At 47.6% G+C, this 230,686-nt stretch carries 192 protein-coding genes, 2 tRNA genes, 1 other RNA gene, 2 pseudogenes and 1 riboswitch (1 of these 198 cut by a window edge); of the genes and pseudogenes, 57 read left to right on the forward strand and 140 right to left on the reverse strand.

Going from position 1 to position 230,686, the window contains the following annotated elements; genetic code table 11:
• Positions 1-109: 109 nt before the first annotated feature.
• The 3 genes from NOM90_RS11730 to NOM90_RS11740 form a co-directional block, all read right to left on the reverse strand.
• Positions 110-1,939 (reverse strand): ABC transporter ATP-binding protein, encoded by a 1,830-nt coding sequence (locus NOM90_RS11730; protein ID WP_255942169.1) that lies wholly within the window; start codon positions 1,937-1,939, stop codon positions 110-112.
• Positions 1,929-2,780, reverse strand: coding sequence for a MerR family transcriptional regulator (locus NOM90_RS11735; protein ID WP_370866606.1), 852 nt, complete (start codon positions 2,778-2,780; stop codon positions 1,929-1,931). The genes NOM90_RS11730 and NOM90_RS11735 overlap by 11 nt, the downstream gene beginning before the upstream one ends.
• A gap of 132 nt (positions 2,781-2,912) precedes the next feature.
• Positions 2,913-3,830, reverse strand: a complete 918-nt coding sequence (locus NOM90_RS11740) for an arginase family protein (protein WP_255942170.1) — start codon at positions 3,828-3,830, stop codon at positions 2,913-2,915.
• Between the two features lie 107 nt (positions 3,831-3,937).
• Here NOM90_RS11740 and NOM90_RS11745 point away from each other — a divergent pair, with 107 nt between their 5' ends.
• Entirely contained in the window at positions 3,938-4,285 is a 348-nt protein-coding gene (locus NOM90_RS11745) for a winged helix-turn-helix transcriptional regulator (protein WP_255942171.1), read from the forward strand.
• A 106-nt stretch (positions 4,286-4,391) separates the two neighbouring features.
• On the opposite strand, the gene NOM90_RS11750 is transcribed toward NOM90_RS11745, so the two are convergent.
• The 37 genes and pseudogenes from NOM90_RS11750 to NOM90_RS11930 all read right to left on the reverse strand — a co-directional run bounded on the left by NOM90_RS11750 (position 4,392) and on the right by NOM90_RS11930 (position 45,950).
• Positions 4,392-4,775, reverse strand: a complete 384-nt coding sequence (locus NOM90_RS11750) for a hypothetical protein (RefSeq protein ID WP_255942172.1) — start codon at positions 4,773-4,775, stop codon at positions 4,392-4,394.
• 22 nt (positions 4,776-4,797) lie between these two features.
• Positions 4,798-5,301, reverse strand: coding sequence for a DUF2247 family protein (locus NOM90_RS11755; RefSeq protein WP_255942173.1), 504 nt, complete (start codon positions 5,299-5,301; stop codon positions 4,798-4,800).
• A 51-nt stretch (positions 5,302-5,352) separates the two neighbouring features.
• Positions 5,353-5,709: a hypothetical protein gene (locus NOM90_RS11760; RefSeq protein WP_255942174.1), complete on the reverse strand. Its 357-nt coding sequence runs from the start codon at positions 5,707-5,709 to the stop codon at positions 5,353-5,355.
• Between the two features lie 60 nt (positions 5,710-5,769).
• Complete coding sequence (locus NOM90_RS11765; RefSeq protein ID WP_255942175.1) at positions 5,770-6,027, reverse strand: hypothetical protein; 258 nt, start codon at positions 6,025-6,027, stop codon at positions 5,770-5,772.
• 597 nt (positions 6,028-6,624) lie between these two features.
• Positions 6,625-6,960, reverse strand: coding sequence for a hypothetical protein (locus NOM90_RS11770; RefSeq protein WP_255942176.1), 336 nt, complete (start codon positions 6,958-6,960; stop codon positions 6,625-6,627).
• 181 nt (positions 6,961-7,141) lie between these two features.
• Positions 7,142-7,357, reverse strand: coding sequence for a hypothetical protein (locus NOM90_RS11775; protein WP_255942177.1), 216 nt, complete (start codon positions 7,355-7,357; stop codon positions 7,142-7,144).
• Positions 7,358-7,533: 176 nt separating this feature from the next.
• Positions 7,534-7,875: a hypothetical protein gene (locus tag NOM90_RS11780; RefSeq protein WP_255942178.1), complete on the reverse strand. Its 342-nt coding sequence runs from the start codon at positions 7,873-7,875 to the stop codon at positions 7,534-7,536.
• Between the two features lie 210 nt (positions 7,876-8,085).
• Positions 8,086-8,694, reverse strand: coding sequence for a hypothetical protein (locus NOM90_RS11785; protein ID WP_255942179.1), 609 nt, complete (start codon positions 8,692-8,694; stop codon positions 8,086-8,088).
• Between the two features lie 98 nt (positions 8,695-8,792).
• Positions 8,793-9,188 (reverse strand): hypothetical protein, encoded by a 396-nt coding sequence (locus tag NOM90_RS11790; RefSeq protein ID WP_255942180.1) that lies wholly within the window; start codon positions 9,186-9,188, stop codon positions 8,793-8,795.
• A gap of 113 nt (positions 9,189-9,301) precedes the next feature.
• Positions 9,302-9,736 (reverse strand): thioredoxin domain-containing protein, encoded by a 435-nt coding sequence (locus tag NOM90_RS11795; RefSeq protein WP_255942181.1) that lies wholly within the window; start codon positions 9,734-9,736, stop codon positions 9,302-9,304.
• Between the two features lie 28 nt (positions 9,737-9,764).
• Positions 9,765-10,004, reverse strand: coding sequence for a hypothetical protein (locus NOM90_RS11800; RefSeq protein WP_255942182.1), 240 nt, complete (start codon positions 10,002-10,004; stop codon positions 9,765-9,767).
• A 412-nt stretch (positions 10,005-10,416) separates the two neighbouring features.
• Positions 10,417-10,773 (reverse strand): hypothetical protein, encoded by a 357-nt coding sequence (locus tag NOM90_RS11805; RefSeq protein WP_255942183.1) that lies wholly within the window; start codon positions 10,771-10,773, stop codon positions 10,417-10,419.
• A gap of 17 nt (positions 10,774-10,790) precedes the next feature.
• Positions 10,791-12,002, reverse strand: coding sequence for a polymorphic toxin-type HINT domain-containing protein (locus NOM90_RS11810; protein ID WP_255942440.1), 1,212 nt, complete (start codon positions 12,000-12,002; stop codon positions 10,791-10,793).
• A gap of 324 nt (positions 12,003-12,326) precedes the next feature.
• Positions 12,327-12,641, reverse strand: a complete 315-nt coding sequence (locus NOM90_RS11815; protein WP_255942184.1) for a hypothetical protein — start codon at positions 12,639-12,641, stop codon at positions 12,327-12,329.
• A 42-nt stretch (positions 12,642-12,683) separates the two neighbouring features.
• Positions 12,684-13,211 (reverse strand): hypothetical protein, encoded by a 528-nt coding sequence (locus tag NOM90_RS11820; RefSeq protein WP_255942185.1) that lies wholly within the window; start codon positions 13,209-13,211, stop codon positions 12,684-12,686.
• Positions 13,212-13,219: 8 nt separating this feature from the next.
• Positions 13,220-14,437, reverse strand: a complete 1,218-nt coding sequence (locus NOM90_RS11825; protein ID WP_255942441.1) for a polymorphic toxin-type HINT domain-containing protein — start codon at positions 14,435-14,437, stop codon at positions 13,220-13,222.
• A 241-nt stretch (positions 14,438-14,678) separates the two neighbouring features.
• Positions 14,679-14,999 carry a hypothetical protein gene (locus NOM90_RS11830; RefSeq protein ID WP_255942186.1) on the reverse strand — a complete coding sequence of 107 codons (321 nt, stop codon included), beginning with the start codon at positions 14,997-14,999 and terminating at the stop codon, positions 14,679-14,681.
• Positions 15,000-15,083: 84 nt separating this feature from the next.
• Positions 15,084-15,245: a hypothetical protein gene (locus NOM90_RS11835; RefSeq protein ID WP_255942187.1), complete on the reverse strand. Its 162-nt coding sequence runs from the start codon at positions 15,243-15,245 to the stop codon at positions 15,084-15,086.
• Positions 15,246-15,377: 132 nt separating this feature from the next.
• The gene (locus tag NOM90_RS11840; RefSeq protein ID WP_255942188.1) at positions 15,378-15,692 is read right to left on the reverse strand and encodes a hypothetical protein; all 315 of its coding nucleotides are present in this window, start codon (positions 15,690-15,692) and stop codon (positions 15,378-15,380) included.
• Positions 15,693-17,537, reverse strand: coding sequence for an RHS repeat-associated core domain-containing protein (locus NOM90_RS11845; RefSeq protein ID WP_255942189.1), 1,845 nt, complete (start codon positions 17,535-17,537; stop codon positions 15,693-15,695).
• A gap of 210 nt (positions 17,538-17,747) precedes the next feature.
• The gene (locus NOM90_RS11850; RefSeq protein ID WP_255942190.1) at positions 17,748-18,341 is read right to left on the reverse strand and encodes a hypothetical protein; all 594 of its coding nucleotides are present in this window, start codon (positions 18,339-18,341) and stop codon (positions 17,748-17,750) included.
• Positions 18,320-19,867 carry an RHS repeat domain-containing protein gene (locus tag NOM90_RS11855; RefSeq protein ID WP_255942191.1) on the reverse strand — a complete coding sequence of 516 codons (1,548 nt, stop codon included), beginning with the start codon at positions 19,865-19,867 and terminating at the stop codon, positions 18,320-18,322. The genes NOM90_RS11850 and NOM90_RS11855 overlap by 22 nt, the downstream gene beginning before the upstream one ends.
• A gap of 165 nt (positions 19,868-20,032) precedes the next feature.
• Positions 20,033-20,350 carry a DUF3969 family protein gene (locus tag NOM90_RS11860; protein ID WP_255942192.1) on the reverse strand — a complete coding sequence of 106 codons (318 nt, stop codon included), beginning with the start codon at positions 20,348-20,350 and terminating at the stop codon, positions 20,033-20,035.
• A 25-nt stretch (positions 20,351-20,375) separates the two neighbouring features.
• A pseudogene (locus NOM90_RS11865) lies at positions 20,376-20,933 on the reverse strand (polymorphic toxin-type HINT domain-containing protein); the annotation flags it as partial.
• Between the two features lie 64 nt (positions 20,934-20,997).
• Positions 20,998-21,441 carry a hypothetical protein gene (locus NOM90_RS11870; protein WP_255942193.1) on the reverse strand — a complete coding sequence of 148 codons (444 nt, stop codon included), beginning with the start codon at positions 21,439-21,441 and terminating at the stop codon, positions 20,998-21,000.
• Positions 21,442-21,452: 11 nt separating this feature from the next.
• Positions 21,453-22,586, reverse strand: coding sequence for an RHS repeat-associated core domain-containing protein (locus NOM90_RS11875; RefSeq protein WP_255942195.1), 1,134 nt, complete (start codon positions 22,584-22,586; stop codon positions 21,453-21,455).
• A 57-nt stretch (positions 22,587-22,643) separates the two neighbouring features.
• The gene (locus tag NOM90_RS11880) at positions 22,644-23,063 is read right to left on the reverse strand and encodes a hypothetical protein (protein ID WP_255942196.1); all 420 of its coding nucleotides are present in this window, start codon (positions 23,061-23,063) and stop codon (positions 22,644-22,646) included.
• A gap of 12 nt (positions 23,064-23,075) precedes the next feature.
• On the reverse strand, positions 23,076-27,656 hold the full coding sequence (locus NOM90_RS11885; RefSeq protein WP_255942197.1) for an RHS repeat-associated core domain-containing protein: 4,581 nt from the start codon (positions 27,654-27,656) through the stop codon (positions 23,076-23,078).
• A 32-nt stretch (positions 27,657-27,688) separates the two neighbouring features.
• The gene (locus NOM90_RS11890) at positions 27,689-29,455 is read right to left on the reverse strand and encodes a DNRLRE domain-containing protein (protein ID WP_255942198.1); all 1,767 of its coding nucleotides are present in this window, start codon (positions 29,453-29,455) and stop codon (positions 27,689-27,691) included.
• A gap of 396 nt (positions 29,456-29,851) precedes the next feature.
• On the reverse strand, positions 29,852-33,061 hold the full coding sequence (locus NOM90_RS11895) for a GAP1-N2 domain-containing protein (protein ID WP_255942199.1): 3,210 nt from the start codon (positions 33,059-33,061) through the stop codon (positions 29,852-29,854).
• Between the two features lie 3 nt (positions 33,062-33,064).
• The gene (locus tag NOM90_RS11900) at positions 33,065-34,321 is read right to left on the reverse strand and encodes a TRAFAC clade GTPase domain-containing protein (RefSeq protein WP_255942200.1); all 1,257 of its coding nucleotides are present in this window, start codon (positions 34,319-34,321) and stop codon (positions 33,065-33,067) included.
• A 49-nt stretch (positions 34,322-34,370) separates the two neighbouring features.
• Positions 34,371-35,045: a beta-mannanase gene (locus NOM90_RS11905; RefSeq protein ID WP_255942201.1), complete on the reverse strand. Its 675-nt coding sequence runs from the start codon at positions 35,043-35,045 to the stop codon at positions 34,371-34,373.
• A gap of 163 nt (positions 35,046-35,208) precedes the next feature.
• Complete coding sequence (locus NOM90_RS11910) at positions 35,209-36,570, reverse strand: dihydrolipoyl dehydrogenase family protein (protein ID WP_255942202.1); 1,362 nt, start codon at positions 36,568-36,570, stop codon at positions 35,209-35,211.
• A 136-nt stretch (positions 36,571-36,706) separates the two neighbouring features.
• Complete coding sequence (locus tag NOM90_RS11915) at positions 36,707-38,035, reverse strand: vWA domain-containing protein (RefSeq protein WP_255942203.1); 1,329 nt, start codon at positions 38,033-38,035, stop codon at positions 36,707-36,709.
• A 36-nt stretch (positions 38,036-38,071) separates the two neighbouring features.
• Positions 38,072-40,582: a transcription initiation factor TFIID gene (locus NOM90_RS11920; protein WP_255942204.1), complete on the reverse strand. Its 2,511-nt coding sequence runs from the start codon at positions 40,580-40,582 to the stop codon at positions 38,072-38,074.
• A gap of 1 nt (position 40,583) precedes the next feature.
• A complete protein-coding gene (locus NOM90_RS11925; protein WP_255942205.1) occupies positions 40,584-43,973 on the reverse strand; it encodes a tubulin-like doman-containing protein in 3,390 nt (1,129 codons plus the stop codon).
• Positions 43,974-44,150: 177 nt separating this feature from the next.
• Positions 44,151-45,950, reverse strand: a complete 1,800-nt coding sequence (locus NOM90_RS11930; RefSeq protein ID WP_255942206.1) for a vWA domain-containing protein — start codon at positions 45,948-45,950, stop codon at positions 44,151-44,153.
• A gap of 464 nt (positions 45,951-46,414) precedes the next feature.
• Here NOM90_RS11930 and NOM90_RS11935 point away from each other — a divergent pair, with 464 nt between their 5' ends.
• The 3 genes from NOM90_RS11935 to NOM90_RS11945 all read left to right on the forward strand — a co-directional run bounded on the left by NOM90_RS11935 (position 46,415) and on the right by NOM90_RS11945 (position 50,624).
• Positions 46,415-47,356, forward strand: coding sequence for a hypothetical protein (locus NOM90_RS11935; RefSeq protein WP_255942207.1), 942 nt, complete (start codon positions 46,415-46,417; stop codon positions 47,354-47,356).
• Positions 47,357-47,519: 163 nt separating this feature from the next.
• Positions 47,520-50,270 (forward strand): ATP-binding protein, encoded by a 2,751-nt coding sequence (locus NOM90_RS11940; RefSeq protein WP_255942208.1) that lies wholly within the window; start codon positions 47,520-47,522, stop codon positions 50,268-50,270.
• Between the two features lie 204 nt (positions 50,271-50,474).
• Complete coding sequence (locus tag NOM90_RS11945) at positions 50,475-50,624, forward strand: hypothetical protein (protein ID WP_255942209.1); 150 nt, start codon at positions 50,475-50,477, stop codon at positions 50,622-50,624.
• Between the two features lie 69 nt (positions 50,625-50,693).
• Here NOM90_RS11945 and NOM90_RS11950 read toward each other — a convergent pair whose 3' ends face one another.
• Positions 50,694-51,257: a DUF420 domain-containing protein gene (locus NOM90_RS11950; protein ID WP_255942210.1), complete on the reverse strand. Its 564-nt coding sequence runs from the start codon at positions 51,255-51,257 to the stop codon at positions 50,694-50,696.
• Between the two features lie 169 nt (positions 51,258-51,426).
• Here NOM90_RS11950 and NOM90_RS11955 point away from each other — a divergent pair, with 169 nt between their 5' ends.
• Positions 51,427-52,329, forward strand: a complete 903-nt coding sequence (locus tag NOM90_RS11955) for a DUF6612 family protein (protein ID WP_255942212.1) — start codon at positions 51,427-51,429, stop codon at positions 52,327-52,329.
• Between the two features lie 273 nt (positions 52,330-52,602).
• Here NOM90_RS11955 and NOM90_RS11960 read toward each other — a convergent pair whose 3' ends face one another.
• From NOM90_RS11960 to NOM90_RS11985, 6 genes are all read right to left on the reverse strand, one after another.
• Entirely contained in the window at positions 52,603-53,229 is a 627-nt protein-coding gene (locus NOM90_RS11960) for a hypothetical protein (protein WP_255942213.1), read from the reverse strand.
• Positions 53,230-53,247: 18 nt separating this feature from the next.
• Positions 53,248-53,670 carry an organic hydroperoxide resistance protein gene (locus NOM90_RS11965; protein ID WP_255942215.1) on the reverse strand — a complete coding sequence of 141 codons (423 nt, stop codon included), beginning with the start codon at positions 53,668-53,670 and terminating at the stop codon, positions 53,248-53,250.
• A 108-nt stretch (positions 53,671-53,778) separates the two neighbouring features.
• Positions 53,779-54,060 carry a GNAT family N-acetyltransferase gene (locus NOM90_RS11970; RefSeq protein WP_255942216.1) on the reverse strand — a complete coding sequence of 94 codons (282 nt, stop codon included), beginning with the start codon at positions 54,058-54,060 and terminating at the stop codon, positions 53,779-53,781.
• Between the two features lie 51 nt (positions 54,061-54,111).
• Entirely contained in the window at positions 54,112-55,368 is a 1,257-nt protein-coding gene (locus NOM90_RS11975; protein WP_255942217.1) for a S1C family serine protease, read from the reverse strand.
• Between the two features lie 12 nt (positions 55,369-55,380).
• Positions 55,381-56,583 (reverse strand): zinc ribbon domain-containing protein, encoded by a 1,203-nt coding sequence (locus NOM90_RS11980; protein WP_255942218.1) that lies wholly within the window; start codon positions 56,581-56,583, stop codon positions 55,381-55,383.
• A 161-nt stretch (positions 56,584-56,744) separates the two neighbouring features.
• Positions 56,745-59,870 carry a PAS domain S-box protein gene (locus NOM90_RS11985; RefSeq protein WP_255942219.1) on the reverse strand — a complete coding sequence of 1,042 codons (3,126 nt, stop codon included), beginning with the start codon at positions 59,868-59,870 and terminating at the stop codon, positions 56,745-56,747.
• Between the two features lie 221 nt (positions 59,871-60,091).
• Here NOM90_RS11985 and NOM90_RS11990 point away from each other — a divergent pair, with 221 nt between their 5' ends.
• A complete protein-coding gene (locus NOM90_RS11990) occupies positions 60,092-62,467 on the forward strand; it encodes a putative bifunctional diguanylate cyclase/phosphodiesterase (RefSeq protein ID WP_255942220.1) in 2,376 nt (791 codons plus the stop codon).
• 258 nt (positions 62,468-62,725) lie between these two features.
• Here the strand turns inward: NOM90_RS11990 and NOM90_RS11995 are convergent, their stop codons facing one another.
• The 6 genes from NOM90_RS11995 to NOM90_RS12020 all read right to left on the reverse strand — a co-directional run bounded on the left by NOM90_RS11995 (position 62,726) and on the right by NOM90_RS12020 (position 71,732).
• Complete coding sequence (locus NOM90_RS11995) at positions 62,726-63,655, reverse strand: manganese-dependent inorganic pyrophosphatase (RefSeq protein ID WP_255942221.1); 930 nt, start codon at positions 63,653-63,655, stop codon at positions 62,726-62,728.
• A gap of 107 nt (positions 63,656-63,762) precedes the next feature.
• Positions 63,763-65,475, reverse strand: a complete 1,713-nt coding sequence (locus NOM90_RS12000) for a glycoside hydrolase family 13 protein (RefSeq protein ID WP_255942222.1) — start codon at positions 65,473-65,475, stop codon at positions 63,763-63,765.
• Positions 65,476-65,675: 200 nt separating this feature from the next.
• Positions 65,676-67,163, reverse strand: coding sequence for an alpha-N-arabinofuranosidase (locus NOM90_RS12005; protein ID WP_255942223.1), 1,488 nt, complete (start codon positions 67,161-67,163; stop codon positions 65,676-65,678).
• A gap of 137 nt (positions 67,164-67,300) precedes the next feature.
• Positions 67,301-68,824, reverse strand: a complete 1,524-nt coding sequence (gene arfA, locus NOM90_RS12010; RefSeq protein ID WP_255942224.1) for an arabinosylfuranosidase ArfA — start codon at positions 68,822-68,824, stop codon at positions 67,301-67,303.
• A 333-nt stretch (positions 68,825-69,157) separates the two neighbouring features.
• Positions 69,158-70,846 (reverse strand): glycoside hydrolase family 13 protein, encoded by a 1,689-nt coding sequence (locus tag NOM90_RS12015; protein ID WP_255942225.1) that lies wholly within the window; start codon positions 70,844-70,846, stop codon positions 69,158-69,160.
• A 100-nt stretch (positions 70,847-70,946) separates the two neighbouring features.
• Complete coding sequence (locus NOM90_RS12020; RefSeq protein ID WP_255942226.1) at positions 70,947-71,732, reverse strand: glucose-1-dehydrogenase; 786 nt, start codon at positions 71,730-71,732, stop codon at positions 70,947-70,949.
• Positions 71,733-71,888: 156 nt separating this feature from the next.
• Here NOM90_RS12020 and NOM90_RS12025 point away from each other — a divergent pair, with 156 nt between their 5' ends.
• Positions 71,889-72,350, forward strand: a complete 462-nt coding sequence (locus NOM90_RS12025; protein WP_255942228.1) for a hypothetical protein — start codon at positions 71,889-71,891, stop codon at positions 72,348-72,350.
• A gap of 66 nt (positions 72,351-72,416) precedes the next feature.
• Here NOM90_RS12025 and NOM90_RS19325 read toward each other — a convergent pair whose 3' ends face one another.
• Entirely contained in the window at positions 72,417-72,977 is a 561-nt protein-coding gene (locus NOM90_RS19325) for a TetR/AcrR family transcriptional regulator (protein ID WP_255942229.1), read from the reverse strand.
• Positions 72,978-73,122: 145 nt separating this feature from the next.
• Between NOM90_RS19325 and NOM90_RS12035 the strand changes: the two genes are divergently transcribed.
• A complete protein-coding gene (locus NOM90_RS12035) occupies positions 73,123-73,749 on the forward strand; it encodes a GNAT family N-acetyltransferase (RefSeq protein ID WP_255942231.1) in 627 nt (208 codons plus the stop codon).
• 16 nt (positions 73,750-73,765) lie between these two features.
• Here the strand turns inward: NOM90_RS12035 and NOM90_RS12040 are convergent, their stop codons facing one another.
• The 4 genes and pseudogenes from NOM90_RS12040 to NOM90_RS19350 form a co-directional block, all read right to left on the reverse strand.
• A complete protein-coding gene (locus NOM90_RS12040) occupies positions 73,766-74,248 on the reverse strand; it encodes an SRPBCC family protein (protein ID WP_255942233.1) in 483 nt (160 codons plus the stop codon).
• Between the two features lie 148 nt (positions 74,249-74,396).
• A complete protein-coding gene (locus NOM90_RS12045; protein ID WP_255942234.1) occupies positions 74,397-74,567 on the reverse strand; it encodes a hypothetical protein in 171 nt (56 codons plus the stop codon).
• Positions 74,568-74,581: 14 nt separating this feature from the next.
• Positions 74,582-75,475 (reverse strand): hypothetical protein, encoded by an 894-nt coding sequence (locus tag NOM90_RS12050; protein WP_255942236.1) that lies wholly within the window; start codon positions 75,473-75,475, stop codon positions 74,582-74,584.
• Positions 75,476-75,479: 4 nt separating this feature from the next.
• Positions 75,480-75,847 (reverse strand): annotated as a pseudogene (locus NOM90_RS19350) (transposase); the annotation flags it as partial.
• 467 nt (positions 75,848-76,314) lie between these two features.
• Here NOM90_RS19350 and NOM90_RS12055 point away from each other — a divergent pair.
• Positions 76,315-76,818, forward strand: a complete 504-nt coding sequence (locus NOM90_RS12055; RefSeq protein ID WP_255942238.1) for a hypothetical protein — start codon at positions 76,315-76,317, stop codon at positions 76,816-76,818.
• An 88-nt stretch (positions 76,819-76,906) separates the two neighbouring features.
• Here the strand turns inward: NOM90_RS12055 and NOM90_RS12060 are convergent, their stop codons facing one another.
• The 3 genes from NOM90_RS12060 to NOM90_RS12070 all read right to left on the reverse strand — a co-directional run bounded on the left by NOM90_RS12060 (position 76,907) and on the right by NOM90_RS12070 (position 80,087).
• Complete coding sequence (locus tag NOM90_RS12060; protein WP_255942239.1) at positions 76,907-78,235, reverse strand: ABC transporter substrate-binding protein; 1,329 nt, start codon at positions 78,233-78,235, stop codon at positions 76,907-76,909.
• Positions 78,236-78,386: 151 nt separating this feature from the next.
• A complete protein-coding gene (locus NOM90_RS12065) occupies positions 78,387-79,226 on the reverse strand; it encodes a carbohydrate ABC transporter permease (RefSeq protein ID WP_255942240.1) in 840 nt (279 codons plus the stop codon).
• The gene (locus NOM90_RS12070; protein WP_255942442.1) at positions 79,227-80,087 is read right to left on the reverse strand and encodes a carbohydrate ABC transporter permease; all 861 of its coding nucleotides are present in this window, start codon (positions 80,085-80,087) and stop codon (positions 79,227-79,229) included.
• A 163-nt stretch (positions 80,088-80,250) separates the two neighbouring features.
• Here NOM90_RS12070 and NOM90_RS12075 point away from each other — a divergent pair, with 163 nt between their 5' ends.
• Both NOM90_RS12075 and NOM90_RS12080 read left to right on the forward strand, forming a co-directional pair.
• The gene (locus NOM90_RS12075; RefSeq protein ID WP_255942241.1) at positions 80,251-82,107 is read left to right on the forward strand and encodes a cache domain-containing sensor histidine kinase; all 1,857 of its coding nucleotides are present in this window, start codon (positions 80,251-80,253) and stop codon (positions 82,105-82,107) included.
• Positions 82,108-82,140: 33 nt separating this feature from the next.
• On the forward strand, positions 82,141-83,505 hold the full coding sequence (locus NOM90_RS12080) for a helix-turn-helix domain-containing protein (protein ID WP_255942242.1): 1,365 nt from the start codon (positions 82,141-82,143) through the stop codon (positions 83,503-83,505).
• Positions 83,506-84,030: 525 nt separating this feature from the next.
• Here NOM90_RS12080 and NOM90_RS12085 read toward each other — a convergent pair.
• Entirely contained in the window at positions 84,031-85,722 is a 1,692-nt protein-coding gene (locus tag NOM90_RS12085) for a methyl-accepting chemotaxis protein (RefSeq protein WP_255942243.1), read from the reverse strand.
• Positions 85,723-86,054: 332 nt separating this feature from the next.
• Between NOM90_RS12085 and NOM90_RS12090 the strand changes: the two genes are divergently transcribed.
• Positions 86,055-86,573, forward strand: coding sequence for an antibiotic biosynthesis monooxygenase family protein (locus NOM90_RS12090; RefSeq protein ID WP_255942244.1), 519 nt, complete (start codon positions 86,055-86,057; stop codon positions 86,571-86,573).
• A 106-nt stretch (positions 86,574-86,679) separates the two neighbouring features.
• Here the strand turns inward: NOM90_RS12090 and NOM90_RS12095 are convergent, their stop codons facing one another.
• A complete protein-coding gene (locus NOM90_RS12095) occupies positions 86,680-87,939 on the reverse strand; it encodes a DUF2207 family protein (protein ID WP_255942245.1) in 1,260 nt (419 codons plus the stop codon).
• Positions 87,940-88,050: 111 nt separating this feature from the next.
• Between NOM90_RS12095 and NOM90_RS12100 the strand changes: the two genes are divergently transcribed.
• Complete coding sequence (locus NOM90_RS12100; RefSeq protein WP_255942246.1) at positions 88,051-90,429, forward strand: UvrD-helicase domain-containing protein; 2,379 nt, start codon at positions 88,051-88,053, stop codon at positions 90,427-90,429.
• Positions 90,430-90,581: 152 nt separating this feature from the next.
• Here the strand turns inward: NOM90_RS12100 and bshB2 are convergent, their stop codons facing one another.
• The 4 genes from bshB2 to NOM90_RS12120 all read right to left on the reverse strand — a co-directional run bounded on the left by bshB2 (position 90,582) and on the right by NOM90_RS12120 (position 95,836).
• Positions 90,582-91,253: a bacillithiol biosynthesis deacetylase BshB2 gene (bshB2, locus tag NOM90_RS12105; protein ID WP_255942248.1), complete on the reverse strand. Its 672-nt coding sequence runs from the start codon at positions 91,251-91,253 to the stop codon at positions 90,582-90,584.
• A gap of 61 nt (positions 91,254-91,314) precedes the next feature.
• The gene (locus NOM90_RS12110; protein ID WP_255942250.1) at positions 91,315-91,659 is read right to left on the reverse strand and encodes a YojF family protein; all 345 of its coding nucleotides are present in this window, start codon (positions 91,657-91,659) and stop codon (positions 91,315-91,317) included.
• A gap of 150 nt (positions 91,660-91,809) precedes the next feature.
• On the reverse strand, positions 91,810-94,491 hold the full coding sequence (locus NOM90_RS12115; RefSeq protein WP_255942252.1) for a copper amine oxidase N-terminal domain-containing protein: 2,682 nt from the start codon (positions 94,489-94,491) through the stop codon (positions 91,810-91,812).
• Between the two features lie 103 nt (positions 94,492-94,594).
• Positions 94,595-95,836: a DUF445 domain-containing protein gene (locus NOM90_RS12120; RefSeq protein ID WP_255942254.1), complete on the reverse strand. Its 1,242-nt coding sequence runs from the start codon at positions 95,834-95,836 to the stop codon at positions 94,595-94,597.
• A 195-nt stretch (positions 95,837-96,031) separates the two neighbouring features.
• On the opposite strand from NOM90_RS12120, the gene NOM90_RS12125 reads away from it, so the two are divergent.
• The 4 genes from NOM90_RS12125 (at position 96,032) to NOM90_RS12140 (ending at position 99,904) form a co-directional block, all read left to right on the forward strand.
• The gene (locus NOM90_RS12125; RefSeq protein WP_255942256.1) at positions 96,032-96,694 is read left to right on the forward strand and encodes a hypothetical protein; all 663 of its coding nucleotides are present in this window, start codon (positions 96,032-96,034) and stop codon (positions 96,692-96,694) included.
• A gap of 69 nt (positions 96,695-96,763) precedes the next feature.
• Entirely contained in the window at positions 96,764-97,303 is a 540-nt protein-coding gene (locus tag NOM90_RS12130; RefSeq protein WP_255942257.1) for a hypothetical protein, read from the forward strand.
• 552 nt (positions 97,304-97,855) lie between these two features.
• Positions 97,856-98,218: a MarR family winged helix-turn-helix transcriptional regulator gene (locus tag NOM90_RS12135; RefSeq protein ID WP_305120999.1), complete on the forward strand. Its 363-nt coding sequence runs from the start codon at positions 97,856-97,858 to the stop codon at positions 98,216-98,218.
• A gap of 150 nt (positions 98,219-98,368) precedes the next feature.
• Positions 98,369-99,904, forward strand: coding sequence for an HD domain-containing phosphohydrolase (locus NOM90_RS12140; protein ID WP_255942259.1), 1,536 nt, complete (start codon positions 98,369-98,371; stop codon positions 99,902-99,904).
• Positions 99,905-99,952: 48 nt separating this feature from the next.
• Here the strand turns inward: NOM90_RS12140 and NOM90_RS12145 are convergent, their stop codons facing one another.
• Together NOM90_RS12145 and NOM90_RS12150 are read right to left on the reverse strand one after the other, a co-directional pair.
• Positions 99,953-100,507, reverse strand: a complete 555-nt coding sequence (locus tag NOM90_RS12145; protein WP_255942260.1) for a TetR/AcrR family transcriptional regulator — start codon at positions 100,505-100,507, stop codon at positions 99,953-99,955.
• A 107-nt stretch (positions 100,508-100,614) separates the two neighbouring features.
• The gene (locus NOM90_RS12150) at positions 100,615-103,188 is read right to left on the reverse strand and encodes a YhgE/Pip domain-containing protein (protein ID WP_255942261.1); all 2,574 of its coding nucleotides are present in this window, start codon (positions 103,186-103,188) and stop codon (positions 100,615-100,617) included.
• A 260-nt stretch (positions 103,189-103,448) separates the two neighbouring features.
• On the opposite strand from NOM90_RS12150, the gene NOM90_RS12155 reads away from it, so the two are divergent.
• Together NOM90_RS12155 and NOM90_RS12160 are read left to right on the forward strand one after the other, a co-directional pair.
• The gene (locus tag NOM90_RS12155; RefSeq protein WP_255942262.1) at positions 103,449-105,044 is read left to right on the forward strand and encodes an ATP-binding protein; all 1,596 of its coding nucleotides are present in this window, start codon (positions 103,449-103,451) and stop codon (positions 105,042-105,044) included.
• A gap of 199 nt (positions 105,045-105,243) precedes the next feature.
• Entirely contained in the window at positions 105,244-106,596 is a 1,353-nt protein-coding gene (locus NOM90_RS12160) for a glucoamylase family protein (protein WP_255942263.1), read from the forward strand.
• A 96-nt stretch (positions 106,597-106,692) separates the two neighbouring features.
• On the opposite strand, the gene NOM90_RS12165 is transcribed toward NOM90_RS12160, so the two are convergent.
• The gene (locus NOM90_RS12165; RefSeq protein ID WP_255942264.1) at positions 106,693-106,950 is read right to left on the reverse strand and encodes a DUF6953 family protein; all 258 of its coding nucleotides are present in this window, start codon (positions 106,948-106,950) and stop codon (positions 106,693-106,695) included.
• Between the two features lie 42 nt (positions 106,951-106,992).
• Entirely contained in the window at positions 106,993-107,340 is a 348-nt protein-coding gene (locus tag NOM90_RS12170; RefSeq protein WP_255942265.1) for a DUF4870 domain-containing protein, read from the reverse strand.
• Positions 107,341-107,627: 287 nt separating this feature from the next.
• On the opposite strand from NOM90_RS12170, the gene NOM90_RS12175 reads away from it, so the two are divergent.
• From NOM90_RS12175 to NOM90_RS12185, 3 genes are all read left to right on the forward strand, one after another.
• Positions 107,628-108,053 carry a MarR family winged helix-turn-helix transcriptional regulator gene (locus NOM90_RS12175; RefSeq protein WP_255942267.1) on the forward strand — a complete coding sequence of 142 codons (426 nt, stop codon included), beginning with the start codon at positions 107,628-107,630 and terminating at the stop codon, positions 108,051-108,053.
• An 81-nt stretch (positions 108,054-108,134) separates the two neighbouring features.
• Complete coding sequence (locus tag NOM90_RS12180) at positions 108,135-108,773, forward strand: nitroreductase family protein (RefSeq protein ID WP_255942268.1); 639 nt, start codon at positions 108,135-108,137, stop codon at positions 108,771-108,773.
• Positions 108,774-108,820: 47 nt separating this feature from the next.
• A complete protein-coding gene (locus NOM90_RS12185) occupies positions 108,821-109,117 on the forward strand; it encodes a putative quinol monooxygenase (protein WP_255942269.1) in 297 nt (98 codons plus the stop codon).
• Positions 109,118-109,421: 304 nt separating this feature from the next.
• Here the strand turns inward: NOM90_RS12185 and NOM90_RS12190 are convergent, their stop codons facing one another.
• The 3 genes from NOM90_RS12190 to melA form a co-directional block, all read right to left on the reverse strand.
• A complete protein-coding gene (locus NOM90_RS12190; protein WP_255942271.1) occupies positions 109,422-109,748 on the reverse strand; it encodes a hypothetical protein in 327 nt (108 codons plus the stop codon).
• Positions 109,749-109,881: 133 nt separating this feature from the next.
• Positions 109,882-110,916, reverse strand: coding sequence for a C40 family peptidase (locus NOM90_RS12195; protein ID WP_255942273.1), 1,035 nt, complete (start codon positions 110,914-110,916; stop codon positions 109,882-109,884).
• Between the two features lie 160 nt (positions 110,917-111,076).
• Positions 111,077-112,414, reverse strand: coding sequence for an alpha-glucosidase/alpha-galactosidase (gene melA / locus NOM90_RS12200; RefSeq protein WP_255942275.1), 1,338 nt, complete (start codon positions 112,412-112,414; stop codon positions 111,077-111,079).
• 339 nt (positions 112,415-112,753) lie between these two features.
• Between melA and NOM90_RS12205 the strand changes: the two genes are divergently transcribed.
• Positions 112,754-113,599, forward strand: coding sequence for an AraC family transcriptional regulator (locus NOM90_RS12205; protein ID WP_255942277.1), 846 nt, complete (start codon positions 112,754-112,756; stop codon positions 113,597-113,599).
• Here the strand turns inward: NOM90_RS12205 and NOM90_RS12210 are convergent.
• Entirely contained in the window at positions 113,596-114,375 is a 780-nt protein-coding gene (locus NOM90_RS12210) for a helix-turn-helix domain-containing protein (protein ID WP_255942279.1), read from the reverse strand. The two genes, NOM90_RS12205 and NOM90_RS12210, sit on opposite strands and share 4 nt — an antisense overlap.
• A 211-nt stretch (positions 114,376-114,586) precedes the next feature.
• Between NOM90_RS12210 and pyk the strand changes: the two genes are divergently transcribed.
• Both pyk and NOM90_RS12220 read left to right on the forward strand, forming a co-directional pair.
• Positions 114,587-116,005, forward strand: coding sequence for a pyruvate kinase (pyk, locus tag NOM90_RS12215; protein WP_255942281.1), 1,419 nt, complete (start codon positions 114,587-114,589; stop codon positions 116,003-116,005).
• Between the two features lie 176 nt (positions 116,006-116,181).
• Positions 116,182-117,471, forward strand: coding sequence for an N-acetylmuramoyl-L-alanine amidase family protein (locus NOM90_RS12220; RefSeq protein WP_255942283.1), 1,290 nt, complete (start codon positions 116,182-116,184; stop codon positions 117,469-117,471).
• Between the two features lie 37 nt (positions 117,472-117,508).
• Here NOM90_RS12220 and NOM90_RS12225 read toward each other — a convergent pair whose 3' ends face one another.
• Complete coding sequence (locus NOM90_RS12225; protein ID WP_255942285.1) at positions 117,509-119,167, reverse strand: ATP-binding protein; 1,659 nt, start codon at positions 119,165-119,167, stop codon at positions 117,509-117,511.
• A gap of 250 nt (positions 119,168-119,417) precedes the next feature.
• Here NOM90_RS12225 and NOM90_RS12230 point away from each other — a divergent pair, with 250 nt between their 5' ends.
• Positions 119,418-121,118: a DEAD/DEAH box helicase gene (locus NOM90_RS12230; protein ID WP_370866601.1), complete on the forward strand. Its 1,701-nt coding sequence runs from the start codon at positions 119,418-119,420 to the stop codon at positions 121,116-121,118.
• 100 nt (positions 121,119-121,218) lie between these two features.
• On the opposite strand, the gene NOM90_RS12235 is transcribed toward NOM90_RS12230, so the two are convergent.
• Positions 121,219-121,707 (reverse strand): DinB family protein, encoded by a 489-nt coding sequence (locus NOM90_RS12235; protein ID WP_255942287.1) that lies wholly within the window; start codon positions 121,705-121,707, stop codon positions 121,219-121,221.
• Between the two features lie 163 nt (positions 121,708-121,870).
• On the opposite strand from NOM90_RS12235, the gene NOM90_RS12240 reads away from it, so the two are divergent.
• The 3 genes from NOM90_RS12240 (at position 121,871) to NOM90_RS12250 (ending at position 123,224) form a co-directional block, all read left to right on the forward strand.
• Positions 121,871-122,185 carry an ArsR/SmtB family transcription factor gene (locus NOM90_RS12240; protein ID WP_255942288.1) on the forward strand — a complete coding sequence of 105 codons (315 nt, stop codon included), beginning with the start codon at positions 121,871-121,873 and terminating at the stop codon, positions 122,183-122,185.
• A 123-nt stretch (positions 122,186-122,308) separates the two neighbouring features.
• Positions 122,309-122,737 carry a DMT family transporter gene (locus tag NOM90_RS12245; protein WP_255942289.1) on the forward strand — a complete coding sequence of 143 codons (429 nt, stop codon included), beginning with the start codon at positions 122,309-122,311 and terminating at the stop codon, positions 122,735-122,737.
• A gap of 13 nt (positions 122,738-122,750) precedes the next feature.
• The gene (locus NOM90_RS12250) at positions 122,751-123,224 is read left to right on the forward strand and encodes a DMT family transporter (protein WP_255942290.1); all 474 of its coding nucleotides are present in this window, start codon (positions 122,751-122,753) and stop codon (positions 123,222-123,224) included.
• Positions 123,225-123,303: 79 nt separating this feature from the next.
• Here NOM90_RS12250 and NOM90_RS12255 read toward each other — a convergent pair whose 3' ends face one another.
• The gene (locus NOM90_RS12255; protein WP_255942291.1) at positions 123,304-123,996 is read right to left on the reverse strand and encodes an SMI1/KNR4 family protein; all 693 of its coding nucleotides are present in this window, start codon (positions 123,994-123,996) and stop codon (positions 123,304-123,306) included.
• Between the two features lie 226 nt (positions 123,997-124,222).
• Between NOM90_RS12255 and NOM90_RS12260 the strand changes: the two genes are divergently transcribed.
• The 4 genes from NOM90_RS12260 to NOM90_RS12275 are packed head-to-tail and all read left to right on the forward strand — an operon-like array spanning position 124,223 to position 128,193.
• Positions 124,223-125,296 (forward strand): D-alanine--D-alanine ligase family protein, encoded by a 1,074-nt coding sequence (locus NOM90_RS12260; RefSeq protein ID WP_255942293.1) that lies wholly within the window; start codon positions 124,223-124,225, stop codon positions 125,294-125,296.
• Complete coding sequence (gene alr / locus NOM90_RS12265; protein ID WP_255942294.1) at positions 125,293-126,480, forward strand: alanine racemase; 1,188 nt, start codon at positions 125,293-125,295, stop codon at positions 126,478-126,480. Before NOM90_RS12260 ends, alr begins: the two co-directional genes overlap by 4 nt.
• Positions 126,444-127,079 carry a D-alanyl-D-alanine carboxypeptidase family protein gene (locus NOM90_RS12270; RefSeq protein ID WP_255942296.1) on the forward strand — a complete coding sequence of 212 codons (636 nt, stop codon included), beginning with the start codon at positions 126,444-126,446 and terminating at the stop codon, positions 127,077-127,079. The genes alr and NOM90_RS12270 overlap by 37 nt, the downstream gene beginning before the upstream one ends.
• Complete coding sequence (locus NOM90_RS12275) at positions 127,069-128,193, forward strand: acyltransferase family protein (protein ID WP_255942297.1); 1,125 nt, start codon at positions 127,069-127,071, stop codon at positions 128,191-128,193. Before NOM90_RS12270 ends, NOM90_RS12275 begins: the two co-directional genes overlap by 11 nt.
• A 62-nt stretch (positions 128,194-128,255) precedes the next feature.
• On the opposite strand, the gene NOM90_RS12280 is transcribed toward NOM90_RS12275, so the two are convergent.
• From NOM90_RS12280 to NOM90_RS12290, 3 genes are all read right to left on the reverse strand, one after another.
• Positions 128,256-129,371: an AbrB family transcriptional regulator gene (locus NOM90_RS12280; RefSeq protein WP_255942298.1), complete on the reverse strand. Its 1,116-nt coding sequence runs from the start codon at positions 129,369-129,371 to the stop codon at positions 128,256-128,258.
• Positions 129,372-129,555: 184 nt separating this feature from the next.
• Positions 129,556-130,278 (reverse strand): SDR family oxidoreductase, encoded by a 723-nt coding sequence (locus NOM90_RS12285; RefSeq protein ID WP_255942299.1) that lies wholly within the window; start codon positions 130,276-130,278, stop codon positions 129,556-129,558.
• A gap of 76 nt (positions 130,279-130,354) precedes the next feature.
• A complete protein-coding gene (locus tag NOM90_RS12290) occupies positions 130,355-130,807 on the reverse strand; it encodes an SRPBCC domain-containing protein (RefSeq protein ID WP_255942300.1) in 453 nt (150 codons plus the stop codon).
• Between the two features lie 157 nt (positions 130,808-130,964).
• Here NOM90_RS12290 and NOM90_RS12295 point away from each other — a divergent pair, with 157 nt between their 5' ends.
• Positions 130,965-131,849 (forward strand): helix-turn-helix domain-containing protein, encoded by an 885-nt coding sequence (locus NOM90_RS12295; protein ID WP_255942301.1) that lies wholly within the window; start codon positions 130,965-130,967, stop codon positions 131,847-131,849.
• 53 nt (positions 131,850-131,902) lie between these two features.
• On the opposite strand, the gene NOM90_RS12300 is transcribed toward NOM90_RS12295, so the two are convergent.
• The 6 genes from NOM90_RS12300 to NOM90_RS12325 form a co-directional block, all read right to left on the reverse strand.
• A complete protein-coding gene (locus NOM90_RS12300) occupies positions 131,903-132,850 on the reverse strand; it encodes a Gfo/Idh/MocA family protein (protein WP_255942302.1) in 948 nt (315 codons plus the stop codon).
• Positions 132,847-133,377: a GNAT family N-acetyltransferase gene (locus NOM90_RS12305; protein ID WP_255942303.1), complete on the reverse strand. Its 531-nt coding sequence runs from the start codon at positions 133,375-133,377 to the stop codon at positions 132,847-132,849. The genes NOM90_RS12300 and NOM90_RS12305 overlap by 4 nt, the downstream gene beginning before the upstream one ends.
• Before the next feature lie 146 nt (positions 133,378-133,523).
• Complete coding sequence (locus NOM90_RS12310; RefSeq protein WP_255942304.1) at positions 133,524-136,067, reverse strand: MMPL family transporter; 2,544 nt, start codon at positions 136,065-136,067, stop codon at positions 133,524-133,526.
• 14 nt (positions 136,068-136,081) lie between these two features.
• Complete coding sequence (locus tag NOM90_RS12315; protein ID WP_255942305.1) at positions 136,082-136,723, reverse strand: TetR/AcrR family transcriptional regulator; 642 nt, start codon at positions 136,721-136,723, stop codon at positions 136,082-136,084.
• Positions 136,724-136,909: 186 nt separating this feature from the next.
• Entirely contained in the window at positions 136,910-138,322 is a 1,413-nt protein-coding gene (gene brnQ, locus NOM90_RS12320; protein WP_255942306.1) for a branched-chain amino acid transport system II carrier protein, read from the reverse strand.
• 61 nt (positions 138,323-138,383) lie between these two features.
• On the reverse strand, positions 138,384-139,046 hold the full coding sequence (locus tag NOM90_RS12325; RefSeq protein WP_255942307.1) for a GntR family transcriptional regulator: 663 nt from the start codon (positions 139,044-139,046) through the stop codon (positions 138,384-138,386).
• Positions 139,047-139,373: 327 nt separating this feature from the next.
• On the opposite strand from NOM90_RS12325, the gene NOM90_RS12330 reads away from it, so the two are divergent.
• The 3 genes from NOM90_RS12330 to NOM90_RS12340 are packed head-to-tail and all read left to right on the forward strand — an operon-like array spanning position 139,374 to position 144,685.
• Positions 139,374-141,047 carry a hypothetical protein gene (locus NOM90_RS12330; RefSeq protein WP_255942309.1) on the forward strand — a complete coding sequence of 558 codons (1,674 nt, stop codon included), beginning with the start codon at positions 139,374-139,376 and terminating at the stop codon, positions 141,045-141,047.
• On the forward strand, positions 141,044-144,196 hold the full coding sequence (locus tag NOM90_RS12335; protein ID WP_255942310.1) for a DEAD/DEAH box helicase: 3,153 nt from the start codon (positions 141,044-141,046) through the stop codon (positions 144,194-144,196). The genes NOM90_RS12330 and NOM90_RS12335 overlap by 4 nt, the downstream gene beginning before the upstream one ends.
• A 51-nt stretch (positions 144,197-144,247) precedes the next feature.
• Positions 144,248-144,685, forward strand: a complete 438-nt coding sequence (locus NOM90_RS12340; RefSeq protein ID WP_255942312.1) for a GNAT family N-acetyltransferase — start codon at positions 144,248-144,250, stop codon at positions 144,683-144,685.
• Between the two features lie 114 nt (positions 144,686-144,799).
• On the opposite strand, the gene NOM90_RS12345 is transcribed toward NOM90_RS12340, so the two are convergent.
• The 5 genes from NOM90_RS12345 to NOM90_RS12365 all read right to left on the reverse strand — a co-directional run bounded on the left by NOM90_RS12345 (position 144,800) and on the right by NOM90_RS12365 (position 149,292).
• Positions 144,800-145,261 carry a DUF5412 family protein gene (locus NOM90_RS12345; protein WP_305121019.1) on the reverse strand — a complete coding sequence of 154 codons (462 nt, stop codon included), beginning with the start codon at positions 145,259-145,261 and terminating at the stop codon, positions 144,800-144,802.
• 220 nt (positions 145,262-145,481) lie between these two features.
• On the reverse strand, positions 145,482-146,321 hold the full coding sequence (locus NOM90_RS12350) for an endonuclease/exonuclease/phosphatase family protein (protein WP_255942314.1): 840 nt from the start codon (positions 146,319-146,321) through the stop codon (positions 145,482-145,484).
• Positions 146,322-146,518: 197 nt separating this feature from the next.
• Positions 146,519-146,980, reverse strand: a complete 462-nt coding sequence (locus tag NOM90_RS12355) for an Lrp/AsnC family transcriptional regulator (RefSeq protein WP_370866602.1) — start codon at positions 146,978-146,980, stop codon at positions 146,519-146,521.
• A 49-nt stretch (positions 146,981-147,029) separates the two neighbouring features.
• Positions 147,030-147,734 (reverse strand): response regulator, encoded by a 705-nt coding sequence (locus NOM90_RS12360; protein ID WP_255942315.1) that lies wholly within the window; start codon positions 147,732-147,734, stop codon positions 147,030-147,032.
• Positions 147,724-149,292 carry a DUF4118 domain-containing protein gene (locus NOM90_RS12365; protein WP_255942316.1) on the reverse strand — a complete coding sequence of 523 codons (1,569 nt, stop codon included), beginning with the start codon at positions 149,290-149,292 and terminating at the stop codon, positions 147,724-147,726. The genes NOM90_RS12360 and NOM90_RS12365 overlap by 11 nt, the downstream gene beginning before the upstream one ends.
• A gap of 459 nt (positions 149,293-149,751) precedes the next feature.
• Here NOM90_RS12365 and kdpF point away from each other — a divergent pair, with 459 nt between their 5' ends.
• Genes kdpF through NOM90_RS12390 form a run of 6 tightly spaced genes read left to right on the forward strand, consistent with a single transcriptional unit; the run spans position 149,752 to position 157,176 of the window.
• Positions 149,752-149,832 (forward strand): K(+)-transporting ATPase subunit F, encoded by an 81-nt coding sequence (gene kdpF / locus NOM90_RS19330; RefSeq protein ID WP_370866607.1) that lies wholly within the window; start codon positions 149,752-149,754, stop codon positions 149,830-149,832.
• Positions 149,833-149,868: 36 nt separating this feature from the next.
• Positions 149,869-151,530, forward strand: a complete 1,662-nt coding sequence (gene kdpA / locus NOM90_RS12370; RefSeq protein WP_255942445.1) for a potassium-transporting ATPase subunit KdpA — start codon at positions 149,869-149,871, stop codon at positions 151,528-151,530.
• A gap of 42 nt (positions 151,531-151,572) precedes the next feature.
• Positions 151,573-153,612, forward strand: a complete 2,040-nt coding sequence (gene kdpB, locus NOM90_RS12375; RefSeq protein WP_255942317.1) for a potassium-transporting ATPase subunit KdpB — start codon at positions 151,573-151,575, stop codon at positions 153,610-153,612.
• 22 nt (positions 153,613-153,634) lie between these two features.
• Positions 153,635-154,201 carry a potassium-transporting ATPase subunit KdpC gene (gene kdpC, locus NOM90_RS12380; protein ID WP_255942318.1) on the forward strand — a complete coding sequence of 189 codons (567 nt, stop codon included), beginning with the start codon at positions 153,635-153,637 and terminating at the stop codon, positions 154,199-154,201.
• Between the two features lie 57 nt (positions 154,202-154,258).
• Positions 154,259-156,610: a universal stress protein gene (locus NOM90_RS12385; RefSeq protein ID WP_255942319.1), complete on the forward strand. Its 2,352-nt coding sequence runs from the start codon at positions 154,259-154,261 to the stop codon at positions 156,608-156,610.
• A gap of 17 nt (positions 156,611-156,627) precedes the next feature.
• On the forward strand, positions 156,628-157,176 hold the full coding sequence (locus tag NOM90_RS12390) for a hypothetical protein (protein ID WP_255942320.1): 549 nt from the start codon (positions 156,628-156,630) through the stop codon (positions 157,174-157,176).
• A 23-nt stretch (positions 157,177-157,199) separates the two neighbouring features.
• On the opposite strand, the gene NOM90_RS12395 is transcribed toward NOM90_RS12390, so the two are convergent.
• Positions 157,200-157,973, reverse strand: a complete 774-nt coding sequence (locus NOM90_RS12395; RefSeq protein ID WP_255942321.1) for an AraC family transcriptional regulator — start codon at positions 157,971-157,973, stop codon at positions 157,200-157,202.
• Positions 157,974-158,204: 231 nt separating this feature from the next.
• On the opposite strand from NOM90_RS12395, the gene NOM90_RS12400 reads away from it, so the two are divergent.
• Both NOM90_RS12400 and NOM90_RS12405 read left to right on the forward strand, forming a co-directional pair.
• The gene (locus NOM90_RS12400) at positions 158,205-158,867 is read left to right on the forward strand and encodes a ThuA domain-containing protein (RefSeq protein WP_255942322.1); all 663 of its coding nucleotides are present in this window, start codon (positions 158,205-158,207) and stop codon (positions 158,865-158,867) included.
• Between the two features lie 27 nt (positions 158,868-158,894).
• Positions 158,895-159,998, forward strand: coding sequence for a Gfo/Idh/MocA family protein (locus NOM90_RS12405; RefSeq protein WP_255942324.1), 1,104 nt, complete (start codon positions 158,895-158,897; stop codon positions 159,996-159,998).
• Between the two features lie 94 nt (positions 159,999-160,092).
• On the opposite strand, the gene NOM90_RS12410 is transcribed toward NOM90_RS12405, so the two are convergent.
• Genes NOM90_RS12410 through NOM90_RS12425 form a run of 4 tightly spaced genes read right to left on the reverse strand, consistent with a single transcriptional unit; the run spans position 160,093 to position 164,154 of the window.
• Positions 160,093-160,566 (reverse strand): GNAT family N-acetyltransferase, encoded by a 474-nt coding sequence (locus NOM90_RS12410; RefSeq protein ID WP_255942326.1) that lies wholly within the window; start codon positions 160,564-160,566, stop codon positions 160,093-160,095.
• Entirely contained in the window at positions 160,559-161,311 is a 753-nt protein-coding gene (locus NOM90_RS12415) for a tetratricopeptide repeat protein (protein WP_255942328.1), read from the reverse strand. The genes NOM90_RS12410 and NOM90_RS12415 overlap by 8 nt, the downstream gene beginning before the upstream one ends.
• Positions 161,312-161,364: 53 nt before the next feature.
• Positions 161,365-161,856 carry a peptide-methionine (S)-S-oxide reductase MsrA gene (gene msrA, locus NOM90_RS12420; RefSeq protein ID WP_255942329.1) on the reverse strand — a complete coding sequence of 164 codons (492 nt, stop codon included), beginning with the start codon at positions 161,854-161,856 and terminating at the stop codon, positions 161,365-161,367.
• A gap of 21 nt (positions 161,857-161,877) precedes the next feature.
• Positions 161,878-164,154: a glycoside hydrolase family 3 protein gene (locus tag NOM90_RS12425; RefSeq protein WP_255942330.1), complete on the reverse strand. Its 2,277-nt coding sequence runs from the start codon at positions 164,152-164,154 to the stop codon at positions 161,878-161,880.
• Positions 164,155-164,304: 150 nt separating this feature from the next.
• Here NOM90_RS12425 and NOM90_RS12430 point away from each other — a divergent pair, with 150 nt between their 5' ends.
• Positions 164,305-165,180, forward strand: a complete 876-nt coding sequence (locus NOM90_RS12430) for an aldose 1-epimerase family protein (protein ID WP_255942331.1) — start codon at positions 164,305-164,307, stop codon at positions 165,178-165,180.
• Positions 165,181-165,229: 49 nt separating this feature from the next.
• Here the strand turns inward: NOM90_RS12430 and NOM90_RS12435 are convergent, their stop codons facing one another.
• Complete coding sequence (locus NOM90_RS12435; protein ID WP_255942332.1) at positions 165,230-165,694, reverse strand: MerR family transcriptional regulator; 465 nt, start codon at positions 165,692-165,694, stop codon at positions 165,230-165,232.
• A 175-nt stretch (positions 165,695-165,869) separates the two neighbouring features.
• Between NOM90_RS12435 and NOM90_RS12440 the strand changes: the two genes are divergently transcribed.
• On the forward strand, positions 165,870-166,727 hold the full coding sequence (locus NOM90_RS12440; RefSeq protein ID WP_255942333.1) for an SDR family NAD(P)-dependent oxidoreductase: 858 nt from the start codon (positions 165,870-165,872) through the stop codon (positions 166,725-166,727).
• A 52-nt stretch (positions 166,728-166,779) separates the two neighbouring features.
• On the opposite strand, the gene NOM90_RS12445 is transcribed toward NOM90_RS12440, so the two are convergent.
• Positions 166,780-167,868 carry a threonine aldolase family protein gene (locus tag NOM90_RS12445; protein WP_255942334.1) on the reverse strand — a complete coding sequence of 363 codons (1,089 nt, stop codon included), beginning with the start codon at positions 167,866-167,868 and terminating at the stop codon, positions 166,780-166,782.
• Positions 167,869-167,979: 111 nt separating this feature from the next.
• On the opposite strand from NOM90_RS12445, the gene nudC reads away from it, so the two are divergent.
• Together nudC and NOM90_RS12455 are read left to right on the forward strand one after the other, a co-directional pair.
• Positions 167,980-168,834, forward strand: a complete 855-nt coding sequence (nudC, locus tag NOM90_RS12450; RefSeq protein ID WP_255942335.1) for an NAD(+) diphosphatase — start codon at positions 167,980-167,982, stop codon at positions 168,832-168,834.
• A gap of 212 nt (positions 168,835-169,046) precedes the next feature.
• Entirely contained in the window at positions 169,047-169,979 is a 933-nt protein-coding gene (locus tag NOM90_RS12455) for a cation diffusion facilitator family transporter (protein WP_255942446.1), read from the forward strand.
• Positions 169,980-170,066: 87 nt separating this feature from the next.
• Here NOM90_RS12455 and ribD read toward each other — a convergent pair whose 3' ends face one another.
• The 3 genes from ribD to NOM90_RS12470 form a co-directional block, all read right to left on the reverse strand.
• Entirely contained in the window at positions 170,067-171,167 is a 1,101-nt protein-coding gene (ribD, locus tag NOM90_RS12460) for a bifunctional diaminohydroxyphosphoribosylaminopyrimidine deaminase/5-amino-6-(5-phosphoribosylamino)uracil reductase RibD (RefSeq protein WP_255942337.1), read from the reverse strand.
• A 6-nt stretch (positions 171,168-171,173) separates the two neighbouring features.
• Positions 171,174-171,938, reverse strand: a complete 765-nt coding sequence (locus tag NOM90_RS12465) for a GTP cyclohydrolase II (protein WP_255942447.1) — start codon at positions 171,936-171,938, stop codon at positions 171,174-171,176.
• A 264-nt stretch (positions 171,939-172,202) separates the two neighbouring features.
• Positions 172,203-173,294, reverse strand: coding sequence for an FAD-dependent monooxygenase (locus tag NOM90_RS12470; protein ID WP_255942339.1), 1,092 nt, complete (start codon positions 173,292-173,294; stop codon positions 172,203-172,205).
• A 572-nt stretch (positions 173,295-173,866) separates the two neighbouring features.
• Here NOM90_RS12470 and NOM90_RS12475 point away from each other — a divergent pair.
• On the forward strand, positions 173,867-174,256 hold the full coding sequence (locus tag NOM90_RS12475; protein WP_255942341.1) for a winged helix-turn-helix transcriptional regulator: 390 nt from the start codon (positions 173,867-173,869) through the stop codon (positions 174,254-174,256).
• 86 nt (positions 174,257-174,342) lie between these two features.
• On the opposite strand, the gene NOM90_RS12480 is transcribed toward NOM90_RS12475, so the two are convergent.
• Positions 174,343-175,014 (reverse strand): thermonuclease family protein, encoded by a 672-nt coding sequence (locus tag NOM90_RS12480; RefSeq protein WP_255942343.1) that lies wholly within the window; start codon positions 175,012-175,014, stop codon positions 174,343-174,345.
• A gap of 182 nt (positions 175,015-175,196) precedes the next feature.
• Between NOM90_RS12480 and NOM90_RS12485 the strand changes: the two genes are divergently transcribed.
• The gene (locus NOM90_RS12485; RefSeq protein ID WP_255942345.1) at positions 175,197-175,769 is read left to right on the forward strand and encodes a 5' nucleotidase, NT5C type; all 573 of its coding nucleotides are present in this window, start codon (positions 175,197-175,199) and stop codon (positions 175,767-175,769) included.
• Between the two features lie 101 nt (positions 175,770-175,870).
• On the opposite strand, the gene NOM90_RS12490 is transcribed toward NOM90_RS12485, so the two are convergent.
• From NOM90_RS12490 to NOM90_RS12525, 7 genes are all read right to left on the reverse strand, one after another.
• A complete protein-coding gene (locus NOM90_RS12490; protein WP_255942347.1) occupies positions 175,871-177,556 on the reverse strand; it encodes a right-handed parallel beta-helix repeat-containing protein in 1,686 nt (561 codons plus the stop codon).
• A 99-nt stretch (positions 177,557-177,655) separates the two neighbouring features.
• Positions 177,656-179,533, reverse strand: a complete 1,878-nt coding sequence (gene pxpB / locus NOM90_RS19335; RefSeq protein WP_370866603.1) for a 5-oxoprolinase subunit PxpB — start codon at positions 179,531-179,533, stop codon at positions 177,656-177,658.
• 26 nt (positions 179,534-179,559) lie between these two features.
• Positions 179,560-180,345, reverse strand: coding sequence for a LamB/YcsF family protein (locus NOM90_RS12505; RefSeq protein ID WP_255942349.1), 786 nt, complete (start codon positions 180,343-180,345; stop codon positions 179,560-179,562).
• Positions 180,346-180,457: 112 nt separating this feature from the next.
• A complete protein-coding gene (locus NOM90_RS12510; RefSeq protein ID WP_255942350.1) occupies positions 180,458-180,790 on the reverse strand; it encodes an iron-sulfur cluster biosynthesis family protein in 333 nt (110 codons plus the stop codon).
• A 54-nt stretch (positions 180,791-180,844) separates the two neighbouring features.
• The gene (locus tag NOM90_RS12515) at positions 180,845-181,552 is read right to left on the reverse strand and encodes an HAD family hydrolase (RefSeq protein ID WP_255942352.1); all 708 of its coding nucleotides are present in this window, start codon (positions 181,550-181,552) and stop codon (positions 180,845-180,847) included.
• Positions 181,553-181,586: 34 nt separating this feature from the next.
• Positions 181,587-182,978, reverse strand: coding sequence for an MATE family efflux transporter (locus NOM90_RS12520; RefSeq protein WP_255942354.1), 1,392 nt, complete (start codon positions 182,976-182,978; stop codon positions 181,587-181,589).
• A gap of 621 nt (positions 182,979-183,599) precedes the next feature.
• Positions 183,600-183,683: transfer RNA gene (locus tag NOM90_RS12525), tRNA-Leu, on the reverse strand.
• 205 nt (positions 183,684-183,888) lie between these two features.
• On the opposite strand from NOM90_RS12525, the gene NOM90_RS12530 reads away from it, so the two are divergent.
• A complete protein-coding gene (locus NOM90_RS12530; protein WP_255942355.1) occupies positions 183,889-184,626 on the forward strand; it encodes a hypothetical protein in 738 nt (245 codons plus the stop codon).
• A gap of 75 nt (positions 184,627-184,701) precedes the next feature.
• On the opposite strand, the gene NOM90_RS12535 is transcribed toward NOM90_RS12530, so the two are convergent.
• From NOM90_RS12535 to NOM90_RS12620, 18 genes are all read right to left on the reverse strand, one after another.
• On the reverse strand, positions 184,702-187,485 hold the full coding sequence (locus NOM90_RS12535) for a glycoside hydrolase family 3 C-terminal domain-containing protein (protein ID WP_255942356.1): 2,784 nt from the start codon (positions 187,483-187,485) through the stop codon (positions 184,702-184,704).
• 227 nt (positions 187,486-187,712) lie between these two features.
• Entirely contained in the window at positions 187,713-190,118 is a 2,406-nt protein-coding gene (locus NOM90_RS12540; RefSeq protein WP_255942357.1) for a polyprenyl synthetase family protein, read from the reverse strand.
• 404 nt (positions 190,119-190,522) lie between these two features.
• On the reverse strand, positions 190,523-191,371 hold the full coding sequence (locus NOM90_RS12545; RefSeq protein WP_255942358.1) for an aldo/keto reductase: 849 nt from the start codon (positions 191,369-191,371) through the stop codon (positions 190,523-190,525).
• 36 nt (positions 191,372-191,407) lie between these two features.
• The gene (locus tag NOM90_RS12550; protein ID WP_255942359.1) at positions 191,408-192,694 is read right to left on the reverse strand and encodes a galactokinase; all 1,287 of its coding nucleotides are present in this window, start codon (positions 192,692-192,694) and stop codon (positions 191,408-191,410) included.
• Between the two features lie 150 nt (positions 192,695-192,844).
• Positions 192,845-194,086, reverse strand: a complete 1,242-nt coding sequence (locus tag NOM90_RS12555) for a mechanosensitive ion channel domain-containing protein (protein WP_255942360.1) — start codon at positions 194,084-194,086, stop codon at positions 192,845-192,847.
• 173 nt (positions 194,087-194,259) lie between these two features.
• Positions 194,260-195,420: a cobalamin-independent methionine synthase II family protein gene (locus NOM90_RS12560; protein ID WP_255942361.1), complete on the reverse strand. Its 1,161-nt coding sequence runs from the start codon at positions 195,418-195,420 to the stop codon at positions 194,260-194,262.
• Positions 195,421-196,492: 1,072 nt separating this feature from the next.
• Positions 196,493-199,483: a type I restriction endonuclease subunit R gene (locus tag NOM90_RS12565; RefSeq protein WP_255942362.1), complete on the reverse strand. Its 2,991-nt coding sequence runs from the start codon at positions 199,481-199,483 to the stop codon at positions 196,493-196,495.
• Positions 199,484-199,489: 6 nt separating this feature from the next.
• Positions 199,490-200,716 (reverse strand): restriction endonuclease subunit S, encoded by a 1,227-nt coding sequence (locus tag NOM90_RS12570; RefSeq protein WP_255942363.1) that lies wholly within the window; start codon positions 200,714-200,716, stop codon positions 199,490-199,492.
• Positions 200,713-202,725: a type I restriction-modification system subunit M gene (locus NOM90_RS12575; RefSeq protein ID WP_255942365.1), complete on the reverse strand. Its 2,013-nt coding sequence runs from the start codon at positions 202,723-202,725 to the stop codon at positions 200,713-200,715. The genes NOM90_RS12570 and NOM90_RS12575 overlap by 4 nt, the downstream gene beginning before the upstream one ends.
• A 256-nt stretch (positions 202,726-202,981) precedes the next feature.
• Positions 202,982-203,348, reverse strand: a transfer-messenger RNA (tmRNA) gene (ssrA, locus tag NOM90_RS12580).
• Between the two features lie 272 nt (positions 203,349-203,620).
• Positions 203,621-204,094 carry an SsrA-binding protein SmpB gene (gene smpB / locus NOM90_RS12585; protein ID WP_255942367.1) on the reverse strand — a complete coding sequence of 158 codons (474 nt, stop codon included), beginning with the start codon at positions 204,092-204,094 and terminating at the stop codon, positions 203,621-203,623.
• Positions 204,095-204,301: 207 nt separating this feature from the next.
• On the reverse strand, positions 204,302-207,250 hold the full coding sequence (rnr, locus tag NOM90_RS12590; protein WP_255942451.1) for a ribonuclease R: 2,949 nt from the start codon (positions 207,248-207,250) through the stop codon (positions 204,302-204,304).
• A gap of 254 nt (positions 207,251-207,504) precedes the next feature.
• A complete protein-coding gene (gene secG, locus NOM90_RS12595; protein WP_255942453.1) occupies positions 207,505-207,738 on the reverse strand; it encodes a preprotein translocase subunit SecG in 234 nt (77 codons plus the stop codon).
• An 846-nt stretch (positions 207,739-208,584) separates the two neighbouring features.
• Positions 208,585-208,968: a MerR family transcriptional regulator gene (locus NOM90_RS12600; protein ID WP_255942369.1), complete on the reverse strand. Its 384-nt coding sequence runs from the start codon at positions 208,966-208,968 to the stop codon at positions 208,585-208,587.
• Positions 208,969-209,109: 141 nt separating this feature from the next.
• Positions 209,110-209,943: an oxidoreductase gene (locus NOM90_RS12605; RefSeq protein WP_255942371.1), complete on the reverse strand. Its 834-nt coding sequence runs from the start codon at positions 209,941-209,943 to the stop codon at positions 209,110-209,112.
• Positions 209,944-210,088: 145 nt separating this feature from the next.
• Positions 210,089-210,871 carry a glutamate racemase gene (gene murI / locus NOM90_RS12610; protein WP_255942372.1) on the reverse strand — a complete coding sequence of 261 codons (783 nt, stop codon included), beginning with the start codon at positions 210,869-210,871 and terminating at the stop codon, positions 210,089-210,091.
• A gap of 102 nt (positions 210,872-210,973) precedes the next feature.
• Positions 210,974-211,546, reverse strand: a complete 573-nt coding sequence (locus tag NOM90_RS12615; RefSeq protein WP_255942374.1) for a GNAT family N-acetyltransferase — start codon at positions 211,544-211,546, stop codon at positions 210,974-210,976.
• Positions 211,547-211,597: 51 nt separating this feature from the next.
• Entirely contained in the window at positions 211,598-212,443 is an 846-nt protein-coding gene (locus tag NOM90_RS12620; protein WP_255942376.1) for an acetate and sugar kinases/Hsc70/actin family protein, read from the reverse strand.
• Positions 212,444-212,562: 119 nt separating this feature from the next.
• A riboswitch (purine riboswitch) is annotated at positions 212,563-212,660 on the forward strand.
• Between the two features lie 90 nt (positions 212,661-212,750).
• Here NOM90_RS12620 and NOM90_RS12625 point away from each other — a divergent pair.
• A complete protein-coding gene (locus NOM90_RS12625; protein ID WP_255942378.1) occupies positions 212,751-213,962 on the forward strand; it encodes an MFS transporter in 1,212 nt (403 codons plus the stop codon).
• Between the two features lie 175 nt (positions 213,963-214,137).
• Positions 214,138-214,563, forward strand: a complete 426-nt coding sequence (locus tag NOM90_RS12630; RefSeq protein ID WP_255942380.1) for a hypothetical protein — start codon at positions 214,138-214,140, stop codon at positions 214,561-214,563.
• 68 nt (positions 214,564-214,631) lie between these two features.
• On the opposite strand, the gene eno is transcribed toward NOM90_RS12630, so the two are convergent.
• From eno to NOM90_RS12660, 6 genes are all read right to left on the reverse strand, one after another.
• Positions 214,632-215,930 carry a phosphopyruvate hydratase gene (gene eno, locus NOM90_RS12635; protein ID WP_255942381.1) on the reverse strand — a complete coding sequence of 433 codons (1,299 nt, stop codon included), beginning with the start codon at positions 215,928-215,930 and terminating at the stop codon, positions 214,632-214,634.
• 57 nt (positions 215,931-215,987) lie between these two features.
• The gene (gpmI, locus tag NOM90_RS12640) at positions 215,988-217,538 is read right to left on the reverse strand and encodes a 2,3-bisphosphoglycerate-independent phosphoglycerate mutase (RefSeq protein WP_255942382.1); all 1,551 of its coding nucleotides are present in this window, start codon (positions 217,536-217,538) and stop codon (positions 215,988-215,990) included.
• Complete coding sequence (tpiA, locus tag NOM90_RS12645; protein WP_255942383.1) at positions 217,538-218,290, reverse strand: triose-phosphate isomerase; 753 nt, start codon at positions 218,288-218,290, stop codon at positions 217,538-217,540. Before tpiA ends, gpmI begins: the two co-directional genes overlap by 1 nt.
• A gap of 439 nt (positions 218,291-218,729) precedes the next feature.
• Positions 218,730-219,914: a phosphoglycerate kinase gene (locus tag NOM90_RS12650; protein ID WP_255942384.1), complete on the reverse strand. Its 1,185-nt coding sequence runs from the start codon at positions 219,912-219,914 to the stop codon at positions 218,730-218,732.
• A 207-nt stretch (positions 219,915-220,121) separates the two neighbouring features.
• Positions 220,122-221,132 carry a type I glyceraldehyde-3-phosphate dehydrogenase gene (gene gap / locus NOM90_RS12655; RefSeq protein WP_255942385.1) on the reverse strand — a complete coding sequence of 337 codons (1,011 nt, stop codon included), beginning with the start codon at positions 221,130-221,132 and terminating at the stop codon, positions 220,122-220,124.
• Between the two features lie 107 nt (positions 221,133-221,239).
• Entirely contained in the window at positions 221,240-222,277 is a 1,038-nt protein-coding gene (locus tag NOM90_RS12660) for a sugar-binding transcriptional regulator (protein ID WP_255942386.1), read from the reverse strand.
• 305 nt (positions 222,278-222,582) lie between these two features.
• On the opposite strand from NOM90_RS12660, the gene NOM90_RS12665 reads away from it, so the two are divergent.
• The 3 genes from NOM90_RS12665 (at position 222,583) to NOM90_RS12675 (ending at position 224,434) form a co-directional block, all read left to right on the forward strand.
• A tRNA-Arg gene (locus NOM90_RS12665) sits at positions 222,583-222,657 on the forward strand.
• A 226-nt stretch (positions 222,658-222,883) separates the two neighbouring features.
• Positions 222,884-223,486, forward strand: a complete 603-nt coding sequence (clpP, locus tag NOM90_RS12670) for an ATP-dependent Clp endopeptidase proteolytic subunit ClpP (protein ID WP_340230100.1) — start codon at positions 222,884-222,886, stop codon at positions 223,484-223,486.
• A gap of 162 nt (positions 223,487-223,648) precedes the next feature.
• Complete coding sequence (locus tag NOM90_RS12675; protein ID WP_255942387.1) at positions 223,649-224,434, forward strand: AIM24 family protein; 786 nt, start codon at positions 223,649-223,651, stop codon at positions 224,432-224,434.
• Positions 224,435-224,515: 81 nt separating this feature from the next.
• On the opposite strand, the gene NOM90_RS12680 is transcribed toward NOM90_RS12675, so the two are convergent.
• The 6 genes from NOM90_RS12680 to NOM90_RS12705 all read right to left on the reverse strand — a co-directional run.
• On the reverse strand, positions 224,516-224,980 hold the full coding sequence (locus NOM90_RS12680; RefSeq protein ID WP_483314045.1) for an Rrf2 family transcriptional regulator: 465 nt from the start codon (positions 224,978-224,980) through the stop codon (positions 224,516-224,518).
• A 58-nt stretch (positions 224,981-225,038) separates the two neighbouring features.
• Positions 225,039-226,130 (reverse strand): branched-chain amino acid aminotransferase, encoded by a 1,092-nt coding sequence (locus tag NOM90_RS12685; protein ID WP_255942389.1) that lies wholly within the window; start codon positions 226,128-226,130, stop codon positions 225,039-225,041.
• Between the two features lie 174 nt (positions 226,131-226,304).
• Positions 226,305-227,417, reverse strand: coding sequence for a PdaC/SigV domain-containing protein (locus tag NOM90_RS12690; RefSeq protein ID WP_255942391.1), 1,113 nt, complete (start codon positions 227,415-227,417; stop codon positions 226,305-226,307).
• Positions 227,418-227,580: 163 nt separating this feature from the next.
• Positions 227,581-228,204, reverse strand: coding sequence for a DUF4262 domain-containing protein (locus NOM90_RS12695; protein WP_255942392.1), 624 nt, complete (start codon positions 228,202-228,204; stop codon positions 227,581-227,583).
• A 195-nt stretch (positions 228,205-228,399) separates the two neighbouring features.
• Positions 228,400-229,152, reverse strand: a complete 753-nt coding sequence (locus NOM90_RS12700) for an SIMPL domain-containing protein (protein WP_255942394.1) — start codon at positions 229,150-229,152, stop codon at positions 228,400-228,402.
• An 87-nt stretch (positions 229,153-229,239) separates the two neighbouring features.
• Positions 229,240-230,686: the 3' portion of a serine hydrolase domain-containing protein gene (locus NOM90_RS12705; protein ID WP_255942396.1), read on the reverse strand. Its footprint extends 659 nt past the window's final position; 1,447 of the gene's 2,106 nt are visible here — the last part of the coding sequence; its start codon lies beyond the right edge, outside the window; the stop codon is at positions 229,240-229,242.

The raw sequence follows: 230,686 nt of genomic DNA on the forward strand, positions 1-230,686 counted from the left end.
AAGCCCTCCTGTATGGACGAACCGGACATTTGACCAGTTCGATGATAAATGATGATTCTGTTATTTAACCATATGCGGGAGGGCATTGTCAGGTCGACGGCGTCTCGGACTATTTTACAGGCGTTTGTTCCGATTCTTTGGCGTCTATTGGGTCAAAAGATTCGAACTGCCGCTGTACTAATTTGCGGTAAAACGAATGGGATTCCAACAATTCCGCATGAGTCCCTTGCCCGGTCGCCGTACCTTTTTCAATCACGATCAACTGATCGGCTCCGCGTACGGTAGACAACCGATGGGCAATGACTAGCGTCGTTCTTCCTTGCATCAGCGTATCGAGCGCTTCTTGCACTAACGCTTCGGAAGCACTGTCCAAATGCGCGGTCGCTTCATCCAGCAGCAAAATATCCGGGTCGCGCAAAATGGCTCTGGCGATAGCCAGACGTTGGCGTTGACCCCCGGAAAGTTTGACGCCGCGTTCGCCCGCTTCGGTCTCCAGTCCTTGAGGCAAAGACAATATAAACTCTGACAGATTCGCCAAACGTACCGCTTCTTCAATCGCCGCATCGCTCACATCGGACAATCCGTACGTCAGATTATCTCGGATACTGCCAGCCATGACCGGGCTTTCTTGCGATACGTAAGCAATTCGGCTGCGCCAGTCTCGAATCGGAATCGCCGTAGCTTCTTCCGACCCATAGATCAAGCGTCCTTCGTTCGGATCGTAAAAGCGTTCGATCAGCGAAAAGATCGTCGTTTTACCTGCACCGCTCGGCCCGACAAAAGCAGTCGTCTGACCCGCTTCGGCGATAAAATTCAAGTTTTGTAAAATAGGCTTATCCGCCGAATATCCAAAACTGACGTTATCGAAAACCAACCGTTGCTGCGTAGAGATTCGAGTAGGCGTAGCAGAAGTTGGCGACGATCCCGGTTCGGGTTCGGCCCCTTCTGACAAATCTTCGGAAGGTAAATCCATAATTTCGCGCAGTCTCTCGGTCGCTCCTAACGCTTTTTGGAATTGAGTGAAAAAGGTCGCAAGCTGCGTGAACGGAACGACAATCTGGAACATATACAAAATGATCGCGACGAGCGACCCTGCCGTTAACACGCCGCGCGCGACCTGCGCTCCGCCGTAACCGATCAAAGCAACTAATACGAGCAACATCACGGTCATCATGAGCGGCGATACGATTGCTTGAATCCGCGCTTCGCGTAGACCGAACCGGAACAGCCCCGAAATCCGTTTTTCTCCTTGCGTGCGTTCGAGCGGCTCGGCAAGCGACGCTTTCACCAGACGAATATCGGACAATACGCGACCTAGATCGCCTTGAAACTCCGCCACTTCTTGCTGGGTATCGCGCGAGATCGCGTACATCCTGCGACCGACAGGCCATAGCAATAACATCGCAGCCGGAATGGCGAGCAGCGCAAACAGTGTCATTTTCCAATCAATCGTCAGCAAGATCACGACCGAACCGACAATCGCGACGATGCCGGATAGAAACGAAATCACTTGCCCGGTAATAAAGTCTTTTACAATATTCGTATCGTTCGTAATCCGGCTCATTGTTTCACCGGACGCGCTGCGATCGAAAAAAGAAATCGGTAATTTCAATACGCGCCGCCACAGGTCACGCCGTAGTCCCGAGACGATAAATTGCCCGACATACGACATCGTATACATCGCAAATCCAGACATGACTGCTTGGGCGACGAAGGCAATAGCGAGCCATGCGATCGTACTTCCGGTTAAATTTTCGAGCGAAAATCCGTCGACCAATCGACTTGTGAGTAGCGGAATCGCCAGCGTAAATACGGTTTCGAGCAATCCGAGTACCACCGCTGCGGTCAGTAACCAGCCTTTTGGCATATATTGCACGACCAATTTCCAAAAAGCGCTCCAGCTTGGGGTCGACGCAGTCGATATAGGGTTAGTCTCCATTAGATTCTCCTTGGGCAGAATGTTCGCCGCCGATTGATTCGTTTTCTTCATCCAAAATATGATCCCACATGCGTTCGATATAGACTTCTTCTTTCAACGTAAACGTGACCGGGAATCGGAACATTTGCGAAAAATCGAGTTTGGATACTTGCTCCAATGCCTGGTTCTCCGCTTCGTTCAACGGCGGGTTCAGATTCGACATCACGCCGCTGATCCGTGCGAACAACTCTTGGACAAACCTTTTCACTTCTTCGTCTTCCGGCAGATAGCCTTCTCGCATCAGCTTTTTGAGCCTTGAAATCCATTGGATCGATTCGCGCTCGATCGCTCGCCATCTGCTCGACCCTTCGCCCACAGGCCAAAACCGTTCTAACAGCGAAGCCGGAAGATATTCCTCTAACCATTGCCGCTGCTGTTCTTCGGTCGACATGGAGTACATCGTCAGCAGTAACGTATCGTTCTCCAAATCGTCGTCTGGCTTGGAAGTCTCCAGCGTATGATCGAGTGTGCGGAGCATCTGGTCAAGTTGATCCCGCTTTTGTCGCAATAGCTTTCGTTGACGTTCCAGCGAATCTCGAAGATCGTCGCCTTGGGCTTGCAGTTCTTCCGCAATGCGCTCTAACGGATAATCCAGAAATTTGAGCGTCAAAATCTGTTGCAACTTTATCAAATCTTGCACCGTGTACAGCCGATGCCCTTGCTCGTTGTAGCATGACGGAACCAGTAACTTTTTCGTATGGTAAAAACGCAAAGTACGCTCGGTGACTCCGGTTAACTTGGCAAATGTGCCAATACTGTACGTCTCGCTAGGGATAAGTAACGCCTCCTTTTGACTGCTGATTTCAGTATAGGGGTTGACGTTACGTTAGGGGCAAGTCGTAAATTTAGGATTTCGCAAAAAAATACGCCCACATCGTCTTGAAGACGTGCGAGCGTACTTTGCGATGGATCTCTTCTTAGGGTTGGTTGCGGCTCAATCTTGCAAAATCGGCAAATCCCCTAGCAAGTTTTTCAAATGGATATCGTCCCACGGCATATGCTCGGTAAAGCCTAATCCGACTACATTCGTTTCTTCCGACAATTCACGGAGCAGCTCCGCAAGACGCGCAAACTTCAATCTTCCCGGCGGCGAATAGTTGTACGGTTCATTGGGCTTGTTAAAAAGGAGCGAACGGAATTCCTCAGGATCCAGTACGTCCAGATCGACATGAATCGCGAGATGTTCGATGTCTTGTTCCCTAATCCATGTGCGAATAGAATGGGTTCCGGCTGCTGTTTCTTGCGCGCTCGCGGTACGAATGCCGAGTCGCTGAATCATCGCCGCATCGGTTTCTTTCATTGAAATTCCTAAACGTTCAAAAACTTCGACGATGGCTGCGCCTTCTTCTGCGGTAGGTTCAGACAATCCGGCGATAAAAACATTTTCGGGCTTCAATGGGCTTTTCACTCGCTGGGCAAATTCAGGATCGCCTTCCCCAAGCAGATTGCCAAGCGGCAACGTATGCCCGCGGTCATAGCCGTCGATCTGCACCAGATCGCTATGCGCGTCGATCCAGATCAGTCCCATTTTTCCGCCGTAACGTTCGTTCAAATAAGCAAAAGGCGCTTGTTCGACCAGGCAATCCCCGCCAAACATCACGACCCGATCCGGTTGATGCGCACGAATCAGATGATCTGCCGCGTCCAATTGTTCCAGTAAAGCGGTACGACCATATATGCCGTTCTCGTTTTCAAGTGCGGTGCCGTCGTAACCGCGAACCGGAACACGCACCAAAGGCTGATCGTTAGCAGGCGCAAGCCAAGATAACAGTTCGGCACCGAACGAATAATTAGGGTTGTCTCCGCCTTGCCACTGTGGCATAAGGACGCGTAATGTGTTTGTTTTGTTCATGATTGAGTCTCCTTTGCTTCCGAATTACCGTTACTATAAAATAGACGCAAGCGAAAAAACAGTACGCACTTTCAAGATAGATACTGTCAGAAAGGATAGTGCCCCGTATGAGTATGGAAGCCTACAAAGGCAAAGTGAAGCAGATTCAAGACACCCCTTTTGGCTATACGCTGTCGATTGTCGGCGGTAAATGGAAGATGGTGATTCTGTATCTGTTAGCGGAAAATCCTCCTGTTCGGTTCAACGACCTGAAGCGCCAGATCGGCGCGATTACGTATAAAACGCTAAGCACACAGCTCAAAGAACTCGAAGCCGACGGCATGATCGACCGCAAAGAATACCCGCAAATCCCTCCGAAGGTCGAGTATCGATTGACTGCAAAAGCAGAAAAGCTGATGCCGTTGATGGAAGGCATGTGCGAATGGGGAGCGGAGTATCAGCCGAGTGAGAATTGATGGAGAAGTTTGTAAAAGGAGAAGCCGGATCGTCGGTGTGGACGATCCGGCTTTTTGGGGAGAAAGCGATCGGGGATGAATTGGCTTACTTTTTTATTGGATTAGCTTAATTATGTGCGATGTCGATCTCGAAATATTCGATAGGAAAAGGCAGCTCGTCTGTTGTAGACAAATAGTATGTATCTGCCGTAACCGATTCTTTTAGCCAACCTTCTTGGGGAATGCGAAAAAGCGTATGTAAAGTAACCCCTAGCATAACGACGGATAAAAGAGCGACAAGGATTTTAACCCAATTATGAATCGACGCTTTATTAGAGAAGCCTAAATGCAAAGAGAAAATAGATAACAGCAGCAAAGGAATTCCGATCGCAAAAAGACGTACCGTGTCGACTAAATCTATTTGTTTTTGAAAATTCGCTGTGAAACCTAAAATCATTCCGATCAAAGTCAAAAAACCTAAAATCGCTATACTTTTAAAAAGGATTTTCATGATTTTTTCCTCGATTTCTTCTTCATCTACTCTGCTGGTCTATTTTTTCAAGCAAAAACTTTTCCCAATTCTCATATAACCGATTTATATTTTCTTCTTGAGAATTGTGAAGCGGAAATTGCGCAGGCATATACCTCACAAAAGTAGATACCTCTTCCGGATAATCAAAATCTGCATACACTATCTCAACCAGTTCAAGCGGGTCAGCATATTGGTCACGATTTTCAAAGACCCGATTCAGTACCAGAAACAAAAATTTTTCTTTATGGTTTTTATCGTTATCTGTTGAATATGGATCTGCAAGTTTTAGTAAATATTCATATATGGAATGTTCATCTTTTTCCCAAGCTAAATCCAGTAATAGCGGTGAGGGGTTAGCTTCTTTTTCGATTAAGCTATAAGAATGTTGTACGACCGCTTCTTTTTCAACAAACCCTTTCTCGAATCCAAAAAAAAGCAGATTCCAATCTACATCGACATAAGTTTTGAGATCGTCGTAAGGGATCTTAATATTTAAAGTATTCATATTTGTATTACTCCTAACACTCCCAAATCACTTCCCAACGACTCGCGGTTTTTATCCTCTATCCATTTCATCTTCAAAAATGACACTACAAAAGCGAATAGAAGAATGCTTGAATTTTGAACTTAAAGGTGGTCTAACATCTGCCGTAGCATTAAAACCATGTGGTGCCCACTCCCATTTGTCCGAAATTTTACTAGTAATACTTCGAACACTTTTTTCATTCATCTCATCTTTACACTTAATATAACAACGAACTACAAACCACCCATCAATTTTCCAATATTCCTCATTCTCTTGAATTTTAGAAAAAATAACATCCTCCTGAATACCTGACAGTACTTCATTTGCAATTTCCTTTGATTGTTCAAGCGTACTACACTTAGAAAACACACTTAAAGCCATATCCATTTGACCGTCTCCTTCTTATAGAACTTACTTCATCGCCGAATTCAAATGCGTGAAAATCGATCAAATATATCCCTTTTCGGATAACATTTCGATGTCTGCTGGAACACAATCTTCATTCAAACGATCTATATTTAATAATTTATCGAACAATCCAATAAAATCATGCCCGGTAGAGGCTACAGCAAATCGTTTAATATCTATTTCAAAGATGAATGCTAGAAGCTTTTTAGTCGGGCTGTTGCTCCACAAATGTTCAAGAGAAGATCGATAGGTTCTCAATAGCAAAATGATCTGGGTTAAAAAAGCTTCTATCGACATTCTTAATTCTCCTTTTGCGATGAATCCTCAAATAAGCTTAAAGTTCTATTCAAAACTATTGTTCAATTAAAAACATGGTATTCTTTCGCAACTATCCAACCGTCCAGACCATAAGAAGCTAAAATCTCGTAATAGTTATACTTTTTATCAATCAGATGTTCACGAAAATCTTCCAAATTCTCATAATCCATAGGCCATGAATACTTTTTTGTTCTTCTAAAAGCACTTTGTTCTGTTCCAAAAAGAGGTCAACTGGCGATGTGGTAATACTAAGAATAATGCTGCCAGAGAGCGCTGTTTCGAATCTATGAGCCAGAACGTCAACGAATTGGATAGTAGTGATTACCGAACCTCGGCTATGGTCTAAAGTTCTCAACCGAAGCGTTGCTGCTCGTAGGATCCACTTCGTAAGAAATGATTTCATTGTCGTGAACATCAAGCATTTTTGCTGATCTCTTTAAATTCGGATTCACTTTAAAAATTCTTTGGAAATAGCAGCATATCTTTTAAAGTTTTCTTTAGTCATGCTCACATTTATTTCTCTACACGGTGCAATTCTATATGTTTTTGCAGAGGATTTTTAACTCTTAGAATGGATCATTTGATACATTCCTCGTACACATAATCTATAATCGTTCCTCTTCCAACAACCTTAGAAGGCGTTTGAATAAAAAAAGAATTTCCTATCTGAATAAGATAGCTAATGTTTGTATATGCTTCTTCTTCCGTAAATAATTTAATAAAAGCGTTATAGCTCTTGCCTCTATAAATGACCTTTTCCGTTTCCGCTGCCAAAATATCTCCCGAGAATAACTGATCGTTCCCTAAATTGAATGACGCTCTGAGGATATGTCTGGTTTCTAAATCTTTTTTTAAAGCATTAGGGTTCTCAGATAACGTGTCAAAGTATATCTCTGCCTCAATCAAAAGCATCTCACACCTCTTTCAGCACTTTAGCGAGTGGTGGACTTCGGGTTCAACCTCAAATATCCAAATGGATTGAAAAACAGATCATCCTCGGCATATGTTTCACAGACCTCATGCGAAATTTGAAAGACCGGCTTATCCGGTGCTGTTCGGTAAATCCCATCCAATCTTGTGCCTTATGCGTAATTCAAGACGATTCGACTTTGACTGCTATTCCGCTAGCCCGAAGCAATACGCCTACTGCTCTATTGAATGTCTGTACTTGATTGAATTGTCCTACTGGGGCGAGCAAATATACCGTTGTTTGATGAGATTCAATGACTTCTAACTCTTCGAGTGTAAAAGAACCCGCATATTGGAATGCTGCCGCAAGTTCAGAATCATGCTCATAAATCTCTACCATATGACTTTGCCCGCTCTCGGTATCAAGAAGCAGCTTCCCCATAAGTTTGTAACGTTCATCTCTAAAGCAATCCGTTCACCGAGTTCTTGTAGATCCCTCCAGGAACCCGGGACTCCGACTACCGCTTCTATAGATATATCCATCTGAATCTCTTCCCATATTTCATCAAGTATATTTTATAAAGCTTTTTTAAAATTCAATTTTAAATAAAAGCCGTTTTCGACATCGATTGCAGAAATTACGTTATATTCTATTGAATTTTCAGACTTATTGTTTGTATAAAACGTCATACCTTGGTATTCCAAGTATTTTAAAATATCATGAAACATAACGTTTACGTCCATAGCGGTATACTTTTTTACTTCTATGTCAATAAAGTACTTAGAATTTTCGGTATAGATAACAAAGCTCTTCAAATTATCGATCTCTCCGAGAAAATCTTTCATTTCAATATCTAAACCAGAATCTAATTTATAATTTATCTTTTGCGAAAATAGTTCAAACCATTCATTACTCATTCTATCTTCCCTTCTTTTTTGAAAATATGATTTATCTGATTTCTACTTTTTAATTGTATTCCCTGATTTTCTTATCTCTTTCTTATAAGATAAATGTGCCGTATTCGAATCTTGCTATTAAAAAGAAAAAAACCTCGAAGGGCACTATGCCATTCAAGGTACAGATTAAGTTGAATTTCTAATCCGATAATTAACTCATACTCAAAAAATTTAGGATTCTTTGGAAAACACAAAAATATTCTCTATCTTATTGCAAACCTTAAAAAAGAATTTAAGATCGGACCTCTCGCCGTCCGGCATCGTAGACATAAGTTCAACAATTTCTTCTTCGTTCATAAAACGTATAAGTAAATGGTAAAGATAAAATGTAATCGTCTTAGGAATTGTTCTTTCATCTTTGTATTGTAAAGAAATAAAATCTAGAAAACTCAATAGCTTTTTCGCTTGTTTAGGATTTTTATAGATTGATTCAAAATTTGTATTTATAAAATTGTTGATTTTTTTCACTTCGTCTTCTGGATCTTTAGTAGATTCAAATGAACTTAGCAATACCCGTTGAAATAGCTTCAATTGATGTTGCACTCGATTAAGCTTTTCATCTGAAGGAACATCAGCTTGAACATTTTGAAAATTAATAAGGGTTGAACAACAAAGGTACGATATTTTTTTAGCCACTCGATCGTGAGGAACAACCAACTCTTGAAGTAAAGACGTTATCTGATTCAAATCTTTTGAAGATACAGGTTCGTTGAATCGCAACGCTACGTTGATTTCAACTAAGGTATTTTCCAAAAGTTCTACCTGCTGCTGGGTACCCACCCCACTATCACCTCCCTATTGACGCACTTCATTACACTAATTTCAGCATCTTTCTTTGTATAACCTAACGCTAAATTATAGTATGGATGAGACGAATTTCAATTTTTATCATTCTCATTTTCACTTTCAAGTAATTTAATTACTATCTTGCAAAGCGCGTTGATCGGATCCGCACCTTTAGCTTTAACGACTCCTTCCTTCTCATCAAATATTTCGATAAGATAACCCAGACTTTTATGATTATAAGATAAGGAAAACTGATAGTTACGGTTCTCTAGCCAATACATTAGATCATAAATATTAGGACGCCATTCGCCTTCTGTATAAATATTACCTTCTGCCAAAATGTTTCCTTCTGGTACAATCCTACCACCTAAGCACCACTCCTGGCCTTGATAAGAATACATATCAAAAGGAGCAACTTCATCCACATAAAAACTTCTTTTGAACTCTAAATTCTTTAATTGTTTAGCTTCCTTTTCATTAACGTACAAGTAACCTCACTCCTACAAAATTTTGATTTCTTGTATAAACCTTTTAAGGTTAATTACCACTATCTTTAGATAGACCTTTTGCCTAATGATACCCTCTTGAATCACTTAAAAATTCAGGACTTCTTAGAAGAAGCAAAAACACTTCTTAACTTTTCACAAATATCAACAAACAGTTGAAAATCTGCTCTTTCACCATCTGTTGGCATAGACATTCCTTCGACAATGTTGTCTTTATTCATAAAATCGATAACTACATCGTAAAGATAAAATGTAAGCGTCTTAGGAATGATTGCTTCATCTTGATAGTGCACAGCTATCGAGTCTAGAAAACTCAGCAGCTCTTTCGCTTGTTTTGGATTTTTATGTACCAATTTAAAACCGATTTCTTTCCATTCGTGTATCACCTGATCATCAGGAACAACCAATTCTTGAAGCAAATGCTCTACCTGATCCAAGTCTTTTGAAGGTGCAGGTTCGCTAAAAAGCAACGCTACGTTGATTTTCAACAAGGTCTTTTCCAAAAGTTGTACCTGCTGCTTGGTACCCATGCAACTGTAGCATCCGTATATTTATCAATTACTGCGATGCTGCTATTAATTTTTCACATTTCTCTAAAAGTTCTTCCAATATTAAACGTACCGATCTTTTCTTTTCTTCTTTCAGCCAATCTATCGTGAAATTTTTGATTTCTTCAGCATTTTCTTGATTTACGATATGAAGTAATTTACCGCTGACCGCGCACCTTGAGGTATACGTCCTCTCATAACGTCCTTCAAATAATTTATTTAAGTATTGTTTTTCTTCTAATTCATACATTACACGGTAATATTCGTAACAAACGTAATCTGACTTTTCATTCGCTAAACCTTTTCTAAAATAGATATCATTTCATTTTTCTTTATTGCTAAGGCAGCGGCTACATCATAAAAAGAAAGAACAGCATATGCACGTACGACTATCGAAAATTGCTTGACTAAAAAATAATATCGAATATGTTACTTTTCTCCTTTGAAGTTTGGATCATTTAGAAATACTTTTTATTAAAGTTAAAAAAGTTGTATAGGTTTCTCACAATTACTTTGGTGAATATTATATACTTTCGCCTTCTTTTTCAAAAAATCATAAAAAGCTTCTTCTTCAATAATTATCGAAGAAGAAGCTTTTTATGATTTTCCAAAAAACTTTAAGCAATACAATTCATTTTAAATTAAAATTCTTAGCCTTTATTCTACATTTTTCTCTTTTTACTCTTTAATCTTAACATGTATTCATCGTAAGCTTCTTGAATTTTCTGTCTACAAATCTCCTCCCATATTCCTTTTAATTCTTTTTCTTCATTTTCATTGGCATCATCTGGAACCATATCACCACCGAATCCAATAAAAGATCGCGAATCAGATGTTTCACCAAGCTCACCGACATATGCAATCTCGTGATTAGCATAGGTATAACTAACATTTGGGCAATTTTCCGATAAACATTGATACCCAGGATCACCTTGCTTATTCGTACATTCTTTATCTGTTTTACCCTCTTGATCAAATTTACTACAGTATACTTCTAACATTACGTGTCTAAATATCATATTTTCTCCTTTAAAATTTAATAGCCCTTATGATCGGTAATTTCTAAAACGTTTATGTTCCCTTCAGAGTCTTTAGTATAAATCAACCTTTTATCACCTCGACCCGGACCTGTGCCTTTAATATCAGCTGCCCATTGTCCAGCACGAGGACCTTTCAGTGAATGCAAGTTAAGACCTGTTGATTCTCCATTTTTCAGCTTTTCAATAGCAGAATTATATCCTTTCTGACCCTCGGGTGAAAGCTTCTTAGCGGCTCTTGCTGCTGATTTAGAAATTGAAACCTCACAACTATCATTATGAACCCAAATCCCCAACCCGCTCACAAAATACGTATGGAACCCTTCCACCGTCATGTTGTAAACTGTCGTCTGACGCTGCTGGACTTCGATGTTTCCGACTTCTAATGTCTTCCCGTCGCTTTGCTCCAACAAATCGCCTGTCTTCAGGTCTTTAACAAATACCCAGCCTTTGCCTACAACCCAGAACGGATGATTGTACGTCGATTCGATGACCTGACCGCCGACATGAATGCTGTAGATCTCGTCCGTTTCGTGATTGAAGATCGCGGTCACTTGTTTGTAAGTGACTTCGTCGGTATTTTCGTCTTTCGATAAGACTTTATCACCGATCTGTACATCTTCGATGTTTTTCTCGCCTTGGTCGGTCTTGACTTTCGTCTCTGCCGTAAAGCAGTTGCAGGCTTTATTAACCGCTCTGGTTGCTTTCGCCGCACTCGAAGCTTTGCTTCCTTTCTGGGCGACTTTAACAAACAGTTTACCGCCTTGAAGCACTTTACCTACCGGAAGCAGGCTGGCTCCCGCAATGACTTTGTCAATTGTCGAAGACTGAGAACTTGTTAACGTCTTGATATCGTCGATCACAAGGAAGTCCGCAGCTTCTTTCGCGCCCGTCTTCACTGCGCTCCACGTATTTTTCAACCATTGAGGTGCGTAACCATTCGGGTCTACGAATTTCAGCGGATTATTCTCCACATACGTATACGGATTCAGACTGCTCGGACGATTCACATATCCTTCGAACGTATCCTCCTGAATAAACCGTCCGATACTCGGATCGTACCAACGACTTCTCAGGTATTGCAGACCGGTATCTCCATCCCAATACTCGCTGGAGTAGCCGAATACATTCTCGACTTGGACATCCGATGTCAGTGGATTGCCCCAGATATCGTACGTATAGCGGTTGAGTACGGTACCGTCAGCTTTCACCAATCCCGTAACGTCACCGTGACCGTTGTGCTGATAATATGCTTTTTCGTGATTCGCGTCTTCGCGGTAAATCAGTTAGGCGCCACGTACATAACGAGCTTTGAAGGTTACAGTTCCGTCTGCCGCTACCGTACCTTCGGTTATAATACCTGCAGCTTCATGATGATAATGAGTCTTCGTCGTTTATCTAGGTTTCATTAAGCTTTGCTTGATATAAACATATGACTTCATGCTTTTACTTACAATGATAAAAAGACGATCCATTACATATGCAAAATTAAACAAAGACAATGAAGGCTAATGCCTTCATTGTCTTTTCTTCATTCAGTCCAACTCAAAAGGAGTGATAAACAAGAAGCTTCCTTCTAACTCTTTACATTTCTTAGCTAACTCTTTAATTTTTTTTAAATGCTCTAAAGATCGAATATCTTGCACTTGATCAATTAAAAAATCCAGTTCTCTCATCAAATAAGGCATCCATTCACTTATGACTGGCAAGTATTCAGTAGTAGATAACCCACTGAGCAAAGGGAATTTTTCACTGTCCACCTCCTGGATCAAATACTCTTCATCTCCTTCAATGGAAGACAATTCTTCAATCACTTCATAGTTTTCTGCTTGCAAAAGAATGGTGAACATTTTATTCTCCTCCTAAAACCAAGAGAAAACGTTAAAATTTTATTAATCAAGGTAAGGAGAAATATAAGGCTCGATATAGATATCAACATCATCACTTGTACAAATGTCCGAACTATATTCTTTATAAGTACCAATATACATGTAGTAATCGTAGCCAAAGTGAACAAAAAATTGGTTTTGGAATTCTAGTTTACACCATAAATTTTGTCTCAATATTAAGGGTACTATCGATTTAATTTCATCAAGATAAAAAAGATCTCCTTCCCTTATTTTCGAAAAATTTTTTTTCATTATTTTCGAGTAATAACGTTTTAGTTTTCCCTTCTTAAGCATTCTGGTCCACTTGTTCAATGAAGCTACTTTTAAATAAGGAATTTCTCCATCCTTCATGAAATTCTCGATCGCATTTACATACGCTTTTTCTACCTTTAAATACTCTTCAATCTTAAAAAAATCCTCCCCATATTTTGTGCCTATATCGTTTACTGATGTCCATTCCTCTTGTTTGTAATGACCTACTTTATTTCTGTTTGCAGGATCATATTTAGTAACCCGATAACTAAATTCCATTTCTCCTCCTATTTCGCAATCCAATTTAAATGAGCATCATAAGTACCTAATCGAGTCTTATCATTGTTCAAATATTCTATTTTTTTCGCTCTCTTCCATGTTCCCCCTACGTGAGAATCTAAATCTTGTGTTATGAAGTCTCGGTTACCTTTTTTGAACAACAACCCTTTTGAATTATTACCTTTAACTTCTTTATATCCGAGATAATTTGCAAGGTCCCTAACTTGCGAATTTGTTAGTTTTTCAGTAGGACCTCTTTGCTTTTGGGTTTTCAAAACACCACATTCATCGTTATGAACCCAAATCCCCAACCCGCTCACAAAATACGTATGGAACCCTTCCACCGTCATGTTGTAAACTGTCGTCTGACGCTGTTGGACTTCGATGTTTCCGACTTCTAATGTCTTGCCATCGCTTTGCTCCAACAAATCGCCTGTCTTCAGGTCTTTAACAAATACCCAACCTTTGCCTACAACCCAGAATGGATGATTGTACGTCGATTCGATGATTTGATCGCCGACATGAATGCTGTAGATCTCGTTCGTTTCGTGATTGAAGATCGCGGTCACTTGTTTGTAAGTGACTTCGTCGGTATTTTCGTCTTTCGATAAGACTTTATCACCGATCTGTACATCTTCGATGTTTTTCTCGCCTTGATCGGTCTTGACCTTCGTCTCTGCCGTAAAGCAGTTGCAGGCTTTATTAACCGCTTTGGTTGCTTTCGCCGCACTCGAAGCTTTGCTTCCTTTCTGCGCGACTTCAACAAACAATTTACCGCCTTTAAGCACTTTACCTACCGGAAGCAGGCTGGCTCCCGCAATGACTTTGTCAATTGTCGAAGACTGAGAACTTGTTAACGTTTTGATATCGTCAATCACAAGGAAGTCCGCAGCTTCTTTCGCGCCCGTCTTCACTGCGCTCCACGTATTTTTCAACCATTGAGGTGCGTAACCATCCGGGTCTACGAATTTCAGCGGATTATTCTCCACATACGTATACGGATTCAGACTGCTCGGACGATTCACATAGCCTTCGAACGTATCTTCCTGAATAAACCGTCCGATACTCGGATCGTACCAACGACTTCTCAGATATTGCAGACCGGTATCTTCATCCCAATATTCGCCGGAGTAGCCGAATACATTCTCGACTTGGACATCCGATGTCAGTGGATTACCCCAGATATCGTAGGTATAGCGGTTGAGTACGGTACCGTCAGCTTTCACCAATCCCGTAACGTCACCGTGACCGTTGTGCTGATAATATGCTTTTTCGTGATTTGCATCTTCGCGGTAAATCAGTTGGGCGCCGCGTACATAACGAGCTTTGAAGGTTACAGTTCCGTCTGGCGCTACTATATCTTCGGTTATAATGCTTGCAGATTCATTATGCTAAAAAGACGATCCAATACATCTATAAAATTAAACAAAGACAATGAAGGCTAATGCCTTCATTGTCTTCTTTCATTCAGTCCACCTCAAAAGGCGTAATAATCAAAAAACTCCCTTTTAGATCATGACACTTCTTAGCCAATTCTTTGATTTCTTTTACGTGTTCTAACGCTTGAGCATCTTCAATTTGGTCTAACAACAAATCTAATTCTTTAATCAAGTCTGGCATATCATCACTGGTTGTGAGTAAATACTCCGTACTGGAAAAGTCACTCAGCAAACGAAATGTTTCCTCGTCTTCTTGCATCAAATACTTTTCGTCTCCGTCAACTGAAGGTAGTTCTTCAATAAATTCATAGTCCTTGGTTTGCAAAAGAATCGTAAATATTTTAATCACCTTTTTTTAAAACTCCCATACATACACTAAATATTTACGAAAAAGTCAGTTCAAGCTCGTTAAATGACCATATGCTGACTTATACTATTCTTTAACAGACTCCTGTGAATCCAAAATTCCTTTCATCAACAAAGCAATAGGAAAGCCTACTTCAATATCTTTGAAGTCTTCATTAAGTAAGTTTGCCCAGTAATTAACCCATTCTCTATGAATAAAAAATTCTTCAATAAGAGTTTTGAATGCCATGCTACCCTCTGTCGCCATTTTAGCTTCGGCTATAACATTTGCGCCCTCATCATGATAAGAAAACGATCCAATACATATGCAAAATTAAACAAAGACAATGAAGGGCTAATGCCTTCATTGTCTTTTCTTCATTCAGTCCAACTCAAAAGGAGTGATAAACAAGAAGCTTCCTTCTAACTCTTTACACCTTTTAGCCAACTCTTTGATTTTTCTTAAATGCTCTAAAGACTGAATATCTTGTACTTGGTTAAGCAGCGAATCTAATTCTCGTATTAAACCAGGTGTCCTCGCACTTATCACTAGCAAATACTCAGTATCCGATAACTCACTAAGAAAAGGGAAGTTTTCATCGTCCATATCTTGCATTAAATAATCTTCGTCTCCTTCAACTGAAGGCAATTCTTCAATCACTTCAGAGTTCATTCCTTGCAAAAGAACGGTAAACATTTATTCTCCTCCTCTTAAAGTTGATCCACCCGGAAATGTATTCATTAGATTACCAAACTTGTCTGTAAAGACAGTCAAAAATCTTGTAGGTGCTCCCCCATAATCACTTGCTAAATTCCCTACTCCTTTATCTAAAACAACTTTTCTTGCATAATTCTTGGATAGAGGTTGGTATACCGCTGGTGTATTTACCACTTTTGGGGATTGAAGCACTTTTGTAAGTTCTTCGTTAGATACGGTAAATTGTGATTTATTAGTTTTTGCAACATTTTTATGTCCCTTTAAGGCATAATTAAGTCCAGAAGATGTTTTGTCAGAGCTGCCGTTACGTATATTTATTCGAGATTGAACCATTGGAGGAACGGCATTTGGCTTATTTGCTGTATTTTGCTCACGAATTGTTGTTCTGTTATCAGTTCGTGTAGTAGATTTTGATTTTGGAGCTGAAGATCTGCTACCTGTCGATGGAGAAGAAGGTGTGATCTTAGCTCCGCCGCCACCTCCGCCACCGCCTCCACTACCTTGTCGGAATTCATGCCCAGTCGGATCGGTGTACTTCAATGGGTTGTTCTCGACATACGTGTAGAGGTTTAAACTACTTGGTCGGTTTATACGTCCTTCGAACGTATCCTCCTGAATAAACCGTCCGATACTCGGATCGTACCAACGACTTCTCAGATATTGCAGACCGGTATCTTCATCCCAATATTCGCCGGAGTAGCCGAATACATTCTCGACTTGGACATCCGATGTCAGTGGATTGCCCCAGATATCGTACGTATAGCGGTTGAGTACCGTACCGTCAGCTTTCACCAGTCCCGTAACGTCACCGTGACCGTTATGCTGATAGTACGCTTTTTCGTGATTCGCGTCTTCGCGGTAAATCAATTGGGCGCCGCGTACATAACGAGCTTTGAAGGTTACAGTTCCGTCTGCCGCCACTTTACCTTCAGCGATGATGTTCGCGCCATCGTAATAGTAACGCGTTGTCGTCGATTGCCCGTCTTTCGTGATACTGCGCTCCGTCATCAGACCGTCGCCATTGTACTTGTAGCTGACCGATGTCTGGTTACGCGTAACCCCGCTTAGCTGCTCCGCTTGATTATACGTGTAATCGATATTGTCTTTATGCGGCATCTGGATACTGGATTGCAGCGTCAGACGATTGCCTTTGCCGTCATACGTGTACGTCTCGTCACCTTCGGAACTGGTGATGATGCGATCCAGTTCGTCGTAGCTGAACGTTCCGCTTGTCGTGCCGTCGCTACGGCTTGTGATATTGTCTCCGTTATCGTAGCCATACGTGAACGCTTGGGTCAAGCCACCTGCCGACTGAAGCAGCTTGGTCAATCTTCCAAAACCATCGTTCGTGTACGTCGTCGTGATTTGTCCATTATCGCCCAGCTTCAGCTGATAAAGCTGCGAAGATTTCAGGTGGTTCTCATCCGATTCCACCAAGCCGTCGCGGTAGATGTACTCCGCTTGCTTCGTGTTTTCGGTACGTACTTCCGACAATTGGTTGTCCGCATTGTAGATATACGTGGTGGTCAACCCGAACGGATCGGTCATTGTATTCGGCAGACCGTTTTTGTAATACGTGTACGAGATTTCTTTGCCGTCCGGATAGACCATACGCTCCAGCAGATTATCTAGCGTATAGAAATATTGCGTCGTTCCGGTCTCGTCGGTCATCGATTTACGTAGACCGTTTTTGTAATACGTGAACGAACCGTTTTTGTCACCGCTGCTCCATGAAGCCAGGCGGTTCTGTTCGTCATATTGATTGACAACGTTAATACCGCCGCGCGTTGTACCGCCCGTGATATTACTGTTGTTGTCATACATGTAGCTTTCTTTGCCCAGTACGGAGTCCGTTTTGGACAGGCTTCGACCTAATTCGTCGTACCCGTAGGTGATCTTTGTGAGATGAATGTGCCATACTCGAATCTTATATTTACAAGAAAAAACCTTGAATAGCACTATGCCATTCAAGGTACAGATTAAGTTAACTTTCTAATCGGATGATTAACTCATACTCAAAAAATCAGGATTATTTCACAAAAAAATATTTCTTATCTTCACACAAATATTAGAAAACAGTTCAATGTCTGATCTTTCTAGATCCGTTGACTTAGACATTCCTTCGACAATATTATCTTCATTCATAAAGTCAATGAGTAAATCGTAAATATAGAATGCAGTCGTCCTAGGAAGTGTTTCTTCATCTTGATATTGAAAAGCTATCGAATCTAGAAAATTCAGCAACTCTTTTGCTTGATCTAGATTTTCGTATAGTGATTTAAAACCGATTTCTCTCCATTGCTGTAGTTGCTTTGCTGTAGCATCTGGATTGTAGCTTGGTTTAAATGCATTTAGCAACATTCGTTGAAATGACTTCAGTTGATTTTGAATTCGATCAAGCGCTTTTTCTGAAGGCGCATAAAATTGTATATATTGAAAATGAGTAAGTGTATACTCAAAATCATACAACATTTTTTTATTCACTCGATCATTAGGAACAATTCCCTCTTGAAGCAAACGTTCTAACTGATTCAAATCTTTTGAAGATACAGGTTCGCTAAAACGCAAAGCTATATCGATCTCGACTAAAGTCTTTTCCAAAAGTTTTATCTTTTGCTCGGCACCCATCCAACTATCGCCTCCCTATTGATATACTTCAATACACTAATTTCAGCATCCTTCTTTGCAAAAGCTAGCGCTCGAGAGTAACCACGATGAGATGGATTTAGATTTTTCTCAGCCCAATAATATTTCTGATTCAACTTTTTAAGATTGATTATTGCTATTCCATTTTTATTAGAACTCGCACTTCCTCTATCATAAAAGTCAGCTCGATCGAAAAGAGGTGTTGTAGAAAGCCACTTATCATGCTTAACAGACTCCTTTGTATTCGAACCATAAGCCACATGATCAGTAAGTGTCCAATTCCCTGCTGGATTTTTAGCGGCTAATCCTCGTCCTTGACCCAGTGTTTTGACGTCTTGCTTATTGAGTGCTCTAAAAACATACGAGGAGTTTTCACGGTTTCGATAGCTTCGTGCTGTTGCCTCAGCTACTAAGGTCAAACCTAGATATTGAGCAGCTCCCCTATCAACACTGGCTTGATCTTCTCCCATAGAGGTTGGGTTTCCTAAAAGTCCTCCTACTACAACTCCAAAAAACATCCCTACCGGACCATACTTTTTATTTGCCTTTGCTCCTTCTAAGCTACCTGATACTGCTTCAAATCCTATTCTAGCTACCTTATTCCAATCTATATTAGGAAATGGAATAGCACTACGCCCTGATGGGTCCAAATACTTCAGCGGATTATTCTCTACATACGTATAAGGATTTGAGCTGCTCGGACGATTCATATACCCTTCGAACGTATCTTCTTGAATAAACCGTCCGATACTCGGATCGTACCAACGGCTTCTCAGGTATTGCAGACCGGTATCTTCATCCCAATATTCGCCGGAGTAGCCGAATACATTCTCGACTTGGACATCCGATGTCAATGGATTGCCCCAGATATCGTACGTATAGCGGTTAAGTACCGTCCCGTCAGCTTTCACCAATCCCGTAACGTCACCGTGACCGTTATGCTGATAGTACGCTTTTTCGTGATTCGCGTCTTCGCGGTAAATCAGTTGAGCGCCGCGTACATAACGAGCTTTGAAGGTTACACTTCCGTCTGCCGCTACCGTACCTTCGGCGATGATGTTCGCGCCATCGTAATAGTAACGCGTTGTCGTCGATTGCCCGTCTTTCGTGATACTGCGCTCCGTCATCAGACCGTCGCCATTGTACTTGTAGCTGACCGATGTCTGGTTACGCGTAACCCCGCTCAACTGCTCCGCTTGATTATACGTGTAATCGATATTGTCTTTATGCGGCATCTGGATACTGGATTGCAGCGTTAGACGATTGCCTTTACCGTCATACGTGTACGTTTCGTCACCTTCGGAACTGGTGATGATGCGATCCAGTTCGTCGTAGCTGAACGTTCCGCTTGTCGTACCGTCGCTACGGCTTGTGATATTGTCTCCGTTATCGTAGCCGTAGGTGAATGCTTGGGTCAAGCCACCTGCCGACTGAAGAAGCTTGGTCAATCGTCCAAAACCATCGTTCGTGTACGTCGTCGTGATTTGTCCATTATCGCCCAGCTTCAACTGATAAAGCTGCGAAGATTTCAGATGATCCTACCAAGCCATTTAAAAGTCTGTTAAGAAAAAAACTTCGTTCTCTATAAATATCGAGAGCGAAGTTTTTTCAAAAATTCAAAATAAATAATATTTCTATTTAGCAAATTTCATTTAAAAGCTTTGATAATAGCTTTACTTTATGACTTTTTCAATGTTTTCTTTAACAGTAGAGAAGGATGTGATATTTTTCAATATTTCCTCTTTGATTCTAACAATATTTGCTTGGAGTCTGTTAGGTAGCAAGCTTTCTACATCTTCCAACTCACACCCTTCTAAAATTATATTAATTACACTTTCAGAAAACCCATAAGCTTTTAACTTTTCGCTAGTGAAAGGACTAAAGAGATAAGCTTCTGCTTCTTCGATTGTAATTACCTCTTTTTCAAGCGCTGTTAAAAATCCTAATTGAATAATAGATACAAGTTTTTGGTTTTCATTAGTACTTTTCATTTGTACTCCTTTCTTCTATATAATATTATTGGTTACTCCAACCACTTTTTGTTTTCACATCGAAAACTTTTCCAGATTGACTTTGGAAATAATGTATACTTACCTTATTTCTATTGGCATCATACCCATCTTTATAAATCTTATCCCATTTACCTGATTCAATTTCACGTAAAGCATCTAATACCTCAACGTTTTTTACATTATTCTTTTTGGTACCATTTTGAATAGCTTTAAAACCTGCAGGATATTTAGGAGCATTTTTAATAGAATTATAGACATTTTTAATAGCTGATGGATCACATTCATCATTATGAACCCAAATCCCCAACCCGCTCACAAAATACGTATGGAACCCTTCCACCGTCATATTGTAAACGGTCGTCTGACGCTTCTGGACTTCGATGGTTCCGACTTCTAACGTCTTCCCGTCGCTTTGCTCCAACAAGTCGCCTGTTTTCAGGTCTTTAACAAATACCCAACCTTTGCCTACAACCCAAAACGGATGATTATATGTCGATTCGATCACCTGATCGCCGACATGAATGCTGTAGATCTCGTCCGTTTCGTGATTAAAGATCGCGGTAACTTTCTTGTATAAAAGCTAGTTCTTCTCTAAACTCTATGAGAAGAACTAGCTTTTATACAACCTAATTGATTTGAGAAATTACTTTTCTTATTATCAAACCGCACAAAATATTTTTAGATATCAAATAAGAAACATCTCCATAACTTATGCTTACATCTATTGAATGAGTTTTCTTAAGCCAAACCAAAAAAATGTTTTCTTTAATTTCTAGAGAAGTATTCTCATACTCATCCTTATCCAATTCGAATAAAGGAATAAAACTTTCCAACTTTTTGATAATATTAAATTGATTTGGCTGGGTTTCTTTTGGATGAATAAACTCTATTTCTCCAATAATACCTTTTTCATTTAACCAAATACACCCTCCATTTGGAACTTGATATGGAATTGTATCATCTGTCATAAATTCTGTTACTACATTTAAAGTTTTTACAGATTTAATATAGCTAGATTGGTGAGTAAAATCTTTAGTCACTTGTCTTGTCTCTTTCAACTTAAGTACCATTTTCCACCTCTTTAATCTTTAAAACTACCAGGTTGTACTCCTACAATTTCTTTTGTCGTTGTATTTACATAAACTTTTGTACCTGAAGAAGGGTTTTTGTACACTACACTACCCGTCTCGCCAGGTACAGGTTTTCTAGTTAAAGCTACTGTGATATCACCAGGTAAAATATCTTTTCTTCCCGATTTAAATAATCGGTTATACGCATGATCATTTAAACCATATGTTTTTTGTTGAACTGTGACCCCCTTCTCTCTCCATTCATTAAATATAGGACGTCTCAATGAGCGAATTGCTGGATTACTTTTTGCACTAAATAAATCAATTTTAGATTCATTTAAATAAATTCGAGTAGATGAATTTTTTGAGCTTGCGGACTTGGAAGATGTAGATCTTGATTTTGGAGCTGAAGATCTACTGCCCGTCGATGGAGAAGAAGGTGTCATTCTAGCTCCGCCACCGCCACTACCAGCCGAGCGATTCCAATCATGCCCGCTCGGATCAATACGTACAAGCGGGTTATTCTCCACATACGTATACGGATTCAGACTGCTCGGACGATTCACATATCCTTCGAACGTATCTTCCTGAATAAACCGTCCGATACTCGGATCGTACCAACGACTTCTCAGATATTGTAGACCGGTATCTTCGTCCCAATATTCGCCGGAGTAGCCGAACACATTCTCGACTTGGACATCCGATGTCAGTGGATTGCCCCAGATATCGTAGGTGTAGCGGTTGAGTACCGTACCGTCAGCTTTCACCAGTCCCGTAACGTCACCGTGACCGTTGTGCTGATAATACGCTTTTTCGTGATTCGCGTCTTCGCGGTAAATCAGTTGGGCGCCGCGTACATAACGAGCTTTGAAGGTTACAGTTCCGTCTGCCGCTACCGTACCTTCGGCGATGATGTTCGCGCCGTCGTAATAGTAACGCGTTGTCGTCGATTGCCCGTCTTTCGTCATACTGCGCTCGGTCATCAGACCGTCGCCATTATACTTGTAGCTGACCGATGTCTGGTTACGCGTAATCCCGCTTAACTGCTCCGCTTGGTTATACGTGTAATCGATATTGTCTTTAAAGTGTTTATTCGTTTCTTTTTCTGACCATAGAGCGTTAAATACAGTTCTTGATCCGTACAAAAAAGACACATTTCAAATTTTTCAGATCGAAATGTGTCTTTTTGAATTTAGTGAAAACTATTTTTTAGTAGGCATCTGTGAATCCAAAATTTCTTTCATCAATAACGAAATAGGAAAGCCCTCCTCAACATCTTCAAGATTTTCATTAAAAAGTAATCCCGCCCAATAAGTGATGTTTTTTTTGTGAATAGAAAATTCTTCAATTAGTAAATTTTTAATTTCCTCCCACTCTGAAAGGTCGATTTCATATTGAAGAAGTGAGTCGTTGTAGGAAGAAGAAATAATCATCATAAGAGCGAATTTTTCTTCAACGCTTAAGTTCATTTGTTGATAGGCTTGAACGAATTCATCTACTCTAGAGCTATCACTTACAATAAACTCCCAATCTTGTTCAATATCATCAAATTCCTTTGGAAATCCAACTTTATCTTCTAATCCCTGCCTTGCTGTTAACGAAACATATTCAGGAGTTTCCATATAGAGCTTCTCCTATTCTGGTTGTAATGGTTTACTTAAATCATTCTTATTCGAACGATAATTACTATTAAAAGGATATGCAGTGCGCACACTTCCATCAGCCCTTACAGCAATTATTGCTCGGTCAGCATCAATATATCGATTGTTTCCAAAGAATGTCCGTGCATTCATACTAGAAGGAACAGGTACATTATAAATACCATATCCTTGTTTTGCAATTGGAGTAATAAAATCTGCTGCCTCTTGATCATTCCACCATCTACCTTGTTGGGTTCCTTTAGATCTCGACCTATTATAAAGTTGACTCGAGCTTTGAGTTTGCCCATGATCACTAAAGGTATGTCCATAAGTTGGAGTACTTTTTGGATTTCCCCATTTCAAAGTAGGTTGTTTTGGAGTTTTTGGAGTTTTTGATTTTTTACTCTTTCCACCTCCACCTGGATTAGATGGAGCTCCCGCTGCACTACTCGCTCTAGGAGGTCCGCTTCCTCCTCCTAAGTTATCAGATTCGCGTTTTTTAGGATTCTTCCCGTCAGGATCTACATATTTAAGCGGATTATTCTCCACATACGTATACGGGTTCAAACTGCTCGGACGATTCACGTATCCTTCGAACGTATCTTCCTGAATAAACCGTCCGATACTCGGATCGTACCAACGACTTCTCAGATATTGCAGACCCGTATCTTCATCCCAATACTCGCCGGAGTAGCCGAACACATTCTCGACTTGGACATCCGATGTCAGTGGATTGCCCCAGATATCGTAGGTATAGCGGTTGAGTACGGTACCGTCAGCTTTCACCAATCCCGTAACGTCACCGTGACCGTTGTGCTGGTAGTACGCTTTTTCGTGATTCGCGTCTTCGCGGTAAATCAGTTGGGCGCCGCGTACATAACGAGCTTTGAAGGTTACCGTTCCGTCTGCTGCTACCGTACCTTCGGCGATGATGTTCGCGCCGTCATAATAATAACGCGTTGTCGTCGATTGCCCGTCTTTCGTCATACTACGTTCGGTCATCAGACCGTCGCCATTGTACTTGTAGCTGACCGATGTCTGGTTACGCGTAACCCCGCTTAACTGCTCCGCTTGGTTATACGTGTAATCGATATTATCTTTATGCGGCATCTGGATACTGGATTGCAGCGTCAGACGATTGCCTTTACCGTCATACGTGTACGTCTCGTCCCCTTCGGAACTGGTGACGATGCGATCCAGTTCGTCGTAGCTGAACGTTCCGCTTGTCGTACCGTCGCTACGGCTTGTGATATTGTCTCCGTTATCGTAGCCATACGTGAACGCTTGGGTCAAGCCACCTGCCGACTGAAGAAGCTTGGTCAATCGTCCAAAACCATCGTTCGTGTACGTCGTGGTGATTTGTCCATTATCGCCCAGCTTCAACTGATAAAGCTGCGAAGATTTCAGATGGTTCTCGTCCGATTCCACTAAGCCGTCGCGGTAGATGTACTCCGCTTGCTTCGTGTTTTCGGTACGCACTTCCGCCAATTGGTTGTCCGCATTGTAGATATACGTGGTGGTCAGACCGAATGGATCGGTCATCGTATTCGGCAGACCGTTTTTGTAATACGTATACGAGATTTCTTTGCCGTCCGGATACACCATACGCTCCAGCAGATTATCTAGCGTATAGAAATATTGCGTCGTTCCGGTCTCGTCGGTCATCGATTTGCGCAGACCGTTTTTGTAATACGTGAACGAACCGTTTTTGTCGCCGCTGCTCCATGAAGTCAGGCGGTTCTGTTCGTCATATTGATTGACAACGTTAATACCGCCGCGCGTGGTACCGCCCGTGATATTGCTGTTGTTATCGTACGTGTAGCTTTCTTTGCCCAATACGGAGTCCGTTTTGGACAATCGACGACCTAATTCGTCGTATCCGTAGGTGATCTTCGTCAGATCCGGGAAGACTTTTTCGGTCATCGCCCCTTGTTTGTTATACGAATATTTCGTATTGAGCGATGTGCCGCCGCTAGTTTGCGTGACATTTTGCAATCGGTGCAGACCGTCGTTGGTAAATCCAGTGGTTGCGCCTTTGCCGTCGGTCGAACTGGTCGAGAACGGATTGCCGCCCACTTCGTACTGATTGCTCGTCTTGATGATATTGCCTTTATCGTCGGTACGCGTCGTGCCTGTCGAACGTCCTCCGGCATCGGTTTCTTCGGTCACTTTTGCACCGTAATCCGTTGTGGTCGTCGCTTGGTTCAGCACATCGTTGTAGCCATATCCTGTTACGCGACCTGCCGCTGAGATCGTTTCTTTGATCTCGCCGTTAGCGTCGTACTCGTAACGCGTCTTGTTGCCTTCGCCGTCTGTCGTGTAATCCAGTTCGCCCAGATCGTTGTAATGATTAGATTGAACCGTGTAGAACGAGACGTTGTTATTGTTGTCTTTACGCTTCAGTTCGACCGCGGAAGGGCGACCGAGACCGTCGTAAATTTCTTTGCTTTCTTTGCCTTCTTCGTCGACAATCTCATACTGGGCGATTTGACCAATCGTATTGTACGAGAACGAAGAAGACGACGTGGCGCGCGTTCCGTCTGCCGCTGCAGGGCGTGTAACTTTCGTGATACGACCCACATTGTCATACGTATACGCTTCGTCAGAACCTTGAGGTGCGCCTTTGGCTACTGCGTTACCGTCAAAATGCTTCGTGACGCGACCTGTAGGCAGATCGTATTCGTAGCGCTCTTCGATCGTTTTTGGCTTACCGTTTTCTGTTACTTTTTGCTTAATCGATGTTGGGTACGCATTTTTTACCGCTGCTCCGTACTCAATGTCGGTTTGCTGCGTTTTATCATTTTCGAGTTGCTGCACCGACTGAATCATATTTCCGTACGCATCATACTGATAGCTCATTTGCAGGAAGCTTGCTTGACCGCTATCGTCTGCGTAATTTTGCGTCATTTGCGTAATATGCGGCAAAGCCGGATCAGCCGTGTACGAAATGTCGTCGGTCACGACGCCGGATACCGTATTGCGCTCGCTCAGCGTAAGCCCTGGGTAAGTGGTCGAATAACTGTAGCTGCTAATATGTCCCAGCGGATTGGTATACGTGAGTACGTTGCCGTAATTATCGTATGTATACGCGTGAACTTTATTGCCTGTTTTTTCTGGCGTTTGGGTATAATCCGTGTCCGTTTCGGTGATCTGTACAGCAAGCTGTTGATCTGGATCGTAGACCGTATCGACTTGCTTTTTGTATTCGCCAGCTTTTTCACGCGTTTCTTTGATTGCCAAATGGTCTGCGTTCAGAACCGTCGTTTCGCTGATTTTCTCGACTGTCGGCAAGTGCGACGCATCATTTGGATTCGTGATCGTGGTGCGTTTCACTGTAGAAGTCGTCTGCGCCGGATCGGAAAAATCGGTCGCATTCGTATAATCGTATACGACGACGTTTTTCTTTTTGAACGTGCTTTCGCGCATCTCGTCATAACGCTTCGTCACGCGGTAGTAACCGAGCGTCCCTTGGTCGCCTAAATGCTTGGACGTCTGACCGTATTCATATCCGGTACGCGCGCCGGTCGGATACGTCGCTTGGGTCAGCGCCATATAGACCACTTTTTCCTCAGCCGCTCCGGCATTGGTTACGGCATCGTATTTCGTTTCTTGTTTCGCATAACCGTAGCTCGTCGTTTCGCCGTTTTCGTTCACGACCGAAGACAACGTACGTTTTTTGTTCGTGCCGCTAATCAGCGTTTTGTTGAACACCAGCGATTTTCCGGCGTAAGTCACCGTGACCGCATTCGCTTTGTACGAGAACACGATTTCGCGGTTCAGCGTGTCGATGATTTTGCTTATCAGCGGATAGCTGTTCTGCTCGTTCACGGCAGCCTGTGCGTATTGCACCAAGATCACATTGCCATAAGCGTCTTTGGTTCCGATCCATTGTCCATTGGCATTAAAATAAATCTTCGTTCCGAGCGTATCGGTCAACACATAAGCCGCAGTCGCATTTACTGTCTGACCTGCAGCGTTTTTCGTCGAGATACTGTCGGAAGAAGAAGCGAAAGTCACGTCTTTCAGCGGGTAATCCACCAGTCCTTGACCGTTCGCTTGGACTTGATACACCGTTCCGTCTGCAAAATGCAGATACCGAACATCCCCGCGCAGCTCAACGGACGGAATCGCCCATGCCCAGCCTACGCCCAGATTCGAAGTGCGTTCGTTGTACGTATAATACTCGCTGCTGTTGGCATAAGAACCCGCGTTACCCGTAATCTTCGGTTCTTCGATATACGATTCGTTACTTTCGTACAGACGTCCCAGCGTAAAATCCAAACCGTTGCGTCCCGGCAGGCTAAAATCGGTCTCCATACGAGCCAATGACCCGGTGACGTCCGAAATATTTTCGCCTTCAACCGCTCCGCTATAAGGCGTATTGGCTTGTAGTTCATACAACGAAATCGGTGTAGCCGTATCGTTAAAAGCCCCGCTGACAAAAGTTGGCGACGACACCGCAGCAGATTTTGCCGAAGTCGCGGGAGCCGCTGCTTGTGCGCGTGCCGGCGCGCCGATTTGCGGTACAAGCAGTGCTGCGACCAGCGCGATATTGATCCATTTCAAGTTTTTCACGAAAAAGTTCCCCTCGTTTCTTTATAGTGGGCTTAAGAGCCGGATACGTATTCTCTTTTGATCAGATTGCCGTTCGTGTCGTAAGTAAAGTTAATGCGCTCGCCCGAGGAGAATAAAATATACTGCAATCGGCTCTGCTCATCGTAAAAGTATTGGAACTGCATCGGCGTACCCGCCGCGCTCAGCGTGCTGACAGAGTCTCCACTGTGACGAATATGCAGCTGCGGCGTTTCTTCGAACGACATCGGCTCACTTCCGCCATCGATCTGTAGTCCGTAGTTAGGCTGATCTTCGGTTAACCAACGAGTGATCAGATCGGGATCCAGATCAATCCGGCTTGTACCGTCCGCTTCATTACGCAGCTTGCCGTAGCTTGCTCCGTCTGCACGCAGCGCCGTTCTTGGTTCGTTAGCCGCAGCTAGTGTGCCTTCATGCCACGGTTCTACCGCTCGTTTGACTTGAAGCGTGTCCGGGTTGCCCCTACCGCTATCCGCAGTTGTAGTCAGATAGGCTTCGCGTACTCCGGTATCTTTCGGCAAACTCGACAAATCGTATTGGACATAGGTGCGCGTATCCGGCGTCGTCGGTGCCGAGAACGCAAACAGACTCATTTCGCCAACACTTGAAGTCTTTTCTTGCGCCGTTACGGTCGCGGTCTGCGATGGACGTTGAAGTTCGATACCTGTGTGAAGCTCAATCGGATAAGACATGTCTTCTGTATTTATATCGATATTCAGATAACGAACCCCGTTTTCTTCGCTAATCGTCTGAGTGACTTCGCGACGTTGTCCGTCTGCGCTGCTCAGCCAAGCCGAAGACAAAGACAAATCTCCGCTGGTTAGCTTGTCATCCAGTTGCCCTTCTACTTTGAAGCGGAAACTCGAAGGTGCATCGGCAGCATTCAAATGAATAGTCTGCGAAATTCCCGAAGGCGTTAGGGAAAGATCAACGTCTGTGGCTGTCCAAACATTCGAGTAACCCAACTTACCGATAGAAGCTTGCGACGCATCGGCAGTTGCAGCCACAGCATCGACAGGCACAAGAGTCAGTTGGTGCTGCTTGGTTCCGATAGAAAAGCCTTGTGTGTAGAGCGTATGTAAGCTTGGCGTATAAGGAACGGTTGACGAGGTGTATCCGGGTTCGGAAGACGGAGCTGACGGCGTTTCTTTTGGCGTCTCTTTTTCGACCGGAGCTTCTTCGACGACTTCCCGTTCTTCGGTAGCCGGAGCTTCGACTTCGGAATCGTTAGGTTCGGTAGGTTCTTCGGACGAGTCTGGATCAGGTTGCGAAGGGTTACTGACCTCGCTGGACGGTTCATCTTGAGAAAGTTCTTCGGAAGAATCTTCGCTAGGCGATTTGGCTTCTTCCAGATTGGTCAGGGCAGATGCTCCAAAAGATTTGGCCGAACGTAGCGACGACGATAGCAGCGCCGAAGGTTGTGCTTCTGACGATTCGACTTGCGGATCGGAAAACAGGGATTCCAAATTCAAAGCCAGTTGAATATCTTGGTAGTTCCCTTGATCGTCTTGGTAATGGAGCGGTACTGCCGACAATACCGTTTCCCGGCTGTTGTCACTGAGCAGATAGTCTTTGCTGAACAGAGTACGGCTGGCTTGATCTTCGCTCACGACCTCCGCTTTTTCTTCGACGAATGCCGCCGACTCTTGTTCGTTTTGAATCTTCTTGTCGCTTGCCGCTTGATTAGCTTCAGGGTCTGCCAAAGCCGAATGAGGCACGATTTGAGCGCCTAACGACGACAAGAGCAAAGTCGACAAAATCCATTTTCCTTTTGCTTGCATGTGCAGTATTCCTCCAATTCTGATATTCATTCATTTTCTTCAAGTTCCAAACCAAACACTGACCTTTGCGCCTAGTTCAAATGTTCTGTTTCTTGAAATCACTTGAATCTTAAGCCTGTGTTTCGAATGTTTCTTGCAAGCAAACACAAGATAAATAAACAATATTAACCAGGTCTAAACGTTTATATCCTGATTATTTTTCTTTAGAAACATAAAATTTCCATTTCATTATGAATAGGAAATAACCAAAAGTCCTACAATTCGCTTGTCCAAAAGACCAAGTTAGCTCTTTTTCGAAATATTTAAACTATTTATTTACATAAAAAAAGACCTCGCGCATACAGTTCCAACTGTATGCGCGAGGTCTTTTCTCATAACTTGCTATCTAACTACTAATTACTCCGCTCCGGTCTCCGAGCGAACCTCATACCGCTCATCCCCGACGATAACCGCGGCGATGGTGGACTTAATCGTACCGCCGATATTGTATACGGCTTTGTACAGATACTCACTCGCATCCGCAGGCTCGCTAGGCGAGCCGCTTCCGCTTGCCGAAGACTCCGCCGCGCCGTCGGTTGCTCCGCCGGACGTTCCGCTATCCGCACCTTCAGCCGGTGCGGACGAATCCGCTGCGCTTCCGCCGCTTTCGCCAGCTTCACCGCCAGTACCAGCTTCGCCTGCCGCAGCATCGCCAGTATCCCCGGATGTGCTGCCCGCGTCCGCGCCGTTGATATCCGCCGCTCCCGCTTCGGTGCCTTCGACCGAACCTTCCGCGCCGGAAGTCCCGGCTTCTGAAGCTTCGCCCGTATCGCTGCTTCCATCGGTATCTCCGCTTGCATCGCTACCACTCTGCCCGCTACCGCTTCCGGCAGCAGGATCTTCTCCCGTTGCCGGTGCTCCGTCAATCGGATCAGGATCTGCGCCTTTTGACAGCGAAGCGCCGTCAATCGGTTCGCTTTCGCCGTTTTCCCAGACCAAGGTCAGCTCCGGCGGCGCAGCTTCGAAAGCATCCCGTTCCTCGGCGGTGCGAAACCCGAATTCAACCGAAGCATTATCCGCTCCGCCGAACACAAGCAGATCCAAATTCGCATCAGCTCCCGGGCTTGCTTCGCCAGAACCGGACGTTCCCGGCGAAGAGATTCCGTTATCGTCACCAGAATTCGAATCCGGCGTCGTCTGTACCGTTTCTTTCGGTTGGCCCAATACGCCTGTCGCGTATAAAATGCCGACGCTTGCTCCGCCCACGATAATCACCGCAAAAATCCCCATTAGCAGCATCGTCAGACTCCGGTTTTTACGCATCCAACGCACCAAAGGCGAAGCTTGCTGAGACTGCACTTTGCGATAGACCGAAGCCAGCGGAACCGGTGCACGGTCGAAATAATCGCGCCGATTGTTTTTATCGCGGAAAGCTTCACGGTCATGCGCGGTAAAGTAATGCAAAATCGCCGCTTCATAAGCCGGATCTAGCTTGCGCCCGTCCGCGTAAGGTTCTTGCCCTGCCGACCATTCGAAGAACCGATAGATCGATTCTCGTCCTCCGGCATTCGAAGAATTGATACGCACCGCATCGACAAGGCGGCGATAATCCACGTCTTCGCCGCCACCGCTGAGGCTGCGCGAAAAAGCAGGCATCAGGCGGTTATACCGACCCGCTGCGATCTCCGCAGGAAGCAATCGGCGACCGAGCTTTTGCACTTCGTCCACTTCGCGAATCGCCAAGCCTTCGAGCAGGCTGGCATCCGGTCGATCCAGCGTGAACCATAGATAAGCAGCGCGCAGCGCAGCGTATCTCTCCGTTCCGCGAGGACCGCGCACTTTGCGGCTGCGATCTTCTTCGCTTTCGCCTTCGAACAAGAAATGAAGCCCCGTTACTTGTTCCAGCGTGACCTTTTCCCATTCCCATTCGTCCAGCAAATATTGAATCGCTTCATCCGCAAGCGCGACGCAAAGCGGATGCTTCATCAATTCTTCGCCGGTGCCGTCCATCAATCCGGCAGTCGGCTTGCCATCGCCGCGAAGCGTCTCGACAACGCCGCGAACCGCCGAGACCGGCTCTCCGGAACGACGAAGTTTACTGCCGAGCGCTTGAAGCGAAATGTCGCAAAAATGTTCGTTGTTCAGCAGCCCCGGATGATCGTCCGACCAGTTCTGCACGATCCGAATCACCTCTGCACCGCTGGATGCGGCTTGCATTTTCCGCTCTAAATATGGCTCGAACAACATCGACGACAACTGACGGTTGCCAATCAAAGTCGAGAAGAACGTGTCGGCTAACTCAGGATCGCTTTCGATGACCGCGTAATAAGGAAGTTCGCCGTCTTTGCGTTTTTGACGCGTGACCATCGGCATTAAGGTCAGCAAATATCGAAGCACCAGAGCTGCCGCGCCTTTGCCGCCGACCCGGAAATACGCTACGATATCGCGCAGCAAATCCGGTTCGGGAATCCGACCCGCCATCACGTCTTCAAGTTCGCGGTCGAAGCGTCCGCTCAGCAAATCCAGCATCCGTGCTTTAAGACGTGTATCTCCTGTGCGTCCTGTCCAATCGAGCAGCAATCTCCAGATTCCGCGACGATTAGCGTCATACGCGCTTTCGTCGCCTTCTTCGATGCGGAACAACCGCGACATATCCAGATAACTTTCTGGATTCAGCTCCTCCGGCGTACTGCCGAGAGCTTCGTCCGCAAAGTTATAAAACCGCTCCAAACGCTGAGGATCCCGAAGCTCGGTATACAAAAAGTCCGCCAGTTCTTGCAGACTTCCGCCTTCTGCCGCATTCACGATACGATTACGCGAAAAATCGAACAAAAAGTCTTTTTCGATATTCCGATCGCCCGGACGCATCGAACCTTGCTCGACAAAAGTCAGATGTACGCCTTTGCGGCTATGCGGTTCGCGCGAATATGTCACAAAGCCAAGTCGACGACGGAATTGCGGCGGCAGCGCCGCATACAACACTTCCAGCAGCCGAAGCGCCCGGTCATTCATTTCCGCGATCGGCGTATTCAGCGTCACATATACTTTGCGGCGTCCGTTGATCGATTCCATCACGGCAAGCAGCAGCCTTTTGAACGAAGAAGCATCCAAGCCCAATTCTTCAAGCTTATCTAACGCGATTTTCGGTTGCGGAAGTTGACTTCGCATCGGCAATTGTGCAAGTTCAGGCAGTTGCGTAGACGAAACTTGTCCTTCCGTCGCCTCTTGTGCGTTCCATTCATAATCCGCATATAAAAAGTTCATATATTCCGTACGCAGCGCATCGGCATGTTCAGACGGAATCACATAGTTATGCGTGAAAAAGGTGCTCCGAAGCCCGGCGAAATCGACAGACTTGTAGACATTTTGCCCCAAGATCACGTCGCCGTTTTCCATCTGTACCAGATGGACCGAATCCGGGTAAGCCGATTCTTCTTTGACCCCTGAAGCGGTCAGCTCGGCGGGTGCGTCATACGTACATAGCGGATGGAGATTTTTTTTGATAAAAGTATCATCCAGACTTTCCGAACGCGCAATCGTATCGTAGCCTTCCGTATCTCGGAAAATCCCGCTACGCGCCCGTGTATACATCTGTTGGGCGATTTGTTTTGAAGAGAATGAACTCACGATTTATTCTCTCCCCTCAATATAGTTCAGCTTATGCAGCAGCCAGATAAAAGGTTCGTCGACCCGAATCGGGCTCACGACGCCTTGAATCTTCTGATCGACCGGATTACTGCCGAGCGCAGATACCGCAAAATAGCCGGTTTCGTTGAAATATACATCCATCGTGCCTTTGAACGGACGATCGACTTTTTCGATAAAGCGACGGACTTCGCCGTCGATATTGCTAAATTCGGTGAGGTCGAAGTAATCGTGATGTTCCATATTGTTGAACACGTTGCTGTTCGGACGAATATAGTCGCCTTCTTCATCGGCAAGCGAACGCAGCATATCGCTTTTCGTTAATACGACAGCCGTCGGAATATCCGTTTTGCCTTTTTCTTGATGCGAAATAAAGTCACTGAACATCGTCAGCACCACGTCGCGCGGTTCGTCGTAACGGTTCGTCCATTCGCCCGGCTTATCGCCAAGCATAATCCGAATCCGCTCGCGGATCGAACGAATTTGCAGAGGATCGACCATAAACAAGATACCTGCCGAATTGCGGATATGGCGTCCGTGCAGGTTCAAATATTCTTCATCGACCATACCTTCACCCGCCACATCGAAAAAGACGAGCGTAAGCGGCGGCTTTTTGTCGTCTTTGAATACGAATTGGAAAATAAACGGTTCTTGCATCCGTTCTTTTTGCGTCGAAGCCAGCAGATCGCCGCGTTCGAACAGCGGTTCTTCGTAGTTCATGCGGAACTTGCGGCTAATCTCCGCGTTAAGCGGCATACATGCCGCGTCGAAGCGATCGGCAGTCGTTTGTTGAAGCGTATGAATAAGCGCGGTCATATAGACCGACTTGCCGACTTGGGAAGCACCGACGATCGAGATAATATTGCTTGGCACTTTGCCCGCAGTTACAGGCAGTTCATTATGGCAATGCGGGCACAATCTTCTGCGCGTCGTCTCGCCGTAACGATCGGTCAGCGCGGTCAACACATGATCCGTATATGTACGATGTTCCATCAAAAAGTCTTGAGGCTTCAAGATCGCTTCCATATCATAGACCGTATCCAGCCCGAAACGCTCGCGGTATCGGTTCAGCGGCGCATCTTCGCGAAGCGCAAAATCTTCATCGTCTTCCCGGTGGTGCGAAGCGCGAAATACGACTTCTTCCGGTGCAAATTTCGTAAAACAATACGGACAAACGATATCGTAAAATAAAGGCCGTGGTTCTTCTTGAGGCTTTCTTTTGAAGCGACTAAAAAAGCTCATTCCCGTTCCTCCTCATGGCGCAGCCACATACTGGTTAGATGGTTTTCCATTATTCAGGTAACAGTTCATATAACTGCCCATAGGTCTTCGCATCGGTAAAAAACACACGAATATAATCGTTTTTGCCGACTTCAATATCCGGCAAGCGCGTACGCCCGGCGGGAAAAGCTCCTGTAAACGGATAAACCGTTCCGTCTTGCGGGCCTGTCGGATAAGCGCCGCTTTTTTTCACATAACAGAGTACGTTTTCGCTCAGCGAAACTTCGCAAGAAATTTCGATGCGTACCGTTTTGAATGCCCGGAATAACGGCTTTTTCTCAATCACCGCATATCGGATCTTGGCTCGACCCGCAGGCGTCTCGACCGTGTTCAATCCGTCGGTTTGGCGAATCAACACGGGTTCTCCCGAACCCGGAAGCGCCGCATAGACCCAATACGCATAGCGTCCAATCCCGTCCAGACGATCTCGATAACCGCCTGCGGCTTTGTATTCTTCGCGTGTATATAACTTCAATCCAGAATCGTCGAATCCTCCATCCGGTCCAAATACCGAGGGTTCAGATTTCGAAGATGCGTCATGCGCAGCATCCAAAGCACGGCGTCCGATATATACAAAATCTGTACCGGACGGCCATTGCCATTGCAACGTGCACACATCGCCGCTCACTCGGCGCGTCAATTCGCGAATCACTGGCGAATCCGGCTTTGCTTCGATAAACCGCATCGCGGATATCCCCTTTCGTTGCATCGTTCATTAAGCTGTATCCCTTTCTTCATTATAACACAGCAGCACTGCCCATTCCCTAGCCTCAAGCCCAGCTTTATCCATAAAAAAGCAGCCGATCTATACAAGATCGACTGCTTGCGAAATCAAATCAAAATCTCGATTACTCCATTTGCCCTTGACGGAGCAACGACGGGATCGTCGATTCGAACGAAGGGAACGCGTAAACCAGTCGATCCGCTTGCTCTGCCGAAAGTTTCAACGTGATAATCGGCGTCAACGCATTCACGATTTCCAATGCTTCTTGGCTATAAGCCGCCGCACCGACGATATGGCCTTCTTGATCGTAGACCAGCGTCAGATGCGCATCGGTATCGCCTCGACCCGCAAAGTCCCACTGCTTGCCGAGTTCGACCGACTTCACTTTGTAAGCATCGGATTGCTCCGCTTCTTCCGGCGATACGCCGATTTGCGCGATACGCGGCAAAGTGAAGGTGATCGTCGCAATCGGCGGGTACTCGATAGGCGTATTCGTCATTCCCGCTAAGTAAGCACCGAGATATTTCGCTTCGAAGATCGAAGTCGGCGTAAGACGTGGCTGCGTTTTGTCGAGTACATCGCCGCTTGCATAGATATGCGGCTGCGATGTGCGCAAATATTCATCAACGACGATGCCTTTTTCCGTATAGGTTACGCCTGCTTCTTCCAGCCCGATCCCTTCGGTATTCGGAATACGGCCGATCGCGCTCACGACCAGATCAGCGCTGAGCGACAGCCCTTTTTCCGTAGTCAGGACGAACTCTTCGCCTTGCTTCTCCACTTGAGTGGCTTGATCTTCAAAATGGAACACAACGCCGTCCGCTTTCATCTTTTCAACCAACGAATTCGCATACGGTTGATGGAATCCAGACAGCACTTGGTTCGAATTTTGAATCACTTCGACATGCGAACCAGCTTTGGACGCAATCGACGCCAGCTCCATCGCGACATAACCTGCACCGATCATGACAATGCGTTTTGGAAGCTCAGGCAAGTACAAGAAGTCATCGCTGGTCTCCAGCAGCTCTTTACCCGGAATGTCTGGGATCATCGGACGTTGCCCAGCAGCGACGACAAAGTTCTCTGCTCGGTAATGTTCACCATTGACGACAACCGTCTGCGCATCTTCGAATTTGGCTTCGCCGTGAATAATCGTCACGCCCGCGTCACTTAACATTTTGCCCAAAAAGTCAGGTAACGGGTCGAGAATCGAATTTTTATGCTCCATCAACTTTGACCAATCCAGCGTGAACGAGCTATCTAGCCCTTTGCCGCCGTACAGCTTCGCATCCGAGATCGTTTTGATCGGACTATCCAAAATGATTTTTGGATTGCAGCCATAGCTTGTGCAGACACCCGCGATTTTGTGGCGCTCGATAATCGCGACTTTTTTGCCCGCTTTCGTCAAAGGCAATGCCGCGTTCCAAGCTGCTTGTCCGCTGCCGATAAATAACACGTCGTACATTTGTTCAGAAGATTGAGTCATGTCCATTCATCCTCTCCGGTTAAATTAGGGATTCTCCAAGTAGTCGATAGCACGCTATTTAATCACTCGCAATATCTTTACCCGATCTTCCAAATCCTTAACCGAAGAGCAAGATGACGCTTTTGAACCGATTGCGTTAAAAGCCGCTGCTGCGATCGTCCGAACGTTGTCCCAATCCCGCCGAAGAATTCTTATACTTGGCTCCTCGCCGACGTTCTTTGCGCTGCTGCTCTCGAATCGGAACCACTAAAGTGAACAGCGCGATAATCGTCGCGAGCGCGAGTACCGCAAACAGACGCACCCCCGAATGGTTGACTTCATCGCCTTGCAGCCCAAGTTCCAAGATTAGACCGGCAACAAGACCCGATACGGCGCCGCCGATCCCGAAGCTTTTGGCAAGGAAACGGTTATCGAACATCACGCCAAGCGCAATGCCCAGCGCAGCTCCGATAAGTACAATCAAAATCACGTGCAGCACTTGCAAATACGTACTGCCAGCCGGAGCGCCCGTGCGTTCGGTCAGCAAGGTATGATCGTCCAGGTTTTGATAAATATCTTGGAACGCCAACGAAATCTGATCGGCATTCGCGACATTCGTATACGTTCCGCCTGTGCGCTCCGCCATTTTTTGCAACAGCGCGAATCCGTTTTTCAGCTCTTGCAGCGAAGCTTGGTTAAGCGCCGAATTCTCAGTATCGCCCAGAGCGATCGCGTTAATCGGAACACGTTTCTCGCGGTATGGCGTGACGACTTTGTTCATATCGATATCGGTAACCCCGTCCGACAGCAAAATGACCATCGCTCCGTTATCCGGGCTACCCTGATCCTGAATCTGCTTCAGCGTCTCGCTGAGCGCGACATCGATATCGGTCGGATAATCGGTTGGCTTGATCGCATCGATTTTGAAATTAACTCTCTGCTTCTGCTCGTTCGTCGCGACCGAAGTGAACGGCTGAATCAACTGCGCCTGATCGTCAAACGTCAAGACCGCAACCCGCTTATCTCCATCCATGCGTTCGATTAATTCTTTTGCCGCGTCAAAACGTTTTCCTTCATTATCGTTGCCTAGCCCGCCTTCTTTGCTGTCGACCATACTGCCGGAATTATCGATCAGCAGCACGATATCGTTGACTTTTTTGACGCCGCCCAAATCCAGCTCGTACACAAATTCGAACAGCGATCCTAAAATCAGAAAAGCCGCCAGCGTAGTCGGAACCAACAGTTGCCACGAAAATCCGGCGTAGCGCTCTCTCCACGATTTTCCGCTCAGCTTCGGCGAAATCATTTCCGCGACCAGACATCCTAACCCGATACAGAAAGCCAATACCGAAAAATAGACGCCGACCAGCACAACCCTCGATATCTGCCCTTCAAAGCGGGCAAGCCACCATTCTCCGATTCCGAACCCGACCGCCCCGCCTACAATCGCCAGCAAAAGCAGCAGCAGATTGACTTTGCGCTGCATGCTGCGCCACCTCCTTGTTTAACCTGATTCCTGGATTTAACGAATATCCGGTAACGTTGAGTAATCGATCGCGTGGAATAAATATCCGGCTTTGATATACGTATCGTAATAGACGCGTCCGTTGCGATAATACATCAAGTCCTCGATATGGAACCCGCCCATTAGATTGAGCTTTTCGACCCCGTCGCTACGGCGCTCATGCACGTAACCGATCCGGTAAATCCGAGATGTTTCTTCTTCGTTGAGCGCGTAGCGCATAAATTCCCCGTTGCCGTCGCCGAAGAAATACTTTTCTTCATGGCGATGTTCCTGCGTGTAATCGAACAACCGAAGATTGATTGCCGCGCGTTCTTCCATCTTCCGGTACAAAATGCGGAACAGATCTTCTTTGGTCATCGTCTCGCGGTTTTCGTATTCGACGGCGACATTGGCGCGGCTCAACAATTCTTGTTCATACGTCTGCATGAGCGGCTGTGCGCCAAACATTTCACGTGCGCAAAGTTCTTGCAGCCGCTCAAGTAACCGCCGCTCTCCCGCATGGATAGCCGAAAGCCCGGATGCAGGTGCGCCGAAAGCTCCTTCGTCAATTGCGGCATAAGCGTCTTCCGGACGCTCCATGACTAATGTTGCAAGATCATTCAGCCTACGTTCTTCAAAGTAGTAGGGTTTGCCGCGGCGGTCTTCGGCGTCGCGCATGATGACGTCCACGACGCGTTCGTAATAAGGCATCAGATTCTGCCCGATGTAATCGTCCGCGCTTTGCGCGCTATACTCGGCGGCGCGGCGCAGCCGTTCTTCCAAATGTTCGACGCGGCGCACTGTCGATTTGTACTGCGCATGCAGATCTTTGAGCGCGTCTTCGTAGCGACGATATAGCTCAATCTCAAGTTCCAGCCGCAGCAGTTGCAGCTTTAGACCGTACACTTCTTCGAAAAAGTACCGCAAAAAGTTGCGGACATTTTGACTGTCGCGCAGCCAAGCTTTTTTGAACGGTTGTTCTTCCACGATCCCGCTATAGGCTTGCTTCAGTTCGGCGCGTAGGCTGCCTTGCTCCATCATCGCTTCGCGCATCCGCTCAAGCAGCGCCTTCGGCGCCGCGTTCGCGGACTCCGAGCCATCGCTCCAAGCCGCGATGACGTACAGACCATGCTGCGCGTCTTCAGCCGTGACGCGCGAAGCATACTCGCGCAGCCCTCTGCCGATATCGGCTTCGGCTAAATACCGCTGCGCTTCTTCTTCGAAGTTGACGCGGAAGAAACTCTCCGCCCCTTTCCCGAACAAACTCTCTTCCGCTTCGGCGAGTGTCATCCGCCGAAGCGACGAGTAAGGTACGGATGAACTCATAATCCCGTTCATATCCGCTAATTTGTCTTCGTCCGGCGCAAGTCTTGCCGCGCGGGCGCGCATCGCGGACCGATCCAGCTCCAGCCGCGTCAATTGCTCGCCGGCTGGCGTCTCGGGAATATCGCGCATCCGGCGATTGAGTCCGCGCGTGAACTGATACAGTACGGCAAGAGCGATCGACCGATCCGGCCTTACGACCCGAGCGAAGCCGCCGGAAGCCAAGCCCCGGCGCCCGGACTCGCTCGACAAGCCGCTTTTGAACGCGGCATTGTTGTACTGCCCCGCGCCTGTTTTCAGCCCTTCCAGCGGCTGTTCGTCTACGGCATTCGCCATGCCGTTTAGCGAAGCCGCCGTGCCGGCGTCGCGGCGCCGGTTTTTGAGCAAATGAGCGTGACAGATAATGTCGTACGCGCCTTGCAGACCGCCCGGCGCCGCGATGCCCCGTTCGTTTTTATCGGACAAAAGATAGACAAGGTCGAACAGCGGCGAAGCGGCATGGTTCACGTCGATGTTCAGACGGTTTTCGGTCACTTGTAGGGGCGCGGAAAACGTATATTCCGGGCGCTGCATGAGATCCAGCTCGCGCAAAAAAGCGACGCCGACCGAACTTGCGTAACCGAAAGAGTCCGATTGTTCTTGATCGCGCACAAGCACATAGAGATCGGTCTGAACGGATTTGAACGATTGCCCGAATACAGAAGCCGCAAGCAGCGAAATCTCAGGCGTTAGGACGTTCATCACATCATCGGCATGTACGACGATAGATAGATACAGTCGATCGAACGAAGCGAATAATCGTCCGCTTTCCGACAACATCCGGCTGGATTTGCGAAGCTCCCGGTTCAATTCATACAAATGATCCGCTTTGGAACTGACGAAAGCTCGGTGCAGATCGCGCCGATACGTATTTTCTTCAATCTGTCTTGAACCAAACGCATCCCAGCGAAAACGTACCGCTTGATGATGACGATCTAACTCGTCTTGCGGCAGATCGCTTGTCGCCAGATGAAAATAAGTAATCCCGGCTGCGTTATCGTATTTATGTGCATTGAGCTGTGTCAACGTGACAGCGGCTTCCGCTGCGCGGTCTCCGATGAACAAGAAAGCGGCCGGATAATGCAGGCCGCTTTTCCCTTCTGCGAAGCCGGGCAGTTCTTGTTCTCTCGCCGCATAAGCGGCAGTGAATTGCTCCAGCAAATTCATATTAGTTCAACCTTTTGCGTAAGTCGTTAAGTTTCGCCGCGGTTTCTTGATAGAAACGGTAGGCTTCGTCACCGTTCACAAGTTCCATACGCTCGTATTCCAATTGCTGGCGCGCTTCGATAAACGTATTGTACAATTCGTCGAGCTTGCCAAGCAGCAGCGATACGTCTTCCGAAGCGGTCAATTGATTCGAACGACGCGAAGCTTTGCGCAGCAATACCTGACGCTGACGATCGCTTAGGCTGCGGAACACCGTGTAAATCTCGAAGTGCGGATAATTCCGGCTTTTCATCAAGTTGACGAAAGGCTCCCAGCTCTCTTCGTCTTCTTCTCGGTCATAGATATAGAGCGCGCCTTTTTTGACAATCGTCTCCGTATAGAGCGCTTCGATATATTGATCGAGCAATTGTTCTTCGCCTGCATGCTGCGAAAGCAGCGATTCAAGTTCCGTAATCTTCGCTTGGATCTGCTCGTATTTCGCTAATTCTTCACGCACGCGGCGGATTTGCTCCGGCGAACGAATCAAGTTTTCTTTCGCCAGTTCTTCGTTAATACTGCCGAAGATATCTTTGACCGACTGACGTTCGATCCCTTCGCTCAGCAGACGTTTCAATTCCGCATAGGCACGTTTCACTTCGCCCAGATTCGGCTTCGCGCTTTGCAATTGCGTATCAAATTCAGAGAGCGCGGAGAACAGATCGAACGGCTTCGTCGTCACGACCGAATAACGGCTGCTTGTCGTCTGATCGGCGTCTTTTTCAATAATGATTCCGTATCCGCGAGCTTTGGAAAATTCGTCTTTCACCCTTTGATTGTAGGCTTTCACGCGAGCATTTTCGTAGATATCGCCCCATGATTGTTGCGGAATCGGAGACGGCAGATACGTCCAGTTATCGCGCTCGCCTTGCACAAGGTGGCGTCCGACGCCTTCTTTGCCGAGAATCGTCCGCTCGTAACTTTCTTCGTAGACTTTAAGCGGGGTGTACACGAACAACGGCACACCGTTGCGCGTATTCAGCCAGAAGATCCGGTTTTTGACCTGACTTTCTTTGACCGTAAAGTTCGATTTGCCGATCGCGTTTTCTTGGTAATTTCGAATCCCTTTGAGAATCCCCGGCGCTTGAACCGGCACGGACACAAAGCCCCAAGAAGGGAAATGCAGATTGCCCGAACTGTTGCTCAAATGGAAGACCGGAATCGCTTCTTCATCCAGCTTTCCCGCGATATTGCGCTCGACGAATTTCTCGATCGACTCGTCTTCGCCGAATTTCATTCGCAAGAAATCTTCCATCGATTGCGTGATCAGATCCCCGAATTTGCTTGTTAGGAAGTCCGAGATCGAACCGACGATATCGACTTCTTGTTCTTTGATCCAGCGATCGGAGTGGTCGATTAATTCTTGCGAGAAATCGCGAATCAGATCGTCTACGTCGCGTTTCTCCATCAAACTACCGACCACGCTCGAAATATCGGGAACGCTGACGACATTCCAGTAATACGTTTTGTTGCCTTTATGGTCGACTTGCTCGTCGCCGCGTGTCAAAATTTCGCCGTTACGCTCGAAGATCGAGCTGAGCGCGTTCAAAATTTCGGTGAACACGCCGTAAATCCGGTTGTTTTCGCGATTGAGCAATTCGTAGAAGTCTTCGTAAAATTGGATCATTTGCTCGGTACGCTCAACATCCGCTCTTAACCAATACTCGTTCGTTTTGGCTTCGATATAGGCATTTTTCTTTTTTTCGCGCGCGATTAAAGCACTTTTGGCATCACCTAGGCGTTCGTTCGCTAGTTCTTCCGCCGCCTCGATATCGCGAGGAATCCGCAGCAGCGACTCGCGCAGATTTTCGATATACGCTTGCAGCATTTTGAGCAACGAGAACCCTTTTTCCGTATAGATCAAGCGAGATACGTAGAAAGGCCCTTGCTCCGGGCTAAGAAAGGCACGGCGAATCTGTTCGGAGAAACGCTCCATCATTTCGCCCGGAAGCTGCTTTTTCATTTTGATATATTCTTCGCGCGCCCGCGCCAAGAAAGTCTGATCCAGCTCGACATCCATGTTGACATTTTGCATCTTGATCACGTTGGCGTAATTCAGACGTTCGCTGTTCTGGTAGCCTGGAATCGGTTCCGGTACGCGCGATTCGAACGTTTTGAGCATCGAATCGGGGTCAAGCATCAGCTTTTGGGCAAAACGCTCGATTTCTTCTTGGTTCGGCGCGTGTTGGAACATCTTCTCCATCTTCTGGAACAGACGGTACGCGAGGTATGTCGTCATTTCTTCAATCGGAAGTACCGCCGACGAAGCGCCGATAATATTGTAATCGTAATTCGCCGGGTAAGCTTTGGTCATTTGCGCGATATTCGTGCGGATATTGCTGATATAGTCGTGGATCGCAAATTCTTCGCCGGATGCTTTTTCTTCGCTCGCCATAAAGTTCGTAATATTTTCTGCCGTGACGTTCATACAATAGTCGTACGCGTTTTCCAGCAGCTTACCTTCGGTATTGGTCGCGGAAATCAGATGGCACAAGTTGAACGGCGGAAGCGGCGAGTTAACGGTCAAAATACTGCCGTACTGCTGCTTGAAGCGTTCGCCGCGCGCGTCGACGTTCATCCAATAATCCAATTCTTTAAGCGCCGCGAATCCGTTTTTGCGAACGTATTCGCGCGTATGTTCGCTCAAGCTTTTATTCGACAAGTTGACGTCTGGCGTGAACAAATAGCCGAGCATATTCAGACGGTCGATACCCGCCGAACCGTGGTCGCGTTCAATAATTCCGCGAATAATATAGGAGATATCGAGGAACGAACCGCTGCCTGTACCGCCGGATAGACCCGTCAACAGGAATACCGTCAGCTTTTTGTTCGTGCCGACCGAGAGTGTTTTGATCTTTTTGTCGATCGCTTGCACGACTTGGTTGATCTTGGTGAACAGAAGCAGACGTCCGGCTTGACGTACACCGGCCGCTCCGTTCATCCCGTCGGTGATGCTCAGTTCAGGCGACAACCATTCGGTGATATAAGGCTCCAAAATACTGCGGTTTTGCAGCAATCCGCCGATCTCCGCATTGGCGAGCAGCACGAATTCGTTGATTGGGTCAAGCCCGATCCCTTTGTAGCGCTTGCCGCGGTCTTGCTCGTTCGTCTCGAACGCGAGGAACTCGACATTCGAAGGTTTTTCCATTTTATTTTTGGAGACTGGATCTTCCGGTAGTTTGAAGCGTCGGTTAATCTGATATTTCAGGCGCAGTAGCGCATCGATCCCTGTACCGCCCAGACCGATAATCAACATCGGGTTATCGATGGTGTCTACGCGAATTTTCTCGCTGACAATCCCGCCTCCGAGCGAGACGTCAAGCTGCTGAATATGTTCTCTTACAATCGGTTTCATGAAAAGCTCCTTTCGAGATACGGTCTTTATGCGCTGCCTCAGCGGCGAGAAAGCCGGTTCGAGATGTGGATACGGCTATGATTCTTCTATATCGTATTGTAGGCAATCGTGGGAAAGAGTAACACCGTCTTGAGACGGGGATGTGTAAAAAAGAGAATATTGTTCGGATGCCGAGCTTTACACCAGATACTCAACCATAATCGTTTTACCGGCTTGAGCCATCGGGATCGTAATACGGTCGCCGCTTTTCAGTTCCAAGCCTTTCGACGTATCGACGACACGCCCGGATTTTTCAATCGGAACGCCCTCTGCGCTGCTGCGCAAAATGATACGGTCTTCGGAACCTGGCGTCAGCACGATATTTTCGGTATCTTTGAGCTCGGGAGCCAGTTGAAGAAGTTGGTGCATGTTAAAGCGACCTTTGTACGTATTGAGTTTTTTGTACTGCGGATACGAACGTTCGCCCGTGTTCTCGTCACGGATCTCAATCACCATTTGACCGACAAAACCTTTATTCGCTTTTTTCAGATATTTCATGACGAAGAAAGCGATCACGGCGAGTAAGATCAGACCCAACACACTTAAAATGACGGGCATCCACGGGAAAGCTTTCTCTGTCCCTGCTCCGCCTGCTACTGTCCCCGCCGCCGCATCGATCTGGATCGGAGGAGATTCGCGGTAAAAGCTGTCGGCTTCCGCGCGAACCAGCAACGTATACTTATGGGCTTCCGGCAATTCGTAACTTCCGCTGAACTGTGTGTCTTTTAACGTCATCGGCAATGCGCTTTCTGTTTTTGTTTCGGTATCTTGCACAACCAATGTCGCTTTCATCGTCGCGTATAATTCCGGGGAATCCAGCTTGTCTCCACCGCTTGTCAGATACGCGGACACATCGACTTTATCGCCTTTGCCATACGAGCTTTTGCTCAGTGGATCGGTAGCGAGTTCCAGATCGTAGTTGAAGACCAAGTTGATATCGATCTGATCTTGAGTCGCACCTTTGACGCTGAGTGTCCAATCGCCTTCTTGCGGCTTGATCATTTTGAGCAACGAATACGTTTTGGAACTCGAACGTGTCACGGAATCGGAAGGAATCGCCACTTCGGCTCCGCTCGGATCTTTCAGTTTCAACTCGACTTTTTGCTTCGATGTAATCGATACGTTCGCTTCTAATACATTCGCGTTCGGAACGCTGATCTTCACATCTTGAAAATCGCCATTTCCGGTTAGCGAGTCCAGCGGTACGACATTCAGCTGTTGGTGACTGGCGAAAATTTCGCTCAAAATACTCGGTAAATCTTCGGCTGAATTCGTAACGAACGATTTGCCGCCTGTATCGGTCGAGACTTTTTCAAGTTCGGCTTGATTGAGCTTGCCGTCGGCATTAAGCCCAATCGTATAGACCGGAATACCGGCTTCTTTCGCTTTTTGTACGGAATCGCTTAATTCTTGCTGGGACTGCTCTAATGTTTTGGACTTCTTCGTATTCAGCTGGGTATTGCCGTCGGCCAACAAGACGATAAGCGGCTCACGACCCGCTTCCGTGCTGCGTTGCAGCATGTTGACCGCTTCGGTCACACCCACCGCGGTATCGGTATAAGCGCCCCGGCCCAATTGTCCGATAAACGTTTTGAGTTCTTCTTTGTCGGACTGACTTTGAATATCGAGCAATGCTTTTTCGCGCTGCACGACGTCGGTATACGAGACGATTCCGACGCGGTCGCCTTGAACCGGTAACATATCGATAAACAACCGCATCGCTTCGTTGCCGATTTTTTGCGGATCGCTTTTCGCCATCGAGTTACTGGCATCCAGCACCAGTACCGCGTCGATCGGAGCCGAGCCTGCGGAATTTGCAGATGTCGTAGATGCGCTGCTGCTGGCAAAAGCCGATTGCCCGCTTGCAGGAAGCAATCCCCCGATCAATAACAAGGCTGCAAAAAGCGGATAAAATACTTTTTTGATCTGAGGAACCATGTGTACAAAACCCCTTTAATTAATCTTTAAAAACTATCATAGGCTTGTTTTCTGTGAAAATCCTTAATATCCGGTTAACAACTTCTGAAAACACTGTAACCTTTCGTTGTTGCTTTCCCGATCTTGTTGCACAAGGTTGATTTTCCAGCTATCGTTAAGCAAGGAGGCGTTACCCAAATTATAGCTTAAAATGTGCATCGGTTCACGAATGTATAAATTTTGGATTCTTCCTCCTTAAGACGCAAGACAGCAACTCCGGAAATTCGCCCGAGACCGGGTTAAGAAAAGGACGTGTCGCGATTGTCCGCTTATCTGATTTACCTCACATACGGCTTACTGGGGATTTTGTTTCTTTTTACCGGAATCAAATTGATCTTGTATATCCGCAGATCCAAAAAAGCCTCGTCTCGCCAAGAGATCGATCAACGATTGTTAAATACATTAAATGAACGGCGTGATCCTTCATGAGCAAAAAAATCCCGGTGCTTCTCAAGCCTTATCTACGCACCGAATACGCATACGATAAACTTCGTGTCTGCGGAAAATGTGGCAGTTATACCGTACTTTCGCAAAAACTTTGCCCGGTCTGCGGTAAACGGAAGTTAGCGAGTGTACCGACCCTTGCTACCCGTCATGTCAAACGCAAGATGCGGTCGGAACTGCTATTCGCTGCGCTGCTGATGCTGCTGGCGATGTTTTTTGCCGATTCGGCACTGTGGCTAGGTATTTCGGCGGCAACCGGCATCGTATCGATCGCGGCGCTGATCTGGGTACAAAGCCACGTGTTCGAACCACAGCTTCGGATTGCGACCGATCAACTTTTTGCACGCGACCAGAACCGGATTCGGCACGGTCTGATTCAAGACATCAAAGCTGCTGAAGGATTGCTACAAGCCCATCCTGTACAAGCTTACGAGATGCTACGCGAAGTCAATACGTTGCTCCGTAACGATCCGATCAAAGGGCTGCAAACTGAATTGCTACAGTTATTTGTTTTGCGCCGCGATATGGATCTGCTTGTAGACTCCCTTATTATGGATGGATTTTCTGCGCATCTGGCAGGATATCTGGGTGAAGTCGCGAAATTAAATCCTGAATTGATTAAAGAACGTTCGATCCGATATTGTATCCAATACGAACCTCAAATACGCAATATGTATAATGGCGAATTTATTCTCGCGGCTGTCGCGGGAGCATCTGTACGAATGAAGCGATATATCGAACTGTACCCGGAATTTATTCGTAGATACACACATAAATTTCCGAATGATCGTTTGGAACGTCTGCGTGACGTTATTTCGCAAAATCCGGGTAGATTTCCGGCGCTCAAACTTGAAGCAGACGAAGTGTATCGAAGACGTTTAGGCAGTGTTCCAACCCAAGAAGGATCAGAACGACATCTGTAGCGTTAAGATGTCGTTTTTTTATATGATGCTTGGCTTTCAAAACACGACAAAACAGGCGAAAACGATTATACTACATACATATAATGAATATTTTAATCTATCGAATTACATAAGATGTAAGGTACTTGTTACATGATTCATAACCAGTCTGGAGGAGAGTGAGTTGACCTATAAAACAAGGCAGCTGCTTGGATTTGGCTCTTTGTTTGCGATCATGCTATTAATTTTGGCTGTATCGGCTTCTTTTTTGTATTCGATTGATCGCTCCGTCAATTCTACAATCGCTGAACGCTACGATAAATTTAAAGCCGGCTCCGATCTTCGTAGCGCTTTTTATTCATTGGATAGCGAGATCGGTAGATTGAATGCCGAAGATAGCGACGCAGAAATTCAAGAACGATTAACTAAAATCTCCACGTATCGTCAGCTTACTTCACAAAAGATTATGATCGTCGAACGATTTAATGTGAGCGACAAAGGCATTGTTCGATTATCGGGAATTCGCGACGCTTACGACGGTTATCTCAATGCCGCAGATCGGATGATTGCCGAGATTTTGGATCGCTCTTCCAATAATTCGATCGATGAGCAGAACCGACAAACCGAAGTCTTCCGGGCACAGCTGGTTGAACATTTGGATGCCTTCCAAAATGCCCAGCAAAATGCGTTGACTGAAGCACGCAACGAAAGCGGCGCCGCTGCACGCACCATGCTATGGAGTATTGCAATTTCCGCCCCTCTTCTACTCGCTGCTGCCGTTATTTTGAGTCTATGGACGATTCGCAGCACGGCTCGTAGGCTGCAAAATGTGAGCAACGTGATGCAAAATGCTAATTTCAATGAAAGTGAAGCACTCCCTAGGCTCGATGCTCAGATTCAAGACGAGATCGGTCAGATTGCGGGTTCCTTTAATGCGATGGCAGATTCGCTGGAACGACACAACCGACAAGCTAGAGAACTGAAAGAAGATCTGCAAGAACATAACTGGATTCAAACGACGCTTGCCGAATCTTTTGTGCTCTATCAAAATATCAATTCGTTAGAACAACTGGCAATGACGTTCCTTCAAAAAAATGTACCGCTTAGCGGAGCGGATTACGGTGTGTTTTATTTACGTGTCGGCGAAGAAGACTTGGTTCGTATCGCTTCGTATTCCGACTATGCGAAAGAATCTTCGATTACTGCTTTTAAAATCGGCGAGGGGTTAGTTGGACGCGCTGCACTTCAAGGCGAACTCATTGTCATCGACGAATTGCCCGAACATTATTTGCGAATTGCTTCCGGGCTTGGCGAGACGTTACCTCGCAGTCTGATGATCGCGCCTGTTCTTTTTGAACGCCGCGTCGAAGCCGTCGTCGAATTAGCTTCGCTGTCCTCCTTCACTTCGACGCAGCGCAGACTTGTTGAGCAGTTGGTCGGAACACTCGGAATCGCGATCAGCGGCGTAGCCGGGCGTATGGAAGTCGATCGGTTGCTGCGTACCTCACAACAATCGGAAGAAGAACTTCAAAGCCAGACCGAAGAATTGCAAGCGCAATCCGAAGAACTTCGAACACAACAAGAATCCCTTCGCGCTGTGAATGAAGGGCTGGAACGCAACAATATTCAGATCGAAGAAAAAAATCAGCTGCTTGAGACGGCACAGCGTGAGCTACTACTCAGTGCGCAATTCCAATCCGAATTCATGGCGAATATGTCGCATGAACTGCGGACTCCTCTCAATAGCATTTTGATTTTGTCGCAATTGCTCGCCGAGAAAGAACAAGGCGAGATGACCGAACAAGAACGGAAATATGCTTCGACGATTCATAACTCCGGTCATGATCTGCTCGGGATGATCGATGATATTTTGGATCTTGCCAAAGCCGAATCCGGCAAAATGGAAGTCTCGATCGAAGCTTACAATTTGACGGAATTGCCGCAAACGATGCAAGGTCTTTTCGAAGAAGTCGCGAAGAAAAAAGACTTGAGCTTCGATATCGTAACCGATTCCGATTTGCCGGAACTGATCTGGACAGATGGCAAAAGACTTCAACAAATCGTACAAAACTTGCTCGCGAACGCGATCAAATTTACTGCCGAAGGTCATGTATTGCTCCATATATCTACAGCAGAACTGCCACATGCGGATCAAGAAATATCCGGTCTTAAGATTGAAGTGACCGATACCGGCATCGGAATAGCGCCAGAGAAGCAAGAATTGATCTTCGAAGCGTTCCGGCAAGCCGACGGTTCGACGCAACGGCATTTCGGCGGCACAGGGCTGGGACTATCGATCTGCCGAGAATTTTCTCGTCTGTTGGGTGGAACGATCCAGTTAAAAAGTACACTTGGACAAGGAAGTACGTTTACGATCTATCTGCCAGCGGATCTTAGAGAAGTTGCTTCTTCTTCGGAAAGCAGATCTGCGTCCAGTGGACGTAGTGATTTAGAACCTTCGCCCGCGCCAGAACAAGACCCACAAGAATCTGCGAATACGATCGAATCTGCCGATTGGTCCTCGCTTACGCAAGACCAAGAAGGCGATCGCAGCATTTTCGAAGGGCGAAAATTGCTGATTGTCGACGACGATGTTCGCAATGTGTATGCCATCTCTGTCGCATTAGAAAGCCGAGGCGCTCAAGTCGGTGTAGCGGAGAACGGTTATGAAGCACTCAAAGTATTGGAAAAGGAACCTGATTATGATCTCGTTCTTATGGACATTATGATGCCCGTCATGGACGGTTACGAAGCGATGCGCTCAATTCGTTCACAACCGATCTTTGATGAATTGCCGATCATCGTCTTGACCGCGAAAGCGATGAAAAACGAACGCGAACTATGCCTGCAAGCCGGTGCTTCCGATTACATCAGCAAACCGCTAGACATCGACAAATTGTTCTCGCTTCTACGTGTATGGTTGTCGAGATCATGAATTAATATTGAAGAAGCCCTGACCTCTAAAGGTCGGGGTTTCTTCAATATTTCGACATATTTTAAAAACAGACTGGGATAAATTCGATTTTTTTGATTGCTGTCTCGTTGCTTTTTTGATCAAAGTATGGATAATAAGGAGTATAAGACGTGATAATGATTATCATTCCTGCAAGGCGACTTCATACCAAAGGAGCATAACCGCATGAAATTATCGACTTCCAGAGTAAGCCTTACCTTTGATGATTACTTGGTTTTATTGAATATAGCCGTTCAAGTCGGCGACAAAAAATGGCAAAAAGAAATCACGCGCAAGCTCGAAAGAATCGCGCGTTTTGAAGCGGCGAAAGCCTGATAAAAGTCAAATGGCATAGAAAAAACCGGAAGCTCCGATAAGAGCTTCCGGTTTTTTGATGTGCTTTTCTCAATAATACGGAGCCATAAACAGATACACGATCACACCTGTCGAACTTACATAAAGCCAGATCGGCATCGTCCAACGTGCAATTTTGCGGTGCTTGGCGACTTGCATCGTCCATCCGAATACCAGTGTGAATAGCGCCAATGGTACGATCAGAGCCGCCAAAATACTGTGCGAAATCAAGATAAAGAAGTAAATCGGACGTAAGATGCCTTCTCCGCCGAACTTGGTCGTTTCCGGCGAAACATAGTGGAACGTTAAGTAAGATACCAAGAACAATAACGTGGAAGCAAAAGCCGCTAAAATAAATGCTTTATGCACCGGCACATTTTTACGAATGATGGCGATCAGTGCACACACCAAGAAGATAAAAGTAAAGCTGTTAAAGATGGCATTCAAACGCGGGAAAATCGTAAGGTCGAAATGGACGCTGCCTTGATAACCGATTGGAGAGAAAAATAGAAGCAAAATAATAACGTTCGCAACGATCGAAACGGTAATAATCAGCCCGGCAAAGTTGCGATTCGTGGTCGGACGGTAATTCTCGTTTTCATTCGGTGAGCTCATAAAGGTGGATTCTCCTTTGATTTTGTCGTTCATTATTATATCGCGTCCAAGCTTTGATGTTAAGTGACAACAATTCGAAATATTTATGGGAGATCATACGGCAGCTTTTTACTTCGCAAGTTGAAAATGGTAAGGTAATAAGTATCGCACAAGTCGAAAGGGGATCATCATGTACTCGGCAAAACAAAACCGCAATCGGCATTACCTCACGAACACGCTTAAAATCAGCGCTTTATCTCTGCTTCTTTTCTCGGCAGCTTGTAGTTCAGAGAGTGGAACGGCAAGCAATACGGACAAAGAATCGAAGCCTTCGGGAGAAACAACGCAGACCGCCGCAGCTGTGTACGACTCGGCTTTGAAAGAAGCGCAAGCGTTAGAGAGTTATGCTATCGAATCGAAAACGAATTACAGCGTCGAACAACCTGCTGCAGAAGGTGCAGAAGCACCTAAACCGACAGAAACCGTGATCGATATCACGGGCGACGTGATCGCCAAGCCGGAAGTTCAATATGGGCTCAAAATCGACACCGTCGCTCAAGGTCAACAAGGCACGACAGAATTGTACGCAGCCGGCGACGAATTACATACCAAAAGTGGTTCGGACGCATGGAGTACGAAAAGTCTGAAAAACACAGACGAAGAAATGTCGATTACGACCGATCTGCTTGATCCGGCTCCTTTGCTAGAAGAACTGGAATCGTACAAAGATAGCTTGAAGCTGACCGAAGACGATAAATCTTATACGTTAAGTCTGGAAGCCAGCGGCGAAGAAGCAGGCAAATTGATCCAAGCTTCGCTGGGACGTCAACTCGGCGAGTCCGCAGAAGCCGATCAACTTTCCCAATTGCTGCAAAACGGCTCGGAAGGTAGCGTCAGCTACAATCTGACCATCGATAAGACTTCGAATCAATTGATGTCTTCCGCAGTAAAACTGGATACCAACCTTACCGTATCCGAGCAAGCTCTGCATATCACGGCAAACTCCGACGGTACGTATTCGAAACAAAACGAAGTCGGCGAAATCGCCGTCCCTGCCGAAGCTACGGCAGATACGAAAACTTCAAAAAAATAGTTTCCTTCTTCCTACAACCACACTACCCAGAAGCCCCTTCCATCTTTGGAAGGGGCTTCTCTTGTCAGTAAACTCCAGCGTAACTAGAAGAAAAGAGACGGAGAGAGAAATTCAGTGCAGGAACGATAGTGTTCGCCTTTGAAATCGGGAAAATCCAAACAAAATTCTAATCAAATTTTCCCGATTTCAACACGCGACCGAAACGAATTTCTCTCGCAGTCTCTTTTCTTCCACTCCATACGCTGCTTTACAGACAAACAAAGCCCCTCCCAACTAAGGAAGAGGCTTTTTATATTCATCAAAAAGTTTCAAACCGATCATCGTCAACACGCCTCGGTGCTTCTCATATTCGATCTCGCGTTCACGGCTGTGAACCCACGTTCCGTCGGCGCGGCGACCGCCTGCGTCGTGAACGCGCAAAAATCGAGTTCCGTTGGCATCGATTCGATAGCCACATCCGACCGTCCAATGATAATCGAATATCGGCTTATGACCGAACCAGCGAAAAGAAAACCATTTATCGAATTTCACCGCTACCAAGCGACCGGCATCGATCTCGGCTCGATAACTTTCAAATTTTTTAAAACGCGAGGTTACCGCTTTGCCAGGTAATCCACTTTCACGCAATCTTTGATTTAACTGGTTGCGCAGCGCGTAAGCCAACATCGGAGCTGCCATACCTATCGGCGTACCTAACCCTGCTCGATACATGGCATTGATCGCTTCCGCCGGATCAGCGGGCAAAGACTCATACGGTTGACCTTGTTGCGCGATCCAATTTCGTTCCCAAAAACCGATCATCCCCGCAATAGCTGCGGCGCCACACGCAGAAGCGGAAAAGCGAACACCGCTTTCCCACTGCGTATAAGGTTGAAAAGGCAATCGACGTTGCTGCTCCATGCCTTCCCCTCCACTGAATTAGATGACGTTCAGTTTCACATCGATGTTGCCGCGTGTTGCTTTGGAGTAAGGGCATACTTGGTGAGCCGCTTCAACCAATTTGTGTGCAGTATCCGCATCTACGCCTTCGATTTTCACATTCAATGTAACTTCAAGTTTGAAGCCATTGTCCGCTGCGTCTTTCAAGATCGATACATCGCCAGTTACGCTTGTACCTGTTACTTCTTTCATTTTTTGCATACGGATAACCATGTTCAAAGCGCTATCGAAGCACGCCGAGTAACCTGCTGCGAACAATTGCTCAGGGTTCGTTCCGTCTCCACCTGGGCCGCCAAGACCTTTTGGTGTTTTCAAACTGATATCGATAATACCGTCGGAAGAAGTTACCTTCCCGTCACGTCCACCTACTGCTGTTGCTGTTGCTGTATACAATGCGCTCATGTACATTCTCTCCTTTTAGGTTCCATTGTTTAATTTTTTGTTTTAAGTTGTTTACAATCAAATTGTATTCTATTTATTTTTAAAAGTCAACTTTTCTTCTTTTTATTTTTAATCTTGTTGCCAGACATCGCTGTATTCTTTTTTGCGTTTGAACAATGCCGCCGCAAACGGGCACACTGGATCAATCTTCACGCCTTCTTTTCTTGCCAATTCTACGACTTGTTCAACCAACTGTTCACCCGCATGTTGCCCACGCATCGATTCCGCCACAAATGTGTGATCAACCATCCATACGCCGCCTTCGCCCACTGTCCAATTCACTTTCCCTACTTCTTGCCCGTCTTTTTCCATAACAAAAGAATGATCTTTGCGCTCGATTTTTGTAGTCATTATAAATCCTCCTCGATTTTTGTAAGTATTATGATGGATACGAACTTCAGATTATTCCGATTTGCCGCTAAGAATTTTGAGCGTATTCGACGAATCGCCTTTTTCTGTGCCGACTTGGTAAATCAGATCATAGACCGCGGCAGCGGCACTGCCGTCTTTTTCACGCTCATCGGCTGTGATTGAGACGTAGACGCTGACGGTTCCATCTCCATTTTCGACGCCAACACAATAATCCAGATACACACCCAACGTATCTTTGTATCCGGCTGCGAAATTGGTATACGACTGCTTTTGTTGCCAAGTGGTGCCCATCAGACTGTACGCAGTTTTGTAATCTTGAACAGAGATGGCATCGTAAAAGTCATACAGAACATCTTCCGCTGCGTATTCCAGATCGGTAGCGACGTCTTCATCTGTATACCCATCATCGCCGTAGTCGTCTGCCGGAAGATCATATTCTTCTGAATCGTAGCTTGGTGTCGGTAAAACTTCCATCGGCTGATCCGACCATTTTTCCGCAGAATCTACAATGTTGACGACTGGAATACTGAAGCCGATCCCGCCTTCGCTGGTCACTGCCGAATTGATCCCTAGCACTTGACCATTTCGGCTATCAACGAGAGGCCCTCCGCTATTACCCGGCGCAATAGGCGCTGAAATCTGATATAACCCTTCGTAATAATAAGGATCAATATCAAAAGTCCGATCAACGCCGCTTACAATCCCTGTCGTTACCGTATTTTGAAGCCCTAACGGACTACCGAGCGCCAGCACTTCATCGCCAATCTCGGCTTCGGCGTCAAGTTTCAGCTTCAAAGGCGTGGCACCTTCAAGATCAGGCACGCGCACGACCGCCACATCTGTTTCTTCACCGATTCCGATAACGGTTCCTGACATTTCTTCTGAATCCGATGTCGTCACGGTCACTTCTTCGTACCCTGAAACGACATGCGCATTCGTTAAAATATCACCGCGATCATTGTACAGAAATCCTGATCCGATCGAGCCATCTGCCGTTTCGATCATGACCACTTTTTCGCTTACGGATGAAATGATTTCTTTGAGCGTCAATTCATCATCGCTTTGCGTCGTCGAAGTCGTATCTTGTTTATTTTCTGTATCTGCATTTGCAGCTGTCGATTGCGTCTTACTTGCCGAAGCAAGCTGTGTGCCGCCTTCGACATTGGCAAGCAATGCGCCTTTATTATCATCCGTAGCGTAGCTGCGATGAATCACATACGAGCCGGCGGAACCGGCAAGCAGCAAAGCAGCACTGACAACAAGGCTCACTATCGCTTGTTTTTTCATACCGATTCCTCCTTATTTTCGATACCAACTGACAGAGTCAATGACGACAATCGTTCCGGGTTTGGCTGCATTCACTTTTCTTGAGAAGGTAGTGGTGTCTCCTGCCTTAATAAGGTCCGGGGAGATCGCCATCCAGTCTTCGCTTAAAAAAGAACCTTCCGCATCATACGCTCTGTATTCTAAAAGCAATTCATACATATCGTAAGAAGACGCATTCGTAAAAACGCCCGAAAACGTAATCCCGTTCGATTCCGCTTGTTGCTTAAAATCGCTCAGACGCAAATCGCTTTGGCGTTGATTGAGCTCAGAGCCTGACAAAAAAACCAATTGCGATTCGGTCGAATCGTTTTTGTCCGAGAGCGCTACAATCTGCTGCTCCAATTCGATCAATTTTTCCGCTTCGGGTACATATTTACGTGCTTCGTCGATCGCGGCTGCCGCTTCGTGATAACTTCCGCTTTCGATCGCTTGTTCGGCAGTGCTAACTCCGACTTGTACAATACGGTCGCTGATCAAGTTTACAATCTCTTGTTTGTCTTCGGCTTGATAACGCGATGCGGTATGCAGCAATCCTCCCAGTTTCTCGACTTGATTCGTCGATTCTGCTTGAGTTCGAATACTCGCCAAATCCAGCTTTTCGCGAAGCTGCTCAAAACGAGTACGAAGACGATTGTAAGCTCCGCCTTCCAAAGCCGACAATTCATTTTGAACTTCGTTAAGCTTGCCGTTAGCTGCCGCCATTTCCGATTTTGCAATCATCCGCTGAACTTCCGTTAATTTGTCGTCGAGACTTCGAATTTTTTGGATCGTCGCAAGATCGGCGCGAACTCCAGGTTGATCGGGGCGTTTTGCCAACGCTTGGTTTAATTTAGCTTCGGCAATTTCATAATTGCCGCCAAGCGCTGCATCTGCGCCTGAACGCTGAATACTGGAAACCTCATCGTTAAGCGTACGCTCGTAACCAACCTGCCAGATCAATATGCCCGCTATACATACAGCAAGCAGAAGCGGCAATATCCAAAGTAAGGGTTGCTTTTTGGGAGGAAGAGGCCGCTCTGAACGCGTGATGACATGCGAAGGCTCCATCGTGTCGGCAATAGGCTCAATCACCGACGGAGAATGCGGTTCTTGATCGACCTGTAACTGTTTGGCGCCGCAATGACTACAAAATCGACTGTCTTCAGGCAGCTCCGCTCCACATTCGGGACATCGCATCTGAACTCCCCCTCTTTTTTTCTCTATACCGTCATGACTTACTCAAGTTTTGAATTAATTTTTATTACCCATAAATGAAAGCAAACGCGACGTTGAGAAAAAAATAAAAGCAGGTCACCCCATTCTCGTATTCCGAGACTACGGTGACCTGCTAGATCCATTTACACACGTGCTGATGCAATTCGTCGTTTCCACTTTTCAACTAACGATTCAACTTCTTCGGCAAACAAAGGTTTGGAAATTACATCTTGCATCCCCGCTTCCCGATACCGCTCGCGACTTTGGTTGTCCGCATAAGCGGTCACCGCAACAATCACCGGTTGTGGTTCTTCAAGCTTCGCTCGAATTTCAGTCGTCGATTCGATTCCGTCCATTTCCGGCATCTGAATATCCATAAAGATCAGATCGTAGCGGTTCGCATCGGCTGCTGCGATCGCTTCAATACCATTTCGCGCGGAATCACATACACAACCGTATTTGCTTAACATCTCTTCAAGCAAACGTCGATTGACCGGGTCATCATCGGCGATTAGCGCGTGAAGTTTAGGATTGGAAACCACGTCTGTCGGACGTTCTTCAAGCTGTTCCAGCCCGGTTAGCTGAGCCATACGCTCAGCGAGTAACCCTTCTGCTTCGCCCGGTTCATCCGAAGAAGAATCGCTTGGAATATGGAGCGGCAAAGTAAAGTGGAAAGTCGCACCTTCGCCTTCCCGACTTTGCACCCCGATAAATCCGTTCATCAATTCGATCAATTTTTTGCAAATCGCAAGCCCCAGACCGGTTCCGCCATATTTGCGATTGATTGACGGATCGATCTGAGAGAACGATTGGAACAACAACCCTTGCTTATCCGGTGCAATCCCGATCCCTGTATCTCGAACTGCCACTTCGAGCGTTAGCATGTGTTGATGATCGAAAAATCCCGGTTCGATTGTTACGGCAACTCCGCCTTCTTCGGTGAACTTGATCGCATTGCTGATCAGATTCACCAACACTTGCCGTACTCGATCCGGATCGCCCATTAATACTTCTGGAACCGATGGCGCCACATTTGAAGTCAACATCAAGCCTTTTTCCGATGCGCGAGAAGAAAAAAGATCGATTGCTTGATCCAGCACATGACGAATCTGCATCGGCTCGTTGCTGAGTGCCATTTTGCCAGCTTCGATCTTACTAAAGTCCAAGACTTCGTTTAAGATGTGCATCAGACTTTCGCTACTCTGCAAAATGATATCCACATAAGAATGTTGAGATTCATCAAGTTCGGTTTCGCTAAGCAAATTCGCCATCCCGATAACTCCGTTCATCGGTGTCCGCAGTTCGTGACTCATAATCGCCAAAAATTCGGACTTCGCTCGGTCAGCACGCTCGGCAGATTCTTTGGCGCGAATAATTTCTTTTTCACCCGTGATATCGGTAAAGACGACAACTGCGCCTTTTCGTTCACCTTGATCATATAACGGATTGACGCGATACGAGACCAAGAAGCTGGAACCGTCTTTGCGCCAAAATACGGCTTCGCTGTCTTTATGGACTTCGCCTGTGCGTAAAGCGTTCATCAGCGGCGAATCATGAGGATCATACTGTATCCCATCTTGACTCGTTTGCTGAATACGAGACAGATTAAGTCTGTTAATCGCTTCGTTTGGACGACTTCCGAGCATCTCCGCTCCCGCTGGATTGATAAAGACCAGATTCCCGTCCAAGTCTGTACCAAAAATCCCTTCGGATACCGAGTTCAAAATCAATGTATGTTCATAGCTTAATTTTTCAATTTGAGCCAAATGACGTTTACGTTCCGTAATGTCGCTAGCAATCCCATAGACACCCACAACGCGCTGATCGACAATAATCGGTGTATTCGTCACACTCACATCGACGACACTGCCGTCTTTTCTTACCAGGCAGACTTCATACGTCTGTGCATCGCCGCTTTTGACGATTTCAAGCCCGGATTGGACGCGTGCACGATGCTCGGGTACTGCAAGTTCAGCAATCGGAACCCCGATCAGTTCGTGCTCGGAATACCCGATCAGCTTTTCTTGACCTCGATTGACCGTTACGAATCTGCCTTCCAGATCGTAAGCATATACACCGGATGGGTTGTAATCGAACAACGACTTGTAACGCTGCTCGCTTTCGCGAATCAGATTCTCAATCGTCGCTTGCTGCGTCACATCTTGGGTCATTCCGACAAGTCGCAGCGCTTCACCGTCCGGTCCGCGCCACAATTCATATTGGCTCCGAATCGTTTTGACAGAGCGATCCGATAAAATGATGCGATACGTAATAAAAGGCTCCGCGACTCCGCGCAGCATACGCTCGGTATACTCAAGTAGTTTTGCTTGATCCGCCGGATGCACAATACGTAACAAAGACTTCGGGTAACTCTCGTCTTGAATTAATTCGCCTTCGAAAATACGCAACGTTTCTTCGGAGTAATGAATACGTTCTTCCGCCATATTCCATTCCCAAGATCCGATATGGGCGATTCGTTGCACTTCGTCCAGCATATCTTCGTACATTTTGCGGGTTGTTACGTCGCGCCCAATGCCCATAATGGTATCGGCTTCGCCTACTTTTCCGCGCAAAATACGAAACATGGTCTCAAACCAGAGATAACGACCGTCTTTATGGCGAATACGCCGCATCATGATCTGTCCTTCGACTTGTTCGACCGGCAAATTCGAGGACTCCCTAAACTCTTCGGGATGGTAAAACTCTGAACGATGATGACCGATCATTTCGTCAGGATCGTAACCGAGTAGCGCTTTCACCGAAGGAGAAGCATATAGCAACTCACCTTCTTTTGTACTTTGCGTGATCAGTTCACGTGTATGATCCATCAGCATATTATAAGCATCGCTGCTTTCCATCAGCTCTTGACGATCTTTGTAAGCGCTCGTGACGTCTAGGGCATGTACAATGATGCAGCGTCCCGGCTGAGCGTCATCCGCTTCCAATTCCATAAGATGAAAAGACACCCAGACCAGACTTCCATCTTTACGGCGTAATCTGCGTTCGAATTCCATAGGGTCTTCTGGATTGGCAATCGCTTCGCGAATATGCTTATCGGCGCGCTCAGAAATTTGGGTTGCTTCGCTTTGCAGCAGCGTCATAAACTCGCTTCCCATCAGCTCTTTTTCGGAGCAACCCAAAATCGCGCCCAGTTTGGCATTTGCATACAACAAATGCCCTCTGCCTACAGCTAGCACAGCGATACCAACCGGAGCTTGTTTATAAATTTTTTCGAAAATTGTCATTTCCCGTTCCGGCTGCTTGCTCATCCTATTCCCCTCGCTTACGCCGCTTATTCGCTTCTCGCCATTCAAACGTTATTGCCGATTTATCGCGCGCGGTTATTTACCAATAGTATACAATTATTTTGCGGAATCTAACACCTTTTAATAGGAAGAAAAACTTACTTTAAAATAAATCTATATAAATAGTCGAATTTCGTCGATATAAGGAAGTGAGCGATTTCTTTATACGAAAAGAGCTGATACAAATGATTGAATATCTACAGTCTATTCATTTTAATCTTTTTTATGCCATCATCGGATTTTTCTGCTCGTTAATCGGATGTTTAATGATTATCAAAGTTTCTTCTACCGTTTTCAAGTCGCCTACTCCCCGGATTTTGTACACGTTTTTGACGGCGATATTATTCGCAGGAACGCAATATTTCGGCATTATTTGCGTTTTACCGGGTGGTGCGGCAAATATGGGGATTGCCAACTTTATCTTTTTACCTTTGGCTATATTGATGATCTGTCTGATTGCTTTCAAGCTATCGGGTAACGGTATGCAAAATGCTATTGAATTTTTGTTAACGGCGGGGCTACTCAGTGTTCTGATTATTGCCGCTTATTATGTGAATACTTATCTGATGTTTGGAACAATCGATACCCGGTTTCAACCGCTATTGATTGCTACGCTCGGTTTGTTTTCTGTCTTATTCCCGCTGGTGCGGTTGCTCACGCTTATTGTGCGTAGACAAGGCACGCTGTTGAAACGTTTTCCGCCTGAAGTGATGTTGTTATCGGCTGTTGCCATTGCTATGGTGTCTCCTGTCTTAACGATGAGTGCTTTTTATAACGAAAAAACTTCGACCTCTTTATTCGCTGCCGATATTATGTTGCCTTATGTCATTTTATTGACGGTATCTGTATTCATGATGGTGCTTACCGACCGTTATCGGGAAGATGACGCGACGGATCAATATCAAAAAATTCGTGAAAAAGAACAGCATTATACGTCGTTGTTCGCCCATACGCCGGATGCCGTGATTGCTTTGGATCGGTATGGAAAGTTGTACGATTTGAATGATCGAGGACTTGAGTTATTTCGTAAATTGGGTACCTCTCCGCCTTTTAACGAAGTACCGAATTTTGCGGCTTGGGGTCAGCAAAAAAGGATCGAAGAACATTATACAAAAGTCATGACCGGGCAAACTGACGAAATCGAAGTCGAAATTACGCTCAAGCAAAGTGATACGCTGCATTTTATTTTGACATCATTGCCGATTCTGATCGAAGGCGTATTCGAAGGGGCTTATATTATTGCGAAAGACGTTACAGAAAGCAAAAAGAATCAGGAGAAAATTCGACATTTAGCTTATTACGATGAGTTAACCGGACTGAACAACCGTAAGTATATGGTTGAACATATTGCTGAACTGACTTCGTCGATTTCTGCGCCGCCTTTCCATCTCTTTTTTATCGATTTTGATCGGTTCAAAAAAATCAACGATATGTTTGGTTTTGATTTTGGCAATAAAGTCATTCGGCGGGCTGCCGACAAACTTTCGAATGCGTTGCCGGAACATACTCTGCTGGCGCGAGCGACTGCCGACGAATTTATTGCGGTCCTTCCGCCCGGATTCGATCCGATCTATGCGGCCCAACAAATCGGCGATGAGTTTTCGGTTCCGTTCCGGGTAGGTCAGCAAACGATCGGGTTAACCGCAAGTATCGGAATCGCACGGTTCCCCGAAGATGGCGCGAATGAAGAAGTATTGTTCAAGCACGCGGATCTGGCGCGTTTCGATGCTCAAAGTCGCGGCGGTGGACGCTTTGCTTTCTTTGATCGTACTCGTGCGATTGAAAATCATGAACGATTGATTCTGGAACGCGACTTGCAAGCAGCGATTGAGTATGGCGAACTGGTCTTGTTCTACCAACCCAAAATCGATATGCGTACCGAAGAATTGGTCGGCATGGAAGCTTTGGTTCGTTGGAATCACCCTGTGCTCGGCATGGTTCCTCCGCTAAAATTCATTTCGATTGCGGAAGAATCGGGGCTGATCGTTCCTCTGGAACGATGGGTATTGCGAAATGCCTGTCTGCAAGTTCAGCGGTGGATCACGGAAGGGCATCCTGCAATCCCGGTCGCGATCAACTTGTCGCAAATTCACTTGATGCAGACCGATATTGTGGAAAGTGTACTCGCGACATTGGAAGACTTGAACTTCGACAGTCGTCTGCTTGAACTGGAAGTAACCGAAAGCGCGATGATGCACAATGAAGCTCAAGTCATCGAAGTGTTAGGCAAATTCAAGCAAGCCGGAATATCGATCAGTCTGGACGATTTCGGTACAGGATATAGCTCGCTGAGTTATCTGCAACTACTGCCTATTAATTGCTTGAAAATCGACCGCTCGTTTATCAAAGATATTACGACCAATACCAGCAGCCGTGCGATTGTCGAGATGATCGTGACGATGGCTCGTCAATTAGGGCTTCACATTATTGCTGAAGGCATCGAGGAAGAAGAACAAGTCATCTTGCTACGCGAATTGCAATGTTTTACGGCGCAAGGGTTTTATTACAGTAAGCCGGTTCCGGGTCACGAATTATATGCGTATCGGAAGATGAGTTCTTGAGGGAAGCGAGCCGACTGCGAGGGGAATTCGCTTCGGTCGCTTGTCGAAATCGGAAAATGATTTAAATTTTTAGTGGAATTTTTCCGATTTCAAAGGCGAACACTATCGTTCCTGCACTGAATTCCCCTCTCCGTCGGCTCGCTTCTAGATAGTTTAGAGTTTTATAAAAAGCAAAAAGCCACTGCGATCATATCGCGGTGGCTTTTTTATCATGTCATCATTTAATGAAACTACTCTTATCAAGCAGAGTCACTTCACTTAAGCTTCAAAAGCTTTCGTCAATACAGGAACGATTTGCGATTTACGGGATACAACGCCTTTGAGCAGCGCGGTATTGTTTTCGAGCTTCACGCCATACGCGCGTTCTACTGCGTCTGTTTTGCTGCCGATCGCAAGAGCGACGGAATCGTTGTTCAAAATATCGGTAATAGCCAGAACGAACAAATCCAGCCCTTTATCGACGATTTTGCCTTTCAACGCTTCTTCCAGTTCGGCTTGTTGTTCCAATACTTCATTCACGTCAACAGCGTTGATTTGCGCGATTTCGACTTTGCTATCGCCCATTGTGAATTCTTTAGCGTCGATCGAAATCAGATCCAGAGCTGTTTTGCCGCTGAGGTCAGCGCCAGCTTTGAGCATATCCAGACCATACGTATCCAGATCGACACCTGCGATTGCCGCAAGTTCTTTTGCCGCTGCCACGTCTTGCTCCGTGCATGTCGGCGATTTGAACAGCAAGGAATCGGATACGATAGCCGATGCCATCAGACCTGCGATTTCTTTGCGAATTTCAATTCCGTTCTCTTTGTAGAGCTTGTTCAGGATCGTAGCTGTGCAGCCTACGGGCTCGGCACGGTAGTAAAGAGGATGTGCCGTCTCGAAGTTGGCAATCCGGTGGTGGTCGATGACTTCAAGTACATGGGCATCTGCAATATCGACTGCGCTTTGCTGACTTTCGTTGTGGTCGACCAAAATAACGCCTTCCGATTGATCCGCTACCGTCTCAACGAGACGCGGAGCTTCCACTCCGAAATGCTTCAACGCATAAGCAGTTTCGCCATTAACCTCGCCTAGACGAACCGCTTCTGCATCTACGCCCAACTGTTTTTTCAATTCTGCATAAGCGATTGCCGATGCGATTGTATCCGTGTCTGGATTTTTATGACCGAAAACTAATACCTTTGCCATTGTGTAACGCCTCCTCTAAGCTTATCTCCTGAATTCCGATGCTAATTATATCATTAATTCCAAAATGGTAACATGTTTAGTTCGCATCGGGCTTCAAATTTTTCGATTTATTTCTGTGGAGCGGGTTGTAGACCGCCGAATACGATCGCTTCATACGGACGTAATCTATGCGGAACTTGGTCTGCGTCTTTTCCGTATTCCGGCTCATAGTTACCAAGAGCGCGGTACGCCGAGTCGAGACACACCCCAATATCTTCAGGTAACTCAAATTCGGCATCTTGATCGGAGAAGTTCAGCAGCACCAAGCCTTGCCGCTCATCATTACGGCGTACGTAAGCGAAGACTTGCTCATGGTCTTCAAGCAGTATGGCGTATTCACCGTGTACGATCACATCCGCATGTTCGCGGCGAAGCTTAATCAATTGACGGTAATAGTTCAAGATCGACGCTGGATCGTCTTGCTGCGCGGCGACGTTGATCTCACGATGATTGTCGTTGACTGGCATCCACGGTTCTCCTGTCGTAAAGCCAGCTTGCGGTGATTCATCCCATTGCATCGGCGTACGTGCATGATCTCGTGTACCGGCAAGAACACGTCGCTCCACGCCTTGTGGATCTTCGCCGCGTTCGGTACGTGCTTTGTAATAATGCAGCGCCATCTGATCGTCGAGCTGCTCGATCGATTCAAATGGATAATTTGTCATGCCAATCTCTTCGCCTTGATAAATGAACGGCGTTCCCCACAGCGTATGCACGAGAGTCGCTAGCATTTTAGCGGATTCGACGCGGTATTTGCCGTCATTCCCGAAGCTTGAGACCATACGCGGATGATCGTGATTACTCGCAAATAAGCCGAACCAGCCGATATTGAGTAGTTCTTTTTCCCAACGCGTCACGATTTCTTTGAGTTCTGTCAGTTTCCAATCGCGGCTTTTGAATGAGTCATCAGGATCTGTTCCGATACTTGGCGATTCCATCATAAAGATCATATCCAGCTCGCGTCGATCCGGATCGGTGTATTTCGCGACGTCCTCCATCGATACCATCGAAGCTTCGCCAACCGTAATAATGCCTTCTTTGGTCGAGAACGCTTTTTCATTCAATTCCCGCAAATATTCATGGACATTCGGACCGTTTTTAAAATGCTTATAGCCGCTGCCTTCCATTTTGCTTTCTTTGGTATCCGGCAAGTTGCTGTCTTTGGAAATCACATTAATCGCATCAAGTCTAAAGCCGTTCACGCCTTTATCGATCCAATACCGAACCATGTCTTGAATTTCTTCACGAACTTTGGGATTGTCCCAGTTGAGATCCGGTTGCTTTTTATTGTAAAGGTGCAAATAATATTCGTCGGTCGATTCTTCGTACGTCCATGCGCTACCGCCTAAGTAGGACGTCCAGTTGTTCGGCGGCTCGCCGTCTTTTTCGCCTTTGCGCCAAATATAATAATCCCGATACGGGCTGTCTTTAGAATCGCGAGCTTGCTGGAACCAACGGTGTTGATCCGAAGTATGGTTCAGCACGAGATCCATCCACAAGTCCATTCCACGTGATTGCGTCTGCTGAAGCAGCTGTTCCCAATCTGCCATCGTACCCATCATCGGATCAATCTCGCGCTGATTCGCGACGTCATAGCCTTGATCGACACGTGGCGACTCGTATACGGGGCTCAGCCAGATGGTATCGACGCCGATCGATTGGATATAATCCAGGCGCGAAATGATCCCTTGCAGATCGCCGTTTCCGTCTCCGTTACTATCTTGAAAGCTGCGAGGGAAGATCTGATACACCACTTTTTCTTTCCACGATTCCCGATTCATAGGCTTAAGCCCCTTCCCGTATATTCAAAAATGTAAGATATCAATTTCACCGTTCACTTGCTTGATTTATTTACCCAGAAAAGAAGGTTAGGAATGAGCAATTTGTCGAAAAATCATTGTGTAAAATATAAAAGCAAAAAACCTTCGTTTTGGAAACGAAGGTTGATGCACAACATATGAAAATCAGGCGTACGTTTGTGTTATCCTCGAACGGTCAATACCGTCACCGACATCGGCGGTAATGTCACATTAAGCGATCCGTGATCATCTTTTGTAAAGTCTTCGAACACGGTTGGTGCAATTTGTTCCGGCTGTTCGAACGTATTGTGAGCATCCATCTGAGTCGATGTCAGCACACGTCCGCTTACTTCACCTTCAGCTCCGATTCCGCGAAGATCCAGTGTCAGATTCGCAGCATCTGTCGTGCTGATATTGCACAGACTGATATGCACGCTGCCGTCTTTTTTCGAAGCCGATACGCTCACTTGTGGCAATGAATCGCCGTTTACGGTATAGTCCCCGGATTGTACCGACATTTGCAGCACATCCGCATCTTGATGGACTTTGAACATTTCGAAGACATGATACGTTGGAGTCAACAGCATTTTGTCGCCTTCTGTTAAGATCATGGCTTGCAACACATTGACCATCTGCGCGATATTCGTCATTTTGACGCGTTCATGATGTTTGTGGAAAATGTGTAGATGCAGACCGGCTACCAGAGCGTCGCGCAGCGAATTTTGTTGGTACAAGAAGCCTGGGTTTGTTCCCGGCTCGCTCAAGAACCATGTACCCCATTCATCGACGACGAGCGCGACACGTTTCTCTGGATCGTATTTGTCCATGATCGTCGAGTGGCGAGTAATCAGTTCGTCCATGAACATAGACTTCTTCATCACTTCGAACCAACCGGCTTCGTCGAATCCGAGCGCGGATTTCTTTTCTTCCCAACTGCCTTCCATCGTGTAATAATGCAGACTCAGACCATCCATATGACGCTCGGCTTCGCGCATCAATACTTCTGTCCAATGGTAATCGTCGACGCTTGCTCCTCCTGCGATTTTGAACAGCTTGTTATCGCCGAAGTTGCGCGAATAGGTCTGGTATCGACGGTATTCGTCCGCATAATACTCAGCGCGCATATTGCCGCCGCAACCCCAGTTTTCGTTACCTACGCCAAAGTATTTCAGTTTCCACGGCTTGTCTTGACCATTCTCTTGACGCCACTTTGCCATCGGCGATTCGCCGTCGAACGTCATATATTCGATCCACTCCGCCATCTCTTGTACCGAACCGCTACCGACGTTGCCGCAAATATAAGGTTCGGTCTCAAGCAGCTCACATAGACGGAAAAATTCGTGGGTGCCGAAATGGTTGTTTTCCACAACGCCGCCCCAATGCGTATTGACCATGCGTGCTCTGCCTTCGCGAGGACCTACGCCGTCTTTCCAATGGTACTCGTCCGCAAAACACCCACCCGGCCAGCGAAGTACCGGAATACTTAAATTTTTAAGCGCTTGCAAAACGTCTTTACGGATTCCGTCTACATTCGGCATTTCCGAATCTTCGCCGACCCACATGCCTTCATAAATACAACGACCCAGATGCTCGGCGAATTGCCCATAAATATTGCGATCGATTTTGCCCAATACGACGTCGGCGTTAACCACTACAGATGCTTGTGTCATTAAAATTCCTCCTTAAACGGTTTAGAAAAATAGGATATGTACGTTGGATAGACCAAGAGGAACGCACCAGCAGCGCTTCGCCTACTCCGAAGAGATTGCCAGTCGTTCCTGATTGATCTACTTACCGACTTTCGAGATTAGCCTTGTTTACGCAAACGAATCACGTTCCAAGATGCTTTGGCGATACGTCCTGTAATCATGCCGTCTTTCAGTTCGGAAGCACCACGGTTATGCGGAGCTACCTTTTCCGAATCGACTGTGTTTACAGCTTTCAAGTCTTCGTTTTCCAACACGAGATGTTCTTCAATCACATAACCTTCGAAGCTGCGCACGTCGCAAGTCAGATCCAGTGCTTCGCTCAGGTGGCGGTTCAGTGCGAAGATCGTCAACGTATCTTCTTCTTCGTTATGAACGACAGCCGTATCCAAGTACGGGACATCGGTATAATCTTTCGCATCGTATTTCGGCGAATCTACGACTGGCTTGAGCGATACGCCGCGTCCATAGATGGAAGCGTGTAGATACGGATAGTAAATGGTTTGTTTCCAAGAACGTCCGCCTGTCTCGGTCATGATCGGAGCAATAACGTTAACAAGCTGTGCCATACAAGCCGATTTTACGCGGTCTGCGCGGCGCAGGAACGTCATTAACATACTGCCAACAAGCAGCGCGTCTTCGAAGTTGTAGACATCTTCAAGCTGCGGCGGAGCGACGCTCCACGGGTTGCGGTCGATCTTCTCGTCCGCTTCGTTGGAGTGGTACCATACGTTCCATTCGTCGAAGCTGAGCTTCATCGTTTTTTTGCTGCGTTTTTTCGCTTTGATGTAATCGGTCGTTGCAATAACGGTATGGATAAAGTGATCCATGTCCATGCCGCGTGCCAAGTAGTTTGCCGAATCGTTATCGCGGTTGCCGTAATATTGGTGCAGCGATACGAAGTCGGATACTTCATACGTATGGTCCAATGTATCTGCTTCCCATGAAGGGAATGTGTCCATACCTGTATTCGAACTTCCGCACGATACCAATTCGATCGACGGATCGATCATTTTCATTGCGCGCCCTGCTTCGAGCGCAAGACGTCCGTACTCTTCCGCTGTTTTGTGCCCGATCTGCCACGGGCCATCCATTTCGTTGCCCAGACACCACATTTTGATCTTATGCGGCTCTGCAAAACCATGCTGCTTGCGCAGGTCGCTGTAGCGGCTACCGCCCGGATGGTTGCAATACTCGACCAAGTTACGTGCTGCGTCGATGCCGCGCGTTCCGAGGTTGACTGCCATCATCACGTCGGTTCCCGCGTCTTTTGCCCAGCGCATAAATTCATTTGTTCCCACATAGTTCGGCTCAAGCGTTCTCCATGCCAATTCCAGACGCTTCGGACGATCTTCGACCGGACCTACGCCATCTTCCCAATCGTAACCGGATACGAAGTTACCGCCCGGATAACGCACAATCGGAACACGCAGATCGCGAATCAGTTGCTTAACGTCACCACGGAAACCATATTGATCCGCTGTCTCATGACCCGGATCGTAAATGCCGCCGTATACCGCGCGACCCAAATGCTCGATAAAAGATCCATAAATCCGTTCGTCGATCTCCGAGATACGAAAAGCTTTGTCGACGATCATGCTGGCTTTCAAGTTAGATGCTGCCATAAGATTGGGTTCATCCTTTCACTCTGCAAAATTAGGAAAAGCATTTTGGGTAGAACGCTTACATTTGCTGAACAAAACGTGTGCCATGAACATACGAAACTCGGTTTGGATAGAGGTAGATCATTTGAAAAACCTTTACAAACGAACTTTATCACGGCTTTTTGGGTAAGTCAATTATTATATGAATGATTAATATATATGTTAATTTAAAAACCGGGTAGGACTGCTATGTTGTTAATGAGTCCATTATTCATAGGCAAAAAGCAATAAAAAGCCCCTACAAGACGCCCTGTGCCTGTTCACACAGATGACGTCTTATAGGGGCTCAACTTTTTAGCCTAAGCGATATACTGCCGCTTCGTAAGGGCGCAATTCAAAATCGCTGCCTTCTACGATTCCCGGCTCGTAATTGCCGATCAGGAATTCGCGCGGACGTTCGCATAGACGTTCCGGGCAAGGGAATGTAGGCGTGCCGCCAAAGAAATTCAATACGACCATCAGCGTCTCGTCTTCGTAAGTACGTGTGAACGCAAAGATATCGGTGTTGAGCGGCAGCAATAGACGATACTCGCCGTAGAGCAGAGTCGGGCTGACTTTGCGCAGCTCGATCAGCTTTTTGTAATACTGATAGACCGAATCGGGGCTTGCAACAGCCGCTGCCGCATTGATCTCTTCATGCCCCGGCGCAAGCTTGATCCACGGCTGCCCGCTTGTGAATCCGGCATTTGCAGAAGCATCCCATTGCATCGGGGTGCGACCCGCGTCGCGCGTATTGCGGCGCGCAAGGCGCAGCGCTTCTTCTTCTTCGATGCCGCTTTCGCTGGCATGGGCAAGAAAATTCAGCGTTTCTTCGTCGCAGAAATCGCTTGCCGACTCGAAGCCGCCGCCGATCATACCGAGTTCCTCGCCTTGATAGATCACAGGCGTGCCTTCCAGCGTCATCAGCAGCGTCGCTAACATCTTCGCGGATAATTCGCGGTATTCGCCGGTATTCCCGAATCGAGCCACCGAACGCGGTTGGTCGTGATCCGCCAAGTTATTCGCGTTCCAACCATGACCGTGAAGAACGGTCTGCCAATGGCTGATCGACTGCTTCACGTCCAGCAGTGTCCACGTCTTGTCTTGCCAACGCCCGATGCCTTGCGACGCATGGGAAAGCAGCATATGGTCGGAATTCAGCACCATATTGGCTTTGCCCGGCTCGTCGCTGATCGAATCCAGCGTTTGCGAAGGATCAAGCCCTGCCGCTTCGCCAATAGCTACGATATCATAAGATTCGCCGATTTCTTGATGAAGTCTTTTAACGATGCCGTTGACTTTATCCAAGCTCGAAAACATCTGATACGCCCGTTCGACCGGCATATGCTGAGCGTTTCCGGTATCTTCGTCGTCGTGCCCTTCGGTCTTGACGATATGTGCGATCGAATTGAAATGGAATCCGTCCACGCCTTTGTCTGCCCAAAACTTGACGATCTGATACGCTTCTTCGCGTACTTTCTCGTTTTCCCAATTCAGATTGGGCTGCCGGTGGCTGTATAAGTGCATATAATATTCTTCGGTATCGGCATCGAATTCCCATACGGAACCACCGAAGTACGAACCCCAGTTATTCGGGAATCCTGAACCTCGTCCTTGCCGCCAAATATAATAATTTCGTTTATCGTTTTGCAGAGAAGCACGCGATTCTTGGAACCACGGATGTTCGTTGGACGTGTGGTTAAACGGCATTTCCAGCATGATCTTCATACTGCGGGCATGAGCCTCTTCCATCAACTGGTCGAACTCGTTCATCGTGCCGAACTTATCCATGATTTTGCGATAATCCCGAATATCGTAACCGCCTTCATAATCGGGCGAATCATAGATTGGCGTTAGCCAGAGTACATCAACGCCTAAGTCTTGCAAATAATCCAGCTTCGAGATGATACCCGCCAGATCGCCTACACCGTCTCCGTTTGCATCCATAAAGCTTTTCGGATAGATCTCATAAACTACGCTTTCTTTCCACCATTTCGGATTCATGAGTCTTCCTCCTTTCGATTCGCGAACCAAAAGAAGCGGAAAGGTCTGCTTTTAAATTCAGACAACTCTCCGCTTCCCCTCATTTACATCCAGCAACCGATTACCCTTTTCCGCCTTGGAACGAAGGATATTTCGTCATGCCTCCGTCGGCAAACAGCGTGATACCCGTCACATAGCTGGATTCCGACGACGCGAGCCAAGCCGCTACCGCAGCAATCTCCTCGGGTTCGCCGACATAACCCATAGGAATCATGCTTTCGACTTCTTTTTTCTGCTCGGGATCTTCGAATTTCTTTTTGTTGATCGGCGTATTGATCGCACCCGGTCCGATCGAATTGACCCGAATCCCGTGCGGTGCATATTCCAGCGCTAGCGTTTCAGTCATCGCTTTGACTCCGCCTTTGCTTGCCGCATAGTGTACGAAGTGAGGCCACGGAATGATCTCATGAACGCTGGACATATTGATAACCGTACCTTTGATGCTGTGCTCCAGCATATACGCGATCGCTTCGCGGCTGCCTAGGAAATAGCCCGTCAGATTCAGTTCGATGACTTTGTTCCAGTCTTCGAGCGAAAGCTTATGCGATTCGACTTCATTTTCTTTGCCCGCGTTATTCAGCATAATATCGATTCTACCAAATTGATCGTGCGCGGCTTGAATGAGCTTTTTGACCCCTTCTTCTTCCGAGGTGCTTGCTTGAACCGTAATCGCTTGACCGCCTGCCTGCTGAATTTCTTTCACCATATCTTGGATGCCTTCGCTGTTGCTATGGTAATTGATCACGACATTCATTTTTTCGCGACCTAGTCGCAATGCGATCGATTTGCCGAGGCCTGATGCGGCTCCCGTTACGATCACCGTTTTTCCTTCCAGATCCGGATACATAACCATCCCTCCTTCTTCTTATTTGTACACGTTTGGGAGATGACAGAAACCTTATTTTTACTATCGCTTTTTTCAAGACACATACTGACTTAAGCTACGTTTAAGATTAGAGGGGTATACTAAAAGCAGAAACATAAAGAAAGCGAGGAATTTGGAATGAACCCTTTGCACAAACGATATATGAAAAAAGGCATAGCCACTCCACATATTAATCTGAAAAGAATCTGGATTATCGGCACTTTGGCGCTGGGCATTACTCTTGGAAGCAGTCTTTCGGGCAGTAAAGTCGAAGCCGAAGCGATCTATAGCGAAACGCCTCCTTCATCGAGCGATGATGTCTCAAGCACCCGCTCTAGCGCATTTCTACATGCACTCGGCGTATCGAATGAGCAGCAAGTCTACGATCTGATGTACGAAGGATTTTCTTTGCGCGATATCGCGAGACTCAGCGGAGGACATGAAGCTCAGTTGTTAACCATACAGATTGACGAGTTGGATCAGCAGTTGAAAGAGCGTCTTGCCGATGGACAGATCACCGAAGAAGCCTACATAGCGTACAAAGCCGAACTGCCGGAAATCATCGCTTCCAGTCTGTCGTCTAAGATCGAAATCGAATAATTTATATTCAAGTCAAAAAGACTCCTGTTTCCAAGCGAAGCAGGAGTCTTTGCCTATTCCTTGTGTTCAATCTTCTAATTTCATAATAAGCTGCTCGAGCCGCACCGACATCTCTGTCGATTCTTCTTCCATCCCACGCATGATCCAATCTTCAATAACGCCGATTACCCCGGACGCGATAAACAAACTTTCCGTTTCCTCTAACGCCGTAGGTATATGACCTTGAGCTTTTTCGATCAGCATTTCTTGCAGAATCTTTGCTTTGAAAAATTGCTTGAATTTGATCGGAGTCAGCAGCGTTTCTTCGGGATTCGTCATCATCAGAAATAATGTCCGGTTGCGCTGGATATAGTTCGTTAATTGCTTGATAAAATACAGCACGCCTTGCCTTTCTTGCATTGGAAACGATTCATCGTATAGCTGCTCCAATTGCTCGAACATCTCTTTTTCGATTTCTTCGTACAGCGCGTAAATATCCTGATAATGCAGGTAAAACGTTCCTCTGCCGATATTCGCGAGTTCCGTCACTTCGAAGATCGTAATTTTGGCAATACTTTTTGTCGCAAGTAAAGTCAGAAAGGCTTCTTTAATCGCTATTTGCGTTCGGACACTGCGTCGATCTGCCACCTTGGCTCCTCTTTTCTGCACAAATTGCTTCGCGATGTTCATTATTGAACAAATTCGGCAAACCCTCTATAGGTCGCTTTGACATTCCATTTTACAATAAAAAAAGTTCTTCACTCCATACTTTTATCAGAAAAGGAGAAGTCGTATGCCTACTTACCGTCTAGCGAAAAAACACGAACTTCATGAAGTCGCGGCTTTACTCACCCAGTCTTTTTTGGATTATCCTTTATTTTCACAGCTTTTATCCTCGTCGGGCGACCTGTACCAAAAGCAGATATTTCAATTGAATTGGATTAATACGAAGTTGTACGCTCAGCAGAATTCCTGTTTTGTCGGGGTGGTAGACGGGCAGATCGTATCGGTGATGTTGCTCAAAAAAGGCGGTAGTACTAGCCCGGGATTGTGGCAATATATACGCAGCGGCGGCTTGAAATTAGCGTCGTTAGCTGGAATCCCGCGAGCTTTGCGTATTGTGCGGACTTTAGACGCCATGAAACAAGCCTGCAAACCGTATGACCAAGAAAGCTGGTATGTGGATTCCATTGCTGTCGCAAAGCATATGCAAGGTCAAAGTCTAGGTAGCGCTCTGTTCCATTCGTTTTTGTTCCCGTATATTCGCAAGCATGGCGGTGGAATGATTACCCTAGTTACGCATACGGAATCGAATAAAAAATTTTATTGTAAAAATGGATTTGAAGTTTTTAGCGAATATTTAATTGGAGCTTCGGGAAAAGAGATTACGAACTATAGTTTCCGGCAAGTGGTCACTTAAGACGTACGCAGTATTTTTATACTTTGGCGGTTCCTAGCGGAACTTGACGGATACCGAGACGATTCGTAAGCCCTTCTATGCAATCTGCCATCACGCGATTATGGTTCCACACGAATGCCGGACGAAAAAAAGGCGCCCACAGATTCATCCAACGCTTTTTCGTTCGGACTTCCCATGTATAACGTACGCGCGTACATGCTCCGATCTGTTCGAACTCTAGGCGACCGCGTCCTTCCAGATGACCATCTGCACGCAGTTCGATCAGATACGGTTTGCGTTTTTCGACGATTTGGGCGGTAAAAGAAAGCTTGTAGAGCATACGAGTACGAATCACAGTCAGATACTCGTCACCGATTCCGTCGCCGCTACTTCCGGCTTTGACTTTGAGAATCGAACACCCCCACCACCAATCGGCACGCTCCGGTTCTTCGATCAGGTTCCACAATTGCTGCGCATCCGTCTCCAACATCCAATCGCTTATAAAACGGTATCCGTTCATACTGCCCACTCCCTCGCCGATTAGGTCCTATTCTTTTCATTAACACCGGGCAAGAAACTTGAACAGAATGTAAGCATAATATTTTTCTTCTATGAAAATAAGAAGCTAACGTCAATTTTTGACGTTAGCTTCTTATTTTTTAAAACTATTATCCATTAAGCAAAAAAACAGCAGTTATAAAAACAAGAAGTATAATCGAAAAACTTAGACTAGCTAAAAATACATCTGCTTTTGGAGCAGCATTGTTAATCACTTTCAGCGATTTCCAGACAAATATAAAACCAAAAACGCTTACTAAAACCATAGAAATAATATCCATTTTACATCATCCTTTTACTTCAAATAATCTGACTGAGACCAACTCCACGTATCTGAACTTGGGGTTGCACCTTCATACCCATATTCTACACTCAAACTAATAGAAGGCTCTTTTGCAAAAGAAAATGCTCCTGAAGGATTTACACGAAGGCGTTTGTGAAAATAATTAGCAACCATTGAACTTGTGATTTTATTTCCACTATAATCATGTCCTCTTTGTAAAGTGATTGTAGACCATCCTTTATGTTCTTGTGGTCTACCATTGCTAACTAGATTAACTATCCATCCGATACCTGTACCTGGTTGAATGTCTGCATACCCGCTTGCTTGAACTCCCCCTGATGTTTTTAATTCTCCAGTTATATTGTCGTTAAAAAAGTACTTGTATGAATGTTTAGCTGAATTATTGACAACAGAATAATCATTATTCCACGCCAATCCAAACTTATCTTCCCCAGTAAAAACAGGAGCATATTTCCAACTCCAGTTATAATTCACTTGAAATTGAGCTATGCCTTTTTGCGAAGTTCGTATACGACTTACTGATACTGTATGAACAAAATTAGTGTCTTGAAGTGCCTGAATCGAATATTCTCCTTCACTTTTTGGATCTCCTACAAAATCATTAACTTTTTGGCTCGATAAGTAATATGCGCCATTATCGTATAATGATTTCTTCTGCTCTAATTCGTACTGACTAATTAATTCTGAAGGATAACCATGTTCTTTTAGATAATTATTATAAGTTTCTTCATTTTTTATAATTCCATCATTCTCATTGAGTTCATAATTATTAACTATACTTTCAGATTGGTTCATTTTGCTTAAATCTACTGATTCCGCCGATGCTACACCTCCAAATAATGATAACATACCTGTAATACACAAAGAAATTTTTAAAATTTTCATTTTTTTACCCCTTTCTATTTTCACTAATACCTTTTTTAACCTTATTAATACTTATTGTCAACCTTAGTTCAAAAATCCCTTTTAAAAAATAATATTTATATTTCCAATCTAAGCATTTTTGAGGGCGATTATTAATTAGACGAAGCGCCTTTTCAAGCTCCGCATTCATGACTTGAGCAAAATAATGTCCTTTCGGGAAAACTACCGAAAGAGCTCATTCGCATTCTCGTTCGATCTGCACTGCCAAGACGAATATGGATCCTCAAAGTAAACCTTCACGCCATGGATCGCCTTCAGCGCAGCCCGAAAGGCGAATTTTTTACCTAGGTCGGCGGTAGCGGTTTGGATAGCTGCTTCGGGGAATTGCCTCGCCGATTGGATTTTCTCTTTATCAGTACTCGTTATTGACGATATCCATATCCGATAAATACAAATGTATTGGGATTGAAGTACATCTTTTTATTTGTATTTCCGTATTGCGGATTAAGATTCGGAACAGTCACCTCGACACTATGCCCTCCGTTTAACTGAGTCAAAAACAGATTAAATTTCTGAAAACTTGATGGACTCCCCATTTTTTCTGGCTTTTGCTTCACAAGCCTGACTTCCAATTGCTCTGTATACTTTTGAAAAGTACTTCTTTCCGTATCCTCCATGTGTCTCAAAGCAGATTGGATAAAAAAGGATTTAGAAATAAAAAGAGTGCTGACGACGAAGTAGGCTACAATAAACGCGAAGGTCAAAAAGCAAAATATAATTTTTCGTTTCGTGATGTTCACCTCTTTCTGTATTTAATCTTTGATACGCATACTATTGATCTTGTTTAAAGGAGGCATTGAATGAAACTCCTATCTCTCATATTGATTTGTATCTTGTTTTTATCCGCCTGTTCGCCAAGTAGCAAGCCTGATTACATTAGCAAAAACCATGATGGAGTCACTGCAACCAAAAAAATCGAAAATAGCGATTTTGAAATTAGATTATTTACTAAAAAAGTTAACCCGGATGATAACACGTTCACACTAGAAGGAGCTATTCGCTACACGGGAAACCGTTCGGAAATTATTATTCATCACGGCGATCCGATCTTTGCAGCTACTTTAAATATAGACGGCAAAACAATCGGTGATCCCACCGACATCCAAACCATCGGCTTATCGGCTACACTAAAAGCAAATGAGTGGTTAACACAGAACATCACGCTTCAATCTTCCCGTACTCAGATGAAAAGTTTTTTTGAAAAAGACGGCAAGATTACTCTGCATGCCTATTTCGATGCCGAAGGTTATGCACAGAAAGCAGGAGAATACTTAAGCTTAACAGCAGAAGAAATTCCCTATTAAATCTGTACAAAGAAAAGCCGCTTTCGCAGGCATCATGCCCGCGAAAGCGGCTTTCTTATCCCCGACGTTCATCGAGTCATGAGTTTACTTACTTCGCCGCCAATTTCTTCACGGTTTCATCCATTTGCTTGAACAGTTCTTCTTTCGTCGTCTTTTTCGCGACATAAGCTTGCATCAAGGCACCGAATTCTTGGGAAGTGCCGTCCGGAAGCTTAGGCCATTGCCATCCAAGTGTTTTGTCTGCTTGCACGTACTCTTGGATACTTGCTGCGATTGTACCGAGTTGTTCTGGCTCATACGTGATTGTTTTGAGAGCCGGGATGAATTTGAATTCTTCAACCGTATAACGTTTACCCGCGTCGGATGTTACCATCCAGTTCAAGAACTTTTTCGCTTCTTCTTTGTTTGCCGAGTTTTTGTTTACGACCCAGTTGTTCGGTACGCCAACGAAGATGTTGTCGTTCAATGCTTCGTCGTCGTTGATTGGCATTGGCAGAACGCCGACTTGCAGTTCAGGATCGATACCGTCGATCTGAACTTGTGTCCAGTTCCCTTGTTGCGTCATCGCTGCCATACCGGAAGCAAATTCAGTCATTTGCGTATTGTAGTCTGTTGTCAACGGACGATCGTTGCTGAATTCCATTGTCAGGTCGACCAGATCGATCCACTGATTGAAGATTTCGTTATCCGCAACCGAGATTTTGCCTTCTCTCCAGTCCGCGATAAATTGGTCTGGGTCTTCTTGTTTCGCATACGCGTCATTCACCAAGTGCTGTCCGATAACCCACCATTCTTGGTAGCCGTTCTCGAACGGTACGATTCCTGCATCTTGCAGTTTTTGCGCAGCTGCACGCAGTTCAGTCAATGTCGTTGGAATTTCAGTGATACCCGCTTGTTCGAACAACGCTTTGTTGTACAAGAAGCCGTATCCTTCGATGTTCATCGGAAGACCGTACAATTTGCCGTCCATAGTCATTGGATCTTTTACGTTATCCGTAAGATCCGCTACCCACGGTTGGTCGGACAAATCTTCCATGCGGTCTTTCCACAATTGAGCTTCGTTATAGCCGCCGTTATTGAAGATGTCCGGTTCGTCGCCCGAAGCGAATTTCGCTTTCAGTGCCGCGCCGTAATCGGCTCCGCCGCCGACCGTTTCGATCGTGATCTTCACGCCGGTTTCTTTTTCGTATTCGGCAAGCAATTTCTCCATCGCGTCTGCGATTTCGACTTTAAATTGGAACATCTTGAGTGTAACGCCCGACGCTGCCGGATCTGTGCCTGTTGCAGGTTCAGCCGGATCGGTTGCCGCCGTGCCGTTGTTGCTAGCTTCTGGGTTTGGCATCGCGCCCCCGCCGCAAGCGGCAAGGATCGAGATCATTAGCACTAAAGCTAACGTGAGAAAGCTCATTTTTTTCATCGGTGTAGCCTCCCTTTTGTGTGATAAAACTGGACTCCCCTTCATCGTTTAAGCTCTTTCCAATTGCTTGGCAAGCGTTTACAATAAGAATGCTTCTTTTCTCTTAGTGTCGCTTTTATGTGTTCTTTCCGCTTACCCGTCGGTTAATGAATCAGCCTTTCACGGCACCTGCCGCGATACCTGCAATGATATGTTTTTGGAGCGCCAGGAAGAAGATGATAATCGGCGTAATGCCCATGAGCAGCCCTGCGAGCGCCAAGTCCCATTGCTTCGTGTATTGAGAGAAGAAAGCGTTCGTTGCGAGCGGTATCGTTCGAAGTTCCGCATTTCCTCCGACAATCAGCAGCGGTAGCAAGAAGTCGTTCCAGATCCAAAGCGTATTCAGGATGAATACGGTGACGATCATTGGCTTAAGCAGCGGCATCACGATTCGGAAAAAGACACCAAACGGTGAGCAGCCATCGACGATTCCGGCTTCTTCGATCTCGATCGGTACCGATTTGACGAAACCGTGGAACAAGAAGATCGTAAGCGAAGCGCCAAAGCCCAGATAACAAATGATCAGACCTGGCAGATTGTTCGTCAGACCCAGATTGGCAGCAACGCGTACCAACGGAATCATGATCGATTGGAACGGAATAACCATCGCGGCGACGAAAGCCATAAATACGATATTATTGAAGCGGCTAGGATGCCGAACCAATCGGTACGCCGCCATCGAACAAAATAGAGCCAGTAACACATTCGCAAGCACCGTAATGACGAGCGAGTTGGTGAATGCTTTTGGAAAATCGAGAATTTCCCAAGCTCGCGTAAAGTTATCGAAGGTGACGGCTTTCGGTAATGCCGCAGAGTCTTTGAGGATGTCCGCGAACTTTTTGAGCGAGTTGACGATAACGAAGTAGAAGGGAACCAAAAACATGATTGCGACCAGAACCGTTAGAAGTTCAAGCAGCAGCGTGCGCCAAGAATATTTGCGGCTCGTTTCCATTTAGGACTGGACCTCCCTTCTTTTCGTGAACCAGACTTGAAGCGACGAGACAAGTGCGACGATGACGAAGAACAGTAACGCTTTTGCCGTACCTAGCCCATAATTACTGTTTGTAAAAGCTTCGGTATAGATATTGAGTGCCAACGATTCGGTTGAACCGAATGGGCCGCCTCGTGTTAGTGCCAAGTTCAGATCGAACATTTTGAATGCGTTGGACATCGACAAGAACAGACACACCGTCACCGCAGGCATAACGAGCGGGAATGTAATAAAGCGCAGTTTTTGCAAATATCCGGCGCCGTCGATCTCGGATGCTTCGATTAACGATCGGTCGACGTTCATCAATCCGGCGATATAGATAATCATCATATATCCCGCAGCTTGCCAAACGAATACGATCACGATCCCCCAAAATCCGGTTGCTTCGGTGCCGAGCCATTCCAGATTGAAAAATCCAATCCCTGTCGCTTTGCCGACGGCTGCGAATCCGCGAATAAAGATAAACTGCCAGATAAAACCAAGCAGCAATCCGCCGATTACGTTAGGAATGAAAAACAGCGTGCGAAGCAGATTACGCATTTTGAGCGGTTGTACCAATAACAGGGCGAGTCCAAATGCGATCACATTCGTCAAAATAACGACGGCAAGTGTGAATCGAATCGTAAACCAGAAAGACGTCCAAAACTTTGCATCAGCGAACATCACAACAAAGTTGCGCACGCCCACCCAGTTTACCGTAACAGCTACGCCGTTCCAGTCTGTGAACGAGTAGTACATGCCGAGAAAAAACGGAACGATCACAATCACCACGAAAAAAAGAAGTGACGGTCCTAAAAATACACTTTGCATCAAAAGATTCATCCAGCTTTTGCGTCCAGCCAAGTGGGTACACCTCCCGGTTCGGTCTTTTTTCGGCTACGCACTTATTATAGAATTAAAAAGAAAGCGCTAACATGGAAATAAATGACGGATTCAGTGGACTATATTGACCTGCATCTTTTAAGCTTGGGGAAAGGAGCCGTTTATGTTCAGACAATCGATTCGAAGTAAGCTTATTATCTTTCTAGTATTCGCGACGGCTCTGCCGATCTTGCTGTCTGCATTGATTGCTTATAATTTGACGAAAGAAAACGTAAAGCGCAGTGCAATCGAAGATAATGCCAGTCTGCTGTATCAAGGGCAGATCAATATCGTCAACTATCTCGATACGGTCAACAAACTTTCTTTGCAGATTTACGACGAGTCCGTGTTTGGCGATACGGTAATCGATATTATTCTTACCGGTTCGGACGAACTGGATTCCGCGCTCGACCGAAACGATGTGATGAGTGCATTACGGCGTTCGTATTATGCGCTGGACGGCATTTATCAAGTGTTTTTACATATCGACAAAAGCAGCAACTCGTATCTGTATTACGCGGGCAGACCTTACGGTCCAATTCGCCAAGAACAACTTCCCGAATATCGCCGCTGGAATCAGCAAGCATTCGCGGGATTGACGCATCGCGCGGGTACGTACCGACTTCGCCCGGAAAATGAAGCCCGAACGACCGACGTATTCACGTTCAACCGTGTTGTCTACGATATTCCGCGCAATCAAAAAGCCGGGCTGCTCGCGATCGATGTCAAAATCGACTTTTTGCGCTCTCTCACTCAGCGTTTGGCTGCCGAAGGCGAGCAAGTCTATATCGTCGATCAACAAGGCAGATTGATTGTCGGGCCTCCCGATCGTTTGGGCGAAAAGCCGGAACTTAACGGATTAGACGAAGTATTGGCTGCGAAAAGCGAGTCTGGTTACACGGTACAAAAAGACGGCGGGGACTCTTTTCTTTTTTATGAAAAAGTACGGAGTTCACTCGCCGATTGGACGCTGATCAAAAAAGTAGATACCGATCTTCTCTATCGTCGCGAACGACAAATTTTACTGCTTAATGCGGCTGTTGGCGCACTTTCTTTACTCGTCGTGGCGATCGCGACCGCTTTTATCTCGCTCAAATTCACGCAGCCGATTCGCAAATTGATACGCGGGATGCAGCAGGTCGAATCCGGTGGATTACCGCTAGAACTTGAAACGAGTCGAACCGACGAATTCGGGGTACTTTCTCGCAGGTTCGAAGGCATGGTGCGAAGATTGAACGACTCGATCTTGAAGCAGTATCGTCTGGAAATTATGAACAAAACGAATCAGCTTCGAGCGCTGGAAGCGCAGGTCAATCCGCACTTTTTGAACAACGCGCTTCAATCGATTGCGACACTGGCTCTGCGAAAAGGAGATAAAGAAGTATACGGTCTAATCACTTCATTGGGACGGATGATGCACTACAATATGCACGTCGGCGATGCTTTCGTTCCGCTTCGCCGAGAACTGGAATATGTCCAAGATTATTTGGGACTGCAAAAGCATCGCTTCCAAGGGAATTTCCGCTTTTCATTGGAGATTGAAGATCAAGCTAGATCGATTCAAGTCCCGAGAATGATTTTGCAGCCGCTCGCGGAAAATTATTTCAAACATGCGGATGAGTCTTTGGAAAAAGAAGGCGTACTGCGAATCCGAGCTTTTATACGGGAGATTGAAGAACCGCTGACTATGGACTCCAATCAGCAGATTGCCAAGCGCGAACTGATCGTGATCGTAGCGGATAACGGTCCCGGCATTGCGCAGAATAAGCGACAACAATTGCAGGAGATGCTGGATCGCCCGCTCGTTTTTGGTCAAAATATCGAATCCGCGCATATCGGTCTACGCAGCGTCGGCGATCGACTGCGATTGTATTTTGGAGATTCGGCTGCGGTGTTCCTGAGTCAAGCTCTGGAAGGCGGGCTTCAAGTCACGCTTCGTATTCCGTTATTCAATGAATCGACAAGTTCTATAAAAATATAAGCGACCGAAGATTTCTGGAGAGGGGCGTATCCGATGAAAGTTCTGATTGTAGACGACGAGGCTCATGTACGCGAAGCGATTACGCTCCTGATCGAGTGGGACAACTACGAACCGATTGAAGTGCTGGAAGCTTCGAATGGACGCGAAGCCGTAGCGATGATCGAACGCCATGCTCCGCAAATTGTTTTAACCGATATGATTATGCCGGCTGGCGGCGGGATCGATCTGCTTCAATGGATCAGCTTACATTGCCCGGATACGCGAACGCTGGTCATTAGCGGGCACGGGGATTTCGATTTCGCCCGTCAGACGTTGCGGTATGGCGGGATGGATTATTTGTTAAAACCGATCGATACCGATCAGCTGAACGAATCGTTCGCCCGCGCTGTAGAAAGTTGGAAGATTAGCGAAGCCAATAGGCAGCGGATTCTCGCTCAAGCGATGGAGGTGAACCGCTTCAAGCCGGTGTACCGAGATAAGCTATGTTCGGATCTGCTGGGCGCACCGAGTGCGCGCCAGACAGCGGAACGCGAATTAGCCGGTGAGTTCGGAATCACCGGCGCTGTCGGAACGGTGCGAAGCGCTGTCGTGCGCTTCAGCGAACAGTCGCGGCTTTGGCATAAATATGCCGGACGCACCGAGCTATTGTTTTTTACTTTGGCGAACGTCGCCAATGAGCTGCTGCGCCGTGGCAAAGACGGCTACGCGTTTCGCAACTTAGGGCGCGAACGCGAGATTGTGATCTTTTTTTGGAATGGCGCTGCGCATGCCAACGAAAAGCTTAACAAAATCAATGCCGGGCTCGCCGCCGTACTCGGCGAACCGCTGCATTTTGGAATCGGAGCCTGCGCCGAAGGGCTAGGCGACGGATTACGCGCTTCGTATCTGCAAGCCGAAGAAGCGCTGAAGAAGTACGCGGCGCCAACAGCGGTATCGATCCCAACTGCCGATAACGCTTCGCGGCAGGATCAAGCTCAAGCTGTCCGCTCGATCGGCAGCGATCCTCGAACGGACACATATAGTGAAGCGTATGTCCATCCGTTCGAGACCGGAACGGTCGGAGGCGCAGGCGTGATGGAAGAGATCGCTTCTTATATCCGCGAACATTACCAAGAAGAATTGACGCTGCAAGATCTAGCGGACCGATTCTTTTTGAGCCGCGAATACATTTCGCGCCGCTTCAAACGAGAATTTGGCGAAAATGTCTTCGACTATCTAGCCAATATTCGTCTGGAACGTGCCAAGCGTCTGCTGCTTGGCTCCGAAATGACCGTCGTCCGAATCGCCGAACTCGTCGGCTACCAAGACGAAAAATACTTCAGCCGCGTCTTCAAAAAATCAACCGGCTGCACCCCAAACGAATTTCGCCGCGCTTCGCTGGGCAAAGATTTTTCCTAGCCGGCTCGGCTCGGCTCGGCTCGGCTCGGCTCGGCTCGGCTCGGCTCGGCTCGGCTCGGCTCGGCTCGGCTCGGCTCGGCTAACGGATTCTATATCCCTTAAACCCACCAAACAACCCCTTTTCAATTTTTAACGGATCTTATATCCGTTAGCTATATTTTCCGAGTCTTTTCTAGCCAAAAACCAAGCAAATCCAGCTCTAAGCATCACCTGTATCCGTTAAAATTCGTAACCGCTCCCCCACCTCTCTAAGCGTCATCTCATTCCGTTAAATCTCCATATATTTAACGCTCTCTTTCTACACAAAAAAGCCGACTGCATTCAGCAGTCGGCTTTTTCACCAAACTCCACCGTAACTGGAAGCGAGCCGGTGTAAAGGGAAATTCAGTGCAGGAGCGTCAGCGTTCGCCTTTGAAATTGGGAAGACTCCTTTAAAATAAAATCATTCTTCCCAATTTCAACAAGCGACCGAAACGAATTTCCCTTGGAGCCGGCTCGCTTCCCCACATACGTTTTTTTGGAAAATCAGACTCTGAACTGCCCCACCTCATACTGCAATTCACTCGACAACTGGCTCAACACCTCAGCAGATGCCGATACTTCCTGCATCGAAGCCAATTGCTGCTGCGAAGCCGCAGCTACGCTTTGCGAACGATTCGAAATATCTCGCGACAACTCGTTCATATCGCGCTCCGAACTAAGCGTCTGCTGCATCCCCGCCGAAATATGCTCAACCGCAGATGCCGCTTCTTGCATGCGCCCTGTGATTTGCTCCAGCGATCCATAGATCCGGTAGAACGATTCGCCGGCGCGGTTCGCGGTCTGCGCGCCATTTTCAACCTCGCTCGAACCAATCTCCATCGCTTCTACGGCTCCGTGCAACTGATTCATAATACTGCCCAAGATCGATTCCACTTCGGCTGCTGCTGTGCGCGATTGTTCCGCCAACTTTTTCACTTCTTCCGCAACGACGCCAAAGCCTTTGCCTTGTTCGCCGGCACGAGCCGCTTCAATCGAAGCATTCAGTGCAAGCAAGTTCGTTTGCCCTGCAATTCCTGCAATCGTCTGGACGATTTCCGCGATCCGTTTCGATTCGCGTTCCAGTTCATGCACGGCTTGAGACGAACGGTTGACCGTTTCTTTTGCCGAACGCATCCGCTCCATCGTTTCTTCGATCAATTTCGTTCCTTCTTGAGCGCCTTCCAAAGCTCCGAGCGAAGCTTGCGATACGTCGGATGTGGTATCGGCTACGCGGCGCAGGTTTTCTCCGCCGTCTTCTAGCGCCGTTTTATTCTCGTCCATGCCTGCCATTTGACGTTCTGCTCCGTCCGCTACGCTTTGGATCGCGGAGCTTACGTGGTCTGCCGCTTCAGTCGCTTCACCGGAATTTTTAAGCAAACGTTCCGAAGCGCCCGATACTTGCTGCGAACTGCTGCCGATTTTCACAATCAGATTCCGCAAATTGTTTTTCATCAGATTAAAGGCTTCTGCCATATCGCCAATCTCGTCTTTGTTGTCGACTTTAAGGTCTTCCCCGCGCAGGTCGCCTTCCGAAATCCTTTTCGCTTGAGCAGCGATCAACGATACCGGACGTGCGATTTTGCGCCCGATCAAGAAAGCAATCAAAGCTCCCAGCAATAATCCAATTACGACGACAGTCACAATAACCATTTCAATATTACGTACGCTTGATGCCGCATCGGCAACGGATTTGTCGAGCATCGTACGTTGAATCGTTTCGAGCTGCTGCGAACGGTCTGCCAACGCATCAGCTAACGGGACACATTCTTCTTCGACCACTTGCGTATATCCAGCTGTATCTCCCGCTTCTTTCAATGCAACCAATCGTTGCCCGACTTCTCCGTACTGAACTTCAAGTGCCTGAATTTCATTAAGTAGGGCTTGTGACTCCGCATCTGTAGACAGCAATTTAAGTTCATTCATTTTAGCTGCCATATTCACTTTATTTTGTTCAAACGAGTTAGCGTGTTCAACGTTCCCTGTAATCAAATATCCACGTAAATTTTTGGCTTGAGCCGTTGCTTCGTATTTCATGTCGGCAATGGTCTGAATTTCAGCGACATGCCGATTGATCAGGCTCGAATAATTGCGATGAACTTGCTCCACTTCATAAAAACTAAACGAAGCCAATGCCAACATAATCACCAGTACTCCTGCAAATCCTGCATACAGCCTTTTTCCGATTGTCATTTTCATAGTATCTCATCCCGTCCTGTCTCTGAAGTATGTGCGATACGTTCCCATCGACAGGAGGAAAGAGGGAACCTCACAACCTGAGTCCGGGTCTTTTGGTGACTTTTCTTCTTGCAACTTGTAGTTACTTAGACTCATTTTTATAGCTTGAAACAAGATTCGGCAAAATTCGATTGTACGCACGATAGTTGTAACCTATTACTGAAGTCACGCATATTTTCATACGGTTATCTAGCTTATCGCTTCCGACTCCCTGCTTACGGGTATAATGAACATATAGGGGCAAAAAGATTGTAGACCGTCCCCCACTTTGACGCAAAGGCAGGTTGATTGTTATGTTTTTGTATCTATTCCCTGGCACGATGCCAGAAGATCCGCAACTTGAACATGTCTATGAATTGAAAAGCGATGAAGAAACCTTTTATGTATTCGAAGCGACGCATCCTTTGGATACGTCTATCGATTCCAGATCCGCGTATCAAGCAATTGATAGCTCCGGTACACTTGCTGGCGGCTTTGCGGTATTGAACAATATTCCGGTTAGCGAAGACGGCAGATCCGCGTTTGAAGAACGGTTCATGAATCGTGCACGCCGCGTCGAATCGATGGAAGGCTTCGCCGGAATCCGGGTGCTGCGTCCGCTGCAAGGCGATACGTATATCATTTTGACGATTTGGCAGAGCGAAGACCATTTCAAAAAATGGCAAGACTCCGAAGCCTACAATCATGCCCATCAAAAGCGCGACACGCCGCAAGGCATCACGCAGCAGCGACCTGAGATTTTCGCCAGACCTTCTTTTGTCAAAACATTTCACGTGTCTTCGACAGAAAACAATCACAATGAATCGTGTTAGTTTGAAGCTCTTGTAGTCAAGCTCATTATTCAATCGTCAAAAAGCCTTGCCCTCTCTACAAGAGACGGACAAGGCTTTTTCGATTGCATAAGCGTATATGATCGATCTATGGATTCTTTTGCTTAGAACGTTCCAAAGACATACGTAAACGCCGCCTTTTGCGGTCTTTTCCTGGGTTAAGCTGAATCTCGTCTGACCAGCTATACGGATACTGAAGTTCTTTAAAATCGTCTAGTTCGCCGGGTTGCGCAAATGACAAAGCAAGTAGCGGATACTGCTGTTCATTTGGCTTTGCAGCACGTTTACCATCGCCATCGCTTCCGCGCAACGGAGCCGCCACGCCGTGCAGCACATCAAGCGCAAGACCACACTGGAGTGAACGTTCGATCTTGTCCGCATCGAATGTATCGGACTCGGCGGTTTTAGCCAATCGCGTAAATCGCGTTGAACGCCAGCGGCGAATCGAATGATACATATTCCGGTATTCTGGTGTGACAGTAAATATAGGCAACATCAACCGCACCGGAATTGTAGCGAGTAGCGCATACGCCAAAATCTTTTGTCCCGATGGATACGGATAAGGTTCTACCCCTACTACCAAAGTCCCGATCAGAATCATGGCGACAAACCAACCTCGGCTTTTGACTTTGATCGAAGCCATTAAGGCAACGGCCGATATCGCTACGTTCCAAAACATCCCATTTTCGTCCCATCCCGAAGGTTCCGCTTGAACTGCGAGTACCGCGACAATTAAGATCAACGCCAAGCTCCACACAAACAACCTGAGCCCTATCGATTTTCGAACCATTTCTTTCAATTCGTCGCGCTGACCCACTTTGGTTCTCCACTCGCGAAACGCCCGTTTTAATGCACGCTTTTTCGCACGGTAATAATTTCGTTCCTCTAGACCGTCTTGAGGCCCAGCAGGTCCCGCAAGGTCATCCAGACGAAAAGATCGACGCTTGCCGTTTTCGCCAAACAACGAATCCATCAACCAACGTTCATCTTCGCTCAACGGAACAGAAGTACCGGTTTTACGAAATTCGAGTGTGTGATTCGGCGCTTTCTCCGCGTATCGGTAACGTGGTTTGGACGGGACTTGCTTCATCGTCAGCACGCCGCGCCTGGATAAAGACACTAATCCGATTGTAAAATGCCGATACCGCAGCAAACTTTTTCGGTATAGATAAGTGAGCATCAGCGGATCAAGCGCTTCGATCTCTTCGTCGGACAATGACCCTTTTTTTCGCCAGCTCACCACTCGAACGACCACGATCGCAGTTAAGATCAACGCCAGTACTCTTCCCAGTATTAACGCCCAGTCGGACGTTTGAAAAAAAGAATCATTTTGCGTGAAAAATTCCATCTGTTTCACCTCCACAAAAATTCACAAAAACTCCCTTATGCCTTTGACGCTTTTAAACCGAACATGATACATTTATAGAATCGGATTTTTAACGGATAAGGAGATCAGGCAGTGGAAAAATCGACATCGGGATTTGAACATAAGCCGTTCGGCATTTCCTCAGCGCGCGTACCGCGAGCAGAAATTGCAAAGATCGGAAACGCAGAAAAGTTTACTACAAAAAGACTCAGCGGACAATTCCAAGAATGGGATACCGCTTATTTTGGGCGATTGGAGCAGTCTGGGATTTCGCTCAATGCGGCTCAAATTGCTGCCGTGCGCTGCACGGAAGGCCCTCTGCTTACGTTGGCAGGAGCGGGCTCCGGCAAAACGAGTACGCTTGTTTGCCGAACCGGTTATCTACTGGATGTGAAGCAGATCGACCCTTCGGGGATTTTGCTGCTGACGTTTTCCAGTAAAGCCGCAGCGGAGATGCGTGAGCGAATCGCGGCTTTGCCGGGGATTTCTTCACATGATGCCGCACGTATTCAAGCCCGCACTTTCCACTCCTTCTGCTTATGGCTGCTATTCAGTCAAGGCATGCAAAAAGAGATTTTCGGAGATACGCGCAGACAACATATCCAGCTTCAACAGATCATGCGCGAGCTGAGCCTATCGGACGCGTATCCGCCGGAAAATTTATTGGCACTGCTCTCGTCATACAAAGTCAATCTGATGAAAGCCGAACAGCTTCCCGAAAGCAGCGAAGCCGATCGTCAGATGAAGCGAATTTTGCTCCGTTACGAAGCTTGGAAAATCGAACATGACCGAATCGACTTCGATGATGTGCTGACGCTAGCTTACGAGATGCTGCAAGAACGTCCGGAATTGTTAGAGCGACTGCGCCGCCGTTTCTCGCATCTCATGATCGACGAATTTCAAGATACGAATTTGTTGCAATACGAGATTGTCAAAATGATCGCCGCGCCGCGCAACAACCTGATGGTCGTAGGCGACGATGACCAGACGATCTATTCGTTTAACGGCGCACGCAGCGAATTTATTTTGGAATTCGAAAAGTTATATCCGAAAGCTCGCGTCATCACGCTCGATATCAATTACCGCTCCGTTCCGTCGATTGTCGGGCTTGGTAACGAAGTGATCAAGCATAACAAAATGCGACGCAACAAAACGTTACGGGCAGCTCATAACGGAGCTTTATTACCGGCTTATATGCGCCCGGAATCTGCCGACGACGAAGCCAATCAGATTATTGCACATATTAATCGGGAAGTATCAGCAGGTAGACGGGAATACGGCGACTTCGCGATTTTGTACCGATCTTCAAGCGCCAACCGCGCGGTGCTGGAACAACTCGTGATTCGCGATATTCCGCATATCGATTACGGAGACGGACGACTGCTGTACGAACATTGGTTAGTCAAACCGGTCATTGATTATTTGCGGCTCTCGATCAATCGTCGCGATTTCGATGCGATGCCAGGAATTCTGCCAACCTTATATATCCCGCGCGACAAAGGGATGGCGCATATCCAGGCGACCGACGAAGCACGTCCGAAAAAAGGCCCTCTGGTGCATCTGCTGACTTTACCCGGTCTCAAAGATTTTCAGCTTGATAAAATCCGTCAGCGGCTGGAAATGATTCGTTCGTTAAAAGGATTGGTTCCTACGGCGGCAATTACGCAGATTCGCAAAAGCTTTTACGATACGTATATCCAAGCCGGAGAACATAGCGAACAGACGTCTCACCGTGAAATGCTCAAAGAAATGCTCGACGAGCTAGAGACGTCGGCAGGACGATTCGACTCTATCGTCTCATTCCTTGCTTTCGTCGACGACATGTTGCTGCGTAACCAACAGACCGCTGCTGTGAAGTCGCAAGCGCAAGGCAACCGGGTGGCTCTGATGACGATCCACAAATCCAAAGGCTTGGAGTTCCCGGCAGTCTTCCTGATCGGAGCCTCCGAAGGCACCTTGCCTCACTCTTCGGCTCTTGGAGCCGATTCTTTGCGCGATACGCGGATCGGCTCCGAAGGCGAAGCCAGCTATACGGAGGCGCTCGAAGAAGAGCGCCGGCTGGCTTACGTCGCAGTGACCCGCGCCAAAGAGCAACTGTTCGTCAGTTCGCCCGCTTTGCAGCGCGGCAAAAAAGCCGCCGTCTCGCGCTTTTTGCTTTCCGCTTTCGGGCAAGACACCGCCGCTTCGGACGCGGCAATCCGCTCTGAATACAGCGGACGCCGCAGCGGCCCTGATCCGACCCGGTTCGGCAAAGTCCGTACCGGACGGATGGGAAGATCCGGCGATGCGCCGTCTAGCGGCGGAAATACCGCTGCGCAGCGCACGCAAAGCGTGCCGGTGTGGATGTGTACCACAGGCTCTTGCGTCGCATGGACGCGGATCATGCACAGCAAAGATATGGCTTCCGCACACAAGCCTTGTCCGCTATGCGGCTCGCCGATGAAAAAAGGACGCAAAGACGTTCCCGTCTAAATACTCCTGCATCCTATATCCTTGTCTTTTCTTGCTTTCGCTTTTCGGCGCTTGCTCTTCCTATACAAAAAAGCTGTCTTCACTCCCTGATTCGGGAACGAAGACAGCCTTTTTTTGTTGCTACAAGTTAGATTCGATCTTAACTCAAGCTCTTATTTTTTAGGATACGGATCGAATTTATACGTCCAAAACTTTTCGGTCGAAAAACGTTCGCGGATCGACGGATGCGAAGCGGGTAAACCTTCGAATACCGGATCGGTATGGAACTGCGACTTGTGCGCTTTGATCGAACCGATTTTTTGTTCCAGATACAACGTGATATCGACATGAACATCCGCAGGACCCAGCGCGCGCTCGTGCCCTTGAGCAAAAGCCACCACATGCACTTTCGGGCGATCTTTCGGCTTCATCGCTTCTACAACGCGGATCACCGCCGCTCCGCAAGCATCATGATCGGGATGCACGCTATATTCGGGATGGAAAGTCAGAATCAGCGAAGGATTTAATTCTTCGATCAATTCGCGAAGTCGACCATCCAGCAATTCACGATCTTCGAATTCAATCATTTTATCATGGAAACCGAGTGTACGCAGATCGGTGATGCCGATTGCTTCGCAAGAAGCTTCCAATTCGCCTCGGCGCACAGTAGGCAAAGTCACTCGATTGGCAAATGGCGGATTCCCCAAATTGCGACCCAGTTGACCCATCGTTAAGCAGGCATAAGTGACCGGTGTTCCGTTATGCAAATGATAAGCGGCTGTACCGGATACGGTATAAGACTCATCATCAGGATGAGGGAAAACGATTAGTACATGACGTTCCACGGGAAATACCCGCTCCTTTCTTGATACGGGATGACCCGTCTTAATAATCAATCATGAAATTTTAAAAAGGTTCAGGGCTAAGCATAAGGCTCACAACGAGTTTGCCGTCATTATCGTTGCCGGCAAGAATCATACGCTGCGTCTCGGTTTCTTCGTAATGCGTAAGCCCTTCGGCATAAATCCAGCCTTCTGGCATTTTCAGCCCGACCCGATACGGCCCTACTCCAGAGATCGAACCATTCGAATAGCTGACTTTCACATTGCGAATCAAGTTCGAAGCAACCAGTTTCGATCGATCACGATCGAATGTATAGGCGCCGTTGGTCAGCTCAAGATGCAAATACAGTTCTTGATTTTTCAGCTGGTCCAACAGTTCTTGAACAGCTTGCGGTTGAATCGGTAGCATCGGAGTCTTCCCTTCGGTTTGAGATTTACAAAAGTAACTTTCATTATAGTACAGGATGTCGCCCGGAACAACGAAGCCCTTCGTCTACTCATCGCGAAAAAAGGTGCATTTCCCGAAGGAAACGCACCTTTTTCTACATTTATCAAGCTTTTAATTCGTGAACGTAAAGTCATTCGAAGCCGAAGACAAAGCGTTCGATGCGGCTTGAGTACCGTTTGACACAGACAATACATAAGCACGGTAAGGCGTACCTGCTTGCAGCGCGTTACCGTAAATATCGGTGTCGCTGCTGCTCAAGTTGAATGTTGCACTTCCGTTCGAAGATTTCGAGAACGACTGCTGAGCATTGCTCGCCGTTGTTGTCGTGAAGTTCGCAACATCGGCAGCACGTACCAACAATACGCGGTAATCGGAGATTCCAGACGCATTGGTCGGAGGCGTGAAGTTAACCGTTACTGTACCGGTATTCGCTGTAACTCCGATCGAAGATACCGCTTGTACCGAAGCTTCGGACAGCGAAACTTCTGCCGAACCACTCGACAGCGAGTTCGCACCGCTTCCAGCCACAGTCAAGACATAGATCCGGTACTTGTTGCCGGTCGTGATCAGGTTGCCGAATACATCTCGGCTATTTGCCGCAAAAGCTTGGCGAATTTGCCCCGTTCCAGCTTTCGATACCGTTACATAGTTGGATGTTGCGTTAGCATCCGCTAACGAATACGAACCGGAACGATCCGAAGGAACCGCAAGCAAACGATATTGGGATACATTGTCTTCGTTCGTCGAACGTGTGAATGTCGCTTCGATGTCGCTTGCATTACCGCTTGCTCCGGTTACGGTTGCCGCTACATTCGTAGCGCCGGATACCGCAGAGTTGCTTGTCAGCGATACGGCGTTCGATACGCCAGACAACGCATAGTTCGCGTTGTTGTTTGCGGAGTTCGTCGATCCAACGGAAAGGACGAATACACGGTAGCTTACGCCGTTACGAATCGGCTCACCGTTCACATCGCGAGTCGATGCGTACAAGAACTGACTTTGGTTCGCGCCTGTTTTCGGTACAGCCGTATAGTTGGCTGTAGACACATTGATTGCCGACGCCAGATTGAAGTTTGCCGCGCTCGCTGCTTTTACAACCAAGATGCGGTATTGCGACAAGCTGTTCTCGTCTGCTGCACGGCCGAAGGTTACGAGCAAGTCGCGTCCGTCGCCATAATCGCCAGCATCGTTAAGAGTCGGCGTCGAAGCTGCACCTACGCTGTAGTTGCCTGTCAGCGTGATGGCTTGAGAAGCGCCCGACAATACGTTGGTGCTCGAAGATGTACCCGAACCGATGGTCAGAACGAAGACGCGGTAAGCTGTACCGTTGCGAATCGGATCGCCATCTGTATCGCGTGCTGTGTTTGGCAGCGTTTGTGCGATGTTGGAGCCATTTTTAGTGATCGGCGTGAAGTTTGCGCTAGCTACGCTGTTCGCATTGTTGACTGTGAACGCAGCAGCTTTCGAATCTTTTACGACCAATACACGGTATTGGTTAACCAGAGCTTCATTCGAAGCTTTGTTGAACGCTACGCGAAGATCGCGTCCATCGCCGTAGTCGCTCACGTCGCTTGCCGCTACCGCTGTAGCCGATACATCAGAACCTGCTGTAGTCAGTGTGATCGAAGGCGATGCAGTCGACAACGTGTTGTTGGCTGCTACGTTCGACGAACTTGTAGCCAATACGAATACCGTGTAAGGCACATCGTTTCGAAGCAGTTCACCTGCTGTATCGCGAGATTGCGCGTTCAGAGCTACCGTCGGATTGCCGCCTGTTTTGTTCACTGTCGTCGAATTTTGCGCCGTTACTGCGTTCGCGTTATTCAAGTTGAACGAAGCTGCGTCTTTTGTTTTTACGACAAATACTTTATAACCGGATACACGTGATTCGTCTTGAGCTTTGGCGAAGCTTACGTTCAGGTCGCGTCCGTCGCCGAAATCGCCGACGTCAGTACCTTTTACCGCTGTTGCTGTAGCAGCCAAAGTTCCGTTCAGCGTTACTGCTGTAGAAGACGCCGACAATGCCGTCTTATTCGGAGCAAATGTGTTGCCTACTGCAAGAACGAAAATTTGATACGACTGTCCAGAAGCCAGAGCTTGACCGTCGCTATCTTTTGATTGTGCAGTCAGAGAGACGGTCTGATTCGATCCGCTTGGAAGAACCGTCGTATAGCTCGAAGTCGCGGCTTTTGCTGCATTGAACGAAGAAGCATTGCTCGATTTTACTGCATATACGCGGTAATGATCGACATACGATTCGTCTGCGGATTTTGTGAACGATACTTGCAGATCGCGTCCGTCGCCGTATTGACCCAAGCTACGTGCCGTTACCGAAGAAGGAGCTTGCAGATCGTTCGATGTGGTAATCAGAACGCTTTGGCTTGCCGAGTTCCATTTTACGTCTTGACCGAGAGCTTCGCCGACAAAACGAAGCGGAACAACGGTGTTGCCGTTGATCGCGCGTGCCGGTACGTCCAGCGTTACAGCATGACCGTTGATTGTAGCGGCTTTGGAGCCAATTTTCAGCATAACCGTGTTACTGCCTTTGTATGCGGTAATCGTTTGTGCTTTTTGGTTCCAAACTACTCTTGCGTTCAGCCCTTCAAAAATACCGCGCAAAGGAACCAAAGTCGTATTGCTTTGGATCACCGGAGCTTGACGCGTTACAAGTTGTACGCCATCGATATAAATTTTAATCGCTGCTGCTGCGTCTGCCGAATACGGAATAGCCGAAGGAAGCAAAAGCGCCCCCGCAAGTAAAGCTGCACCCATTTTTTTCATGTTCTTTTTCATATATTGTATACTCCCTTCCAAGCGATGTTGGATTTTTGTAAGGATTTCTTTTTTGACTCTGAAAGGTAGACGCTGGAAATAGGTAAAAGGTTGCACAACTTTATTAAATTAATTGAATCAGTGATAAGATGATCCCGACCAAGAAACCGCAGACGGCGCCGTTCACTCTAATCCATTGCAGATCTTGTCCGATCTTTTCTTCCAATAGCTCGACCAATTGCTTATCATCCATGCGATCGACATTGTCGCGAACGAGTTGACCGATACGGTAATGATTTTTTTCGGCAAGCTGCACGATGGCATCACGCGTCTTCGTTTCCCACATTTCGATCCGTTCGGGTTCAGCCATCAGATTACGCATAATCGCCGCATAGACGCGGAACACGATTTTCCCGCCTTTGGCGCGTTCTTCGGCTGTTTTCTCCAACGCGAACTCACGTAACTTCTCCAGATTATCCAAAATGAATTTTTCAGTCGCTTGTTCTTGTAAGACTTCTAACACTTGCCCACGCAAATATTCCAGCTTTTCTTCATCGCCTGCCGCTTCGAACAATTTCACGCGTACTTCGCGCAAAATCGCAAGACGCTGTTCGCCGTAAGGATCAAGTAACGAGTCGACACCGGCGACAAGCATGGTCTGAATCATCGAACCCAGCTTATCTTCGTTGACCATTCCTGCAAACGCTTGAAAAGCAAAACCGGTAAAGCCGCCTACCTTCGCATTCGAAAGCTGATCCATCGCAAGCGTTCCCATTGTATCTTTAGTCTCGGGACGCTGTGCCCATGCTTTGGCTTCGCCAAGCACATAATCGAACAACCGGATTTCATAGCCGTCGTTTAACACTTTCGTCAACGCCCGATCGGCAAGCCCCGCAGCATCGACATTACGAATATAAGCAGCCGCAGCTTCACGTACCGGCTCAACAGCTTTTTCAAGCGGCAGATTAACGATCGCTTCTGTCGCAAAATCCAGCACTTGCTGACGTGTACGCTTGCGCGCCACCCTACGAGTCAACATCTGCCCTGCGGCATGAATCAAATTCAATTTGCGTAGTTGCTCCGTAATACTTTCTTTGTTGAGCAATTGCGTTTCCATCGCGGATACAAGCGAGTCCACAATCCGTCCTTTATTTTTGAGCAACAAAGACGTGTGCGGAATTCGCAAACCGAGCGGATGACGGAACAACGCAGTCACAGCGAACCAATCGGCAAGCCCGCCAACCAGACCTGCTTCAAATCCACCAATCAGCAAAAAGGTCCAATTGTTTTCCGGTAAAAACAAGCTGCCGACAAACCCCACTGCCATGATAATCAGCGAGATTCCAGCCAAATTTCTTGACCCCACATTCATCTCCCCTTGCTTCGCTTCTATCAAATGATAGGTCTAATTTCTAAAATTTGTCCGTAACGACCAAACTTTATTGTTTATTTTAGTATAGGAAGTGATTGAAACGCAAAAAAGAGCTGTAAACATAGAGTAGAACATTCAAAAGTCCGGATTTTTACGATAATAAGCTTGGTGAAAGGATGAACATACAGTATGGATAACATCATTTTGGTTACTTTCAAACAAGAAGAGTCATTGCTTCGAGTCGTTGACGAATTCAGTCAAACTCCATCTTCCGAAAATTATTCGGTTATGCAAGCGGCAATCCTGCGTAAATCTTCCGGCAACATCATTCGCGAACGCAATCTTCTTTTTAATGAAGAACTCGGCGCGAAGCATCTTACGGACAATCTTATTGATTCGATGATCTCGGTTATGTCGGGTCCGATCGGAAGTATAATCGGCGGTTATACGGCGCCGCTGCTCGACGCCGAACTCAATGCTCGGCAAATTGTCGAAGAGGCGGGTATGCTTGAAGCGATCGGTGCCAAATTGAACGAAAGCGAATGGGCAATGATCTTATTGGTGCGTGAACATAATGAGATCAGCTTAAGCAGTCATCTGAATCGAATGGGCGCAAGTGCCGTTGTACGCAAAGACGCCGCTCTCGTTGCGTACGAAGTGATGAACGCACGCGCAATTCGCAGCGAATGGGAAGAACGAAGCGGAGCTTTTCCGGCAGAAAGCGACGAAGCGTTCAAAGACAGTATCCGCAACGAATTGCGTGAACGAAATCAACGAAATTCGTATGAACACGAGCAATCTCTTCGCGAACGCTTAGATAGCGATTTTGCTCATATCGAACCGAAAAACTAGATTTTTTTCCGAAATAACTTGGGTCCCCCGTCGCTTGCGCTTACATATATAGAGGAGGTTATTTATTTCATGAAAAAATGGTGGTCTTTATCGCTTTCCCTGGCTTTACTCAGTTCTGCAGTGGTTCCAACTTCGGTATTCGCAGCTCAAACTTCGGCAGCAGCTTCCAGTCTGACCGCAACGCAAGAAGAGGCGGCACTTACGCCGTCAATGGCGCAGGCTGTTAAGTATGCCGATGCACTGGACAAGATCGTGAAATACGAAGACCTAGCTGCCGATACGTTTAATTCCGTCGGTTACGTCTCCGCTTCGAACCGCAAATCGGTCTATACGAAGCTCAACAGCGTGATTGTTCCGAACTACAGCAAATTTTATTACCACCTCAAACAAATCAAGCCAGGTAATGCCGAAATCCAAAAGCTGCACAATTATTACCTACAAGGCGCAGCCCTTCAACTTGAAGGCATGCAACTGCTGAAAAAATCGCTATACGGCTCCAAAATTAATTGGACAACGTATAAACAAGGACAAGCCAAGTTAAAATCCGGCAAAGCCAAAATCGATGTCTTCATGAAAGGCTTCGAATCCTATATGGATAAACTAGGCTAAATCTTTTTTCTTTTCCCTACCGGCTCCACATATCCAAAAAGCAAAAACCAGACCGCGCTTGCAGTCTGGTTTTTTGCAATTAAACTCCACCCTAACTGAAGCAAGGAGACGGAGAGAGAAGTTTAGTGCAGGAGCGTTAGCGTTCGCCTTTGAAATCGGGAATATACAAATAAAACTTCAATCTCTTTTCCCGATTTCAACAAGCGACCGAAACAAACTTCTCTCGCAGTCTCCTTGCTTCCTCCCCCACAAGTAACTTTCTCGGCATCCCAGCAGACCCCAACTAAAGTCTGTTTTTTTGTTCTTTTTGCGACAAAAAAATCCAATCTATTCAGTTTAAGCTCCTTTTTACCGATAATATATCGTTATGCAACAAATTATGACTGATTTTGCGTACAATTTATTGCAATTATGTTGTTCAAAATATAAGATGCTAGAAGAATATGAATTTTTATTGACGAAAGGATCGGTACTGCGATGGATCAACAACGCTTCACACTTGACTCTCACCTCTGTTTTTCCCTTTATGCTTGCTCCCGGGCGATTTTCCGGATGTATCGACCTTTACTGGATGATCTCAATCTAACGTATCCACAATATTTGGTTTTACTTGTCCTTTGGGATCGGCAAGAGAGCAGTATCAAAGAACTGAGTCAAGTGCTCAGCTTGGATTCCGGAACACTGACACCGATGCTTAAGCGTATGGAAGCTTCCGGTCTTCTCGAACGTAGCCGTTCGCTTGAAGATGAGCGCATTGTCACGGTACGTATCACTGAAAAAGGCTTAGAACTTCAAGATCAGGCTAGTTGTATTCCGGCTTCGCTCGTCGAATCGAGCGGTCTGGAAATGGAGCAGATCGATATGCTCAACAGCACCATTCGCACACTTATGAAAAGTGTAGATAGTTATCGTTAATCGCGACCTGATCACCGATCGTTCATTACGAACGATCGGTTTTTATTTTTCCAACTTTCGGCAAACCTAGAACACATGTTACTGTAACTACACAGGTCTATTTATCCGATAACAAGAGTGAACGATGTTTTCAGGAAAAGAGGAATCTCAATGACCGAATACCGACGCTTTCTACTCCGGCTTGTGCGCAATTACATCATCGGGTCGGTGCTGGCTGTTCTTTGTCTGGGAGGAGCCGTCATCTCTTCCGCACTCGATTTACCCGTAGGGGGATTCAATTATCTCTTTATTGTGCTTTTTATTTCCTTCCTTTGTATGATGGGTGTGGAACTTTTAACTTTCAAAAAACAAGTGAAACCGATTCAGTTTTTATTTTTGCAAGAAAAACCAGCGCTTCATCATATTCAAGACGCTTATGTACAAATCCATAGACTGCCGGCATTATCCGTATTTCGGATCATGGGACCGCATCTTTTTGGTTTGTCGATTCCAGCCATGTCATTGACTTTGATCTTTATGAATATCGGCTGGGTCGATCTGCCCGTCTATTATATCGGAATCGCAGCGTCAGGCGCTGTGCTTGTAGCCGGTATGCACGCCCTGATCGAATTCTTTTTGACGGATCAAGCGATCCGCCCTCTGCTGCAATACGTCAGCGATATGGGTGAACGCGAGTACGGAGTCAGCGTATCGCTCGATGGACGCGTCATTGTATCGACGCAGCGCAAGTTCCAATTGAGCGCCTTTTCGATCGGTACCTTTCCTTTGTTCTTTTTCGTGCTTGCTACCCAAATTCGTCTTAGCGTGACCGGTTCGCCTTTGATCCAGGATTATTGGCAATGGGCTTCACTGATTCTGATTTTCGGCATTGGCTTCTCTTCGCTTGGCGCATGGCTGCTGAGTCGAAGCGTTCGTCAACCGATCAGCAATTTGGAAAAAGCACTCCGTGCCGTGCAGACCGGAAATTTGGAGACACGCGCTTCCGACCTGTATTCGGATGAATTCTCAAAATTGGTTGCTGGATTTAACCACATGGTGCAAGGATTGTCTCAACGCCAGCGGGTTAATGAACAATTGCTGCAAAGTTATTTTTCTACCTTGGCTGCCGCACTTGATGCTCGCGACACGTATACAGCCGGTCACTCGCAGCGGGTTGCCGAATATTCGCTACTGATCGGGCGAGGTGCCGGGCTTAACCGCGAAGAACTGGATCTGTTGAACAAAAGCGCACTGCTTCATGATATCGGCAAAATCGGCGTCCGCGATAGCGTTCTGCTCAAAGACGGCAGATTGACCGACGAAGAATTCGAACAGATCAAAAAACACCCGGCGCTCGGCGAAGAAATTTTGAAAAGGGTCGAGCCGCTTGAGATGATGGCTCCTTTGTTACCGGGCGTTCGCTCTCATCATGAACGGTACGATGGACGCGGTTATCCAGACGGGCTTGCGGGCAATGATATTCCGCAGCTAGGTCGAATCATTGCGGTTGCCGACGCGTTTGATGCGATGACCTCAGATCGTCCTTACCGAAGCGGAATGCCGCTGGAGAAAGCGATCTCGATCATCGCTGAAGGCAAAGGCACACAATGGGACCCTTATTATGCGCAGGTTTTTATCGATGCTTTTTATCAAAACAAAGAGATTTCAAGCATTTCTGCCGAGTCGTTCAAAACGAAGTCTGGCTGACTTTTACTTGCCATTGATCAGACCAAAAAACGCGCCAAACGCTTCCCCTTATTGGGCAAAAGCGTTTAGCGCGTTTTTGATTTGTTGCGGCGATAACGGCTGATCGATATCTTCCCAATCGTAAATCAATTGAAAATACGATCGATAGATCAAAAAAGAAATAAGTTTTGGCTCTAACCTGAAGACCTCGCCTTGCTCTATATGTCGATTCACCAAAGCTTCGATGTAAGCCATGATGCCTTTTTCCAAAGCTTGCCGCATCTCCATAATCCCATGTACGCCCGATTGCCGGGCTTCGCGGTAAATACCGACCAACAGCCGATGACGGGCTCGTAGAGCGATCATGACATCCACAGTTCGCTCAATATCTTCGCTGAGCCGCTGTCCCGGAAGACATACCTTTTCTGATTCTGACAACAAATCTTTCAGCACATCGTCGACAATCGCTTCGATCAAGGCTTCTTTGTTGGCAAAACATTCATAGATCGAGCTTTTGCTAACATGTGCGAATTTGGCAATCCGTTCGATTGTCGTGCCGCGAAATCCGAATTGCTCCAAACAAAGAATAGCTGCTTCCAAAATTAAACGTCTTTTTTCCTCCATTTCTACCCCTCTTCCCTATAAAAAAGCTTCCCGGCAAAGCGAGAACGCTCGCTTGCGGGAAGCTTGGTATTAATCCTTGATGCGTGGAACTGCCGCCCGCGACGACATTACGCTTTAGCCGGTGTTCCTGTCGAGATTGAATCTGACTTTTCTTCGTTGTTTACTTTTTGAGCGCGTTTGTTGCTAAACAAGAAGACAACCAGCGCAAGGATGATAAAGACAACGCCGAAGATTGCGACATGACCCAATTGATTCCAGAAGAAGCTCCAATCGTTTCCGAGCGAGATGACTTCACGCAATGCGCGAATACCGTAAGTCGCAGGCAAGAATGGATTAATCGCTTGGAAAAATGCCGGTGTCAGCACTTTCGGGAATGTACCTGCGCTACCGCCGATTTGTGCAAGCAAGATCAAGAAGGCAATAAATTGTCCGACTTTACCCAGTGCGGCAAACAGGAAGAATAGCAGAGACAAGAAGGTCAGACTTAAGGTGAACGTAATCGCGTAGAAGTGCCATAGACTTTGCACGTCAAGCCCTACGATTCCCATCAGTACCACATCCAAAATCGCCGATTGCAAAATCGCCATAAACAGAATCAGGCTGAATTTACTCCAGAACCAAGACCAGCCGGAACGCGGCGTCACTTGCGGTGTTTTGAGCGGATACACCGACGAGAACATCAATGCGCCTGCAAAGAGCGCAATCGAAATCATATAAGGAGCAAGCCCTTCGCCGTAATCCGTAATTTCATGCACATCGGAATGCTGGAGATCGGTTGGTTGCGCGAACATATCGTACGTCTTATCGTCGGAACTTACGTCTCCGGCTTTTTTCACGCCATCGGCAAGAGAGGTGTACAATTCGTTCGTTCCGTCTTTCAGATCGCCAACGCCGTTGTTCAACGTCACCGAACCGTCTGCAAGCTGATTGGCTCCGCTTCGCAGTTCGCCTGTCGCACCGCCGAGCTTGCCCAATCCGCTAACCAATTGACCGCCGCCGTCTTTCAATTGACCGAGACCGCCAACCAGACTTTGCGAACCGGCTTTCAATTGATCGGTTCCGCTCACCAGACTTTGCGAACCGGCTTTCAATTGATCGGCTCCGCTTACCAGGCTTTGTGAACCGGCTTTCAATTGATCGGTTCCGCTTACGAGGCTTCCTGCGCCTGTAGCCAGCTTTTTCGAACCGGCTTCGGCTTCGCCGAGCTTCGTTGCAAGAGTTCCCAGACCGTCTGTAACTTGTTTTTGTCCATCGACCAGACTTGAAGAACCTTGCAGCAATTGAGTCTGCCCGTCTGCCAATTGACCGACCGCGCCTTGAATCTGCTGCGCGCCTTCGTTTAGCTTCGCTACGCTTGTTGTCAACTGATCCAGTTGACCGAGCGCTTGCTGGAGCGATCCAGACTGGCTGTTATCGCCCGAAGATTCGCTACCCGAAGAAGAAGCGCCCGCCGCGAGCAATGACAGCAATTGTTGTTTATCTGCATCAGGAATCGTCGAACTGCTTTGAACATACGAAGCAATCGCTTCTTGTTGTTCTTTCACCGCGGCTGCTTTTTGCTGCAATTGCTGCTGCGCCGCGCCAAGACCATCGACAGCTGCCGAAGCTTGCGAACCCAAGCCTTGAACCGCTTCGTTAAGCTGCGCCATTCCTGCTGTAAAAGGCGTAAGCTGCTCTTTTAATTGATTCAGACCCGCGCTTGACTTGCCCAGACCTTCATTAAGCTGCTGCGCTCCGCTTTGCAACTTTTGCGAACCGCCAGACAACGTAGTCGCGCCGTCTTTTAATTGCGATAGCGCTTGATCGAGCTGCGTTGCGCCATTTTTAAGCTCACCAGCGCCGCTTTGAAGACTGCCCAGACCGTTGTCTAATTTGCTTGCTCCGTTCGACAGCGTGCCCAGACCGTTATCCAGCTTGGTCGCTCCGCTTGATAATGTACCCAGCCCGTCGTTCAAACGCACGGCACCGCTTGCTGCACTCGCAATACCGGTACTCAGCGTTCCTGCGCCGTTCGTCAGATCCGCTACGCCTTGTTGGAAGGTGACGCTATTTGCTGCCAGCTTTTTGAGATTATCGGTTAACTTTTGCGAACCGTCGGCAAGATCCGCAGCGCCGTCATCCAACTTTTTGGCTCCGTCGTCTGCATCTTTTAAGCCGTCCACCAATTCGCTCAGACTTTTGAATACGGTTGTTGCATACTCTTTTGTCACTTGCTCGGCAATTTCTTTGTCTACTTCTTTGACCGCTGACTTGGCGATCTGTGCCGAAGAATAACCCATCCCGGAATTCGTGTAGTAGCGAATATCCATCTTTTTCGGATTTTTGTTCAGCAACGTCGAAGCATTTTCAGAGAAATTGTTCGGAAGCTCGATTACCATAATATACTTCTCGGTCTTCAGCCCATTCAGGGCGTCGTTTTTGTCGGTTGCAACCCATTGGAAAGAATCGTTATCTTTTAGCCCATCAACAAAATCTTTGCCGACGTCCAAACGCTTTCCTTCATAATTGGTGCCCGTATCTTCATTGACGACTGCGACTGACAACCGATCCGTATGACCGTAAGGATTCCAGTAAGCCGAAAGAAAGAACAGACCGTATAATCCTGGAACCAACAACATCGCGATAATCGTCAACATCGTCATTCGATGTTTTAAAATACTTTTCCATTCTGATTTAAACATCTCCGCAATCAAGCTCCTTTCTAAAAAGTGACTATAAAAACAATTCGGTCAATCGGTACTGTGAGAAGTATATCACATTAGACATATAATTCAACCTCTTTTTTTGCGTTTTTAAAAATGGTTAGAAATTGTTTGGTATTCATGAATTTTTTTCTTTTTTTTGAATAAATTTTACGATCCTTACCTATTGGTAGCTACTTTTCCTGATAAACGGATGCTATAATTGCCGTATAGGGAAAGTCTGATAAATGAGGTGAGTTTTGTTGAACACGGAAGCCGATCTGGAACTAAAATATAAAGTGCTAAACGAACTGCTGCCGGGAATACTATCGAGTGAGACGCCTTCGCAGCTTCTTACGCATGTTTTTGGTTGTGTAAGCAAGCATTTTGGTTTGGATCTTTTGCTGAATTATTGGGTGGAAGAGAAGTTCCCGTACCGACTTCAACTCATTCATCATCGCGGTGTCACATTAGAAGAAGCCGAAGCGCTGCTCTCTCTCGATCAAGGGCAAACGATTTGCGGAGCTGCGATCAAATCGATGCAACCTTACATTTGTGAAAACCTGCAAGAAACGACGGAGTTTCATGCACGCATTTTACGGCAAATGGGTCTTCGGCGTTATGTGTGTTTTCCGATTGTGGTTGGCGACGAGACTCGTCCTTTTGCGATCGGATTCGGTTCGCGTAGCGGAGATGTTTTTGATCCGACGGAACTTGAAGTGCTACATATGTTATCGGAAAATTTAATTCATGCATTTGCTCGTATCGGAAAATTCGATGAATTAAAACGGCAAAATGCGGTGCTCGCGGAAACCAATCGCTTTTTGTCGTCTTCGGAAAATCGGTTCGCTGCGATTTTCGCAGCCAGCCCTCACCCGATGCTGATTACGACGCTGGAAGATCGGGAGGTTATTGAAGCCAACGACGCTTTTTTGCTTTTGCTTGGGATTACCCGACTTCAAATGGATACACGGTACGGTGAACTGATTCGCGGTAATGAACTGATGATGCAAATTCCTCAGCCGGATGAACAATCCAGCGTACCGGAAGGCATTAGCCGCGAAGTGACGTTTACCAATCATCTTGGCGATGAGAAGGTCTGTATTTTGCGTACGGTCCTGCTCGATTTCAATGGTGAATTGCTGCTGCTTACGATGATTAGCGATCTGACGGAACACAAGCAGTACGAACATGAATTGCAGCGCTTGTCTCAGCTTCATCTGGTTGGCGAAGTAGCAGCCGGAATCGGTCATGAAGTACGTAACCCGATGACGACGGTTCGCGGCTTCCTTCAATTGATGCTGATGCAAGGCAAAAATACGTTGGAACCGGCTTATCTTCAAGTCATGATCGAAGAACTCGATCGCGCCAATCAGATTATCACCGAATTTTTATCGCTCGCAAAAGACCATATGGTACAGCTCAAGCGCGAAAATCTGAATGATCTGATTCGCAAAATTTTACCGTTGATCGAAGCCGATGCTTCCGTAACCGGCAAAATGATCACGACGCATCTGACTCCTGTCGAATCGATTGAGATGGATAACAAGCAGATCACACAATTGATTCTCAACTTTATCCGTAATGCGCTAGAAGCCACAGGCGAGAACGGTTGGATTCAATTGAAGACGTATATGCAAGACGGACGCGCTGTACTGGTTATCGAAGATAACGGCCCGGGTATCGCTCCCGATGTGGTCGAGCAAATATGGAAACCTTTCTATACGACAAAAGAAAATGGTTCCGGGCTTGGGCTTGCGATCTGCTTCAGTATTGCCAACAAACACGGTGCTTTGATCGATCTTTCGACTGGCAAAGAAGGCACAGCTTTTTACGTACGATTCCGTACGAATTAAAAGCAAATCAAAAACAATAGGTTGAACCAGAACGATTTCTACGGAGATCGTTCTTCTTTTTGTCTATTTCTTTTTAAAATCTCCATCCTCCAAAAGTAAGCGGTTTCAATTAAGAGGATTTTTATGTTAAAATCAGTTACGAAACGTTTCGATTTAGATTTTTTCAACAAAAAAATGAAAGTTCGAGAGGAGAAAAGACATGAAAAAAGTTACGATCTTTAGCTTCGTTCTCGCTTTTTGTCTGATCGCCCATCTGGCGTTGGTTCCTGCCGGTTCCGCTCAAGCCGCATCTTCAACGGCTGGGCTCAATGCGGAATTAAAATCAATCTCCAAAAAAACATATCGTTTTTTCAAAGATTATACCGATCCCAAAACCGGGCTGACTTCTGACGAAATTCGTATGACCGCAAAAGGCGTAGAAGAAGCCAAACGCACTTCGCCTACAAATATCTCGATGTATATGATGAGTACCGTGTCTGCGCATCAGCTCGGCATTATTTCCAAAAAAGAAGCAGTATCGCGTCTGAAAACGACGTTGAACACGCTTGAAAGCATGGATAAATGGAACGGGCTTTTCTACAATTGGTACAATACGGACGATGCTTCGCTCAAAAAAGATTGGGGCGAATTTATTTCGCAAGTCGATAACGGCTGGTTATCCGCAGGTCTGATCGTCGTCGGTCAAGCTTACCCGGAACTTCAACCGCAAAGTCATAAACTTGTCGACGCGATGGATTATTCGACGTTGTATGATCCTGAAGTCGGTCAATTCCGTGGCGGTTACGATGTAGCCAAAGGCGCTTTGACCGAGCATCATTACGGAACTTTCTATACCGAGCCAAGACTTGGCAGTTATATCGCGATCGGTAAAGGCGACGTTCCGAAAGAACACTGGTGGAAAATGTACCGCACGATGCCGCAAGAATGGGATTGGCAGTCTCAAATTCCTGAAGGTCAGACCGTGAACTATGACGGCGTCGATGTGTTTGAAGGTCATTACACGTATCAAGGTCAAAAATTCGTGCCAAGCTGGGGTGGCAGTATGTTCGAAGGTCTGATGCCAAGTCTGGTACTCAAAGAAAAAGAATTAGGCAAAAAAGCATTAGGGCTGAACAATCAACGTCATGTGGATTTACAAATTCGATATGCCAAAGAAAAAGGCTATCCGGCATGGGGCTTCTCCCCTTCTGCGACGCCAACCGGCTATAGCGAATTTGCGGCAACGCCGCTTGGCATCTCGGGCTACAAAGACGGAGCGACCGTGACTTCACATGCCACATTCCTTGCTCTGGACTATGCACCCAAAGAAGTCTATCAAAATATCAAAGCACTCAAAAAAATGAAGATGATGGGCAAATACGGGCTATACGATTCGATCAATATGGACACGAAGGAAATCGCGAAAGCTTATCTGGCGCTGGATCAAGGCATGATTATGGTCTCGATTGCCAATACGCTGAAAGACGGCGTGATTCGCGATTATTTCCATAGCGATCCGATTGGCAAAAAACCGGAAGAGTTGTTGAAGAAAGAAGAATTCTCGATTCAATGATTGTAAAAGGTAAAAAGTCTATGGAACAAAAAAGCCGCCGGGAAATTTCCCGGCGGCTTTTTCTATTCTAAGCAAGTGTGATAAGATCGCTAATTCTTAGCCGATCCACGCCCACATAAATCCGTCCCGATCCCAAGCAATTTGCCCGTGATGCAGTTTACGGAATTCTTTTTTAACATCTTTTTCAAGCGATGTATTGCCGTTATCGTTGACGAAAATAAAATGTTCGCCGAAATGTTCCCGCACGTAAGCAATCGCTTCTTCTTGCCTTAAAATTCCGCGAAAACGAATTTCCCCAACCATCCATTCCGCTACTTGTTTGGCAGTCGTTTCTGCCTGTTGATTGTCGCTCATGAAGCCCTCCTGAAAATCGCTTTTCTTTGATTATAGGAGTGATTACTTCAGAATGTCTACGTTTGGCATGAACGGAAGAGGTTGTTTTCTGCCGTTTACTGCATTCATTACGCCCAGCACGATGTAAACCAAAGCCGCGATATTCAGAACCGGCATCAACATCCATCCGATAAATGGAATGATCGACAATACGATATTCCCCGCGATCAGTGCCAACAATAGCAGCAATCCCTGATTGGCGTGGTACATGGCAAAGCGAGAATTACGAGCCGCTAGCAAAGGTACGAAAAACAGAATGTAAGAAATAGCGGCAACCGTTTTGTTTTGCTCGACATCGTGTGGATCAACTTGTTGGTCGTGCGGATTGTGCGGATTTGGATTTTGCATCATTGGAACCCCTCTCGATTTTAAACTCCCGTTTTTGAAAAGCTGATGAACCTGTTGTCGAATTGCTCAAGTGTAGACGTCGGATCATTCATCCATCGCCTGTTATCTAAGCGAATATACGCCGATATCGCAACACGGTTTCATTATTTTTACATTATTTTAAAAAATTTTTCGAAAACTTTTCGAAATAATTTTTAATAACGCACTTGCTTTTTTTCAGTAGACAGTTTATATTAATTGACGGGTCAACCATTGAGGTATCAATCATTATACGGAAAGGAGGGCTGCGCATGTGTCCGGTCACGCCCGAAGCGTCCATCTTGGAACGACTCCAACTTTTAAATACTCGAATCGGAACTGCTTTTTCTGGCTGCGCAGGGGTCAGTTCTTCTCGTTTCCGACTGATGCAGCAGTTGTTTGCTATCGAAGAAATCGGACAGAGCGCTTTGCAAAAGTCGCTTGGCATCGATGGAGCGGCAGTAACTCGCCACCTGAAACAACTTGAAGCCAACAATTTCGTCAGTCGGCGTACTTGTCCAGAAGATAACCGCGTCACTTTGGTTTCACTGACTGAACACGGACGTCTGCACGTTAATGATTTTGTTCAAGAAAAGTCTCGTCTGATCGAAGATTTGTTTGAAGGATTTGACGCTGAAGAACGTAAGACGCTAGCGGATTTGCTGGAAAGGATGCAGCGAAACGCAGACACCCTCTGATCCGCGAACGAAATAAGACCTGTATCCACAGGCAGACGCTACAAGCGTCCAAAATCTAATTAATCAAGAGGAGATGTTTTTATGAGTACTGTACAAAAAGTTCAAGATTTTATGGAAGTTCTGAAAAGCCGTCGTTCCGTTCGTTATTATGATCCGTCTGTAAAAATCAGCCATGAAGAAATGACGCAAATGTTGGAAGAAGCGACTTTGGCTCCTTCGTCCGTGAACCTACAGCCTTGGCGTTTTGCTGTGATCGAAAGCGACGAAGCAAAAGCAAAACTGCTTCCTTTGGCGAAATTCAACGGTCACCAAGTTGAGACGTCTTCGGCAGTATTGGCGGTATTCGGCGATCTGGAATTCAAAGAATTTGCAGACGAAATCTTCACTAAAGCGGTTGAACTGGGTTATATGCCACAAGAAATCAAAGAACAACAGCTTGGTTCGTTCATGCCTGTGCTTGACGGTATGACACAAGAAATGAAACGAGATTGGGTATTGATCGATGCAGGTCTGGTATCGATGCAATTCATGCTGGTTGCTCGTGCTCACGGTTACGACACGAACCCAATCGGTGGCTATGACAAAGCAAAAGTAACAGAAGCTTTCGGCTTCGATCCAGCTCGTCACGTCCCTATTATGCTGATTTCGATCGGTAAAGCGGCTAAAGAAGGTCATTCTTCTTCCCGTCTGGACGTTGCTCGCACAACCGAGTGGCACTAAGTTTAAACTTCAATCCATATTCATTACAATTCTAGGAGGAATTATTCATGATTATCGTTCATGCAACACTTCACGTTAACCCAGCTAAAGAAGCTGAATTTTTGGAAGCAATGAAACCACTGGTACAAGGTTCGCAAGCTGAAGAAGGCAATGTCGCTTACGATCTGCATAAAGCTGTAGGCAAAGAAAACACGTACATGATGGTTGAAGTTTGGCGCGACCAAGAAGCAACAGCTCTGCATAACAGCAGCGAACACTTTACTAAATTCGTTGCATCCGCAAGCGAATATCTGGCTGCACCTCTTGACGTTAAAGCTTTCGAAGGACAACCACTGTCCGCGTAAACGCTATTTATATAGATGCTCGACGAAAAAGCCCTCATTGGAAAATGAGGGCTTTTTATTTTTAAAACATAACGTAACTAAAAGCGAGGAGACGGAGAGAGAAATTCAGTGAAGGAACGATAGTGTTCGCCTTTGAAATTGAGAAAACTCCTATTAAAATTTAATCAAAGTTTCTCAATTTCAACACGCGACCGAAACGAATTTCTCTCGCAGTCTTCTCGCTTCTCGGCATACGTTACTTTTAGACATTCAAAAGCCCTCATCCATGGATGAGGGCTCTTTCTTGTCTTTCTTTTCGATTAGATTAGTAAAAACGACGTTGTTCGTTACCGCGCACATCGCGTTGTTGTCCGCTCAAAGCGTTGAACAACAGTGCGATACCACTCACCAAGTGCAAGATCCAACCCAAGATCGGAATCCAAGCCAGTGCCGCTGTCACCATACCGAGAATCGGTCCGTAAAAAGCAACTCGTTCGCGTGCGGCAAAGATCAACGTCACCAAGTGGTACACGAACATAAATCCAAGTGCCGAGTAACCTGTGCCGATGACGAATGCCCCGCCCAAAAAAGGAACGGCAAGCAGAAGTTCAAACACAGCTCCGACTAACAACAAAATTCTTGAAATTTTCATATACGCTCTCTCCTGTCTGTTATGGAGTTTAAGAAATCGTGCCGACTTTTCATGAGGTGTATACGAGCTGGATCACGAACGGTTTCTTTTACCCATAAATTATTTTGGTTTTTGGAAATCCGCTGCCTTGACGTCAATTGTTCAAATAACGTCTTGCACCTGAAAATTCGTTTGCATATCCAGCTGTAGAAATCGGAATGATTTCGACTGTTTTTCCGGCTTTCGGCGAATGGATCATCTTCCCGTCTCCGATATACATCGAAACGTGATGCACCTTGCCTTTGCCGTTGTTATGCGCAAAAAACATCAAGTCACCCGGCTGCAAATTCGCCTTTGATACGGCTTTACCCGCTAAAGCTTGCTGCGACGCGTCACGCGGCAGAAGAATCCCATAATAAGCATAAATTGCGCCGGTAAACCCAGAGCAATCAAATCCGTAAGCCGATGTACCTGCCCATAGATACGGCAAGCCCAGGAATTCGCGTCCTGTATTTACGAGTTGCTCTCCGCTTGGCTGCTGTGTCTCGCTGCCGATCTTTACGATCTTTACATCTTCACTGCGTAGGCGCGCCGTCCCGTGCTGCGGCGTTCTAACATTCACCCATCCGTCTTTTTCCGAGATGACCGGAAGACGCGTCCCGAAGCTTAGCTCCAAGAGTCGACTTGAACTCGTCGATTTGTATAAGTTTGCTTTGTCGGCACTCACCACGGCTTCATTGCCGGAAGTTCGCGACCACTGCGCGGCAGGCACACTTTGCAGTTGCACGGTCGGCAACCATCCCGGATAGCCGTAACGGCTTTTCGGCGTCGACTGATCGGTGACGACCACTTGCGACCAACTTCCTTTGGTCTGTACAATCTTCACTTCTTGTCCGTACAAGGCTTGCGTCTCGGTCTTGCCTGTCAACCAGCGCCGCTTCGCCGCCGTATTCATAGCAGCTGTCCATGCCGTCATATCGACCGGCGCTTTCAAAGAAGGCGCGTCGAGTGAACGCGCCAATCCCGGCGCACTCCATAATGTAGCGACCGATACGCCGATTACCGTTTTATTTTTCACACCGTTTGTTGCCGTAGCCGCGGCTACGGGTTCCGCTATGTTAGAAAACAAAACAATGCTAATAAGCATCAGCGATAAGATCCAAAAGAATCTGTTTTTACTTCTCGTCATTGGTGAATAACCCCTCATTTCTGGATGAATGTAGAAAACACGCGTAGGTTTTGACCTCAGTGTACCAGAAAGCTTGCAAAAATATAACAAAACAGCCCCAGAAAAAACCCGGGGCTGTTTTGTGAATGAAGCTTATGCGTTTTAACGCTGTATCAACAACTTAGGAAACGGTTTGCGGCACTTGAGCCACTTGGCGCTCTCCGTTGAATTGCGGCAACCAATCGCCGTGCGCTTCGATCAGTTCATCGCAGAGCGCTACGATTTCTTCGATCGTCAATTCGGCTGCGGTATGCGGATCAAGCATTGCTGCATGGTAGATATGCTCTCTTTTGCCTGTCAAAGCCGCTTCGATTGTCAGACGTTGCGTATTGATGTTCGTCTGGTTGAGTGCAGCCAGTTGCGGAGGAAGTTCACCGAAATACGTTGGCGTCACGCCGGAAGCATCGACCAGGCAGGGTACTTCAACGCAAGCGTCTTTTGGCAAGTTCGTGATCAGTCCGTTATTCATGACATTGCCGGCAATTTTGAACGGAATATCCGTCTCCATCGCTTCGATGATATACGATGCGTATTCCGGGCTGCGCGTGTGCTCCAAAGACTCGCTTTGCATCAAGCTATCGCGCACTTCGCCCCACTCGCGAATCTGATCCACGCAGCGACGCGGATACTCGTCCAACGGAATATTGAAACGTTCGATCAATTCCGGGTGATTCTTTTTGATAAAGTACGGGTGGTATTCGGCGTTATGCTCAGACGATTCTGTTACATAGTAACCGAAACGATTCATCAGTTCGAAGCGCACCATGTCGTAATGTTTTTCTTTTTGCTTTTCAGCTGCGCGGCGTTTGATTTCCGGATACAAATCTTCTCCGTCACGCGTGACTTCAAGCAGCCATGCCATATGGTTGATCCCTGCGATCTTCGCACGTACATTCGTTGTATCCATATCCAAGTTTTTGAACAGATCGGGAATACAATGTTGGACGCTGTGGCACAAACCAACGGTTTTGATTCCGCCTGCGATATTCATCACAGAAGTTAACACTGCCATCGGATTCGTGTAGTTCAAGAACCAAGCGTCCGGGCAGACTTCGCGCATATCTGCGGCAATATCGAGCAATACCGGAATGGTACGCAGGTTACGGAAAATACCGCCTATTCCCAGCGTATCGGCAATCGTCTGACGCAAGCCGTATTTTTTCGGAATTTCGAAGTCAGTGATGGTACAAGGATCGTAACCGCCGACTTGAATCGCGTTGATGACATATTTAGCGCCGCTAAGTGCTTCTTTGCGGTCGGTGTATGATTTGATTTCGCATTGGCTATTTGCTGTTTTTTTCATGGCACGAAGCAAGGTTTCCGATTCGTTCAATCGCTTTTCGTCGATATCGAATAACGCGAGTTCGAACCCTTGAAGCGCTGGCGTCAACATAACGTCCCCTAATACGTTACGTACGAAAACGGTACTCCCTGCGCCGATAAACGTAATTTTCTTCATTTAAAATGTCCTCCTCGTGAATGTCTTTCGTTGATTTCACTATACTGCCAACTGGCAAGCGATGACATGGAGTAATGGAAGTTTTGTTTGTTATAATGTAAGTATAGTTGTGGGGAGGGGGAAGCGATGAGACTTCGGGATAAGTTCGTTTCGGTCGCTTGTTGAAATCGGGAAAATGGATTGGGATTTTAATAAGGAGTTTTCCCGATTTCAAAGGCGAACGCTAACGCTCCTTCACTGAACTTATCCCTACGTCTCATCGCTTCTAGTTATGTTGGAGTTTTTAGATATTTTAAAGATGAGACTGCAACGAATTTTGTTACAAAGGAGCCGACTCATATGCCCGCTGAACAATTTACACATACGCCGGGAGAATCGCGGATCCAAAGCGAACTTTCGATTTTATTTTACGGGCGCGAAGACTGTGCGCCGCATCATTTTTGGGGTCCCGGGCTGCGGGACTCGTTTGTCGTGCATTATATTTATAGCGGTAAAGGCATATTGCGCACCGAAGGACGCGAATATACGCTTTCAGCCGGGCAAGGCTTTGTGATCGTGCCCGACACGCTCGTCCATTATGAAGCGGACGCCGACGATCCGTGGGTCTACGCTTGGGTCGGGATGCGCGGACTGCAAGTCCGCGCATTGCTGGAGCGGGCGGGGCTGACCGCCGCGTCTCCGGTCTATACGGCAGCGGACGTGTCGCCGCTGGAGCGCTTTTACGCCGCGATGCTCGAGGTACGCGAGCTTCCCGGCGGCGACCTGCTCGTGCAGGCGGAAGTCTACCGCCTGCTCGCCGCGCTGGTCGCTAGCGCGCCGCCGCAATCGGCGCGCGCGAATACGCCTCCCCCGGCGAGGGAGGCGCATCTGTCCAAAGCGGCTGCCGTGATCGAGAACGGCTACAGCCGCAAGCTCGGCGCGGAAGATATCGCCCGCGCTGTGGGGCTGGATCGCACGTATTTGTCGAGTCTGTTCAAAAACGCCTACGGCGTTCCGCTTCAGACTTTTTTGCTTCAATACCGCATGCGCCGCGCACGCGAATTGCTGCGCAATCCGTCGCTGTCCGTGAGCGACGTCGCAAGATCGGTCGGCTATCCCGATCCCTTTTTATTTTCGAAGATGTTCAAACGGGTCTGCGACGTATCGCCGACCGCATACCGGGAAAACCCGGATTCGACAACTTAAAGACGCCGATCTTTTAATAGTTCCGAAGGTGAACCGCCTGTAATCTTTTTGAACGTCCGGTAAAAATACGAAGGATCTTTGTAACCGAGAAATTCGGCAATTTCTGCGGCATTTAACTGCGATTCTTCTAACATATAGAGTGCGCGCTTCATACGCTGTCGATGTACGTAGTCGCTGATCGTGCGCCCCGTGACTTCTTTGAACAAAGAAGCCGCGTAATTGGGCGTGCGATTGATTACCTCACTCAACACGTCTTTGGTAATCTTTCCGCGATAATTCCGTTCGATATACCGCTTCATCTGCTCGACATGTCGCTGCTTTTCGGTCTGGATCAATCCTCGGTCGAACTCTCGGCTAATATCGATTAATAGCTCCGTCAATATACATTGCGCCAATAGTTCGTAATACGAAGCTTCATCGTTCCATTGCTCCCGCAATACGCGAATTCGTTCGTGTATCGATTCGTATCTTCCCAGACGCCTCTTATACGGCTGCCGATGCGCAAGCAAAGGCAATGCCTGCCGATCTTCAAGCGTCACCGTGAATCGCACGACGGTTTTGGTATGCGTCAACGTCGGAATACTTTTTCCATAATACGGCGTCTTCGCCGGAATCAGCAGCACGTCGCCCCGTTCCATCAGATAACGTTGTTCATCGATCCAATAGATACATTTTCCATACGTCGCCAGTGCCAATACATACTCTTCCGCTCCGCTCTCGGATCGTTCATACCACTGCGTTCCATTGTCTTGATGTACCGCTTCGACTTTGGGCATAAACGTCTTCCTTTCATCGTACTATAATTCCTACATTGTACTATAAGTCATTTCATCCTGTCTTTTTCAGCGGTACAATAGGTACAAAAGGTTGTTTGCAACTCCTATCATTCCGTGAATAAGGGGTATACAAATAAAGAGCGGAAATTAGGCTTAGGATCGATCACGCACCAACCCCTAAGTTCAATCAAACCAAGGAGGCTTTTATCGAATGATGAAAACTAAAATTGTATGTACCATGGGACCTGCTTGCGATACCGTTGAAATGTTAAAAGAAATGATTCAATCCGGAATGACTGTGGCTCGTCTGAATATGGCGCACGGCGAACCTGCCGACCATAGCGAAAGAATCCGCAAAGTGCGTCAAGCGGCAGCGGAGCTGAACACTTTCGTTCCGATTATGATGGATATTAAAGGCCCTGAAGTACGGATCGGCAAGCTGCAAGATGAATTCGTACAACTGGAAGCGGGCAACACACTCGTATTGACTACAGAACCTGACGTACTCGGCACAAGCGAGCGCATCGGTGTTAATTATGAAAAACTAAACGAAGATATTAAAGTCGGCGACCGTATTCTGATCGATGACGGCTTGATCGCTTTGGATGTTTTGAATATCAAAAATAGCGAAATCACATGCACAATCTTGAACGGCGGTCGCTTGAAACCTCGTAAAGGCGTCAACTTGCCAGGTGTTAAAACAAGTCTGCCAGGCGTAACCGAGCGCGACGTGATGCACATCAATTACGGTTTGAGCGAAAATGTGGAAATCATCGCGGCTTCGTTCGTGCGTAAAGGCGAAGATATTCGCGAAATCCGCCGTATCCTGGCTGAAAAAGGAGCCGATCACGTACAGATCATCTCCAAAATCGAAAACCAAGAAGGTATGGACAATCTTGACGATATCATCGAAGCTTCCGATGGCATCATGGTTGCTCGCGGCGACCTTGGGGTCGAAGTTCCTGTGCAAGACGTCCCAGCTGCGCAAAAGCTGATGATCGACAAATGTAACTTGGCTGGCAAACCGGTTATCGTGGCGACGCACATGTTGGAGTCGATGCAAGTCAACCCGCGCCCTACCCGTTCCGAAGTCAGCGACGTGTCTAATGCCGTTCTTCAAGGCGCTGACTGCGTCATGTTGTCCGGCGAATCGGCAGCAGGTAAATATCCGCTGGAATCGGTACGCACAATGGCAGCAGTAGCCGCTACAGCAGAGACGATGATCGACTACGATATGCAGTTCAATAGCAAACGCGCGCTTCACTTGAACGATATTACCGAAGTCGTAAGTCAAAGTTCGGTTAATGCTTCGCTCGTTCTGGATGCAGCGGCATTGATTATTTCGACAGAATCAGGCTTTACGGCACGGATGATCTCGAAATACCGTCCAAAAGCACCAATCATTGCAATCTCTCAACACGAAAAAACATTGCCGAAAATGAGCCTTCTCTACGGCGTGGTTCCAGTCAAAGGCGAAGCGGTAACGACGACAGACGAAATGTTCGAAGTTGCTACGAAAAATGCGCTTGAAGCGGGTTATATCAAATCCGGCGATACCGTAGTCTTGTCCGCGGGGATCCCAATCGGACAGACCGGTAATACGAACGTTATGAAAGTTCAACAAGTTTAAGTTCATTTTATTACCGACTAAAAATACAGAATACTCCAAGCCTTATCGATCTTTCCATCGATAGGGCTTATTTTTTGAGTACATCGGCTCATTTTTGCGAAAAAACGCATGATTGTTGCGAAAAACGGGTATTATGTGTTGAAACTATGCGTATTGAAAGATGCGGAGGTACATACATGAATTCAATGAAACAATCTTTAACCAGCAAGCAAGAAGTTTCTAATCCTGTCGAAAAAAACGAAATGTCTTCTTTTCCTTTTCGCCATAAAGGTCTGGCTTCTTTGACACTTGCCGCCGGGATCGGCGCAGCGGTACTCACGGTATCGCCTGGCGAAGCTCATGCCGACAATACATACACAGCCAAAGTTCATACGGATTCGCTTAACGTACGAAGTACCGCAGGACCCGATACGCCGATCGTCGGTTCTTTGCGAAGCGGAGATATCGTGACGGTCACTGATGAAAATTTGGGCTGGCTCAAAGTCAACAATGGTTCGACTTCGGGTTGGGTAGCCGGATATTACCTGAAACGTACCAATGGCTCAGCGGCTTCAGCGACAAGTTCTAAACCCTCTTCTTCGGCTAGCGTTCGTAATGTTTCTACTTCAACGCAAGTGTCGACAGGAAGCAAAGCTTTAGTCACTGCCAATTCCGTTATTATTCGCAGTGGACCCGGCAAAAATTACGAATTACTCGGCTCGTCCAATCGCAATGATGCAGTAACGGTAACGAAGCAGCAAAATGGTTGGTCTCGGATTGAGACATCTTACGGTGCTCACGGCTGGATCTCGACCAAGTATCTACAAGGCGGAAGCGGAGCTATCGTCAAATCGGCTGTTCAGACGCAAAAAGCGACTAATGTCAGTAATGCTGCGGCTCAAAGCCCGAAAGCCAGCACTTCTGATATTCAATCCGGCAGTTTGCAAGGCAAGCTGATCGTTCTTGATCCGGGTCATGGCGGGAATGATCCCGGTACGATCGGAACGACGTACGGATTGGTTGAGCAAGAGTTGAATCTGAAAACCGCGATGTATGTACGTGATTATCTCGTATCTCGCGGAGCACGCGTCGAAATGACTCGAACCGATAGCGGGCAACGCCCTTCGTTATCTTCCCGTGCGCAACTTTCGGCTTCACTTGGAGCGGATGCGTTCGTGAGTATCCATTACAACTCTGCGCTTACCTCTTCGTCGAACGGGACTTTGGTCTGCTTCTACTCCGAGTCCAAAGATTTAGGGCTTGCGAGAGCGATGGAAGCTCCACTGAAAGGCGGAACCGGCATTCGCAGTAACGGTCTGGCTTTTGGCAACTTCAAAGTTATTCGCGAAAACAGCGTACCGTCTGTTCTGCTTGAAATGGGCTTTTTGTCCAACGCTTCGGATGAAGCAACGATCGCAAGTAACGATTATCAGAGAAATGCAGCCAAAGCGATCGCTGATGGCCTTCAATTGTATTTCTCAAAATAAATGCAGCAAAAAGCCCGACTCTTCACAGAGACGGGCTTTATTTAATTGCCGATAATGCGCTATATAATTGAAATCTGCGCAGCGGCTTAAATACAGTGAAGCATACACGAGCTAATCCTTCCAAATCCGGAACCGTGCCTAGCGGAGCAAGCAATCCGATACTTGGAGCTTCTGGAAGCTTGGCAATCTGACGCGCAAGATCAATCACATGCAAATCAAGTAAAACCAGATCAAACACTTCTTGTTGTAATTTTTCAAAAGCTTCTGAAGCTGTATGTACCCCAACCGAAATAACGCCCCACCCCGATAACAAACGCTCAAGTACATGTAAAGCAGTCTGATTATCATCTACAATCAGAATCCGCAATTCTTCCAATCGCGGTAGAACCGGCGGCGCAATATCGAATTCCGTATATAAGGAAAAAGGAAGATTGACAACAAATTCGGTGCCGACGCCAAGTTTGCTCGTCAGACTAATCTGACCGCCCATGAGTTCAACTAAATGCTGCGTAATCGCAAGCCCCAAACCTGTGCCTCCATAGCGACTGCTGGGTTCACTAGGTTCATACACTTGATGGTACGTCTGAAATAGACCTTCCATTTGATGCTCGGCAATCCCGATCCCGGTATCTTGTACTTTGATTTCAAGTTGGATCATCCCAACTTCGTTACAACTTCCTTCGCAAATCGAAAGCAAAATCTGACCTTGATGCGTAAACTTTACCGCATTCCCCAATAAATTCAGCAAAATTTGTCTGAGTTTGCCCGCATCGCCTTCCAAAAAAAGCGGCAATCCTTCTTCAATATCCAAAATCAGTTCAACATGTTTCTCAATCGCTCGAGGAGCAACCAATACCGCCACATCTTCAATCGTGGAGATTGGATCAAATAAAGAAACTTCGATATTGTGCTTGCCCGCTTCAAGTTTACTAAAGTCCAAAATATTGTTCGCCAGCGTCAACAAAAAATCGTTACTCGAACGAATCATATTCAAATACTGCTGCTGATCCGGGGTAAGCTTCGTCATTGCCAAAAGCTCAGACATCGCGACACTTCCGTTGAGCGAATTGCGAATTTCGTGGGTCATAAAAGCAAGGAACTCGGCTTTTTGCTGTGTCGATTGCTTGGCAGCTTGTGCTTCGCCGCGATAAGTCTCGGCTAACCCTTCGACCACCTGCTTATCTTCTACCAGTTTCCCTAAATGTTGATTATCGATTTCGTTACGACGTTCAAGTTCGATAATATAAGAAAGAAAAAGTGCCATCGAAGTCAAAAGCTCCAAATCGGCATCGGAAAAAATATGTTCAGCGCCTAAAGCGATCAATCCACCAAATCTTTTGCCATCCGGATAAGAAATCGGAAAGCCGATCATTCCACGTTCAATCGGCGTATGAGCTCCACGCGGAGACTGGCAAAGTTTTTGCGTCAATGGGTGTTTAGACATCTGTGGGATAATGATCGGTTTTTGCCAATGCAGTTCTACCCATTCTGCAAAATATTTCGGGTCAAAGTGAAAAACTTGCCCTGCTTCTGCGATTTTTTCTTTTCGATTAAACGCTTTGATTACGGTGCTGACCGGTCCCTCATTAGAAACAACGATCACAGAATCAGCTGGAAGGCGTTGACTGAGCAATTTGACTACATGCGCTGCCGCTTCCGTAAAATCCCCAAAAAAATTCCGATTACTTCCTGTCATTTTTTGGCACCTCCTGATGACTTTATAATTTCTTTTGTTGCCCTTCACTATAAACGAAAAAAGGCGTAAAACATATATGATTTCACGCGTTAAGACAATTATTTTCAAAGAAACGACTCTATATAAATCATCAAATCTATGTTAAAGTTATATGTTGCAGCACTCTATCTATTTTTATGACTGATTTACGCAATTTTATGGACAAATCATACGAAAATCTATCGATTTTTTTTATATAAAAGGAGCTACCATGACATTTAACGATTTGAAACTGATCCCTTCGATTCTCAAAGCTTTGCAAAAAGAAAATTACGAGACGCCGACACCGATTCAGCAACAAGCGATTCCTGTCGCTCTTGAAGGTCGCGACGTATTAGGTTGCGCACAAACCGGAACAGGCAAAACGGCGGCATTCTCGCTTCCGATTATCCAACGTCTATCGATGCAGAAGCCGGCAGAAGGAAAACGTCCGATTCGCTCATTGATTTTGACGCCAACACGTGAATTGGCGATTCAGATTTTTGATAATATCCGTGCGTATAGCCGTTACACAGAGCTTCGTAGTCAAGTGATCGTGGGCGGGGTATCGCAGATGCCGCAAGAACGCGAACTCAAACGCGGAACCGATATTTTGATCGCAACGCCGGGACGTCTGCTTGATCTGATGAATCAAAAACATGTAAGCTTGGATCAGATCGAAGTTCTCGTACTCGACGAAGCCGACCGGATGCTCGATATGGGCTTTATTCATGACGTCCGCAAAATTCTAGCGAAAGTCCCTGCAAAAAAACAAACGTTGTTCTTCTCGGCAACGATGCCGCAAGAAATTACGGATCTCGTAAATTCGTTACTGGTGAACCCGGAAAAAGTCGAAATCACGCCGGTTTCTTCGACGGTCGACCGTATTCGCCAAGCCGTCTACTTGGTTGATAAACCGAATAAACAAAAACTGCTCAACGATATTTTGCAAGACAAGTCGATTGAGTCGGCTCTCGTATTTACACGCACGAAGCACGGCGCCAACCGCGTCGCTCGTTTGCTTGATCGCGCCGGTATTTCTGCACTCGCGATTCATGGCGACAAATCACAAAATGCACGGCAAAACGCATTGAATAATTTCAAAAACGGAATCACCCGCGTTCTCGTTGCCACAGATATTGCCGCACGCGGAATCGATATTGATGAATTGTCACATGTCATCAACTTCAATCTGCCGAATATTCCGGAAACCTATGTGCACCGGATCGGTCGTACCGGTCGCGCAGGTCGCGATGGAATTTCGATTTCATTTTGCGAAACGGAAGAACTGCCTTATTTGAAAGATATTCAAAAATTGATCGGCAAAAATATTCCGGAAGTGAAAGACCATGCGTATCCGATGACTGGCGAAACTCCGGCTGCGCCTCAATCTGCGCCAAAAGGTCAATCAAATGGGAACAAAGAACGCAAAAATGTTAAGCCATCAGCGTCAAAAACACAGTCTCAACCGGTAAAAAGCAGTCATTCAACTGCCTCGAAACCGCCACGTAAAAACGAGACTCGTCCAAATACAGGTTCACGCGCAGCCAATAATCCGAATCGTTCGGTAGAAAAACCGAAGAGTTCTGAGTCTGCAAACTCGGTGAAACCTGCGGCAAAAACGGAAGCGACGACAGGAGCACCAAAACCGCGTGCAGCTAGTCATTCCAATCAAACGCCGCGCGCAAATAGCAACGGATCCAAGCCTGCCCAGCAAGCATCGAATACCGAAGCAAACCGCAATCGCGCGCCAAAAAATGGTTCTCGGAACGGTAATCCGTCGGACAACAAACGCCCACGTACAGGCGGACGTCCTCAACCAGGCAGTGCGGCTTCAGCACGCGCTACCGCCAACAAAAAGTGGGTTGATGGTCAATGGGCTGCCGATACCTTGTACCGCGCAAGCTATGGCTTGTCGGGTGACAAAACCTAAGTTTTTGCCCGTTTCTCAATCGGTTTAACACAACCATACATGTCAAAAAGCGCGATTTCTTGTCGCGCTTTTTGTGCTGCGTACAATTTTAACTTTACAGTTACATGTATAACATCGAGAAATGAAGTTCATGCCCTTGTTGCTTCAGATAGTTGTAAAGCTGAGAACGGTGATGGAACAGATGGGTTAAAGTTTCGATCTGCCACTGAATTTGCGTATGTCCCGATTCTGCATAAAAAGCTTGAGTCGAGCGGTTCATTAGATCATCAAGTTCAAGCGAGGTTATGTAGGCTTTGTACTGGTCAAAACTTTCGCGCAGCGCCGCTGCTAGTGCCTGTGGATCGGTATTTTCATTGAGGCTGTTCTCGACGAGAGCGACGTCTTCAGCCGAATGTTCTTGCATGATGGCAAGATCGCTGCGAGGAACCAAAGCCAAATGGCGAACCAATTCGATAAGCGAACGCATATTGTCTTGAGGGCGATATTCCCATTGTTCTGGAGAAATCCGAGCAATCAGCGCTTCTCCGGTACGTACCCCTGTCTCAAGTTCATTCAGTAAATGATCGCGAATCTGTAGAGCTTCATTCATTTAATTTTCTCCTTTCGATTAAAAAAATGGACTTCAATGATCATACATCTTGATTATAAGCGGTAAATAAAAAGCGAACAAGTGTTTGTTTCATGAATCACTCGTTTTCAACTTACTTTTTAATGATTTGACATATCGGGAATTCTAGATATAAAATATCTTCATGAAAACTATCGATATATTTAAAGCTTTGTCCAACGAGACACGGTTAAATATTCTGCTCTGGCTCAAAGAACCGGAAAAGCATTTCCCCGCGCAAGGCGCACATATTCCGAAAGGCGTAAGTTTTGTCGGTGGTGTCTGCGTCGGAGATATTCAGGAAAAAGCCGGTTTGTCGCAATCGACGGTATCAAGCTATCTGAATATGATGCAAAAAGCAGAATTATTGGAATCGTTCCGTTACGGACAATGGACGTATTACCGACGGAATGAAGCTTCGATTCAAGCGTTAGCCGAAGAAATTCGTACTCACCTCTAAAGCGCCGTCCGCCTTCATCGGTATGGACGGTTCGCTTTTGTGTTTGAAAAAGATCTTTTGCGTTTATTTTGTTTTTCATATCGATTTTTCTAAATATTCAAGTATAGGGAAAAGGGGAAAATTATGCGTCCTATTTATTATGTACTGGCTCTTTTAGCAGGTGCAGCATTAAGTTTTGAAGGAGCGATTTACGCTGAACTCGGCAAAACGATCGGTCAAGTCGAAACCAGCTTTTACAATTTCGCAGCAGGTAGCATTATTGTCGGATTACTTTGGCTCTTTTTCGGCAAAGGAGAAATGATGCAAATTCGCCGTGCTCCCAAGTGGTCGTTAATCGGTGGATTACTCGGTGTCGTATATCTGACTTCGATCGTGATCAGTGTTCCTTTTGTCGGTGTAGGGGTAACGATGGTTGCCGTCATTTTGGGTCAAATGGTAATGAGTATGGTCATCGAACATTTTGGCTGGCTCGGCAGCGAACCGACCAAAGTGAACAAAGAAAAAATATTCGCGGTCGCCGCGATGGCGGTTGCTTTACTGTTGATTAATTAAAAGGAGGTCCGATATGGGATCGTTTATGATTTTATTCACCCTGCTTGGCGGGATTACCTTAAGCGCTCAATCTTCGATCAACGGAACATTGAGCCGCAAAGCCGGATCATTGGAAACAACGCTTCTGACTTTTATTACCGGTACTTTATTTTTGGCTTTATATTTATTGTTTTTCGGAAACGGGCATTTGGGCGCTTTGTTTCAAGCTCCGAAATGGCAGCTTAGCGCCGCATTTTTAGGTACGATCTATTTGCTGCTTACCGTAATTGCGGTTCCTAAAATCGGAGTCATCGCTGCCAATATTTCCGGAATCGCCGGGCAATTGGTTGCCGGTATCCTGATCGATCATTTCGGTTGGTTTAATAGCCTGGAAATTCATCTGGACGGCAAACGCATACTCGCGCTCGGATTTATGGCTGTATCGCTCTATCTGATCTACCTGGGCAATAAACGTTCGGCGGCAGAGAAAGCTAAAGTCGCGGTATAAATTCCGATCATCTAACGTATAAAAAAAGGACTGTCCGACAGCCGCAATTTGGCTATGGAACAGTCCTTTTGATTTGTTATCAAACTATTGAAGCTTCTTCGCCGCCTAACAAAATCGCTTTCATATCCTCGAACGAATCGGCGATTTGCCTCACGTGCGGCTCTACCTGCTTCCGCATCGATACCCCGTTCTCTCCAAGACTAAATAGATCGTCATGCAGAATCCAGATCACCGGGCAATCTCCGCCTTCGTCTCGCCGCTCCAAATCAAAGCATATCGGCCCCTGTCCGTCTTCGCCGATCGCAAACGGAAGATAACCTGCCGCGATCAGCTTGCCCCAATCTTCTTCGGCATTCCGAGCAAGCTCCTCAAGCCGTTTATCCGTATCCAATGCCGGAAGCGTGAAAGACATACACCCGCCGACGTATCCTCCCTGACCGTCGCTTAACCCTGCGGAAGTCCAGCTCACAAGATGATAGGCTTGCAGCAGCGCACGGAATCCCGGCGGAAAAGCCGCACCTATTTTATCTTCCAGCGCCTCGATCTCTTCGCTCGAAATCGTGGACGGCACCGGCTTCCAGAACTTCCATTCCCCATCGTCTTCGTCTCGAAGCTCTTCTGGAATCTCGCGCTCCGTATCCAACATGTCTACCGGAATATTATCGCCCAAGTCGTAAAACAACATCCGGAACTTCTCGTTTACGTAGCGTACGTCAATTCTTCCACGGATATCTTCGATCTCCAAAGCAAGTTTCTGTTCTTGTTCCTTCATAAGGATTCCTGCCTTTCTGTTTCCTTTTTCAACTTTAACAGGCGGACTGTTTATGGAAAAGCCAAATTTATTTTTCGATATTTTTGCCACCTTTGACTCTTAAACGCCATCTAACTAGAAAATCTGAATTTTCGTAAAAGCGATATAAATTCCGATCATGCTCCGTCTTCTCTTTTACCCGGGGCAAGAATACAACATCCAGAATATTTAAAGGAGCTGAATCCCCATGATGATTTACGTTTTGTACGGAGGACAATCGCCCGAGCATGAAGTGTCGCTGAAAACAGCGGCTACCGTGCTCAAGGCGTTAAATACGCAAAAACACGAAGTGTACCCGATCTATATTTCCCGTGAAGGGGTATGGACCAGTCTAGGCAAGATGCCGGTAGAAGGATTAAGCGCGGCAAATCTGACGCCTGTATCGCGACATGCCAATGCGGCATCTTCTCTTGGTGAAGTGTTAGCGACCGAATTTTCTTTGGTCGGCGAAAAAGTCGCTTTGCCGCTTCTGCACGGCGCGAACGGCGAAGACGGAACCGTTCAAGGGTTGCTGGAACTTCTTGCGATTCCTTACGTCGGCAACGGCGTACTCTCGGCGGCTATGACGCTGGACAAAGACGTGACCCACCGGCTTGCCGGGCTTGCGGGTATTCGTCAGACCGCATACGAGATCGTCACCCGTCGCCAATGGGAAGAAGACCGTGCGGGCATAATGAGCCGCCTTGAGAAGCGCGGTCTGCTACCGGGGTATGTGAAGCCCGCAACTCTCGGCTCCTCGATCGGGATCAGCCGCTGCGAAGACCGCGACGCGCTGGAAGCCGGAATCGAAGAAGCGCTGCGCCACGACGCCAAGCTTGTCATCGAGCGCGAAGTTCTCGGTCGCGAAATTCAGGTCGCCGTCATGGGCAACGACCAGCCGCAAGCGTCGCTGCCGGGCGAGTTCTTACACGGCGTGAAATTTTTCGACTTTCATGCGAAATACGCCAATCCGAAGCTCCAGATGTCGATTCCAGCCGAAATCCCGCCCGCGGCAGCGAAAGAAATCCGCGAATCCGCGATTCGCGCTTATGAAGCGCTCTGCTGCTCGGGGCTGGCGCGAGTTGACTTTTTCTTCGGCGATGACGGGCTGATCTATCTGAATGAGATCAATGCGCTTCCGGGTTTCACAGGCACGAGTATGTATCCGGTCATGTGGGAGCGGACAGACGGCACCACTTACGCAGCCTTGATCGAAAAGCTAATCGATTACGCATTAGAGCGTAAACGCGCCCAAGCATCCTTAAACGGTAGCATCCGATGAGCGCCTTATACCGCGATACCCAAGCATACGTCGATACGGCGGCAGTGCAGCGAAACTTATCGAAGATTCGCCGCCGCTTCCCGTCTTCCGTGCAACTGATGGCGGTCGTAAAAGCGAACGGTTACGGGCACGGCGCGATCCAAAGCGCCGAAGCCGCTCTCGCCGCCGGCGCCGACATGCTTGGCGTCGCCTCACTTGAAGAAGCCGTCGAACTTCGCGAGCACGGCATACAGCTCCCTATTCTAGTACTAGCCCCAATTCCGCCGCGTTACGCGGAACTTGCTGCCGCGCTGGATATTCGGCTGACCGTTACGGAAGCGGGCTGGTTCAAGCAGCGCGAAGAGTTTCGGCAGACGCCGAATGGCGCTCCGCTACGCGTGCATATCAAGCTCGATACCGGTCTTGGCCGGATTGGCTTGAGAAGCCGGGAAGAATGGAAACAGCTTGTGCCTTGGCTAAAACGAAAAGACATCGTCGTAGAAGGAATGTTCACTCATTTTGCCACGGCAAGCTGGGCGGACACGTCATTCGTGAAATTGCAATATGAACGCTTCTTGTCTATGACACAGTGGGCACATTCTTCAAGGATCTTCCCTACCCTTTTACACTGTTGCGGGAGCGCGTCAGCGCTGCGATTTCCAGAAATGGCACTTGATATGGTACGGATAGGCGCCGCTGCTTACGGCTTCTATCCTTCAGCCCTTGCTCCTCAATGGGAGCTTGAGCCCGCGCTAACATTGCGAAGCGCATTAATTCAGGTCAAGCAAGTATCTGCTGGAGACACGATCGGCTACGACCGTGCTTATAAGGCGAGGGGCGAAGAATGGATCGGTACCGTACCGATCGGTTACGCCGATGGATGGTCGCAGATCATGCAAAACGGCGAAGTACTCGTAGGCGGCAAACGCGCCAAAATTGTTGGTCGTATCGGCATGGATCAATTAACGATAAGACTATCCGAACCGTGCCGAGCCGGCGATCCGGTCGTCTTAATCGGCAGTCAGGGCAGCGAGAAATTGTCTTGCACAGAAGCTGCATCGCGCGCAGGGGTTGTTCCTCAAGAAATCACCGCTTCTTTGACCGGACGGGTACCGCGAAATTACGAAAAGTTATCCAAAGATGAAGCTTTACAGAAGGAGGAATACGCATGGAAACCGAAACAAGACCTATTGCGCCGATTCTAATCAACCCATACCATCCTGTAACCGAAAGTGCCGCAGATATCGAAAATCGGCTTGCGCGGGTAAAATCTTTTCCGGATATCCGGGTGCTGGACGAGGGTATCCAACTCGACCGAATCTGTCTGGAACGGTTGGATGCGCTGCTGGAAGCTATCGGCGGAAAAACCGATATCGTCGTCGTCAGCGGCTACCGCGACTTAGCCGAGCAGACAGAAATCTACTCTTCTTCGCTGGAAGAAAACGGTGCGGAATATACCGCCAAATTCGTGGCGTTGCCGGGATGCAGCGAGCATCATACCGGGCTTGCTGTGGATGTCGGTTCGGCAGCGGGCGGGCTTGATTTTATCGCGCCGGAATTTCCAGACGACGGCGTCTGCGGCGCGTTCAAAGCCAAAGCCGCCGAATTTGGCTTCGTGCAGCGCTACAAAGCGCACAAAGAACGTCTCACGGGTATCTCCTGCGAGCCATGGCATTTCCGCTATGTCGGTGCGCCGCATGCCGCGATCATGGAAGAACGCGATTTGTGCCTTGAAGAATACGTCGAGGGTCTAGGGCAAGCGCAGACCAGCGCTAAAGCTCGAAAGGCTCCGTATGGGAACTAATCTTGCAGAGCAACGTTCGTTACGGAATATCGGGGGTACGGATTGGTTGAAATTTATGGCGGCACTGCTTGTCATCGCCAACCATACGTCTCCGCTGGCGAGCATCAGCCCGCAAGCCGATTTTTTAATTGCCGGGCTGATCTCCAGAGTAGCCGTACCGATCTTCTTTATCGGATCCGGATTTTTCCTCTTTCGAAAATTCGTGGATAACGAAGCTGCCCCGAACCGCTCTATTGTCATACGCTATACCAATAAGATCGCTTTGCTGTACGGTTTCTCGATTCTGCTGTACCTACCGCTAAACGTATATAAAGGCGATTTTGCGAAAGGCTTCGACTTCGTTGCCTTTTTGCGGGATCTCTTATTGGACGGTACTTTTTATCATCTTTGGTTTTTCCCTGCACTCTGGATGGGCATCTGGCTGATCTATTTCCTAAGCCGTCTGTCTTCGCCCGTCTGGGCATGGGTTGCCGCGACCGCTTTATACGTATTCGGTCTGCTGGGTGACAGCTATTACGGTTTTGCCACGAATATGCTGCATTTAAAGCCGATATATGGCGCGTTGTATAGCTGGATGGATTACACGCGTAACGGTTTGTTTTTCGCACCATTGCCGATTTTGGCAGGAGCAGCTCTCGCTCGGCGGAACATGTCGAACTCCATACCTTCGCGCGCCGTATCCTTCCGGCTTGGCTTGGCATCGATCATCGCTTTGCTGTTGCTTATTGCCGAAGGAGAATGGCTTCATAGCCTGAATCTTCCCCGGCATGACAGTATGTATGTATTCTCAATCCCGGCTGCATTTTTGCTATTCCTTTGGTCGACGACCTGGAATGTCCACGGTTCCAAACGATTGCGGGCTTGGAGAACTTGGGTGTACATTTTGCATCCTTTGGCGATTGTACTGGTACGCGGCGCCGCCGAAGTCGTAAAAGGCGAACAACTGCTAATCGCAAACAGCCCGGTGCATTATATCGCGGTCTGTCTATTATCGATTGGGCTATCCGCGTTTGCTGCTGCCGCCACAAGTCGAATCAGCAAGCTTATTCTGCAAACACGCACCAAAAAGCGCGAAGAAGATTCTTCCTCCGCGCCTTCGCAAAAACTTTCCTGATTTTTCTACTCAATGCCGCCCTATGCGCTCGCTGAGCGCTTTGATGCGCCTGCCTTTCCTGCTCAGGGAGAGGCTTTCGCTTTGTCCGCACTTTTGCGGTCTGTATACCGGAACAATAACCGGATCAACGGCGGGATCGCAAAGAAGATAAAGAACGTACGGAACAACTGGTATCCCGATACGGTGGACAGATCTGCTCCGATCGAGTGGGCGATGATGCCCATCTGATCCATTCCGCCCGGCGCGAGACTAAGAAGCGACGTCGGTAAAGAGACGGGCTGAAGATGAGTGAGCAGCATCGTTAATCCTAGCGAACCGGCGATTAGCAGCAGCCCGCTTAACACGGACAAAGACAGCGTACGTGTTTTGTGCTGTATCTGCCCTGGCTTCAGCAATGTGCCTACGTATGTGCCCAATGCCAACTGAGCAGCGGCGGTTAGCCCATGTGGCAGTTCCGGCGCATGGAAGCCAGTCGCTTGAAGAAGCGCTGTTCCGAATGCCGGGCACACTAGAAAAGCACTCGGAAACCGATATTTTTTGCCAAGCAGTGCGAGCAAGATGCAGAGCGGAGCATATACCAGAATGTTCGGGAATAACCCACTCCACGGTATCCGCTGCTGCGCGGCGACATGCTCGGCGACTTCGGCAGGTTGTCCAAATAACGGGCTGTACACCAGAAGCGGAATCCCGATGATGATCAGCAGCAGTCGAATAACCTGGTTCACCGTAACGAGCGTCAGATCTACGCCTTTGGTTTCCTCTGCCAGTACCACGATCTGCGACAATCCGCCGGGTACGCTGCCAAGCAAAGTCGTTTTGAAGTCTGTACCGGACAGCTTGCCGATGATGAAAGCGATACCTGCGCATAGTACAAGCAACAAGAACGTCATCAGAATCATATAAGGGACCTGTGAGCCCATACGCTGCAAAGCTTCGCCGGTCAATACTATCCCGATTGTGTAGCCGATCACGACCAACGCACCGTTACGTAGCTGCGCCGGCCAAGCATAATGCTTTTTTAACAGATTCGAAGCAATTAGCGCTGCCAGCATCGGCCCGAGCAGCCACGGAACAGGAAGCCCCAATACATTGAACAACCCTGCGCCCACCAGGGAGATCAGCAGGGCAATTCCTATACTCAGCCACAGACTTCCTATCGCGGAGAGTCGATCTTTCATTACCTATTCCTTCTTTCTTCGAAGCCTTCGTATTTGCCGAAAATCATATCTTTGTATTATACCTTTTCTGTTCTTCTGACGCCAAAATGAAAAAAGCGAGATCGCCGATTTGTCGACGTTCTCGCTTGATCCTATGAGTTGCTCAATTCATAACCTGCTGGATGAGACGCAGAATGCGTACTTTTTACCACGGAATCTCTCCGGTTTCGTCAAAAAATTTGCCGGACGGCCCGTCTTCGCCAATCAAGGCTAATTTGGCTACCGTACCCGCAGAATGTTCCACGCTACGAGGCCCGCTGTTGTTATTCATATCTGTCGCCGTATAACCGGGATCGACTGCGTTGATCTTGAGCGGCGCTCCTACAAACTCTTTGGCGAACATGACGGTCACGGCATTCAGCGCCGTTTTGGAACTGTTGTAATCCAGCGGATTAACCCCGTAATGTTCATGCGAAGGATCGCTGTGGAACGTCAAAGAACCAAGACCGCTCGATACGTTGACGATCCGACCCAGCGGCGATTTTTTCAATAAAGGAAGCATGGATTGAATGACCTGAATCGGTCCGAATACGTTGACTTCGTAGACTCTGCGGATATCTTCCATACTTTGCTGGCTCGGCACATTGCCACCGGCTCCGATCCCCGCGTTGTTGATAAGCACGTCGAGCGAAGGCGTAACGTCCGCAATCGCTTTCGCCGCAGCCGGGATTGTAGACGGATTTGCGACATCGATCAGAACGTATTGGGCTTCAATGCCTTCTTCTTGCAATTTGCGAACGGCTTCTTGACCGTTTTGTTGACTTCGCGCTCCCAAAAAGACGAAATATCCCTGTTTGCCCAACTGTCTGGCTGTTTCGTACCCGATTCCTTTGTTTGCTCCGGTAATGAAAACCGTCTGTTTACGCATCGTCGTCCATCTCCAGTTCGTCTTATTCGGCGGCTGCCCGAAAGCAGACGGCTAACTGGAATATACCACACTCGCTTTATGACCAACCAAAATTCAGGGTCGCGCCTGTCTCGCACCATGTTTTGACCGAACTAAGTACCATAGGCCATGCTGCGCGTGAGTTGTCGATGCCTGGATGGTTATCGCTCCATTCGTCGTTGATGAGCGTTACCTTCGTGGTCGATCCGGCTTTTTCCAGTTCGAAAACGATCCGACTCGTTAGCTTCGCGTGTTGCTCGTAATAAGACGGTCCCGGATGTTCGAGATACGCTAGTTGACGGTAAGGTTCGCATGATAAAATATGGCCGTACACATGCACAATCGTGTCTCCGCTTTGATTAGGACCTACATACTGAAACGGCGCCCCTTCTTCAAACGAAGATTGCAGTTCCGAACCGAAAAACGCTGCTTTTGTTCCTTCCGGCGACACTAGGGCTTCCCAGACTTTTTCCGGCTTCGCATCCACATAAATCGTATATTCCAGCTTCATGATCAAACCCTCCCTGTATTGGATCGGAAATGCGCGGCGCCTTCGTTTCGATCTCGCGACGTCATGCTTTCCGTGTTATAATCAGCTTACCTTCAAGAACATACATTCGTATTGTAGAAACGCGACAATCTTCCAAATAAAAATGTAGGAGGACCTTATGAACCGCTTTTTGGAAAAGGGACAGATCCGCAAAGCAGTAGAGCTACCAGCGAAAAGTCCCCGAGCTCCTTTTTTCGATTCTTCCGAACCTCGGCTCGGCGTGTTGAACGCGGGAGCCGGCAAAAACCGATTCCGTCTGCTCCGGTACGATCCCGCTCCGGAACTTGCCGGCTTTGTCCGCCACTACTGGACGGTCGAGTGGGAACTGGATGCAGCGGAATCTTACCAGCAAGAAGTTGTACCGAATCCCTGCGCCAATCTCGTGATCGAGCATGGCCGCACATCTTGCTACATGCCTTCAACTTCCCGATTTTCGCATCTTCTTCAAGGCAAAGGCAGCGTGTTCGGCGTCAAGTTTTTGCCAGGCGGATTTTATCCGTTTTACCGCGAATCGTTATCGGAGCTTATAGGAAATTCCCTTCCCGTGGATCGCGTGCTCCGAAGCAATGCCGTAGCGTTGGAACAAGCACTGGATACGACAAACGACGTGGGGCTTTGCGAGCTTATGGATATGTTGCTACTGGAGGCCAAACCGCAAATGGATCATGAGACAAAGCTGTTAAGCGAGATCTTCAAAGCCATCGCTGGGCGGCAAGATCTGACGAAGGTAGATGAATTGTGCAAGCTTTTCGGCATCGAAAAACGCAATCTCCAACGTTTGTTCAGCCGAAGGGTCGGTCTCACTCCCAAGTGGGTGATTCGGCTTCATCGCCTGCAAGAAGCCGCCGAAGCCCTTGATCGGGGTAAAGAGCAAGGCACAAGGACGAAGCTGCTGCATTTATCGCAAGAACTGGGTTACCACGACCAAGCGCATTTTATCAAAGACTTCAAAGCCGTGATCGGCGTAACTCCGGAAGCTTACGTTTTGGGAACGCGAAGCTGAATCCGGGACAAAGGCAACTTTAGCCGGAAGAGGCAATCGGGCAAGAGTCTTCGTTATCGAATACCTGCTCGCACCACGTCCAAAATTTCCGCGCAGCGTAAAGACGCAGAGAGCGGCATAATGTCGCTTTCTGTGAGTCCTTGTTCCAAACACTGCACGAAATGATGAATCTCACTATAAAAGTCGTCGACTTCGTACGGGATTTCTACGATCTCCGGTTCTTGTCCATCCCTATACACGGTCAACCTTGTTGGACGATGCAGATCCTCGACGACGATATGACCTTTTTCTCCGCGAAGGACGGCTATGCGATCCTTTTTCCGGTCAAAAGCGCATTGTAGCTGTGCACGGACATTTTCCGTTTCCAAACGGGCGTCCACATACAACTCAACGGAATCCTGTATCTCTGATCGGATCGATTCCAAACGCATGTCTCCGAATGAAAAATCTTCGATCCAGCTTGCGCAGTATGTACCGATATCCAGCAGCGCTCCTCCGTGATCCGGCTCCGTATGATAGGTCGCTTTGTCCAGCTGAATTTTATCGCAAAAGCTAGTTTCGATTGACATTACGGCTCCGATTTCTCCTGCATCCACTCTACGCCGCAACTCTCGATATAGCGGCACAAATCTTGGCTTCATCGCTTCCATAAACAACACATTTCGGCTGCGCGCTGCATCTGCGATATCTTGCATTTCCTCTGCATGGAGTGCCGCCGGTTTTTCGCACAAAACGGCTTTGCCCGCATCTATAGCTTGGATTGCCCATTCCCGGTGAAGTTGATGCGGCAGTGCCAAATAGATCGCGTCGATCTCGGGATCAGCTAACAGTTCGTCATGCGACAAATACAGCTGATGGACTGGATAATGGTCGGCAAAAGTCTTCAGCTTATTCTCGTTACGTCCGCTAATCGCATAGAGCGTGCTATTCGGCTCATGCACTAGAGCAGCGGCGAAACGATAAGCGATATTCCCTGCGCCGAGAATTCCCCATTTGATCATGAAATCCACTCTTTTTTAAGCAGTGCGTACAAATAGGTATTCTCGTATTTCGGCGTTCCGTCTTCGTTTTTCGTAAACGAGATAAACTCCTTCATACAGCCTTCTTGGCGCATGCCCAGCTTTTCGCACAGCTTTTGCGATCTAAAGTTGTCGTCTTCCGCATAGGCGTACACCCGTCTGGCGCCTTGTTCCGTAAACAAATCGCGAAGTAGCGCTTCCGCACTTTCTCTCGCCAAGCCTTTACCTTCGTAAGCCGCATTAAAATTCCAGCCGACGCTGAAAGTATCCGGTTCTTCTTTGATCGCAAATAGTTCGCCGATCAACGCATTGTTTTCTTTGAGCGCGACGGCAATTTGGGAATCGTCTGTACTTTTTTTGCGAACTTCTGCCAAAGCTTGATCTAAGTTATCCATTTTGCCATCTAAAAAGCAGTTCACCCGAGGATCGGAGGTGTACGCGAATAGTCCCTCGGCGTCTTCTTCCGTGAAATTGCGTAAAATCAAACGTTCCGTTTCGATCGGTTTCATAAAAGGTGCCCCTTCTTTCCGTGTAGAAGTTTATACCTCGATTGTAACGCGAAGTTATGTTTTTGATGTGTCTTATTTTGAACTTAGCACAAAAAAAGGACGCGGCATTTCTGCCGGTCCTTTTGTTCAAGTGCTTCAATCTTCAATTAGCGAGACTTTGTAGCTTCTGCTGCTTCTTGAGCTTTCAGCTCGGCTATCAGTTTATCGCCTTCGACGTCCAGATTCGGCAAGATACGATCCAGCCATTTCGGAAGCGCCCAAGCTTTATCACCGAATAGCGACATGACCGCAGGAACAAGCGTCATCCGAATCACGAACGCATCGATCAAAATCCCGATCGCGAGTGCGAAACCGATTTGTTTGATCATAATATCATGCGTAAAGATAAAGCCCGCGAATACCGCAACCATGATGACGGCAGCAGCTAATACGACGCGGCTGGCTTGACCGTAACCATGAACGACGCTGTCGTTCCCGCGATGCCCATGCACATAAGATTCGCGCATCGACGAGACAAGGAATACCTGATAGTCCATCGCCAGACCGTACAAGATCCCTGTAACCATGATTGGCATAAAGCTCAAGATCGGACCTGCGGTATCAAAAGCGAAGACTTGATGCAGCCAGCCCCATTGGAATACCGCTGTGGTCAGCCCGAACGTTGCCAAAATACTGAGCAAAAATCCGACTGTCGCTTTGATCGGAACGACGATCGAGCGGAAAACGAGCAGCAAGATAATGAGCGACAACACTACGATAATGCCGACGTAGATCGGGAAGACTTCGGCAAGTTTCGCGGACATATCGATATTGACTGCCGTCATACCGGTTACGCCAAGCGATACTCCGTTATCCGTCGCCAACGCAGAATTATCGTCGCGAAGCTCTGTCACGAGATCCGATGTCGCTTCGTCGTTCGGCCCTGTTTTCGGAATCACGCTGAGCATCGCGAGCTTTCCGTTCTCGCTAACGCCAAGCGGCGATACGACCGAGACATTATTCACTTGCTGAATACCTTGCGCCAAAGCGCCAAGCGTTTGCGGGGTAACGTCTTCTCCGTTTGTCGATTCAGCGACGATTAGCAATGTACCGTTGTACCCTTCGCCGAAACTTTTGGAGATTGCATCGTAACTTTGACGCTTCGCGGTATCCAGATCGGCAGAAGCCGCCGAAGGAATCGCCAGATCCATTTTCAATGCCGGAATCGCCGCGACGCCAAGAACGACGACAATCAGCACAATAACGCCCCAACGGTATTTGATCACGCCGTGAATCCAGCGTGCTTTTGCTTGTTTTTGCGCACGTTGTGCTTGCTTCGCTGTTTCTTTTTCTCTAGCTTTGCGGGAGCAAATACGTTCTCCGATCAGTCCAAGTAACGCTGGAAGCAGCGTCAATGCGATCAGGACGTTCAGCAATACCGTCACCGAAGCGACCAATGCCATCGTGCTCAAGAACGTAATGCCGATCACCAGCAGACCGCATAACGCGATAATAACGGTCAAGCCTGCGAAAAACACCGCGCTGCCTGCGGTTCCGATCGAACGGCTTGCCGCTTCTTTGGCAGTTAATCCTTGATCGAAAATGAGGCGGCGTTGACGGTTGATAATAAACAGTGCGTAGTCGATCCCGACCGCAAGACCAACCATCAAAGCCAACACGGGCGTGATTGAACTCATGCTGAGGTAAGTCGAGAACGCATACGCGCCGCCGACGCCGATCCCGACGCCGAACAACGCAACGAGCAGCGGCAGCCCTGCGCTCACTACCGAGCCAAGCGTCATGATGAGGACAATGACGGCAACGACCAATCCGTACACTTCATTGCTGCCGACCGGAATATCGAGCGGCAACAACGATTCGCTCGGTAAGACGTCGAGACCTGTTTGGTCCGCAACGCCTTCGACCGTGTTGATGACCGATTCTTTGACTTCGTCAGACACCGCCGATTGCTGCACGGTGAATTGGAACTGGAACAATGCCGCGCTGCCGTCATTTGCCACCGTCACCCCAATAACCGGGGCGCCGTCCACCATCAGTTGGTGGTACGGCAGATCCGCCGCTGCGGCACCTTGACCGGCTGCCGCGCCAGCCGCCGCGTCGCTACCTTGCGCCGCTCCAGCACCTTGCTGCGCTGCGCCTTCTGCCGCGCCCGCTTCGCCGGCGCCCTGCTCCGCCATGCCAGCGCCTTGCTGGGCATCGACTTCGCTACCGCCTTCTGTTCCGGCTCCGGCTGCGTCGCCGCTTTGCCCTTGCTGCGCCGCCGCGTCTGCGCCTTGCGCCGCACCCGCAGACGTCTCGCCCATACCCGCCGCACCTTGGGCGGCTTGGGCTTGAGCTTGCGCCATCGCTTGTGCAGCAAGCTCAGGAGCGTTCAATACCTGATCCAAGCCGTATACATCGTTAACGGCTGCTTGAATCGCCGCTAACCGCTCCGGCGTATCGAGACTTTCGCCTTCGGGCGCGACGAACACGACGCTGCCTTGACCGCCCGACGCTTCCGGCTGCACTTCAGCCAACTGGTCGAGCACTTTTTGCGATTCCGTGCCTTCGAGCTTCATATCCGAACTTACGCTCACGCCGTTCACGCTGAGCATCGTAATCACGAGCGCCAATACGACAACCCATCCTCCGATAAACAACCACGGTTTGCTATACGCCGACTTGCCTAATCTGTACAGAAATTTAGACACTTATTTTTCGCTCCTCAAAATCCATTTTTCAAATAACCAAACGTCATTTCCAAAAACTGATCGAACGGGATCGCGTTAGTCTGCTTATCCGCATCTTCCCCAACCTCTTCACCTGCAAAGCGTACCGGAACTTCTTCTTCGAGAATCGACAATACGGCTCCGAACACAGCGCCGACCAACAGATGCGGATACCCTAGCGGATAGCGATCTCCACATACTCGCTTGACCTCGAAATGCCCGGCTTCTTGCAGACGATGCAAGACGTTCAACACATAAGGTTCAAGCGTCGGATACGACTTCGACAAAGCAAACAATTGACGCAGCTTACGCAGCAAATTCGCCGTAAAGTTCATTCTCAACCATTGATAAAGCGCGTCTACCGGCGATTCTTCCGAAATCTTATCTACTTCTTGCAACACTTCGGCACGCTGCTTCTCGCCTTGCACACTGGTGACGGAAATAACCGACATCGCAACCGCTTCTTCTTTACACGAAAAATGATTGGCGAACGTTCGCCGCGAATAATGGGCACGTTGCACCACATCTTCAATCGTAAATCCGTCCAATCCTTTTTCCAAAGCCAGCTCAAAAGAAGTCTGTGCCAACACATGCCACGTTTCTTCTTTTTTCAAATCCCGCAAACTTTGTTTTGCCATGCTCTACCCTCCGATCTTGCTCTGAAAATGACTATAGCATTTCGTTGCCCATTGTGCAATTTTACACATTGAGAATCGAAAAAGACTTTTAAGCGCACAAAAAAACCGGAAAGCTGACCGCAGTCAGTTCCGGCTTTAAGAATTGTTACGAATATTCGCTACTTTTAAAAAAGGTGCTTCCGAAAATCAGTCTCCGGCAGAAGTTCCTTTATCCCCGCTAACACGAGTAGACTTGTTCGTAGCCCGATCTTCCGAAGCACCGAATCCTGTCTGCTGATCGGATTTCCCGCTCCATTTCGCAACTAACAGACCGCCGATTCCGCCTACGATGGCAGGCAACAACCAACCTAGACCTACGGTATATAGAGGCAAAATTTCAGTGAATAAATGTTCAACTGCCGTCAGTTGGATACCGGCGGTTTTGATGCCATCGAACAAACTCACGAGGAACGTCATCAGCATCACGCCTTGATACACTTCTTTTTTACCTTTGAACAGCGGATGCAAAAAGGTCAGAATCACCAATGCAATGACTAGCGGATACAGCATCATCAGCACAGGTTCAGAGACTTTGATCAGCCCGTTCAAGCCGATATTCGCTACTAATGCGCTAAATGCCGCCAAGAAAATCGCGATCTTTTTGTACGAAAATTTAGGGAATAGGCTATGGAAAAAGGTCGAGCACGACGTAATCAATCCGACGCAAGTCGTCATACAGGCTACCGTAATCATCAGCCCAAGCAAGATCGAACCGTAAGATCCGAAGTAATGCGACGATACCGCAGCGAGCACGTCCGCACCGTTACTCATCACGCCGAACTTGCCTACGCTGGAAGCGCCCATATACGTAAGCGACGTATAGATGAAAGCGAGCAATACTGCCGCGATCAGGATCGCTTTCAGGCAAGCGCTCATCAAAGCCCCGCGACCTTGTACCCCACGTTCTTTTAACGCGCCTACGATAATGATCCCGAAAATCACGGCTGCCAGTGCATCAAGCGTCAGATAGCCGGATTGGAATCCTTTGAAAAAAGCATTTGCCTCGTAACTCACATCGGGGGCTTCGAATTTCGCAATCGGGTACAGCAATGCCGCGATAACCAAAATCCCGATAAACGTTAATTTCATCGGAGTCAGTACCCGCCCTACCACATCAATAATGCGAGTAGGATTCAGCGATAACAGACAGGCGATCCCGAAAAAGAAAAGGGTGAAAATCGCCAATGCCACATGATGCGAATCGGCTTGCGGCAACAGCGGTTTTACGCCGATCTCAAACGAGACGCTGCCCGCTCTTGGCATCGCAAAAAACGGCCCGATTGCCAAATACAATACGATCGTGAAAATCAGCCCGAATGTCGGATTCACGCGGTTAGACATTCCTCTCAGATCGCGTTCGCCCGAAAAGACAAACGAAGCCACGGCGATCAGGGGCAAACCCACGCCCGTAACCAGAAATCCAGCGTTCGCCGACCAGATATTAGAGCCTGCCATCTGACCAAGCATCGGTGGGAAAATCAGATTGCCTGCTCCGAAAAACAAAGCAAACAACATCGATCCCAATATAATAATGAGCGACAAAGGCGCTTTTTTCGACATATCATTATCCTCCTGTTGTAAAAACTATCTCTATGGTCCGATCATCGAAAAGTAAATCGGTCTATTGTGCACGCTGTCCGTAATAAATCTCGATCGCCCGGTTCCAATTGCGGCGGACAATCAATCTGGCTTCTTCGCGGTCGCCGCGTTCGAACGCTTGCAATAATTTTTCATGATCTTCGATCGAATCTTTCGTTAAAATAATCGAGTTATGGAAAAACAATCGCCGCACATGGGCTTGGAACATCGAGATGGTATTCGAAATATACGAATTATCGGTCAGCTCCACGATCAAGCCATGAAACTCTTCGTCGAGTTTGAGTGCATAAGCGGTATCGCCTTTGCCGAGCGCTTCGCCGAATTCCATATTGAGTTTGCGTAACACTTCGATCTGTTCCGGTGTGATCGTCTCGGTAACGAGTTCCGCGGCGAGCGATTGCAGCGCGGCAAGCGGCGGTAAAATTTTCGTAATATCGGCACCGTCTACTTCGGTAACTTGAGTCGAAACGCCGGGATTCATCTCGACGAAACCTTCTGCATTGAGTAGTTGAAGAGCTTCTCGAACCGGTGTACGGCTGACGCCAAGTGCGCTCGCAAGCTCCGCATCGTTAAGCTTTTCGCCCGGTCGCAGCGTTCCGTCAACAATCCATTCTTGAAGTTGTTGAAACGCGCGTTGCTTCGCCGATAATCGGTTAGGTGTCGAAAATCCTGCTGGGATCGGCATAATATCCTCCTTCAAAAGCTTACATTGTCGTGACAAGATTTGTTCATTATAATCCTTCAAAATCCTTCATGCAATATATTGCATACATTTTTTAAAGTTTTTTTATCCACTCCAGACGCACATTACGGATTAAGCGTTTACACGAACGTTGCTATCACTTGTTTTAGAGATTGAAATGTCTATATCAACGTAATTTTCATCAAAAGAAGGAATTTGAAGGAAATTGGTTCTTCGTCCATATCGGGTACAGACGTTCGCTTATGCGTGGTATAATAGCGGATAGCATCATACAGCCCTTGAAAAAGCGGAACGGGAGAAGATAACGTCATGAACGAAACCCCTATATTTACCGACGAACAATGGAATACATTAATCCAAAACGTTGCCGCGACTTACGATGACGTGACGTTAAAAAAAGGATTTCTATATGAACGGATCGGCGTACAGCAGTTGACCGTATCGGAAGACCGCACACTCCATGCCGAAGTAAAAGAAGGCAGTTCGATTTGCCAAGTCGAATTGGCTCTGGACGCTCCTGCGGACGGAAGTTGCACTTGCGTGGACCGCAAACCTTGTCGTCACCAAGCCGCGGCGCTGATGAGACTTGCGAGATTGCGCGGACGCCCGGTATCCGCACTAGCGAATGCGAGCGCTACAGCTTCGTCAGGAGCTAAAGTAGCGAAGACTACCGAAGAAGCTTCTTCCCGTTTTTCATCAGAAAAAGCCTCGGAAGAAAGCGGGCAGGATTCGAGCGCATCTTCTAATGAAGAATCGCGTAAGCCGCAGCCGGGTATCGAACAAGCTTCTGTGCTTGCGGCTGCCCCGGTCTCGACTTGGATTCGGCGCTTCGAACAAGCCGCGGCGGCTTTGTCCGGGCGCACGCGCAACCCTAAATTCGCCGAGTTAACGCTGAGCGGGATTTTTGAAGAAATGCCTCCGTTGGATGCGGGGATTGAGCAGCTGTATCGACTGAACGCTCACCTTTTCGTTTTGAAAACGATGAACGCTTCGGCGGTCGGCTACTACGCTCATTTGGCGGTGTCCGATACTCTAACTGGAATCAAAGAAATTTTAAAGCAACCTCTTGCCGACCGATCGGATATTCAGATCCAAGATCGTTTGAGCGAAACTCTCCATTTGGTGCGGCGAGGAATGTTGACCGAAGAACGCGAGCAAGATGCTTTTTCCCAAAGCTATTACGGTATTTTGCAAAATTGGGCGGCTCCACAGCCATCCAATACGGAGCAGAGTAAAGAGTACGAAGATGTCTACGAATCGGAACTGCAATATTTAATGGACGAAGAACGGGAACTGGGACGGTCGATGAACCGGCAAGCTTGGCTGGGTGCGAATGCTTGGAGTCGGTTCTGTATCCGTCAAGACGACAAAGCTCAAGCCCTTCTGACCGAAGCGGCGGACAAACCGTATTTTTCACTCAAAAAGTTACCGGACTTCTTGACTCCTCTTGCCAAAACTAAGCAATGGGATCGTCTGGTGCATTGGTTGAATATATTCGGCCCGTTATTGGAACGCGCACGAACGGGATTAAACGATTACGGTCGGTTATGGGACGAAGCCCTTACGCAGCGTCCAGACGCCGAACCTTTGATGTGGGAAACCCTAAGCCTGATGTTGCCTTACGCAGCAGATTTTTACGAATCCAAGTTGTTGGAACGCGAGCGTTGGGACGATTGGATGGATTATCAACTGGCAACGGGAGCGGAACCGGCGAATTTCAAAGTGACCGAGCTTGCTCCTATCGAAAAAAACGCGCCGGAACAGCTGCTGCCTTTTTACCATCAAGCGGTTGAGCGGTTTGTCGAGCAACGTAACCGAGACGGCTACAAACGCGCGGCGAAGCTGCTTAGACGACTGGAAAAGTTATATAAAAAGATGAAGCAAGACGAACGCTGGGATACCTTTATGGAACTGTTTAATGCCCGGTACGGCAGGCTTCGAGCGCTGCAAGAAGAATTGAAGAAAGGAAAACTGATGCCATGAATGCAGTAATGGAGACGGTCACGGTACATGCCGTGTTAAGCGAATACGGCGATGCGCTGATTTATGGAAGCAAGCCGACTTACGGATCGATGCCGGGTCTTTATTTCAAACAATTGCTGTTCGCGCGTCACGAAGAATCGTTTTACGGGACAAGTCTGGAGATTCAGCAAAGCGGCGAATTGGAACTCGTCGTGCTGCCTGCGGAGATGGTGCTGTCTTTTTTCGCGGAACAATCTCGGCTGCGCTCCATTCATTGGAATTTCGAAGGCGACGCGCAGCTGCTGATTCGTCATGCTCCGGCGCTTGCGGCAAGTATCGCGAAGCGAGCGTACAAACCGGACTTCGGCGCGTACCGTTCCGGTAAGCTGCAATGGAAATGGGATCGTCACGCGCTCAAAGAACGCGAATACGTCTCGATTCTGGCGGCGCTCGATCGCGGCAAGCTTCAAGGCACCAATGCCGAAGCGGAAGCGCTTGAGACGCGCAAGCAGCAAAGTCAGGAAGAAGCTTACGAAGAAGCGATGTTCGGCGGACGCGATGCGGACGAAGTCGCGGCAGAAGAAAATTTTCTAAAAGGGCTGCGCGAAGCGTATTCGGCGGCGGTCTTCCAGCGGCGTTACGGCAGCGAACAAGCGGCGCTCGATTTGCGCCGCGAGCATCCTCGCCTTTTCGATCGCGGCGCTTCGGCGGCGGGGCTCGACGAAGACGCTTGGTTGATCGCGGTCGGTTGGCGCGAAGATACCATGCCGTTCCGCCCGGTTGTCCGCTTCTTGGAGCCGAATGAAGAGAGCGCGGATTGGCGGTTGGAACTTGCGTTGCAAGACAAAAAAGACGAGACGTCGCTTACGCCGATTACATTGTCGGATACGGGAGAAGCCGCCGGGAAGTGGAATAAGTTATGGGACAAGCATGTGCGCGAACGCAGCGCCGAATGGCTGAAAAGCTTACGGACGGGACTTCCGACTTCTCGCGTCGCGGCAAGCACGGATATTTTGGGACGCGGGATGAACGGCCCGTCGGCTTGGCAGTTTTTGACCAAAGACAGCCCGCGGCTACTGGATAACGGCTGGCGCGTATTGCTGCCGGCATGGTGGCAAGCGGCAAGCAAAAAGAAACCCAAGCTCAAAGCGCGGGTCAATGAAGAAGAAGGCGAAGGAAAAAAAGGCGGCAAATCGGTATTCGGCCTTGATTCCGTGCTCAACTTCGATTGGCGGATCGCGATCGGAGACGCGGAATTCAGCGAAGAAGAATATATGGAACTTGCCGCGCGCAACGAGCGGCTTGTGCAGTTCCGCGGCGAATGGGTCGCGCTTGATCCGGCGCTGCTGACGCAGATCAGCCGCGCGATGAACGGCTTGGACAAGCGCAGCGGCTTGTCGTTCCAAGATATTATTCAATTGCAATTGCTCAAAAAAGAAGAACAAGACGGAGAAGACGCCGATCATGCGCGTGCCGAACTGGAAGCGCGGCTAGAGATCGAAGTACAACTGAGCGGGCATTTGTCGGCGCTGATCGACCAACTCAGCCAAAAAGAAGCTTGGCCGGAAATCGCTATTCCGCGCGGTCTGCGCGCCGAACTGCGCAATTACCAGCGCGAAGGCTTCGGCTGGCTCGCGTTTCTGCGCCGCTTGGGGCTAGGCGCTTGCCTTGCCGACGATATGGGTCTCGGCAAAACCGTGCAGCTGATCTCGTATCTGCTGCACGTCAAAGAAAGCCGCGCCGAAGCCCACGCGGCAGGTCAACCGCTGCGCGGCGGCGTTCCCGGCGGCGGAAGTGCCGCCAATGCCCCGGCATGGCTGCCCAAAGACGACGGCATTATCCGTCCCGGTTCCTATCCGCTGGAAGCTTCTCTGATCATTTGCCCCACTTCGTTACTGGGCAACTGGCAGAAGGAAATCGCGCGCTTCGCGCCTGACCTTCGCGTCATGCTGCATTACGGAAGCAACCGGCGAACAGGCGAATCGTTCGCCGCCGCGGCGTCGGATGCCGACGTCGTGCTGACGTCTTACGCCACCTCCGCGCTCGATCAAGACCTGCTGCGCGGCTTCGATTGGTTGACGATCTGCCTCGACGAAGCGCAGACGATCAAAAACGCGCAGACCAAGCAGTCGACGGCGATCCGCAGTTTCCGTGCGCTGCACAAAATCGCGTTAACCGGTACGCCGATCGAAAACCGGCTATCCGAATTGTGGTCGATCTATGATTTTATGGTGCCCGGTTATCTCGGCGGGCCGAAGTCGTTCCAGGAACGATTCGCGAATCCGATCGAGAAAGAACAAAACGAAGAAAAAATCGGCGAGTTGCAAAAACTCGTCAAACCGTTTATGTTACGGCGCAAAAAGAAAGATCCGAATATCCAATTGGATCTGCCGGAAAAAAACGAGATGAAAACCTATATCCATCTCACTCCCGAACAAAGCGTTCTGTACGAACAAGTCGTCAAACAATTGCTCAAAGAAATGCCGCAGCTTGAAGGCATGAAGCGCAAAGGCGCGATCCTATCCGCGCTCACGCAGCTCAAGCGGCTATGCGATCATCCGGCACTGACAGCCGGCGAATCCGCCGAACCCGACGACCAGCCGGATTTGGATACATTAATCGAACAATCCGCGAAGTTGTCCCGCCTTGTCGCGATGGTCAAAGAACTTCGCGCCGAAGGCGAACGCTGCCTGATCTTCACGCAGTATATCGGCATGGGCGAAATGATGCAGCGCGTCTTGAGCGAAGAACTCGGCGAAAATGTGCTGTACCTGAACGGCAGTACGCCGCGAACGGTACGCGAGCGTATGATCGAACAGTTCCAAGAAAAGCAGCAGCCTGTAGGCGAGACCACCGCTGTATTCATATTATCGCTCAAAGCCGGCGGCGTCGGGCTGAATTTAACCGCAGCCAATCACGTCTTCCACGTCGACCGTTGGTGGAACCCGGCTGTCGAGAATCAGGCAACCGACCGCGCTTACCGCATGGGTCAGACGAAAGACGTTCAAGTCCATAAGTTTATTTCGATCGGAACGCTCGAAGAACGAATCGACGATATGCTGGAAAGCAAGCAACAGCTTAGCGATAGCGTTATTGCAGGTTCCGAAGGTTGGATTACCGAACTCTCGGATAGCGCGCTGCGCGATCTGTTCACCTTGCGGCAAGGCTAACGCTCAGCGGGTTACCCGTAAAACGGATATATTGATAAAAGGAGCTTGACGATGACCGCTAACGAACAAAGTTCTCCATTAATTAAAGCTTACGAAATTCCGGAACCCGAAGAATATATCGAACTTCGCGTCGCGGGCGGGATGAGCACTCGTACACTCGAAGCCGCGCAAAATGGGCTGCCCAATTCTCTGTTTTGCGTGACATTGCGCCAAGACGGTAAACTGGTCGGGATGGGTCGCGTAATCGGCGACGGTGGCTGCGCCTATATCATCTCAGATATTGTGGTTCATCCATCGGTGCAGCGCCGGGGTCTAGGCAAAATCATCATGACCGAAATCGAAACGTATTTGGATGCCAACGTCCCGGTCGGTTCGTTCGTCAGTCTGATTGCCGATACGCCAGCCGATCATCTGTATCGACAATTCGGATTTATCGAGACGGCTCCGGCTTCGATCGGGATGTACCGTCCAAGCCGTCCTCGTACTTAATTATTAATTTGCTCTAAAATTTAAACTTAAAAAGGTCTGATCAAAGGATAGTTCACACTTGTCCTTTGGTCAGACCTTTTTTGCATTAAGATAAATTCTATTTAAGAGTAGTTCTTAATTCTTATAGCAAGTTTCGTAATAAGATTTTAGATTGAGGACTACACTTCTACAAGCAGCCCCGTTTTCATCATAAATTTCTTCAAATACGTTTAAACTTTTAGATCTGTTGTTCCCTTCTCCAGCCGATTCGTTTTTGATATCGAGTATTTCGTTATTTTTCCATTTTATTTCTACAATATCTTTGCCCGTAGAATGATAAACAATTTTGGTTTGTCCAGTTTTAGCAAAACTCACTTCAACGAAAATTTCTGCATGCCCGGTAGCTCCCCCAACCGGTTTCCAGTAAACACGTGCTGTTTGATTTTTGTCCGGTGATTCAACAGATTCGGTTAAAGGTTCTGCTTTTGCCAGAGAACCGAACGTATAGGTATATCGATTAACTACAAAAAATAAGCTTAATACGACTAAAATGATAGCGACGATCTTATATTTTTTTTCATTTCTCCATCCTTTCAGTCTCGATAGAACCTGGAAGCAAAACTCGAAATAAGTCTCTCCGTAATGAACTCGTTTCTATCCAATAGATGATTTGCTTTTAAACAATTAAACGTCTGATTTTCACCTCTAGTTACGCATGAATTTATATAATTGAATAAAATGATTTCCTCAAAGCTTTTTATGAAAATTTAAAAAGCTACTGCCTGATTACAGACAGTAGCTTCAAACCTTCTAACTTTTATTGAATTTCCGCCGCTACTCCAAAATGATCCGATACGACAGGACCGTTTTTTCCGTCCAATACGACTTCCGATTTCTGCGTATCGATCTCTTGGCTACACAAAATATAATCGATCCGGCGCGGTTCTTTGTTATTTTCCCAGCCGCCGATCGCTTTGAGAATCGTCGATCCTTCGTCTTTGACTTTAGCCATCGTGTGCAGATCTTGCCAGCCTTTTTGAAGAACGTAATCGTAGCCTTCATCCCGGATTTGCGCGACATTGTTCAGATCGCCTAGCAAGAACACCGGATCACCGGAATTTCGCAGCGGCTTAAGCAGTTGCTCCGCGTTATCCCACTGTGGGCGGAACGGTTCTTCTTCGTCATGCCACCAGCCGCAATGCGCGCTGCACGCCCATACCGGCTTTGACTGTGATTCGTCACTGAACGTTTTGACTGCAAGAAGACGACGCGTTTTGTAATTATTATAGTCGCGAAGCTCTGATATATAGCCGTATACCGTATCGGTAATACGTTGTTTGCTTAGTACCGCTACGCCTTCGTCATAACGCCCCTTGTACGCGCCATGCGTCGATAGCCATGTCCAGTAATAAGGAGCATCTAACTGTTGAAGTAACAGCAGCGCGTAATTGTCGCTACGGATCACCGTTCCGACTTCTGTTTCGATATATTTCAACAACGATTCACCTTCTGCGACTTCGGAATCCGCACGTTGGTTCACTTCTTGGAGCGCGATCAGATCGAAATCCCGTTCGTTGATAAAAGCGGCTAATTCCGAAATCTTGCGTTCTTGTTCGTCTTCATGCCAAGCATGCGTATTTAATGTGAGTAATTTCATAGGTCCACCTACATTCTTGAATTTTGAATTTCCACTGACAAAAAAAAGGGCAAAACCGGCTTTTTCAAGCACCGCTTCGCCCTCTTCAATTCAATGATTCTACAACTTCCATAAGCGACATAGCAAGCATGTATACAGATCTACTCGTATATTCGATCTGCTCGCTTTTTTGTACGCTTACGCAAAGTCTTCTCTAATTATCGTGTTGATGATTCTTCGGGCGGCAAAATCGGTCGGTTGATTACTGGCGAAGCCAATACGACAGAAGTTTGTACATTGCCAAAATCCATCAAACAATCGACAAGTTTTTTTAGCCCCTGAGTTCCGGCTACAGTCGCCTGAAGAAAATGGCTCGCGTTCCCCGTTACGCGATGGCATTCGACGATATCCGTCTCTGCTTGTGCCCATTCTTCAAATTCTTTTGGCGTGACCCGAAGATCCGTAACCTGCAAGATCAGCCGAGTATCTCTACCCACTGCCGGCGGAGATACACGCGCCGTATATCCTTCGATTACTCCCCGTTCTTCGAGCCGATGTAACCTTTCCGCTACGCTAGGACGGCTTAAAGCCAATTCCTGTGAAATCGAAGTGATATTCATGCGTGCGTTTTGTTGCAACAAACTAAGAATCTTGACATCCAAAGCGTCCAATTTCCCCATCACCCTATTCCGCTTTGCCTTATGAATCTTTGAAACGTTTACTATTATATCATTCTTGAGTCAAAAAGCGGTATCCGACTCCAGGTTCGGTTATGATGAAACGGGGTTGCGAAGGATCTTCTTCTAACTTTTTGCGCAGATGCCCGATATAAATACGCAAATAATGACTATCCCCTTCGTCATGCTGGTTTCCCCATACTTGCTGAAGCAGCTGGCGTTGGGTGACGACCTTGCCCGCATGCGCGGCTAAAGCTTTTAGCAGATCATATTCGGTTGGGGTGAGCTTGATCCGCTCTTCGTTCAATTCGACGATTCGCTGCGCCAAATCAATCGTCAACGACCCGCTACGGATAATCGGTTCGTCGGTCGATTTTGCGCTATGACGAAGCGCCACGCGGATACGCGCGACCAACTCACCCATGCCAAACGGCTTGGTGATATAATCGTCTGCTCCTGCATCGAGAGCCGTGATCTTGTCTGCTTCTCGATCTTTCGCCGTGAGCACAAGGACAGGGATACCTGACCAATCGCGAATACGCATAAGCACTTCCATTCCTGTCAGATCCGGCAAGCCGAGATCCAATACGATCAAATCGGGATGAAAAATCGAAGCTTGCCGAATCCCTTCTTCGCCCGTATCGGCTTCTTGAACGACATATCCGTGTGCAGCCAAAGTCACTTTTAACAATTTACGGATTTGAGGTTCGTCGTCTACGATCAGAATCCGTGCGCCTGCATGGGCTTCATTCCCCATCTTGTCCACTCCTTTTTTCTGGCATTTCCGGCAAAGGCAGACGCACCCACACGATTGCGCCTTGCTTGCCGTCGGTTCGAGAAGCTATAGCGATCTCCCCGCCGTGCAGATCCGCGATTCCTTTGCAGATCGCAAGCCCAAGCCCCGTTCCCGAGACATGTAGCGTAGAATCGGAACGATAAAATTTTTCGAATACCCGTTGTTCCTCGCCTGCGGTAAGCCCCGATCCTTCATCGGCAATACTTAGCACCAAGGTATCTTCGCTCACTTTGGCTTCAATATCGATCACACTGCCGTCTGGGCTATATTTGATCGCGTTCCCCAGTATATTATCGATCATTTGCTCAAGCAGCACTTCGTCTCCGCGTACCATCGGCAATTCATCCGGCAGATTCACGCGAAGTTTGCGATGACCGCGAATATCTTGGATTTGCGCAAGGGATACGCCGAGCAAATCTTGAATATCGCACCATTCCCGCCTTAGTTGCAACATCCCGCTTTCGAGTCTCACCATACCCAGCAAATTTTGCACCAGACGGTTCATCCGCATCGAACCGCTCCGAATCGTCTCCAACAACTCCATCCGATCTTCTTTGGAAAAAAGTTCGTCGTTCTCGATCAACCCCGTTGCCGAACCGATCACCGCGGCAAGCGGCGTACGCAGTTCATGCGAGACCGAATCCAAGATCGCCGCGCGAAGCCGCTCTGATTCTGCGGTCAAATGCGCGAGCTTCGCTTCTTCCGCCAAAGTAAACCGGGCAATCGCGGCAGCTGCCAAGCCGCATAACGCTTCTAATAAAAGCTGCTGTTCTTCGGTCAACCAATTGCCAGTGTTTCTCTGATCGGCAGGCACCCGTAACACCAATACGCCGTAAGTTCGTTCTTCGGTACGGAGCGGCATATAACGTCCCGGAAGTTCTCGCAATGTCTGCGATCCTCGCCCCACTTGTTGACCTTCTTCATACACCATGCGCACCAACACTTCTTCTTCGCGCACACGTTCATCGTCTCGGCTGGTATCCGGCGACGAAGCATGTACGCGGCGGAGCGTACCGGACGAATCCGGCAAATAGACAGACGTCTCCGCTCCGATCGTTTGGGTAAGCTGCTTCGTCACTCCGTCGAGCAGCGAAGACACGTCCGACACTTCTCCGATCTGTCGACTGAACGCATACAAAGACGCCGTATGGGCTTCGCGCTGACGCGCTTGCTGAGCTTGCCGTTTGAGTCGGTCTGCCAAACTTGCGGTCAAACCCGCTACCGACAAGTACACCCCGAACGAAATCAAATACCGCAAATCCGATACGGTAAAGCTTAATTGCGGCGCAATAAAGAAAAAGTCGAGCGCAAGCACCCCAACTCCTGCGGCAAAAAGTGCCGGAAACAATCCTCCATACACTGCGCTCAGCAGCACCGGAAACAAGTAAATCAACGCGATATTTACGATTTCCAATTCTTCGGCGTATATCCCCAATATCCAAGTCAATACGCTGATCAACAAAGTCAACAAGACGTAAATCAACCATTTCGGCATTCTTTCTATATTTACCTTTTCCATGTTCTGGATCTCTCGCTTCCGCTTTTGGATGGGTCTGGTTCTTAGTATAAGTCAACGATCTTCAGTATAGCGAAATCGCGACCGTAAAACCGTATAAAAAACGCATAAATATATGTCGTAAAGGTGTAAAAATAGCGTAAAAATAAACGAAAAAACGCGTAAATAGAACTTTTCGATATTAAATGGGACTATATAAGATTTTTTGTCCAATAAATCCTTTAAAAAGATCATTTTTGATTGAATTTTGTCTTTTATTCATTTTACACAATGATTGCCCGGGACTAAGATACGTCACATGAGTCGTGAAGCTTACGAAGATCAACGTCTTTTATTTTAAAAGCAAAGGAAGATGAACATGCTCGATCTATTGATGCTAGGTGTGGTCGCGTTGCTAACTCTCGCGGTATGGGGAATTACGCTCTGGTCGACGAATGTCGTGAACGAAAGAAGTGACGCTAGATGATCGGATTGCTTGCTGCCGTTGTCGGATTGCTGTTTGTGTATCTGTGCTACGCCTTAGTAAATCCGGAAAAGTTCTAGAGTTTCAGAGTAAATGGAGGGAATTTTGTGACCGTAATCAGTATTCTTGCAATCGCCGTTACGTTACTTATCATGATTGCGCTAGCTAAGCCAGTAGGTTTATATCTAGCAGCAGCTTTCGACTATGCGCCAAACCGTATCAATCGTATCTTCAGTCCAATCGAACGCATTTTGTACAAAATAAGCGGGGTGCGCGAAGAAAGTCAAAGTTGGAAAATGTACGCTCTATCCTTGATCGGCAGCAATGCCATTATGATCTTCATCGTGTATCTCGTGCTTCGGTTTCAAGGGATGTTACCTCTTAATCCAGCCGGGATCGCCAATATGGAACCGACGCTTGCCTTTAATACGGCAATCAGTTTTATGGCGAATACGGATTTGCAACATTACAGCGGCGAAAGCGGCGTCTCGTATCTTTCGCAAATTAGCGTCTTGGTCTTCGCGATGTTCGTGTCTCCGGCAACCGGTCTGGCGCTAGTGATGGCGTTTATTCGCGGGCTTACGGGTAAAGCGGCAGGTAATTTCTTCGTCGATCTGATCCGTGCGCTGACGCGTGTATTGCTTCCTGTTGCTTTTGTCTCCGCGCTATTGTTCGTATTTATGGGAGTTCCGCAAACGTTCGAACCTGCGGCGACGGCAACGACGATAGAAGGAACGCAGCAAGAGATTGCCCGCGGCCCGATCGCTTCGTTCCTTGCAATCAAAGAACTGGGCAATAACGGCGGCGGCTTCCTCGGCGTCAACTCCGCGCATCCGTTCGAAAATCCGAACGGTCTGAGCAATTTATTGCAAATTCTGCTGATGTTGCTCGTAACGACCTCTCTGCCTTTTGCTTACGGCAAAATGGCAGGTTCCATTAAGCAAGGTCGAGTCTTGTTCGTATCGATGCTTATGATGCTGATCGTGATGACAAGCATTTCGTTGACAGCCGAACACGTAGGAAATCCTGCGCTAAACGCGCTGGGTATCCAGCACGATCAAGGTTCGATGGAAGGCAAAGAAGTTCGCTTCGGCGAAGCGCAATCGGCATTTTACTCCGTCATTACGACGGCTGCCGAGACAGGTGCGGTCAATACGATGCACGATACGTTGACGCCGATCGGCGGGATGGTGCCTCTTGTGAATATGATGCTCAATACGGTATTCGGCGGTATGGGCGTCGGCTTCGTCAACGTCTTGATGTACGCGATTATCGCAGTCTTTTTGTCGGGGCTGATGGTTGGACGTACGCCGGAATTTTTGGGACGCAAGATCGAAGGCAAAGAAATGAAGTTAATCGCGGTTACGCTGCTTGTTCAGCCGTTTCTGATTCTCGTTCCAACCGCGATTGCGTTGGCGACCAACCCGGATACGATCTCGAACCCCGGCTTCCATGGATTGACTCAAGCATTGTACGAGTTCACGTCGAGCGCAGCCAACAACGGCTCGGGCTTTGAAGGATTAGGCGATGCGACGCCGTTTTGGAATATTTCGACCGGAATCGTGATGTTCTTGGGTCGTTATGTCTCTATGGTGACCTTGCTTGCCGTAGCCGGTTCCCTTGCGGCGAAAAAACCGATTCCTCAATCGTCAGGCACTTTCCGTACCGATACGGCTATGTTCGGCGCCGTATTCGTCGGCGTCGTGCTGATCGTCGGTGCGCTGACCTTCTTCCCGGCGGTTGTCCTGGGTCCGATTGCGGAACAATTGACCTTATAACCTGTAGAACAAACCTCAGATCAGAAATGGAGACGCTGAAGTATGGATAAGATCGAAAAGAAAAAAAAGATGCTAAGCGGCGATATGCTCGGCGCTGCTTTGCGAGAATCGTTCGTGAAGCTTGATCCGCGGATCATGATGCGCAATCCGGTCATGTTCGTGGTCGAGATCGGATTCCTCGTGACTTTGCTGCTTTGTTTTGTACCGGATGCTTTCGGCGGCAGCGTGCCGCGTTGGTTCAATATCGTGACCACGCTTATTTTGCTGCTCACGTTACTTTTCGCCAATTTTGCCGAAGCTCTTGCCGAAGGACGCGGCAAAGCCCAAGCCAATTCGCTGAAAAAAACGAAGCAGGATATTAGCGCCAACAAAATTTCTTCGGGCGGCGCAATCAAGACCGTGCCGGCTTCCGAACTTCGCAAAGGCGACTTTGTCGTCGTCGAGTCCGGCGAACTGATTCCGGGCGACGGCGAAGTCGTGGAAGGATTGGCTTCTGTCGATGAATCCGCGATTACCGGTGAATCGGCTCCCGTGATCAAAGAAGCCGGCGGTGATTTCAGTTCGGTCACCGGCGGAACCAAAGTCGTCAGCGACCGGATCAAAGTCCGCATTTCCGCTGATCCCGGCGAATCGTTCTTAGATCGGATGATCTCGCTTGTCGAAGGCGCTAAGCGCCAAAAAACGCCGAATGAAATCGCGCTGAATACCGTGCTTGTGAGCTTGACGCTGATCTTCTTGATCGTCGTCGTCACCTTGCCGTTCTTTTCCGGGTTCCTCGGCATTCAACTTGAAATTCCGATCTTGATCGCTCTGCTTGTCTGCTTGATTCCGACCACAATCGGCGGTCTATTGTCCGCAATCGGGATCGCGGGGATGGACCGGGTGACGCAGTTTAACGTTCTGGCGATGTCCGGTAAAGCGGTCGAAGCTTCCGGCGATATCAATACAATCATTCTGGATAAGACCGGCACCATCACGTTCGGTAACCGGATGGCAAGCGAATTTGTTCCGGTGCAATCCGTCAAGGAAGAAGAAACCGCCTATTGGGCAGCCATTAGCTCGCTCAAAGACGAGACGCCGGAAGGTCGTTCCGTACTGGAATTGATGAAAAAAAACGGGCTGCCTTACGACGAGAAAATCGGCGAAGGCGGGACGTTTATCGAATTCCAAGCCGAGACGCGGATGAGCGGAATCGACTTGGTCGACGGCAGACATGTACGCAAAGGCTCGGTCGACGCCGTCAAACAATGGGTACGTTCGCAAGGCGGCACGATCCCAGCCGATCTGGATGATCGCGGCGCAGTGATCGCAACCGCGGGCGGCACGCCGCTTGCCGTAGCGGTGGATAGCCGAATCTACGGCTTAATTCACCTCAAAGACACCGTGAAGCCCGGCATGCGCGAGCGATTCGAACAGATGCGCCGCATGGGCATCAAAACGATTATGTGTACCGGCGATAATCCGCTGACTGCGGCGACGATCGCCCGCGAAGCAGGCGTAGACGACTTTATCGCGGAAAGCAAACCGGAAGATAAGATCGCGGTCATTCGCCGCGAGCAAGCCGAAGGCAAGCTCGTCGCCATGACAGGCGACGGCACGAACGATGCGCCCGCGTTGGCGCAAGCCGATGTCGGCATCGCCATGAACAGCGGCACCGTCGCTGCCAAAGAAGCGGCGAATATGGTCGATCTGGATTCCGACCCTTCGAAGATCATCGAAGTGGTTGCAATCGGCAAGCAATTGCTGATGACACGCGGCGCGCTGACCACGTTCAGTATCGCGAACGATGTCGCGAAATATTTCGCGATCATTCCGGCGATGTTCATGGTCGCGATTCCGCAAATGCAGGCACTGAATATTATGCGATTGGATTCGCCATTGTCCGCGATTCTGTCCGCGCTGATCTTCAACGCGATCATCATCCCGCTCCTTATTCCGCTGGCGATGAAAGGCGTCGCTTACAAGCCGATGAGCACCAGCCGTTTGCTCGGCAAAAACTTACTCATTTACGGCTTTGGCGGTCTGGTCGCGCCGTTTATCGGGATCAAATTAATCGACTTGGCGGTTCAAGCTTTGATCTAGTTTACTAATGGAGGAATCAATCATGCGCATCATCTGGGTTACGCTACGCACGACTTTTACGCTGGCAATCGTTTGTTGCCTGATCTATAATCTCGCCGTCTGGGCAGTCGCTCAAGCGGCAGCACCGGACAAAGCGAATGGAAGCCTAATCCGTAATGCCGAAGGGCAAGTGATCGGCTCGTCTCTCATCGGGCAATCGTTCACCGATCCCGGTTACTTCCACGGTCGTGTATCCAGTATCGATTATGACGCGAATGGTTCGGGTACGCCGAACTACGCGCCTTCCAATCCTGAATTACTGACGCGCACCGAGAAGTCGATCGCGGAATGGAAGACGGAGAATCCAGACGTTGCGATCTCGGAACTTCCGATCGACCTAATCACGAACTCTGGCTCCGGTCTTGACCCGCATATCAGCCCTGCCGCTGCCGAAGCGCAAATCCCGCGTGTGAGCAAAGCGACCGGGATCGCAAAAGACAAGTTAGAACAACTGATTCAAGCCCATACGCAAGGTCGTTCGCTCGGTCTTTTCGGCGAACCTGCCGTCAACGTACTGGAACTGAATTTAGCCGTACAAGCGGCGAAATAAGCCGTAGCAGAATTTCAAGGCATCCTGCCTGTTCTCTATTGAAAGGAAGAACCGATTATGCCTGATTTCAAACGCAAATCGCCGGAAGAAATTCTGCAATCGATCCATGCTCTATACAAAGGACGACTCAAAATCATTATCGGAGCGATCGCGGGTTCCGGCAAAACGTATCATATGCTGCGCGACGGTCAGAATCTGCGTAGTCAAGGCGTCGATGTCGCGATCTGCGCGGTATCGACCCGGCAGCGTCCCGAGACGATGGAGCAACTTGAAGGATTGGAACGTATTCCGAGTATTCATTGGCATCACGGAGACGGCAGTGAACGCAAAGACCTGAATTTGGACGCGATCTTAGCACGTAATCCCGAAGTCTTACTGACCGATGGGCTTGCTCACCGCAATCGACAGGGCGCTGTTCATAAGACGAGACTGGAAGATATTCGTTTTCTGCTGGAAAAAGGCATCAGCGTAATCGCGACGGTCAATGTCTACGAACTTCAAGGCATTACCGAGATGGCGCGTAAATTAATCGGGATCGATGTCAAAGAAACGGTGCCCGCCGATACGCTGGAACTTGCAGACGAAGTGATCTTGATCGACGTGACGCCCGAAGCTTTGCTTTCTCGGATCGAAGACGGTCTGCTCAAAAATATGCCGGAGCGCAGTCTATTCAACCGTGGCAATATCGGGGTGCTGCGCGAACTGACACTGCGGCTTGTTGCCGAAGGGGTCAACGGTACGTTACTGAAATACCGCAACGAACAAGGATATACCGGCGCATCCGGTACAGCCGAGCACATTCTGGTGTCTGCGCAATATCATTGGAACGGTTCGATCCATATCCGCCGCGGGCAACAGATCGCGCAGCGGCTCGGCGGTGAATTATCGGTCGTCACCTTTTTCAATCCTAATGAAAAGCTTGGCGCGGAGCGCGAAGAATTCAGGCGTTCGATTCAAAAATTATGTAAAAAAATCGGTGCAACGCTGCATGAAATCCCGATCCGTTCACGCCGCGAGATTCCTACCCTATTGGTTCAACTTGCGCTGGAACAACATATCTCGCGGATCGTGATCGGGCACTCCAATCAGACGAAGACGCAAGAAATATTCAAAGGCTCGATCGTCGCGAATATGGTCAAAAAAATGTGTAATGTCGATATGTTTGTCGTTGCCGATCGCACAGTCGGCGGCGGCGAACGTATTTTGCCGACCAAACGCAAAGAACCGCTTCAAGACCCGGCAAGCCCGTATCGACGGCTCAGCGAAGAACAAGCGGATCGCAAGATCGAAGAAATCAAACGCGGACGTTTCAAAGTGTATATCGGAGCCGCTCCCGGCGTAGGCAAAACGTATACGATGCTGCGAGAAGGCAATATTTTACGCAAAAAGCAGATCGATGTCGTCATAGGCTTGCTCGAAACGCATGGACGCCAAGAAACGCAAGGTCAAGTGGGATGCCTGGAGCTGGTTCCGCGTTCGATCACGCCCTACAAAGGCACGCAGCTTGAAGAAATGGATACCGATGCGATTATCGCGCGCAATCCCGAGGTCGTGTTGGTCGATGAATTAGCCCATACGAATATTCCGGGTAGCCCAAACAAAAAACGTTACGAAGACGTCATACGGTTATTGAACGCTGGCATTTCCGTGATTTCGACGCTCAATGTGCAGCATTTAGAAAGTCTCAACGACAATGTCGAGCAATTGACCGGCGTACGCGTGCGGGAAACGGTGCCGGATTCCTTGCTCAGTCTTGCCGACGAAGTCGAATTGATCGATGTGACGCCCAAAGCGCTGCAAGAACGGATGCGATCCGGTCGTATTTATGCGCGGGAAAAAGTCGATCAAGCACTCGGGAATTTTTTTAAAACAGGCAATCTGATCGCGCTTCGGGAATTGGCTTTGCGGGAAATCGCGGACGACGTCGACGAGCGGTTGGAATCGTGGGAACGCAAGTCGTCGCTACGCGGCCCGTGGCGGCGCGAAGAAGTGATTTTCGTGGCGGTCACGCTTAGCGACAACGCGGAGCGATTGATTCGGCGCGGATTCCGAATTGCCTATCGTCTCAAAGCGCCGTGGCATGTGTGCTATATCCCGGATGGCGCTTGCACCGCAGCCGAAGAACAAGAACGGATCGAGCAAATCAGGCGACTGACGCAGCGGCTAGGCGGTCATTTCGATCTCGGCGAACGGGTAAAACCGCGCCTGCTGGATCACGAGTTGTTAATTCGAGCGAATCAGCGCAATTGCACGCAGTTGATTCTAGGGCAGTCGCGACGCTCGCTACCCTATCGAATCCTGTTCGGTTCGGTCATTCGGCGGCTTCTTCGCAAAGCTCGTCATATGGATCTCTTAGTCGTCGCAAGATTCGATCAGTCTGCGCAAGTGAAAAAAGACGAATACATCTAAGGAGGAGAACAGGCAACATGAACGACAGCAAATTGTCGGGTATCGAGGTATTCGCATTTGACGTCAGGGTCGACGCCGAAGATCAACAGTCGCGCCGATTGATTCGCCGCTACGGCTTACTAAAATTGTCTTGCGGCACTGCCGCCGGATACAGCGTATGCCTGATCTCTGAAGACGTCGCACCGGCTGATCTGGTGCGATGGAGCGCTTGCTTGGTTCGGCTGCGCGGATTGACACTGGAATCCGCAGATTCGGTCAGCGGATTCCAGCGCTTACACGAGCGCCACGCGGCGCAGTGCGCCCTGCTGCGCCGGGCGCTGGCGAATCTTCGCGAGGCGCTCGAAGCTCGCCATGCCAGTGCGCGGCTGCTGCTCGGTCTTGGCGCAGCCGGCATACTGAGCGGCTTCGCCGCTAGGTCGTCGGTGCGAGGCTCCGACGTTCCGCACCCGCCGGTACGCTATGCGCCGGACGCGGTATTACGCCAGCGCAAGCTCGCTGCCAAAATCCAAGGCCCTTCTTCTTCCGCGCTTATGGACCGCGCAGATGCGTACTATTCGATTTTTTAACCGCGAAGCTTGCTTGATCTTGATCAGCGCCATTGCGAAGGCGTGCCTCCGCGAAGCTGCCGGAACACGCGATTGAATGTACGCACATTGCCGAAACCGCATTCCAACGCGATATGGATTAATTTCTCGTCGGTTTCGGCAATCATTTTTTCTGCGCGTCTGATCCGAAGTTCGTTGAGATAGGTGTTATAATTCATCCCCGTCACATTTTTGAAAAAACGCGAAAAATGAAAAACGCTCATTGCAGCGCGATCTGCGCCGTCTTGAAGCGTTAAAGGCAAATGACAGTGTTCCTCCAGATAATTCAGCAATTCTTGCATGATCTTAAGATGATTTTCCGAACGGGCGCTGCGCCTAAGTTGCGGCGAAGTGGTCGGCATATACCGCAAAGTCAGCCCGCCTAACAGATGCAATAGCCCGATCATAATCGTCTCCGAATGTTCCAATCCCCGTTCATGTTCTTCGGCGATTCGCTCCATGACTGCCGATAATTCAACCAAAGCTTGTTGTTCGAACTCGCTAGGAACCGTATCTTTTTGATAAGGAATAAAAGAAGACGACAACCCCCCTTTTTCCGGCCATCCCGCAGGGCTACCGATCAGTCTCGGATTGAAAATGATCATCAATACTTCGGAATCGCTTTTCCCCTGATCGTAATAATGAATTTCTCCGCTTCCGCATACCGAAAACTCTCCGGCTTTCAGCAGACGTGTCTCCGAATTGATGCCGATCTGAATACTGCCTTCCCGTACATAAATAAACTCCAAATCATGATGCCAATGTGCCAAAAAATTCATGTTCCGAACCCGTGATACTTGGATCGGCATCCTGCTTCCGTAGATCCGGTTTTCGTGAAAAGCGCGCATATCGATTCCCCCCGTTCTTTTACTCCGTTGGTTCCAACTTAGCAAAAATTGTCCACTTTCACAATGAATTTGGCGAGAAAAAGAGAGCGCTCTCCGATAAAGTGGGGTTGTAGAGTGATCATATAGTCTCAATTCAATCGTAAAGATGGGAGTTTGATAAAAATGAGTAAAAAAGCTTTGATCGTCAGCGGTGGCTGGGACGGTCATCAACCGAAAGAAGTTGCCGACATTTTTGCCGATGTTCTGCGCCAAGAAGGATTCGAGGCGGAGATTTCTTATACGTTAGACGCTTTTTTGGATGAAGAACGTTTGATGCAGCTGGATCTGATCGTTCCCGTATGGACGATGGGCGAGATCAGCGAAGCACAGCTCAAGCCCGTGCTTAAAGCCGTAGAATCCGGTGTAGGGATGGCAGGCTGCCACGGCGGGATGTGCGATTCGTTCCGCAATAGCGTAGAGTGGCAATTTTTGACCGGATCGCAATGGGTCGCGCATCCGTTCAACGACGGCGTGGAGTATGAAGTCCGAATGACCGGCACTTCGTCCAGCCCGATTGTCGAAGGCATTCCCGATTTCACGGTGAAATCCGAGCAGTATTATTTGCATGTCGATCCGGTTGTCGATGTACTTGCAACCACAACGTTCAAAATCAGCGAAGGCCCTCACTCGGCAAACGGCGAGATCGTCATGCCTGTCGTGTATACGAAGCGCTGGGGCGCAGGCAAAGTCTTCTACAACTCACTCGGTCACCAAGCGAATATCTTCGATATTCCGGAAGCCAAAGAACTGATGCGCCGCGGCATGTTATGGGCAGCTCGTTCATAAACTTTTAATTACAGGAGGGCATGATCTATGCGTAAAGTCAAAATCGGAATCATCGGCTGCGGCAATATTAGCGGAATTTATTTGCAAAACCTGACCCATGTCTTTGCCAATACCGAAGTATTCGCGGTATCGGATTTTAGCGAAGAACGGATGCAGCAAGCCGCGGATACGTACGGAGTGCCGAATCAATGGACAGCGGAACAAGTATTGAACAGCCCGGAAATCGAAATCATCGTGAACTTGACGACGCCTGACCAACATTTCCGTATCTGCAAACTGGCTTTGGAACACGGCAAGCATGTATACGTCGAAAAGCCATTATCGCTCCTGCCTGAGCAAGGGCATGAACTCGTAGAGTTGGCACGAGAAAAAGGGCTGCTGCTTGGCGGCGCACCGGATACGTTTCTTGGCGCGGGTCTACAGACTTGCCGCAAGCTGATCGACGACGGTTATATCGGCCAACCGATTGCGGCTACCGCTTTTATGCTCTGTCACGGGCATGAGAATTGGCATCCGAACCCTGGATTTTATTATCAAGCCGGCGGCGGCCCCATGTTCGATATGGGACCGTATTATTTGACGGCACTGGTCTCGCTACTCGGTCCTGCGGAAACGGTAGCCGGAATGACGTCCAAATCGTTCGAGCAACGTACGATTACGAGCCAGCCGTTATTCGGAGAAAAAATCGATGTCGAAGTGCCTACGCATATTGCGGGAACGTTAAAATTCAAAAGCGGCGCGATCGCGACGATGATTACAAGCTTCGATGTCTGGAGCAGCACCCTGCCGCCGATCGAAATTTACGGCACGCAAGGCACGCTGCTTGTACCGGATCCAAATAACTTCGGCGGTCCGATCTCGCTTCGTCCCGCTGGCGCTACGGAGTTCAAAGAAATTCCGGTCGTCCATCAATACGGCGAAAATAGCCGAGGCATCGGTGTATCGGATATGGCGGATTGCGTGCTAAGCGGCGGTACCCCTCGCGCCAATGGCGAACTGACCAATCACGTACTGGAAATGATGCACGCATTCCATGAAAGTTCGGATAGCGGCAACTACGTACAGTTGAAAACGACTTGCGAACAACCTCGTCCGCTCAACACCGGATTGATCAAAGGTTATTTGTCTTAAGTTTGAGAAACGACAAAAAACGCCGGAGCCTGCATCTAATGCAGATTCCGGCGTTTTGATTTTTGCCCTTCATCATTTTTTGATTCCTTTTCGATTATGAAGTCAGCTTTTTTCTCATCCTATAATGCGGAATCCCAACTTCTTCGAACCGTTCGCCTTCACGCGCATACCCTAGTTTTTCATAAAATAACACAGCGACTTCGCGAGCGTGAAGCATCAACTCTTGCGTCTGCTGCTGGATCGCAACTTCTTCCGCGTACTCTACCATTTTCCGACCGATTTGCATCCCGCGTAACGTTTCGTCAACAGCGACTTGTCTCATTTGAAGCACATGCTCACCTTTCGAACAGAGCAATAAGATACCGACCAACCGATCTTGAGCAAAAGCTGCGATATGGATCGCCGAGACGTCACCGGACAGGTCATCGTCAAAAAGACTATGCCCTAAAGGGCGACGTAGCACTTCGTCTCGTAAGTTTAATGACTGCCGGTGTTCGTCGCTTCCATAATCAATCAAACGCACCGTTACAGCAGAATTCTGTCTTTCTTCCGATATTTGCTTATTCATCGTATTCTCCTCTCATTGGACTTGGACGTCCATCATACGCTTTGCGACTGCGTGCGCGCTCCAGGCATTGCTCGGCTTTGCTATATTGACGATCTCTTTTATATAATTCGGCAAGCTCCATATTCGCTTCTCGATCTTGCGGATCGATAGCAATCAATTTTTCGAAAGACGCTTTGCTTGCGCCGTAACGACGTAAATCTTTGTAGATCAGACCTTTATTAAATAAGGCAGCCGTCGAAGCAGGATTGACAAACAATGCCCGATCCAACTGTTCCAGACACTTCGAATACGGTTCTCGCAGTTCGTAATAGACGACAGCGAGATGAAGATGGGCTTCTTCGAGTTCTCGATCCAGTTCGATTGCTTTTAAGTAACAAAGCTTCGCTTCTTTCAGTCGCATCGTGCGTTCGCAAATATAACCCAAAATCGCCCAAGTCGGCGCCGAGTTCACCTGAAGCATTAACGCCCGCCTTGCTAGCGCCTCGGCTTCTGCATAATCGCCACGATCGGCGTAAATCCGTGCTTTTCCTTCGTATGGCTTGTCCCAAGTCGGCTTCATCTCCAGGATCTGATCGAACAATTCCAAAGCTCCGCGCGAATCGGCAAGCATTAAGCGACAACGTGCCAAATAATCCAGAGTCTCCGCCTGCAATCCTTTTTCCACCAATACTTTTTTGAAATGAAAATCAGCGTTTAAGAAATCTTTGCGCCCGTAGCAGTCGATTCCTTTGTCGAAATGATTCATGCGGCTTCGCCTCCTTCTGCTCCGATTGTAACGGATATTGAAAGATTCACAACTCAAAGATTTTTCGGCTGCTGCTGTTTGCGACGTTTTTTCTGTTCGTAACGCTGATGTTTGTCTTCGGCGATATAGAAAGGTTGGATCTTTTTCAGTTCGGTGGCTTGGCTGGCGATCCCTTGCCGGGACATCTGCTGTTGAACCTTTTCCATCACCTTGCGCTGATCTTCGTTCCGATAAAAAAGAAGCGAGCGGTAGCGAGAATCGTCCGGCTTATATCCTTCTATTGCAGCTGGATTATGATGTTTCCAAAAGATCTCAAGTAACTTCTCCAGCGTGATCACCTCGGGATCAAATCGTACGTCGACCACTTCGGAATGACCATTCAAACGCCGATGAGTCGGCGCTTCGGCTTCGGAAGATTGAGAAGAGACGACAGATTCACCGCCCGAATATCCAACGCGCGTAGCGGTGACGCCGGGGATTTGAGCAAATCGTTCTTCGGGCCCCCAAAAACACCCCATCGCAAACGTCAATTGATCGCTGCTCATCTGTCATGCCTCCTTTACGATCTAGCGATATGTTTTCACCCGTTCATCATCAATGACGCCGCTGAAATTTAATCCGTATGCGAAGTCGTATACATGACCTTCACTATCCATATAACTGTTCATATCGCGCGGCACGTCTTCGAACTGTTCTTCGACGGTGCGCATATCGGCAGGCATCTGCATCGGCAAAAGACCGGATGGTTCGGTATAACCGCATAAAATCTCAAGTAACGCTTGGTCTTGTAATCCGAAATGAACCAAAATGACGTCGGCTACCGGTTCGAACTCCGCAACAATCGCCGGATTCGATAATCGCATCGAGACGATCACAGGTTTATCGCCCATTTTGGCACGTGTATCCAATACCAGATCAAGATCCGATTCGTTACGCGTTCGTACCGATTTGCCCAAATGCGAGCGGTTCATCACATCACTTGAACGAGAATCGCCAGCCAGGCTTTCTTTGCGACCGAATACAGCGGTATAGGGACGATATTGCAAACTAATCGGTACATAACCACTTCCCCCGGCTTCGGCATCTTCTCGGCTATAGCCCATACCGGAATCTGGATTTTCGATACAGACCAGCGCAAAATCGGCTTGCTCCGGGTCATCGGTTAGATCAAAGTATTTGGATGCGATAGACGGGTTCAAGGGATCGACCGTTTTCTCCGGCGTGATTCTCCCGAACCAATCGCGACCGGACGCGATATAACGGCGAGGGATATACGCTTTTTTGCGTGTTTGCTCAGGCGCAGACAGTGGAAGAACATCGTTTTTGTTTTTTAACAAAACGACTGATTTCAACTGTGCTTCGTAGCCTGCTTGCATATAATCCGGTTGCCCGACGATTTGCTGACTGTGCTGGGGTTGCACATATGGATTTTCGAAAAGCCCAAGTCGGAAGATATTCGTTAACAACCGTACCGCAGAACGTTCGAAACGCTGACGCATCCATGCTTCGCCGTGCTCGCGAACACCCATTTCGTAAGCTTCCAAGACCGGGCCCATTTCATTATTGCCGCCAAACTGATCGACACCCGCAAGCAGTAACTTGTAATGACGTTCGGCTACGCTCAGCTGTTCGACGCCCCACGGCTTGCCGCTCAGGAACGAATCTTTTTCTCCGTTTTCGTCGGCGGTAATGAGCCAATCGGTACAGACTACGCCGTCATAGCCGTATTTTTCACGCAGTAGAGCGGTAATCAAGTATTTGCTATAGGCATTGCCGACATTCTGCCCATTGACCGTATCTTGCTCCCAGGACACCGTGTAATACGGCATGACCGCAGAAGCTTGACCCGTCGCGCCTTCAAGCTTGAACGCTCCTTCGGTGAACGGTTTCAAATGCTCGTCGAATTTCCCGCCCGGGTACACGGCGTATTTGCCGCTGGCATAATGCGCGTCGCGTCCTCCTTCGCCTGAACCTCCGCCCGGCCAGTGCTTCACCATCGCATTAACGCTGGCTCTGCCCCAGCCGTTTTCGATTTCATCGCCCTTTTCGGATGTCTGGAATCCATCGATATAAGCGCGGCCTAGATCGGTCGACAATTGCGGATCTTCGCCGAACGTGCCGTTAAACCGGAACCACCGCGGATCGGTCGCGATATCGACCTGCGGGGATAACGCCGTGGTCAGACCCAGCGCACGGTACTCGCGTGCAGCGATCTCGCCGAAGCGGCGTACCAGCTTCGGATCGAACGTTGCGGCAAGCCCCAACGTTTCGGGCCACATCGAGATTGTGCCGCCTGCTCCGGCGTTAAATTCCGAATCCGAATTCGATCCGTGACGCGGATCGGAACTATTATTTGCCGGAATGCCCAGCCCGACCGATTCGGCATAAGCTTGCACGGCATTGTTCCATTTGGCTGCAACCTCAGGGCTTTCGACATTGGTCACTAAAATATGCCGCAGATGATCTCGTTCCAAAAAGTTTTTTTGCTCGTCGGTCAAATCCCACGGCTTTGCGCCGCTTTCTTCGTACGATTTGCCGTTATATGTAGAAGAGATCCAATTGGTTTTTCCAGCAGGGATCGATTGATGACGACTATACAGCATCAACCCCGCGATTTGCTCCGGCGTCATCCGGGAAGCTAAGTCTTGAGCACGCTCGGTAGACGAAAGCCGCCAATCTTTGTAAGGCTCCAATACGCCGCTTCGGTTGAGGTCTTTGAAAAACAACCCGTCTTGCTGAATCTCTTTTACCCCTGATGAGGTGGACAGACCGAGCGTTGGACCTTGTTCATTTTGGACATACCGAATTTCGGCGGAATTCCCTTGCTTTCTCTCCTGACTCATTCCATCGCCTCCCTTTTTTCTATTATAACGAACCGATTGCATCACCGCTTGCCTCGAAGTTTGTTGACCTGTTCTTTTTTGCTACACTAGAGTGCAGAACCAGCTGTAAACCAAGCGTTGAAAATTCAGCTATACGGAGGGATAACAACCATGAATACCATCTTAAGCAGTGAATCGGCTACGGTCGAAATCAGACCGCTCGGCGCGGAACTGATCAGCTTCAAACGCAAAGACACCGGGCTTGAATATATGTGGAGCGGCGATGCGGAATTTTGGACGGGACGCTCCCCGGTACTTTTCCCGATCGTCGGATCGGTCTACGACGGCGTCATGCGTACAGAAGGCGGCGAATATTCGCTGAAAAACCATGGCTTTGCGCGCAATCGCGAATTCCGTCTTGTGGAAGCGGATGAAAATAGAGCCGTGTTCCATCTGTCTGCCGACGAAGAAACGCTTGCGATGTATCCGTATCAGTTTGCGTTGACGCTCACGTATACGCTTGAAGGTTCAGCGCTGCGAATCCAATATCGAGTCGATAACGACGACGATAAACCGATCTACTTCCAGCTCGGCACACACCCAGCATTTAACTGCCCGATCAACGATGAAGGGCAATTCGAAGATTATGTACTGGAATTTAATCAAGAAGAAACGTTGGAGCGATTCTTCGTCACGAGCGGCAATATTCAAATTCCGAATAAATCCGAAATCGTGTTGGAAAAAGGAAATGTATTGCCGCTTACGCGCGCGCAGTTCGAAGAAGGCGCGATGATTTTCCGCGACGTTAACTCGGATCAGGTTACGCTCAAAAGCGACAAAACGGAGCATCGCGTTAGTGTGTCTTCCGAGAATTTCCCGTATCTCGGCGTGTGGCAGCCAAAAGGCGCTCCGTTTCTGTGTATCGAACCGTGGCATGGGTTGGCAGACGCCGATCAATTCAGTGGCGAGCTAAAAGACAAAGAACTTGCCGTCGAACTATCGCCGGGCGAGTATTTTGAAGCGGCTTTGATCATCGAAGTAGGTTAATCGAGTTTGACATCGAAAAACCGGGCAGAGAAATTCTCTGCCCGGTTTTTTAACGAAATTTACTGTCTCGCTTTGCCGGAAGCCCCGGTGCTTGCTGCGGATCGGCATCGCACTGCTGCTCATTGAGTAGCGTGCCTTGCTCAAGCTTCAGATCGATAAAATCGACGATCGTTTGGAGCGATTGGATCTGTTCTAGCACGGTCGCCCGGTACTGCTGAATCCGTTCGACAGCTTCCGGGGTAGCCGCAAGATTTCCGTCACGGGACATATCCAAGTAAGGCTTCATTTCGTCGAGCGGCATGCCTGTTTTTTTGAGACAAACGATCAATTGCATGGTCTGGATATCGGTTTCGCTATAGATGCGGTGTGTGTTGGATTTTCTTTTGGCTTTGGGAAGCAGATGAACCTTTTCATAATATCGAATCGTATCTTCCGGCAGCCCGGTTAATTCCGAGGTCTGCTTAATCGTGTATTGGGCTTGCGACTCTGCCAAAAAGACTGCTTGCTCTACCATGTCAGCTCACGCTCCTTTATCAGCAAGTATACAAGTTGGAGCCAACTCCAAGTCAAGCTTAGTTCATACAGCTATTCGATCTAAGGTATGAGTTGAATATTAAGATTTGACTTGGAGCCGACTCCAAGTTATACGCTAGACTCCATCATCGAGCAATCGACTGGAGGCAATCATCATGAATCAGATCCAAACAAAAACCGATCAGACCCGCACGGCTTTAATTACTGGAGCCAACAACGGTATCGGGCTTGAGCTAACCCGCAAACTTCTTCAAGAAGGCTGGCATGTCGCGGCGTTGATCCGATCTTCCTTTTCCGTAGAAGATTCAGAAATCACAACCGCAATCCAGCGCGGAAGGCTGCGTATCTATACCGCCGAATTAACGGATTTCACGCAGCTGGCGGCAGCTTTGGCGCAGATTCAACGTGAAGAAACGTCAATTGACGTGCTATTCAATAACGCAGGCGGAAGCTTACCCGCGCTTGCTTTTTCTCCGCAAGGACGCGAAATGCACTATGAATTGCAGACGGTAGTCCCGTATATTATTTATCAAGAAATGAAGCCTTTGCTGCTACGCGGTTCGCTCAAAACAGTCATCGGTACTTCATCGAACGCTTTCAACTTCACCAAAGTCTTTGAGGCGGATCAACTCGCAAATCCTACACGCTTCAAGCCTTTGACCGGAGCTTACGCCGATACCAAGCTCGCGCTGTCTTTGTGGACGCAAGCTCTCGCTCCAAGCGAAGCCAAAGAAGGGATTCGATTGCGTAGCGCCGACCCGGGTCCGAACAATACGTTGCGTAAAGGCAAAAAGTCAGGGCTTCCTTTTCCGATCCATTATTTGATGAAGTTCTTTTTCGCTCCGCCTACGCAAGGCGCGGGACGTCTGTATGATGCGGCTTTCGGAGCTTATCGCGATGAGATCGGCGTGCTAGTCAATCAAAAAGGCAAAGTACAACTTCCGTTCTCCGATCAAGCGCAGCAGGTATTGGATAACGTGAAGCGGATTTATGAAAAAGAATATAAGTCGTAAAAACCAAACAGCCTTACAACAGAGTCGTTGTAAGGCTGTTTGACGAGAAAATTTATGAATTCAACCTTTCGTTAAGCAGCTTAATCGCGGCTTTCAATTGCTCTTGCGGTACGTCTTCATAACAATCCCCGATCGCGATTTCCGTCGCGCAAGTCGTCTCGCTCGTCTCTTTTAGATAAGCGGCCAATGCGATACCACTCTCTTCTTGCACCTCGGCAATCACAGATTCCGCGACAGACATCGGAATGTTGAGATGCAGATGGAACATATTCGATACCGGAATTTCAGGGCGCGTACGCATGCCTGAGCACGTATTATACAAAGCCGCCAATTGCTTGGCTTGTTCGTAATACCGTTCCATTTTGGGCAACCGCAAATCCATATAATATTCGGAACTCAGGATGTACGGATACAAACTAATCAGATCGCCGCCATGCCGACGTTTCCAGACTTTCGATTGCTCGGCTAGGTCGGCATCACCAAGCAGCATCGCTCCGGCAATCCCACCGATTCCTTTGTAGAACGAAACGTAAACACTATCGAACAAGCCGCATACTTCGGACGCTTGTTTGCCGTAATACGGCAAAATCTCGAACAGTCTTGCACCGTCCAGATGCAGAGCAATGCCTTGTTCCCGGCAGTACGCCGAAATCTGCTCCAGCTCTGTATACTCCGGCAACTCGCCGCCGATCTCGCGCTGCGGAAGCTCCAATAACAAACAAGCGACGTTAGCAGGCATCTTTTTCACATCGTCCAGCGTAATTAACCGATCTTGAGTCCCCAGCAGAACCGGCTCCAAATGATGCAATTCTTTGAGCCCGTCTTGTTCGTGAATTTCCAGATGGCACAAAGGATGATATGCGACAGCTTTACTGTCCTTTCGGTCGCTCCATATCCGTAAAGCAATCTGCTGCGCCATCGTGCCGCTTGGGAAAAAGACCGCCGATTCTTTGCCTAGCATCTCCGCAAGTTTGCGTTCGAATTTCTCGATGATTTCCCCGCGTCCGTACATCTCGCTCGGCGTATCTCCGTCTACGTGTTGCAGCGATTGAAGCAGCACGTTTACATCTCTTGGGCCGTTGCCGGTCGTTCTATATTTCGCTTGTTTGAAGGTATCGCCTAAAGTTAAGGGTAAAGTCATATCAGAACGCCTCCTTTTTCAATATAAATAGTGTACCGCTATTGCTCCTGGTCAGCCATCCTTTCATAATAAAGGATGTCATTCTATTCCAATCCGAAAGGTTCTGCTTGCATGCCTAACTCTAAACCTAGCATTTACGACCGTTATACGCCTGGATTAAGCGCAGAGCCTACAGACAAACCCGCTTATTGGTTTATTTTCTTGGCTCGCACCGGACAACTGCTGCTGAATCAACAAGAAGGTCTCGCGGCGATTCCTGTAGCGGCGGATATCGAAGATTTACATTTCACTCCCGTTCGCTCTCTGTATCTCGGTCTACTGGACGGTGCTCCGTGTTACGCCGCGGAAGCTCCGGAAATCACCGAACCGCTGGTCGGATCGAACTTTTTGCCGCTTCGGGCGCTGTATGACCAGATCGACGAAGATCTATTCCATCTTGCCGGACGCGCTTTGCAAATGCTGAATTGGGACGATACGCATCAATTTTGCGGACGCTGCGGTTCGACGTTGACTCTGGCTGACCGCGACCGTGCTAAAGTCTGTCCCAACTGCGGATTGAGTCATTATCCACGCTTGTCGCCGGCTGTAATCACGGCGATTTTAAAAGACGGGAAAATTTTGCTTGCCCACGCGCCGCATTTCCCGGATAATTTTTATGGTCTGATTGCCGGATTTGCCGAGCCGGGCGAAACGTTGGAAGATTGCGTCCGTAGAGAAACGATGGAAGAAGTCGGCTTGACGCTTGGCGAGATCCGGTATTTCGGCAGCCAACAATGGCCGTTTCCCCATTCGCTGATGATCGGATTTATCGCGGAATACGCTAGCGGCGACATTACGGTAGACGGCGAAGAAATCGAACATGCCGATTGGTTCTCACCGGATAACATGCCAAATATTCCGCCGAAGCTGAGCATCGCACGCAAAATTATTGATTGGTATACCGATGAATACGGAAGTTCCGTATAATCTGACCGGAATCTTATCGTTTGGAACGGTTCGAATCTGTTCCAAATTGTGGATTCCGGGTACATAAGCTATAGCTGGTAAGCGAGAAATTCACTATTTTAGGTTTATTCGAAGGAGGAGAACGTGTGGCTGAAGCCCATCCGTCCGAAGTCGGACAAAAAGAATCGTTAGGCTCGTTGATCAAAAAAGGCAATACTTCTTCTGCGGTCGCGATGATCGGCAACGCGGTTCTTGCCGCTGCAAAAGGCGGCGCCGCTATATTTACAGGCAGCGGCGCGATGTTCGCATCCGCGATGCACTCGCTAGCCGATGCGGTCAACCAAGGTTTCGTATTCGTCGGCAGCGTATTGTCCGAGCGTCGTCCAAGTCGCCGTTTCCCGCTCGGATTCGGACGCGTCATCAACATCTTCTGTATGATCGCGGTTATCGTCGTCACGATCATGGCGTACGAAACGATCCACGAAGGCATTCATCTGCTGCAACATCCGAGTGAAGCCACCGGAGGATTTTGGATCAATATCGGCGTGTTGCTTTTGAACATTTTGATCGATGGCGCGATTTTGCTTAAAGCCTCCAAAGAAATTTTGAAAGAAGCACGAGTCCCTAAAGCAAGCGGCTTTAAATTGCTGCCTACGGCTTTCAAAAACGTAGGTCGCGCGGCTCCTCCGACTCGTCTCGTATTTTACGAAGACATCGTGGCTGTGTTAGGTGCTTTCTTGGCGTTGGTCGCGGTAGTCGTCATCGCTCTGACCGATTTCACGTTGATCGACGGTATGGCGACGACTTTGATCGGTTTGTTGATGATCGTGGTTGCGTTCCGAGTAGGCTACGATAATATGATCGGTCTGATCGGCGTATCGGCTCCGCAAGACGTTGAAGATAAAGTCTCTGCAACGATTCTCGGAGATGCCGACGTACGCGATATCGAAAGTATGCGTATTGTGCAAGAAGGTCGCTATTACCATGTCGATGCGGTCGTTGAATTGCGTACCGGGCTGACGCTCGGCGTAGCCGACGATATTAAAATCCGGATTCAAAACACGCTGACGAACAATCCGGATATCGCGGATGCGGCAATCTCGATTGTCGAAGACGACGGCAAAACCAGCTGGAAACGTCGCGAAGCGGAGATTGAAAGAAATTAAAGCTTCGACTACAGCTTAAATAAGCTTCGAAATTAAAAAATCCCGATTCTCTTTATTGAGAATCGGGATTTTCTATAATCATTGCTTTTATTTTTTCGGGAAATACGCTTCGAACTTCAAATCCGGTCCGAGATTTTGCACTCGCAGCCCCGTCAAATCAATCGCTTCATTCATATCCGCGATGCCCAGACCTTCGATAAACGTCGGCGCATCTTTGCCGCCCACTAGCTTCGGCGCCATATAGAGCACCAGCTTATCGGCAAGCCCCTGCTCGACAAACGAAGCGATCACTTGACCGCCGCCTTCGACCAGTAACGATGAAATCTCACTCTCGCCAAGCGTATCGAGCACTTCTTCCAGATTCACGCGTTCGCCGCTTGTCGGAACGACACGTACGCCTGCGGCTTCCAGTCGTTCACGCTTCGCTGAATCGAACGTCGAACCTGTAAAGATCCATGTCGGCGCTTCGCCATCGGTCACAACGCGTGCAGTCTCGGAGATCCGCAACGTGCTGTCCAAAATAACTCGAAGCGGATTGCGACCATCCGGCAAACGTGTGTTCAACTGCGAATCGTCATGCACAATCGTCTGCACGCCGACCAAAATCGCACCGTGTTCATGACGCAAACGATGGACGTCTTCACGAGCTTCTGCCGACGTGATCCAACGGCTGCTGTTCGTATGCGTCGCGATTTTGCCGTCTAGAGTCGTTGCAGATTTCACCGTCACAAAAGGACGCTTGCTTACGATATAACGATTAAACACCTCGTTAAGTTGCTCCGATTCTTCTCGCAATACGCCTTCGATCACTTCGATGCCGGCATCGCGCAAAATTTTAATTCCGCGCCCTGCAACAAGCGGATTCGGATCGGGCGCCGCCACGACAACTTTTGCCAATCCCGCTTTAACGACTGCTTCGGCGCAAGGGCCTGTACGACCGTGGTGCGAACAAGGCTCCAGCGTCACATAGATCGTGCCGCCTTTCGCATGTTCGCCTGCCATACGCAGCGCATGAATCTCCGCATGGGGTTCGCCCGGCTTGAGATGCGCGCCGATCCCAACGATTCTGCCTTGATTCACGATCACGGAGCCGACCAAAGGGTTCGGTGCAGTCTGACCTTTGGCAGCACGCGCATTTTCTAGCGCGAGCCGCATATATTTTTCATGAATCGACTGATCTTCGCTCATGTTTCGTCAGTCTCCTCCTTCGGCAGCCGGAAGCTCGGTTAGACCTTCAATCGGATTTTGCGTCGCGAAGTGACCTGACCGATTTACTTTCGTGCGCAAATATTTTTCGTTAAATTCAGAAATATCTCCCCATAGCGGCGTGCGTCCAGACACATTCATTCCCGATGCTCGCAACGCTTCGAGTTTACGCGGGTTGTTCGTGATCAAAGTCACTGGAAGCTGACGCAAAAATTTCAGTACGCCGATCGCTCCGTCGTAATTACGCGTATCGTCTTCGAACCCAAGAGCCAGATTCGCTTCGACCGTATCCATCCCTTGTTCTTGTAAAATATACGCCATCGCTTTGCTGAACAGACCGATTCCGCGACCTTCGTGATTCGCCAGATAGAACAAAGCGCCCGAACCGTGTTCCGCGATCATTTTCATCGATTGACGCAGTTGATACCCGCAGTCGCAACGTTTACTGCCGAAAATATCGCCGGTATGGCAAATGCTGTGCATCCGGATCAAAGCATCCGGCGAATTTTCGAAATCGCCATAAACGAGTACGCTAGACTGTTGGCCTTCTGCCAAGTCCATTTTCGGCAAGTTACGGATCAATTCTTCGGCAGACATATCTTCGCCGCCTTCAGGCTTTTTCAGCCAGCTATACCAACGGAAAAGGAGCGTTTCTCCTTCTAAATTGACAGGCAGTTTGATCGGCCCTACCAGCACGTAACCTTCTTTTGAATCTAATGGCGACGGTACATGATGAATACTGTCTTTAAGCATAAAAGCTGCGCTATTGTGTTCCATGATGGCACATCCTTATTTTCGTATTGGTTAAGTCGGTTAAGCCGTCAAGCAAGTTCCTGCGACGGACCGTAAATGAGTTCGCGATAAAATGGACACGGCACCTAAATCGGTTCCGCATCCTCGTTACCTGTAGTTCGCAACTTGTCCGACTTTGGATCATCTTAGGATCAAAAAATTTCCGATACGCCATATTGTATAGGGTATCTGTATATTATCGTCGCATTGTGTATGAATTGAAGGTTAATTGTTAAAATTTTGAGCATAAGTCAATTCCATATCAACTTGCTCGCGTTGCCTACGTTCTACATCGCCGCGACGGCGTTGTTCCAATCGTTCTAACGACGTTAAAGTTTCTTTGTTTTGGCTTAGACAGTTGAGGATTTCTTCATGCAGCACATCGGCATCCCGTAACGCTTCATTCAATCCAAAAGCGCCCGTCGGCGTCATCGTATGCGCCGCATCTCCGATCAGCACAAGCCCGGGCTGTGCCCAGCGTTCGGATTTACTACTGAAAATATCGAGCAATACGAAGTCTTGCCACGACGTAATATGCTGCCGCACGCTGTCTTCAAGCTTTGGAAAAGCTTCGATCAAAGTCTGCGTCAACTCTTCAAAAGGACGCTTGCGCAGTTCTTTGTACGAATCTTCCGCGATATTCCAACCGATCTGGACATATCCGCGAGCTTGCGTGAACAAATGAAGCTGTTGCCCATTCTGAATGGTAGAACACATCACCGGTTCCCAACCTTGCGGTGCAGGTATTCTCGCCCAAAGCAGATCGTAACCGTGACCTGCTGAATTCACTGGGATTCCAGCATATTTACGAACCGAGGAATATCGACCGTCCGCGCCGACGACAACTTGGCTGTGAATCGTCAACAGACTGCCGTCTGCTGTACGTACTTTCACTCCGGTGTACGTTCCTTCTTCATTCTGAAGCAGACCTCGAACCATTGTGCCCGGCAAATACGTGAAATTCGAGTACGACTTCATTTCATTCAATAAAGCGTGAAGCAGATCGGCTTGCGGAATATGAATGCCGACATTACCGTCGGCATGATCCGGGAAGATCGTTTTGACGATCTTCCGGTTCTCCCAGTATTCCAGACGAAGAAGAGGCAACACCGCTTCGGGATTGATTTTATCCAAGATTCCGTGCTTTCTCAGCACGCTTTCGCCATCTGCATTAATGATTTCGCCGCGAAACGAAGGTCCAGGCACAGGCTGCTTTTCGACCAGCACAACTTCTGCGCCGCGCCGAGCTAGCAGATACGCCAGCAAAGTGCCTGCCGGACCTCCGCCTGCGATACATATCTCCGTATGTCGCTGCATGGTTTGATCCTCCGATTTGGGCTTTTAGAGATTTAAGAGACTTAAAAGATGGGAAAAGTCGAGAGCTTCAAAGGCGTTTTGAGCGTTAAAAGCTTGAAAAGCGTTAAGAGCATTAACAGCTTTAAGAGCGTTTAGGGCTTGAAAAGCTTCCTGCTTCTGTATTAGAAGCAGGAAGCTTTTTGTAGGGCGATTTGAAGCGGATTTCATCGCTTCAAATTTTGCGGTCTTGAACGTACGCTTCGCTCACGTAGTCAAGAACGCTTGTAGAGCAATTCGAAGCGGATTTCATCGCTTCGAATTTGCGGTCTTGAACGCGTGCTTCGCTTGCGTAGTCAAGACCGCTAACTCACCAAATTACTTTATGTAACCTAGTATATTTACTTACTGGAGCGGAGTCAAGTATTAATTATTACTAAATGTAAGCTTGTTTAATTTAGTTATTGAATGTATACTTATAACAACAAGCATTCAATCTTACCTTTTCAATCCCCAAAAATTTGGGTTTTATCTGTTTATAGATGTTCGGAAATTATCACACAACAAAATTCTTATACAAACGGAGAGTGATCCCTTTGGCAGCAAAGCTGACCGAACTCTGCCCCAGATTCGAAAAAGCAATCGAAGTACTCAGTAAACGTTGGACAACCTTAATCATCTATCGCTTAATGGACGGGCCTCGTCGGTTCGTCGATATCGAAAGTTCGTTATCCAACCTCAGCGGTAAAGTCCTTTCGGAACGACTGAAAGAACTTGAAGAAGAAGGCATCGTGCTTCGCACGGTATATCCAGAAAAGCCGGTAAGGATCGAATATTCGTTAACGGATATGGGACGAGACTTAGCGCCTTTGATGGATCATATTCAAGGCTGGGCAACGCGCTGGGTCAAGATTGAGCCAAAAGAGCACGACCCCGGTTCGTCTGAGTGTCTTTTCCATTCGACAACGACCGATTCTCGGCTATGAATAAATCACAAACGCCCGAAACGTGACGGTCTATTTCCGTCAAACGTTCGGGCGTTTTTCATTTTAATTGGGCTTTTAGCATGTCTTTATTGTACGACCTCTGGATGAAATCCCCGATTGTCCGCATACCCTTCTACACTCCAGACGCCAATTTTCGCTTTTTTCGCTTTGGCTTGAATATCACGGAATTCGTCGATATATTTATCGTTTGGCTGATAGACCACGACGCGCGCCAAACCTTTCTCTAACAGCTCCGTATTCACCATTTTGTTGTCCAAATAAATATAAGCTAGCATCCGGTCGTATTGATCGCGCTGTTCTTGGTCAAATTCAAGTTCAACTGATTTTCCGGTTAGGAGCTTTTTCGTGTATTCACTTGCTTCCAGACCGAAAGGTTGAACCGGCGTACCTTCTTTTTTGGTTTCGGGTGTATCGATCAATAACATTCTCACGCGTTCGCGGCTTCCGTCCGCCAAGTTTACGATTACGGTATCTCCATCGACGATTCGTTCGACGGTAGCCGACACACGTCCTTCGACAGGCGCAGGCGTTGTTGCGGTTTGCTCTGAAGTATTGGGTTGTTGAGACTGCGTCTGCTCTTTTCCATCTCGACCTACAATATTATTGAGCAGTTCGCGTCCCGGCGTTGTGAACAGCAATATCGCGAGTACGACGATAGTGATCACAATCGAAATGATATTCGGCTTGGGACGTCCGGTTTTCCCGGGCTGACCGTTAGGATCGTGCGGTGTGTTCATATAGAGTTCCTCGCTTCCTTATGTAGACTGATTTCGTTAGTATACGCGTTGTTCCTTCCAACTCCAAAATTCCTTAAACTGGTTTCGATTCTTTTGCCATAAATCAGGAAGTTCGCTACAATGCAAGTATCCGTGTTTTCAGGAAATCAACAACGCTTTTTCAAGCAGTAGGAGAGAATGTAATGAGCAAAAAAATCGTCGCAATTGATATGGATGATACGATCTGTCACCTCGTTCCGAAAGCGATTCATTACCATAATGCAGCGTACCCGGACCTCCAACTCACGATCGATCAGGTTAAAAGTTTCGATCTGAGTACGGTTTGGCATCCCGAATGTAATGAAGAAATCTTTTTCGGTCGTCCAAACTTATATGAAGAACTCGAAATTTTCGATGAACATACGATCGACGAAGTTCGCCGGATTAGCGAGCAACATGACGTCATTATCGTTACAGCGGCTCGCCCTTCGGCGGTAGCGGAGAAATGGAATTGGCTTCAGCGTCATATGCCGTTTATCCCGTTCGAGAATTTTTTCGTCGCGAAACGTAAATATTTGCTGGAATTCGATCTATTGATCGACGACGGGCCGCATAATCTACTTGCCGCGCGCCAAGCAGGTAAACGTACGATCGGGATTCCGCGTCCGTGGAACCAACCGTTGCAAGACGAATTTTTGATGAAAGATTCGTGGGACGGCATGGGCGAATTGGTGAATCATGTTCTGTCAGGATCAGGCTTTCCGGTCAAAGGTTGAATGAAACTTAGTTAAAAAACTCCCGAAGCGGCGTCGATACGCGGTTTCGGGAGTTTTTTTGTAGCAAAGCTCAAAAGATCATTTGGATTCGTTCTATCGACTTACTCGTAAGCGCCTCGGCTCGGTAATCCGTTGGCGGATTGTCCGCGGGGCTTGCCGTCGAAATCGTTCGCAGCATTTAATACGGCATCGACTACGCCGCTGGCAACAGCCGGAGAACCCGATTTCAAGCGATAATTCCCTTGCTTGGCATCCACGAATTGAGGATCGACGAAAAGCGAATTGGCATCGTTTGCGCTTCCTTTGCGATACGCGTCGAAGCTCGAATAATTTTTCTTTTTCCAGACCCAAGAACCTTTTTTGTTGTCTGGGGCAAAGTATAGATTGTAATCGACTTTGTTGCGTGTATTCTCCGTATAATCGTTGCGAATCAGCGTGTTGGAGCCGGACGCGACGAAAATATTGTTTTGAACGATATTGTCTTGCGTATCAAACTGGATATACAGTTGCCCGGTTCCCCACTCCAACGTATCGTTGTACGCTACCGTGTTGCCTGTGATAATGCTGTTCGTCGTGGAACCGCGCTTTTTATCGTAACCGCCGATCGCAATTCCGGTCATCGCGTTACGAACAACCAGATTGCTACGCACAGTAATGCCCGAAGTCGAACGTCCGCGATGCTCGGACGCAATCTCGATTCCGATATCGTTATTTTCCGAACGGTTGCGTTCAATGACAATATCGCGCCCGCCGTCTACATAAATCCCGCCTGCCGAATACGCCTCATTGGGAACAGGCATGCCGTAAGACGGATTGCGAACCGCTGTATTGCCCGTCACAACGTTACCTGTAATCGTGCCGTTTCGAGCCTGATCGTACTTGCTATCAGGCGAAGTGCCTTCAAAGCCGATCGCGTCGATCCCGATATTGTCGTTATCGTGTACATGATTGTTCTCAATCGTAAATTTCTCGACATTGCCGTTCAGCACCAGCGCTTCGCTTGAACCTAGAGTCAGATTGTAGACTTCGTTGCCCGAGATGGTCAGGTCACGAATCGAAGCTGGCGATTTCGTGCCATAGACCGCGATCCCGTGAGCATCGCGCCCGCTCAGATCGCTGCCTTTGGGCGTTGACGTATTGCCGATGTCATGCACTTTGTTGTCCAGCAAGCTGACAGCTTCGCCTGCGCCATGCACATAGATCCCGATCGGCACGCTACCGGACTTTGCCGTCTTGTAATTACGCACTTCCAGACCGCGAACGGTGACGCGGCTGACATCGGACAGTTCGATTAAAGCGCCGGTCAAGGCAACCGGCAGATCGGTTCCGTCGAGCACCGCCGTCTCCGACGGATAGCTTGCGACGGTCAAGTGCGCCGCACTATTTGCGGCGCCGGGTGCTCCAGTCAGCTTCAGTGACTGGTTATAAATGCCGCCGCGCAAATAAACGGTGCCGCCCGTTTTCATCGCGGCATCGACTGCGCGCTGCACGGTCTGCCACGGGCTAGCTTCCGAGCCCGTTCCGGCTTGGTCGCTGCCGCTTGGCGCGACGTAATAATAAGGCTGAGCGTCTGCCTGCGCAGCGGCTGACGCTGAAGTTCCCGCCGATGCAGCGGGAGCAAGAGCTTGCGACTTGGACGACGCGGAAGCGTTAAATGCCGCAAGCTTGGTGTGCGACGCGGAGAGACTTGTGTCGCGTGCTTGCATCGGGGAGACGCAAGCAGGTAATACCGATGCAGACAAAGTCAGCGCTGTAAGCAAGCCAAAAGATTTCAAAACATTCGACAAAGGGAATCCTCCTTTTAGTAAGAAACGATGAAAGCTCCATATCCATCATTATCGGTAGAATAGATAACAATAAGTATGGGTAGAGCCAAAACTCAATCTTTAACGTTGCACCGTTTGAAGCCCGATCCGCAGTCGCTCGATTTCCCGCTCCTGCTCGATATCTAGCATTTGCGCTTCTTGAATCGATACTTCTTCGAAGCGAAGTTTTTGCCCCGGACGAAGCTGGGCAATCAAGCGAAGGTCGGCAGCAATGACCTGCGCGATCCGCGGATAACCGCCTGTTGTCTGACAATCAGCGGTGAGCAAGATCGGCGCGCCGTCAGGCGGAACTTGAATCGTTCCGGGCGCCACCGCTTCGGAGATCAGCTCTTGCGGTTGTTCCAACCGCAAAGCCGCTCCCGCTAGGCGGCAGCCCATTCGGTCGGATTGCGGCGTAATCCGAAAAGTCTGCTCCGCCAACGCTTCGCGGCTCGCCGCATCGAAGCGCTCGAAATGCGTGCCGCGTATGTAGCGCACGCTTACCGCAGCGGAAATTCCGCTGCCCTTTCCCGCTTGGCGATGCGCGGCAGGGCTAGAGCGGTCGCCCCAATCCCGGCGACCACTGATATAGCCGTGCGCGGCGTGCCACGGCGCAGCGGCAAAATCTTCGCCCGGCGCAAGAATTGTCGCCAAGCGTAGATCTTTCGCGGCGCGCGTATGCAGCGCGTCGCCAGCGCGAAGCGCTCTGCCTTCGAGCCCGCCCAAGCCGGCTCGAAGATCGGTACTGCGGCTGCCTAGCGCCGCAGGTACGGCGAAGCCGCCAGCTGCCGCGAGATAGGTGCGGCAGCCTGCACGTGCGGAGCCGAATTCCAGTACGGCTCCGGCGCGAACCCGCACAGGGCGCCACATCGGCAGCGGCACGCCGCCGATGTGAGGCGCAAGATCTGCGCCTGTCAGCGCGATCTGCGTCTCGCGCTCGAATCGAAGCGTAGGCCCCGCCAGCGTAATCTCTAGCGCAGCTTCACTATCTTTATTTCCCGCCATGAGATTGGCGGCGCGCAGCGCATAACGATCCATCGCACCGCCTTGCGTGACGCCGTACTGCCGATACCCGGAACGTCCGAGGTCTTGAATCGTCGTCAATAATCCCCCTTTTATGATCGAAATCGAGAGCGAAGAATTTTCGTGAATAGGATCATCCGACACTTTCCACCTTTTAGCCAAATGCTCATTCTGCTTCTCGGCAACGTCGCGCAAGCGTACATATTCGTCTTCGTCGATTGCAACAAATCGCACCTCGTCACCAGCACGCAACAAACTCGGCGGCTCTTGATCCGGTCGAAACAAAGCAATCGGTGTTTGTCCGATAATACGCCATCCTCCTGGCGTAGAGACGGGATACACACCGGTCTGCTTGCCTGCAATGCCTACAGCTCCAGCAGGAACGCTTAGTCGCGGCGTCTCCATTCGAGGCGATGCGATTGAAGTATCCATCCCGCCCAAATAAGGAAATCCCGGTGCAAATCCAATCATATATACCGGGTATGTAACCTCGCCATGAATGAAGACCACTTGTTCTTCATTCAAATCCGCATGCTGAGCGACAAAAGGCAGATCGGGTCCATACGCCCCACCGTATCGAACTGGAATTTCAACGATTCTCGAATGAGCTTCCTTTTCTTCGACCTCTCTTTTTAGAAGACGAAATAAACTCTTTTTTGTTGCATCGAAAAGGAAATATTTTGAAGTTGGCGAAAAGGAACTGTCGACGCCTTCTACTTCTTTTGCCAACTGCATAAGATCATAAAAGATCGTGACCGCGCAAAAAGAAGGCACGACTTCGATCATTGCGGGCAACGGATCTTGTTCCAGCAAAGCCGCGAATTGGCGTACTTGACGATGGATATCCGGCGAAATTTCTTTACCAAATACGACGGAAAGTGCGTATTCATTCAACGGTTCAAGCTCGATATCAGGAAAATCTGAATTTGCGTTCATCTCCCGGCTCCTTTCGAATTCGGCTTCTAGTTTTGTCCAAAGGCTCGAATCACAACACCTTCCTGCTCACAAGCCTCGACGATCCGCTGTGCGAAAGCTAGCGCTTTTGCACCGTCTCCATGCAGACAGATCGTATCCGCATGAATTTGCAAATGCTGCCCGCTTCCTATCGATATTTTCCGCTCCATCACCATTTGCACGACTCGCTTCGCTGCTATATCCATATCTTCGATCAACGCTCCCGGAAGATGCCTTGGCATCAGCGAGCCGTCCGCTTGATAACCACGATCCGCAAAAGCTTCATGTGCGACTACCAGACCTGACCGCTCTGCTGCTCTAGTTAGTTCACTGTTCGCCAGTCCAAACAAAATGAGCGCTGGATTTGTCCGATATACCGCTTCGGCAATCGCTTCCGCAAGATCCGTTTGTTTTGCCGCCATATTATAGAGCGCGCCGTGCGGTTTCACATGCCGAAGCACGCCGCCTTCTGCTCGAACCAAAGCTTCTAACGCTCCGATCTGATACACCGTCATCGCATACACTTCTTCTGCCGATACCGCCATATTTCGCCGACCAAAGCCGACTAAATCGGGCAAGCCCGGATGTGCTCCGATTGCCGCTCCTGCTTGCAGCGCCGACTGCACCGTTTTTCGCATCACACTCGGATCTCCGGCGTGGAAACCACAAGCAATGTTCGCGGAAGTCACGTAAGGTAAGATTTTAGCATCTTGACCGATTGAATACGCGCCGAAACTTTCTCCAAGATCGCAATTCAGATCGATATAGGCTTGGCTTGAATGATGGTCGCTCATAAGTTTTCGAACCCCTTCAGCTACGTTTAGATTTCTTTTTATCATAGAAGAAAATCAAAAAATCGTCGAACACCCATACCGGGCGAACGACGATTTTTCAGATGAATGATTTTTATTTGGCTGCCTGCTGACGCATATCCGTCACACGTAGATTCCGACTAAATACCGCGCCGTCGCTCGATAGTTTGAAAGACGGATAGTTTTGTTCCGCTTCCAGCTTCATCACCGGATCGAATTGCTGTTCTTGCTGGCGATCTGTCCAGACTTCAAACTGATCCGACTCTACACGTACATCCGTTTCCCACGGTTGATCCGCAATCTGGAGCGTTACGACGCCGTTACAACCGCAATTAATCGTATCGTAAACGAGGCGTAAGCTACCGGGATGTTCTCCGATTTTTTCTTTGATTTTGCTTTCGGTATATTCGTTCATTTGAAGGCGCATTTTATCGTTCCTCCTTGTATTCGATTGGCTCTTATCCTTATATTGTACCCTTTTTCAGCTTTCACATAGCTTTCGAATCACTGCCGTTATCGAATCGTCGTTATTCAAAATAAAATCGGGTTGAACGCCGTTCGCCGGAATCTGACCTTCTCGTCGATTGATCCAGATCGCATGCCATCCTGCACCTTTCGCTCCGACAATGTCGTTGGCATAGGAATCTCCGATATAATACGTATCTTCGGCTTGTATCCCTAAAAGTTGCTCTGTATGGCGGAAAATCCGCGCATCCGGCTTCATAAATTCTAGCTCACCCGATATGACGACTTGATCATAATCTAGCCAATCGTAGATGCCGAGCTGCTTGACCTTTTTCCGCTGATGTTGGGCAGGCCCGTTCGTGATGACTCCGAATTTTAATCCATGATCTCGGCAGTAATCCAGCGCTTCCCTCATATCTGGCGTCGGTTCAAGCTCTTGCTGAGCAGCCGCATAATCTTGTTGGAATTGAAGCGCTTCTGTGTCCGAAATTTGTATGCCCATAACTCGAAAAGCTTCGCTAATCCGGTAAATGTGCATCTTTTCGATCGACATTTCACCTTTCACCGTCAAATCGAACACTTCGTCGCTATAATAACGGTTATGCCGATACAGCTCGCTCAGCGACAACTGATGATATTGGGAAAAGTTCTTCTCGAACGCTTTTTGAAAAGGAATCATTTGATCGTAAACCGTGTCGTCGATATCAAATACGAAGTTGTACATGGAAGTTCTTCCTTTCTAAAAAAAGCTACGATCTTTATATCAACTTATGCCGATACCATTTGCGTCCCATAAATCTCCATACAAAAATTATTCCTCGAACCGCCCATTCGGCGTTCATCGCAATCCAAACGCCCAAGATGCCCATATTGAACGTAATGCCAAGAATATAGCCGAGTACGACGCGGAATAGCCACATCGACAACATGGAGATCAACGAAGTGAATTTCGCATCGCCTGCCGCACGCAGCGCCGAAGGAATCATAAAGCTAATCGCCCAAAGCGGAATCTGTGCAAGAGCATTAATCAGTACAATCAGGAAAATATCGTCGACGATTTCTGCCGGAGGATTGAATAGACTAATTAACGGATGGAACAGAGGCATAATGATAAGCGTCATAAGCACGTAGAAAAAGGAACCGAGAATCACAAACGACTTGGTTAACTTTTTCGCGTCTTTGACATCGCGGCGTCCCATACATTGACCGACCACAGTGATCAGCGTAAGCGATAGCGCGTTTGCCGGAATTTGCATTACACCCGCCAACGCGCCGCTGATCGCATTTGTCGCGATCGCATAAGTTCCCATACTGACGATAAAGATCTGAGTCAAAATTTTACCGCCGTTGAAAAACATTTGTTCTGCTGCAAACGGCGTGCCGATTGTGAAAATCCGTTTGAGCATATCGAAGCCAACATTGAAAAAATCGCGAATTCGAATACGCAGCTCGGCATCGATCTTAATCAGATAATACACGGCGCAAGCCGCCGCGAAATACCGCGCGATATTAACCGACAACGTCATGCCGAACACGCCCATATCGAGTACGTTGATAAAAAGCAAATTTAGCCCTACGTACGGTAAGTTTAAAATAAGCGATAAAGCGAGCGAAGCTCGGGAGCGGCCGATTCCGCGCAGCGCGCCGCATACGGCTTCGACGAACGCAAGCCCTAGATACGACAACCCGCTGCCGATCATATACGTACGCGCCAAATCCATAACCGCAGGTTCCGCTGACCCGAATAACAAGTTAAGCAAAGGGTTATGGAAGACGATCATGATGATCCCGATCAGCAGCGCGAGCAAAGATACCGTCGAAGCCGAACCGGCGGTCGCTTTCGATACCATAATCGAATTTCCGCTTCCTTTGTACTGCGCCACAACGACGGTACCGCCAGTCGCTACTGCAACGAAGATGCTAAGCAAAAATACATTCAGTGAATCGACCATATTGACTGCGCTGATTGCATCGACGCCCGCGGAGCTAATCATTGCGGTATTGATCAAATGTAGCCCTACGATAAAAATCTGATCAACGAGCAAAGGCACAAACAACCCGACAATTTGCCGGTAATCGATCGATCTGCCTGAAAAATGCTTGTCCAAAAACGAATGCACATACGGTTTTCGTATCCGATATTCTGCCATCTCCAACCCTTCTTTTCATCAAATTTGCTTCTCGAATTTCTAAACAAAAAACGCCCTTCGCGGTCGCAAAGACCGGAGAGCGTGGCTGACTCGTGCAATAAAATATAGGTAAGTGTATGGGTACGAAAATTGATCGGGCAGCCCGATTTCAAACCTTTTTCGCCCCTTATGTCAGTACGTTCAGTTCCGCCATGTCCGAAAATATAGCATAATTGCAGATCAACGGCAACAACTAATGAAAAATTTTTGAAAAATAAATGAAAATCAAGAAAACGGATCTTGTTTCTTTCCTTGAAGATCCAAATAAAGACTCCTGTCTTTGTCTTCGTAGCTCCAATACAGGCTTCCATCAATTTCGAATAGATGAATATTTTCTTTTTGAATATTCGTGGGAGTACCTTTATCGTTGCTTGTTTGTTCGATGATTTTGATTATATCGTTAAAGAATTCGCACATGAAGCTAGTACAAGAGAGCATAGTAGCAGCAGCCAAAGACTTTTTTTGAAAAGCATAAATACCCTCCTCGTCCTTTTTTTAATTCAAAGTCGTAAAAATGTACAACAAAAAAGCTTCTTGCTTCTGATGATATCAGAAGCAAGAAGCTTTATGTGTAAATCATGATGCGGTCGAGAGGACTCGAACCTCCACGGGGGTAAGCCCACACGGACCTGAACCGTGCGCGTCTGCCAATTCCGCCACGACCGCATATCTGGATGACCGCGATTACATCGCGAGCACAAGAAATAATATATCACGATCTGTAGAAGATGGCAAGCACTTTTGAAGCATTTTTGTAAAAAAGATATTCCTTTATTTTTCATCGTTGAAAATAACGGGTATTTTATGGTTTACGAGAAGATGGTCTCGAACTTTACATCCAAGAAATTTTCATAAAAAGGAGTGGAGACGATTGTTCGGATTCTCCGATCTTTTCTCACTCATTGTGTCGGCATTTATCATTTTGCCTGTCGTCGTGTTTTTTCGGGAATCGGGGTATCTGCTGGGAAGTCTCTTATCCGGTGCGGTTAATCCTCGAATAACGCTCGGTTCCGGGCCTCGTTTATTCAAAATCGGAATTTTGGATGTACGCCGGTATTATCATCTGTACAGTTGGTTTTCTTATGACGAATTAAAACGAGAAAGTCGATTTGCTTACGTCTGTCTATATGCGGGACCAATTTTGGCGAATCTGACACTGGCTTTTGTGATTAATATGCTGATTGCAAATGAAGTGCTGGAGTGGCAGGTTACATTCTGGAATCGATTGATCTTTTATGCGTTTTATTATGCGCTGTTTGATATTGTACCGATGCGCACGACTAATGGGAAACCGAATAACGGGAAGATCATTTACGATATGCTGCGCTACGGGCGCCGAACCGATTACAATCATGAACCGTTCCTTCCTTCGACGAGCGAAAGCGAAAAGCAATATGAACAAGAGATGGAAAGTATCCGCGAACTCGAAGAAAAAGATCCGATTTTGAAAAGCAAAAAAGAACGCCGCGTCAAAACGATGAGCCGATTCGGACAGATGGGTAAACGCTTCTATCCCAGACCCGAACCCAATGACGCTTCTTCCGTAGAGGAAAAAGAAAAAGCAGGGGCTTCCAAGCATCGGCGCAGGCAAAGACGCGGTCATCTATAATCGCAAAAAAAGACCTCACAACCCCCTTTTAAAAAGGTGTTCGAGGTCTTTTTTTATTTACTGGATCAGACTAAGTTAGACGGTTTTGAATTCGATCGCGCCTAATTGCAGACCCGGCTTCGTGAACTCGACTTCGAGTTTGTATGTGCCTACTTCCAGTTCGATCGTCACCAGACGTTGTTTTAACCAGCGCCCTTTGGTACCGTTCATTTGTACCGTAGTCAGAACTTGACCGTTCAGCAGCAGATTACATGCGCTTTGCGCAAGCTCTTGTTCTTCCGACATCGTGTTCACCGCTACGCGGTAATTCCCCGGTTGCTCCACTTTGATATAGACAGGCGCATCTACCGAAGGTTGGATTTCGCCTTCTCCCGCAAGGGCTTGAGCGCTATCGATTTGAATCGTGCTTTCTGCGGTGAATTTCTGAATCTTCTCTTCGGTACGTTCTCTGGAGAAGACCGGTGCGTTCATGATGAAGTTGCAGATGTTTTTGGCACTGCGTTGCAATTCGCCGCGAGTGACCGTACCGTTTTCCAACGATTCCATCGTGTTGTCGCCCCAAACGTTGGTTTCCGCGCCGTAGTTCATCACGACCATATACAGATCGTTTTGCGCCCGAACCATGAAGTTGGTATTCGTGCGAGCCGCTTCGCCGCCATTTGCCGAATCGTTCATGATTGCCCACCAATCGGTCATAACGATGCCGTCAAAGCCCCACTCGCCGCGCAAAATAGTCGTGTTCAGATCATAATTCGATGCTGCCCAATGACCGTTGATCGGGTTATACGACGTCATGATCGAATTCGCGCCGCCTTCGCGCACCGCAAGCTCGAAACCTTTCAAATAAATTTCGCGAAGCGCGCGTTCGGAGACGACCGCGTTTACTTTCGTCCGGTATTGTTCTTGGTTGTTACAAGCAAAGTGCTTCAGCGTCGCGTTCGATCCGCCTTTCATGATGCCGCGAACGCAAGCTGCCGCAAATTCGCCGGACACGATCGGATCTTCGGAGAAATATTCGAAGTTACGTCCGTTCAGCGGGCTACGACGAATGTTCAGACCCGGTCCCAGCAGCGTATCGACATTGTTCAACACCAATTCTTGACCTTCCAGAACATATAGTTCTTCGATCAATTCTTTGTCCCATGTCGCCGCGAGCAGCGTTCCGATGGAGACTTGCGTCGCTTGGCCGCCGCTATCCATCCGAATACCGGAAGGGCCGTCGGCTGTACAAGCTACCGGAATTCCGTAACCGAGCAGCGCATCGCTTACTCCGCCGAACGCCGAAGCCGTACCCGAAGTGACGAGCGGGCTACTCATGCCTTCGCCGCGAACCAATGTCGCAAGCTCATGGTTGCTCAATTGCGCGACAAATTGATCCATCGAAGCTTTGCCGGCTTTTACGTCTTGCAGCTTGATGCCTTGATCGCCTGTCTCTGCAATCGTAGCTGGCAGACGATCTTCGATCCGCTTCGCCATGTCCACTTTGCGCGTCGGTACATTTTCGTTAATCAGTTCGTATGTACCGTTCTCGTTACGCGCACCCGGCTTGATCCGTGAGAATTCTTCGACCGGCGCCATCGCTTCTTCCAACTGCTCGATCATGCGAAGCTCATTCACGATATAACCGTCGGCTTCGTCGACTTGCACCGTAACGTTTTGCTTCACGCTCGAACCGACATGCAGCACATAAGTGCCTTCTTCGAGTACATACGCATGGGCATGACCGGTTACGCCGGAATCATCGTACGAAACTAATTTATTCACCGGGAAACTCAGCAGAAGACGCTCTGATTCGCCGGGTTTGAGCGATTTTGTTTTGCCGAATGTCACAAGCTTCAGGATCGGTTGTCCCAAACGTCCTTGCGGCGCTTCTACATACAATTGAACGACTTCTTTGCCTTCAAAAGTATCGCCGGTGTTCGTTACGTTTACGCCGACTTCGATCCATTCCGCGCCGTCTTTTTGTACAACGGTTGCGGTTTCCGGCGATTGGCTAAACGTCGTGTACGACAGACCGAAACCGAATTCGTACTGGACTTTTTCCGGTCGAAACGTTTCGAAATATCGGTATCCGACATAGACATCTTCTTCGTAGGTACTTTTAAATTCGTTCCCGTAATTGCTCGTCGACGGATAATCGTCAATCGAATACGCAATTGTATCGGTCAGCTTTCCGCTTGGCGTCACATCTCCAGACAAGACGTCCGCAATCGCGTTGCCGCCTTCCATACCGCCGTGCCATGCGTAAATGACTGCCGCGATCGGATGCTTATGCGACGGTTCTTTGACCCAGCTCATATCGACGATATTCGAAACGTTTAGCACGACAATTGTCTGTTCAAAATGATTCGTGACTTGAGTCAGCATATCCAACTCGTCTTCGGTTAGACGGTAACTACCCGGTGCGTCGGCGTTGTCTTGGTCTTCCCCGGCTGTACGTCCAATGACGACAATGGCTTTCGTCGATTTTTCGCGCGCAGCAGCTACCCATTCATCGGTCAAAGACATTTCTTTTTGATGCCACGGTTCTGCTGCCCAGCCGCCTCCGCCGTTATCAAACGGATTTTCGGCAATCCACTGCGTATAGATTGCGGCAAGTTCTTCGTTTACTTGAACCGAAGGCTTGCTGCGCAGTCCGTCCAACAGATTAGTCGTATGCGAGACATGTACGCTACCGCCCGATCCTGTACCGCTGCGATAATAATCGAGCTGAACGCGTCCGAAGATCGCGACATGGTCATTGGATGTAATCGGTAAAGCGTTATGATCGTTTTGAAGCAGTACAGCACCTTGCGCCGCTACTTTTCGACTAAATTCCGAGAAGCCTTTCAAAGGCCCTCCAACGTTTGTTTGATTCAAATGATTTCCCTCCTGATATCGGCATCTATAGCTTCCGTTGCACAAGTAGGCTTCCCTCATTGATTGCGCTTTCCGAAAACATTTTCGTAAATGTTAGGAACTTACCGTGCACCTTTCTCCACTATAAAGAATTGCGGAAAAAGAAGCAAAGCTTTCTACAAAAAAAGATGTAAAAAAACGACAGTCATTGGCTGCCGTTTGTGTAATAGATGCGAAAAATCTTCTTTTTAAGTTTCTCGCTGTACTAAATAATCCAATAAATGTTTGAGAAAATATAGCGACTTCGGCAATTTTTCTACCGCATCCGATGCTTCGCAATAATGGTTCCACATCTCCCGCTTGGCGCCGCCAATTCCTAGCACCGTAACGAAAGTCGAACTGCCGTTATTCGTATCTTGCCCGGCTGGTTTGCCGAGCTTCAATGCTTCGCCTTCGGCATCCAGCAGATCGTCTCGGATTTGGAACGCGATTCCGGCATGATATGCGAAATTTTTCATTTGCTCCAATTCATTGTCCGGTGCATTCGCTAACATCGCGGGCATAATCAGACACGCTTCGAACGCGACTCCCGTTTTGTAAAAGCAAATCTCGTTCAGCCGCTCAATATCCAGCACTTGTCCCCGCGATTTCAGATCCAGTTCTTGCCCCATACATAACTCTCCCGCTTTGCGGGCTGAGTAATGGATCAGAGACAATATCGCTTCCGGCTTAAATCCTTGAAGCGAAGATTGTTCGCGTACGCCTTGCTGAATCAGGAGTAGCCCGGATAATTCAGCCGTCGCACTATCGTAACGCGTATGAAGCGTCTGCCGTCCGCGCCGAGTATCGGCATTGTCTTGCGAAGGCAGATCGTCGAATATCAACGATGCGGTATGCAGATACTCTAACGACTTAAGCATGGGAAAGATCGAAGTTTCGCTAAGCCCGTAACCTTGTGTCGCTACTAGATGCGCCAAGATCGGGCGAAGCCTTTTGCCCGAACCTTCCAGACTGTAGTTTGCCGCATGTATTAACGAATCCCCGATCGAAGAAACAGGCGAATCGGCTGTAATCGGCAGCTTTTGCTCAAGCACACTGCGAATTTCATCTAGCTTTTTGCGGAATTGCTCACGTTCTTCCCGATCTTTTTTCATCTCGTTCAGCATCCGGTCACGCAGCAGTTTATCGAAAAACTCGACGTCTTCCGCTTGCTGAACCATTTTCTGCACGATACGGTTTAAGTCAGGCATCCCGCTCGTCAAGATGCCCATCAACTCTTCGTAGCGCGGAATCCCTAGACGCTGACGAGCTCTTTTTAACCCATTGATCGCCCGATCCAAAATCACTTCGCGCGCATTGGAATCATTCCGGTACACGTTACGGATCAGATGCGCGATCACTGCCCAATACATCTCGAAAGGATTCGGCAAATCTCTCCGCTCCTGACGGTATTTCCAAAAATACGTATAAGGCGTAACCGCTCCGTGATCCAAATCGTCAAATAAATCCGCAAAGTCGTCGGCAAGCTGATTATAGATCCCGTAATCGAATGTGCGCTGTTCAAAACCTTCGTCTTGCTCCGTTTGTCCCACCGAACGCGCGATCAGACGCGAACCGGACGATTTCAACATCACTGGAACATAAAGCTCGCTTGCCGTATAGTTGTTCATATTCAGATTTTTGTTCCGGTCTTGGTCTTGCGATTCGAAAAAGACGTACGCTTGCTCGAAAAAAGATGTGCCGCTTCCTTCGATCTGGCGATTTTGGATATAGATAAAAGCTTCGCTCAGCTCGCTATGGATATAACGGATTAACGCAAAGTTCTCGGCATGACCGCTCTCGAATGTCCCGCTCCACTCGTCCCACTCCGGTATGCTTCCGGTCAGCAAAGCACTTCGGATCAACGACGAATATCCCGATTTTTCTTCTTCGGTGAGCAACTTCGAATCCAGTAGATCGTCTACGAACGGATACGTTAACCCATAGGAATACCCTAGCCTCACCGCTTCGTCCATCAGACGCGAGCGTTCGGTTGGCGGTGTCTGTTCATCCATACTTTCACGCGTATGCAGCACAACGCCCGCAATAATTTTCAACAACTTGCGCTGCGCTTGCTCGGCGTTCAGCCCTTCGGGAATATTTTCGGATACGCGCTTCATCTTCGCAATCATCCAGATGATCGTATCTTCGATCTTCTCTTGCTGTCCCCAGCGGTACAAAGCCGCCATATCGAAGCCATCTGTCGGCATCTCGCTCTGCGCAGTCTCTTTATGAAGTAGAGATTGCTTGAGACTTGTAGCGGTGCGGCGAATGCGGCTTTGGGTATGAGAATCGTCCAACGCTTGGCCGAGATCGCGCATATACAAATACGACACGCTGCGCGTCAAATAATCGTCGAGTTTCCCCGTCATTTCCATCCACTGAAGGTAACGTTCGTAATCTTGAGGTTGCTTGTCTTTGGAATGCCATAACCGCATATAGAAAGGACGTACATGCCCTTTTTTCCACACTTGAAAATCTTCCGTTAACTCGCTGATATATCTACCGCTCTGAACAGATTGGATAAGCTGCTCCAGATACCGCTCTGCGCGAAGCTCCGATTTGCGGTAGGCATTTTGCGCTTTTTGTTCAAGTACACGTGATGACAAACTCATAATCATTCCCCTTAAGGTTGTGTCGTGTTGAGAATTATTAACGAGTTATACGGCGCAGAAAGAAATGGGTTACGGAAAATCAGATTGAGGATGATGGATTGGCGGAGATTTCGGTCATTGTACACAAAAAAGACGAATTCCCGGATCGGGAATTCGTCTTGATTTGAGAAAGTTCATAGTAGCTAGAAGCTAGGCGGCGGAGGGGAAAATTCAGTGAAGGAACGATAGTGTTCGCCTTTGAAATCGAGAAAATTCCAATAAAATTCAATCCTTTTCTCGATTTCAACATGCGACCGGAACGAATTTTTCTCGGAGTCGACTCGCTTCCACCGCCTATGTGACTTTCTTGATCTAACAAATTCCCGGATCGGGAATTCTTCTTTTTCTAGTCGAGCATATGAAGTTTAAAACTCCTCGTATTCCGCAGGGTCTTGATTCCACAAACGCTGGTTATTCACGCTGAACGCGGAAATGATCTCCATCTGATCTTCAGTCAACTCAAAATCGAAAATGTTCAGGTTTTCTTCCTGATGCTCGCGCGAACCGGCTTTCGGAATCGGAACCGCGCCAAGCTGCGTATGCCAACGCAAAATGATCTGAGTGGGCGTTTTGCCATGCACGTTCGCGACAGCTTTCACGACCGAATCTTGCAGCACGCCGTCGCCTTTGCCGCGACCAAGCGGGCTCCACGATTCCGTGATGATGCCGTGCTTGGCATTGGCTTCACGCTGCTCTGCTTGTTCGAAATACGGATGAAGCTCGACTTGGTTGAGACTTGGCGCAACGCCTGTCTCGCTGACGATATGATCCAGATGCTCCGGCAAAAAGTTGCTGACGCCGATCGATCTGACGTAACCGCGCTTTTTCGCTTCGATCATCGCTTGCCAAGCTTCGAGATATTTGCCTTGTTTCGGATTGGGCCAATGAATGATATACAAATCGAAATAATCCAGCCCGGTTCGCAGTAGCGATTCTTCAATCGTCAGCAGCGCTTTGTCATAAGCATGATGGCGCCCCGGCAATTTCGAGCAGATTCGCAGTTGATCGCGAGGAACCGAAGCTTCGCGCACCGCGCGTCCGACCGCTCCTTCGTTCTCATAATTGAAAGCCGAATCGATCAGGCGGTACCCGGCTTCGATTCCGGTTTGGATCGATTTCGCGCCTTCGAATCCGTTCAGCGAATACGTACCGAGTCCAATTGCCGGAATGTCTAATCCGTCGTTTAACGTAAGGTTAGGAATATTCGTTGTCATCCGCAAAAGCCCTCCTTGTTGTTGCTTATTTCATTATTAGTTCACTTCGTCCAAACATACCGCGCCTTGCGCGCGGACTTGAATTTCAAGCGACTCCGTACCGAGCGTGCGTGTAATGAGTGCTTGGTATTCTTTTACCGCGTCTTGCGGCAAGATCGCCAAGATGACACCAGCAAAGCCTCCGCCATGTACGCGGCAAGCGCCTTTTCCAAGTTGCTGGATATAACGCTCTGTAATCGCCAGCGCCAAAGCCACTTCTTGCTCTTGGCTAACCGCTGGACGGTACACGTTTTGCAGCCATTTCCACGACGAGTTGCCGGATTCCGTAATAAACGGCAAGAACGCTTGTAAATCTTCGTTACGTAGTGCTTCTAACATGCCGTCTACGCGGTCGTTTTCTTCGAAGAAATGCAGCGCACGGAGTACTGCGCGATCTCCGGCTTTTTCCCGGATTTCCGGCAGCCGGTCATAGAGAGCTTCCGGCGAAGTTCCTCGGCATACATCGGTTCCAAGCAGCTCTGCGACTGCAAACATTTCTTGCGGAACGCCTGCGTATTCGTTCGTCAGATCGGCATGGTTGCCGCCTGTATCGACGATCACCAACGCGTAGCCATCTTGGTCAAAACGATACGTGACCGGTGCGATCTCGGGTTCTTCCGGATTTGCAAAATCGATCGAAATCAGACCGCCGTGCGCGCAAGCAATCTGATCGAGCAGACCGGATGGTTTGTTCCAGAAAATATTTTCGGCGTACTTGCCAATTTTACCCTTATCGACCGCGTTCAAACGTCTTTCGTTATAAAACTCGTTCAGAATCGTACAGATCAGCATTTCAAAAGACGCCGACGAACTTAGCCCGGATGCGCTATATACGTTACTCGACACATACGCACGGAAGCCGCCGATCTGATATCCTTTTTCCACAAAGCCTGCCAAAATACCGCGAATCAGCCCTGCTGTTCCGTCGTCTTCTGCATTTTTGTCCAATTTCCGAATATCGATCGAATAGCTTCGCTCATACCCTTCCGAACGCAGCGAAATCGTATGATCGTCTGTTTTCGCCGCAGCGGCGATCGTATCCAGATCAATACTTCCCGTTAACACTTTGCCGTGGTTATGATCGGTATGGTTGCCGCCGATTTCGGTACGTCCTGGCGCGCTAAACCATTTCACTGAATCTGCGCCGTAGGTCTGCGTATAAGCATCCAGCACTTTGTTATAACGAGCAGTCTGCTCGGCAAGCTTCGCTTCCCCGTACAGTGTGGTCAAAGCAGACACCATTTGCGGGGTTTGCAACAAATCAGAGTTCGATGTATTCGTCATTAAAAGTTCCTCCTAAGCCGGATATCAGCGTTCAAATCAGCGGCGTTTTTCGCCTACCTCTTCAATATGCCATACTTTTGAATACGGATACAGAGCGATAACGAAAGATTGAAGGGTATCGATGAATTTTTTTATAAAAAAGAACGGCACTCATACCCTAACCTCGTCTTTGATCCGCGCAAGATCATATCCGGTCGGATTTTGGAAAATACGCAGTCCGAACATCGGCGCCACCGCGTAAATATGGTCGAAAATATCGGCTTGCACCGACTCGTATACCGCCCAAGTCGTATCGTTGCTAAACGCGTAAATCTCGATCGGCAATCCGGTTTCTTCCGGCGCTAGCTGGCGCACGATCATGGTCATGTCTTGATGGATTTTCGGATGACGACGCAGATATTGCAAAATGTATTCGCGGAACACGCCGATATTGGTCATCTGCCGTCCGTTGACTTTGTTTTCGCGATTGATATGCTGCTCGATGTTGTACGTATTGATTTCTTCCACACGCGAGGTCACGTAATCCGAAATATAATGAATCTTTTTGAACTCTGCGATCATCTCGTCACTGCAAAATACGATACTGCTCGTATCGATATTGATGCTGCGCTTGATCCGGCGCCCTCCGGAAATCTGCATCCCGCGCCAGTTGCGGAACGAGTCCGAAATGAACGCGTAACTTGGCACCATCGTGATCGTTTTATCAAAATTCATGACTTTTACGGTGTTTAGCGTAATATCGATCACATCGCCGTCGGCGTTGTAATTCGGCATTTCGATCCAATCTCCGACGCGCACCATATCGTTGGACGACAATTGCACGCCTGCGACCAGACCGAGAATCGAGTCTTTGAAAATGAGCATCAAGACTGCGGACAACGCACCTAGACCACTGAGGATAATCAGCGGGTTTTGCCCGACCAGACTAGAGATCAGCACGATTCCGCCGACGATGAACAAAATGATTTTGACGACTTGAATATAGCCTCTGATCGGACGGATTTTGGAAATTTCGAATGAACGGTAGATCGTGTCAAACGTATCCATCACGGAATTCAGTACAATGATCGTAGCAAGCACCATATAAGCGGCGGCAAGCTTTTCGATTAATAGTTGATAACCCGGAAATACGGGGGCGAAAAAGAAAATGATAATCGCCGGCACGAGATGCGACAGCTTATGAAAAACCTTTTTCTCGACAATGACGTCGTCCCAGCGATACCGGTTTCTTTTCACGATTCGAATAACGGCTTTGAGCATAACTTTTTTGGTAATGATGTTGGCGACGATGCAGATGAGCGCGATGAACAAGATCATGAGGATATTCGACACGTAAATATTCATCGGATCGTCCATCCCGGCATTGTGAAGCTGACTACGAATAAAATCCATAAGTTCCTCCTTGCTGTATATCACAGTCTGACTCTTATATACCCGATTGGGCGAAAGTTTATTATAGAGGATGGTGAAGGGGTGGAGCAAAGTTTGGGGACTTTCAGAGCAAAAAAAGAGAACCGATAAGCCGGCTCTCTTTTTTATATAAAAGGGAAAATTAGATTGTCATCTTACTTCGCCCAATATTGCTGTGCGATTTTTTGTCCTTGATCGATTTTCGCCCATTGCTCGGCTTGGCTCAGTTCATTACCGCCGTCGCAAGAAGCGAAGCCGCATTGGTGCGATAGGAGCAGACGGTCTTTGTCGATGATGTTGGACGCTTCATCTAATAGACGCAGTACACGCTGTTCGTCATCCAACCTGCTTGTTTTCGAAGACAGCAGACCCAGTACGATCTCGGTATCTGGACGGTCTTTGAAGACTTCCAACGCTTCGAGCGAACCTGCACGCTCGTCGTCCCACTCCAAGAAGAAGCGATCGTATTTCAACTGCTTGAGGAACAAGTTCGCAATCTTCACATACGAACCGCCGCCCATGTTACGGGAATCATAGTTACCGCGGCAGTTATGCGTCCACATTTTCAGACCCAATTCATGACCGAAATCGATCACCGTGTTGTTAATATCGATGAATTCAGCCGCCAATTGTTGCACTTGTTCTTGATCGATATTTTCGCCCGTGTAAGGCGAGTTCGGGTTATCGTCAGCGAACAATTCCCATAAGCAATCGTCGAATTGAAGGATCTCGCCGCCAGCGTCAGCGAAGTCTTGCACAAAGTCTTTGTACGCTTTGACCAGTCCGGCTTTAAGTTCTTTCGTGTCTTTGTAGACCGAATCTTTGCCGCCGATATTATCCGACCACGACAGTTCTCCGAAGATATGGGACGGCGACGGTACGCACAATTTCGTTTCACGATCGCCCGCGCTTTCTTTTAGCTGCTTGAACGATTTGATGAAATGGTGGTTTTTGCCGCTCAGCTCGCCTGTGATCCGCAGCCCGATGTCTTTGCGCGTCTCGTATTTGGAAGTTCCGTCAACGTCGCGGAAAAAGTAGCCATGGTCGGCGATATAACGTTCGATGCCTTCGAAGCCCCATACGAAGTCGAGGTGCCACATCGATTTGGAGTATTCGCCGTCCGTGATGATCGACAGATCGTGCTTGATCTGGTCTTGAACGACCGAGTCGATCGCGTGAGCTTCACATTTCTCGTAACCTTCGAACTCTTGGTAGAACGGATATTGGATATCGTCGCGGTGTTCGATTTGCGTCTTATATTTGAGAAGATCCGACGGGCGCAACAAGCTGCCTACGATTTGGAATTTATCTGTCATGGGAAAGCCTCCTTAGGAATGTTCGCATCGGATGCGATGAAGTCGTTGAAGATTCGAAACGTTTGAATTGAATATAGTGTAGCATGGGTAGGCGGTTGGGTGAGTAGACGAAGAACGTATGGCTGGTTATAGGGGATGGGTATAGGGAGTTTGACGGTTGGTTTTGAAATTAGCAATTAAATGCTTTGAATCGTACTCAAAGCGATATCATTCTTGAATATCAGAAATTGTTTCTTTTATTCAGGGATAAGAGTTTCGTAAATGCAACGAAATTGGAATTTATTGATTTTAAAGAAATTTTATGGCGACTAAAGTTAAGTATTGGGATTCTTCGGTGTATAGCTGATCGGAAAGTGAAATTGGATGATGAGGCTGTCGAGCAAATGAATCGGTTGATTGAGTTTGGGGAGCGGTTGAGTGCTTTTATCTAGAGATGAAAATGAATGAGGACTCTTATATCTCGGTAAACAAGGTCATAACAGTTTTTTTCAATTTTACTCATGATGTTCGTACTCTTGGAGCTGTTCTCGAGTTTCAAACATCTGGAATCCCTTAGATCGCTTCCTTAAATTATCAACTTCTCTACATGCTTCAAAGTTAACTCAATTGCATATCTTTTTTATAACTTAGTCCAGCACAAATCCTAAATTTATATATTTTATTGCACTTATTGCATAACAAGCATTCATCGGCTACCTCTTTTAATATACTTAGAAAGTCAACAATTCTCTGCTGTATGAAGTCTGTTCCATCATTAGCAGTTAACTTTTATATCATTTCAGTTTGAAGTTTGAATAATGAAAACATCGGTCCTCCCTTGACTATTTCTCTAACTAAATTCTTATAATCTGAAATATGTATAGAGCTTTCCTTCTTACTAGTCATTAAGGTCAATGTCCTCACTCCAAATTTATTAATAGAGTAATTAGTATTACTAGGATAATAGATTGATATACAAAAAAGGCCACCAAATGGTGGCCATCGCTGACACTGCTAATGAGGGTGAATTGTGGCTGTTCAAAAAAAAATCTCCCAAAAGTCTTGTTGTGTCTGTTGCAGATGGATGATTTCATCAACCGTTTACTTCCATATAAACTTCATTCATCATATCTTCCATAATTACAGTTTTAAATTCATTATTTTCCAATATCTTCATAAAAAACTCTTGATTACTGCTCATACGGTCAATAACGAAATTCATAAAGGATTTTTCAAAAGCAAATTTAAAATTTTCTTTTGTATTATTTTTTGCTCTTTGGCGAATGTCTTCATCATTTAATATATCTTCTTTTACTTGCTCGCGAGAAAGAAAATCCGTTTCTGTGAATTGTGTACCAAAACGCTCATTCAACTTAGCTAACACGCTCGATAAACGAACTACTTCATCCTCAGTTGCACCACTAGAACCATGTTTCTGAGGATCTAAATCGTAGCCACCTATTTTCTCAAGCACAATGCTTCCTTCAAACATTTTCTGATTACGATAATATTCAAGTGCTACATCATCAGCCAAATAAACGTCTTTGTCTCCTTGACCACGTGGTAATTTACGCAAGAAGTACGTTAAATAAATATATTCCTTGTGCAGACCTAGGTCGATAAATGTTACAACTTGCAATATAAAGCCATACGTACGCATGAATTTTGTAGCCGTTTGTTTAAATACGAATTGTTCTTCTACCGAAAGCTTTTTAAAACGCTCTATCCCTTTATCGAGGACCGCATTCAACTCGGCTTGAGCCTTCGTAGACTTCTTCACACCGCCTATTACCTCAAGTTCATTTACCCTTTGCACTTCTTCTTCCGTAAACACTTGATATGGCTCTAACTCAGCCTGCATATCATAAAGGATATTTGGATCAGTAATTTCTGCTAGACTTGTCGATTCATAATAAGGCTGGAAAGACGCCTTCATTTCTTCTGCATCATTTACAAAATCCAATACGAATGTGTCATCTTTACCAGGGCATGTACGATTTAAACGAGATAGTGTTTGCACCGCCTTAATACCGCTTAATGGCTTGTCAACATACATTGTGTGCAACAGTGGTTCATCAAATCCAGTTTGATATTTTTCCGCAACAAGTAGCACTCTGTACTCGTCAGAGTTAAATTTTTCAGGTAACTCTTTTTCAGAGAACTGATTCATTTCTGGCTCGGTATAATTAATCTCGCTATCTTTCACAGTGCCTGAGAAAGCGACTATTGTTTTTAAGTCATTGTAGTTCATTTCATTGATATACTTATCGAAAGCCAGTTTGTAACGTACTGCATGTAAACGGCTCGCTGTTACAACCATTGCCTTTGCACGACCACCAATTTTGCGCTGTACAAAATTACGATAATGCTCGATAATAATCTCTGTTTTTTGCGCGATGCTATGCGGATGTAGTGACACGTATTGCGCTAGCTTTTTTGTTGCTTGTTTTTGTGATACCTGTGGGTCATCGTCTACTGTCTTTGCGATTTTCCAGAATGTTTTATAGGTTGTATAGTTTTCGAGCACATCTAAAATAAAGCCTTCTTCAATTGCTTGTCGCATTGTGTACTCATGGAATGCTACTGGTTTACCATCTACACTAACTGTGCCGAATTTCTCTAATGTCTTCGGCTTTGGTGTCGCCGTAAATGCAAAGAAAGATATGTTATCTTGCTTACCACTTTTCATGATTGCTTCAACGATTTTCTCGTCCAAGTCATCTAAGTTCTCTTCCGCAATACGGTCTTCCTCATAAGCTGCTTCTAACGTTTTATCCGATAACACATTTGTTAACGCAGTTGAAGCTTTACCGCCCTGGGAGGAGTGAGCCTCATCAATAATGACCGCATACTTTTTACGCTCTAAGCCCACTACTTTTTCTAAAACAAACGGGAACTTTTGAAGCGTCGTTATAATAATACGAGTCTCATTATTAATAGCTCGTACTAATTGTGCTGAATCTTTATCAATCGGCTCTACCATCCCTGCTTTATGTTCCAACTGATAAACCGCATCTTGCAATTGCTTATCTAACACTCGGCGATCGGTAATAACGATTACACTACTAAAAATAGATTCATTGTCCTCGTTATGTAGCTTCGCTAAACGATGTGCAAGCCACGAAATCGAGTTCGTCTTGCCCGATCCCGCAGAGTGCTGAATTAAATAATTATGACCGACATGCTTTTGTTCAACATCTGCTTCTAACTCACGTATAACATCCAGTTGATGAAAACGAGGGAAAATGAGCATTTGACGCTCACTTATTGTTTCGCCGTTTGAGTCTTTAATGTCATCCTTCTTAATAAAGATGAAGCGATATAATATGTCGAGTAAGCTATCTGGGATTAAAATATTTTCCCATAAATAATGCGTACGATAATTATCATCGTAACTCAAAGGATTACCCTTTCCGCCATTATTGCCTTTGTTAAAAGGTAAGAAGTATGTTTTATCTTTATCAAGCTTTGTCGTCATAAATACTTCATCTGGATCAACAGCAAAGTAAACAGCAACACGCTCATTAAACTTAAAGAGCTGCTCACGCGGATCACGGTCAGACTTTAACTGCTTCATCGCATGTTCGACTGTTTGATTTGTTAATGGATTTTTCAGCTCCATTACAACAAGGGGCAAACCGTTTAAAAACAGCACCATATCTAAGCTATTGTTATGCTTATCACTGTAATACACCTGGCGAGCAACGTTAAAGCGATTTTTCCCATACTGCTCATTTAATGTTTTATTCATAACCGTAGGTGGCTTATTATACGCAAGTTGTAATGTCACACCACGGTCTTTAATCCCTTTACGTAGACATTCAACCAAACCTTGACGATGTAGCTGGTCTTTAATACGTTTTAAAACTTCTTCTTTATATGAAGAACCATACCATTTCTCTAGCGTACGCATACGTTTTTCCTGTGTATCCTCTAAAAAAGAAAATAGCTCTTCTATGTCGATAGCATGCTGCTTGAAAGCATCACTCTCTTCTCCTTTTAACACACGCTTTTTATAGCCATTCGCAATTAATGCTATTTCGATATTCGTTTCAAAACCTTTTTCTGAAGTATCTACTGCCATCACAACTCACCTCACTTCATCGAGTTCCGTATCACGTACATTGATTTTTCCTGTTGCCGCTTCGTAGATAAGGGACTGGCGGTATTCTTTTAGTTTTTCGATTTGTTCTTTCACTGTCGAAATCAAATTAAAAATGGCTTTCTGTTTATTAAATAACCACTTATTTATTTCACGTTGTTCTTCTAATGTCGGAGGAATAGCAAATATAAGTTCTTTAACTTGTACAAAATTTAGCCCCTCTCTCGAGCTACCGTTTTGTGCAAACCAAATTTGTTGATTTATAACGTATGAAGACATTAACATATTGAAGTAAAACGGATAAACTTTCCTTTGATTTAATCGAATAATACACACATGCTGGTTAACATTTGCTCTCCCGAAGTCTTTAGGAACAATTGCTGTTCGTCCAATGGAAGCTCCTGTGATATTCAATAAAATGTCTAAAGGTTTAACTTGTGAAGATTTCATTTCAGCATTAGTCTCTTCTGAAATAAATGCTAAATCTTTCAAACGAATTCCATCAAAATGAACATTCAAACTTCGTAAAAAAGGCACTCCTTCATCTAAATATACCTCTGATCCACCTGATGGAGTCTTTCCACTTCCTACATGATTAGCAAAATGTTTAACTTTTTTCACTTCCCAATGTTCAGGAATCACCCCAATCCACTCAATACCTGAATCTTTCATTTTCACATTCGGATTTAAACCTTTTGTAACAGCTTCTGTGATGATTGATTGGCGTTGTTGTTCTAACAATATTATTAGATTTTCTTTATGTTTCAATAAAGCCTCGATTTCAACACATTTACATTCTAAATATTTCGCTACGATTTTTTGCGTTTCTTCAGAAGGGATATTTAATTCATAATTTTCTACTTCTGACCCTACAATACTAGGCAAAGCTGTTTGGGTTACAATTTGATTCCATGGAAACATTTCTAACAGATAATAAAAATATCTCGGAGAATTACCTGGATAAATCTCAGTGTAATACATAGTATCTACAGTCCAAAAATCACCTTCAACATATAAAGGTTTACCTATTGTTCCTTTTCGACCAAATAACACTGAAGGCCCAGTAAAAAGTTTCTTATCAGTATATTTAAAAACTCCGCCCGATCCATATACGTCAATAACATTATCATCATAGTTCACTTCATTTGTTACTTCTCGACCATTCTTAACTTTTAAATGGTATTTTAATTTACTCTTTTTAAAATCTACACTCATCCTATCACCTTCTTCAACTGCTCCGTAATCTCCGCTTCTAATATACGAATCTCGTCCATAATTTCTGCTGAGCTGCGTAGTGCTGTGTATTTATAGAATTGGCGAGTGAATGGTACTTCATAGCCAATTCTTGTTTTCGTTTCGTCTATCCATGCATCTGGTACGTGTGGTAATACTTCAAGTGCAAAGTAATCATGAATATTTTCTTTCAAAGGCACATTTTCAGTATCACGTAAATCCGTATCAGGCTCAATTTCTGTTTTGTTTTTCATGCATACGTCAGCTGTTTCATCTTTTTCAGATAGACCCGCTGAAATCGCCTTTAAAACAGGTGCTCCGATAGTAATACCAGCTTGCTTCAATGCATATTTTACCACTTTAGTGAACTCGTCACGATTTCTATATACTTTGTCATTTTCTAACGTGCGTAAAACATATAATATTTGCGTTTGCAGCTTTTTACCTTCTTCAATTTCAAAGTGACCTGCGTCGCCCTTTTTATTCGATGTGGCTAAGTTCACAAAGCCCTTTTCCGCTACAACACGTGCAAGACGCTCTTCGTTTACTTGGAAGTTTAAACGTAAAGGACGGTCTACTGTGATTTTTGCGTAACCGAAGTATTCATTGTCAAAGATCTTCACGTACTCGTTTGGCTGTGCATCACCGTATAAACAAACAATCTCACTTATTTGCTCTTCTGTAATTTCATTTCGCTTGCTACCCATCGACTTTTTCATTTTTTTTGAGAAATCTACAGCGTTAACTAAACGTACTTTCCCTTTATGAAGAGGCGCCTTATTGTTTGTTAAAATCCAAATGTACGTTGCAATACCTGTGTTATAGAAAAGGTCGTTTGGTAGTGCAACGATGCCTTCTACTAAATCATTCTCAAGCACATATTTACGAATTTCACTTTCGCCAGATCCCGCATCCCCTGTAAATAATGGTGAACCATTCATAATGATCGCTAAACGAGATCCTTGTGGGTTTTCCACTGTGACTGGCTTCATTTTTGATAATAAGTGCATTAGGAATAACAGTTGCCCGTCACTTGTACGAGGCGTACCAGGACCGAAACGACCGTCAAAACCTTGTTTCTCATGTTCATCTTTAATTAGTTTCTCATATGATTTCCAGTCCACTCCATAAGGGGGATTTGAAATTAAGTAATCGAATTTATCACGTGGGAATTGGTCGTTTGATAACGTATTTCCTAAACGGATATTACGTGCGTCTTCTCCCTTTATAAGCAAATCTGCTTTACAAATCGCATATGATTCAGGATTAATTTCCTGACCAAAAAACTCCAAATGCGCTGTTGGATTTTGGCTTAGTAAATACTCTTGTGCCACAGAACCCATACCACCTGTACCAGCTGCACAGTCATATAACGTTTGTGTTAAGCCTGGCTTCCTTAAAATACTCGCATCGTCATGGAGGAACAATAAATGCGTCATTAAGCGAATTACTTCACGTGGTGTGTAATGATCTCCTGCTTCTGCATTCTCATTGAAACGACGAATTAGTTCCTCAAATACATAACCCATTTCAATGTTTGAAACTGTTTCTGGATGTAAGTCAATCTCACTAAAGCGTTTAATCGTTAAGTATAATAAGTTGTTCTGCTCTAGTTTATCGATTTGGCGATCAAAGTCAAAGTGATCCATAATATCGCGAGCCACTTTCGAGAAACCATTCATATAGTCACGCAAGTTATCAGCAATGTTATCAGAATCTGTTAATAACTTGTCAAAATCATATTTACTTGTGTTGTGGAAGTTTTGCTTTGAAACACGATTTAAAATCGGTTCACGAGCATCTTCATTCATGGCAACAAACTGCTCTGCCTTTGCTAATACTTCCTCTTTGGTGCTCTCCAATACGCAGTCAAATCGACGTAATACAGCTAATGGTAAGACGATTTTACCATAGTCCTCTGGTTTATACGGTCCACGCAAGATCTCTGCGATTGACCAAATAAAACTTACTTTATCCTGGAAGTTGATCATAAGTAATCTCCTTAATTGATTAAAAAGAAATTTTAGAATAATAATATATAATTAAAACAGACTGAACAATTTATATGTAAAGAAAACTCAATAAAAACAATCTGCTTTGATAGATCTTTACACTTCGTTATTAAATACAATTATAAGTGCTTTAGTGAAAAATCAAGAGAATCCAGGACGCCTGCGTGTAGGAAGTAAAAAACATGACGCAAGTGCATATGAAAAATCCACACCTGTTTTCAGGTGTGGATTTACAGAATGGAGGCGAGGGGAGTCGAACCCCTGTCCGAAGATAACGCAGCATAGGCTTCTACGGGTGTAGTCACAGTTTTGATGTCACCCGAGCAGCGCCCCGTAACCGGCTCTGCGTTGGGTCAGCCTGATTTGCTTCTTCCGTCTACCCCCAGGCGGAGACTAAACGGCGTATCCCACTATAGGTTGGGCCCTCATCCCGGTACATGGGCGATACTGAGCGAGAGCACGCATCACAGTTTCTTAGGCTGCGAAAGCGTAGTTGTTTTGTTGTTTGCCATTTAATAGGCTTTAGCGTTAGTAAAGCGGACGCGTCCCCACTACCCGCTACCCATGCCCGAACTACCCCCGTCGAATCCATAAACGCCCCCTGATGGGAAAACGGTCGCCGTCCGAACCTCGAACGAACGTGCCTTTTCCATAAAAGGGAACTTTAGGATTAAAGGGACGTCGATGAAGGAACCGTAAGATTCGCTACACGAGTCGCATTGTCCAAAGTTCACGCAGCCTTTCCCTCCATAAAAGAAAGAACTGCTCATGAGAAAAGTCTAGCTTTTCCCACAGACCTAGATTATAGCATATTCCAAGCTACAAAGATAGATTACCCGACCTCCGCAATCACCAAACAAGGAAGAGACCGGATCTACCGTTGCCGAGACTTGAGCGCCCGCTGGATATCCCGCTGTGCGTCGCGTTTTGCCGCCGTATCGCGTTTGTCGTGTTGCTTTTTACCTTTACCGACACCGATTAGCAGTTTCGCATAGCCGTTGCGGACATACACCTTCAGCGGCACGATCGTATACCCTTCTTGCTTCGATTGCCCGATCAGCTTACGAATCTGAACTTTATGCAGCAGCAGCTTACGCGTGCGCGTCGGATCAGACGGGTTATTGATATTGCCCTGCTCGAACGGGCTAATATGCATATTGTGAATAAAAGCTTCCCCGCCGCGGATCGTCGCAAACGAATCCCCGATATTCGACCGCCCTTTTCGCAGCGACTTAATTTCGGTTCCTGTCAGCACAAGCCCGGCTTCATACGTATCTTCGATAAAATAATCGTGAGACGCTTTTTTGTTCTGTGCAAGCAGCTTCCCTTGCTCGGTATTTTTCTTCATATTCTGCACCTCCAGCCTGTTCCTAACATTAAAACCTTACCTAAATTCTAACCCTCTCTTTTGGAAAAAGGCAAGAAAAGCAGCGACCGGGGAGTTTAAGCGATTCATCTCAGAATGAGGTTACCTCCACCCTGACAGAATCCATTCGCTCCCCGCTTCTGCCTTCTCTATTCAAAAGAGCCAACCCGACTTCAATCCACCGGAGCCTTAGCTCCGGTCTTTTTTCGGTCTGCCGCCGCCAGAGCGACCGCCTTTCGAACCGCCGGAGCGGTCGTTGCGCGAGAACGAAGCCGTCTCGCCGCCGTAGCCGCCGGTGCCGGAGCCAAAGCTAAACTTCCCTTTGCCCGGTTCGCGGCTGTTGTCCGCGCCGCCTGAGTTATTGCTGGCGCTTTGCGCGCCGCCAGCAGTTCCCTCGCCGTTCCCGCCGCCGCCGCGGCTCGAACGGCGTTTCCGCCCGCCGGCTGCGCCCGGCGAGCCGTTGTACGCATCTGCGCCGCCGTTGCCGGCTTCGATCTGAATGCCGCCGCCTTTACGCTTGCGCGGCGACTTTCCGGCTTCGCCGCTCGGCGCGACTGCGTCCGCGCCGCTCTTGCCTTCGGCTGCTACGCCGCCGAACGCCCAACCGTCGCCGCGCTTTCCTTTGCGCTTGCGACCACTGTCTTCGCCGCCAGCTTGCGGCGAAGAGGAATCGGCGATCGCAGCCGGATCGCCGGGCTTGCCTTTGCGGCTCGGATTCTCGCCGCCGCTACCGCCTTTACGCTTGCGCTTTTTGCGCTTGCCGCCATCGGATGGCGAAGCACTGCTGTCTCCTCCAGCCGCCGGCACTGTAGCCGCGCCGCCGTTCGGGCGGAAGACATCTTGTTTTTTCTTGCCTTTTTTCTTATCTTTTTTGCCTTTGCCTTTATCTTTGCCGAACTTCTCTTTACCCGTTTTGTCGCCGCGAGGACCGCGTTTGGAAGAATCGCCGGAGCCGCCTCCGTCACGTCTGCGTCCACCGCCGCCGCGGAAGTTGCTTTTTTTCATATCAACCAATTCGAAATCGATCGTATGCTCTTCCATGCTGACTTTCGCTACGCGGATCTCCACTTCGTCACCGATACGGAACGTACGCGAAGTGCGCTCGCCGATCAGCGTCAGGCGGGATTCGTCGTAATGGTAATAATCGTCGGTCAGATTGCTGATATGGATCAGACCTTCGATCGTGTTTTCCAATTCGATGAACAATCCGAAGCTGGTCACGCTCGCGATCACGCCGTCGAATACTTCGCCGACTTTATCCATCATATACTCGGCTTTTTTCAGTTGCGCCGTATCACGCTCGGCATCGACTGCCACGCGCTCGCGAATCGACGATTGCTGCGCATAATCCGACATCCGCATCGCCAACTGTTCTTCGCGCTGCTTCGTCAACTTGCCTCCGTTATCCGCCATTTCCCCGATCACCCGGTGAATCACCAAGTCGGGATAACGACGAATCGGCGAAGTGAAATGCGTGTAGTACTCTGCCGCAAGGCCGAAGTGACCCAAGTTCACCGAGTCATATTTCGCTTGTTTCATCGAACGAAGCAGCAACGTGCTGATCGCTTTTTGCTCCGGCGTATCTTGCACGTCTTCCAGCAGCGCTTGCAGTTCTTTTGGCTGAATACTGCCGCCGCGCGTTCCTTTCACCTGATGTCCCAAGTTCGCCGCGAACGCCGCAAACAATTCCAGACGCTCTTGGTCCGGGTCTTCGTGAATCCGGTACAAGAACGGAACTTTGGCTTTGCTGAAATGCTCCGCTACCGTCTCGTTTGCCGCCAACATGAATTCTTCGATCAGACGCTCGGCGACCGAACGCTCACGCGTGACGATATCGATCGCTTTGCCTTGATCGTCCAGCAACACTTTCGCTTCTTCGAAATCGAAATCGACCGCGCCGCGCTTCATGCGGCGAGCGTTCAATTTGAGCGACAGATCGCGCATCGTGCGGAACGTCTCGATCAGATCGCTATATCGTTCCATCAGTTCCGGATCTTCGTCTTCCAAGATCAAGCGAACGCTTTTGTACGTCATACGCTCTACCGTTTTGATGACGCTTTTGAAAATATCGTAGCGCACGACATTCATCGACGCGTCAAATTCCATTTCGCAAGACAGCGTCAATCGATCGACGCGCGGGTTCAAGCTGCAAATGCCGTTCGACAGACGCGGCGGCAGCATCGGAATCACCCGATCGACCAAATACACGCTGCTGCCTCGGTTGTACGCTTCTTGGTCGAGCGCCGAACCTTCCGGTACATAATAGCCGACATCGGCAATATGCACGCCGAGCATATAGTTGCCGTTCGGCAAAATTTCTACATTGACCGCGTCGTCCAAGTCTTTGGCGTCTTCGCCGTCGATCGTCACGATGATTTTGTCGCGCAGATCGCGGCGACCTTGACTTGTAATTTCTTCTTCCGTAATCTTGTCCGGCGCTTGCTCCGCTTCCGCCATCACTTCGTCAGGGAACGATTCCGGCAATTGGTGCTTGCGAATAATCGATAAAATATCGACGCCGGGATCGCTGTTATAGCCCAGCACTTCGATGACTTCGCCTTGCGCCGCAGCTCTACCGTCCGGATACGAAATAATGCGCACGACTACTTTTTGCCCGTTAATCGCTCCGCCTGCACGTCCAGCCGGGATAAAGATATCGCGGGTAATCCGCTTATCGTCCGGCAAGACGAATCCGAACGATTCTTCGTCTTGGTACGTACCGACGATTTGGGTAACTGCGCGTTTGATAATACGCACCACTTCGCCTTCTGTACGACCGTTCGACGAACGCCGGGACGCAACGCGCCCAAGCACAATATCGCCGTTCATCGCGCTAAGCATATCGCTTGCGTTGATGTACAGATCGGATTGCGTACGGTCTTCCGGAATCAAAAATCCGAATCCTTTCGCATGTGTCTGCAGTCTTCCGCGCAGCAGATCCATTCGTTCAGGCACGCCATAGCGCTGGGCACGTGTCAGCACGACTTCACCGTTTTCTTCAAGCGTATTAAGCATGTCCATAAATTCCCGAAAAACATCGGCATCTTCGATTCCGAAATGTTGTTCCAGCTCTTGATAGGTCATGGGCTTGTACGCGTCTTCTCGCATGAAGCCCAGCAGCATCTCTTGCGTTATCATGATTATCACCTCAAAATGGCTCCGGCTGCACGCAGACCGCTTGGTCGCTTACAGATCGCGAATGCTCGATTTTTGCTTCTTTTTCTACATCTTCATTATACGTTAAAAATACCCGTGCCGGAGCCTGCTTAATCCATTAAATAGCGGGCAAGCGTCAGCGCAAGCTTTATTTCTACACAAAAAAACCTTCGCGTCCTTTGAATCAAGGATCAACGAAGGCTGTTTGGAGCGAACAAGCCGCCCGCAACGTGATATTAGTTGGTTAGAGCCGTAGTCAGAAGCGCCATAACGACGAATCCGATACCCAATACAACGGTAATACGCTCAAGCACCAAGTCCATACCGCGAGCTTTGGTTTTGCCGAACAAATGCTCTGCACCGCCGGAGATGGCGCCCGCCAAGCCTGCACTTTTTCCTTTTTGCAACAATACTACTGTAATCACACCTACGGAAAAGATCAAAAGAACTACTTTCAAAAAGATTTCCATTGTCATTCCACCTCCTAAGCGTAAGCCGCATATCCTGTATAATAAGTGGGTTACCCCGATTACCGCATCTTCAACGTCATGAAACAAAACACCACTTTTATCCTAACACAAACCCCGATATTTGACAATCAAGCAAAAAAGAGCTTACAACAATATTCGCACATTTAAAAACCCGCGCTACAGATGATGATCTGCAACGCGGGTTTGGCTCATAGACGTTTTGGAAAATACTCTATACCTGCGACCTACCGATAAAACTTAGCGGCGTTGTTCTTTTGCCTGAGCGGTACGGTCAGTCCAAAGAATGTATCCTGCGGATACGGCCGTAAGGACCAGAATGGCCATGATCACCATGGCATCCGACATACTCTTTCCTCCTCTGCTGATGTAAAACAAGATGAAATGCGGACGTTGCCTTCTTTGCGAAATAAAAGTAGAACGGAAAGGTCACCTCTCCTGTTTCTGCTTAAGAATACAAATTCAGCAGTTAAGTTGTGCGATTAAGTGTAAAAGTGACGAATTCCATCATCCTTTCCGAAAGTGTGGGCAACATACCTGAAACCTTAGATTTCGATCTACGAAAAGTTAGGTTCCTTTGGAGGATCGATCTTTTTCAAAAAGACCGAAAGAGCGTTACGCCAGATTGATGATGTTCAACCTTGTGCGTTGCTTTTATGAATCGTATCTTACTCCTGCTGACATGTTGTGTAAAGGACGAAATTTACCTGTTTTTGGGGGCTGCAAGCTAATATCTGACATCGACAACTACTGAGCTGCACAAGCTTTCATTATCGCCTGAAACCTCTTTTTTTCTTCACTTTCCTACAAAAATAAGCTGTAAAATCATCAACGCTGATCTAAATAGTCTTTTTTTAGCATCACAGTATCGTAGTACGTAATTTTTTGGATAATTCGCTGCATATGAGAAAACGTTTCAGTCATTTGTTGTTCGATTCGTTTTTTGTGTTGTTCAAGAAATTCGCGGCGCTCAATTAAGGTATCGTCTCCTTCAAAAATCATATCCACATAGGATTTGATTTCGTCCAAAGTCATGCCTGTACTTTTTAGTGCGATCACGAATTTTAGCCAATCCATCTGCTCGTCCGAATAAATACGTCGTCCATTTGAGCTGCGGGAAACGGAAGGCAATAACCCTTCTTTTTCATAATAACGCAAAGTTGAAGCATTCAGCCCTGTTAAGGTTTCGACCTCGCTAATCGAATACGTCATATTTCCACCTCTTAAAGTTAACTTTAACTTCAGTATATAAAAATAACCCTCAAAGCAAGGAGTATAGATCATTAGCTCGCTTCAAGGGTTATGAATACATTCATTTTATTGTATAGATAATCTTAGATTCAAGATCAAATCTTACGATTTAAAGTCCGCGTTCTGAGTGACTTCTTTCCATTCTTCGATAGATTGAAGCAAATTGTTGAACTTATAAGTAGCTGCGGCATAAGCATCATTGCCAAGAAGCAAGCGTAAAGGCGGGTTCTCGCTTTCTACGATTTGAAGCACGGCTTCGGCTGCTTTAACCGGATCGCCCGACTCATGGTCGGAAATATCCGATCCTGCGAACCTATTCATAAACGACTGATACTCTTCGATCGAAGAAGCTGTTTTGATCGAAGAACGTCCTGCCCAATCTGTACGGAATCCGCTAGGTTCGATCAAAGAAACACGAATTTGGAACGGAGCCACTTCTTGAGCTAGACTTTCAGAAATACCTTCTACCGCGTATTTCGTCGCGTGATAATAACCCAGCGCCGGGAAAGAAGTCAGGCCGCCGATCGAAGAAAAGTTAATAATATGCCCGGAACGTTGACTGCGCATCTGAGGAAGTACCGCGTTCGTCATATTCATTAGACCCCAGAAATTAATCTCGAACATTTTACGCGTTTCTTCTTCTACGCTTTCTTCGACAGAACTGAAGTAACCGATCCCTGCGTTATTCACCAGTACGTCGATCGAACCGAAACGAGCGATACTTTGCTCGACAGCCGCTTGAATTTGCTCGGGTTTGGTCACATCGAGAGGTAAAGCCAGTACGCGCTCTTCATGACCTTGTGCCAAATCCGCAATCGCTTCTTGTTGACGTGCAGTAGCCACGACACGGTAACCGGCTTGAATCGCTTGCTCAGCAATAACCCGACCAAAACCTGTAGAACATCCTGTAATGAAAAAGACTTTATTTTGCGACATCGGACATGCTCCTTTTTACTTGAGATAAGTACTGTCATCACTGTACTTCTTCAAGTTAACTTGAAGTCAAGCTCAAAAATTCATGTCTTTGAAAAGGGTTTGGTATCGCAAATTACATTCAAAATCTGCTAGGATGCCGACCTATTTAGATCGAATTCGTATCTTCTTGCATCAAAAGACTCCATGCGCGCTGCAATTTGTCGTTATACGCCGGATCATCTGCGGAGTTCATAAATCGTACTTTTCGGCTCCCGCCGCCGCTTAGACCTCGCTCGTTTAATACACCCGACAATCGGCGCACTGTACCGGCACTGCCGTCGATGATTTGAATATGCTCGGGCAAGATCGTTTTGAGCAAAGGCGCGTAATACGGATAATGCGTACATCCCAATACGACCGTGCCATACTGGCTTAAGTCAAAAGGCTCAAATTTGCTACGGAAATAATCGCCCAATTCTTGCGGATCGAAATTCAACTGTTCGCAGTATTCGACGAGTTGCGGCATCGGAAGCGAATCGACAATGCCCAGATCGTCTACCCGGGAGACTAAATCTCTATATTTCGTTTGGCTTAACGTTAGCTCTGTCGCGAGTACCAGTACTCTGCGTCCATTGGCTCCGTTCATTTCGACCGCGGGTTTGACCGCCGGCTCCATCCCGATTACGGGGATATCGTATACCCGCCGAAGCTCGGTTGCCGCTACACTTGTCGCTGTATTGCACGCAATGACGAGCGCTTTGACTTTTTCGCCCAAAATCCGTTCTGCCGCTTCGCACACATATTCCGTCACTTGCTGCTTGGTTTTCGGTCCATAAGGCACATGCAGCGTATCCGCAAAAAAGATAAAGTCTTCATTGGGAAGTTGCTGGAAGGCTTCGCGCAAAACAGTCAGACCTCCGATTCCCGAGTCAAAAAAAGCGATACTCATCTATTTCCCCTGCCGTTTCATTGATTTAATCGAACTCATCTTTTACGATTATAGACCTCTTGGAAGCAAAACGCCAAGAAATGCGGTCTTTGACCTTTCTTTTTATGGCTTGATTTCAAATTGCAAAACAGGCCCTTCCCAATCGACTTCCTGCCCTTCGGCATAATGAGAAGCCGCGACACAAGACGCAATCGCATGTCGCCAAAATCGTAAAGCAAGTTTGTTTTCTTCCATAATGCCAAGCTTCCACGATCCGCTGAATTGCCGAAATAGCCAATCTGCCGCTAACGTACCCAAACCGCTTTTTCGATACTTTTTCATGACAAAAAATTCGACCATCTCATGCCCGTAAGTATCAGAGGCTAGATCGATCACAAAACGGCGAATCAAAGCGAACCCCGCCAATTTCCCGTCTACACGCAGCAAAAAAGGAAAATGTCCCGGTTCATTCCAGTAAGCATCCAAATCCCGATATTCATACAATCCCGATTCGTTCACGTCTTCGGGGTCATATTCCGTAAAATCGTATTTATATAATTCAAGCAATTGCCGTAACGCCGATTTATATTCATAAGTAGCCAATTGGAAAGTTACAGAAGCACCGAGTTTTTCAACACTCAAGATCGTTGTTTCTTTGGCATTAACTGATAGATAAGAAGTTCCATAATCGTTCAAGTTAGCTCTACTCCCGTTCTTTTATAAATAAATTACACAAGCCTTATCATGTTAGGCAAAATGCTCCATTGCTTTATGCAGGGCGCCAATCGCTCCGCTATAAGCCCCTAGCGGCGGAATCACGGCGGCAGCTCCTAGCATTTCTGTAAAACGAAACGTTAGCTCGTGCAGCAAAGCATTGTTTTCATACGAAGAACCGACGTATACGACCTTAGTCGTACGCTCTAACTTTGCCGCTTGCACACCGACGGTCACGACCAACTCCGCGACCATACCGATCATGGCTGCCGCATAATCTTGCGGCAAAACGCCGCTCTCCGGCGGAGCTTGCCGCGCAAAATTCGCGGCGGTCAGGTCACCGGCAATCGGCGGCGGCGCCGGGGCATAGATCTGCCCCACCGTCAGATCGACCGCCTCCCGGTTGCCCAGCGGCGCAAGCCGCACGATTTCGTCGTAATCGCGCAGCCCGCACAGCAGTCCGGTCAGACCGACGATCGTGCCTCCGCCAAGACCGATCCCGCCGAGCCTCAGCCGCTCGGCGCCTTCAATCACATGCAGCGACGTCCCTGTCCCGACGTTCACCAGCACCCATCGCTCCGCTGCCGCCTCTTGACCTCCGGCTTCGCGCTGCATGATCCGCACGGCACCTTCCGCCGTCGCTTCAAATTCGGGTACCTCTACCGCCGACGCGTACTCCGGCAGTAAATCCCGCAACCGGTTCCCGCGCCCGCCTGTAAATCCTATTTGCGCACCCAGCGGAATAGTTCTCCGCACCCAAGACGCCGCAGACTCCAGCTCCTCTGCCGCAAACTTCACCAGCTCTTCTTCGCTGTCGCCGCTACGATACACCATTTTAATCAATGTGCCTCCCGCATCGATCCCTACATATCCGCTCATATCGGGCTCCCTTCTTATTTCGCCGATCTTTTCTTTCTTCTATCATAAGCGTCGTCAGCATGAAGTCCAATTTTTTGGTTGTTCACAATTTTCTTCTTGATCTTTGGTCTTGATTCCTTTAAAATAGGCGAAGTTGACATTGTATACCTCAATAAGACGGTTTGAGGGTATCTACCGGGGACCACACCTCCCGACTACAAAGTCGCGCCGAAGGCGCCCTTTGCAGTCGGGAGTTTTTGCGTGCTTACGCAAAACTTCTGCCTGCAAGAGTGCACTAATTTTGCGTGAAAAGGAGCCCTACCGCACTATGAATATTAAAGTTCTTGTTCTGACGATCGCTGCTTTTACAGTCGGTCTTGTCGAACTCATTATCGGCGGCGTATTGCCGCAAATCGCCGCAGATCTAGGCGTGTCGGTCAGCACCGCAGGTCAGTTGATTACCGCATATGCGCTCGTGTATGCCGTATCGGGTCCAACGTTGCTCGCGTTAACGGCTAAGATCGAACGCCGCAAGCTGTATCTGTGGTCGCTCGTCGTGTTTATTTTAGGCAGTCTGCTTGCTTTTTGGAGCCCGTATTTCTGGGTTCTGCTTATCTCTCGCTTTGTTACCGCAGCTAGCGGATCGCTGATTACGACATTGTCGCTTACGATCGCAGTCAAAGTCGTACCGGAAAAATTCCGTGCTCGCGTGATCGGGATCGTATCTATGGGGATTAGCTCGGCAATCGTGCTGGGCGTACCGCTCGGCGTTCTGGCTGCCGACAAACTCGGCTGGCGCATCCTGTTCTTGTTTATCGCGATCTTCGCTGTATTTGCGATGTTCGTCATCTACAAGCTGATGGAGCCGATCCAGCCGCAACAAGTGATGCCGCTGCGTCAACAACTTGCTTCATTGAAGAACACTAAAGTCGCAGGCGCACATCTCGTGACGTTGCTGCTGCTTGCCGGTCACTATACGTTGTATGCTTATTTCACACCGTTTTTGGAAAACGTCATGAATCTCAGCGCTTCATGGATTAGTGTCGTGTACTTCTTCTTCGGTCTTGCCGCAGTAGCTGGCGGAATGATTGGCGGCGTCATGTCGGATAGTCTAGGCGCGAAAAAAAGTATTCTAATCGTGGTCGGCGTCTTCGCCTTATCGCTGTTCGTTCTGCCATTCACAGCATCTATGATTCCGCTGTTCGCGGTTCTTGTCTTCGTCTGGGGCGCACTGAGCTGGGCGTTATCGCCTGCGCAGCAAAGTTACCTGATCGAAGCTTCGCCGGAAACGTCGGAAATTCAGCAAAGCTTTAACTTCTCGGCACTTCAAGTGGGAATCGCAGCCGGATCGGCAATCGGCGGCGTGGTCATCAGCCGCGCTCCATCGGTCACGTATAACGCTTGGGTCGGCGGTGTGATCGTCGTCATCGCTTTTGCTGTCGCTCTGTACACGTTCTATCACAAAACATCGACTCGTCGCTCAGATGAACAAAAATCAAGCAATCGTTCGAAGCTGGAAGCGAACCTGAGCGGAGATTGATACGTTTATAAGCCACAAATATAATCGAAGCCGGATCGACAGCACCTCTGTCGATCCGGCTTTTTTATACGATGTTTTGGAACAAGGCGTAACCTTTCGCTCATCGACGGCGTTCAAGAAGTACAACTACCGATCTTTTCCAATCTTCGATATTGTTTTAAGAAAGGAGCTAGGTATGAACATCAACCGATTAATTTTGGGGGCTTTACTGTTGGGTACACTACTTCTTCTTTTAGCGGCATGTTCCACAAAAAACGAACGTATTTTGTTGGTCGGCATACATTCCAGCAAAGACGTCGTCGCTTATAATACCGATCAAGGCATTACAGACCCGGAAGCGATCAAGAAATTCAAAACCTTAATCGAAAGCGCCGCTCCAATCGAACGCAAACCTACAGGAACGAAATTAGATTCGGATTATACGGTGGTCGTCAATAATGGAAAAGACTCGACGATGGAACTCGGTGTAGAACTGTGGCAAATGGAAGACGGTACGTTTCTGATCGGTCAACCGTTGTTCGGTGATCCTCAAAAGTATTCTAGAACCAACTCAGAGAATAGCGAAAAACTCAAAGAGCTGCTACCTCTCGAAGAAGAATAAAACAAAAAAAAGAGACGCCGCGTCCGGCGTCTCTTTTCCTATTCAAATCTATTCGCGAACCAAAAATCCTATTGGAATTTCTTTTGGTCCAAGTTGTAGAACGATTTAAGACCATTGTATTGAGCCAAGTCGCCCAGTTGGTCTTCGATGCGAAGCAATTGGTTGTATTTTGCAACGCGGTCTGTACGGGAAGGAGCACCCGTTTTGATTTGACCCGCGTTAGTCGCAACTGCGATGTCTGCGATTGTGCTATCTTCGGATTCGCCCGAACGGTGAGAGATAACTGCTGTGTAACCTGCACGTTTAGCCATTTCGATTGCATCGAAAGTCTCAGTCAATGTACCGATTTGGTTAACTTTGATCAGGATCGAGTTACCGATTCCTTCTTCGATACCGCGGCTCAGACGCTCAGTGTTCGTTACGAACAGATCGTCGCCGACCAATTGGACTTTATCGCCCAATTTTTCAGTGAGCAATTTCCAACCTTCCCAATCGTCTTCTGCGCAAGCATCTTCGATTGTGATGATTGGGTATTTTTCAACCCAAGAAGCCATCAGGTCAACGAATTCTGCGGAAGTGTAAGATTTACCTTCGCCCGCAAGAACGTATTTACCGTCTTTGTAGAACTCAGTCGAAGCTACGTCCATACCCAAGAAGATATCTTTACCTGGCGTGTAGCCAGCTTTTTCGATCGCTTCGATGATTGTAGTCAATGCTTCTTCGTTCGATGTGAAGTTAGGAGCAAAGCCGCCTTCGTCGCCTACTGCTGTAGCCAGACCTTTGCTGCTGAGTACTGCTTTGAGGTTGTGGAAGATTTCCGCACCCATGCGCAGAGCTTCTTTGAACGTAGGCGCGCCTACTGGCAGAACCATGAACTCTTGTACGTCAACGTTGTTGTCGGCATGTTCGCCGCCGTTTACGATGTTCATCATTGGTACTGGCAATTGTTTAGCGTTGAATCCGCCCAGGTATACGTACAGTGGCAGATCAAGAGCGTCAGCTGCTGCGCGAGCTACAGCCATCGATACAGCCAGGATCGCGTTAGCGCCCAGTTTACCTTTGTTTGCTGTTCCGTCCAGCTCGATCATCGCTTTGTCGATGCCCAGTTGGTCAAGAGCGTCCATACCGATAACTTCTGGAGCAATCGTTTCGTTTACGTTTTTAACCGCGTTTTCTACGCCTTTACCAAGGTAACGGCCTTTGTCGCCGTCACGAAGTTCAACTGCTTCGTGAACACCTGTCGAAGCGCCGGAAGGAACGATTGCGCGACCGATCGCGCCGGATTCCAGGTATACTTCAACTTCTACTGTAGGGTTACCGCGGGAGTCAAGGACTTCGCGTGCATAAACGTCAGAAATAATCGTCATTTTTAAGTAATCTCCTTTGAGTTCGTTTTTATAAGTTAACTATGCCACATTTGCGGCTTAATGAGAAGTTTTGCGACCGGAAATGACCGATGTGCCTGTCATTTCGGCAGGTTGCGGAACTTGCATCAGATCGAGAATCGTCGGTGCGATGTCGGCAAGAATGCCGCCTTCGCGCAGCGTCACGTCTTCGCTCGTTACGATAAACGGAACCGGGTTCGTTGTATGCGCCGTTTGCGGGCGTCCAAACTCATCGATTTCCGTCTCCGCATTACCGTGGTCAGCTGTAATCAGAACAACGCCGCCTTTGGCAAGAACCGCGTCTACAACGCGTCCTACGCATTCGTCTGTTGTTTCTACAGCTTTGATCGTTGGCTCCATCATGCCGGAGTGTCCAACCATATCCGGGTTTGCGAAGTTCAAGATGATGCAGTCTTGACGCTCTGCTTCGATCTCGGCTACGCAAGCGTCCGCCACTTCGTAAGCACTCATCTCCGGTTGCAGGTCATACGTTGCAACTTTCGGCGAGTTGATCAGAATGCGAGTTTCGCCTTCCAGCTCTACATCGCGTCCGCCGCTGAAGAAGAAAGTCACGTGCGGGTACTTTTCAGTTTCCGCGATACGCAATTGCGATTTGTTGTGTTGAACGAGTACTTCGCCCAGTGTATTGGTCAAGTTTTTCGGCGAGTACGCCACCAGACCTTTTACATTGGCACTGTACGTCGTGAACGATACGAAGCTCAGCGTTTCCGGTTGACCTTCGCCGCGTTCAAAGCCAGCAAATCCCGGGTTTGTCAGCGCTTCGGAAATTTGAATCGCACGGTCAGGACGGAAGTTGATGAAGATAATCGAGTCACCGGATTCGATTTTCGCCGTTGGCTGTCCGTCTTTTGCGATTACGGTAGGCAATACGAATTCGTCCATGACTTCTTTCGCATAAGAAGCTTCTACCGCTTCCAGACCGCTTGCCGCGTGTTCGCCTTCGCCGTATACCATTGCACGGTAAGCCAGTTCTACGCGTTCCCAGCGTTTATCGCGGTCCATCGCGTAGTAACGACCTTGCACGGTCGCGATTTGACCTACGCCGATTTCGGCGATTTTATCAACCAGAAGCTGCATATATTTCTTGCCGCTATCCGGAGATACGTCGCGTCCATCCATGAAAGCATGGATATATACGTCGTTGAAGTTTTCTTTTTTCGCTAATTCCAACACAGCAAAAAGGTGATCGATATGACTGTGTACGCCGCCGTCGGACAGCAGACCCAGTACATGAAGCTTTTTGCCGTTTTGTTTAGCCGAAGTGATCGCGGACAGCAACGTTTCGTTTTCGAAAAAGTCGCCTTCGCGGATCGATTTGGTGATGCGAGTCAAGTCTTGATACACGATGCGGCCTGCACCGATATTCAAGTGACCCACTTCGGAGTTGCCCATCTGACCTTCTGGCAGACCTACGGCTTCGCCGCAAGCTGTCAGTGTCGTATGCGGGTATTTGTTCCAAAAACGCTCATAGTTCGGTTTTTTCGCTTGAGCAACTGCGTTGCCTTCTACGCCTTCGCGCAGACCGAAACCGTCCATAATAATCAGCGCTACCGGTTTTGGAGCTGTCATTACTTCGCCCCCTCAACTAGGGCAACGAAGGAATCCGGTTGAAGACTTGCACCGCCGACAAGCGCGCCGTCGATGTCGCTTTGACCGAGGTATTCCGTTACGTTCTCAGGCTTCACGCTACCGCCGTATTGGATACGGATCACGTCAGCTGTCGCTTGATCGTACAGATCAGCAAGAACGGTACGGATATAAGCTGTTACTTCGTTTGCATCTGCGGATGTAGACGATTTGCCTGTTCCGATTGCCCAGATTGGCTCGTAAGCTACGACAACTTTCGCCGCGTCTTCTTTGGACAGACCTTTAAATGCGCCTTCGGTCTGTACTTTGCAGACGTCTTTCGTTTGGTCGGCTTCGCGCTCTTCGAGCTTTTCGCCTACGCATACGATCGGAGTCAGGTCGTTGCGGAAAGCCGCTACGACTTTTTTATTTACGATTTCGTCGGTTTCGCCAAAGTATTGACGACGCTCCGAGTGACCGATGATTACGTAATCTACGCCGAGTTCTTTCAGCATAACGCCGCTGATTTCGCCCGTGAATGCGCCGTTGTCTTCGAAATGAAGGTTTTGTGCGCCGACTTTGATTCCAGTTCCTTTAACCGCTTCGGTCAGAGCAGGAAGATTGGTGAACGGTGCACAGATGACCGTTTCCACGCCTTCTACCACTGCGCTACTTTTTACAGCTTCTGCAAAAGTCAGCGTTTCGGATACGGTTTTGAACATTTTCCAGTTACCTGCGATGATTGGCATTCTCACGAAATAATCCACTCCTTTTAAATGACTGATCTCATAAAACGGATTGCGTCAGCATTGGAAACGTAGGAGCTAAGATGGCGCTGCGAGTTGCCGGCGCCTCCGATCGCGTGTTGAAATTCGATTTCTTTGATTGAAGCATAACAGAGGGGGAAATCGAATTTCAAAGGCGAACAAGCTTATGCTTTCGATGCCAGCTTTCCCTAGGAAAGCTTTTAGCTTCTCCGGCTGCCTGCAACTCTTCGCTACTTTAGCACGTGTACCAACGCTGACTAAAACCATTTTAGGATCGCTTTAAAACTCGCTCCGGCGAGGGGAGGGCGGCGGGGACAGGTGAAACGTCCCCGATCGCTTCTCCTTGCTGAAGCTTGGACATGCTTGTAAAGCTAGTTCGATCTATGGACAGCTTGCTTCCGCTGATGAGGCGGAAAGCAAGTTGGTTTTACTTATCGTTGAGAGCTACAACGCCTGGGAGGGCTTTGCCTTCCATGAACTCCAGGGAAGCGCCGCCGCCTGTGGAGATATGGTTCATTTTATCAGCCAGACCGAATTTCTCGGTTGCTGCTGCGGAGTCGCCGCCGCCAATGATGGTGTAGCCTTCTGTTGTTGCGCAAGCTTCGCCTACAGCACGTGTGCCGTTGGAGAAAGGCTCGATTTCGAATACGCCCATCGGTCCGTTCCAAACAACCAGTTTGGAGTTTTTGATGATTTCAGCGTATTTTTCGCGAGTTTTCGGTCCGATGTCGATGCCTTCCCAATCTGCCGGGATGCCGTCTTCAACGTTGACGATTTTGGTGTTTGCTTTTGCGCTGAATTCATCGGTAATTACGATATCCACTGGCAAGTGGAACGTTTTGCCCAGTTTTTTCGCTTTTTCGATGAAGCCCAAAGCTACATCAAGTTTGCTGTCGTCAAGCAGGGATTGACCGATTTCATAGCCTTGTGCTTTGAAGAAGGTATATGCCAATCCGCCACCGATCAATACGTTATCTGCAATATTGATCAGGTTGTCGATGACATCGATTTTGTCTTTAACTTTCGAACCGCCAACGATCGCTGTGAACGGACGTTCTGGGTTCGACAAAGCTTTACCCAATACGTCGAGTTCTTTTTCCATCAACAAGCCGGATACGGCTGGCAGGTGGTGTGCGATACCTTCAGTCGAAGCATGAGCACGGTGAGCGGCGCCAAAAGCGTCGTTTACGAACAGATCGGCAAGCGAAGCAAACTCTTTAGCGAGTTCAGCATCGTTTTTCTCTTCGCCTGCATGGAAACGAACGTTTTCAAGCACCAGCACGTCTCCGTCTTTGAGCTCGGCGATTTTAGCCTTGACCGCTTCTCCGATCGACTCATCTGTTTTCACGACTGGTTTGCCCAGCAGTTCAGACAGACGTTCTGCGGCTGGAGTCAAACGCATCGATTCGACAACTTCGCCTTTTGGACGTCCAAGATGGCTCGCCAGCAAGACTTTCGCGCCTCTTTCAGTCAAATAATTGATCGTTGGAAGAGTTGCACGGATACGCGTGTCATCCGTAATTTTTCCATCTTCGAGCGGAACGTTAAAATCGACGCGCACAAACACAACTTTGCCGCTTACTTCTACGTCACGTACACTTTTCTTATTCATAAATTAATCCCCCATGCCCTCAAATTTAGAATTCAGGATTCCAAGGAATACGCCTCGCCCGCTCCGGCAACTTAGAAAAAGCGGAAACACAATGAAGCTGTTTCCGCTTTTTCTGCATGAACTACGTAAGCAGAGTCTTTATCCACTCTACCTACGCGTTTTCATTATGCGATAAGTATGCCGACTTTCGCGCGAAAAGGTCCGGAATTACTGAGCTTTTTTCGCGAAGAATTCAAGCGTACGAACGAGTTGAGCTGTGTAAGACATTTCGTTATCGTACCAAGCTACTGTTTTAACGAGTTGCTTGTCGCCAACTGTCATTACGCGAGTTTGCGTAGCGTCGAACAGGGAACCGAAAGTCATTCCTCTGATATCGGACGATACGATCTCGTCTTCTGTGTAACCGTAAGTTTCTGGGTCAGCAGCAGCTTTCATTGCCGCGTTAACTTCGTCAACAGTTACTGTTTTTTCAAGAACAACAACCAGCTCAGTCAGGGAACCTGTAGCGACTGGTACACGTTGTGCAGCGCCGTCAAGTTTACCTTGAAGTTCTGGGATAACCAGACCGATTGCTTTAGCAGCGCCAGTCGTGTTAGGAATGATGTTTTCTGCTGCCGCGCGAGCACGACGGAAGTCGCCTTTAGGGTGCGGAGCATCCAAAGTGTTTTGGTCGCCAGTGTAAGCGTGGATTGTAGTCATAAGACCTTGAACAACGCCGAACTGATCTTGCAGTGTTTTTGCCATAGGAGCCAGGCAGTTAGTTGTGCAAGAAGCGCCAGAAATTACCGTTTCCGAACCATCAAGGATTTCATGGTTTACGTTGTAAACGATTGTTTTCATATCGCCTGTAGCTGGTGCGGAGATCACGACTTTTTTAGCGCCAGCTGTGATGTGCTTTTCAGCGCCTTCTTTAGTTGTGAAGAAACCTGTGCACTCCAGAACGATATCAACGCCGAGATCTCCCCAAGGAAGTTCTTCTGGGTTGCGGTTAGCCAAGACTTTAACTTCTTTGCCGTTTACTTTGAAGAAGCCGTCGTGTACTTCAACGTCACCGTTGAATTTACCTTGCGTTGTATCATATTTCAACAGGTGTGCGAGCATTTTCGCGTCAGTCAAGTCGTTGATTGCGACAACCTCGATACCTTGCACGTCTTGAATACGACGGAATGCCAAACGTCCGATACGACCAAATCCGTTAATACCTACTTTTACAGTCATTGAACAGTTCCTCCTAAAATAGATGGTTTGTGAAGAAAAGTTTCATTTATTCAAGGTGCCACTTCTTCATATTCGATGAAAAAGCCGCGCCGTGAGTAACAAGTTTGTTAGGCGCTCTCCAGCACTTGAACAATTTCCAGCGCCGCTGCTTCGTCAAGAATCAAAATGTCTTCTTTTCCGAATCGCAGTACTGCGTGAATTGCTTTTGCTTTTGATTTGCCACCCGCGATACCGAGTACGACGTCTGCCGCCTTAATATCATCGAGTCTAAGTCCGAGAGTCAGCATGTTATGAACGACATTGCCGCTCTCGTCGAAGTAATAACCGAAAGATTCGGCTACCGCTCCTTTTTCATGGAGTTCGTTCGTTGTTCCTTCATCCAATCTGCGTCGCCGCGCCATATCTACCGCATTGCCGATCCCGTGAACGATCACGCGTGACGTACGGATTTCGCGAACGATTTCCTGGATATTCGGATCTTGCACCAGCGACTCGTAAGCTTCGCGGCTCAGTAGATCAGGTACATGCAGCAGCCGATAATCGGCGCCTACCCGCTTTGCCATATTGGAAGCAATCGTGTTCGCTTGGATTTCTAGGCTTTCGCCCAGTCCCCCGCGTGCTGGAACGAACCAACTTCCTTTGAGAGGACCATTTACCGGATAGGTCAACTGTTCAGCCATTTCGGCTAATGTTGTTCCTCCAGTTACCGCAACTACATCTCCGCCTTGCATGACGCCGAGCAGTGCTTTGGCTCCCGCTTTGCCAAGTTCTCGCTTGGATAGCGGCGATTCATCACAATTTCCCGGAACCACAACAACTTTGCGAAGTCCGTAAAATTGACGAATTCTCTCTTCTAGGTTGGACAATCCCACTAATTCCTTCAATACGGGTTCCAGACGCTCAAGAAGGAGTTGCCCCGCATCGCTGATTCGCATACCTGCCGTATCCGTCTCGATCAAGCCTTGTGCTTTCAACAAGTCGGTCTCGGCTCGAAGCACACGTTCGGTCATTTGCAACGAGTTCGCTAACGTACGGCGACCGGTTGTACCTGTCAGCATAATCTGATGAAGGATGGTGTACCTTTTCTTGAGAGTTTCCATGAGATCGGGAAGCAGCTGCTGCTGGATTTCGAGAATATTCTGCATGCGCTCCACCTCTGCAAACTTCGTCTGCCTGTATAATTTAAATCAGTGGACATTTAATGTCCCGGGAACACTTTTTCTGTCCCACACCTAGTTTACCCAATTTGACGCCGCGATGCAAGCTTTGGCAAGAGGTAATTTAATTCTTTTCCAAGTCTGATTCATCTCTACTATATATAGGTGAAATAAAATCATTAACCCCTCTATATAGCGGTAGTTTTGCTCCATTTTTCACAGCTCAATCAAAACTTGCTATTTACCTTGCAAATGACTATAATCATAATTACTGCTGTTTCTTCACATATTGTGCGCCCGTGGTCCAATGGATATGACGTAGGCCTCCGAAGCCTGAGATCCAAGTTCGATTCTTGGCGGGCGCGCCATTATTATTTAACTGTATTTTTTGTTTATGACGCCGATAAGGCTATTTTTTTTGTAGAAAGTTTGACTTTCTTTGACTTTATGTTTGGAATTGTTTATCATATGGGTAATACCAGCTAGACGTTTACCGGGTCCCTCGACGTATAAGGGTTCGGCAGGCACTCCAGCCTGGCAGTTATTCCAAATCATAATGACGGAACTGATCCGTTCACAAGGAGGTTTTTCACTGTGGGTTACATTCCTATGGTCGTTGAACAAAGCAATCGCGGCGAGAGAGCGTATGACATTTACTCCCGCCTGCTGAAAGACCGCATTATTTTCCTCGGTACCGAAGTTAACGATGTTGTAGCGAACGCAATTATTGCACAGCTTTTGTTCCTTGAAGCGGAAGATCCTGAAAAAGATATTTATTTGTACATCAATAGCCCAGGTGGTTCGATCACGGCGGGTATGGCAATTTTTGATACGATGCAGTTTATCAAAGCAGACGTATCAACGATCTGCGTAGGCATGGCGGCTTCGATGGGCGCTTTCTTGCTGAATGCAGGCGCAAAAGGCAAACGTTTTGCTTTGCCGAATAGCGAAATCATGATTCACCAGCCGCTCGGCGGCGCGCAAGGTCAAGCTTCGGATATCGAAATCCGGGCTCGCCGCATCATCGCGCTTCGCGAAAAGCTGAACCGCATTATGTCTGAGCGCACCGGTCAACCGATCGAGCGTATCGACAAAGATACGGATCGCGACTACTTCATGGATGCTGCCGCAGCAGCAGAATACGGAATCATCGACAAAGTGATCGAAAAACCCGTTGCCGAAATCGGCGTGAAGTAATCTCGGAACAAGCCTGAACGAATTTGCTGATCCAGCGAATTTGTTCAGGCTTTTTTGTTTATATTTTCTTATCTACACTTCGCAACCGACAAGCGCAACTCTGCGTAATAGGTGCAGAACCTTATTCAATCACGCGTACATATACCGAGGAGGAAAACATTTATGCAATTTCGTCATAACGATTTTCGCGTGTTCAGCTCGTTAAAAAGAGACAATCTGGTGATCGAAGTGATTCAAGCGGGTGGATTGCCGGAAAACTACAACGCAGATTTGGCAAAATCGGTCAATCACCATGATCAAGAACGTTTTAGCTGGCAACAAGTTCGTATTTTGCTGAAAGATACCTCTGTAGTACTGGAAGCCGGCGCGTTGCAATATATGTTCGGCAATATCGAGATGGAAAATCGTTCTGGCGGCGTAGGCGGTTTTGCCAAAAAATTCGTGGGTAGCGCGGTTACGGGCGAGACGGCAAGCAAACCGATCTACCGTGGAAGCGGCGAAATGTATCTGGAACCCAAACGCAAAGACTTCACACTTATCGAATTAGCTCCCGGCGAAGAAATTATTGTGGACGACGGATTGTTCTTCTGCGCGGAAAACACCGTCAAAGTCGGCGTAGCGAAACAAAGCAACGTATCCTCGGCGCTATTTGGCGGCGAAGGTCTGTTCCAGACCAAAATTACCGCGTCGGATAACGGTTATGTAGTCTTGGAACTACCAGTACCGGAATACGAATTGGTTCGTTATGAGCTAGACGGCACCGAGACGTTAAAAGTAGACGGAAGCTTCGCCGTGTTACGCAGTAGTACGATTGAGTTCAGTGTAGAAAAATCGACCAAATCCATGCTCGGTTCCGCATCTTCCGGTGAAGGGATGCTTCAGACGTTCCGAGGACGCGGCGAGGTCTGGCTTGCACCGACCCTTCCGTTTCGCGCGCGACCTTTTTAAACCTTAAATGATCTATACAAAAAGCCCGACGTTTTCGTCATTCGAAAACGTCGGGCTTTTATCATACTTTCTAGCTACCCACTACAAACTAGGCTGCATAAAGTAATCGGGAAATACGACACCTTCCAACTGCGCAATATCGCCTGCGACATCGGCAACCGTGGTCTGCGCCAACACTTGCTCCATCGCTTGTTGGGCACGAGCCAAGATCGTCGTCATCGTCGAGTGCATATGACGTCCGACTTCGCACTTAATACTTGAGTTGTCGTGTACCGCGAATAATTGACCTTCACCGACTACATTCACCGCTTTATAGACATCAAGCAGAGTAATATCGGACAACGGCTTTTTCAGCTTGGCTCCTGCAATTCCTGCTTTGGCTTCTACAAGATTTGCACGACCGAGCATGCTGGTGATTCGGCGAATCACGACCGGATTTGTATTTACGCTGGAAGCAATAAAATCCGAAGTGGCTGTACCGGGCTGCGAAATGTTCAACAATATCAACGTATGCACCGCAACCGGAAACCGCGTACTGATATTCAATTCGCATCCCTCCTTCATGATGTGAAACTATTTTAGTTACATTTCATGCAAATGTCAATTAAGATTGAGCCGTTTCCGCGCGGCATACCGTTTGCGTCCATCCGAAGCGATCTTCGGAATCGCCGCGTTGCAGCGAAGTCAATTCATCGTACAGACGACGCGTACATTCGCCTGTTTCGCCAGCTCCGATCTTCACTGTTTTATCTTCCCAACCAATCTCGCCGATTGGAGACACGACAGCTGCTGTGCCTGTACCGAAAGCTTCGATCAGCGAACCGTCTTCCGCATGCTGCCAAAGTTCGTCGATGGTAATCGGACGTTCTTCAACTTCAAAACCGAAATCGCGCAACATATGAATTGCGGAGTCGCGTGTAATCCCGTTCAAAATGCTGCCGCTTAGCGAAGGTGTAACAATACGGTCGCCGATACGGAAAAAGACGTTCATGCTGCCGACTTCTTCGACATATTTACGTTGTACGCCGTCTAGCCACAGCACTTGTGAATACCCTGCTGCATACGCGTTTTCTTGCGCTTGCATACTTGCTGCATAGTTTCCTGCCGTTTTGGCTTCACCTACGCCGCCTGTTACCGCGCGTACATCGCGAGTCTCGACATAGATGCGTACCGGATTCAATCCTTCCGCATAATAAGCGGCAACCGGCGACAAAATGATCATCATTTTATAGTTAAGCGAAGGGTTCGCTCCCAGATGGTTTTCGGTAGCAATCGCAAAAGGACGGATATACAGCGAAGTTCCCGGCTCCGAAGGTACCCAGCTACGATCCAGTTTAATTAACTCTTTCAAAGCGTTCAATACAAAAGCTTCGTCGATCTCCGGAATACTCATCCGGCGGCAAGAACGATTGAAACGCTCGAAGTTTTTCTCGGGACGGAACAAACGAATATCGCCATCCGGGCCGACATAAGCTTTCATTCCTTCAAAGATCGTTTGACCGTAATGGAACACTTTAGCTGCCGGGTCCATCGGAATCGGTCCGTAAGGAACGATTTTGGCATCATGCCAGCCTTGACCTTTGTCATAGTCCATCGTGAACATATGATCGGTCATATAGACGCCAAACGAAAGATTGGCGGTATTCGGTTTTGGTTTGAGCTGCGTAGATTGTTCGATTTTCAATTCCCCTTGCATAATGCACGCTCCTCTTTTTATATTCCATCTTATCAGCATCTTGCCTTTTTACAATCGCAAATCAGGCTGTATCTTTATTTTACCTGAAAAGTGATCCAAATCGAAAGCCCGAAACCTAACGATATGGAAATGATCCATACCGGTTGGGTTCCGGGCTTGTAGGTTGAATTTGATTTACAGTCCAGCGAAAGGATTGGTTCCTTTAGTCAAGACGGATGAAAATTTAATATCGAAAGAAGGAAGACCTGCTGCATAAGGCGTGTATTCATATTGTTGGAAGAAGATCGTGAAGCCGCTGTTTGTCACATAAAACTCCGGCGATTTGCCGATGGTTTGGAACGAACTATCGTCATACAAGATTCCGCGTTTTTTGAATTCTTGAGTGATTTGTTTATCCACGACTTTGCGATAATTTGGGTTAGCTTTCAGCAATTGATCCAATGTGACTTCTTTGCCTGTATTCACATCGAAATTATATCCGGTCTGAATCGTCATTCCGTGTGCGCCGCCGTAGAAGCTATAATCTTGCGCCACGATGCTAATAAATCCGTTTTTGTTGTACGTAATCAGATAATCGCCGTCTGCTTCGTAGTACATTTCTTTACTTGGTAGTGGTCCAAAATCTTTCACCTGAGCTTCAAAATCGGTTAAGAAAGCTTGAGCATGTTTTTTCATCGCTGCATTGATTTTCGCGATTCCCGCAGCATCGCCAGACAATTCCGGGTAGCGAATATCGACGACTTTTTCACCTGTGTTTTGTTTTAATGTTTTTTCTGTAAACGTGACGTCGGAAGCCGCAGAAGGTTTTAACGAAATGATGTTCGTGGAAGCATTCCATACGCCATCCATGCCAGCGTAATCTCGAAGCACAGATAGCGGCACGTAGATCGATCCGCTTTTCACGCGTCCTTCGGTTTGAAGACCGACTCCGTTAGCGCCGATCCATACTTGACTATTATAAGGGGACAATACTAAACGGTTTGGCGATGTGCCAAGTGTATATTGTCCCGACGTTTTATCGTAAGTGAGGGAAAGCCCTGCGGCTTTTGCCAATGCTTTGACCGGGATAAAGGTATCACCCGAAGCTTGGAAAGCAGCCATGCCGATCGCTTTGTCGTTCCAACGTACATTGACGCTTTTTGCAACTTTTGAACTTGCACTCATCGAAGCAGCATGAGCGTTAGTCGGCTGTAAAAAAGTCGTGGTTGGAAGCAGCAATCCGGCTGTCAGTAAAGCTGCGGTCATCATCTTCGCTGTTTTTTGTAAAGTAGGGGTTGTCCGTTTCATGTTGATTCAGCTCCTTCGCTTTTGAGCGATCTCTATAATTTCTTTCTCCACTTGTGATTATAAAGAGATCTCAGCGACATTGGGTGACAATGAGCGTTACAGTATTGCAATACCCGAGCAAGTTGTTTGACAAAATTGTCAAAGTTCTATGACAATATATACATTAGGCATCAACACCGGTATCCCATTTCGGTTGCATATTCATAATATTCGAGAGACGACCTCCGGGCGGTGCAGGACGTACCGGGAAATCCAGTTCTAGAATCAACATCGGTAATTTGTGATGATCCAGATTACGGTCAGCGAAGTAACCATAGAACGAATGCAGATACCCACACGGATAATTATCGGCGTCTGATTCTTCATAAGGACGCATGATCGCTGCTCCGTCGATATCGCTAAAGTCTTTTTCTTGCTTCAATGATTCTGCGTAATTCAAGTGAGCGTCGAAGTTATGCCCGTCTTCGACTTGCTGCGCAAACCATTCGACCATTTTCGCCAACACACGTGCAGGTCGATTAGGTGAAGCAATCAAAATCTCAGGATGCCCGAAGCTATATTCCAATCCGATCGTGAAGGCATAGTTCATTCCTTCGTCCGATAAGACGATTGACACCCAACCTTTTTGCATCAATTCCGGAATATAAGACATTCGTTTGCGAGCAAAATCACTATACTCTTCACAAAACAAGGAATAGCGTTCGACTAAGTTTCTTGCCGGATTTTCTTGCAACATTCTACGGTAATATTGTTTTCGGTTTTCGGGAATGTTCAATGTTTCGATCACTGGAATCACCTCGCTTTCGGTTCCGAAGAATTTGTAACTACGTTTGTTTCTTACTCCATTTATAAACTCCGTGTCTAATTCCAAACAGCTTTATGCTCATTTTTTACAAAAAGAGGTTTTAAAAAAGGTTCATATGCGAAAAAGCCACCTTCGCAATAAACGAAAGTGGCTTTTTCAAAATGCTCGATACAGATCTTATTTCATTTCGTATTGAACGGTTACATTCGTACGAAGCGTAATTTGGCCTGGCTCGATCGAAGTCGAAGAATTGGCAGTATCCATCGTTGCTTTTGCCATTTCATACTGTGCATAAACGATCGGAGCATCGGCATTATCGAGACTGATCGAAGTAGCCGCACCCAAAGTACGTCCTGCTGCTTTAGCCACGGCTGCCGCTTTTTTCTGAGCGCTAGTCATCGCTTTAGCAATAGCTTCTTCTTCATATTGGTCTGGATTTTCGGCAGCAAAACTAATATTTTGAATTTGGTTTGCTCCAGCTTCGGAAGCCGCATCCAGCAATTGACCGATCTTATCCAGATCACGGTAAGTGACTTTCAGCGTATGTGTAGCCGTATAATCTTTAACTTTTTGACCGTCTTTTTCGCTATACGTGTAGTTTGGAGACACATAGAACTGATCCGTTTCTACATCTTTATTTGCGACTTTCCAATCGGTTTTAAGCAATTTGCTTAACTTGTTCATCGCTGCTGCTGTTTTTTTCTGAGCATCTGTTGCAGTGGCTGCATTGGACTGCACACCGATATACAGATAAGCAACGTCTGGTGTAACTTTTACTTCGCCTTTGCCCGTTACGTTAATTACGTTCATTGCGACAACCTCCGCTGCTTGAGCTTGTCCAAGCCCAAAAGATGATGGAAGTGCTGCTCCGCCTACCAGTAAAGAACCTGCGATCAACACGCTACCTAACGGTTTCATCCACATTTTCATTTGTAATTCCTCCTCTTGTCGTTGGTACTTTTCTAAACGCCAAAGTTTTGGAAAAGGTTGCAGTCAACGCAGAAAAGGCTTACGAAATTAGTTACCTGGTAGCGAGCCGTCTCCGAGTTGCGAATTACCGGCAAGGCTGCTTGTTAACAACATGTCGTTGATCGCCGCGTTTTCAGCGCGAGTTAACACTTTTTTAGACAAGAAATCAGCGGCTCCCGCACTATTTTTTTTGACTTCTGGACCATGATAGCCCATCGTCACCATCAGTTTAACCGCACTTACTGCCCATTTGTCGGTATGACCCGACAGCTTAATCGGTTGTAGCAGCTCATCTGGATATAATCCGCCGAGCGAGTTATAGATAATGACGGCCGCTTCTTGACGGGTAATCGGGCGATCTGGCTGGAATAACCCTTTGTCATTTCCGCTGACAAGACCATATTCGTAAGCCGTCTGAATCGCTGCTGCATACGGATGATTCTGGATATCTTTGAATTTCGGCGTTTTTTCCGACAATGGAATCGCTGAAGTACGCATCAACATCTCGACATACTCGGCTCTTGTCATCGCTTCATCTGGACCGAAAGCTTGATTCGGATCATTCGGATAATAACGTAGCGATTGCAAGTCGAGAATGTATGAAGCATACGGGTGCGTGGACGGGACATCGTTGAATCCAGCTGGCTTTTCGCCTTTTTGCTCGTAACCCATCGGATTCAAATACGGTTCTTTCAGATACGTCACGTTACCCGCATCATCCAGTTTGAAGCCGACCAACCGTTTATTCGCATCGATAAAAAGTCCCGGAGCGACTTGCTTGAGCGCACGTTCGCCGGTTAACGGATCAGACATCACCATACGTCCGCGCGACCCTGCTCCCACTTTGGACACGATACTTTCGACGCGTAAATCTTTGTAGAGACCGGCATAACGCGCCAGTTGCTCTGGAGATTCTGGAGTAAACGCCGGGAAAGTCGCTTCTGCCGCATATTGTGGGAAAAACTTCGCGATAAACGCTGCATACAACTGCTCGCGCAGCCCACCGTTTTGGTTATACACGACAAATACACCGGTATCTTGTTCTGGAATCAAGAACATCAATGAGCTTGCTCCTGCAATATCGCCAGCCTTTGTGATGACTTTGTCGCTGCTACCTGCGCCCGGAAGTTGGGTAGGGGCTTCAAAGCCGTAAGTCGCATCGGGTAACAAAGGATGAATCGCCGAACGATACTTCGTCATCGAATCAATCGTATCGGCTTGAAGCAGACTTTTCCCGGAAGGCAGTTTACCCTCGTTCAAAAAGGCAATCATAAATTTAGACATATCGTCTGCGGTCGAGAACATTCCGCCGGAAGGCATCACGGTCGGACGCACGGTATAAGGTTCTACCGGTTCACCGCCTGCATAACCTGTCGCAGCGCGCTTCATCAGGTCTTCTCGAATCAGAAAGTCCGTGCTCTCCATACCTAAAGGTTCGAAAACATGTTGCTCCATATATTTTTCATACGGCATGCCGCTTGCTTGCTGCACGATA

This window comes from Saccharibacillus sp. JS10 (genome assembly GCF_024436065.1).
In the GTDB taxonomy this organism is placed as follows: Bacteria; Bacillota; Bacilli; order Paenibacillales; family Paenibacillaceae; genus Saccharibacillus.

Coding starts and splice junctions, on each gene's coding strand:
- NOM90_RS11730 (WP_255942169.1), bottom strand. CDS start 1,939: ATGGAGACTAACCCTATATCGACTGCGTCGACCCCAAGCTGGAGCGCT.
- NOM90_RS11740 (WP_255942170.1), bottom strand. CDS start 3,830: ATGAACAAAACAAACACATTACGCGTCCTTATGCCACAGTGGCAAGGC.
- NOM90_RS11745 (WP_255942171.1), top strand. CDS start 3,938: ATGAGTATGGAAGCCTACAAAGGCAAAGTGAAGCAGATTCAAGACACC.
- NOM90_RS11750 (WP_255942172.1), bottom strand. CDS start 4,775: ATGAAAATCCTTTTTAAAAGTATAGCGATTTTAGGTTTTTTGACTTTG.
- NOM90_RS11755 (WP_255942173.1), bottom strand. CDS start 5,301: ATGAATACTTTAAATATTAAGATCCCTTACGACGATCTCAAAACTTAT.
- NOM90_RS11760 (WP_255942174.1), bottom strand. CDS start 5,709: ATGGATATGGCTTTAAGTGTGTTTTCTAAGTGTAGTACGCTTGAACAA.
- NOM90_RS11765 (WP_255942175.1), bottom strand. CDS start 6,027: ATGTCGATAGAAGCTTTTTTAACCCAGATCATTTTGCTATTGAGAACC.
- NOM90_RS11770 (WP_255942176.1), bottom strand. CDS start 6,960: ATGCTTTTGATTGAGGCAGAGATATACTTTGACACGTTATCTGAGAAC.
- NOM90_RS11775 (WP_255942177.1), bottom strand. CDS start 7,357: ATGGTAGAGATTTATGAGCATGATTCTGAACTTGCGGCAGCATTCCAA.
- NOM90_RS11780 (WP_255942178.1), bottom strand. CDS start 7,875: ATGAGTAATGAATGGTTTGAACTATTTTCGCAAAAGATAAATTATAAA.
- NOM90_RS11795 (WP_255942181.1), bottom strand. CDS start 9,736: ATGGGTACCAAGCAGCAGGTACAACTTTTGGAAAAGACCTTGTTGAAA.
- NOM90_RS11800 (WP_255942182.1), bottom strand. CDS start 10,004: ATGTATGAATTAGAAGAAAAACAATACTTAAATAAATTATTTGAAGGA.
- NOM90_RS11805 (WP_255942183.1), bottom strand. CDS start 10,773: ATGATATTTAGACACGTAATGTTAGAAGTATACTGTAGTAAATTTGAT.
- NOM90_RS11815 (WP_255942184.1), bottom strand. CDS start 12,641: ATGTTCACCATTCTTTTGCAAGCAGAAAACTATGAAGTGATTGAAGAA.
- NOM90_RS11820 (WP_255942185.1), bottom strand. CDS start 13,211: ATGGAATTTAGTTATCGGGTTACTAAATATGATCCTGCAAACAGAAAT.
- NOM90_RS11835 (WP_255942187.1), bottom strand. CDS start 15,245: ATGGCATTCAAAACTCTTATTGAAGAATTTTTTATTCATAGAGAATGG.
- NOM90_RS11840 (WP_255942188.1), bottom strand. CDS start 15,692: ATGTTTACCGTTCTTTTGCAAGGAATGAACTCTGAAGTGATTGAAGAA.
- NOM90_RS11845 (WP_255942189.1), bottom strand. CDS start 17,537: ATGTATGACAACAACAGTAATATCACGGGCGGTACAACGCGCGGCGGT.
- NOM90_RS11850 (WP_255942190.1), bottom strand. CDS start 18,341: ATGGGTGCCGAGCAAAAGATAAAACTTTTGGAAAAGACTTTAGTCGAG.
- NOM90_RS11860 (WP_255942192.1), bottom strand. CDS start 20,350: ATGAAAAGTACTAATGAAAACCAAAAACTTGTATCTATTATTCAATTA.
- NOM90_RS11870 (WP_255942193.1), bottom strand. CDS start 21,441: ATGGTACTTAAGTTGAAAGAGACAAGACAAGTGACTAAAGATTTTACT.
- NOM90_RS11880 (WP_255942196.1), bottom strand. CDS start 23,063: ATGGAAACTCCTGAATATGTTTCGTTAACAGCAAGGCAGGGATTAGAA.
- NOM90_RS11890 (WP_255942198.1), bottom strand. CDS start 29,455: ATGCAAGCAAAAGGAAAATGGATTTTGTCGACTTTGCTCTTGTCGTCG.
- NOM90_RS11900 (WP_255942200.1), bottom strand. CDS start 34,321: ATGAGCTTTTTTAGTCGCTTCAAAAGAAAGCCTCAAGAAGAACCACGG.
- NOM90_RS11905 (WP_255942201.1), bottom strand. CDS start 35,045: ATGCGGTTTATCGAAGCAAAGCCGGATTCGCCAGTGATTCGCGAATTG.
- NOM90_RS11910 (WP_255942202.1), bottom strand. CDS start 36,570: ATGACTCAATCTTCTGAACAAATGTACGACGTGTTATTTATCGGCAGC.
- NOM90_RS11915 (WP_255942203.1), bottom strand. CDS start 38,035: ATGCAGCGCAAAGTCAATCTGCTGCTGCTTTTGCTGGCGATTGTAGGC.
- NOM90_RS11920 (WP_255942204.1), bottom strand. CDS start 40,582: ATGAATTTGCTGGAGCAATTCACTGCCGCTTATGCGGCGAGAGAACAA.
- NOM90_RS11925 (WP_255942205.1), bottom strand. CDS start 43,973: ATGAAACCGATTGTAAGAGAACATATTCAGCAGCTTGACGTCTCGCTC.
- NOM90_RS11930 (WP_255942206.1), bottom strand. CDS start 45,950: ATGGTTCCTCAGATCAAAAAAGTATTTTATCCGCTTTTTGCAGCCTTG.
- NOM90_RS11935 (WP_255942207.1), top strand. CDS start 46,415: ATGAGCAAAAAAATCCCGGTGCTTCTCAAGCCTTATCTACGCACCGAA.
- NOM90_RS11945 (WP_255942209.1), top strand. CDS start 50,475: ATGAAATTATCGACTTCCAGAGTAAGCCTTACCTTTGATGATTACTTG.
- NOM90_RS11950 (WP_255942210.1), bottom strand. CDS start 51,257: ATGAGCTCACCGAATGAAAACGAGAATTACCGTCCGACCACGAATCGC.
- NOM90_RS11955 (WP_255942212.1), top strand. CDS start 51,427: ATGTACTCGGCAAAACAAAACCGCAATCGGCATTACCTCACGAACACG.
- NOM90_RS11960 (WP_255942213.1), bottom strand. CDS start 53,229: ATGGAGCAGCAACGTCGATTGCCTTTTCAACCTTATACGCAGTGGGAA.
- NOM90_RS11965 (WP_255942215.1), bottom strand. CDS start 53,670: ATGAGCGCATTGTATACAGCAACAGCAACAGCAGTAGGTGGACGTGAC.
- NOM90_RS11970 (WP_255942216.1), bottom strand. CDS start 54,060: ATGACTACAAAAATCGAGCGCAAAGATCATTCTTTTGTTATGGAAAAA.
- NOM90_RS11975 (WP_255942217.1), bottom strand. CDS start 55,368: ATGAAAAAACAAGCGATAGTGAGCCTTGTTGTCAGTGCTGCTTTGCTG.
- NOM90_RS11980 (WP_255942218.1), bottom strand. CDS start 56,583: ATGCGATGTCCCGAATGTGGAGCGGAGCTGCCTGAAGACAGTCGATTT.
- NOM90_RS11985 (WP_255942219.1), bottom strand. CDS start 59,870: ATGAGCAAGCAGCCGGAACGGGAAATGACAATTTTCGAAAAAATTTAT.
- NOM90_RS11990 (WP_255942220.1), top strand. CDS start 60,092: ATGATTGAATATCTACAGTCTATTCATTTTAATCTTTTTTATGCCATC.
- NOM90_RS11995 (WP_255942221.1), bottom strand. CDS start 63,655: ATGGCAAAGGTATTAGTTTTCGGTCATAAAAATCCAGACACGGATACA.
- NOM90_RS12000 (WP_255942222.1), bottom strand. CDS start 65,475: ATGAATCGGGAATCGTGGAAAGAAAAAGTGGTGTATCAGATCTTCCCT.
- NOM90_RS12005 (WP_255942223.1), bottom strand. CDS start 67,163: ATGACACAAGCATCTGTAGTGGTTAACGCCGACGTCGTATTGGGCAAA.
- arfA (WP_255942224.1), bottom strand. CDS start 68,824: ATGGCAGCATCTAACTTGAAAGCCAGCATGATCGTCGACAAAGCTTTT.
- NOM90_RS12015 (WP_255942225.1), bottom strand. CDS start 70,846: ATGAATCCGAAATGGTGGAAAGAAAGCGTAGTTTATGAGATCTATCCG.
- NOM90_RS12020 (WP_255942226.1), bottom strand. CDS start 71,732: ATGTATCCGGATCTGGAAGGAAAAACGGTGATCGTAACGGGAGCCGCA.
- NOM90_RS12025 (WP_255942228.1), top strand. CDS start 71,889: ATGAACCCTTTGCACAAACGATATATGAAAAAAGGCATAGCCACTCCA.
- NOM90_RS12035 (WP_255942231.1), top strand. CDS start 73,123: ATGCCTACTTACCGTCTAGCGAAAAAACACGAACTTCATGAAGTCGCG.
- NOM90_RS12040 (WP_255942233.1), bottom strand. CDS start 74,248: ATGAACGGATACCGTTTTATAAGCGATTGGATGTTGGAGACGGATGCG.
- NOM90_RS12045 (WP_255942234.1), bottom strand. CDS start 74,567: ATGGATATTATTTCTATGGTTTTAGTAAGCGTTTTTGGTTTTATATTT.
- NOM90_RS12050 (WP_255942236.1), bottom strand. CDS start 75,475: ATGAAAATTTTAAAAATTTCTTTGTGTATTACAGGTATGTTATCATTA.
- NOM90_RS12055 (WP_255942238.1), top strand. CDS start 76,315: ATGAAACTCCTATCTCTCATATTGATTTGTATCTTGTTTTTATCCGCC.
- NOM90_RS12060 (WP_255942239.1), bottom strand. CDS start 78,235: ATGAAAAAAATGAGCTTTCTCACGTTAGCTTTAGTGCTAATGATCTCG.
- NOM90_RS12065 (WP_255942240.1), bottom strand. CDS start 79,226: ATGGAAACGAGCCGCAAATATTCTTGGCGCACGCTGCTGCTTGAACTT.
- NOM90_RS12070 (WP_255942442.1), bottom strand. CDS start 80,087: ATGAATCTTTTGATGCAAAGTGTATTTTTAGGACCGTCACTTCTTTTT.
- NOM90_RS12075 (WP_255942241.1), top strand. CDS start 80,251: ATGTTCAGACAATCGATTCGAAGTAAGCTTATTATCTTTCTAGTATTC.
- NOM90_RS12080 (WP_255942242.1), top strand. CDS start 82,141: ATGAAAGTTCTGATTGTAGACGACGAGGCTCATGTACGCGAAGCGATT.
- NOM90_RS12085 (WP_255942243.1), bottom strand. CDS start 85,722: ATGAAAATGACAATCGGAAAAAGGCTGTATGCAGGATTTGCAGGAGTA.
- NOM90_RS12090 (WP_255942244.1), top strand. CDS start 86,055: ATGTTTTTGTATCTATTCCCTGGCACGATGCCAGAAGATCCGCAACTT.
- NOM90_RS12095 (WP_255942245.1), bottom strand. CDS start 87,939: ATGGAATTTTTCACGCAAAATGATTCTTTTTTTCAAACGTCCGACTGG.
- NOM90_RS12110 (WP_255942250.1), bottom strand. CDS start 91,659: ATGCTACCGATTCAACCGCAAGCTGTTCAAGAACTGTTGGACCAGCTG.
- NOM90_RS12115 (WP_255942252.1), bottom strand. CDS start 94,491: ATGAAAAAGAACATGAAAAAAATGGGTGCAGCTTTACTTGCGGGGGCG.
- NOM90_RS12125 (WP_255942256.1), top strand. CDS start 96,032: ATGGATAACATCATTTTGGTTACTTTCAAACAAGAAGAGTCATTGCTT.
- NOM90_RS12130 (WP_255942257.1), top strand. CDS start 96,764: ATGAAAAAATGGTGGTCTTTATCGCTTTCCCTGGCTTTACTCAGTTCT.
- NOM90_RS12135 (WP_305120999.1), top strand. CDS start 97,856: ATGTATCGACCTTTACTGGATGATCTCAATCTAACGTATCCACAATAT.
- NOM90_RS12140 (WP_255942259.1), top strand. CDS start 98,369: ATGACCGAATACCGACGCTTTCTACTCCGGCTTGTGCGCAATTACATC.
- NOM90_RS12145 (WP_255942260.1), bottom strand. CDS start 100,507: ATGGAGGAAAAAAGACGTTTAATTTTGGAAGCAGCTATTCTTTGTTTG.
- NOM90_RS12150 (WP_255942261.1), bottom strand. CDS start 103,188: ATGTTTAAATCAGAATGGAAAAGTATTTTAAAACATCGAATGACGATG.
- NOM90_RS12160 (WP_255942263.1), top strand. CDS start 105,244: ATGAAAAAAGTTACGATCTTTAGCTTCGTTCTCGCTTTTTGTCTGATC.
- NOM90_RS12165 (WP_255942264.1), bottom strand. CDS start 106,950: ATGAGCGACAATCAACAGGCAGAAACGACTGCCAAACAAGTAGCGGAA.
- NOM90_RS12170 (WP_255942265.1), bottom strand. CDS start 107,340: ATGATGCAAAATCCAAATCCGCACAATCCGCACGACCAACAAGTTGAT.
- NOM90_RS12175 (WP_255942267.1), top strand. CDS start 107,628: ATGTGTCCGGTCACGCCCGAAGCGTCCATCTTGGAACGACTCCAACTT.
- NOM90_RS12180 (WP_255942268.1), top strand. CDS start 108,135: ATGAGTACTGTACAAAAAGTTCAAGATTTTATGGAAGTTCTGAAAAGC.
- NOM90_RS12185 (WP_255942269.1), top strand. CDS start 108,821: ATGATTATCGTTCATGCAACACTTCACGTTAACCCAGCTAAAGAAGCT.
- NOM90_RS12190 (WP_255942271.1), bottom strand. CDS start 109,748: ATGAAAATTTCAAGAATTTTGTTGTTAGTCGGAGCTGTGTTTGAACTT.
- NOM90_RS12195 (WP_255942273.1), bottom strand. CDS start 110,916: ATGACGAGAAGTAAAAACAGATTCTTTTGGATCTTATCGCTGATGCTT.
- melA (WP_255942275.1), bottom strand. CDS start 112,414: ATGAAGAAAATTACGTTTATCGGCGCAGGGAGTACCGTTTTCGTACGT.
- NOM90_RS12205 (WP_255942277.1), top strand. CDS start 112,754: ATGCCCGCTGAACAATTTACACATACGCCGGGAGAATCGCGGATCCAA.
- NOM90_RS12210 (WP_255942279.1), bottom strand. CDS start 114,375: ATGCCCAAAGTCGAAGCGGTACATCAAGACAATGGAACGCAGTGGTAT.
- pyk (WP_255942281.1), top strand. CDS start 114,587: ATGATGAAAACTAAAATTGTATGTACCATGGGACCTGCTTGCGATACC.
- NOM90_RS12220 (WP_255942283.1), top strand. CDS start 116,182: ATGAATTCAATGAAACAATCTTTAACCAGCAAGCAAGAAGTTTCTAAT.
- NOM90_RS12225 (WP_255942285.1), bottom strand. CDS start 119,167: ATGACAGGAAGTAATCGGAATTTTTTTGGGGATTTTACGGAAGCGGCA.
- NOM90_RS12230 (WP_370866601.1), top strand. CDS start 119,418: ATGACATTTAACGATTTGAAACTGATCCCTTCGATTCTCAAAGCTTTG.
- NOM90_RS12235 (WP_255942287.1), bottom strand. CDS start 121,707: ATGAATGAAGCTCTACAGATTCGCGATCATTTACTGAATGAACTTGAG.
- NOM90_RS12240 (WP_255942288.1), top strand. CDS start 121,871: ATGAAAACTATCGATATATTTAAAGCTTTGTCCAACGAGACACGGTTA.
- NOM90_RS12245 (WP_255942289.1), top strand. CDS start 122,309: ATGCGTCCTATTTATTATGTACTGGCTCTTTTAGCAGGTGCAGCATTA.
- NOM90_RS12250 (WP_255942290.1), top strand. CDS start 122,751: ATGGGATCGTTTATGATTTTATTCACCCTGCTTGGCGGGATTACCTTA.
- NOM90_RS12255 (WP_255942291.1), bottom strand. CDS start 123,996: ATGAAGGAACAAGAACAGAAACTTGCTTTGGAGATCGAAGATATCCGT.
- NOM90_RS12260 (WP_255942293.1), top strand. CDS start 124,223: ATGATGATTTACGTTTTGTACGGAGGACAATCGCCCGAGCATGAAGTG.
- alr (WP_255942294.1), top strand. CDS start 125,293: ATGAGCGCCTTATACCGCGATACCCAAGCATACGTCGATACGGCGGCA.
- NOM90_RS12270 (WP_255942296.1), top strand. CDS start 126,444: ATGGAAACCGAAACAAGACCTATTGCGCCGATTCTAATCAACCCATAC.
- NOM90_RS12275 (WP_255942297.1), top strand. CDS start 127,069: ATGGGAACTAATCTTGCAGAGCAACGTTCGTTACGGAATATCGGGGGT.
- NOM90_RS12280 (WP_255942298.1), bottom strand. CDS start 129,371: ATGAAAGATCGACTCTCCGCGATAGGAAGTCTGTGGCTGAGTATAGGA.
- NOM90_RS12285 (WP_255942299.1), bottom strand. CDS start 130,278: ATGCGTAAACAGACGGTTTTCATTACCGGAGCAAACAAAGGAATCGGG.
- NOM90_RS12290 (WP_255942300.1), bottom strand. CDS start 130,807: ATGAAGCTGGAATATACGATTTATGTGGATGCGAAGCCGGAAAAAGTC.
- NOM90_RS12295 (WP_255942301.1), top strand. CDS start 130,965: ATGAACCGCTTTTTGGAAAAGGGACAGATCCGCAAAGCAGTAGAGCTA.
- NOM90_RS12300 (WP_255942302.1), bottom strand. CDS start 132,850: ATGATCAAATGGGGAATTCTCGGCGCAGGGAATATCGCTTATCGTTTC.
- NOM90_RS12305 (WP_255942303.1), bottom strand. CDS start 133,377: ATGAAACCGATCGAAACGGAACGTTTGATTTTACGCAATTTCACGGAA.
- NOM90_RS12315 (WP_255942305.1), bottom strand. CDS start 136,723: ATGGCAAAACAAAGTTTGCGGGATTTGAAAAAAGAAGAAACGTGGCAT.
- brnQ (WP_255942306.1), bottom strand. CDS start 138,322: ATGTCGAAAAAAGCGCCTTTGTCGCTCATTATTATATTGGGATCGATG.
- NOM90_RS12325 (WP_255942307.1), bottom strand. CDS start 139,046: ATGCCGATCCCAGCAGGATTTTCGACACCTAACCGATTATCGGCGAAG.
- NOM90_RS12330 (WP_255942309.1), top strand. CDS start 139,374: ATGAACGAAACCCCTATATTTACCGACGAACAATGGAATACATTAATC.
- NOM90_RS12335 (WP_255942310.1), top strand. CDS start 141,044: ATGAATGCAGTAATGGAGACGGTCACGGTACATGCCGTGTTAAGCGAA.
- NOM90_RS12340 (WP_255942312.1), top strand. CDS start 144,248: ATGACCGCTAACGAACAAAGTTCTCCATTAATTAAAGCTTACGAAATT.
- NOM90_RS12350 (WP_255942314.1), bottom strand. CDS start 146,321: ATGAAATTACTCACATTAAATACGCATGCTTGGCATGAAGACGAACAA.
- NOM90_RS12355 (WP_370866602.1), bottom strand. CDS start 146,980: ATGGGGAAATTGGACGCTTTGGATGTCAAGATTCTTAGTTTGTTGCAA.
- NOM90_RS12360 (WP_255942315.1), bottom strand. CDS start 147,734: ATGGGGAATGAAGCCCATGCAGGCGCACGGATTCTGATCGTAGACGAC.
- NOM90_RS12365 (WP_255942316.1), bottom strand. CDS start 149,292: ATGGAAAAGGTAAATATAGAAAGAATGCCGAAATGGTTGATTTACGTC.
- kdpF (WP_370866607.1), top strand. CDS start 149,752: ATGATCGGATTGCTTGCTGCCGTTGTCGGATTGCTGTTTGTGTATCTG.
- kdpB (WP_255942317.1), top strand. CDS start 151,573: ATGGATAAGATCGAAAAGAAAAAAAAGATGCTAAGCGGCGATATGCTC.
- kdpC (WP_255942318.1), top strand. CDS start 153,635: ATGCGCATCATCTGGGTTACGCTACGCACGACTTTTACGCTGGCAATC.
- NOM90_RS12385 (WP_255942319.1), top strand. CDS start 154,259: ATGCCTGATTTCAAACGCAAATCGCCGGAAGAAATTCTGCAATCGATC.
- NOM90_RS12390 (WP_255942320.1), top strand. CDS start 156,628: ATGAACGACAGCAAATTGTCGGGTATCGAGGTATTCGCATTTGACGTC.
- NOM90_RS12395 (WP_255942321.1), bottom strand. CDS start 157,973: ATGAATTTTTTGGCACATTGGCATCATGATTTGGAGTTTATTTATGTA.
- NOM90_RS12400 (WP_255942322.1), top strand. CDS start 158,205: ATGAGTAAAAAAGCTTTGATCGTCAGCGGTGGCTGGGACGGTCATCAA.
- NOM90_RS12405 (WP_255942324.1), top strand. CDS start 158,895: ATGCGTAAAGTCAAAATCGGAATCATCGGCTGCGGCAATATTAGCGGA.
- NOM90_RS12410 (WP_255942326.1), bottom strand. CDS start 160,566: ATGAATAAGCAAATATCGGAAGAAAGACAGAATTCTGCTGTAACGGTG.
- NOM90_RS12415 (WP_255942328.1), bottom strand. CDS start 161,311: ATGAATCATTTCGACAAAGGAATCGACTGCTACGGGCGCAAAGATTTC.
- msrA (WP_255942329.1), bottom strand. CDS start 161,856: ATGAGCAGCGATCAATTGACGTTTGCGATGGGGTGTTTTTGGGGGCCC.
- NOM90_RS12425 (WP_255942330.1), bottom strand. CDS start 164,154: ATGAGTCAGGAGAGAAAGCAAGGGAATTCCGCCGAAATTCGGTATGTC.
- NOM90_RS12430 (WP_255942331.1), top strand. CDS start 164,305: ATGAATACCATCTTAAGCAGTGAATCGGCTACGGTCGAAATCAGACCG.
- NOM90_RS12435 (WP_255942332.1), bottom strand. CDS start 165,694: ATGGTAGAGCAAGCAGTCTTTTTGGCAGAGTCGCAAGCCCAATACACG.
- NOM90_RS12440 (WP_255942333.1), top strand. CDS start 165,870: ATGAATCAGATCCAAACAAAAACCGATCAGACCCGCACGGCTTTAATT.
- NOM90_RS12445 (WP_255942334.1), bottom strand. CDS start 167,868: ATGACTTTACCCTTAACTTTAGGCGATACCTTCAAACAAGCGAAATAT.
- nudC (WP_255942335.1), top strand. CDS start 167,980: ATGCCTAACTCTAAACCTAGCATTTACGACCGTTATACGCCTGGATTA.
- NOM90_RS12455 (WP_255942446.1), top strand. CDS start 169,047: ATGATCGGCAACGCGGTTCTTGCCGCTGCAAAAGGCGGCGCCGCTATA.
- ribD (WP_255942337.1), bottom strand. CDS start 171,167: ATGAGCGAAGATCAGTCGATTCATGAAAAATATATGCGGCTCGCGCTA.
- NOM90_RS12465 (WP_255942447.1), bottom strand. CDS start 171,938: ATGCTTAAAGACAGTATTCATCATGTACCGTCGCCATTAGATTCAAAA.
- NOM90_RS12470 (WP_255942339.1), bottom strand. CDS start 173,294: ATGCAGCGACATACGGAGATATGTATCGCAGGCGGAGGTCCGGCAGGC.
- NOM90_RS12480 (WP_255942343.1), bottom strand. CDS start 175,014: ATGAACACACCGCACGATCCTAACGGTCAGCCCGGGAAAACCGGACGT.
- NOM90_RS12485 (WP_255942345.1), top strand. CDS start 175,197: ATGAGCAAAAAAATCGTCGCAATTGATATGGATGATACGATCTGTCAC.
- pxpB (WP_370866603.1), bottom strand. CDS start 179,533: ATGAACGCAAATTCAGATTTTCCTGATATCGAGCTTGAACCGTTGAAT.
- NOM90_RS12505 (WP_255942349.1), bottom strand. CDS start 180,345: ATGAGCGACCATCATTCAAGCCAAGCCTATATCGATCTGAATTGCGAT.
- NOM90_RS12510 (WP_255942350.1), bottom strand. CDS start 180,790: ATGCGCCTTCAAATGAACGAATATACCGAAAGCAAAATCAAAGAAAAA.
- NOM90_RS12515 (WP_255942352.1), bottom strand. CDS start 181,552: ATGTACAACTTCGTATTTGATATCGACGACACGGTTTACGATCAAATG.
- NOM90_RS12520 (WP_255942354.1), bottom strand. CDS start 182,978: ATGGCAGAATATCGGATACGAAAACCGTATGTGCATTCGTTTTTGGAC.
- NOM90_RS12540 (WP_255942357.1), bottom strand. CDS start 190,118: ATGAGTTTGTCATCACGTGTACTTGAACAAAAAGCGCAAAATGCCTAC.
- NOM90_RS12545 (WP_255942358.1), bottom strand. CDS start 191,371: ATGACAACGAATATTCCTAACCTTACGTTAAACGACGGATTAGACATT.
- NOM90_RS12550 (WP_255942359.1), bottom strand. CDS start 192,694: ATGACGAATACATCGAACTCTGATTTGTTGCAAACCCCGCAAATGGTG.
- NOM90_RS12555 (WP_255942360.1), bottom strand. CDS start 194,086: ATGGATTTTATTCGTAGTCAGCTTCACAATGCCGGGATGGACGATCCG.
- NOM90_RS12560 (WP_255942361.1), bottom strand. CDS start 195,420: ATGACAGATAAATTCCAAATCGTAGGCAGCTTGTTGCGCCCGTCGGAT.
- NOM90_RS12565 (WP_255942362.1), bottom strand. CDS start 199,483: ATGGCAGTAGATACTTCAGAAAAAGGTTTTGAAACGAATATCGAAATA.
- NOM90_RS12570 (WP_255942363.1), bottom strand. CDS start 200,716: ATGAGTGTAGATTTTAAAAAGAGTAAATTAAAATACCATTTAAAAGTT.
- NOM90_RS12575 (WP_255942365.1), bottom strand. CDS start 202,725: ATGATCAACTTCCAGGATAAAGTAAGTTTTATTTGGTCAATCGCAGAG.
- smpB (WP_255942367.1), bottom strand. CDS start 204,094: ATGAAGAAAAATACCGAGCAAGGGAAGCTGCTTGCACAGAACAAAAAA.
- rnr (WP_255942451.1), bottom strand. CDS start 207,250: ATGATAACGCAAGAGATGCTGCTGGGCTTCATGCGAGAAGACGCGTAC.
- secG (WP_255942453.1), bottom strand. CDS start 207,738: ATGGAAATCTTTTTGAAAGTAGTTCTTTTGATCTTTTCCGTAGGTGTG.
- NOM90_RS12600 (WP_255942369.1), bottom strand. CDS start 208,968: ATGACGTATTCGATTAGCGAGGTCGAAACCTTAACAGGGCTGAATGCT.
- NOM90_RS12605 (WP_255942371.1), bottom strand. CDS start 209,943: ATGTCGCAAAATAAAGTCTTTTTCATTACAGGATGTTCTACAGGTTTT.
- murI (WP_255942372.1), bottom strand. CDS start 210,871: ATGAGTATCGCTTTTTTTGACTCGGGAATCGGAGGTCTGACTGTTTTG.
- NOM90_RS12620 (WP_255942376.1), bottom strand. CDS start 212,443: ATGAGCGGATATGTAGGGATCGATGCGGGAGGCACATTGATTAAAATG.
- NOM90_RS12625 (WP_255942378.1), top strand. CDS start 212,751: ATGAATATTAAAGTTCTTGTTCTGACGATCGCTGCTTTTACAGTCGGT.
- NOM90_RS12630 (WP_255942380.1), top strand. CDS start 214,138: ATGAACATCAACCGATTAATTTTGGGGGCTTTACTGTTGGGTACACTA.
- eno (WP_255942381.1), bottom strand. CDS start 215,930: ATGACGATTATTTCTGACGTTTATGCACGCGAAGTCCTTGACTCCCGC.
- gpmI (WP_255942382.1), bottom strand. CDS start 217,538: ATGACAGCTCCAAAACCGGTAGCGCTGATTATTATGGACGGTTTCGGT.
- NOM90_RS12650 (WP_255942384.1), bottom strand. CDS start 219,914: ATGAATAAGAAAAGTGTACGTGACGTAGAAGTAAGCGGCAAAGTTGTG.
- gap (WP_255942385.1), bottom strand. CDS start 221,132: ATGACTGTAAAAGTAGGTATTAACGGATTTGGTCGTATCGGACGTTTG.
- NOM90_RS12660 (WP_255942386.1), bottom strand. CDS start 222,277: ATGCAGAATATTCTCGAAATCCAGCAGCAGCTGCTTCCCGATCTCATG.
- NOM90_RS12675 (WP_255942387.1), top strand. CDS start 223,649: ATGCAATTTCGTCATAACGATTTTCGCGTGTTCAGCTCGTTAAAAAGA.
- NOM90_RS12685 (WP_255942389.1), bottom strand. CDS start 226,130: ATGCAAGGGGAATTGAAAATCGAACAATCTACGCAGCTCAAACCAAAA.
- NOM90_RS12690 (WP_255942391.1), bottom strand. CDS start 227,417: ATGAAACGGACAACCCCTACTTTACAAAAAACAGCGAAGATGATGACC.
- NOM90_RS12700 (WP_255942394.1), bottom strand. CDS start 229,152: ATGAAAATGTGGATGAAACCGTTAGGTAGCGTGTTGATCGCAGGTTCT.